The 220954-nt window shown below is 68.3% G+C and carries 217 protein-coding genes, 2 tRNA genes and 2 pseudogenes (2 of these 221 only partly in view); 101 read left to right on the top strand and 120 right to left on the bottom strand.

The features are described from left to right. From AC07OH_RS14555 to flgB, 10 genes are all read right to left on the bottom strand, one after another. A protein-coding gene (locus AC07OH_RS14555) for a methyl-accepting chemotaxis protein (protein WP_495301138.1) crosses the window boundary here: on the bottom strand, positions 1-857 show its 5' portion. The gene continues 709 nt to the left of window position 1, outside the view; the window shows 857 of its 1566 coding nt (coding positions 1-857); its start codon is at positions 855-857; the stop codon falls past the left edge of the window. 70 nt (positions 858-927) lie between these two features. Beyond that, positions 928-1920: a flagellar assembly peptidoglycan hydrolase FlgJ gene (flgJ, locus tag AC07OH_RS14550; RefSeq protein ID WP_495301137.1), complete on the bottom strand. Its 993-nt coding sequence runs from the start codon at positions 1918-1920 to the stop codon at positions 928-930. Between the two features lie 10 nt (positions 1921-1930). Next, the gene (locus AC07OH_RS14545) at positions 1931-3052 is read right to left on the bottom strand and encodes a flagellar basal body P-ring protein FlgI (RefSeq protein ID WP_495301136.1); all 1122 of its coding nucleotides are present in this window, start codon (positions 3050-3052) and stop codon (positions 1931-1933) included. Continuing rightward, positions 3052-3747 (bottom strand): flagellar basal body L-ring protein FlgH, encoded by a 696-nt coding sequence (locus tag AC07OH_RS14540; protein ID WP_139700304.1) that lies wholly within the window; start codon positions 3745-3747, stop codon positions 3052-3054. The genes AC07OH_RS14545 and AC07OH_RS14540 overlap by 1 nt, the downstream gene beginning before the upstream one ends. Then, positions 3747-4529: a flagellar basal-body rod protein FlgG gene (gene flgG / locus AC07OH_RS14535; protein WP_070061530.1), complete on the bottom strand. Its 783-nt coding sequence runs from the start codon at positions 4527-4529 to the stop codon at positions 3747-3749. The genes AC07OH_RS14540 and flgG overlap by 1 nt, the downstream gene beginning before the upstream one ends. Before the next feature lie 23 nt (positions 4530-4552). Continuing rightward, positions 4553-5299 (bottom strand): flagellar basal body rod protein FlgF, encoded by a 747-nt coding sequence (locus AC07OH_RS14530; RefSeq protein WP_495301135.1) that lies wholly within the window; start codon positions 5297-5299, stop codon positions 4553-4555. Positions 5300-5312: 13 nt separating this feature from the next. Continuing rightward, the gene (gene flgE / locus AC07OH_RS14525; protein ID WP_159278102.1) at positions 5313-6527 is read right to left on the bottom strand and encodes a flagellar hook protein FlgE; all 1215 of its coding nucleotides are present in this window, start codon (positions 6525-6527) and stop codon (positions 5313-5315) included. Positions 6528-6609: 82 nt separating this feature from the next. Next, positions 6610-7296 (bottom strand): flagellar hook assembly protein FlgD, encoded by a 687-nt coding sequence (locus AC07OH_RS14520; RefSeq protein ID WP_070061527.1) that lies wholly within the window; start codon positions 7294-7296, stop codon positions 6610-6612. Positions 7297-7340: 44 nt separating this feature from the next. Continuing rightward, on the bottom strand, positions 7341-7736 hold the full coding sequence (gene flgC, locus AC07OH_RS14515; protein ID WP_062469232.1) for a flagellar basal body rod protein FlgC: 396 nt from the start codon (positions 7734-7736) through the stop codon (positions 7341-7343). Then, on the bottom strand, positions 7733-8140 hold the full coding sequence (flgB, locus tag AC07OH_RS14510; protein ID WP_062469229.1) for a flagellar basal body rod protein FlgB: 408 nt from the start codon (positions 8138-8140) through the stop codon (positions 7733-7735). Before flgB ends, flgC begins: the two co-directional genes overlap by 4 nt. Positions 8141-8361: 221 nt before the next feature. On the opposite strand from flgB, the gene flgA reads away from it, so the two are divergent. From flgA to AC07OH_RS14485, 5 genes are all read left to right on the top strand, one after another. Next, positions 8362-9060, top strand: a complete 699-nt coding sequence (flgA, locus tag AC07OH_RS14505) for a flagellar basal body P-ring formation chaperone FlgA (RefSeq protein ID WP_495301134.1) — start codon at positions 8362-8364, stop codon at positions 9058-9060. Between the two features lie 96 nt (positions 9061-9156). Beyond that, positions 9157-9453 (top strand): flagellar biosynthesis anti-sigma factor FlgM, encoded by a 297-nt coding sequence (gene flgM, locus AC07OH_RS14500; RefSeq protein WP_159274361.1) that lies wholly within the window; start codon positions 9157-9159, stop codon positions 9451-9453. Further along, positions 9450-9905 carry a flagella synthesis protein FlgN gene (locus tag AC07OH_RS14495; RefSeq protein ID WP_495301133.1) on the top strand — a complete coding sequence of 152 codons (456 nt, stop codon included), beginning with the start codon at positions 9450-9452 and terminating at the stop codon, positions 9903-9905. Before flgM ends, AC07OH_RS14495 begins: the two co-directional genes overlap by 4 nt. An 8-nt stretch (positions 9906-9913) precedes the next feature. Beyond that, positions 9914-10345, top strand: a complete 432-nt coding sequence (locus tag AC07OH_RS14490) for a YadA-like family protein (protein ID WP_495301132.1) — start codon at positions 9914-9916, stop codon at positions 10343-10345. 123 nt (positions 10346-10468) lie between these two features. Further along, complete coding sequence (locus AC07OH_RS14485; protein WP_495301131.1) at positions 10469-11293, top strand: response regulator transcription factor; 825 nt, start codon at positions 10469-10471, stop codon at positions 11291-11293. A gap of 361 nt (positions 11294-11654) precedes the next feature. Here AC07OH_RS14485 and AC07OH_RS14480 read toward each other — a convergent pair whose 3' ends face one another. Genes AC07OH_RS14480 through AC07OH_RS14465 form a run of 4 tightly spaced genes read right to left on the bottom strand, consistent with a single transcriptional unit; the run spans position 11655 to position 15105 of the window. Continuing rightward, positions 11655-12560 carry a dihydrodipicolinate synthase family protein gene (locus AC07OH_RS14480; protein ID WP_495301130.1) on the bottom strand — a complete coding sequence of 302 codons (906 nt, stop codon included), beginning with the start codon at positions 12558-12560 and terminating at the stop codon, positions 11655-11657. 44 nt (positions 12561-12604) lie between these two features. Beyond that, on the bottom strand, positions 12605-13402 hold the full coding sequence (locus AC07OH_RS14475; RefSeq protein WP_489059626.1) for an aldolase: 798 nt from the start codon (positions 13400-13402) through the stop codon (positions 12605-12607). A 33-nt stretch (positions 13403-13435) separates the two neighbouring features. Next, positions 13436-14083, bottom strand: a complete 648-nt coding sequence (locus AC07OH_RS14470) for a glutathione S-transferase family protein (protein WP_495301129.1) — start codon at positions 14081-14083, stop codon at positions 13436-13438. A 5-nt stretch (positions 14084-14088) separates the two neighbouring features. Continuing rightward, entirely contained in the window at positions 14089-15105 is a 1017-nt protein-coding gene (locus tag AC07OH_RS14465) for a Bug family tripartite tricarboxylate transporter substrate binding protein (protein ID WP_495301128.1), read from the bottom strand. Positions 15106-15201: 96 nt separating this feature from the next. Between AC07OH_RS14465 and AC07OH_RS14460 the strand changes: the two genes are divergently transcribed. The 3 genes from AC07OH_RS14460 to AC07OH_RS14450 all read left to right on the top strand — a co-directional run bounded on the left by AC07OH_RS14460 (position 15202) and on the right by AC07OH_RS14450 (position 22235). Then, positions 15202-15744, top strand: a complete 543-nt coding sequence (locus tag AC07OH_RS14460; RefSeq protein ID WP_495301127.1) for a helix-turn-helix domain-containing protein — start codon at positions 15202-15204, stop codon at positions 15742-15744. Positions 15745-16021: 277 nt separating this feature from the next. After that, complete coding sequence (locus tag AC07OH_RS14455; protein WP_495301126.1) at positions 16022-18826, top strand: ImpA family metalloprotease; 2805 nt, start codon at positions 16022-16024, stop codon at positions 18824-18826. A 391-nt stretch (positions 18827-19217) separates the two neighbouring features. Then, positions 19218-22235 carry a transglycosylase domain-containing protein gene (locus tag AC07OH_RS14450; protein WP_495301125.1) on the top strand — a complete coding sequence of 1006 codons (3018 nt, stop codon included), beginning with the start codon at positions 19218-19220 and terminating at the stop codon, positions 22233-22235. Between the two features lie 630 nt (positions 22236-22865). On the opposite strand, the gene AC07OH_RS14445 is transcribed toward AC07OH_RS14450, so the two are convergent. Next, complete coding sequence (locus AC07OH_RS14445; protein WP_495301417.1) at positions 22866-23978, bottom strand: acyltransferase family protein; 1113 nt, start codon at positions 23976-23978, stop codon at positions 22866-22868. Positions 23979-24100: 122 nt separating this feature from the next. On the opposite strand from AC07OH_RS14445, the gene AC07OH_RS14440 reads away from it, so the two are divergent. Beyond that, positions 24101-25315 carry an O-antigen ligase family protein gene (locus AC07OH_RS14440; RefSeq protein WP_495301124.1) on the top strand — a complete coding sequence of 405 codons (1215 nt, stop codon included), beginning with the start codon at positions 24101-24103 and terminating at the stop codon, positions 25313-25315. Positions 25316-25330: 15 nt separating this feature from the next. Continuing rightward, positions 25331-27232, top strand: coding sequence for a hypothetical protein (locus tag AC07OH_RS14435; RefSeq protein WP_495301123.1), 1902 nt, complete (start codon positions 25331-25333; stop codon positions 27230-27232). Positions 27233-27274: 42 nt separating this feature from the next. On the opposite strand, the pseudogene AC07OH_RS14430 reads toward AC07OH_RS14435, so the two are convergent. The 6 genes and pseudogenes from AC07OH_RS14430 to AC07OH_RS14405 form a co-directional block, all read right to left on the bottom strand. Beyond that, positions 27275-27418: pseudogene (locus tag AC07OH_RS14430) on the bottom strand (DUF2514 family protein); the annotation flags it as partial. A gap of 1796 nt (positions 27419-29214) precedes the next feature. Then, positions 29215-29304: transfer RNA gene (locus AC07OH_RS14425), tRNA-Ser, on the bottom strand. Between the two features lie 57 nt (positions 29305-29361). Then, on the bottom strand, positions 29362-30693 hold the full coding sequence (gene serS / locus AC07OH_RS14420; RefSeq protein ID WP_495301122.1) for a serine--tRNA ligase: 1332 nt from the start codon (positions 30691-30693) through the stop codon (positions 29362-29364). 63 nt (positions 30694-30756) lie between these two features. Next, positions 30757-31713 carry a threonine/serine dehydratase gene (locus AC07OH_RS14415; RefSeq protein WP_495301121.1) on the bottom strand — a complete coding sequence of 319 codons (957 nt, stop codon included), beginning with the start codon at positions 31711-31713 and terminating at the stop codon, positions 30757-30759. Between the two features lie 5 nt (positions 31714-31718). Beyond that, entirely contained in the window at positions 31719-32687 is a 969-nt protein-coding gene (gene ispH / locus AC07OH_RS14410) for a 4-hydroxy-3-methylbut-2-enyl diphosphate reductase (protein ID WP_095743996.1), read from the bottom strand. Then, on the bottom strand, positions 32684-33127 hold the full coding sequence (locus AC07OH_RS14405) for an FKBP-type peptidyl-prolyl cis-trans isomerase (protein ID WP_062469447.1): 444 nt from the start codon (positions 33125-33127) through the stop codon (positions 32684-32686). The genes ispH and AC07OH_RS14405 overlap by 4 nt, the downstream gene beginning before the upstream one ends. A gap of 107 nt (positions 33128-33234) precedes the next feature. Here AC07OH_RS14405 and radC point away from each other — a divergent pair, with 107 nt between their 5' ends. Both radC and AC07OH_RS14395 read left to right on the top strand, forming a co-directional pair. Then, the gene (gene radC / locus AC07OH_RS14400; protein WP_095946449.1) at positions 33235-33912 is read left to right on the top strand and encodes a RadC family protein; all 678 of its coding nucleotides are present in this window, start codon (positions 33235-33237) and stop codon (positions 33910-33912) included. Continuing rightward, positions 33912-34574: a Smr/MutS family protein gene (locus tag AC07OH_RS14395; RefSeq protein ID WP_495301120.1), complete on the top strand. Its 663-nt coding sequence runs from the start codon at positions 33912-33914 to the stop codon at positions 34572-34574. Before radC ends, AC07OH_RS14395 begins: the two co-directional genes overlap by 1 nt. A 28-nt stretch (positions 34575-34602) precedes the next feature. Here AC07OH_RS14395 and AC07OH_RS14390 read toward each other — a convergent pair whose 3' ends face one another. The 4 genes from AC07OH_RS14390 to fabV form a co-directional block, all read right to left on the bottom strand. Continuing rightward, on the bottom strand, positions 34603-36651 hold the full coding sequence (locus AC07OH_RS14390) for a bifunctional 2',3'-cyclic-nucleotide 2'-phosphodiesterase/3'-nucleotidase (RefSeq protein ID WP_495301416.1): 2049 nt from the start codon (positions 36649-36651) through the stop codon (positions 34603-34605). Positions 36652-36804: 153 nt separating this feature from the next. Then, complete coding sequence (locus AC07OH_RS14385; protein WP_495301119.1) at positions 36805-38028, bottom strand: NAD(P)/FAD-dependent oxidoreductase; 1224 nt, start codon at positions 38026-38028, stop codon at positions 36805-36807. A 159-nt stretch (positions 38029-38187) separates the two neighbouring features. Beyond that, complete coding sequence (locus AC07OH_RS14380) at positions 38188-38607, bottom strand: group II truncated hemoglobin (RefSeq protein ID WP_159274896.1); 420 nt, start codon at positions 38605-38607, stop codon at positions 38188-38190. A gap of 27 nt (positions 38608-38634) precedes the next feature. Then, positions 38635-39831, bottom strand: a complete 1197-nt coding sequence (gene fabV / locus AC07OH_RS14375; protein WP_495301118.1) for an enoyl-ACP reductase FabV — start codon at positions 39829-39831, stop codon at positions 38635-38637. Between the two features lie 191 nt (positions 39832-40022). Here fabV and AC07OH_RS14370 point away from each other — a divergent pair, with 191 nt between their 5' ends. From AC07OH_RS14370 to AC07OH_RS14350, 5 genes are all read left to right on the top strand, one after another. After that, on the top strand, positions 40023-40850 hold the full coding sequence (locus AC07OH_RS14370; RefSeq protein WP_062469113.1) for an ABC transporter substrate-binding protein: 828 nt from the start codon (positions 40023-40025) through the stop codon (positions 40848-40850). Between the two features lie 121 nt (positions 40851-40971). Next, positions 40972-41667, top strand: coding sequence for an amino acid ABC transporter permease (locus tag AC07OH_RS14365; RefSeq protein WP_056578440.1), 696 nt, complete (start codon positions 40972-40974; stop codon positions 41665-41667). 12 nt (positions 41668-41679) lie between these two features. Then, complete coding sequence (locus AC07OH_RS14360) at positions 41680-42390, top strand: amino acid ABC transporter permease (RefSeq protein WP_070061508.1); 711 nt, start codon at positions 41680-41682, stop codon at positions 42388-42390. Further along, the gene (locus tag AC07OH_RS14355; protein ID WP_495301117.1) at positions 42387-43130 is read left to right on the top strand and encodes an amino acid ABC transporter ATP-binding protein; all 744 of its coding nucleotides are present in this window, start codon (positions 42387-42389) and stop codon (positions 43128-43130) included. Before AC07OH_RS14360 ends, AC07OH_RS14355 begins: the two co-directional genes overlap by 4 nt. Beyond that, positions 43127-44128 (top strand): isopenicillin N synthase family dioxygenase, encoded by a 1002-nt coding sequence (locus tag AC07OH_RS14350; protein ID WP_495301116.1) that lies wholly within the window; start codon positions 43127-43129, stop codon positions 44126-44128. Before AC07OH_RS14355 ends, AC07OH_RS14350 begins: the two co-directional genes overlap by 4 nt. A gap of 28 nt (positions 44129-44156) precedes the next feature. On the opposite strand, the gene AC07OH_RS14345 is transcribed toward AC07OH_RS14350, so the two are convergent. Further along, on the bottom strand, positions 44157-44825 hold the full coding sequence (locus AC07OH_RS14345) for an HAD family hydrolase (protein WP_495301115.1): 669 nt from the start codon (positions 44823-44825) through the stop codon (positions 44157-44159). A 79-nt stretch (positions 44826-44904) separates the two neighbouring features. Continuing rightward, positions 44905-46245, bottom strand: coding sequence for an MFS transporter (locus AC07OH_RS14340; protein ID WP_095743978.1), 1341 nt, complete (start codon positions 46243-46245; stop codon positions 44905-44907). 190 nt (positions 46246-46435) lie between these two features. Between AC07OH_RS14340 and cyoA the strand changes: the two genes are divergently transcribed. From cyoA to trhA, 8 genes are all read left to right on the top strand, one after another. Further along, complete coding sequence (gene cyoA / locus AC07OH_RS14335) at positions 46436-47461, top strand: ubiquinol oxidase subunit II (RefSeq protein ID WP_062469097.1); 1026 nt, start codon at positions 46436-46438, stop codon at positions 47459-47461. A gap of 1 nt (position 47462) precedes the next feature. Then, the gene (cyoB, locus tag AC07OH_RS14330) at positions 47463-49469 is read left to right on the top strand and encodes a cytochrome o ubiquinol oxidase subunit I (protein WP_495301114.1); all 2007 of its coding nucleotides are present in this window, start codon (positions 47463-47465) and stop codon (positions 49467-49469) included. Beyond that, positions 49462-50103, top strand: coding sequence for a cytochrome o ubiquinol oxidase subunit III (gene cyoC / locus AC07OH_RS14325; RefSeq protein WP_369644430.1), 642 nt, complete (start codon positions 49462-49464; stop codon positions 50101-50103). The genes cyoB and cyoC overlap by 8 nt, the downstream gene beginning before the upstream one ends. Beyond that, on the top strand, positions 50100-50510 hold the full coding sequence (gene cyoD / locus AC07OH_RS14320; RefSeq protein ID WP_495301113.1) for a cytochrome o ubiquinol oxidase subunit IV: 411 nt from the start codon (positions 50100-50102) through the stop codon (positions 50508-50510). The genes cyoC and cyoD overlap by 4 nt, the downstream gene beginning before the upstream one ends. Beyond that, the gene (locus AC07OH_RS14315; protein WP_495301112.1) at positions 50510-51334 is read left to right on the top strand and encodes an SURF1 family protein; all 825 of its coding nucleotides are present in this window, start codon (positions 50510-50512) and stop codon (positions 51332-51334) included. The genes cyoD and AC07OH_RS14315 overlap by 1 nt, the downstream gene beginning before the upstream one ends. Then, entirely contained in the window at positions 51318-52712 is a 1395-nt protein-coding gene (locus AC07OH_RS14310; RefSeq protein ID WP_495301111.1) for an ATP-binding protein, read from the top strand. Before AC07OH_RS14315 ends, AC07OH_RS14310 begins: the two co-directional genes overlap by 17 nt. Continuing rightward, positions 52709-53272: a response regulator transcription factor gene (locus tag AC07OH_RS14305; RefSeq protein WP_062469084.1), complete on the top strand. Its 564-nt coding sequence runs from the start codon at positions 52709-52711 to the stop codon at positions 53270-53272. Before AC07OH_RS14310 ends, AC07OH_RS14305 begins: the two co-directional genes overlap by 4 nt. Before the next feature lie 62 nt (positions 53273-53334). Beyond that, on the top strand, positions 53335-54042 hold the full coding sequence (gene trhA, locus AC07OH_RS14300) for a PAQR family membrane homeostasis protein TrhA (protein WP_082817912.1): 708 nt from the start codon (positions 53335-53337) through the stop codon (positions 54040-54042). 10 nt (positions 54043-54052) lie between these two features. On the opposite strand, the gene AC07OH_RS14295 is transcribed toward trhA, so the two are convergent. The 4 genes from AC07OH_RS14295 to AC07OH_RS14280 are packed head-to-tail and all read right to left on the bottom strand — an operon-like array spanning position 54053 to position 56562. Then, positions 54053-54277 carry a SlyX family protein gene (locus AC07OH_RS14295; RefSeq protein ID WP_062469081.1) on the bottom strand — a complete coding sequence of 75 codons (225 nt, stop codon included), beginning with the start codon at positions 54275-54277 and terminating at the stop codon, positions 54053-54055. A 48-nt stretch (positions 54278-54325) separates the two neighbouring features. Continuing rightward, positions 54326-55219 carry an SDR family NAD(P)-dependent oxidoreductase gene (locus AC07OH_RS14290; protein WP_095946437.1) on the bottom strand — a complete coding sequence of 298 codons (894 nt, stop codon included), beginning with the start codon at positions 55217-55219 and terminating at the stop codon, positions 54326-54328. A gap of 50 nt (positions 55220-55269) precedes the next feature. Then, positions 55270-55770, bottom strand: coding sequence for a DUF1097 domain-containing protein (locus tag AC07OH_RS14285; RefSeq protein ID WP_495301110.1), 501 nt, complete (start codon positions 55768-55770; stop codon positions 55270-55272). 36 nt (positions 55771-55806) lie between these two features. Continuing rightward, on the bottom strand, positions 55807-56562 hold the full coding sequence (locus AC07OH_RS14280; RefSeq protein WP_495301109.1) for an SDR family oxidoreductase: 756 nt from the start codon (positions 56560-56562) through the stop codon (positions 55807-55809). 126 nt (positions 56563-56688) lie between these two features. Between AC07OH_RS14280 and AC07OH_RS14275 the strand changes: the two genes are divergently transcribed. Then, a complete protein-coding gene (locus AC07OH_RS14275; RefSeq protein WP_495301108.1) occupies positions 56689-57588 on the top strand; it encodes a LysR family transcriptional regulator in 900 nt (299 codons plus the stop codon). Between the two features lie 7 nt (positions 57589-57595). Here the strand turns inward: AC07OH_RS14275 and AC07OH_RS14270 are convergent, their stop codons facing one another. Both AC07OH_RS14270 and AC07OH_RS14265 read right to left on the bottom strand, forming a co-directional pair. Further along, positions 57596-59554: a bifunctional metallophosphatase/5'-nucleotidase gene (locus AC07OH_RS14270; RefSeq protein WP_495301107.1), complete on the bottom strand. Its 1959-nt coding sequence runs from the start codon at positions 59552-59554 to the stop codon at positions 57596-57598. A gap of 99 nt (positions 59555-59653) precedes the next feature. Then, positions 59654-61177, bottom strand: a complete 1524-nt coding sequence (locus tag AC07OH_RS14265) for an MFS transporter (RefSeq protein ID WP_495301106.1) — start codon at positions 61175-61177, stop codon at positions 59654-59656. Between the two features lie 125 nt (positions 61178-61302). Between AC07OH_RS14265 and AC07OH_RS14260 the strand changes: the two genes are divergently transcribed. Further along, on the top strand, positions 61303-62223 hold the full coding sequence (locus AC07OH_RS14260) for a LysR family transcriptional regulator (protein WP_495301105.1): 921 nt from the start codon (positions 61303-61305) through the stop codon (positions 62221-62223). 21 nt (positions 62224-62244) lie between these two features. Here AC07OH_RS14260 and AC07OH_RS14255 read toward each other — a convergent pair whose 3' ends face one another. The 3 genes from AC07OH_RS14255 to selD form a co-directional block, all read right to left on the bottom strand. Beyond that, positions 62245-63729, bottom strand: a complete 1485-nt coding sequence (locus tag AC07OH_RS14255) for an AAA family ATPase (RefSeq protein WP_495301104.1) — start codon at positions 63727-63729, stop codon at positions 62245-62247. Positions 63730-63835: 106 nt separating this feature from the next. Continuing rightward, the gene (locus AC07OH_RS14250) at positions 63836-66352 is read right to left on the bottom strand and encodes an ABC transporter permease (RefSeq protein ID WP_495301103.1); all 2517 of its coding nucleotides are present in this window, start codon (positions 66350-66352) and stop codon (positions 63836-63838) included. 160 nt (positions 66353-66512) lie between these two features. Then, a complete protein-coding gene (selD, locus tag AC07OH_RS14245) occupies positions 66513-67592 on the bottom strand; it encodes a selenide, water dikinase SelD (RefSeq protein ID WP_495301102.1) in 1080 nt (359 codons plus the stop codon). A gap of 111 nt (positions 67593-67703) precedes the next feature. Between selD and AC07OH_RS14240 the strand changes: the two genes are divergently transcribed. Genes AC07OH_RS14240 through mnmH form a run of 5 tightly spaced genes read left to right on the top strand, consistent with a single transcriptional unit; the run spans position 67704 to position 72135 of the window. Next, a complete protein-coding gene (locus AC07OH_RS14240; RefSeq protein WP_062469048.1) occupies positions 67704-68567 on the top strand; it encodes a putative selenate ABC transporter substrate-binding protein in 864 nt (287 codons plus the stop codon). A 13-nt stretch (positions 68568-68580) separates the two neighbouring features. After that, the gene (locus tag AC07OH_RS14235) at positions 68581-69405 is read left to right on the top strand and encodes a phosphonate ABC transporter ATP-binding protein (protein ID WP_495301101.1); all 825 of its coding nucleotides are present in this window, start codon (positions 68581-68583) and stop codon (positions 69403-69405) included. Next, entirely contained in the window at positions 69402-70238 is an 837-nt protein-coding gene (locus AC07OH_RS14230) for a PhnE/PtxC family ABC transporter permease (protein ID WP_492677320.1), read from the top strand. The genes AC07OH_RS14235 and AC07OH_RS14230 overlap by 4 nt, the downstream gene beginning before the upstream one ends. Beyond that, a complete protein-coding gene (gene phnE / locus AC07OH_RS14225; RefSeq protein ID WP_495301100.1) occupies positions 70235-71032 on the top strand; it encodes a phosphonate ABC transporter, permease protein PhnE in 798 nt (265 codons plus the stop codon). The genes AC07OH_RS14230 and phnE overlap by 4 nt, the downstream gene beginning before the upstream one ends. 35 nt (positions 71033-71067) lie before the next feature. Next, positions 71068-72135, top strand: a complete 1068-nt coding sequence (mnmH, locus tag AC07OH_RS14220) for a tRNA 2-selenouridine(34) synthase MnmH (protein WP_495301099.1) — start codon at positions 71068-71070, stop codon at positions 72133-72135. On the opposite strand, the gene fdhD is transcribed toward mnmH, so the two are convergent. Genes fdhD through AC07OH_RS14205 form a run of 3 tightly spaced genes read right to left on the bottom strand, consistent with a single transcriptional unit; the run spans position 72072 to position 75626 of the window. Beyond that, a complete protein-coding gene (gene fdhD / locus AC07OH_RS14215) occupies positions 72072-72977 on the bottom strand; it encodes a formate dehydrogenase accessory sulfurtransferase FdhD (RefSeq protein ID WP_492677318.1) in 906 nt (301 codons plus the stop codon). The two genes, mnmH and fdhD, sit on opposite strands and share 64 nt — an antisense overlap. Positions 72978-72996: 19 nt before the next feature. Then, on the bottom strand, positions 72997-73287 hold the full coding sequence (locus AC07OH_RS14210) for a hypothetical protein (protein ID WP_495301098.1): 291 nt from the start codon (positions 73285-73287) through the stop codon (positions 72997-72999). After that, positions 73284-75626: an FdhF/YdeP family oxidoreductase gene (locus tag AC07OH_RS14205; protein WP_495301097.1), complete on the bottom strand. Its 2343-nt coding sequence runs from the start codon at positions 75624-75626 to the stop codon at positions 73284-73286. The genes AC07OH_RS14210 and AC07OH_RS14205 overlap by 4 nt, the downstream gene beginning before the upstream one ends. A 121-nt stretch (positions 75627-75747) precedes the next feature. Here AC07OH_RS14205 and AC07OH_RS14200 point away from each other — a divergent pair, with 121 nt between their 5' ends. Next, positions 75748-75984, top strand: coding sequence for a hypothetical protein (locus AC07OH_RS14200; protein ID WP_495301096.1), 237 nt, complete (start codon positions 75748-75750; stop codon positions 75982-75984). Here AC07OH_RS14200 and AC07OH_RS14195 read toward each other — a convergent pair. The 3 genes from AC07OH_RS14195 to modB are packed head-to-tail and all read right to left on the bottom strand — an operon-like array spanning position 75981 to position 78225. Beyond that, a complete protein-coding gene (locus AC07OH_RS14195; protein WP_495301095.1) occupies positions 75981-76763 on the bottom strand; it encodes an ABC transporter ATP-binding protein in 783 nt (260 codons plus the stop codon). The two genes, AC07OH_RS14200 and AC07OH_RS14195, sit on opposite strands and share 4 nt — an antisense overlap. Continuing rightward, on the bottom strand, positions 76760-77509 hold the full coding sequence (modA, locus tag AC07OH_RS14190) for a molybdate ABC transporter substrate-binding protein (RefSeq protein WP_070061482.1): 750 nt from the start codon (positions 77507-77509) through the stop codon (positions 76760-76762). Before modA ends, AC07OH_RS14195 begins: the two co-directional genes overlap by 4 nt. Before the next feature lie 26 nt (positions 77510-77535). Continuing rightward, positions 77536-78225 (bottom strand): molybdate ABC transporter permease subunit, encoded by a 690-nt coding sequence (modB, locus tag AC07OH_RS14185; protein ID WP_062479002.1) that lies wholly within the window; start codon positions 78223-78225, stop codon positions 77536-77538. A 115-nt stretch (positions 78226-78340) separates the two neighbouring features. Here modB and AC07OH_RS14180 point away from each other — a divergent pair, with 115 nt between their 5' ends. Continuing rightward, complete coding sequence (locus tag AC07OH_RS14180; protein ID WP_070061480.1) at positions 78341-78580, top strand: hypothetical protein; 240 nt, start codon at positions 78341-78343, stop codon at positions 78578-78580. Then, on the top strand, positions 78577-79257 hold the full coding sequence (locus AC07OH_RS14175) for a nitroreductase family protein (RefSeq protein ID WP_495301094.1): 681 nt from the start codon (positions 78577-78579) through the stop codon (positions 79255-79257). Before AC07OH_RS14180 ends, AC07OH_RS14175 begins: the two co-directional genes overlap by 4 nt. On the opposite strand, the gene tsaA is transcribed toward AC07OH_RS14175, so the two are convergent. The 4 genes from tsaA to apbC form a co-directional block, all read right to left on the bottom strand. After that, the gene (gene tsaA, locus AC07OH_RS14170; RefSeq protein WP_159274924.1) at positions 79218-79715 is read right to left on the bottom strand and encodes a tRNA (N6-threonylcarbamoyladenosine(37)-N6)-methyltransferase TrmO; all 498 of its coding nucleotides are present in this window, start codon (positions 79713-79715) and stop codon (positions 79218-79220) included. The genes AC07OH_RS14175 and tsaA overlap by 40 nt on opposite strands. Beyond that, complete coding sequence (locus tag AC07OH_RS14165) at positions 79712-80059, bottom strand: winged helix-turn-helix domain-containing protein (RefSeq protein WP_062478989.1); 348 nt, start codon at positions 80057-80059, stop codon at positions 79712-79714. The genes tsaA and AC07OH_RS14165 overlap by 4 nt, the downstream gene beginning before the upstream one ends. A 51-nt stretch (positions 80060-80110) precedes the next feature. Next, positions 80111-81061, bottom strand: coding sequence for a LysR family transcriptional regulator (locus AC07OH_RS14160; RefSeq protein WP_495301093.1), 951 nt, complete (start codon positions 81059-81061; stop codon positions 80111-80113). Positions 81062-81138: 77 nt separating this feature from the next. Continuing rightward, positions 81139-82230, bottom strand: coding sequence for an iron-sulfur cluster carrier protein ApbC (apbC, locus tag AC07OH_RS14155; RefSeq protein WP_062478984.1), 1092 nt, complete (start codon positions 82228-82230; stop codon positions 81139-81141). A gap of 106 nt (positions 82231-82336) precedes the next feature. On the opposite strand from apbC, the gene AC07OH_RS14150 reads away from it, so the two are divergent. Then, a complete protein-coding gene (locus tag AC07OH_RS14150; RefSeq protein ID WP_495301092.1) occupies positions 82337-83542 on the top strand; it encodes a patatin-like phospholipase family protein in 1206 nt (401 codons plus the stop codon). Between the two features lie 31 nt (positions 83543-83573). Here the strand turns inward: AC07OH_RS14150 and AC07OH_RS14145 are convergent, their stop codons facing one another. The 4 genes and pseudogenes from AC07OH_RS14145 to AC07OH_RS14130 all read right to left on the bottom strand — a co-directional run bounded on the left by AC07OH_RS14145 (position 83574) and on the right by AC07OH_RS14130 (position 88227). Next, positions 83574-84461 (bottom strand): alpha/beta hydrolase, encoded by an 888-nt coding sequence (locus tag AC07OH_RS14145; RefSeq protein WP_495301091.1) that lies wholly within the window; start codon positions 84459-84461, stop codon positions 83574-83576. Positions 84462-84572: 111 nt separating this feature from the next. Next, positions 84573-85778, bottom strand: a complete 1206-nt coding sequence (locus tag AC07OH_RS14140; protein ID WP_495301415.1) for a M20 family metallo-hydrolase — start codon at positions 85776-85778, stop codon at positions 84573-84575. A gap of 42 nt (positions 85779-85820) precedes the next feature. Continuing rightward, positions 85821-87017 (bottom strand): annotated as a pseudogene (locus AC07OH_RS14135) (diaminopropionate ammonia-lyase); the annotation flags it as partial. A gap of 28 nt (positions 87018-87045) precedes the next feature. Beyond that, positions 87046-88227: a M20 aminoacylase family protein gene (locus AC07OH_RS14130; RefSeq protein ID WP_495301090.1), complete on the bottom strand. Its 1182-nt coding sequence runs from the start codon at positions 88225-88227 to the stop codon at positions 87046-87048. 88 nt (positions 88228-88315) lie between these two features. Between AC07OH_RS14130 and AC07OH_RS14125 the strand changes: the two genes are divergently transcribed. Continuing rightward, on the top strand, positions 88316-88789 hold the full coding sequence (locus AC07OH_RS14125; RefSeq protein WP_095743953.1) for an Lrp/AsnC family transcriptional regulator: 474 nt from the start codon (positions 88316-88318) through the stop codon (positions 88787-88789). Between the two features lie 27 nt (positions 88790-88816). On the opposite strand, the gene AC07OH_RS14120 is transcribed toward AC07OH_RS14125, so the two are convergent. The 5 genes from AC07OH_RS14120 to AC07OH_RS14100 form a co-directional block, all read right to left on the bottom strand. Beyond that, complete coding sequence (locus AC07OH_RS14120) at positions 88817-89176, bottom strand: hypothetical protein (RefSeq protein ID WP_492677308.1); 360 nt, start codon at positions 89174-89176, stop codon at positions 88817-88819. Positions 89177-89220: 44 nt separating this feature from the next. Continuing rightward, entirely contained in the window at positions 89221-89676 is a 456-nt protein-coding gene (locus AC07OH_RS14115) for a hypothetical protein (RefSeq protein WP_495301089.1), read from the bottom strand. A gap of 85 nt (positions 89677-89761) precedes the next feature. After that, a complete protein-coding gene (locus AC07OH_RS14110) occupies positions 89762-90463 on the bottom strand; it encodes a YceH family protein (RefSeq protein ID WP_495301088.1) in 702 nt (233 codons plus the stop codon). Positions 90464-90504: 41 nt separating this feature from the next. Further along, entirely contained in the window at positions 90505-91230 is a 726-nt protein-coding gene (locus tag AC07OH_RS14105) for a phosphodiester glycosidase family protein (protein ID WP_495301087.1), read from the bottom strand. A 23-nt stretch (positions 91231-91253) separates the two neighbouring features. Next, the gene (locus AC07OH_RS14100; RefSeq protein WP_489059698.1) at positions 91254-92285 is read right to left on the bottom strand and encodes an isocitrate/isopropylmalate dehydrogenase family protein; all 1032 of its coding nucleotides are present in this window, start codon (positions 92283-92285) and stop codon (positions 91254-91256) included. A gap of 226 nt (positions 92286-92511) precedes the next feature. On the opposite strand from AC07OH_RS14100, the gene metG reads away from it, so the two are divergent. Next, positions 92512-94608, top strand: coding sequence for a methionine--tRNA ligase (gene metG, locus AC07OH_RS14095; RefSeq protein WP_495301086.1), 2097 nt, complete (start codon positions 92512-92514; stop codon positions 94606-94608). A 24-nt stretch (positions 94609-94632) separates the two neighbouring features. Here metG and AC07OH_RS14090 read toward each other — a convergent pair whose 3' ends face one another. After that, positions 94633-95304 carry a GntR family transcriptional regulator gene (locus AC07OH_RS14090; RefSeq protein WP_062478945.1) on the bottom strand — a complete coding sequence of 224 codons (672 nt, stop codon included), beginning with the start codon at positions 95302-95304 and terminating at the stop codon, positions 94633-94635. Between the two features lie 58 nt (positions 95305-95362). Between AC07OH_RS14090 and AC07OH_RS14085 the strand changes: the two genes are divergently transcribed. The 4 genes from AC07OH_RS14085 to AC07OH_RS14070 are packed head-to-tail and all read left to right on the top strand — an operon-like array spanning position 95363 to position 98542. Next, a complete protein-coding gene (locus AC07OH_RS14085) occupies positions 95363-96118 on the top strand; it encodes an enoyl-CoA hydratase/isomerase family protein (RefSeq protein WP_390346097.1) in 756 nt (251 codons plus the stop codon). Positions 96119-96160: 42 nt separating this feature from the next. Beyond that, the gene (locus AC07OH_RS14080) at positions 96161-97135 is read left to right on the top strand and encodes a Bug family tripartite tricarboxylate transporter substrate binding protein (RefSeq protein ID WP_062478940.1); all 975 of its coding nucleotides are present in this window, start codon (positions 96161-96163) and stop codon (positions 97133-97135) included. Continuing rightward, positions 97132-98331: a CaiB/BaiF CoA transferase family protein gene (locus AC07OH_RS14075; RefSeq protein WP_495301085.1), complete on the top strand. Its 1200-nt coding sequence runs from the start codon at positions 97132-97134 to the stop codon at positions 98329-98331. Before AC07OH_RS14080 ends, AC07OH_RS14075 begins: the two co-directional genes overlap by 4 nt. Beyond that, on the top strand, positions 98318-98542 hold the full coding sequence (locus tag AC07OH_RS14070) for a hypothetical protein (protein ID WP_495301084.1): 225 nt from the start codon (positions 98318-98320) through the stop codon (positions 98540-98542). The genes AC07OH_RS14075 and AC07OH_RS14070 overlap by 14 nt, the downstream gene beginning before the upstream one ends. 7 nt (positions 98543-98549) lie before the next feature. Here the strand turns inward: AC07OH_RS14070 and AC07OH_RS14065 are convergent, their stop codons facing one another. Further along, positions 98550-100262, bottom strand: a complete 1713-nt coding sequence (locus tag AC07OH_RS14065; protein WP_495301083.1) for an enoyl-CoA hydratase-related protein — start codon at positions 100260-100262, stop codon at positions 98550-98552. Between the two features lie 134 nt (positions 100263-100396). Here AC07OH_RS14065 and AC07OH_RS14060 point away from each other — a divergent pair, with 134 nt between their 5' ends. Beyond that, complete coding sequence (locus AC07OH_RS14060) at positions 100397-102070, top strand: SulP family inorganic anion transporter (RefSeq protein ID WP_495301082.1); 1674 nt, start codon at positions 100397-100399, stop codon at positions 102068-102070. 10 nt (positions 102071-102080) lie between these two features. Here the strand turns inward: AC07OH_RS14060 and AC07OH_RS14055 are convergent, their stop codons facing one another. Further along, entirely contained in the window at positions 102081-102839 is a 759-nt protein-coding gene (locus AC07OH_RS14055) for a helix-turn-helix transcriptional regulator (protein ID WP_495301081.1), read from the bottom strand. 141 nt (positions 102840-102980) lie between these two features. On the opposite strand from AC07OH_RS14055, the gene AC07OH_RS14050 reads away from it, so the two are divergent. Continuing rightward, complete coding sequence (locus tag AC07OH_RS14050) at positions 102981-104417, top strand: amidase (protein ID WP_495301080.1); 1437 nt, start codon at positions 102981-102983, stop codon at positions 104415-104417. 9 nt (positions 104418-104426) lie between these two features. Here the strand turns inward: AC07OH_RS14050 and AC07OH_RS14045 are convergent, their stop codons facing one another. After that, complete coding sequence (locus tag AC07OH_RS14045; RefSeq protein WP_095743942.1) at positions 104427-104930, bottom strand: outer membrane protein assembly factor BamE; 504 nt, start codon at positions 104928-104930, stop codon at positions 104427-104429. 39 nt (positions 104931-104969) lie between these two features. Here AC07OH_RS14045 and AC07OH_RS14040 point away from each other — a divergent pair, with 39 nt between their 5' ends. The 7 genes from AC07OH_RS14040 (at position 104970) to AC07OH_RS14010 (ending at position 110564) form a co-directional block, all read left to right on the top strand. Continuing rightward, complete coding sequence (locus AC07OH_RS14040; RefSeq protein ID WP_070061458.1) at positions 104970-105176, top strand: DUF3460 family protein; 207 nt, start codon at positions 104970-104972, stop codon at positions 105174-105176. Positions 105177-105244: 68 nt separating this feature from the next. Then, entirely contained in the window at positions 105245-106081 is an 837-nt protein-coding gene (locus AC07OH_RS14035) for a segregation and condensation protein A (RefSeq protein WP_056578351.1), read from the top strand. A 20-nt stretch (positions 106082-106101) separates the two neighbouring features. Beyond that, positions 106102-107685, top strand: a complete 1584-nt coding sequence (gene nadB, locus AC07OH_RS14030; protein WP_495301079.1) for an L-aspartate oxidase — start codon at positions 106102-106104, stop codon at positions 107683-107685. Between the two features lie 72 nt (positions 107686-107757). Beyond that, a complete protein-coding gene (gene panB / locus AC07OH_RS14025) occupies positions 107758-108663 on the top strand; it encodes a 3-methyl-2-oxobutanoate hydroxymethyltransferase (RefSeq protein ID WP_495301078.1) in 906 nt (301 codons plus the stop codon). 19 nt (positions 108664-108682) lie between these two features. Beyond that, positions 108683-109525 carry a pantoate--beta-alanine ligase gene (gene panC, locus AC07OH_RS14020; protein ID WP_495301077.1) on the top strand — a complete coding sequence of 281 codons (843 nt, stop codon included), beginning with the start codon at positions 108683-108685 and terminating at the stop codon, positions 109523-109525. Then, positions 109522-110160: a 7-carboxy-7-deazaguanine synthase gene (queE, locus tag AC07OH_RS14015; protein WP_495301076.1), complete on the top strand. Its 639-nt coding sequence runs from the start codon at positions 109522-109524 to the stop codon at positions 110158-110160. Before panC ends, queE begins: the two co-directional genes overlap by 4 nt. Before the next feature lie 41 nt (positions 110161-110201). Continuing rightward, positions 110202-110564 carry a 6-carboxytetrahydropterin synthase gene (locus AC07OH_RS14010; protein WP_062477101.1) on the top strand — a complete coding sequence of 121 codons (363 nt, stop codon included), beginning with the start codon at positions 110202-110204 and terminating at the stop codon, positions 110562-110564. A gap of 10 nt (positions 110565-110574) precedes the next feature. Here AC07OH_RS14010 and nadA read toward each other — a convergent pair whose 3' ends face one another. The 6 genes from nadA to AC07OH_RS13980 all read right to left on the bottom strand — a co-directional run bounded on the left by nadA (position 110575) and on the right by AC07OH_RS13980 (position 114925). Continuing rightward, positions 110575-111690, bottom strand: a complete 1116-nt coding sequence (gene nadA / locus AC07OH_RS14005) for a quinolinate synthase NadA (RefSeq protein ID WP_495301075.1) — start codon at positions 111688-111690, stop codon at positions 110575-110577. A gap of 6 nt (positions 111691-111696) precedes the next feature. Then, positions 111697-112575, bottom strand: a complete 879-nt coding sequence (nadC, locus tag AC07OH_RS14000) for a carboxylating nicotinate-nucleotide diphosphorylase (RefSeq protein WP_487847817.1) — start codon at positions 112573-112575, stop codon at positions 111697-111699. A 23-nt stretch (positions 112576-112598) separates the two neighbouring features. Next, entirely contained in the window at positions 112599-113639 is a 1041-nt protein-coding gene (locus tag AC07OH_RS13995; RefSeq protein ID WP_495301074.1) for an NAD(P)H-dependent glycerol-3-phosphate dehydrogenase, read from the bottom strand. Between the two features lie 28 nt (positions 113640-113667). After that, positions 113668-114132, bottom strand: a complete 465-nt coding sequence (gene secB, locus AC07OH_RS13990; protein WP_099792246.1) for a protein-export chaperone SecB — start codon at positions 114130-114132, stop codon at positions 113668-113670. A gap of 128 nt (positions 114133-114260) precedes the next feature. Next, a complete protein-coding gene (grxC, locus tag AC07OH_RS13985; protein ID WP_062477087.1) occupies positions 114261-114521 on the bottom strand; it encodes a glutaredoxin 3 in 261 nt (86 codons plus the stop codon). Positions 114522-114541: 20 nt separating this feature from the next. Then, positions 114542-114925, bottom strand: coding sequence for a rhodanese-like domain-containing protein (locus AC07OH_RS13980; RefSeq protein WP_492677924.1), 384 nt, complete (start codon positions 114923-114925; stop codon positions 114542-114544). A gap of 105 nt (positions 114926-115030) precedes the next feature. Between AC07OH_RS13980 and gpmA the strand changes: the two genes are divergently transcribed. From gpmA to AC07OH_RS13965, 3 genes are all read left to right on the top strand, one after another. Continuing rightward, positions 115031-115774 carry a 2,3-diphosphoglycerate-dependent phosphoglycerate mutase gene (gpmA, locus tag AC07OH_RS13975; RefSeq protein WP_013543140.1) on the top strand — a complete coding sequence of 248 codons (744 nt, stop codon included), beginning with the start codon at positions 115031-115033 and terminating at the stop codon, positions 115772-115774. 123 nt (positions 115775-115897) lie between these two features. Then, complete coding sequence (locus tag AC07OH_RS13970) at positions 115898-117340, top strand: S41 family peptidase (protein ID WP_099797176.1); 1443 nt, start codon at positions 115898-115900, stop codon at positions 117338-117340. 82 nt (positions 117341-117422) lie between these two features. After that, positions 117423-118187: a HesA/MoeB/ThiF family protein gene (locus AC07OH_RS13965; protein WP_495301073.1), complete on the top strand. Its 765-nt coding sequence runs from the start codon at positions 117423-117425 to the stop codon at positions 118185-118187. A 28-nt stretch (positions 118188-118215) separates the two neighbouring features. Here the strand turns inward: AC07OH_RS13965 and AC07OH_RS13960 are convergent, their stop codons facing one another. After that, positions 118216-120237 carry an AsmA family protein gene (locus AC07OH_RS13960; protein ID WP_495301072.1) on the bottom strand — a complete coding sequence of 674 codons (2022 nt, stop codon included), beginning with the start codon at positions 120235-120237 and terminating at the stop codon, positions 118216-118218. A gap of 239 nt (positions 120238-120476) precedes the next feature. Here AC07OH_RS13960 and AC07OH_RS13955 point away from each other — a divergent pair, with 239 nt between their 5' ends. Beyond that, a complete protein-coding gene (locus AC07OH_RS13955; protein ID WP_495301071.1) occupies positions 120477-120881 on the top strand; it encodes a response regulator in 405 nt (134 codons plus the stop codon). 55 nt (positions 120882-120936) lie between these two features. Here AC07OH_RS13955 and AC07OH_RS13950 read toward each other — a convergent pair whose 3' ends face one another. Further along, positions 120937-121569, bottom strand: coding sequence for a response regulator (locus AC07OH_RS13950; RefSeq protein WP_007837167.1), 633 nt, complete (start codon positions 121567-121569; stop codon positions 120937-120939). 130 nt (positions 121570-121699) lie between these two features. Here AC07OH_RS13950 and AC07OH_RS13945 point away from each other — a divergent pair, with 130 nt between their 5' ends. The 5 genes from AC07OH_RS13945 (at position 121700) to AC07OH_RS13925 (ending at position 124779) form a co-directional block, all read left to right on the top strand. Continuing rightward, entirely contained in the window at positions 121700-123055 is a 1356-nt protein-coding gene (locus tag AC07OH_RS13945; protein WP_489059727.1) for a CHASE3 domain-containing protein, read from the top strand. 200 nt (positions 123056-123255) lie between these two features. Beyond that, positions 123256-123420 carry a DUF1328 domain-containing protein gene (locus AC07OH_RS13940; protein WP_070063586.1) on the top strand — a complete coding sequence of 55 codons (165 nt, stop codon included), beginning with the start codon at positions 123256-123258 and terminating at the stop codon, positions 123418-123420. Between the two features lie 54 nt (positions 123421-123474). Further along, complete coding sequence (locus AC07OH_RS13935) at positions 123475-123849, top strand: hypothetical protein (protein WP_099792261.1); 375 nt, start codon at positions 123475-123477, stop codon at positions 123847-123849. Between the two features lie 47 nt (positions 123850-123896). Further along, positions 123897-124280, top strand: coding sequence for a hypothetical protein (locus AC07OH_RS13930; RefSeq protein WP_369644474.1), 384 nt, complete (start codon positions 123897-123899; stop codon positions 124278-124280). After that, positions 124267-124779, top strand: coding sequence for a hypothetical protein (locus tag AC07OH_RS13925; RefSeq protein ID WP_495301070.1), 513 nt, complete (start codon positions 124267-124269; stop codon positions 124777-124779). Before AC07OH_RS13930 ends, AC07OH_RS13925 begins: the two co-directional genes overlap by 14 nt. Before the next feature lie 80 nt (positions 124780-124859). Here the strand turns inward: AC07OH_RS13925 and AC07OH_RS13920 are convergent, their stop codons facing one another. The 18 genes from AC07OH_RS13920 to AC07OH_RS13835 all read right to left on the bottom strand — a co-directional run bounded on the left by AC07OH_RS13920 (position 124860) and on the right by AC07OH_RS13835 (position 139475). Continuing rightward, complete coding sequence (locus tag AC07OH_RS13920) at positions 124860-125354, bottom strand: BON domain-containing protein (protein ID WP_489059730.1); 495 nt, start codon at positions 125352-125354, stop codon at positions 124860-124862. A 136-nt stretch (positions 125355-125490) separates the two neighbouring features. Beyond that, positions 125491-126312, bottom strand: coding sequence for a DUF429 domain-containing protein (locus tag AC07OH_RS13915; protein ID WP_495301069.1), 822 nt, complete (start codon positions 126310-126312; stop codon positions 125491-125493). 13 nt (positions 126313-126325) lie between these two features. Next, positions 126326-127207: a DMT family transporter gene (locus AC07OH_RS13910; protein WP_095743930.1), complete on the bottom strand. Its 882-nt coding sequence runs from the start codon at positions 127205-127207 to the stop codon at positions 126326-126328. A 16-nt stretch (positions 127208-127223) separates the two neighbouring features. Further along, the gene (locus AC07OH_RS13905; RefSeq protein ID WP_489059734.1) at positions 127224-127646 is read right to left on the bottom strand and encodes a BLUF domain-containing protein; all 423 of its coding nucleotides are present in this window, start codon (positions 127644-127646) and stop codon (positions 127224-127226) included. Positions 127647-127649: 3 nt separating this feature from the next. Then, positions 127650-128381, bottom strand: coding sequence for a GTP cyclohydrolase I (gene folE, locus AC07OH_RS13900; protein WP_099792275.1), 732 nt, complete (start codon positions 128379-128381; stop codon positions 127650-127652). A gap of 139 nt (positions 128382-128520) precedes the next feature. Further along, positions 128521-129288, bottom strand: coding sequence for an endonuclease/exonuclease/phosphatase family protein (locus AC07OH_RS13895; protein ID WP_495301068.1), 768 nt, complete (start codon positions 129286-129288; stop codon positions 128521-128523). Next, positions 129285-129746 carry a dihydroneopterin triphosphate diphosphatase gene (nudB, locus tag AC07OH_RS13890; RefSeq protein ID WP_495301067.1) on the bottom strand — a complete coding sequence of 154 codons (462 nt, stop codon included), beginning with the start codon at positions 129744-129746 and terminating at the stop codon, positions 129285-129287. The genes AC07OH_RS13895 and nudB overlap by 4 nt, the downstream gene beginning before the upstream one ends. An 8-nt stretch (positions 129747-129754) precedes the next feature. After that, positions 129755-130072 (bottom strand): CcdB family protein, encoded by a 318-nt coding sequence (locus AC07OH_RS13885; RefSeq protein ID WP_495301066.1) that lies wholly within the window; start codon positions 130070-130072, stop codon positions 129755-129757. 6 nt (positions 130073-130078) lie between these two features. Further along, complete coding sequence (locus AC07OH_RS13880; protein ID WP_307584105.1) at positions 130079-130348, bottom strand: type II toxin-antitoxin system prevent-host-death family antitoxin; 270 nt, start codon at positions 130346-130348, stop codon at positions 130079-130081. Between the two features lie 67 nt (positions 130349-130415). After that, entirely contained in the window at positions 130416-132224 is a 1809-nt protein-coding gene (gene aspS / locus AC07OH_RS13875; protein ID WP_099792286.1) for an aspartate--tRNA ligase, read from the bottom strand. A gap of 37 nt (positions 132225-132261) precedes the next feature. Then, positions 132262-132894 carry a DUF502 domain-containing protein gene (locus AC07OH_RS13870; RefSeq protein ID WP_492677282.1) on the bottom strand — a complete coding sequence of 211 codons (633 nt, stop codon included), beginning with the start codon at positions 132892-132894 and terminating at the stop codon, positions 132262-132264. Between the two features lie 14 nt (positions 132895-132908). After that, the gene (locus tag AC07OH_RS13865; protein WP_489059747.1) at positions 132909-133244 is read right to left on the bottom strand and encodes an FmdB family zinc ribbon protein; all 336 of its coding nucleotides are present in this window, start codon (positions 133242-133244) and stop codon (positions 132909-132911) included. A gap of 115 nt (positions 133245-133359) precedes the next feature. Further along, on the bottom strand, positions 133360-134808 hold the full coding sequence (locus AC07OH_RS13860) for a high affinity choline transporter 1 (protein WP_495301065.1): 1449 nt from the start codon (positions 134806-134808) through the stop codon (positions 133360-133362). Between the two features lie 19 nt (positions 134809-134827). Further along, positions 134828-136393, bottom strand: coding sequence for a ubiquinone biosynthesis regulatory protein kinase UbiB (ubiB, locus tag AC07OH_RS13855; RefSeq protein ID WP_495301064.1), 1566 nt, complete (start codon positions 136391-136393; stop codon positions 134828-134830). Next, the gene (locus AC07OH_RS13850) at positions 136390-136947 is read right to left on the bottom strand and encodes a ubiquinone biosynthesis accessory factor UbiJ (RefSeq protein WP_495271175.1); all 558 of its coding nucleotides are present in this window, start codon (positions 136945-136947) and stop codon (positions 136390-136392) included. The genes ubiB and AC07OH_RS13850 overlap by 4 nt, the downstream gene beginning before the upstream one ends. Positions 136948-137111: 164 nt before the next feature. Continuing rightward, positions 137112-138116 (bottom strand): Tim44 domain-containing protein, encoded by a 1005-nt coding sequence (locus AC07OH_RS13845; protein ID WP_489059753.1) that lies wholly within the window; start codon positions 138114-138116, stop codon positions 137112-137114. Positions 138117-138157: 41 nt separating this feature from the next. Then, the gene (ubiE, locus tag AC07OH_RS13840) at positions 138158-138889 is read right to left on the bottom strand and encodes a bifunctional demethylmenaquinone methyltransferase/2-methoxy-6-polyprenyl-1,4-benzoquinol methylase UbiE (RefSeq protein WP_070063595.1); all 732 of its coding nucleotides are present in this window, start codon (positions 138887-138889) and stop codon (positions 138158-138160) included. Positions 138890-139061: 172 nt separating this feature from the next. Next, positions 139062-139475, bottom strand: a complete 414-nt coding sequence (locus AC07OH_RS13835) for a gamma-butyrobetaine hydroxylase family protein (protein WP_495301063.1) — start codon at positions 139473-139475, stop codon at positions 139062-139064. Positions 139476-139581: 106 nt separating this feature from the next. Between AC07OH_RS13835 and AC07OH_RS13830 the strand changes: the two genes are divergently transcribed. Next, positions 139582-140352 carry a hypothetical protein gene (locus AC07OH_RS13830; protein ID WP_495301062.1) on the top strand — a complete coding sequence of 257 codons (771 nt, stop codon included), beginning with the start codon at positions 139582-139584 and terminating at the stop codon, positions 140350-140352. A 15-nt stretch (positions 140353-140367) separates the two neighbouring features. On the opposite strand, the gene AC07OH_RS13825 is transcribed toward AC07OH_RS13830, so the two are convergent. From AC07OH_RS13825 to serA, 3 genes are all read right to left on the bottom strand, one after another. Beyond that, on the bottom strand, positions 140368-140805 hold the full coding sequence (locus AC07OH_RS13825) for an HIT family protein (protein WP_495301061.1): 438 nt from the start codon (positions 140803-140805) through the stop codon (positions 140368-140370). Continuing rightward, entirely contained in the window at positions 140802-144680 is a 3879-nt protein-coding gene (locus AC07OH_RS13820) for a DUF3683 domain-containing protein (RefSeq protein ID WP_495301060.1), read from the bottom strand. The genes AC07OH_RS13825 and AC07OH_RS13820 overlap by 4 nt, the downstream gene beginning before the upstream one ends. Before the next feature lie 182 nt (positions 144681-144862). Next, a complete protein-coding gene (gene serA / locus AC07OH_RS13815; RefSeq protein ID WP_495301059.1) occupies positions 144863-146095 on the bottom strand; it encodes a phosphoglycerate dehydrogenase in 1233 nt (410 codons plus the stop codon). Between the two features lie 227 nt (positions 146096-146322). Between serA and ugpB the strand changes: the two genes are divergently transcribed. From ugpB to AC07OH_RS13785, 6 genes are all read left to right on the top strand, one after another. Further along, positions 146323-147633, top strand: coding sequence for a sn-glycerol-3-phosphate ABC transporter substrate-binding protein UgpB (ugpB, locus tag AC07OH_RS13810; protein WP_489059762.1), 1311 nt, complete (start codon positions 146323-146325; stop codon positions 147631-147633). A gap of 98 nt (positions 147634-147731) precedes the next feature. Beyond that, a complete protein-coding gene (ugpA, locus tag AC07OH_RS13805) occupies positions 147732-148613 on the top strand; it encodes a sn-glycerol-3-phosphate ABC transporter permease UgpA (protein WP_489059764.1) in 882 nt (293 codons plus the stop codon). 42 nt (positions 148614-148655) lie between these two features. Next, positions 148656-149507, top strand: a complete 852-nt coding sequence (ugpE, locus tag AC07OH_RS13800) for a sn-glycerol-3-phosphate ABC transporter permease UgpE (RefSeq protein ID WP_062474482.1) — start codon at positions 148656-148658, stop codon at positions 149505-149507. A gap of 2 nt (positions 149508-149509) precedes the next feature. Further along, complete coding sequence (gene ugpC / locus AC07OH_RS13795; protein ID WP_056578265.1) at positions 149510-150517, top strand: sn-glycerol-3-phosphate ABC transporter ATP-binding protein UgpC; 1008 nt, start codon at positions 149510-149512, stop codon at positions 150515-150517. A 3-nt stretch (positions 150518-150520) separates the two neighbouring features. Then, complete coding sequence (ugpQ, locus tag AC07OH_RS13790; protein ID WP_495301058.1) at positions 150521-151267, top strand: glycerophosphodiester phosphodiesterase; 747 nt, start codon at positions 150521-150523, stop codon at positions 151265-151267. A 51-nt stretch (positions 151268-151318) separates the two neighbouring features. Further along, positions 151319-153826, top strand: a complete 2508-nt coding sequence (locus AC07OH_RS13785) for a DUF3772 domain-containing protein (protein ID WP_495301057.1) — start codon at positions 151319-151321, stop codon at positions 153824-153826. Positions 153827-153839: 13 nt separating this feature from the next. On the opposite strand, the gene AC07OH_RS13780 is transcribed toward AC07OH_RS13785, so the two are convergent. Continuing rightward, the gene (locus AC07OH_RS13780; protein WP_056578260.1) at positions 153840-154310 is read right to left on the bottom strand and encodes an Lrp/AsnC family transcriptional regulator; all 471 of its coding nucleotides are present in this window, start codon (positions 154308-154310) and stop codon (positions 153840-153842) included. 225 nt (positions 154311-154535) lie between these two features. On the opposite strand from AC07OH_RS13780, the gene AC07OH_RS13775 reads away from it, so the two are divergent. The 4 genes from AC07OH_RS13775 (at position 154536) to AC07OH_RS13760 (ending at position 157802) form a co-directional block, all read left to right on the top strand. After that, positions 154536-155513, top strand: a complete 978-nt coding sequence (locus tag AC07OH_RS13775; protein WP_174250233.1) for an ABC transporter substrate-binding protein — start codon at positions 154536-154538, stop codon at positions 155511-155513. 80 nt (positions 155514-155593) lie between these two features. Beyond that, positions 155594-156490, top strand: a complete 897-nt coding sequence (locus AC07OH_RS13770) for an ABC transporter permease (RefSeq protein ID WP_062474491.1) — start codon at positions 155594-155596, stop codon at positions 156488-156490. Beyond that, complete coding sequence (locus tag AC07OH_RS13765) at positions 156490-157284, top strand: ABC transporter ATP-binding protein (RefSeq protein ID WP_192193320.1); 795 nt, start codon at positions 156490-156492, stop codon at positions 157282-157284. Before AC07OH_RS13770 ends, AC07OH_RS13765 begins: the two co-directional genes overlap by 1 nt. Then, complete coding sequence (locus tag AC07OH_RS13760) at positions 157284-157802, top strand: GNAT family N-acetyltransferase (protein ID WP_495301056.1); 519 nt, start codon at positions 157284-157286, stop codon at positions 157800-157802. The genes AC07OH_RS13765 and AC07OH_RS13760 overlap by 1 nt, the downstream gene beginning before the upstream one ends. Before the next feature lie 7 nt (positions 157803-157809). Here AC07OH_RS13760 and AC07OH_RS13755 read toward each other — a convergent pair whose 3' ends face one another. Then, positions 157810-158088, bottom strand: coding sequence for a hypothetical protein (locus AC07OH_RS13755; RefSeq protein ID WP_495301055.1), 279 nt, complete (start codon positions 158086-158088; stop codon positions 157810-157812). A 111-nt stretch (positions 158089-158199) separates the two neighbouring features. On the opposite strand from AC07OH_RS13755, the gene hemA reads away from it, so the two are divergent. The 5 genes from hemA to paeA all read left to right on the top strand — a co-directional run bounded on the left by hemA (position 158200) and on the right by paeA (position 163298). Further along, positions 158200-159474 (top strand): glutamyl-tRNA reductase, encoded by a 1275-nt coding sequence (gene hemA / locus AC07OH_RS13750; protein ID WP_062474496.1) that lies wholly within the window; start codon positions 158200-158202, stop codon positions 159472-159474. Between the two features lie 104 nt (positions 159475-159578). Continuing rightward, positions 159579-160667 (top strand): peptide chain release factor 1, encoded by a 1089-nt coding sequence (gene prfA / locus AC07OH_RS13745; protein ID WP_492728664.1) that lies wholly within the window; start codon positions 159579-159581, stop codon positions 160665-160667. After that, positions 160667-161524: a peptide chain release factor N(5)-glutamine methyltransferase gene (gene prmC, locus AC07OH_RS13740; RefSeq protein ID WP_495301054.1), complete on the top strand. Its 858-nt coding sequence runs from the start codon at positions 160667-160669 to the stop codon at positions 161522-161524. Before prfA ends, prmC begins: the two co-directional genes overlap by 1 nt. A 32-nt stretch (positions 161525-161556) precedes the next feature. Next, complete coding sequence (gene grxD, locus AC07OH_RS13735) at positions 161557-161886, top strand: Grx4 family monothiol glutaredoxin (RefSeq protein ID WP_056578246.1); 330 nt, start codon at positions 161557-161559, stop codon at positions 161884-161886. Positions 161887-161978: 92 nt separating this feature from the next. Beyond that, positions 161979-163298: a polyamine export protein PaeA gene (gene paeA / locus AC07OH_RS13730; protein WP_492677266.1), complete on the top strand. Its 1320-nt coding sequence runs from the start codon at positions 161979-161981 to the stop codon at positions 163296-163298. 10 nt (positions 163299-163308) lie between these two features. On the opposite strand, the gene AC07OH_RS13725 is transcribed toward paeA, so the two are convergent. Both AC07OH_RS13725 and AC07OH_RS13720 read right to left on the bottom strand, forming a co-directional pair. Then, positions 163309-163977 (bottom strand): lytic transglycosylase domain-containing protein, encoded by a 669-nt coding sequence (locus AC07OH_RS13725; protein WP_495301053.1) that lies wholly within the window; start codon positions 163975-163977, stop codon positions 163309-163311. Beyond that, a complete protein-coding gene (locus AC07OH_RS13720; RefSeq protein ID WP_495301052.1) occupies positions 163974-165719 on the bottom strand; it encodes a proline--tRNA ligase in 1746 nt (581 codons plus the stop codon). The genes AC07OH_RS13725 and AC07OH_RS13720 overlap by 4 nt, the downstream gene beginning before the upstream one ends. A 135-nt stretch (positions 165720-165854) precedes the next feature. On the opposite strand from AC07OH_RS13720, the gene AC07OH_RS13715 reads away from it, so the two are divergent. Beyond that, on the top strand, positions 165855-166523 hold the full coding sequence (locus AC07OH_RS13715) for an RNA pyrophosphohydrolase (RefSeq protein WP_099792345.1): 669 nt from the start codon (positions 165855-165857) through the stop codon (positions 166521-166523). Beyond that, on the top strand, positions 166471-167064 hold the full coding sequence (locus AC07OH_RS13710) for a CNP1-like family protein (RefSeq protein ID WP_489059789.1): 594 nt from the start codon (positions 166471-166473) through the stop codon (positions 167062-167064). The genes AC07OH_RS13715 and AC07OH_RS13710 overlap by 53 nt, the downstream gene beginning before the upstream one ends. Before the next feature lie 34 nt (positions 167065-167098). Here the strand turns inward: AC07OH_RS13710 and proB are convergent, their stop codons facing one another. From proB to rplU, 4 genes are all read right to left on the bottom strand, one after another. Next, the gene (proB, locus tag AC07OH_RS13705) at positions 167099-168238 is read right to left on the bottom strand and encodes a glutamate 5-kinase (protein WP_489059791.1); all 1140 of its coding nucleotides are present in this window, start codon (positions 168236-168238) and stop codon (positions 167099-167101) included. Positions 168239-168318: 80 nt separating this feature from the next. Next, a complete protein-coding gene (gene cgtA / locus AC07OH_RS13700) occupies positions 168319-169395 on the bottom strand; it encodes an Obg family GTPase CgtA (RefSeq protein ID WP_307696280.1) in 1077 nt (358 codons plus the stop codon). 72 nt (positions 169396-169467) lie between these two features. Continuing rightward, the gene (gene rpmA / locus AC07OH_RS13695) at positions 169468-169728 is read right to left on the bottom strand and encodes a 50S ribosomal protein L27 (protein ID WP_013543198.1); all 261 of its coding nucleotides are present in this window, start codon (positions 169726-169728) and stop codon (positions 169468-169470) included. Between the two features lie 12 nt (positions 169729-169740). Continuing rightward, positions 169741-170052, bottom strand: coding sequence for a 50S ribosomal protein L21 (gene rplU, locus AC07OH_RS13690; protein ID WP_042578903.1), 312 nt, complete (start codon positions 170050-170052; stop codon positions 169741-169743). 182 nt (positions 170053-170234) lie between these two features. Between rplU and AC07OH_RS13685 the strand changes: the two genes are divergently transcribed. From AC07OH_RS13685 to AC07OH_RS13640, 10 genes are all read left to right on the top strand, one after another. Next, entirely contained in the window at positions 170235-171227 is a 993-nt protein-coding gene (locus AC07OH_RS13685; protein WP_495301051.1) for a polyprenyl synthetase family protein, read from the top strand. A gap of 52 nt (positions 171228-171279) precedes the next feature. Next, positions 171280-171356: transfer RNA gene (locus AC07OH_RS13680), tRNA-Pro, on the top strand. A 115-nt stretch (positions 171357-171471) separates the two neighbouring features. Then, positions 171472-173205: a type IV-A pilus assembly ATPase PilB gene (pilB, locus tag AC07OH_RS13675; RefSeq protein WP_495301050.1), complete on the top strand. Its 1734-nt coding sequence runs from the start codon at positions 171472-171474 to the stop codon at positions 173203-173205. Positions 173206-173229: 24 nt separating this feature from the next. After that, positions 173230-174459 (top strand): type II secretion system F family protein, encoded by a 1230-nt coding sequence (locus tag AC07OH_RS13670; protein WP_495301049.1) that lies wholly within the window; start codon positions 173230-173232, stop codon positions 174457-174459. Next, positions 174459-175424, top strand: a complete 966-nt coding sequence (locus AC07OH_RS13665; RefSeq protein WP_495301048.1) for a prepilin peptidase — start codon at positions 174459-174461, stop codon at positions 175422-175424. The genes AC07OH_RS13670 and AC07OH_RS13665 overlap by 1 nt, the downstream gene beginning before the upstream one ends. A gap of 19 nt (positions 175425-175443) precedes the next feature. Continuing rightward, positions 175444-176049: a dephospho-CoA kinase gene (coaE, locus tag AC07OH_RS13660; protein WP_495301414.1), complete on the top strand. Its 606-nt coding sequence runs from the start codon at positions 175444-175446 to the stop codon at positions 176047-176049. Positions 176050-176125: 76 nt separating this feature from the next. Further along, positions 176126-177619, top strand: a complete 1494-nt coding sequence (locus AC07OH_RS13655; protein WP_495301047.1) for an MBOAT family O-acyltransferase — start codon at positions 176126-176128, stop codon at positions 177617-177619. 1 nt (position 177620) lies between these two features. Further along, positions 177621-178652: a hypothetical protein gene (locus AC07OH_RS13650; RefSeq protein WP_495301046.1), complete on the top strand. Its 1032-nt coding sequence runs from the start codon at positions 177621-177623 to the stop codon at positions 178650-178652. Positions 178653-178684: 32 nt separating this feature from the next. Continuing rightward, on the top strand, positions 178685-179440 hold the full coding sequence (gene zapD, locus AC07OH_RS13645; protein WP_153280312.1) for a cell division protein ZapD: 756 nt from the start codon (positions 178685-178687) through the stop codon (positions 179438-179440). Next, positions 179437-179646 carry a DNA gyrase inhibitor YacG gene (locus AC07OH_RS13640; protein ID WP_153280313.1) on the top strand — a complete coding sequence of 70 codons (210 nt, stop codon included), beginning with the start codon at positions 179437-179439 and terminating at the stop codon, positions 179644-179646. Before zapD ends, AC07OH_RS13640 begins: the two co-directional genes overlap by 4 nt. Positions 179647-179661: 15 nt before the next feature. On the opposite strand, the gene AC07OH_RS13635 is transcribed toward AC07OH_RS13640, so the two are convergent. The 6 genes from AC07OH_RS13635 to secA are packed head-to-tail and all read right to left on the bottom strand — an operon-like array spanning position 179662 to position 188997. Next, on the bottom strand, positions 179662-181629 hold the full coding sequence (locus AC07OH_RS13635; protein WP_495301045.1) for an acyltransferase family protein: 1968 nt from the start codon (positions 181627-181629) through the stop codon (positions 179662-179664). 20 nt (positions 181630-181649) lie between these two features. Continuing rightward, the gene (locus AC07OH_RS13630; protein ID WP_495301044.1) at positions 181650-183620 is read right to left on the bottom strand and encodes an acyltransferase family protein; all 1971 of its coding nucleotides are present in this window, start codon (positions 183618-183620) and stop codon (positions 181650-181652) included. Between the two features lie 7 nt (positions 183621-183627). Beyond that, positions 183628-184077, bottom strand: a complete 450-nt coding sequence (locus tag AC07OH_RS13625) for an NUDIX domain-containing protein (RefSeq protein WP_495301043.1) — start codon at positions 184075-184077, stop codon at positions 183628-183630. After that, a complete protein-coding gene (locus AC07OH_RS13620) occupies positions 184074-184949 on the bottom strand; it encodes an ATP-binding protein (RefSeq protein WP_489059810.1) in 876 nt (291 codons plus the stop codon). The genes AC07OH_RS13625 and AC07OH_RS13620 overlap by 4 nt, the downstream gene beginning before the upstream one ends. Further along, positions 184946-186175 (bottom strand): bifunctional glutamate N-acetyltransferase/amino-acid acetyltransferase ArgJ, encoded by a 1230-nt coding sequence (gene argJ / locus AC07OH_RS13615; RefSeq protein WP_495301042.1) that lies wholly within the window; start codon positions 186173-186175, stop codon positions 184946-184948. Before argJ ends, AC07OH_RS13620 begins: the two co-directional genes overlap by 4 nt. A 35-nt stretch (positions 186176-186210) precedes the next feature. Beyond that, a complete protein-coding gene (secA, locus tag AC07OH_RS13610; RefSeq protein ID WP_495301041.1) occupies positions 186211-188997 on the bottom strand; it encodes a preprotein translocase subunit SecA in 2787 nt (928 codons plus the stop codon). A gap of 204 nt (positions 188998-189201) precedes the next feature. Between secA and AC07OH_RS13605 the strand changes: the two genes are divergently transcribed. Next, complete coding sequence (locus AC07OH_RS13605) at positions 189202-189510, top strand: DciA family protein (protein ID WP_056578205.1); 309 nt, start codon at positions 189202-189204, stop codon at positions 189508-189510. 21 nt (positions 189511-189531) lie between these two features. On the opposite strand, the gene AC07OH_RS13600 is transcribed toward AC07OH_RS13605, so the two are convergent. The 4 genes from AC07OH_RS13600 to AC07OH_RS13585 form a co-directional block, all read right to left on the bottom strand. Further along, on the bottom strand, positions 189532-190767 hold the full coding sequence (locus tag AC07OH_RS13600; protein ID WP_495301040.1) for a pyridoxal-phosphate dependent enzyme: 1236 nt from the start codon (positions 190765-190767) through the stop codon (positions 189532-189534). A gap of 104 nt (positions 190768-190871) precedes the next feature. Then, positions 190872-191564, bottom strand: coding sequence for a PA4824 family protein (locus tag AC07OH_RS13595; RefSeq protein WP_495301039.1), 693 nt, complete (start codon positions 191562-191564; stop codon positions 190872-190874). Between the two features lie 90 nt (positions 191565-191654). Beyond that, a complete protein-coding gene (locus AC07OH_RS13590) occupies positions 191655-192686 on the bottom strand; it encodes a response regulator (protein WP_495301038.1) in 1032 nt (343 codons plus the stop codon). Then, positions 192683-196309 carry a hybrid sensor histidine kinase/response regulator gene (locus AC07OH_RS13585; protein WP_495301413.1) on the bottom strand — a complete coding sequence of 1209 codons (3627 nt, stop codon included), beginning with the start codon at positions 196307-196309 and terminating at the stop codon, positions 192683-192685. The genes AC07OH_RS13590 and AC07OH_RS13585 overlap by 4 nt, the downstream gene beginning before the upstream one ends. A gap of 102 nt (positions 196310-196411) precedes the next feature. On the opposite strand from AC07OH_RS13585, the gene AC07OH_RS13580 reads away from it, so the two are divergent. The 4 genes from AC07OH_RS13580 to ureC are packed head-to-tail and all read left to right on the top strand — an operon-like array spanning position 196412 to position 199375. Further along, positions 196412-196714, top strand: coding sequence for an urease subunit gamma (locus tag AC07OH_RS13580; protein ID WP_495301037.1), 303 nt, complete (start codon positions 196412-196414; stop codon positions 196712-196714). Positions 196715-196743: 29 nt separating this feature from the next. Then, a complete protein-coding gene (locus AC07OH_RS13575; protein WP_495301036.1) occupies positions 196744-197340 on the top strand; it encodes a HupE/UreJ family protein in 597 nt (198 codons plus the stop codon). A gap of 7 nt (positions 197341-197347) precedes the next feature. Continuing rightward, the gene (locus AC07OH_RS13570; RefSeq protein ID WP_070063624.1) at positions 197348-197653 is read left to right on the top strand and encodes an urease subunit beta; all 306 of its coding nucleotides are present in this window, start codon (positions 197348-197350) and stop codon (positions 197651-197653) included. Between the two features lie 3 nt (positions 197654-197656). Next, positions 197657-199375: an urease subunit alpha gene (ureC, locus tag AC07OH_RS13565; RefSeq protein WP_495301035.1), complete on the top strand. Its 1719-nt coding sequence runs from the start codon at positions 197657-197659 to the stop codon at positions 199373-199375. Positions 199376-199501: 126 nt separating this feature from the next. On the opposite strand, the gene AC07OH_RS13560 is transcribed toward ureC, so the two are convergent. The 4 genes from AC07OH_RS13560 to AC07OH_RS13545 all read right to left on the bottom strand — a co-directional run bounded on the left by AC07OH_RS13560 (position 199502) and on the right by AC07OH_RS13545 (position 202755). Further along, on the bottom strand, positions 199502-200902 hold the full coding sequence (locus AC07OH_RS13560; RefSeq protein WP_495301034.1) for an amidase: 1401 nt from the start codon (positions 200900-200902) through the stop codon (positions 199502-199504). Between the two features lie 152 nt (positions 200903-201054). Next, positions 201055-201993, bottom strand: a complete 939-nt coding sequence (locus AC07OH_RS13555) for an AraC-like ligand-binding domain-containing protein (protein WP_495301033.1) — start codon at positions 201991-201993, stop codon at positions 201055-201057. 133 nt (positions 201994-202126) lie between these two features. After that, on the bottom strand, positions 202127-202531 hold the full coding sequence (locus tag AC07OH_RS13550) for a type II toxin-antitoxin system death-on-curing family toxin (protein WP_495301032.1): 405 nt from the start codon (positions 202529-202531) through the stop codon (positions 202127-202129). Continuing rightward, entirely contained in the window at positions 202528-202755 is a 228-nt protein-coding gene (locus tag AC07OH_RS13545; RefSeq protein WP_095743901.1) for an AbrB/MazE/SpoVT family DNA-binding domain-containing protein, read from the bottom strand. The genes AC07OH_RS13550 and AC07OH_RS13545 overlap by 4 nt, the downstream gene beginning before the upstream one ends. A gap of 71 nt (positions 202756-202826) precedes the next feature. Between AC07OH_RS13545 and ureE the strand changes: the two genes are divergently transcribed. The 3 genes from ureE to ureG all read left to right on the top strand — a co-directional run bounded on the left by ureE (position 202827) and on the right by ureG (position 204916). Continuing rightward, on the top strand, positions 202827-203423 hold the full coding sequence (gene ureE / locus AC07OH_RS13540; protein WP_495301031.1) for an urease accessory protein UreE: 597 nt from the start codon (positions 202827-202829) through the stop codon (positions 203421-203423). A 149-nt stretch (positions 203424-203572) separates the two neighbouring features. Then, positions 203573-204244: an urease accessory protein UreF gene (locus AC07OH_RS13535; protein WP_495301030.1), complete on the top strand. Its 672-nt coding sequence runs from the start codon at positions 203573-203575 to the stop codon at positions 204242-204244. 21 nt (positions 204245-204265) lie between these two features. Continuing rightward, positions 204266-204916 carry an urease accessory protein UreG gene (ureG, locus tag AC07OH_RS13530; protein WP_159278198.1) on the top strand — a complete coding sequence of 217 codons (651 nt, stop codon included), beginning with the start codon at positions 204266-204268 and terminating at the stop codon, positions 204914-204916. Between the two features lie 27 nt (positions 204917-204943). On the opposite strand, the gene AC07OH_RS13525 is transcribed toward ureG, so the two are convergent. Further along, a complete protein-coding gene (locus AC07OH_RS13525; RefSeq protein ID WP_495301029.1) occupies positions 204944-205822 on the bottom strand; it encodes a pirin family protein in 879 nt (292 codons plus the stop codon). A 152-nt stretch (positions 205823-205974) separates the two neighbouring features. Between AC07OH_RS13525 and AC07OH_RS13520 the strand changes: the two genes are divergently transcribed. Then, positions 205975-206931, top strand: a complete 957-nt coding sequence (locus tag AC07OH_RS13520; RefSeq protein WP_495301028.1) for a LysR family transcriptional regulator — start codon at positions 205975-205977, stop codon at positions 206929-206931. Here the strand turns inward: AC07OH_RS13520 and AC07OH_RS13515 are convergent. The 3 genes from AC07OH_RS13515 to AC07OH_RS13505 form a co-directional block, all read right to left on the bottom strand. Then, entirely contained in the window at positions 206920-207525 is a 606-nt protein-coding gene (locus AC07OH_RS13515; RefSeq protein ID WP_495301027.1) for an ATP-binding protein, read from the bottom strand. The two genes, AC07OH_RS13520 and AC07OH_RS13515, sit on opposite strands and share 12 nt — an antisense overlap. Before the next feature lie 269 nt (positions 207526-207794). Continuing rightward, on the bottom strand, positions 207795-208955 hold the full coding sequence (locus AC07OH_RS13510) for a porin (protein ID WP_495301026.1): 1161 nt from the start codon (positions 208953-208955) through the stop codon (positions 207795-207797). Between the two features lie 158 nt (positions 208956-209113). Beyond that, positions 209114-210121 carry a bile acid:sodium symporter family protein gene (locus AC07OH_RS13505; protein WP_495301025.1) on the bottom strand — a complete coding sequence of 336 codons (1008 nt, stop codon included), beginning with the start codon at positions 210119-210121 and terminating at the stop codon, positions 209114-209116. Between the two features lie 70 nt (positions 210122-210191). On the opposite strand from AC07OH_RS13505, the gene AC07OH_RS13500 reads away from it, so the two are divergent. Continuing rightward, positions 210192-211118: a LysR family transcriptional regulator gene (locus tag AC07OH_RS13500; protein WP_062479435.1), complete on the top strand. Its 927-nt coding sequence runs from the start codon at positions 210192-210194 to the stop codon at positions 211116-211118. Here the strand turns inward: AC07OH_RS13500 and AC07OH_RS13495 are convergent. Together AC07OH_RS13495 and AC07OH_RS13490 are read right to left on the bottom strand one after the other, a co-directional pair. Then, positions 211078-211500, bottom strand: coding sequence for a response regulator (locus AC07OH_RS13495; protein WP_095743895.1), 423 nt, complete (start codon positions 211498-211500; stop codon positions 211078-211080). The two genes, AC07OH_RS13500 and AC07OH_RS13495, sit on opposite strands and share 41 nt — an antisense overlap. Positions 211501-211611: 111 nt before the next feature. After that, positions 211612-212598, bottom strand: coding sequence for a quinone oxidoreductase family protein (locus AC07OH_RS13490; protein WP_495301024.1), 987 nt, complete (start codon positions 212596-212598; stop codon positions 211612-211614). A gap of 109 nt (positions 212599-212707) precedes the next feature. Here AC07OH_RS13490 and AC07OH_RS13485 point away from each other — a divergent pair, with 109 nt between their 5' ends. After that, positions 212708-213619: a DMT family transporter gene (locus AC07OH_RS13485; RefSeq protein WP_495301023.1), complete on the top strand. Its 912-nt coding sequence runs from the start codon at positions 212708-212710 to the stop codon at positions 213617-213619. Positions 213620-213638: 19 nt separating this feature from the next. Here the strand turns inward: AC07OH_RS13485 and AC07OH_RS13480 are convergent, their stop codons facing one another. The 4 genes from AC07OH_RS13480 to AC07OH_RS13465 form a co-directional block, all read right to left on the bottom strand. After that, positions 213639-214430 carry an SDR family oxidoreductase gene (locus AC07OH_RS13480; protein WP_159278207.1) on the bottom strand — a complete coding sequence of 264 codons (792 nt, stop codon included), beginning with the start codon at positions 214428-214430 and terminating at the stop codon, positions 213639-213641. A gap of 40 nt (positions 214431-214470) precedes the next feature. Continuing rightward, positions 214471-215424 (bottom strand): DMT family transporter, encoded by a 954-nt coding sequence (locus AC07OH_RS13475; RefSeq protein WP_495301022.1) that lies wholly within the window; start codon positions 215422-215424, stop codon positions 214471-214473. A 21-nt stretch (positions 215425-215445) separates the two neighbouring features. Next, entirely contained in the window at positions 215446-217059 is a 1614-nt protein-coding gene (locus AC07OH_RS13470; RefSeq protein ID WP_495301021.1) for a gamma-glutamyltransferase family protein, read from the bottom strand. Between the two features lie 131 nt (positions 217060-217190). Continuing rightward, on the bottom strand, positions 217191-218162 hold the full coding sequence (locus AC07OH_RS13465) for a Bug family tripartite tricarboxylate transporter substrate binding protein (RefSeq protein ID WP_495301020.1): 972 nt from the start codon (positions 218160-218162) through the stop codon (positions 217191-217193). Between the two features lie 363 nt (positions 218163-218525). On the opposite strand from AC07OH_RS13465, the gene AC07OH_RS13460 reads away from it, so the two are divergent. Further along, entirely contained in the window at positions 218526-219803 is a 1278-nt protein-coding gene (locus AC07OH_RS13460) for a porin (protein ID WP_495301412.1), read from the top strand. 32 nt (positions 219804-219835) lie between these two features. Further along, positions 219836-220954 carry the 5' portion of an amidohydrolase gene (locus AC07OH_RS13455; RefSeq protein ID WP_495301019.1) on the top strand. It continues 219 nt past the right edge of the window, so the window shows 1119 of its 1338 coding nt (coding positions 1-1119); its start codon is at positions 219836-219838; its stop codon lies off the right edge, out of view.

Below are 220954 nucleotides of genomic sequence, written 5' to 3'. Positions count from 1 at the left end.
TCCTGGTTGCCCGCCGCGATCTGCCGCGACGCCACCGCGATCGAATCGGTCGAGGCCTTGATGCGCGTCACGAGGTCGGTGAGCGTGTCTTCCATCTCGCCCATGCCGCGCAGCAGCCGGCCGAAGTCGCCGCCGCGCTCGGTCTCGAACTCCTGGCTCAGGTCGCCGGAGGCCACGGTCTCGGCGATCAGCAGCGCCTCGGCCACCGGATCGGCGATGCTGCGCGTGAGCAGCCATGCGAGCACCGCGCCCAGCGCCAGCGCGGCCACGGCCAGCGCGACGATGTAGATGAGGCCTGCGCGGTACTGCGCGTCGATGGCGGCGGCGGTGCTGTCGATGTGCTTCTGCTGGTGCGCCACCATGGCGCGGATGCCCGCGTCGTAGCCGTCGAGCATCGGCAGCAGCTGCGTGTCGGTGCGCGTCGCGGCCTCGTCCTTGCGGCCTTCGGTCTTCAGCTGGAGGATCTGCTGGCGCAGCGCGACGTACTCGCCGCGCCGCTTCTGGATGTCGGCGCTCAGCGCCAGTTCTTCCGGCGACACGAGCAGCGCCTCGAGCGCCTTCTGCGTCTCGGAGATGGTGGCGCTGGTGGCGGCGATCTGCTTTTGCAGGTGCGCCTGCACCTGCGCGTCGTCGCTCTTGAGCAGCGAGAAGGTGCGCACGCTGTTGGTGGCGGTGCCCAACTGCCAGGCCGTGGCCAGGCGCTCCTTCGACAAGGTGCGCGAGGCCAGTTCCTTCGTGGCCTCGCCCACGTCTTGCAGCCGCAGCACGCCGATGCCCGCCACGGCCACCAGCAGCGCCAGCACCAGCGCAAAGCCGGCGCCCAGCCGCATTCCGGTCGTCCAGTTCTTTATCGTCATTCGCTTGTCTCCTCTCGGGGCCTCTCGTGTCGTTGTTCTCGGGTCCGGGCAGTCAGGCTGTGTGAAGGGCTCAGCCGAACTTCTGCATGATGCGAACCAGCTTCTCGCCGTACTTCGGGTCGGTGGCATAGCCCGCGCGCTGCAGGCCGTGCGCGGCCTGCGCCGGGTCGGCGGTGGCCAGCACATTCGCGTAGCGCGGGTTGCGCGTGATGAAGCGCGCGTAGTCGGTGAAGGCCTCTTCGTACGAGGCGTAGGCGCGGAACTTGGCGCGCACCTTCTGCGGCTCGCCGTCGATGTATTCGGTGGTGGTGGTCTCGACCGTGGCGCCCTTCCAGCCCTTGTCGGCCTTGATGCCGAAGAGGTTGAAACTTGGCGTGCCGTCGTCGGCGCGGATCTCGCGCTTGCCCCAGCCCGATTCGAGCGCGGCCTGCGCCAGGATCAGTGGCGCGGGCACGCCGCTGGCGTTGCTGGCCGCCTGCGCCGAAGCGCCCATGCGGTCCACGAACGCATCGACCTGGCCTTGCAGCGAGGCGTTCGCGGCCGGTGCGGGGCTGCTCTTCATTTGATAGACACCGAGGTCGGCCGCCGTCGACACGCGCGCGCCGGGCGCCGAGCCGATGGGAATGCCCGCGCGCGGGCCGTACGGCAAGCCGGGGGGCGGCTCCAGCGACATCGGCCGGGTGCCGATGCCCTCGTCGGCTTCGGGCGCCGCCGAAGGCAATTGCCGCCGCAGCTGCGCCAGCATCGCCTCGGCCAGCCCCACGCCGCGCCCCGAGAGGTTCTGCGTGAGCTGCTGGTCGAACATCGACAGGTAGACCTTCTGGTCCTGGCTGTCGAGCAGGCCGCTCGAGGGCGTCGCCTCGCGCATGCTCTTGAGCACCATGTTCATGAATAGCGCCTCGAACTGGCGAGAGACCTGCTGCAGGCCCTCTTCGGGCGAGGTGCGCACGGTGCGCCGCAGCGCATCGACGCCCTGCACGTCGAGCGCAAAACGCTGGTCGAGCGCGCCGCTGCGGCTGGCCGCGTCGGCGCCGCTCCATGCGGTGTTGGCAGAGATGGTCATGACGGCGGCCTCAGATGATCTCGAGCTCGGCGCTCAGGGCGCCGGCCGACTTCATGGCCTGCAGAATCGACACCAGGTCCTGCGGATTCGCGCCCAGGCTGTTCAGCCCCTTGACCACATCGGCCAGCGAGGCGCCGCCGCGCACCATCTGGATCGCGCCGCCGCCCTGGTTGACGGAAATCTGCGAGGTCTGCGCCACCACCGTGCTGCCGCCCGAGAACGCGCCCGGCTGGCTGATCACCGGCTCGGTGTTGATCACCACCGACAGGTTGCCGTGCGCGATGGCGCAGTCTTTCACCCGCACCGCCTGGTTCATCACGACCGAGCCCGTGCGCGCATTCACCACCACCCGCGCGCCCGCCTGCGTGGGCGTGACTTCGAGCTCCTGCAGCTGGGCGAGAAAGCCCACGCGCCGCTGCGGCTCGGGCGCCTGCACGCGGATCACGCGTGCGTCCATGGCTTCGGCGGTGCCGGCGCCGAACTGGCGGTTGATGGCGTCCGTGGCGCGCTGCGCGGTGCCGAAGTCGGAGCGGTTCAGCTCGAGGGTGAACGAGCCTTCCGCGCCCACCGGCGCCTCGACCGTGCGCTCCACCAGCGCGCCGGCGGGAATGCGCCCCGAGCTGAGCTGGTTGACCTGCACCTTGCTGCCGTTGGCCGCGGCGCCCGCGCCGCCCACCACCATGTTGCCCTGCGCCACCGCGTAGGTCGCGCCGTCCACGCCCTTGAGCGGCGTCATCAGCAGCGTGCCGCCGCGCAGGCTCTTGGCATTGCCCATGGACGACACCGTGACGTCGATGTTCTGGCCCGGCCGCGCGAACGACGGCAGCGTGGCCGTCACCATGACGGCCGCCACGTTCTTCAGCTGCATGTTCACGCCCTGCGGGATCGTGATGCCCAGCTGCTGCAGCATGTTGTTCAGGCTCTGCGTGGTGAACGGCGTCTGCATCGTCTGGTCGCCCGTGCCGTCCAGGCCGACCATGAGGCCGTAGCCGATGAGCGGGTTGTCGCGCACGCCCTGGATGCTGGCGAGTTCCTTCAGGCGCTCCGCATGCGCGGGCGCGATGAACAGGAGCGCGCACAGCGCCGCGATGCGCCAGCGATTCAAAGAGGGTGAAGCCTGGAGGTGTGTCATCAGAACGGCATCACGTTCAAGAAAATTCTTTGCATCCAACCCATGTGCTGGGCCTCATCGATATAGCCCTTGGCCGAGTACTCGATGCGCGCATCGGCCACCAGCGTCGAGGGCACGGTGTTGTTGCCCGACACGGTGCGCGGGTTCACCACGCCCGAGAAGCGGATGTACTCGGTGCCCTGGTTGATGCCCATCTGCTTCTCGCCGCTCACGAGCAGGTTGCCGTTGGCCATGACGTCGGTCACGGTGACGGTGATCACGCCGTTGAAGGTGTTGTTGGCGTTGGCGCCGCCCTTGGCGTTGAGCGTGTTGGTGCCCGACAGCTTGGTGTCCTGCCCGTCGAGCAGGCCGCCGATGAGCTTGGGAATGGCCGCGAACACGCTGGTCGTGTTGCCCGTGCGGCTGGCGTTGGCGCCCGAGTTCTTGGTCGCGTTGACCTTCTCGCTGATGAGGATGGTGAGGATGTCGCCGACGTTGCGCGGGCGGCGGTCTTCGAACAGCGCGTTGGCGCCGGGGCCGTCCTGGAAGATCGCGCCCGGGGCGCGGCGCGCCTGCACCGCCGCGTACTGGTCGGCACGCGCCGTCATCGGCTGGTGCACCAGCGGCTCGCGCGGCACCTGCGCGCAGCCGGCGGCCAGCGCGGCCACGAGCAGCAGCGCCGCCGCACGGCGAAGAAGACGCACCCCCGCCCGCATCACAACTGGGCCAGGCGCTGCAGCATCTGGTCCGAGGTCTGGACCGCCTTGCTGTTGATCTCGTACGAGCGCTGCGTGGCGATCATGTTGACCAGCTCTTCCACCACGTTGACGTTGGAGGCCTCCACATAGCCCTGGCTCAGCGTGCCCGCGCCGTCCACGCCGGGGTTCACCTGGTTGGGTGCGCCCGAGGCGTCGGTCTCGGCATACAGGTTCTCGCCCTTGCTCTGCAGGCCCGTGGGGTTGACGAAGGTCGCGAGCTGCAGCTGGCCGACCTGCACGGTGTTGGTGCCGCCCGCCTGCACCACCGACACGATGCCGTCGCGGCCCACGGTGATGCTGGTGGCGTTGGCCGGGATGGTGATGGCCGGCTGCACCGGGAAGCCGCTGGCCGTGACCAGCTGGCCGTCGCGGTCGGTCTGGAACGAACCGTCGCGCGTGTACGAGGTCGTGCCGTCGGGCATCAGCACCTGGAAGAAGCCGCTGCCGCTGATGGCCACGTCGGTCGGCTTGTCGGTCTTGGTGAGGTTGCCCTGCGAGTGGATGCGCTCGGTGGCGACCACGTGCACGCCGGTGCCGACCTGCAGGCCCGAAGGCAGGCGCGTCTGGTCGGAGCTCTGGCCGCCGACCTGGCGCAGGTTCTGGTAGACCAGGTCTTCGAACACGGCGCGGCTGCGCTTGAAGCCGGTGGTGCCGACGTTGGCCAGGTTGTTGGAGACCACGTCGAGCTGCGTCTGCTGCGCGTCCAGGCCGGTCTTGGCGATGTAGAGGGAGCGGATCATTGAAAGGAGTTCCTGGAAGAGGGTCAGCCGTAGGCCAGCAGCTTGTTGGCGGTCTGCGCGTTGATGTCGGCGGTCTGCAGCGACTTCATCTGCATCTCGAAGCTGCGCGCGTTGGCGATCATGGCCACCATGGCATCGACCGGCTGCACGTTGCTGCCCTCGATGGCGCCGGAGATGAGCGTGACGGCCTCGTCGGCCTCGGCCGGCGGCAGGTCGGCGCGCATGCGAAACAGGCCGTCGTCGCCGCGCACGAGGTCGGTCACGGGCGGGTTGACGAGCTTGAGACGGCCCACCTCGGCGATGCCGGTGAGCGTGGTCGAGGCCGCGTCGCGCGAGCCCACGAGGCCGTTGGACGCGATGCTCACGGCCAAACCCGGCGGCACGGTGAGCGCACCGTTGTCGCCCACCACGGGGCGCCCGCCCATCGTCGTGAGCTGGCCGTCGGCGCCGATCTGCAGGTTGCCGACGCGCGTGTAGGCCTCGCTGCCGTCGGCCGCCTGCACCACCAGCCAGCCTTCACCGCCCACGGCCACGTCGAGCGCGCGGCCGGTCTGCGTGAGCGGGCCGTGGGTGAAGTCGGCGCCGGGCGTGGTGGCGGCCACGAAGGCGCGCGTGGGCGCCTCCTCGCCGACCACGGGCACGGCGCGGAAGGTCGCGATCTGCGCACGGAAGCCCGGCGTCGAGACGTTCGCCATGTTGTTGGCGACCACGGCCTGCTGCTCCATGGCCTGCTTGGCGCCGCTCATGGCGACATACAGCATTCGATCCACGAAGTGCTCCTGCTCAGCGGATGTTCATGAGCGTCTGCATGACCTGGTCCTGCGTCTTCACGGTCTGCGCATTGGCCTGGTAGTTGCGCTGCGCGACGATGAGGTTCACCAGCTCGGAGGTCAGGTCGACGTTGGACGACTCCAGCGCGCCCGAGGCCAGCGAGCCGGCCTTGGTGCCTTCGCCCGGCGTGCCGGTGAGCGCATTGCCCGAGGCCTGCGTCTCGGCCCACACGTTGTTGCCCTTGGGCTCCAGGCCGTTCGGGTTGGCGAACGACGACAGCACGACCTGGCCCAGCAGGCGCGTCTGCTCGTTGGAGAACTTGCCGGTGATGGTGCCGTCGGGGTTGATCGAGAACGCGGTGAGCTCGCCCGACTTGTAGCCGTCCTGGCCCAGCTTGCTCATGCCGTTGGCGCTGCCGAACTGCGTGGTGCCCGTGAGGTCGACCGAGGCGGTGAGCGGCGAGGCGCCGTTGGTGAAGGTGAGCGGCCCGATGTTGAACGCGCCCGAGGCCGGTGCGGTCATGACGCCCTTGGCGTCGAAGCTCACGTTGGACAGCGCGGCGCCGCCGTTCAGCGGTGCGCCGTCGGAGGTGCCGTACACGCTCCAGGTGTTGGCCGCCGTCTTCACGAAGTACACGGCCACGTCGTGCGGGTTGCCCAGCGAGTCGTAGATGGGGCCGATGGCGTTCGGGTAGTTGTAGGTGGCCGCGTCGGTGGGGTTGAACGGCGTCTTGGCGGGCACCGTGCTGCGCGCGTCGAGGTTGAACTGCGCGTCGATGTTGGCCGTGGGCTTGGGCGGCATCATGCCGCCCTGCACCTGGATCGGGCCCGGCGTGCCGCCGCTGATGCCGCCGCTGGCGTTGGCGCCGTAGCCGGTGAGCTGCAGGCCCTGCGCGTTGACGATGTAGCCGTCCTTGTCGCGCGTGAACTGGCCGTTGCGCGAGTAGAAGACCTCGCCGCTGGGGCTGGCCAGGCGAAAGAAGCCGTCGCCGTTGAGGATGGCCACGTCCAGCGGGCGCGTGCTCGACTGCGTCACGCCCTGCGTGAAGTTCTGCGTCACGCCCGACACCGAGGCGCCCAGGCCCACGCGCGAGCCGGCGTACACGTCCTGGAAGGTGGCGGCGGCCGACTTGTAGCCCACCGTGCCCGAGTTGGCGATGTTGTTGCCGATGACGTCGAGGTTGGCCGCGGCCACGCCGAGTCCGCTGATGCCTTGGGAGAAACTCATGAGGGGGTCCTTGTTCGGTGCGAGGAAGAAGAGTGCGAAGGGCGCGGCCCGCACGGGCCACGCCGAAGACGAAGACGAAAGCTCAGAGGAACAGGCGCACGTCGCCCAGCCCGATGCTGGCGCCCGAGGCCAGCTCCAGCGTGACGCCGCCGGCGCCCTGCTTCACGGCGGCCACCTGCGAGAAGGTGAGCGCGGTGGCCTTCACCGTCGTGCCGTTGTTGCTGGCATCGACCGTGAAGCGGTAGGCGCCCGGCGGCACCGCCACGCCCAGGTCGTCCTTGCCGTCCCAGGTGACGGCGTTGACGCCTTCTTTCATGGCGCCCGCGTCGAGCGTGCGGATCACCTTGCCGGTGCTGTCGACGATCTTGATCTCGACATCGGCGGCGGTGCCCGGCAGCTGCACGGCGAAGGCCTGCGTGGCGGGGTCCTTGCCGTCTTCGGGCTTCTTGGTGGTGAGCACATCGCCGGGCGACAGCACGTTGTAGCCGATGAGCGAGGTGGCCTGCAGCAGCTGGTTGGCGCCGGTCTGGTTGACCAGGCCGGAGAGCGTGGCGTTGAGCTTCTCGATGCCGCTCACGGTGCTCATCTGCGCGAGCTGCGAGGTGAGCTCGGCGTTCTGCATCGGGTTGAGCGGGTCCTGGTTGTTCAGCTGCGTGACCAGCAGCTTGAGAAAGCGCTGCTCGCTGTCGGCGCTGGAGACGTTGTTGTTGCTGTTCGCCGCCGTGGGCGCGTTCAGCCCGCTGATGGACGAGGTGTCGGAAAGGGCCATGGGGTCGGTGTTCTTCCTGCGGGAGGCGCGTGGGCGTGCGTGGGTTACTGGCCGATGGTCAGCGTCTTGACCATCAGCGTCTTGGCGGTGTTGAGCACCTCGACGTTGGCCTGGTAGCTGCGCGAGGCCGAGATCATGTTGGTCATCTCCTCGACCACGTTGACGTTGGGCATCGCCACGTAGCCTTCGGCATTGGCGTGCGGGCTCTTGGGGTCGAACACGAGCTTGGCGGGCGACGGGTCTTCGATGACACCGGCCACCTTGACGCCGCCGATGTCGCGCCGGCCCGAAGCGGCCACCTCGAACACCACCTGCTTGGCGCGGTAGGGCTGGCCGTCGGGGCCGGCCACGCTCTCGGCGTTGGCGAGGTTGCTCGCGGTCACGTTCATGCGCTGCGATTGCGCGGTCATGGCGGAGCCCGCCACGTCGAAGATGTTCATGGCTGTACCGCCGACAGGAGCGATTTGATCTTGGCGTTGATGAGGGTGAGGTTCGACTCGTAGCGCAGCGCGTTGTCGGCGAAGGCCACGCGCTCGACATCCATCTCGACCGTGTTGCCGTCGAGGCTGGACTGGTGCGGCACGCGGTACAGCAGGTCGTCGCCGGCCGTGGCCTGCGCCTGGCCCGCGAGGTGGCGCGACGAAGTGGTGGCCATCGACACCGACGAGGCGGCGCGGCCGCGCTCGACGGCCTCGCTCAGGCGCGCGCCGAAGTCGAAGTCGCGCGCCTTGTAGTTCGGCGTGTCGGCATGGGCGATGTTGGCCGCGAGCACCTCCTGGCGCTGGGCCCGGAGATGGAGCGCTTCGCGGTGGAAGCGAAACGCCGCATCCAGCTTGTCGATCATCTTTGTTCCATCTGTTGAGGCGTCGCCAGTGCACGGGGCGCAGCGACCGATGGAAAGCAAGTCTATGCATGCCGCGCGTTGGCAATCGCCCGAACAAAGGGGGGTTTCGCCTGCTGCTCGCACCTTCGCCGGCGGGGTGAATTCATAAGAATCCAGGGGCGCCGGTTGCGGCTTTCCTGCACCGGCACCCTCATTTTTCTGGCCCTCTTCTTTCGCTTTCGATGACCCTCTCGCCGCTTCGCCAACGCCTGCTGCGCACCGCCTGCGCGGTGGGGCTGTCGTGCGCGATGTCGACCGGTGCGATCGCCGGCGACGTGGCCGCGAAGGCGGTCGAGACCTACCTCCAGGTGCAAAGCGCCGGCCTGCCGGGCAAGGTCACCGTCAGCCTCGAAGGACGCGGCACCGAGGCCCTGCCCCCGTGCGAAGCGCCCGAGGTGTTCCTGCCGCCGGGCGTCACGCCGTGGGGCCGCATCTCGGTGGGCGTGCGTTGTCATGCCGAGCGGCCGTGGACGCGCTTCGTGCAGGCACGTGTCGCGGTGGAAGGCCGCTACCTGGTGGCGGCGCGCGCCATCGACGCGGGCCGGGCGCTGGGCGCAGGCGACGTGGTCGAGCGCACCGGCGACCTCACGCGGCTGCCGCGCTCGGTGGTCACCAGCACGGCCGAACTGGTCGGGGTGGTGAGCGCCAACCGCGTCGCTCCCGGCGCCCCGATCCGCAAGGAACTGCTGCGCGGCGTCGCCGTGATCCAGCAGGGCCAGGCCGTGAAGGTGGTGGCACAGGGGCCGGGCTTTGTCGTGAGCACCGAGGCCAAGGCCCTGAGCGGCGCCGCGGTGGGCGCGGTGGTGCAGGCCAGGACGCTGGACGGCCGGGTGATCCGCGGCGTGGCCGACGAGGAAGGACAGGTCCGGCTGGTGCAGTAGCGGCCGCCGCGTTGGCGCAGGCTTCACTTCATGCACGCCCTTCCTAAAGTTCTTGCACCGGCTGCCGATATACGGGTCAGCCCCTGAGGAATCACCTTGAAAATCGATCCCACCGCCCCTTCGGCCACGCCCCTGCACCGCACGCCCGCACCGGGCGCGCCGGCTCCGTCGACCTCCGCCGAGGCCGTGCAGCGCCCGAAGGAAGCGGCGCCCGTTTCCGCGCTCGTCCATGCGATGCCCGCCGCCGTGGGCGGCAGCGATTTCGACGCCGCGCGCGTGGCCGCCATCCGCGAGGACATCCGCGCCGGCCGCTACGAGATCCGCCCCGAACGCATCGCCGACGGCCTGCTGGCCAGCGTGCGCGAGCTGCTCGCGCCGAAGGGCGAGGCATGAGCACCTTGCTGGCGCACCTGCGCGCGGAAGCGGGCTGCATCGGGGAATTCCTCGTGGCGCTGGACCAGGAGGCGCAGGCCATGTCCGCCAGCGACTTCGACGCGCTGAACGCCATCGCCGGCCGCAAGACCACGCTGCTGGACCGCATGGCCGAACTCGACCGGCAGCGCGAATCGCTGCAGGCGGCGCAGGGATTTGCGCCCGGCCGCGCGGGTGCGGATGCCGCCGCGGCCGCGGGCGGTGCGCCGACGCGCCAGGCCTGGAACGAACTGCTCGCGCTCGCCGAAGACGCCCGCAACCGCAACCTGCACAACGGCACGCTGGTGTACGCGCACCTGGACTTCACGCAGCAGGCGCTGCACTTCCTGCAGGCCCGCGCCCAACCCTTCTACGGCCCCGACGGCGTGCGCAAGACGCAAACCGGCGCCGGCACCCGGCTGGCCGCCGGCTGAGCCGTCTCGTGAACGCATCCGCACGCTTCGCCCCCGCACGCACCGCGATCCCGCTGGTGCTGCTGTGGCTCGCGTGCACCGGCGCCCATGCCTTCGAGCTCGCCCCCGCCGTGCGCTCGGACGACGCCATCAACCTGGGGCAGCTGCACCCGGTGCGTACGGCCGTCGGCGAAACGGCACGCATCGCGTACTCGGGCGCGGCCATGGCCATCGCCATGTCGGCCGCCTACGTGCCGTCGTACCGGCCCGGCGAACAGTCCCTCGGCCTGGCCTTCGGCACCTACCAGGGCTACACGGCCGCGGCGCTGGGCTTCAAGCGCACGTCGGGCGACGGCGACATGGCCTGGGGCATGGGCGTGTCCAGCACGGGCCGGGAGTGGGGCTTCAACGCGGGCATCGGCTGGAAGCTGCCGCGCAGCAGCAGCGCCGCCCGCCCCTGAGCCCATGCCATTGCCCCGGGACGCCCTTCACCACCTTCGCATGGATGCCACCGACATGAAGACCCTTCCTTCCACGCCAACGTCCCGTCACCAGAAGGTCGCACCCCGAGGAGCCTGCGCGTGATGCCCGCGCAGCAGGGCGCGCGCCGCATCGCGATGGTGGGCTGCGACGAGGCGCAGCAGGCCGGCTGGGGCAACCGCCTGCGCCTGATGGGCTGCGAGCCCGTGTGCTTCGACGACAGCACGGACTTCCTGCTGGCCATCACCCAGGGCCTGCAATTCGGCCTGCTGCTGGTCGTGCTGAAGGACGAAGGCGCCTGGCCGATCCTCACGGCGATGTGCCGCGCGCTGCGCATTCCCATCTTCCTGGTGGCGCGCGCCTCGCAGCGCGATCTGCTGGTCGATGTGCTGTCGGCCGCGGGCGGCGAGACGCAGGGCGCGAGCATCGACTTCGCGGTGCTGCCCGTCGACGAGTTCGAACTGGAGCTGCGCGTGCGCGAATCGCTGCGGCGCAACCGCACGCTGCTGCAGCCGCACGCCACGGCCGCGTGCTTCGGCGATTACCAGTTCCTCGGCGAGCGCCGCGTGGTGGTGTGCCACGGCACCGAGGTGCGCCTGAAGCCGCGCGAGTTCGAACTGGCGCTGCTGCTGTTTCGCAACGCCGGCCGGCTGCTGGAGCGCGACTGGCTGCTGGCCTCGCTGTGGGTGGATGCGCGCATCGAACGCACGAGCCGCACGCTCGACTGCTGTGTGGCCAGCATCCGCCGCAAGCTCTCGCTGCACAAGGGCGGCGAGTTCGTGCTGGTCTCGGTGTATGGGCGCGGCTACGAGCTGCGGCACATGGCGCCGGCCGCGTCTGAAGCCGATGAAGCGCCGCTGATCGACACCGCGGATTTCCCGGACACCTCGAACGAGCCGGTGTGGCTCGGCGAAAGCGCGCGGGCATGAAACTGTGACGACCTCCGGCCTCGAGGAACCACCCCGAAGGGCGGGTGCCGAAGCGACCTCTACCAACGCCAGAAGACCGTCCCCGCCAGTATCCGCGCCTTAGCTGAAGACAGGCTGAAGCCCCGCATAAAACCCTTCTGCTTCCGCACTCAGCCGCCAGTCAGCGAACGCACGTTCAATGACAGGCCACATCGTGAGGGGGAGATCGATTGCAGGACACCATGAGACTACTCGCAGAGGCATCGCTGATTCTTGCCCTGGCCATCGTTCTCGGCGGGTTGGTGCTCGGGCTGCTGGCCGGTCCGCAGCACCCCGACGACCCGGAGTAAGCCGTCGGGAGACCTTGCGCGGCTGCACAGAACTACAGCGCAGCCAGCGGCTTCGCGTCGATGGCCTTCAGCAGGGCCTGCAGCGCCTGGGTGCCCTGGCTGTCGAGTCCGAGCAGCGGCGCGCGCGGCACGCCCGCTTCGAAGCCGCGCAGGCCCAGGCCGGCCTTGATCGTCGTGGGCAGGCCGCCCTGCAGGATGAAGCGCAGGATCGGCAGCTGGGCGTAGAACACACGGCGCGCGCGGTCCAGATCGCCTGCGGCGCAGATGTCGTAGAGCGCCAGGGGCCACTCGGGGATCAGGTTCGGCGCGGCGGTGCACCAGCCGATGGCGCCGGCCGCAAAGGCTTCGAGCGCCAGCGGGTTGCTGCCGTTGAAGAACGGAATGCGGCCATCGGACAGCTGCATCAGCGTGTGCATGCGCTGGATGTCGCCCGAACTCTCCTTCACCATCGTGGCGTTCGCGATGTCCTTGACGATCCGGACGATCAGCTCCGGCTTCATGTCGACGCCGCTGGTGGCCGGGTTGTTGTAGACCATGATCGGCACGCCCACGGCCTGCGAGATCGTGGCGTAGTGGCGAAAGATTTCGTCGTCCGAGAGCTTCCAGTACGACACCGGAAGCACCATCACGGCATCGGCGCCCGCTGCTTCCGCGAACTTCGCCTTGCGCACCGCATTGCGCGTCGTGAGGTCGGAGATACCCACGATGACCGGCAGGCGCTTGTTGACCTGCTGGATCGACGCTTCGGCGACGGCGTCCCACTCGGCGTCGTCCAAGTAGGCGCTTTCGCCGGTGCTGCCCAGCGGGGCGATGCCGTGCGAGCCGCGTTCGACCAGACGGTCGATGAGGCCGCGCACGGCCGCAAGGTCGACACGGCCCGAGGCCTTGTCGAACGGCGTGACAGGGTAGGAAATGATGCCTTTGAATGAAGTGCTCATGATGGCTTGGGAATCTTTCGGTGAAGGGATCGAATGCACGCCGTTCAGCGCGAACGGAGGCAGTCCGCGTGGCGACCGGTGCGCAGCGTGCGGCGCGCGTAGTACGCGAAGGCCGCCTCGTTGCGCTTGGGACGCAGGATCCAGTCGTGCGCTTCACGGCCCAGGGCCGGATCGATGGGCTGGATCGCCCCTGCGGCGGCTGCCAGCAGCTGCATCCTGGCCGCGCGTTCGAACGCGATCGCCAGCACGCAGGCGGCCTCGACGCTTTCAGCCGCCACCAGCAGGCCGTGGTGCGAGAGCATCAAGGTGCGCTTGCTGCCCAATGCCGTCGAGATGAGCTCGCCCTCCTCGTTGCCGACCGGCACGCCGGGCCACTTCGGAACGAAGGCCACGTCGTCGTACAGCACGCAGTTGTCCATGTGGGAAACCTCCAGCGGCACTTCGAGCATGCTCAGGGCCGCCGCGTGCAAGGCGTGCGTGTGGATGATGCAGTTGACGTCCGGCCGCGCGCGGTAGACCCACGAGTGGAAGCGGTTGGCCGGGTTGGCCATGCCCGAGCCGGACTTGACGTTCAGGTCTTCATCGACGACCAGCAGGTTGTCTTCCGAAATCTCGTCGAAGCCCAGGCCCAGGCGTTGCGTCAGGTAGGTGCCGTGAACCTCGGTGCGCGTGGTGATCTGGCCCGCCAGGCCGGAGTCGTGGCCGTTCTCGAAGAGGATGCGGCACGTCAGCGCCAGCTTCTGGCGCAGCGTGTACTCCGATGGCAACAGGGTCGTTTCCATCTCGGCATTCGCCTTGTCGATCAAGGCTTCCTTGTTGAGGGAAAAAGTGTCTTCTGACATAGCGATCGCTCCCGTATCAGCGTTGAGAAAAAGTCAGCCCGAGGTTTCGAGCGTGGAAAGGGTGAGGTCCGGTTGTCCCGGAAACAGAGGCGCGTAGCCCGGCAGGCCTTCGATGCGATCGATCCAGCGCTGCACCTGCGGGTAGCGCGCAAGATCGACGCCGCCCATCGGCGCCATGCGGGTGTACGGATACAAGGCGATGTCCGAAATGCTCGGCGCCGTTTCCGTGGAGACCCACTGCCGGCCTGTTGCCAGGCGCGCTTCGAGAATCGCCAACGCGTCGTGGCCTTCCTGCAGCCACGCGCGCACTGGGGCGTCGGCGGGCGTGAGGTCTTTGCGCAGGGCCAGGTGCAGCCGCAGCTGGGCCAGCGGTCGCATGTGCTGCTCTTGCTCGAAGTGCATCCATGCGAGCGTCTGCGCCTGATCGTGGAGCGCCTGGGGCCACCACGGCGTGCCCTGCGCCAGATAGAAAAGGATGGCGCCCGACTCGCTCAGCATGCGGCCGTCGTCCAGTTCGAGCACGGGCACCCGCTTCATCGGTGCGTGGGCGAGGAAGCTTGCGGACTGCAGGTCGCCGCGGTCGATCGACAGCGTGCTTCGCTGCAGATCGATGCCCACGAAGCTCGCCAAGAGCCGGACCTTCCAGCAGTTGCCGGAGCGTTGCGTGTCGATGATGCGCATGGCGGTCAGTCCACCTTGGTGCCGGCGGCCTTGGTGATGCGCGTCCACTTGTCGGTCTCGCTGCGCACATGCTTCAGGTAGGCCGCTTCACCCGTGGGCAGCGGCTCGACGCCGATCTCGGCCAGCTTGGCCTGCAGCTCCGGGCGGGCCAGGGCGCGCGCCAGGGCTTCGGACAACAGCGTGGTCTGTTGCTTGGGCGTGCCCGGAGGCGCGAGCAATGCGTTCCACGACCCGATCAGGAAGGTCGGCACACCGGCTTCGGCGCTGGTCGGCACCTTCGGCATGGCGCCACTGCGCGCGTCGTCGGCAATGACCAGCGCCTTCAGGCGCCCGGCCTGGACCTGGCTTCGGATGACGGGAATGGCGTCGATCACGATCTGCACCTGCCCGCCCAACGCGGCGTTGATGGCTTCGGCACCGCTCTTGAACGGCACATGGACGATCTCGGTGTGGGTGGCGATCTTGAAGAGCTCCAGCCCCAGGTGCGGCGAGCTGGCGTTGCCCGCGGAGCCGGCGTTGAGCTTGCCGGGGTTGGCCTTGGCATAGGCCACCAGGCCCTTCACATCGTCGACGCGCAGCGCGTCGTTCACGACCAGCACGTACGGCGAGTTGCTCACCAGCGAGACGGGCGCGAAGGCGCTCGCGTCATAGGCGAGCTTGCTGTAGATCATCTTGTTGACGACCTGCGTGCCGACCGTGCCCAGCAGCAGCGTGTAGCCGTCGGGCGCGGCCTGGGCGAGTGCCTGCGCCGCGATGTTGCCGCCCGCGCCGGCGCGGTTGTCGATGATCACCGACTGCTTGAGCTCTTCGCCCAGCTTCTGTCCCACCAGCCGCGCCACGACGTCGGTGATGCCGCCCGCACCGAACGGCACGATCAGCTTGATGGGTTTGGCCGGGTAGGCCGCCTGCGCAAAAGCAGGCTGGGGAAGGGCCACGACCGTGGCCGCGCACAGCACCGCGCCGAGCAGGGCCGCGGCAGTGAGAAATGGATTTTTCCAGCGAAAAGACGGGAAATTCGACATGACATACTCCAAAAGAACCCAACGGTGCGGCGACAAATCGGTGTCGCGGCTAAGGACTCAAATGTACGATAGGACTCATGTGTCCTGCAAGAAACCATGACGATCAAGTTGAAACTCCTGCGCACCCAGGCGGGAATGACGCTGGAAGAGCTTGCGCAAGCAGCGGAGCTCACGCGCAGTTATGTCTCCAAGGTGGAGCGTGGGTTGGCGAACCCATCGGTGGGTGTTGCACTGAAACTCGCCAAGGCGTTGAAGCTGCCGGTGGACGAGTTGTTCGGCCAGGCATCGACGAGCAGCTCAGTCACGATCACGCGTGCCGCCGACGCCAAGGCGAAGCAAAAGGACGAAGGCGCCCCGCGGCTGGTCGCGGGCACGGCACCCGGTCAGCGCGTGGTCGCGTTCGTGCTGCAGCCCGGTCGTGACAAAGGCGCGAAGCACCTGAAGAGCGACCACGAAGGCGAAGAGCTCATCTATGTTCTGAGCGGCGAGGTCAGCCTCGAACTCGACGACAAGACCGAAGACCTGGTCGCCGGAGACTGCGTGCATTTCAACGCCTCCGTGCCGCACCGGCTGATCTGCACGAGCAAGAAAGCGGCGCAAGTGCTGCTGGTGATTGCGAGCCCCTCCTCCGCCTCGTAAGGCGATGTGCTTACAGCGACGAAGCCTGTCGCGTTGCACGCGATGCGCTTCATGCGCCTGACGATCGAGCGCACACACATCCGTCTGTTTCTTCCAGCCGACAGTCGCTGAAAGACCTGTCGAAAACCAGCCTGTGCTGGCGACAATCCGTCGCCCGCCGCCGGCAGTACACACACGCCACCGCAGCGCGTCGCGTCTCATCGCGACAGGGAGGCGCGACCATGCTCGCGCCTCCGGCCTCATGCCCAAGAAGTCAGAACTACAAAGGAGAAGAACCATGACGCACGCGCGCAAGCTCGTGACCCTGATCGCCTGCCTCGTCCTGTCCGCCTGTGGTGGCGGCGGCGGGGATTCCGGCGGCGGCGGCTTTGCCGGGATGGGCATGCCCGGCACGCCGGGCACGTCCACCGGTGCGCCGGACGATGGCACGACCACGCCGCCGGTGAGCCGCGTCGACGCTGCACTCGACAGCGGAGACCCGGGCGGCCTGCGGCCCGAGGACCGCGCCACGCTGCTGGAGCGCGCGACGCGCAAGGCCATCGAACTGCGTGCGCGCCCGCAGCAGGTATTGGCCGACATCTACAACACGAAGGGCCAGGTGCCGAACCTCGCGCTCGACATCGGCAAGAACAGCGCCGAGCTGACGCCAGCCAGCCTCACGCAGGCGATTCCATTCATCGTTGCCGACGACGGTTCAGGCATCGCGGCCATCGCCGAACTGGGCGACGGCCGCGCGCTGGCCTACGGTGCCGACGTGCTGGGCTGGATGGCCGGCACGACGAAGGAGCAGCAACACCTGCCGCTGTTCACGCGCGCCTTCACGTGGGTGATGACGGGGCGGGCCGAAGGCACGCTGCCGGCCACGCTCAAGTTCAGCCAGGCGGGCTACAACGCGGGCGCCATCAAGAACTTCGCGACCCGCCTGCAGAAGAAGACACAAGAGATCGCGTGCGACATCGCCTCGCCCACCAACACCTGCTGGCGCGATGCCGACCTGCTCGTCTTCGGCGCCAGCGTGGCCGACAACCCCGCGCTGGGCGAGCTGGTGCGAAGCTACGTGAAGGCCGGCAAGGCCGTGATCTACATGCACAGCAGCTGGTGGACCGCCCCAGGCGGCACACGCTTGCTGTCCAGCCTGGGCATGAGCCTCGCCGCCGACCCCGGCAACTTCTTTGCGTCAGCGTCGGGCTACTCAGTGAGCGCAGGCCGCACCGCCGTCGACGCCCTGGCGCGCGGCGACCAGCTCGGCAGCCTGGTGCACACGCTCGAGTGGCTCGCGAAGGACAAGTACACGCAGGACTTCGCCGTCGACAACGCACCCATCGTCGGGATCGACGCCGCGCGCAAGGACCTGTCGAGCACCGAGCTGGCAGGCCGGCCGCTCTTCAAGACGGAGAACACCGAGCTGCAGCGCCTGCTGGTGCTGTGGGCCGATGAATGGCGCCGTGAAATCGCCTACGGCAAGATCAACCGCACCAGCGATGCAGCCAACTTCCTGCGCGCCTATGCGTCCGATTCGTGGCAGGCCTTCGGCCGCACCGCGACCACGACGCAACCGGGCGGCCAGGGCGACTACATGCCCGCCGGCGCGCAGAAGCTCGCCACGAGCAGCGACTACGAAACCATCGAGCTCACGCTCCCGCAAGGCAGTGGCAAGACGGCGATCGGCCGGGGCGCGATTCCAGCGAAGGCCGTGGCGCTCGAGATCGCCGAGGCACCGGTCGGCGTGACCCTCGGTGTGCAGACCAGCCACACCCGCACCTACGGCAACCCGCTGACGGACGCCGGCAACTACATCCGCCCGCGCCAGGCGCCGTCATGGACCGTGCCGCTGCAGCGCGATGCCGTCAACGACTTCGTCACGCCGTTCGGAGGCCCGCTGTTCCTGAGCTACAGCGGCGCCACGGCCGGGCAGAAGGTCAAGCTGCGCGTCAAGGGCGCCATCCAATACGCCCACTTCGACTTCAGTCAGGGCACGCCCGCGCAAGCCGAGCTGGACGCCGCCATGGCCGCGCTGCAGCGCCAGGACTACGGTTGGTCCACCTTCAAGTTCCGCGGCGGTGAGCTGCAGCAGACCATCGCCGTCGCGCTCAAGAGCTTCAAGTCGGGCATGCCGTCAGGCACGCTGCGCACGCCGCAAGACCTCGTCACGCGGCGCATCGAAGGCATCCTCATGGACACCAACCACATGTCCAACGGCTACAACGACATGAAGATGCCCAGCACCGTGTCGACCTTGTGCACCAGCTTCGCGTGGGCCTGCGACGACGCCGTGCACAACGCGCCGGGCGTGCAGCACTTCGTGAGCTGGCTGCCGAGGTGCGGCAGTGGTTGCTCGGGCCACCCGATCGACTCCGACAACTGGGCCATGGACATCGGCTGGGGCTGGCCGCACGAGCTGGGCCACAACACCGTGCAGCCCTGGATGCAGATCGTGATCGACGGCAAGGGCTGCAGCACCGAGTGCGACAACAACACGCTGTCCAGCGCCCACATGCTGCGCCGCTACGCCGTCCTCGGCGAGGACGACAGCGGCACCCGCACCGCCCACGCGGCCCTGTACAGGATGATCCAGGACAACCGGGCCCTCGCGCTCAACGGTGAGCCGCAGCGCGCGGACATGCAGGCCCGCCTGTGGGGCGGCCCGGAGCAAAGCCCCATGCTCGCCATGTACTTCCAGCTGGCTTTTCTCTACACCCAGGCCCGCCACAGCGAAGCCCAGCCCACCGCCGCGAGCACGATCGAGTTCCTCACGTTGCTGTCGAAGGGCGGGCGCCTGGTCGCCAAGAAGTGGAGCACCAACACGGCGGGCAACTACGGCATGAGCGGCTACGCCAGCAACGACATTTCGAACCACGAACTGCTGTACGTGCTGAGCTCGAAGATCATCGGCCAGGACCTGCGCAATGTCTTCGCCATGTACGGCGTTCCGCTCACGCAGACCGCGCTGGATTCGGTGACGGCGCTGACGCTGCCGATGGCACCGCAGCGGTTCTATGCCTTGGGCGCCGGCAAGGCCAACCAGCTGTCGACGGGGCAGTGGCTGTCGGTGCAGGGACAGACGCCCGCGTATCCGTTCTGAGCGGGCGGGGCATGGTCACGGCGTCCCGTCGTGACCATGCATTGTCTTCAGCATCACTCGGAAACTGCAGGTCGTTGATGGCCGTCGAGCGACCCGCACGTCCGTGCAGATCGGCATGCACCATGGGTAGCGAGGCGCGTCTTCTTTCTCGATGAGCGTGCAGGGTCCGCGATGCGCCGCGTTCCCGCGCAAGCCTCGCTCCCGGCACGTGTGTGGCGGTTCCATCCGCGAGCGCCTGCTTTGCCTTTCCACGTTGCGATCGTCGTCCTGCGCTCTCTGCATCCGCCCAGACATGCGACCGACGGCCCCGTCGCACGCAAGCCAAATCGCCTCAAAAAGCGCATCATCTTCACTGACGAACCCACGGTGCAGACTGTTCGCGAGGCAGAGCATGACTTGGTTCAAGAAGCTTTTCTGGATCGGCGCGGGACTCGCCGTGGGAGGCGGGCTTGCCGTGTTCGTGCTGGACGAATTGAAGACGTCCCGGCTGCAATCGGCCCTGTGGCGCGACCTGGCCGAGGGCGCCCGCTTCAGCGTCGAAGACGGTGCCAGCGACGCCATCCGCTTTCCCCGGACCGGGCCCTACGACGAGCGGCTGGGCTACCACCAGCTGCCGGACTACATCGAGCGCCTGGCGCCGCAGGGCTATGTCGTCACCCGCCAGGCCCGCATGTCGCCGCGGCTGATCGAACTGCAGGACTACGGGCTCTTCGCGCCCTACCGCGAGAAAAACCAGGCCGGCCTGACCGTGCGCGACTGCCGGAACACGGCGCTGCTGCACACCCGCGTGCCCAAGCGCGCCTACGAGCGCTTCGAGGAGGTGCCGCCGCTGCTGGTGAGCGCCCTGCTGTTCGTCGAGGACCGCCACCTGCTGGACGCGCAGCCGCTGCAGCGCAACCCCGCGATCGACCCGGAACGCTTCGCCAAGGCGGCGCTCGAGCAGGCGCTGCGCGCGGTCGGCCTGGGCCAGACGGCGACGGGCGGCAGCACGCTGGCCACCCAGATCGAGAAGTACCGCCATTCGCCGCAGGGCCGCACCGGGTCGGTCGGCGACAAGCTGCGCCAGATGGCGTCGGCCTCGCTGCGCGCCTACCAGGACGGCGACGACACGCATGCGCGGCGCCGCCAGATCGTCGTCGACTACCTCGACACCGTGCCGCTGGCCGCGCGCCCGGGCATGGGCGAGGTGCACGGGCTGGGCGACGGCCTGTGGGCCTGGTACGGGCGCGACTTCGGCGAGGTCAACCGCCTGCTCGCCGACAACGCGGAAGAGGCCGCAGCGCCCTCGGACGAGGCACTGCGGCAGCAGGCCGAGGCCTTCAAGCAGGCGCTGTCGCTGATGATCGCGCAACGCCGCCCGTCGCAGCACCTGCTCGGCGACGGCGCCGGCCTGACGCGGCTGACCGACAGCTACCTGCGGCTGATGGCCGAGGCCGGCCTGATCACGCCCGCGCTGCGCGACGCGGCGCTGCCGCTGCCCTTGCACCTGCAACCTGACCTGCCCCCAACGCCCCGGCCCGACTTCGTGCAGCGCAAGGCCGCCACCGCGCTGCGCACCCACATCGCCACGCTGCTCGACGTGCCGCGGGCCTACGACCTGGAGCGCCTCGACCTCGAGGCCGAAACCAGCCTGGACGGCGAAGCGCAGGCGCTCGTGGCGCGCGTGCTGGCCGGCCTGCGCACGCCCGCCGCGACGAAAGCGGCGGGGCTGGTGGGCGCCCACATGCTCGACCCGGGTGCCGACCCGGGCCCGCTGATCTACAGCTTCACGCTGTTCGAGCGCAGCGCCGGGACCAACCTGCTGCGCATCCAGGCCGACAACATCGACCAGCCGTTCGACGTGAACCAGGGCGCGCGGCTGGACCTGGGCTCGACCGCCAAGCTGCGCACCCTGGTGAGTTACCTGGAGCTCGTGGCCGAGTTGCACGCGGACTGGGTCGATCTGAGCCCGGCCCAGCTGTCGGCGCTGGCGCCGAACCCGCGCGACCCGCTGGGCGCGTGGGCGCGCCAGTACCTCCTGCGCGCCAAGGATCGCCGTCTTGCGCCGATGCTGGAGGCGGCCATGGAGCGCAAGTACTCGGCGAACCCCGGCGAGGCCTTCTTCACCGGCGGCGGCCTGCACCAGTTCGAGAACTTCGAGCGCTCACGCAACAGCAGTTCGATGACGGTGCGCGAAGGCTTCAAGCATTCGGTCAACCTGGTGTTCATCCGCCTGATGCGCGACCTCGTGCGCCACCGCATGTTCGGTGGCGCGTCGGGCGCCGAGCGCCTGCTGAAGGACCCTGCCGACCCGGGCCGGCGCGAGCTGCTCGCGCGCTTTGCCGACCGCGAAGGCTCGGCCTTCCTCACCCGCTTCCATCGCAAGTACCAGCACCTGCCGGCTGCGGACGCCGAGGCGCTGCTGCTGCGCGGCCTGAGGCCATCGGCACCGCGCCTGGCGAGCGTGCTCTTCACCATCGAGCCCGAGGCCGACGACGCACGGCTCGACGCGCTCCTGGTGCAACGGCTGGGCCGCGGCGCCGACTCGCCGCGCGCCTTGGGGGCGCTGCGCCGCACCTACGCCGGCCTGTCGCTGGCCGATCGCGGCTACGTCGCGCGCGTGCATCCGCTGGAGCTCTGGCTGGTCGGCTACCTGCGGCGCCACCCCGGCGCCTCGCTGACCGAGGTGCTGGACGCGAGCGTGCGCGAACGCCAGGAGGTCTACGCCTGGCTCTTCAAGACGCGCCACAAGAGCGCGCAGGACAGGCGCCTGCGCGAGCTGATCGAGCTCGACGCCTTTGCACAGATCCATCGCTCATGGCAGCGCGTGGGTTACCCCTTCGCATCGCTGACACCGTCCTACGCGAGCGCGATCGGCGCGTCGGGCGACCGGCCGGCCGCCCTGGCGGAGCTGATGGGCATCCTCGCGAACGACGGCGTGCGGCTGCCCACGCAACGGGTCGGCGCCTTGCACTTCGCGCGCGACACGCCCTACGAGACACGGCTGGAGCCGCGCCATGCGAGCGCGCAGCAGGTGCTGCCCACCGAGGTGGCCGCCACGGTGCGCCGTGCCTTGGTGGAAGTGGTGAACGACGGCACCGCGCGGCGGCTGAAGGGCGCACTGGTGGACGAGAACGGCCGCGCCCTCGAGATCGGCGGCAAGACCGGCACCGGCGACCATCGCTACGGACACACCGGCCGCGGCGGCCGGATGCTCTCGGAGCGCAAGATCAGCCGCTCGGCCACCTTCGTGTTCGTGATCGGCGACCGCTACTTCGGCACCATCCTGGCGTATGCGCGCGAACCCCATGCCGCTCGCTATCGGTTCACGAGTGCGCTGCCGACCCAGCTGCTGAAGTCGCTGGGGCCGCAGTTGCTGCCGGTGCTGCAGCGCAGGGGGTGTTGGGGGCCGCAGCAGCGGGCGCAATGAGACACGACACTGCATGCTCATACAGCAATTTGCGAGGTCATCTTGCTTTGAAGTGGCGGCTCGTGGCGCTCTCGCCCCCAGTTTGCAGCACCCGGGCTGCCCGCGGTTGGGGGGACTTCCGTAAGGCCGACCCCGCCTACTGGGGCAAGACCTGACAGGCCCGCCTGCTCAGCCCCCAAACCCTGGACATCAGACCTGCTGCCCGTGCTCCACTACGCCCGTATCCTGACGAGCAAAGACGGCAGGACCATGGTCGACGGGCAGGAAATCAGCTCCCGGGGCGTCAAGAGCAAGGCGCTTCACTCGCGGCAGACCTAGTGGTGCGTGGTGCACCAGCACGAAGGCCATGCGGCGCTGGCCCGGATGGGCGCCCGCTCGAGCACGGGGTTCGACGCGAACGATGACGAGGGCCGGAGGGTGGCGGCTTCTTCTGGCCGCCCGGAAAGCAGGCGGGATATCCACTCACAGGCAGTACCCGCGAAATACAACCCAAGGGTGATATCGCCCGCGAGCATCTATTCACGGGAGGCCCGCGTTCGGCGCCATCACCGCGTGGCAGCCGGCGCCAAATATCTATTCTTGGCTGACGACCCTCTGGCCTCAAAGGGACAAGCCAAGGCACCCGCTCAATCAGGCGTTCCGCGCATCGGACGCATCGCCTTCATCGCGGATCTGGTGCGACTTCTCAATCGGCTTGAGAGATTGCCGCTTCAGTTGGAGGGCGGGCCTCTCAACGAAGAACCACGATACACACGCCATCCCTAGCGTGACCACTACGGCAAGGGCAAAGTTCGGCACCGCCAGCACCAGAAGCAAGTTGATCACTGCCATGTGCCAAACATAGGTCCCGTAGCTCAGGTCGAAGCTGAGCCGGACGAACGGCGTGCCAAAGGCGAGCCAGATGACCAGCGCAATGTACGACGCGAAGTAAAAAAGTCCGATGCGGTTCCCCGCCGCTCCAACAAATGGGTTGCCCTCTGCCCCAAGCCATGCCAGAAAAATCAACGGGGCTATCGCCAATGACAGCCAGCGCATGGTGCACCGCACCAGGTCGAAGTGCTTGACCGCCAGCATCCCAATCCCGAACATCCATCCCCACACGATCGGCGTGAGCCCCAAGACGTCGAACACGGTCTTGTCGCGCACTACGGGCCGGGTCAAGAAGATGGGCCCCACGACGTAGATGGCGAATGAGAAGGCGGTGAAGATCAGGATGGCATGCCGAACTCGACGCTCGAGCTTCACTATGACCGGGACGGCGAAGTAGAAGATGATCTCCGTCGTGATCGTCCAGAGCGATCCGTTGATAACCCCAACTCCGACGTCACGAAACAGCGCCGGGTTGTAGGCTTGGCCCAACGTCGTCTGAGCGACGAACCAGCTTGCATAAGTCGGAAACCTGGAAACGAGTTCGCCGGCACCGTGAGCTGTCAGCGCCACGACAGCCCCGCCGATCGTCACGAAGAGCAAACCTGGAAAGAGCCGCAGGAAGCGATTTTGAAAGTAGCGCGGCCCAGGTGCGTTGATGTACGACGCATAGATCAGGAACCCACTCACGAAGAAGAAGGCCGGCACCCCGGGGAAGTGCTTCAGAAAACCCACAAACGCGAAGTGAGCGTTCAAGTGCTCTGAAGCATGCACAACCACCACTTGCAGCGCGAACAACAGCCGCAACCACTCAAGATTGTTGTGCTTCGGGAATGAAAGCGCCGTGCGCGGCGTGCTTACAAAACTCTGTGGTATCGACTGACCAGAAGGCGGCGGGACCTCCCAGCCTAGGGAGGATTAGAACATCCGCTGTGACGAGGTAGCCGCCCAAGGCGTGTGGAACTCGGCCCCTACAATCTCGCGCAGGCATACCACACATGAAGATTCAAAAGCTCACTGTCACACATCTTTTGGCCATGACGGCCGGGATCGTCATATTTATCTCGAGCTGGGCGATTGATACGCTCTTCGGTGGAATATCTGCTTTTCGGATTTTCTTGGCCGCGACCTTGCTCCTTTTCATTTGGGACGGGTTTCTAAAAGGTCGTATGCGCAAGCCAGACCTAGGGGAAATCGGACTAATCCTATTTTTAGTTTGGGCGATACTCAGTTACTTTTGGTCATTAAAGCCAGAGCTGACGGCGGCCGTCATTGAATATGTTTATGTCGCAGCTGCCGCCATGTTCATCGTCACAAGCAGAATGTCGACAAACGTCAAGCTATGGAGATTTTTTGGCTACGCGTATATCCTCGGCTGTGTAGTGGCGAGCATTATTGTGATCAACAATGCCGCTGATTTTGCGGCTCAGGGTGAGCGGGCGAGTGTTGGAGAACTTAATGCAAACTACATTGCATACTCATTAGTGACAAGCATCCCAGTTTCATTGGCACTATTGACGACGAAGCGTCATCGCCTCTGGTTTAGGTCAATGCTTGTTGGCGGCTTGGCAATGACCATGTTCGCGACCATGATCACTGGATCTCGTGGCGCTTTGCTCGCAGCGCTACTTTGCATCTTGAGCTTCTTCGTGGTGAGAGCGACCAGAAGTTTCCTAAAAACCACGCTCTGGGTTGCGTTATCTGGAATCGGATTGGTTATTTTCTGGGAATACCTCCCTGGCGAAATCAGGGAGCGACTTGATGTGTTTGCTATTATTTTTTCGGGCAATGCATCTTCAATCGATCTTTCCGGCAGAGCCGACATTTGGCCAGTTGCAATTCAATACTTCGAGGACAATCTTCTTGCGGGCATAGGAGCCGGAGCGTTTAAAGGAGTAAACCCATTTGGCATTGAAGGTCACAATGTATTTCTTACGGTCGCAACGGAAACTGGAATCATCGGATTATTGATATACGCCCTCACGGTCTTCTACATCTTCTTCAAGCTGATATTTCAGTCTAAAACGAGAGAAATTAGAAACGCGGGCATTGCAATGCTCGCTGTTTGGACTCCCATTGCAATGACTGGTGTTTGGGAGGGATCGGTGGTCGCGTGGCTAGTCTTTGGCTGGCTATTGGCGGCGTCGCGGCATGAGGCAGACCCGCTCCTAGCCACAACGAAGCAGAGGCGCCGTATCCGCTTTGCGTTCTGAATGGCGCTTGCACCAATGGCAAATCGCCAGTTTCCGCGCGCTGCTCTAGTTCAAGAGTTGGCGATCACGGTCGCCACGAGCCGCCGCCGCTTCTTGGCGCTTGGACTTACGCTGCTCCCGACGGTGGCGACAGCTCAGGAGCCAGGCCAAGCGCGGCCCGAGGCCTTGTTCGATGCTGAAATCAAACGCGGCCTGGCTGCTTCATCTGGAAAGGACCAAGGGGCAGGACGCATAGGGTATGACGGGGGCAGCGTCAAAGATGCCCTTGACGAGGCGAAGACATTGCAAGACTACGAGGCTTTGCTTGCCTACCGTGGAACAGCCGTTGGCGTTCGAATTACGACACCAAGAATCGCTGGTCTATTTCGATACAACCGATCTTTGCCCAACACCACCAACGGCGGCACGCGGTTCGCACACTCTTCGGGGAAAGGGGCGTGGGAGCGATTGTTCGACGGTCCTGTTTGGCTTACTTGGTTCGGGGCAAACGGGGATTGGAACGGCAGCACAGGAAGCGATGACACTGCTGCGATCATCGCCGCGATCAATGAGTGCAAGAATGCCGCGGTGACAGACTCCAGTGCACCTAACGGTGAGCTCTCCGGCAAGCCGTTGTACATACCGCCTGCACGCGGAGCCTATCTGTGCAAGTCGAGCCTCCTGATTGATCGCCCCATCACCATCGTGGGAGACGGCCAGGGCCGAGCGCTGAACAATCAAGCAAGTTCAAGACTTTTCTTCCAGAACTCACACGGCTTGGTGTTCACCAAAGATGCATACCTTTTCGACATTCGCGGCGTGCGTATCGACGGGGTGAAAAAGGGCGGCCTGTTGCTCGAAGAGCCGGAGGCGTCGAAGCGTCGGTTTGGCAACGCAGCGCTCGTATTCAACGACGGCTTGTCACGTGGGCGATTTGAAAACTGCCAGTTCAATGGCTTCGACATTGGCAAGCTCGGCTATAGCCCATCGGAGCGAACGAGCACGCCAGGCTGGGCAGGTGCCTACAAGTACTTCAATTACTGCGGCTTCTTGAACTGCACGTACTCGGTCTGCAATCTGGATTTCGTCACTGACGAGACTTATTTCCAGACCTACTTCCGATGCGACAGCACCGTGGACGGGTATTTTCTGATCTCAGCTCCCTACGGCGGAGCCTCTTATGCAACGCTTAATCTGATTGGCTGCATGGCCGAAGGCATTTGCAGAAAACGCGACCCGCAAACGCCGTACTTCGACTTCCAGGCACGCGGCTTCAAATTCAAAGGCCGCACCGATGTGATCATCACTGGCGGCTACTACGAGTTCAACACTTGGCTCGTCGACGCGGGCGCGACGCTCACCAGCAACGCTTGGTTGTCACCACGCTACTCGGATCTGTTCGGAGGTGGTGGGTTGATCAACCTGAACAGGTCATTTGCCAATGCTCGCACCCTCGATTTTCCAGATCTCGCTCAACCCTACTGGAACAAGACCGGTCTCTCGCGCACCGGATTTTCCGTAGTCGGGGACCAATACGCCGAGCAGTTCACCGTCCAAGGACGCGGCGCATCACTCGCGGGAACAGACCTCGCGGTAGATCGGCGACTCACGATGAGCTCATTGCCGAACTCCTATCGCGAGATTTTCGTCATGTGTGAGGTCGAGTACCACGCGCGCGCAGGTGTTTCATTGGCTCCAGGAATCACGGCCAAAAACACCGACGGCAAAGCTACTACACCCTCTCCAGAGAGCTACGCAACACCGGGCCTCTACAGCGGGCTGGAGGGGTGGAAAAGGATGACCTACACCCTCCCCTTGCCAGCGCTGATCGACGCGAAAAAGATTGCATCTATCAGCCCCGCAGTGTCGGTTTCCGGTGCCAAGAGCGGAGACGTGATCTCAATACGCCAGCTGCGCTACACCGTTCTCTCCCGATAAACGCTATCGCACTGATACGCCCCCCTGAAGGCGTGCAGCGCCCTATTTCGCCGTCAGCGCGTCGCAGGAGTGCTCGCAGGCGAGCACTGCAATCCTGAGTCGATCAGCGTATTCCGCCAGCTCTCCCGCTCGTTTGTCAGGCCTGCCGGGCACGTCGACGAGCAGACCGATGGGATCGGCATCAGGCTGGCCCTGGTTTGGATTGAGAGCGCAGGCTCGAAGGCGGTGCCGACGGCTGCGTTGTGCACGCCGACAGAAGCAGCGCCAGCGCGGCGAACGTCACCCCCGAGACATGCGATGCGAGATGGGGCATTTGAAGTCTCCTGTGCGATGGCCGCGCGCGTGCGCTCGATACCGGCCGTGGCCAGTGCAACCGCCAACCCAATGCCGAAAGCCCAGAGCGGCAGGGTTTGAGGTCAGGCAACACGGTTGAACCTCCACAGTTTGCACGGACAGTCGACGGACATGCGGCCCTCCATGCTGCACGCAATGCACGTCATGACGCTGCGCATGTCTCGGCCTCGTCGGGCCGTCGATGCTGCCCTGCACAAGCTTGAACCGGGGTGAGCCATCCGCATTCTTGCCATCGCGCACGAACGACCAGACCATCCGGCCATCGTCGCCGCGCGCGAAGCGCTGGCAGCCGCGCCCCCCTCGCCGCGATTCGATGCCTGCGTCGCCCCGCCGCCGCAGTAGCGACCAGCCCGAGGCTCCATGCGTGGCTCGTGGCCAAGTCGAAGGCCATTTGTGGCGGCCGGCGGAAGCACGTCGCCAGACGCTACTACACGACGACGACAGCAGCTCGCTCTTCCCCCTCGCATTTCGCGTCGCTCCAGCGCTCGCCCACGATGATCGCCGTCGTGATGACATGACGCGTGAGGCCAATACACACTGTGGGCAGCCCACCGGCCAGCGCGTCAGCGTAGGCCACCAAGACCCGGGCGTTGCTGCTCTCCCACTTGTAGGAAACCCATTAGGGAGGGGCTGCCTGCGACCAAAGTGGCGCCGGCAACGACGATTGCTCCGACAACACCGCGCGTATTCACGGGAGCCCGCCAGCCTGGTGAGTCCCTGGCGCTCGGCCCACTCCTTGAGTCACCCACCCCACTCCGACTCTTGGCGCCATCACTTGCGCAGAAGATAGAGAATCTGCAGCACCACCAGCACGCGAGCTAGGAATGCGGTCCAGCTGATCTGCGACTACCAGGCAATGCCGCTCGCAGGCGCCGTCCGCATCGCAAGCTCGATAGCGATGTCTTTGATTTCTTGCTTCATGCCTTCCTTACTGGCAAGAGAAAATCCGCCGGGACGGGTTGTGTTGACGTCGCTAGGCCTGCGAGGGATGGCTGGTCGCCCTCTCATGCCCGCTCAAAGGAGGCCGAAACGAAGCTCATAGGTTGTGGTTGGATCGAAATCACCACAAATCGCGAAGTCTCCCGAAACGACCAGAGAAAGCGGAGGCGTCACGACCTGATCGGCCTTGACTCCGCCGACAACCTTCAATCACCCAGTCGAACACCTGTGATGCCCGCATCCGCACCTTGCGCACGTAGACAAAGTGCCCGGCCGCGTCTATGCGGTTGCGCTCGGTCAGCAGCATGCCCCGGTCAATCTCGGCGGTCACTAGGTGGCCGAGCCCCGGCTCAGGTGAATCTCGATCCCTCGCAGCCTATTCGTGCGGTAGTCGGGCGTCACGTCCTGTCATCCATTTCAGAACGTCTCGCACGTCTTGCCAAAACCTTGGCGCAGGCAAGCAAATAGAGGCCATGGCCGTCGAAGAGCTTGCGGTCCTTCTCGGACGGCTTGGCGCTTTTGCAGATTAAGTCGGATGCCGCTCGATGCCTACCGACTGCTGGTGTGAGACGGCTTTGGAAGATGGGGAATGGACCGGAACGCAGGGGCACAGAAACAGTTAGAGCCTTGACTCTGCATGGGTTTCGGTGGGGAATAGGCAAAAAAATAGCCCCTTGCGGGGCCATTCTTGGAGGAGAGGGAGGGATTCGAACCCTCGGTACTATCGCTAGTACGCCTGATTTCGAGTCAGGTACATTCGACCACTCTGCCACCTCTCCGGTGCTGTCGAGCCTCAGATTATAGCCAGAAAAATCTGACTTTTGACGCCCTGCGCTTCAACCGCGCAAAACTTCGAGGCCGCCGAGGTACGGACGCAACGCCGTCGGCACGTTGATCGAGCCGTCTTCGTTCTGGTGGTTCTCCAGCACGGCGACCAGTGCGCGGCCCACGGCCAGGCCGGAGCCGTTGAGGGTGTGCACCAGCTCGTTCTTGCCCTGGGCGTTCTTGAAACGGGCCTGCAGGCGGCGCGCCTGGAAGGCTTCGCAGTTCGACACCGAGCTGATCTCGCGGTACGTGTTCTGCGCGGGCAGCCACACCTCGAGGTCGAAGGTCTTGGCGGCAGTGAAGCCCATGTCGCCGGTGCACAGCAGCACGACGCGGTACGGCAGCTCCAGCGCCTGCAGCACGGCTTCGGCGTGGCCGGCCATCTGCTCGAGTGCGTCGTAGCTCTTTTCGGGGTGCACGATCTGCACCATCTCGACCTTGTCGAACTGGTGCTGGCGGATCATGCCGCGCGTGTCGCGCCCGGCGCTGCCGGCTTCCGAACGGAAGCACGGCGTGTGCGCCGTGAGCTTGATCGGCAGCTGCGCCTCGGCCACGACCTCGTCGCGCACGAAGTTGGTCAGCGGCACTTCGCTGGTCGGAATGAGGTACAGCGCCGAATGGTCAGGCGCGGCCTCGCCGTCCTGGCCACCCTTCTTCGCGGCGAACAGGTCGCCTTCGAACTTGGGCAGCTGGCCGGTGCCGCTGAGCGTGGCGGCATTGACCACGTAGGGCACGTAGCACTCGGTGTAGCCGTGCTGTTCGGTCTGCAGGTCGACCATGAACTGGGCCAGCGCGCGGTGCAGGCGGGCGATCGGGCCCTTCATGACGGAGAAGCGCGAGCCCGAGAGCTTGGCGCCCATCTCGAAATCGAGCCCCAGCGGCGCGCCGAGGTCGACGTGGTCCTTGGGCGCGAAGGCCAGCGGCGTGGCGTTGGCGCCGGCGCCGCCCTGGGGGGCCCAGCGGCGCATCTCGACGTTGCCGGCTTCGTCTTCACCGAGCGGCACGCTGGCGTGCGGCAGGTTGGGCACGGCCAGCAGCAGTGCGTGCAGCTCGGGCTGGATTTCCTCGAGGCGCTTGGATTGCGATTCCTGCTCGGCCTTGAGCGCGTTGACCTCGGCCATGAGCGCGTCGACCGACTCGCCCTTGGCCTTGAGCGGGCCGATCTGCTTGTTCAGCGTGTTGCGGCGCGCCTGGATTTCCTCGGTGCGGGTTTGCAGCGTCTTGCGCTCGGCCTCGAGCGCGGTGAACGCCGAGACGTCGAGGTAGGGCTGGTTCTTCTTGCGTTTTTCGAGGCCGGCCACAGCGGAGGCCAGGTCTTTGCGGAGCAGGGTGATGTCGAGCATGGGGAGATTTTAGGTGGGCGCCCGGCCCGCGCCCGCCCTCCCCGCTCGCACGCCCGCGGCGACTCAGGCGACCGTGGCCGGATCGACGTTCGCCCCGCAGATGATCAGGCACACCTTCTCGCCCTCGCGCGGCACGTAGGCGCCCGTTTGCAGCGCGGCCAGCGGCAGCGCGGCGGCCGGTTCCACGGCGAGCTTCAGTTCCTTCCACAGCCACTGCTGGGCGGCGCGGATGGCGTCGTCGGACAGCAGCAGCGCGTCGCGCACCTGCTGCTGCGTGATCTCCCAGGCGATGGCGCCGATGCGGCGCGCGCCGAGCGAATCGGCCGCGATGCCGCCGACGTCCACGTCGACCGGCTCGCCGGCCTCGCGGGCGCGGAACAGCGTCGGAGCCCTTTCGGGCTCGAGCGCCACCACGCGGGCGCGCTGCTCGAACCAGCCGGCCAGGCCGCCGATCAGGCCGCCGCCGCCCACGCTCACCAGCACGGCGTCGGGCAGGCCGCCCTGCGCCTCGATCTCGCGGCCGAGCGTGCCGGCACCGGCCACCACTTCGGGCTGGTCGTAAGCATGGGTGAGCAAGGCGCCCGTTTCTTTCTGGCGCGCCAGGCAGGCGGCCAGCGCGTCGGGGTACAGCTCGCCGACCACGACCACTTCGGCGCCCAGCGCCCGCAGGCGCGCGCGCTTGGCTTCGGGCGACACGCCCGGCAGGAACACCTGGCAGGGCACGCCCAGCGCCTTGGCGGCAGCCGCCGTGGCAATGCCGGCGTTGCCGCCCGAGGCCACGATCACGCCCGCGGCGGGGATGTCGTTGGCCAGCAGCCGGTTCATCATGCCGCGGGCCTTGAAGCTGCCGCTGACCTGCATGTGCTCCAGCTTGAGCCAGACTTCGGCGCCGGGCGCGGCCACGCCCAGAGCGGCGGCCGGCAGCTTCCACAGCGGCGTTTCACGCAGGAAATGGCCAGCGCGCTCGCCCAGCCTGCGGGAGGCGCTCTCGATGTCGGGGCGCCAATCGGTGTTTTTCATGATGTTCAGGAGATGTGCCCGGGGGGCGGGATGTCGTCGAGCTTGAGGCCCTTGGGAAGCGGGAACTTGATGGTTTCCTCGATGCCGTCCATCTTGCGCACCGACACGGCGCCGAAGGCACGCACGCGCTCGATCACCTCGTGCACCAGCACCTCGGGCGCCGAGGCGCCGGCGGTGAGGCCGATGCGCGACTTGCCCTCGAACCATTCGGGCTTGAGTTCGTCGGCCGAATCGACCATGTAGCTCTCGGTGCCCAGGCGCTGCGCCAGCTCGCGCAGGCGGTTGCTGTTGGAGCTGGTGGGGCTGCCGACCACGATCACGAGGTCGACCTGCGGGCTCATGATCTTCACCGCGTCCTGGCGGTTCTGGGTGGCGTAGCAAATATCTTGCTGCTTGGGCTCGCGCACGTTCGGGAAGCGCGCGCGCACGGCGGCGGCGATCTCGGCGGCGTCGTCCACGCTGAGCGTGGTCTGAGTGACCACGGCGAGCTTCTCGGTCTGCAGGGGCGACGCATTGGCCACGTCGGCCACGTCTTCCACGAGGTGGATGCCGCTCGACAGCTGCCCCATCGTGCCCTCGACCTCGGGGTGTCCCTTGTGGCCGATCATGATGAATTCGTAGCCCTCTTTGGCGAGCTTGGCCACCTCGACGTGCACCTTGGTCACCAGCGGGCAGGTGGCGTCGAAGATCGAGAAGCCGCGGTCGCGCGCCTCCTGCTCCACGGCCTTGCTCACGCCGTGCGCGCTGAACACCAGCGTGGAACCGGGCGGCACGTCGGAGAGCTCCTCGATGAAGATCGCGCCCTTGGCCTTGAGCTCGTTCACCACGTAGGTGTTGTGCACGATCTCGTGGCGCACGTAGATCGGCGCGCCGAACTTGGCGAGGGCGCGCTCGACGATCTCGATGGCGCGGTCCACGCCGGCGCAGAAACCGCGCGGCTCGGCCAGGAGGACTTCTTCGATGTTCGGGTTCATAGCACGCCGATCAGCTTCACTTCGAAGGTGACAGGCTGGCCGGCCAAGGGGTGGTTGAAATCGAAGCGCACGCCGGTCTCGTTCGACTCGACGACCGCGCCCGCGTAGCTGCCCGAGCCGTCGGGCGTGGGGAACTGCACCACGTCGCCGACGGCGTACTGCTCGTCGGGGTCGCCCATCTGGGCCAGCAGCTTGCGCGCCACCCATTGCTGCATGTCGGGGTTGCGCTCGCCGAAGGCCTCGCCGGCGGGCAGTTCGAAGGTGGCGTGCGCGCCCTCTTCCATGCCCATCAGGCGCTGCTCCATGGCCGGCGAGAGTTCGCCGGTGCCCAGCGACAGCGTGGCGGGCTTGTCGGCGAAGGTGTTGATGATGTCGCCCGCCGGACCGGCCAGCCGGTAGTGCAGGGTCAGGAAGGAGCCGGAAGTCACAACTTGGGACATGGGTGCAGCGAAGGTGAGCAAAGACGAGGGAGGTGTCCCGATAAACTGACCCTCATTTTAAGGATCGGGGCAACATCTCGCCCCGGCCCAGGTTTCTGCAGGGTTTCATGGCATTCAAGGATCTCCCACTCGACGCCCGGCCGCGCGAAAAGCTCATCGCGCGGGGCGCCGCCGCGCTGGCCGACGCCGAGCTGCTGGCGCTGCTGCTGCGCACCGGCGTGGCCGGCAAGAACGTGCTCCAGCTGGCCCAGCAACTGCTCGAACGCTTCGGCGGGCTGTCGGGGCTGCTGCACACGGCGCCCGATGACCTCAAGGCGGTCAAGGGCATGGGCGGCAGCGCCAAGCGCTCCGAACTCACGGCGGTGCTCGAACTGGCGCGCCGCGCGATGGGCGAGCGCCTGAAGGAACGCACGGTGTTCGACTCGCCCGAGGCGGTCAAGCAGTACCTGCAGATGCACATCGGCTCGCGCCCGCACGAGGTGTTCGCGGTGCTGTTCCTCGACGTGCAGCACCGCCTGCTCACGCTCGAGGAGCTGTTTCGCGGCACGCTCACGCAGACCAGCGTCTACCCGCGAGAGGTCGTCACCCGCGCCCTGCACCACCAGGCCGCGGCCGTGGTGCTGGCGCACAACCACCCCAGCGGCAGCATCGAGCCCTCGCGCGCCGACGAATCGCTCACGCAGACGCTGCGCGCCGCGCTGGCACTGGTCGACGTGCGCGTGCTCGACCACGTCATCGTGAGCCCGGGCCAGAGCTTCTCGATGGCGGAACGGGGACTGATCTGATGGCTTCATCTTCCCGCCCCCCCGCCCTGAAGACGCTCGCCGACCTCAAGCAGGTGCAGCGCGTGCTCGCCGAAACCCGCGAGCGCGAAGCCGCCGAGGCTGCCGCGCGCGCCGCGGCCGAGCGCAAGCGCGCCGCCGAGAAAGACCTGTTCACGCGCGCCATCGGCGCCACCGAACCGCTGCGCCGCAAGGCCGCCGTGGCGCTCGCGCCCGAGCCGCCCGCGCCCATCCCGTTTCAGCACCAGCTCGACGAGCAGCGCGTGCTGCGCGAGTCGCTGTCCGACGAGTTCGACGTGACCACGCTGCTCGACGTCGACGACGCCATGAGCTTTCGCCGCCCCGGCATCGGCACCGACATCACGGCGCGGCTGCGCAAGGGCGACTGGTCGATCCAGGGGCAGGTCGACCTGCACGGCCTGCGCAGCGACGAGGCGCGCGAGGCGCTCGGCGGCTTCATCCGCAACGCCCACAAGCAGGGGCTGCGCTGCGTGCGCGTGGTGCACGGCAAGGGCCTGGGCTCGCCCGGCAAGCAGCCGGTGCTCAAGACCAAGACGCAGCGCTGGCTGATCCAGAAAAACGAGGTGATTGCGTTCGTGCAGGCGAAGCCGGCCGAAGGCGGGGCCGGGGCGCTGGTGGTGCTGTTGGCGCCCGTGCGGCGCTGACACAGCGCCGCACAGCGCCCTGCCCTTTTTACTTGCTCAAGTCGACCTTGTAGACCGAGCGGCCCTTGCCGCTGTCATCGTCCGCCTTCAGCAGCGAGATGTTCGTCAAACCCGCATCGGTCGCAGCGCTCAGTTGCCCCTGCCCCGACGTGATCGTCACATTCCCCGCCGTCGTCACCTTGGTGAAGCGCCAGCTGCGCGCCGCGCCGTCGGCCGCGCGCGTGATGGTCTTCTTGGCCTTGATGTAGGCGATCAGCACGTCGCGGTTCGCATCGGGCGAGGCGTAGATCGTCGCGCGCCCGTCCAGCGCCGGAATGAAGCTCGCACCGCTGGTCGCGCGGTAGTTGTTCGTGGCAATCACGAACTCCTTCGCCGGATCGATGGGCGCGCCCAGGTACATGAGATTCTTGATGCGGCTGCCCACGGCCTGCGTCACGTCGATCTCGTACTGCATGTCGGGCGTGGTGAACATGTCGAAGTTGTAGCCCGGGAAGGGGCTGATCAGCGGCTGGTCGGTCGTGAGCGCCGGGTCGATCCTGTTGAAGCGCTTGGCCGCGGCCTCGAGCCAGCCCTTGATCTCGGCGCCCGTCACCTTCACCGCGTACACCGTGTTCGGGTACAGGTACAGGTCGGCGGCGCTGAAGATCGCCAGGTTGCCCACGGCCACGTCGGTGTAGTCGCGTCCGCCCTCGAAGCCCGACTTGAAGGGCGCGCTCACCGACAGCACCGGCAGGCCCGCGTACTGCGGCAGGCTGGCCTGGATGTAGGTCTTCACGTAGTCGGCCTGGGCCTGGTTCACGATCTGGATCGCGCCCGGGTCGCCGACGTCGGCAAAGAAGGTGTTCATGCGGAAGTCGGTGGTGCCGATCGGCGTCTTCACGTAGTCGATCGCGGCCTGGTGCTGGGTGTCGACCATCGGTGCCACGCTCGGGTCGGCGTCGACATACACGCCCTTGCCGATCTGGGTCGAGCGCGCCTCGACCAGCGTCTTGCTCTTGTCCACGCCCCAGGCCTTGCCGTCCCACACGAGTTCGAGCTTCACGAGGCCCAGCGCCTTGCCCCACGAACTGGGCATGACGGCCGGCACGCCGTTGACGGTGCCGGCGGCGTTGTCCACGCCGGGCTGCGTGTAGCCGGGCTTGGCGCCGCGGTCGGGGAACAGGCCGTGCTGGTGGCCCATCATCAGCACGTCGATGCCGGGCACCTTCGACAGGTACAGGCCCGGGCTTTCCATCGTCGGCGAGTACGGCGAGGCGTCGAGGCCGCCGTGCTGCAGCGCGACGACGATGTCGGCGCCCTTCTCGCGCAGCTCGGGCACGTAGCGCTTGGCCGCTTCGACCGCGCCTTCGGTGCGCAGCTTGCCTTCAAGAAAGCGCTTGTCCCAGTTCATGATGCCGGGCGTGGTGAAGCCGATCACGCCGACCTTCACCGGCACCGTCACGCTCTTGCCGTCCGGCGCGGTGGCCGTGAACTGCTTGGTGACGATGGTGTACGGCGCGACGAGCGGCTTGCCGCTCTTGAGGCTGTGCACGTTGGCCACCACCATCGGAAAGCTCGGGCCCGCGCACTTCTTGCTGCCGTCCACGCCCTCGACATCGAGGCCGCCGCCGAGCACCTGGTTGAGGAAGTCCAGGCCGTAGTTGAACTCGTGGTTGCCCAGCGTGCCGGCATCGAAGCCGGTGGCGTTCATCACCTTGTAGATCGACAGCGGCTGCGTGCACGGAATGCGGCTGACCAGCGCTTCGTAGTCGGCCAGCGCGGTGCCCTGGATGGTGTCGCCGTTGTCGAACAGCATCGTGTTCGCGAACTCCTTGCGCGCGGCGTTGATGAGCGTGGCGGTGCGCTCGTAGCCGTACGACTTGTCTTCGGCAAGCTTGAAGTAGTCGTAGCTGCGCACGTTGAAGTGCAGGTCGGTCGTTTCGAGCAGCGCGACCGTGGTGCGCGTGCCGGCGGCCACGGGCGCCGGAGCAGGTGCGGGCGCCGGGGGCGGAACGATCGGGGGGAACGTGGTGCCGCCTCCGTTGCCACCGCCACAGGCGGTGAGCACGGCGGCCAGGACGGCGGCACAGGTGGACATGGGGGCGAGGCGCGCCAGCGACGCGGCCACTGCGTTGTTCATCGAGAGGTCTCCCTGCGGATATGAGGAAGGACCAGTCTCCGAAAGCCGGGTGACAGACCGGTGAATCCGGGCCTGTCGTGCAGCGCCGTTGCGACAGCCGTTACGCCAGGTTCAGGCCAGGTGATTCTTTAGTGGTACCGCCGCGTCCGCCACCGCCTCGGGCGCGGGGCTGCGGCCCGCTTCGAGCAGCTTGCGGCTCATCATGTGATCGACCGGCGCGTTCACCGATTCGACGCACACGAGCTGGCCGTCGACGTAGTGGAACAGCGAAAACGCCTCGGGCTTCGGCCCCGCGCGGCGCACGCTCACCAGGCCCGGCGTGCCTTCGGCCGGCATGAGGCCCGCCATCTGCAGGCGCAGGCCGCCCTGGTCGGACCAGAACCACGCGACCGCGTCGTGATCGCGCGCGGCGCCGGTCAGCGTGGCCACGGCGGTGCGCGCCTGGTCGTTCGCGTTCTGCACCGATTCGAGCCGCAGCGCGCGGCCCGCGCGGCGGTCGGGGAAGCGCGTGCAATCGCCCACCGCGAGCACATCGGCCGCGCTGGTCTGCATGTGGCCGTCGACCACGATGCCGTCGGCGCACTCGAGGCCCGCGGCCTGCGCGAGCGCGGTCTCGGGCACGGCGCCGATGCCCAGCAGCAACAGGTCGATCGGCTGCTTCACGCCGTTGACCTCGACCGACACGAGCCGGTCGCCCACGACCTCGAAGGCGCCGGTCTGCGCACCCAGCACGATGTCGATGCCGGCCGTGCGGTGCGTGGCCAGCACGTGCGCCGACAGCTCGGGCGACACGGCGCGACCCAAGAGGCGCGGCGCGCATTCGATCACCTGCACGCGCTTGCCCAGCGCCTGCGCGGTGGCCGCCACTTCGAGGCCGATGAAGCCGCCGCCCAGCACCGTGACCTGCTGCGCCTCCGCCAGCCGCGTGCGCAGGCGCTGCGCTTCGTCGGCAGCGCGCAGGCTCGCCACGTTCTCCAGGCCTTGCGGCAGGCCGGGCATCTGGCGCGCGCGCGTGCCGGTGGCCAGCACCAGGCGCTCCCACGGCAGCACTGCGCCCGAGCGCAGCGTGACGGTGTGCGCCTCGCGGTCGATGGCCACGGCCGCGTCGCCCAGGTGCAGCGTGATGCCCGCTTCGCGGTACCAGTCGGCGGCCTTGTGCGGCTGCGTGGTTTCTTCGGCGCTCTTGAGGAAGGCCTTCGACAGCGGCGGACGGTGATAAGGCTCGCAGGCCTCTTCGCAGACCAGGTGCACGCGCGCGCCCTGCCCGGCTTCCGCCAGGCCCGCGCACAGCTGGGCCGCGGCGTGGCCGCCGCCGATGATGACGATGGAATTCATGGACAAAGATCCTTCGAGTCGTTGTGTATGTGGTTCATTCGACGGCCTGGCCCCTTCGTGGAACACCGCGGAACCGGCTTTGCCGGGCCGCTGGTGTTGCCCCCGGCAGGGGGTTGGCGAAGCGACACGAAGTGCGCGTAGCCTGGGGGCGAGCCTGATCTATTCGCCGCGGTTGCGCATCCAGTCCGCGGTCTTGAAGAAGGAGTCGCGCAAGCGTGCGCGCAGGTCTTCTGGCACGCCGGTCTCGCCCATCGCCTGGTCCATGCAGGCCAGCCACTGGTCGCGTTCCTTGATGCCGATGCTGTGGCCGCCGATGGCCTGCGGCAGGTGCCGCGCGCGCAGCATGGGGTGGCCGAAGCGGTCGGTGTAGTGGGCGGGGCCGCCGAGCCAGCCGCACAGGAACCAGAACAGGCGCTGGCGCGCGTTGTCCAGGTCGGTGCCGTGCACGGCGCGCAGTTGCGCGTAGGCCGGCTCGAGGTCCATCAGGTCGTAGAAGCGCTCGACCAGCGCCTCCACCTTCGGCTCGCCGCCGATCCACTCGAAAGGCGTGCCGGCGGGCGGTTTGTCTTGAATCTGCATGAAAGCGAGTATCCCCTCGGGTCCGCTCTAGAGTTGGATCAGATCGGGAATGCCCACATCGGTGCTCACGTCGGCCGTGTAGTCCACGCCCTCGACGGCGAAGCCGAACAGGCGCAGGAACTCGGTCTTGTAGCCCGCGAAATCGGTCAACTCATTGAGGTTGGCGTCGGTGACCTGCGGCCAGAGTTCCTGCACGCGCGCCTGCACCTGCGGCGCCAGTTCCTTGTAGTCGGCGCGCAGGCGGCCTTCGTCGTCCAGGTGCGGCGTGGCGCCGTACAGGCTGTCGGCGTACAGGCCGTGCACCTGCTCGATGCAGCCCTCGTGCGTGCCTTCGGCCTTCATCACCTTGAACAGCAGCGACAGGTACAGCGGCATCATCGGGATGGCCGAGCTGGCCTGCGTGACCACCGCCTTCAGCACCGACACGCGCGCGTCGCCGCCCTTGGCGGCCAGCTGCGCGCGGATGTCCAGCACCTTCTCGTCCAGATCCTTCTTGGCGGCGCCGATGGAGCCGTTCCAGTAGATGTCGTGCGTGATCTGCTCGCCCAGGTAGGTGAAGGCCGTGGTCTTGGCGCCGTCGGCCAGCACGCCGGCCTGCTGCAGCGCGTCGATCCACATCTGCCAGTCTTCGCCGCCCATGACGGCGACGGTGTTGTCGATCTCTTCCTGCGTGGCGGGCTCGAGCACCGATTCCTTCACGGTCCCGCTGTCGGTGTCCAGGCCGCGCAGCGTCACGGCCTTGCCGATGGGCTTGAGCACGGAGTTGAAGACCTGCCCCGTCTTGGGGTGCGTGCGGCGCGGCGCGGCCAGGCTGTAGACCACGAGGTCGACCTGGCCGAGGTCGGCGCGGATGGTCTCGATGGCCTGCTGCTTCACCGCGTCGGAAAAGCCGTCGCCGTTGATGGTTTTGGCGTAGCGCCCTTCGGCCGTGGCGGCGCGGTGGAAGGCGGCGGTGTTGTACCAGCCGGGCGAACCGGGCTTGGTCGCGCTGCCCGCGCGTTCGAAGCACACGCCCAGCGTGTCGGCGCCGCAGCCGAAGGCCGCGGTGATGCGCGCGGCCAGGCCGTAGCCGGTGGAGGCGCCGATCACCAGCACGCGCTTGGCGCCGCCCGCGATGGGGGGCCTGGCTTTGACGTAGTCGATCTGTTGCCGGACATTGGCTTCGCAGCCCACGGGATGGGTGGTGACGCAGATGAAGCCGCGCACGCGGGGTTGGATGATCATGAAAAGCTCGCTCGGTAAGACATTCGGGGGACGGCGGCGGGGCACGTCGCGGCGTCGCGAATTTAACCCAGCCGGCAACAGGCCGATTCATCAGCCCCATATGCATATGTCGATTGACGATTTAATAATCTTGGGTTTTATTGATATGGTTCCGGCCTGAATTTCACTCTGGAGAGAGGACGATCCCCACCATGCGCCACACCCTGCTTGCCGCGGCCCTTGCCGCCTCTGCCCTGCTGACCGGCGTTGCCGCCCATGCGGACCAGCTCGCCGACATCAAGAAGAAGGGCGAACTCGTGGTCGGCGTGCTCGGCACCGACGAGCCCGCCACCTTCATCGATCCGAAGACCCGCCAGATCGTCGGCTACGAGGTCGACCTGGTGAACGCCATCGCGAAAAAGATCGGCGTGAAGCCGGTGCTCAAGCAGATCGCCGTGGCCGCGCGCATTCCCGAGCTGCAGCAGGGCCACGTGGACCTGGTGGCCGCCGGCCTCACGCACAACAAGGAGCGCGAGGCGCAGATCGATTTCTCGCTCACCACCTTCGTCACCGGCCAGAAGGCCATCGTGAAGAAGACCAGCGGCATCACCGAGGTGCCGCAGCTCGGCGGCAAGAAGGTGCTGACCATCCGCGGCGGCACGCAGGAACCCAACATCCGCAAGGCCGTGCCCACCGCCGAGGTCGTGACCTTCGACACCAGCCAGCAGGCCTTCCAGGCGCTGCAGCAGGGCAAGGGCGTGGGCTACGTCGACGACGAGGCCGCGCTGTTGCGCAGCTACGCCAAGCTGGGCCCGCAGAAGGCGCAGTACGTGGTGCTCAAGCAGAACCTGAGCACCGAGTCGCTCGCCATCGGCATCAAGAAGGGCGAGAGCGGCCTGAAGACGGTGGTGGACGACACGCTGCGCGAGCTCGAGAAGTCGGGTGAAGCGCAGAAGATCTTCCTGAAGTGGTACGGCCCGAACACGGCGTCGGGCTTCCAGACGCGCGACTTCAAGCTCGAGACTGACAAGATCGACTGAGCCCCCACGCTCGGCACACCAGGGGCGGGCCGCCATGCGACCCGCCCTTCGCTTTTGAGCGGCACGGCGCGCATGCGTACCATGTGCGCCCCGGCGCCTTTCGCCGTGCCTCCCGTTTCCCATGCCCCTGTTCGACTATTCGCTGCTGCTGACCGGCCAGTACCACGACATGCTCGTCGCGGGCCTGTGGCTGTCGCTGCAGCTGCTCGCGGTCTCGCTCGTCTTCGCGCTGCCGCTGGCGCTGGTGGTGGCGCTGCTGCGGCTCTCGCCGCTCGCGCCGCTGCGCTGGCTCGGCTTTGCGTACGTGGAATCGATCCGCAACATCCCGCTGCTGGCCCACATGCTGTTCTGGTATTTCGGCGCGCCCGAGCTGCTGCCCGAGGGCCTGAAGACCTGGCTCTATGAAGGCCACATCGAGGCCTACAGCGCGATCGTGGCGCTGTCGCTGTACACGGCGGCCTTCATGGCGGAGGACATCCGCAGCGGCATCCGCTCGATCCCGGCCGTGCAGTTCGAGGCCGGCCGCGCGCTGGGCTTCAGTTTCCTGGCCACCATGCGCCGCGTGGTGCTGCCGCAGGCGCTGCGCGTGACCGTGCCACCGCTCATCTCGCAGACGCTGAGCCTGTGGAAGAACACCTCGATCGCCACCGTGATCGGCGTGGCCGAGCTGATGTACCAGGCCGGGCAGGTCGAGAGCGCGACCTTCCGCAGCTTCGAGTCGTTCGCGTTCGCGAGTGCGGCGTACCTGACGGTGTCGCTGGCCATCACCGGGCTCGCCACCTGGTACCACCACCGCTTCCCGGTCCGGACCATCTGAGGCGTTGATGACATGCTAGAGATCATCCACGACTACTGGGTCTACTTCCTCATCGGCCAGTACCCCAACGGCCCGCTCGGCGGGCTGGTGCTCACGCTGCTGCTGGCCTCGTGCGGGCTGGTGCTGGCGCTGCCGCTGGGCATCGTGCTCGGCCTGGCGCGCGTGAGCCCGTGGCGCTGCGTGCGCTGGCCCGTCACGGCGCTGGTGTTCGTGGTGCGCGGCCTGCCGCTCCTGATGGTGATCTTCTGGGCCTACTTCTTCCTGCCCAGCGTCACGGGCGTGAAGACCGACCAGTTCACCACCATGCTGATCGCGCTGGTGATCTTCGACGCCGCCTACCTGGCCGAGATCGTGCGTGCCGGCATCCAGGGCCTGCCGCGCGGGCAGATGGAAACCGCGCGCGCGCTCGGCCTGAGCTACTTCGGCGCGATGCGCCTCGTGGTGCTGCCGCAGGCGCTGCGCAGCATGCTGCCCTCGCTGGTGAACCAGTTCGTCTCGACCATCAAGGAGACCTCGCTGGGCTACATCATCGGGCTGGCCGAGGTGTCGTTCATTGCCACGCAGATCAACACGCAGGTGTTCACCAAGCCGGCGCAGATCTACCTGATCCTGGGCCTGACCTACTTCATCCTGTGCTTCGGCCTCTCGCGCTTCGCCTACTGGCTGGAGCGCCGGCTCGCGCGCCGCGGCCTTCCCGCCGCGCCCCTCAAGGTGCCCGCATGATCGAACTCCAACAAGTCAACAAGTGGTACGGCAGCTACCACGCGCTGGTCGACGTGACCGAAACCATCCACAAGGGCGAGGTGGTCGTGGTGTGCGGGCCCTCGGGCTCGGGCAAGTCGACGCTGATCCGCACCTTCAACCGGCTGGAGCCGATCCAGTCGGGCCGCATCACGCTCGACGGGCAGGACATCCACGCACCCGGCCTGGACGTGAACGCCTTCCGCTCGCGCATCGGCTTCGTGTTCCAGCAGTTCAACCTGTTCCCGCACCTGAGCGTGCTGCAGAACTGCACCATGGCGCCGATGCAGCTGCACGGCCTGTCGCGCAAGGAGGCCGACGCGCGCGCGATGGCGCTGCTGGAGCGCGTGGGCCTCGCGAACAAGGCCAATGCCTGGCCCGGCGAGCTGTCGGGCGGCCAGCAACAGCGCGTGGCCATTGCGCGCGCGCTCGCCATGCAGCCGCCGCTGATGCTGTTCGACGAGCCCACCAGCGCGCTTGACCCCGAGATGGTCGGCGAGGTGCTGCTGGTGATGCGCGACCTCACGCGCGACGGCATGACCATGGTGTGCGTCACGCACGAGATGGGCTTCGCGCGCGAAGTGGCCGACCGCGTGCTCTTCATGGACCAGGGCCAGGTGCTCGAACGCGCCACGCCCGACGATTTCTTCAACCGCCCGCAGCACCCGCGTGCGCAGCAGTTTCTGTCCGACATCCGTTCGCCTTTTTCGAGAGACGCATGACCGACTCCTCCCTCCCCCTCATCGACGTCGCCCCGCTGGTGGCCGGCACACCCGAACGCGAACGCGTGGCGGCGCAGATCGGCGACGCCTGCCGCGCGCACGGCTTCTTCTACGTCACGGGCCACGGCGTCGATGCCGCACTGATCCAGCGGCTCGAAGACCTGAGCCACCAGTTCTTCGACCTGCCCGAGGAAACCAAGATGCAATGGCGCATGGCCCTCGGCGGCCGTGCCTGGCGTGGCTTCTTCCCGCGCGGCGGCGAGCTGACCTCGGGCCGCCCCGACTGGAAGGAAGGCCTGTACCTGGGCACCGAGTTGCCCGCCGACCACCCGCTGGTGCAGGCGAAGACGCCGGTGCACGGGCCGAATCTCTTTCCCGACGTGCCGGATTTTCGCGAGACCATCCTCGCGTACATGGACGCCGTCACGCAGCTGGGCCACCGGCTGATGGAAGGCATCGCGCTGAGCCTCGGCCTGCCCGCGGACTATTTTGCAGAGCGCTACACGGGCGACCCGCTGATCCTGTTCCGCCTCTTCAACTACCCGACGCAGGCCGTGCCCGAGGGCTTGGACGTGCAATGGGGCGTGGGCGAGCACACCGACTACGGCCTGCTCACGATCCTGCATCAGGACACCGTGGGCGGCCTCGCGGTGCACACGCCGGGCGGCTGGATCGACGCACCGCCGGTGCCGGGCGCCTTCGTCTGCAACATCGGCGACATGCTCGACCGCATGACCGGCGGGCTCTACAAGTCGACCCCGCACCGCGTGAAGCGCAACACCTCGGGCCGCGACCGGCTCTCGTTCCCGCTGTTCTTCGACCCGAACTTCGAAGCGCGCGTGCAGCGCATCGAAGGCCTGGCCGGCGCCGACGCGCTGGACGACAGCGCCGAGCGCTGGGACCGCGCCAACGTGCATGCCTTCAGCGGCCGCTATGGCGACTACCTGCTGGCCAAGGTGTCGAAGGTGTTCCCGCAGCTGCGGGACGAAGTGCTCTGAACTGAACTGAACACGGGCCCTGACTTCGTCAGGGAAACCAGCGCGGCACGTGCGGCATTGCGTCGTGCAGCGAATCGAGCACATGGAAGGCCTGCGCGACGATCGCCTCGGGCGGGTGCTTGAGGTCGGGCACCACCACCACGCGCATGCCGGCGGCCAGCGCGGCCTTGGCGCCGTTCTCGCTGTCCTCGAAGGCGACGCAATCGGCAGGGTCCACGCCCAGGCGCTCGGCCGCGAGGCGGTACAGCGCCGGGTCGGGCTTGGCGCGCGCCACCTCGTCGCCGCCCGCGAAGGCCTCGAAGTGATGGAGCACGTCGAGGCTGCCCAGGCAGGCCGCGATCTGGCCGCGCGTGGACGACGAAGCGACCGCGCAGCGCGTACCGCGACCACGCAAGGCGGTGAGCAACTCGGCCGCGCCGGGCTTGATGGGAAAGAGCGGCCGGACGTCGCCGTCGGCGCGTTCCAGCTGCAGCGCGGCGGTCACCTGCGTCGCCGCGTGCTGGTAGGCGGCGGGGCCGCCGAGCAGCGCCGCGAGGATCTGCTTGGATTCGCTCATGGCCAGCCCCACGCATTGCAGGTACTGGGCGTGCGAAAGCTCGACATCGAGCGTGCGGGCCGCGGCGATCCAGGCGGCCATGATGGGGCGCTCCGAATCGATCAGCAGCCCATCCATGTCAAAAATGGCGGCGGTGAACATCGAGGCGAATCCTAAGCGAGCGACGCGGTGGCCATAAAAAAAGGGGCCATCGGCCCCTTCGTTCGAGAAACGCTGCCGGTCAGTCCCGCGCCAGCGCCCGGTTCAGCCCCAGCGCCGCCAGCGTGCCGAGCGCGCCCGACAGCAGGTAGATGCTCACGAAGGCCAGGCCGAAGTGCGCCGACAGGCCCAGGGCGACCAGCGGGGCAAAGGCCGCGCCGATGAGCCAGGCCAGGTCGGCCGTGAGGGCCGCGCCCACGTAGCGGTACTTGGGCGCGAAGTTGGAGGTCACGGCGCCGGCCGCCTGGCCGTACGACAGGCCCAGGAGCGCAAAGCCCAGCACGATGAAGATGTCCTGGCCGATGCGTCCGCCGTCGAGCAGCGTGGGCGCGAAGCCGCTGAACACGGCGATCATGGCGGCCAGGCCACCGAGCGTGAAGCGACGGCCGATGCGGTCGGCGATCAGGCCCGAGGCCACGATGCCGATGGCGCCGAACACCGCGCCGACCATCTGCACGATCAGGAACTCGGTGATCGACTGGTCGGAGTACAGCGAGATCCACGACAGCGGGAACACCGTGATCAGGTGGAACAGCGCGTAGCTGGCCAGCGCGGCGAACGCGCCGATCAGCAGGTTGGCGCCCTGCGAACGGGTCAGCTCGACCACGCTGGTGGGCTGCAGCTCGCGCTCTTCGAGCAGGCGCGCGTACTCGTCGGTGGCCACCAGGCGCAGGCGCGCGAACAGCGCCACGACGTTGATGGCGAAGGCCACGTAGAAGGTGTAGCGCCAGCCCCAGTCGAGGAAGTCGGCCAGCGGCAGGCTGGAATACAGGTACGCGAACAGCGCGCTGGCCAGGAAAAAGCCCAGCGGCGCGCCCAGCTGGCCCAGCATGGCGTACCAACCGCGCTTGTTGGGCGGTGCGTTCAGCGCCAGCAGCGACGGCAGGCCGTCCCACGAGCCGCCCAGTGCCAGGCCCTGGGCAAAGCGGAAGATCGACAGCAGCACGATGGCCGTGAAGCCGATGCTCGCATAGCCCGGCAGGAAGGCGATGCCGGCGGTGGAGGTGCCCAGCAGGAACAGCGCGATCGTCAGCTTGGTCTCGCGCCCGAAGCGCCGCTGGATCGCCATCGAGATCACGGTGCCGAAGGGGCGCGCGATGAAGGCGAACGAGAAGATCACGAAGGCCCAGAGCACGCCTTCCAGGCGCTGCTCGAACGGGAAGAACACCGCCGGGAACACCAGCACCGAGGCGATGCCGTAGACGAAGAAGTCGAAATACTCGGAGGCGCGGCCGATGACCACGCCGACCGCGATCTCGCCCGGGGCGATGTGCGAATGGTCGGCGTCTGCGGCGCGGGCGCCGCCTTCGGTCGGGTGCGACACAGGCTGGGCGCCTGGTGGACTGATGCTGGACGTCGTCATCTTGCTAGCTGGCTGGCTGTAATTCGGGTGTCATGCCGGGGCACGACACAGGGGAAATTCTGGACACCCTGTAGCGTCTCACCGAATTGCGTTTACCGCCATAGGACAAAACGTCCAATAGGCGGAATCCCTTGGGCGGCGTAGATTGCAGGGTCATTTTTGCGCGGCCTTCGCACTTTCCTCTCCCGGCATGCACATCCTCAAGACCCTTCGCCGAGCACTTCTGCTGCTTTCCGCCATTTTCCTGGCGGGCTGCAACACGGTGCTGTTGAACCCCTCCGGCGACATCGCCAACCAGCAGGGACGCCTGATCGTCGTCTCCACGGTGCTGATGCTGATCATCATCATCCCGGTGATCGCCCTGACCATCTTCTTTGCCTGGCGCTATCGCCAGTCGAACAAGGAGGCCACCTACAGCCCCGACTGGGACCATTCCACGCAGCTCGAGCTGGCGATCTGGGCCGCGCCGCTCTTGATCATCATCGCGCTGGGCGCGATCACCTGGATCAGCACCCACACGCTGGACCCGTACCGCCCGCTGAGCCGCCTGGACGCGCAGCGCCCCATTCCCGCCGAAACCAAGCCGCTGGTGGTCGAGGTGGTGGCGCTGGACTGGAAGTGGCTCTTCATCTACCCCGAGCAGGGCATCGCCACGGTGAACGAGCTGGCCGCCCCGGTGGACCGCCCGATCAGCTTCAAGATCACGGCCTCGTCGGTCATGAACTCCTTCTTCATCCCCGCGCTGGCCGGCCAGATCTATGCCATGCCGGGCATGGAGACCAAGCTGCACGCGGTGATCAACAAGCCGGGCGAATTCGACGGCTTCTCCGCCAACTACAGCGGCGCGGGCTTCTCGGGCATGCGCTTCAAGTTCCACGGCCTGAGCCATGACGGCTTCGACCAGTGGGTGGCCAAGGTCAAGACCGGCAAAGAGGGCGAACTGACCCGCGAGCAATACAAGAAGCTCGAAGTGCCGAGCGAGCGCGAGCCCGTGCGCCACTACGCCGCGGTCGACCCGGCCCTGTACGACGCCATCCTGAACCTGTGCGTCGACCGCAACAAGATGTGCATGAAGGAAATGATGGCCATCGACGCCGACGGCGGCCTGGGCAAGCCCGGCGCCTTCAACGTCGCCACCAAGCAGGCCTGGCAGGCCGACTCCCTCGACACGCCCAAGCGCAAGTACGTCACCGCGATGTGCACCACCGAAGACTAAGATGTTGCAGAACCTAGACCTGACGAAGCTCGTCTTCGGCCGCCTCTCCTGGGAGGCGATTCCCCTTCACGAGCCCATCCTGCTCGTGACCTTCGCGGCCGTGATCCTGGGCGGCCTGGCGCTGCTGGGCGCCGTGACCTACTTCAAGCTGTGGGGCACCTTGTGGAATGACTGGATCACCAGCATCGACCACAAGAAGATCGGCATCATGTACATCATCCTGGGCCTGGTGATGCTGCTGCGCGGCTTCGCCGACGCACTGATGATGCGGGCCCAGCAGGCCGTCGCCTTCGGCGACAACGCGGGCTTTTTGCCGCCGCACCACTACGACCAGATCTTCACCGCCCACGGCGTGATCATGATCTTCTTCGTGGCGATGCCGCTGGTCACGGGCCTCATGAACTTCGTGGTGCCGCTGCAGATCGGCGCGCGCGACGTGGCCTTCCCGTTCCTGAACAACTTCAGCTTCTGGATGACCACCTTCGGCGCCGGCCTCGTGATGGCGTCGCTGTTCGTGGGCGAGTTCGCCAAGACCGGCTGGCTGGCGTACCCGCCGCTGTCGGGCATCCTGTTCAGCCCTGACGTGGGGGTCGATTACTACATCTGGTCCTTGCAGATCGCGGGGGTCGGCACATTGCTCTCGGGCGTGAACCTGCTGGCCACCATCGTGAAGATGCGCGCGCCCGGCATGACCATGATGAAGATGCCCGTCTTCACGTGGACCGCCCTGTGCACCAACGTGCTGATCGTCGCTGCCTTCCCGGTGCTCACGGCCGTGCTGGCCCTGCTGTCGCTCGACCGTTACGTCGGCACCAACTTCTTCACGAACGACATGGGCGGCAACGCCATGATGTACGTGAACCTGATCTGGATCTGGGGCCACCCCGAGGTGTACATCCTGATCCTGCCGGCGTTCGGCATCTTCTCGGAAGTGGTCTCCACCTTCTCGGGCAAGCGCCTGTTCGGCTACGCCTCGATGGTGTACGCCACGGTCGTGATCACGATCCTGTCGTACCTCGTGTGGCTGCACCACTTCTTCACCATGGGCTCCGGCGCCAGCGTGAACTCGTTCTTCGGCATCACGACGATGATCATCTCGATCCCGACGGGGGCGAAGATTTTCAACTGGCTGTTCACCATGTACCGCGGCCGCATCCGTTTCGAGCTGCCCATGATGTGGACCATCGGCTTCATGATCACCTTCGTGATCGGCGGCATGACCGGCGTGCTGCTGGCCGTGCCCCCGGCTGACTTCGTGCTGCACAACAGCCTGTTCCTGATTGCCCACTTCCACAACGTGATCATCGGCGGCGTGCTGTTCGGCATGCTGGCGGGCATCACCTACTGGTTCCCGAAGGCCTTTGGCTACAAGCTCGATCCGTTCTGGGGCAAGTGCTCGTTCTGGTTCTGGATCGTCGGCTTCTGGATGGCCTTCATGCCGCTGTACATCCTGGGCCTGATGGGCGTCACGCGCCGCATGAGCCACTTCCAGGACATGTCGCTGCAGATCTGGTTCCAGGTCGCTGCCGTCGGCGCCGTGCTGATCGCGCTGGGCATCGCCTCGTTCCTGATCCAGCTGGTGGTGAGCTTCATCCGCCGCGAGTCGCTGCGCGACACCACGGGCGACCCGTGGAACGGCCGCACGCTGGAGTGGTCGACTTCGTCGCCGCCGCCGGCCTACAACTTCGCGTTCACGCCGCGCGTGCATGACAACGACGCCTGGACCGACATGAAGGCCCGCGGCTACCAGCGTCCGCTGGACGGCTTCAGCCCCGTGCACATGCCCAAGAACACGGCCGCCGGCTTCATCATCGCGGCGCTGAGCGCGGTGTGCGGCTTCGCCCTGATCTGGCAGATGTGGCTCGTGGCCGGCATCGGCTTCGTGGCCATGCTGGCCGCGATCATCGCCCACACCTTCAACTACAAGCGCGACTACTACATCCCCGCGGAAGAAGTCGTTCGCACCGAAGAAGCACGCACGCGCCTCTTGGCCACCGCCCATGTCTGATACCACCGCCCTCCCCTCCCGGAACGCGAACGCACCGGCGTTCGACCTGTTCCACGTCCGCAACGAGGACCACCACCCCGAGAACGGCACGCTGCTGGGCTTCTGGCTCTACCTGATGAGCGACTGCCTCATCTTCGCCTGCCTGTTCGCGGTGTACGGCGTGCTGGGCCGCAACTACGCGGCCGGCCCCTCGGGCGCCGACCTGTTCGACCTGCCGCTGGTGGCGATGAACACCTCGCTGCTGCTGCTGTCGTCGATCACCTACGGCTTCGCGATGCTCGAGATGCAGCGCAAGCGCATGGGCGGCGTGCTGCTGTGGCTGGGCATCACGGGCCTCCTGGGCCTGGGCTTCATCGGCCTGGAGCTGTACGAGTTCGCGCACCTGCTGCACGAAGGCGCCGGCCCGCAGCGCAGCGCCTTCCTGTCGTCGTTCTTCGCGCTGGTGGGCACGCACGGCCTGCACGTGAGCTTCGGCATCATCTGGCTGGTCGTGCTGATGGTCCAGCTGCCCAAGCACGGCTTCACCGCCGCCAACCGCCGCCGCCTGATGTGCCTGTCGATGTTCTGGCACTTCCTGGACGTCGTGTGGATCGGCGTCTTCACCTTTGTCTACCTCATGGGATCGATGGCATGAGCGCCCACACCAACACCGCCGCGCACGGCCATGGCGCACACGATGGGCACGACGCCCATCACGACGACGGCCCCGTGAGCCACAGCACCTTCAAGGGCTACATGACCGGCTTCGTGCTGGCCGTGATCCTGACCGCGATCCCGTTCTGGCTCGTGATGGGCAAGGTGATCGCCAACCCGAGCACCACCGCCCTCGTCATCCTCGGCTTCGCCGTGGTGCAGATCGTGGTCCACATGGTGTACTTCCTGCACATGGACGCCAAGTCCGAAGGCGGCTGGAACATGCTGGCGCTGATCTTCACGCTGGTGCTCGTGGTCATCACGCTGGCCGGCTCGCTGTGGGTCATGTATCACATGAACACCAACATGATGCCGGCCATGGTCCACGACATGAAGAACATGCCCTGATGGCCTCGGCCGCCCGCCCGCGCTCCGTTGTCACGCGTGCGGCGCTGGCGGTCTGCGCCCTCCTGGCCTTTGCCGGCTTTCTTGCGCTCGGCACCTGGCAGGTCGAGCGCAGGGCCTGGAAGCTCGATCTCATCGCCCGCGTCGACCAGCGCGTGCACGCCCCGGCCGCCGACGCGCCGGCGCGACCCGAATGGCCCACGGTCAACGCGGCCAACGACGAATACACCCACGTGCGCCTTCGCGGCACGTTCCTCCATGACAAGGAAGCGCTGGTGCAGGCCAGCACCCGGCTCGGCGCCGGCTTCTGGGTGCTGACCCCGCTGCGCACCGCCGACGGCAGCGTCGTGCTCGTCAACCGCGGCTTCGTGCCGCCTGAGGCGCGCGAGCGCGCGGCGCGCACCGCCCCCGAGCCCCAGGGCGACACCACCGTGGCCGGCCTGCTGCGCCTGACCGAACCGAAGGGCGGCTTCCTGCGCACGAACGACCCCGCGGCCGACCGCTGGTTCTCGCGCGACGTGCAGGCCATTGCCGCCGCGCGCGGCCTGACCGACGTGGCGCCCTACTTCGTCGATGCCGAGGCGGGGCCCGCGCCTGCACAAGCCGCGCCCACGTGGCCGGCGGGCGGCCTGACGGTCATCGCCTTCCCCAACAGCCACCTCGTCTACGCCCTCACCTGGTACGGGCTGGCGCTGATGGTGCTCGGCGCCTACGGGTTCGTGTGGCGCGACGACCGGCGCCGACGGGCATCGCAAGACGGTAGCGGCGAAAATGCTCCGCATGCCGACGCCGCACGCCCCGACCCCGCCGATGCCCGCCGCGACTGACAAGCTCATCGCGGTGGCCGGCGAGCTGCACGCCCCGCGCGCGGGCGTCGCGAGCCTGGACAACGCCATCGGCCACCAGAACATGCAGCAGCTGATCCAGCTGCGCTGGTTCGCCGTGGTCGGGCAGGTGGCCACCATCCTCGTGGTGCACTACGGCTTCGGCATCCGCCTGCCGCTGAACCACATGCTGCAGGTGCTCACCTGCCTGGCGCTGTTCAACATGGTGAGCCTGCTGCGCCTGCGCATCCATGGCCGCGTGACCAACGAAGAGCTGTTCGTCGCGCTGCTGGTCGACGTGGCCACGCTCACGGCCCAGCTGTACCTCAGCGGCGGCGCCACCAACCCCTTCGTCTTCCTGTACCTGCTGCAGGTGATCCTGGGCGCGGTGCTGCTCAAGGCCTGGTCGACCTGGACCATCGTGGTCATCACCGGCCTGTGCTTCGCGGGCCTGGCGCTGTTCTCGCGCCCGCTGCCCTTGCCGCTGGACCACGACCGCGGCCTGTGGAGCCCCTACGTGCAGGGCATGCTGGTGTGCTTTGCGCTCAACGCCGCGCTGCTGGTGGTCTTCATCACCCGCATCAGCCGCAACCTGCGCGTGCGCGACGCGCGGCTGGCCGACCTGCGCCAGCGCGCCTCCGAAGAAGAACACATCGTGCGCATGGGCCTGCTGGCCTCGGGCGCGGCGCACGAGCTGGGCACGCCGCTGGCCACGCTGGCCGTGATCCTGGGCGACTGGCGCCGGCTGCCGCACTTCAGCTCCGACCCCGAGCTGCTGCAGGAAGTGGCCGAGATGGAAGTGCAGATCCAGCGCTGCAAGAGCATCGTGAGCGGCATCCTGCTGTCGGCCGGCGAGACGCGCGGCGAGTCGTCCGAAGAGACCACCGTGCGCACCTTCCTGGACGACCTGGTCGAAGAATGGCGCACCACGCGCCCGGTCGAGGAGTTCGACTACGAGAACCTGTTCGGCCAAGACCTGCCCATGGTGTCCGACTCGGCCATCAAGCAGATGGTGTGCAACGTGCTCGACAACGCGCTCGAGGCCTCGCCGCACTGGCTGCGCCTGGAAGCCACGCACGACGCCGACGCGCTCACCATCACCGTCACCGACGCGGGCCCCGGCTTCATGCCGGCCATCCTCGCGGAGTTCGGCAAGCCCTATCAGTCGAGCAAGGGACGTCCCGGCGGCGGGCTGGGCCTGTTCCTGGTCGTGAACGTGGCGCGCACCCTGGGCGGACGCGTCGCCGTGCGCAACCGCCCCGAGGGCGGCGCCATCGTGACCATCACGCTGCCGCTGGCGGCCATCGTGCTCGAAGAGGACGAGGAAGCAGCAACCACCCTCGCGGACAACGCCGCGCCCCCAGCCCCGAGCAGCCCATGACCCACACACCCGACACCGCCGAGGTCCGCCAGCTGCTCATCGTCGAGGACGACGAGGCCTTCGCGCGCACGCTCGCGCGGTCCTTCGAACGGCGCGGCTACGTGGTGGTGCATGCGCGCAACCTCGAAGAGGTGGAAGCGCTGCTCGAGGAAGGCGACGGCCCCTCGCCCGGCTACGCCGTGGTCGACCTGAAGCTCAACGGCGAGGCCTCGGGCCTGGCCTGCGTGCAGATGCTGCACCGGCACGACGCCGAGATGCTGATCGTGGTGCTCACCGGCTTCGCGAGCATCGCCACCGCCGTCGAGGCCATCAAGCTCGGCGCCTGCCACTACCTGGCCAAGCCCTCGAACACCGATGACATCGAGGCCGCCTTCGGCCGCGCCGCCGGCACCACCGAGGTCGAACTGACCAACCGTTCCACCTCGATCAAGACGCTGGAGTGGGAGCGCATCCACGAAATGCTGGCCGAGACCGGCTTCAACATCTCGGAAACCGCGCGCCGGCTCGGCATGCATCGGCGCACATTGGCACGCAAACTCGGCAAACAGCAGGTCAAGTAACATGATCTGCCGGTTTCGCGATTTTTGCGGAACCAACACCGACCCCGGAGGCTCTGTTCCTGATGACGAATAGCCCGCCGCTGCAGCTGCAGCCCGCCCGTTCCACCGATCTGCAGAAAAAGCAGGCTTCCGCCGCGCGCGACCAGACCGCGATGGAAGAGCTCTTCAACGCCCTGAGCCACGGCCTGGGCCTGCTGCTGGCGATCGCCTCGCTGCCGATCCTGGTCTACAGCGCCGCCCAGAAGGGCCAGGCCGCGGCCGTGGTGGGCGCCTCGCTCTTCGCGGGCACGGCCATCGTGCTGTACCTGATCTCCACGCTGTACCACGCGCTGCCCATCGGCCGCGCCAAGGCCTGGTTCAACCGGCTCGACCACGCGGCCATCTACCTGTTCATTGCGGGCAGCTACATGCCCTTTTTGTTCGGCGTGCTGCGCGGGCCCTGGGGCTGGACGCTGTTCGGCGCCATCACCGCCGCCGCCGTGCTGGGCGTGGGCGCCAAGCTGTTCAACCGCTTGCAGCACCCGCTGTGGTCCACCGGCCTGTACGTGGCGATGGGCTGGATGGCACTGATGGCGGCGGTGCCGCTGTACGAGCGCATGTCATCGGCCGGGCTGGCCTGGCTCGTGGCCGGCGGGCTGTTCTACACGGCCGGGGCCGTGGTGTTCCTGTTCGACAACAAGGTGCGCTACGCGCATTCGGTGTGGCACCTGTTCGTATTGGCCGGCAGCACCTGCCACTTCTTTGCCGTGCTGTGGCACGCGCACGGCTGAGCACGCTGCATCAATAGTGGGGCGGGAGCTCATCGCGCAGGTTGCGCGCGCCCCCGTCCTGCCCTGCGTTCTGGCTTTGCAGCCTGAGTTGCGCAACCTGCAGGATGAGGCTGTCGATCTGCTGCTGTTGCCGGTAGATCGTCATGTTCAGCTGCTCGAGCAGGTCTTCGGCGTAGCTCGACTTGATCTCGAGGTCGTTCAGGCGCTCTGTCACGTCGTTCGGTGAATGTTCCATGCCGCTATTGGACAGGAAGATCCACCGCCTTTCTTGACAGCGCCCCGCTCAGCGCCGGACCTTCGCCTCGAGCAGGTCGCCCATGCCGATGCGCCGGGCGAAGTCGATGCGCACGCGCTCCGACACCTCGAAGACCTCGGCCGCACCGTCGCCCACGAAGTCGATCAGCGAGCGCATCGGCCGCGTGCCCGCCGGCAGGCCCACGATGCGCACGATGTCGTCGGCCACGGCCTGCGGATCGGCGTGCTCGGGCGTGAGGGCGGACAGGCGCTCGCCGATGCGGTCCATCACGCCGTCGTAGCGGCCGTAGGCGGCGGTGGTCGCCGCATCGGAGGGCTTGCCGGCACTCGGGAAGTGATCGGTGCCCCGGGTGAACGCGCCCGGCACGACGATCGAGGTCTCGATGCCGAAGCGCGCGATCTCGTAGGCCAGCGTCACCGCCAGCGAATCCATGGCCGCCTTGGCCGCGCCGTACGGGCCCATGAACGGCGGAAAGCCGCCCTTGGTGGTCGTGCTGCTGATCCACAGCATCAGCCCCGACTCCTGCTGGCGCAGGTACGGCAGCACCGCGCGGTTCACGCGCTGGGCGCCGAGCACGTTGGTGTCGAACACCCGGGCGATGTCTTCCGGCGTGAAGGCCTCGGTCGGCCCGACCACGAGATGGCCCGCGTTCTGCATCACCACGTCGAGGCGGCCCTGCGCCTGGACGATGGTCGCCGCGGCGGCGTCGGCGGAGGCCTGCGACAGCACATCGAGTTCGAGCGGATGCAGCTGAAGCCCCTGCGCCGCGGCCAGGGCACGCAGCTCGGCCGCGCGCGCCTTGTTGCGGCCTGCGATGTCGCGCATGGAGGCATAGACGATGTGGCCCGCTTCGGCGAGCGCCTGCGCGCTGAGCTTGCCGATGCCGGAGCCGGCGCCAGTGACGAGGATGACGGATTGCATGAGGGAACCCCTTGAACGAAGGTGAGAGGGAAGAAAGGAAAGTCCGGTGGTCAGCCCACGCGGCGCTGCAGCAGGTGGGCCACCCACGCCGCCATCGATCCGAGTGCCGCCGCGCCGGCCAGCGTGGCGAACAGCGACAGCGAAGGGGGCTGGTGGACCGCGAAGAACGCGATCAGCCCGAGGAAGTAGCACAGCAGGTTGTTCAAGCGCGGCACGCTGCGCATCGACACGACCAAGAGCGCGACGAACAGCACCACCACCGGCAGCGCCGCGGCGCCCGCGACCGGGGCCAGCACGGCGATGACCAGGGCCGCACCCTTGCCGATCAGCAGGCCCAGGCTCACGCAGACGAGGTTGAACACGCCGTCGCGTGCGGTCGCGCCGCGGGTGTAGAACGCCACCCAGCCGACGAACATCGCCCACACGGGCAGTTCGAGCACGAGCGCCATCGCCGAAGCGACGGCGGCCACCACCGCAGCGGCGGCCGTGAACGCCGTGTAAGCGAGGCTGAAGAAGCGCGGGGTGGCCGCGGGAGGTGAAGGCGGATGCATGGTGCGTGCTCCGTGGATGTCGTGGGAGGCCACCGCTCAGGCCACGCCGCCGTTGGCCCGCAGCACCTGCCCGTTGACCCACCCCGCGTCCGGCCCCGCCAGGAACGACACCACCGAGGCGATGTCTTCCGGCTGGCCCAGGCGCTGCAGCGGCGGCATCTGTGCGAAGACCTGGATCTGTTCGTCGGTCTTGCCGTCCAGGAACAGCGAAGTCGCGACCGGCCCTGGCGCGACGGCGTTCACCGTGATACGTCGGCCGCGCAACTCCTTGGCGAAGACGTGCGTGAAGGCCTCGACCGCCGCCTTGGTGGCGTTGTAGATCGCGTAGCCCGGCATGTGCAGCGCGAGCGTGGTGCTCGAGAAGTTGACGATGCGTCCGCCCTCGGCGAGCCGGGTCGCGGCCTCGCGCAGGGTGTTGAAGGTGCCGCGCACGTTGATGTCGAAGGTGTGGTCGTACAGCGCGTCGCTGTGCGCGGCCAGCGGCGCGGTCTGGAGCACGCCGGCGTTGTTGACCAGCACGTCGACCGGGCCGAGCTGCGCTTCGACGGTGTCGAACATCGCGCGCACCGCTTCGGCGTTCGCCACGTCGGCCTGCACCGCGAGGGCGCGGGCGCCCGTGGCCTTCAGTTCGGCGACCAGCGCTTCGGCGGGCGCGGCGCCCGAAGCGTAGTTGACGGCGACGGCGAACCCGTCGGCGGCGAGCCGGCGGGCGATGGCGGCGCCGATGCCGCGCGAGGCGCCGGTGACGAGGGCGACGCGGGTGGGAAGCGAGGAAGAAGTGGCGGTGTTCATGACGCGATTCCTTGGGGGTGGTGAGTGGATGAATCGGATGTTCGGCCATTCCATCCAAAAGATAATCAGCGCCAAATCGTCAATAAAATTCCATTTACTTAAACAATAGGCACGAAGGGCAACCCCATGGACCGCTTCCAGGAAATGCAGGCCTTCGTGCGCATCGCCGAGCGCCAGAGCTTCACGCAGGCCTCGGACGACCTGCAGATTCCGCGCGCCACCCTCACCACGCTGATGCAGCGGCTCGAATCGCGCCTGGGCGCCCGGCTGCTCGAGCGCACCACGCGCACCGTGCGCCTCACGCAGGACGGCGAGGCCCACTACCAGCGCTGCGTGCGGCTGCTGGCGGACGTGGAAGAGGCCGAGGGCGCCTTCACCCACGCGGCGCCCCAGGGCCTGCTGCGCGTGAACCTGCAGGGCACGCTGGCGCGGCACTTCGTGGTGCCGGCGCTGCCCGCCTTCCTCGCCCGCCATCCGGGCCTGCAGCTGCACATCGGCGAGGACGACCGGCTGGTCGACCTGGTGCGCGAAGGCGTCGACTGCGTGCTGCGCGCCGGCCCGCTGCAGGACTCGTCACTGGTCGCGCAGCGCGTGGCGCTGCTGCCGCAGGTGACGGTCGCGAGCCCCGGCTACCTCGCGGCGCACGGCGAGCCCGTCGACCTCGCGGCACTGGCCTCGCACCGCGCGGTGCACTACGTGTCGAGCAGCACGGGCAAGGCGCTGCCGCTCGAGTTCACGGTCGACGGTCAGGTGCGCCCCGTGCAGCTGGCCGCCACCGTGTCAGTCACAGGCGCCGACCTGTACACGGGCGCCGCCATCATGGGCCTCGGGCTGGTGCAGGTGCCGCGCTACCGCGTGGCGGCCGAGCTGGCGGACGGGCGCCTGCAGGCGGTGCTGCCGGGCTTCGCGCCGCCGCCGATGCCGGTCTCGGTGCTGTATCCGCAGAACCGGCAGCTGTCGTCGCGCGTGCGGGTGTTCACGCAGTGGCTGCGCGGTCTCTTCGCAGAGGACACCGCGCAAGGCTGAGCACGACTCAAGGCGCCTTGTACGACTTGGTGCTGTACAGCTCGACTGGCAGCTTCTGCAACAGCGACAGGCCCGAGCCGACGTCCTTGGGCTTGGACTCGATGTAGTTGAAGAACACGTCGGCATCGAGCACGCCGATGTCCAGGCGCCGCGCCGCGGGCACGGCGGCCAGCGTCTTGTAGCCATCGCCGCCGCTGGCGTTGAAGCTCAGCACGAACAGCTTGTAGGTCTTGTCCAGGTCGAGCGGGCCCCACACGCCGGTGCCAGGCGCGCGCACCTCGATGTTGCTGGCGCGCTGGCCGTTGGCCTGCGTGGCGTCGACGTCGAAGCGCAGGCCGCCGGTGTAGGGGTACGGGCCGGTGGAACCGCCCGGGCCGTACACGGCCTGCAGGCCGTCTTCGAGCATGCCCTTGACCTCGCGGCCGGTGACGTCGAGGCGGAACAGCATGTTGCCGAAGGGCAGCACCTGGATCACGCTCGCCGCCGTGACGTTGCCCGGCACCAGCGGAATGCGCGCGCCGCCGCCGCTTTGCAGCGAGATGTCGGCGCCGCCGTACTTGCTGTGGCCGATCTCCAGATAGGCCTGCGCCGCCATCTGCTGGATGTCGCCACCGCGCAGGCTCACGCTGCCCAGCGCGTTGCACGAGACGCTGGAACGCGAGTAGTCGACGGTGCCCGTGCCGCCGGGCACGCGGCGCGAGCACAGCTCTTCGGTCACGGTGGCCACCAGCGTGGTGTTGAACACCGCCACCTTGTCCTTGAAGGGCTGCAGCACGGCGGTGGCCGTGGGGTCGGGCGTGGTCACGCGCAGGAAGCCGCTGGCCGCCACGTCGGCCAGGAGGGCGCTGCGCTGGTTGGCATCGACGGCCTTGCCGCCGACGCGGAAGTCGTCGCCGATCAGCACGTGCGGCGTGCCGCTGCAGGCCGTGACGTCGCCCTTCTCGTCGAAACTCACCTTCAGCTCGCCGACGACCTGGCTGTACTCCCAGGCGTGGACCAGGCAGACCTTCTTGCCGTCCTTGTCGGTCAGCGCCGTGGGGTAGGCGCCGGCCGGCGAACCCACGCCATAGCGGGTGAGCGCGTCGGGGCCGATGAGCGTGTGCGAGTCACCGCCCACCACGACGTCAACGCCGCCCAGGCGCGACGCCACCTGCTTGTCGTATTCGTAGCCGATATGGCTCATGACGACGATCTTGTTCACGCCCTGGGCGCGCAACAGGTCGATCTCGCGCTGGGCGGCGACGGTCTCGTCCTCGAAGGTGGTGTCGGGGTCGGGGCTGGACGAGGCCTTGGTCTTGCCCGCGATGGTCAGGCCGACCAGGCCGATCTTCTCGCCGCCGCGCTCGAGCACCGTGGAACGCTTCACGTAGCCGGGCGCCTTCGACGGATGCAGCGCCGATGGGGCGCCGAAGTTCACGTTGGCGCTGAGCACCGGCGTCTGGCAGCTGCCCTTGCGCAGCAGATCGAGAAAACCCTTCAGGCCGGTGTCGCCCTTGTCGAACTCGTGGTTGCCCAGCGTGAAGGCGTCGAAGCACACGGTATTCATCAGCGCCGCATCGGCCTCGCCGTCGGCGCCCGCGCGGTTGAAGTACAGGGTGCCGGTGAGCGCGTCGCCGGCGTGCAGCTTCAGCACGTTCGGCGACTGCGCGGCCAGCGCCTGGATCGCCGCGGTGACGCGCGGAAAGCCCGCCGCATTGACCGTGACCGCCACCGGCGCGCCGCCGCCCGTGTTCAGCTGCAGCGTCTTGTCCTTGGCTTCGAGGTTGGAGTGGTGGTCGTCGATGTGCAGGATCGTGAGGTCGATCGCCTTGCCCTGCGGCGCGGGCGCGGGGGCTGGCGCCGGCGGCGGCACCACGGCGATCGGCGGGAACGCGACACCGCCGCCCCCACCGCCACCGCATGCGGCCATCACGCAGGCTGCAATCACCGTGGCAGCTGCTCCCACGACCCGTCGACTGTTGTTCATCACCATCTCGCACTCCGCTCCTGTTGATCGAGCGGGGATGCTGGCAACGACGCATGACGTGTCCATGAAAGCACCTCATCGGGTGCGGGGTGAGGTGACTCAGGCGTTCTGGCCGAGCGCTTCAGCGTGGCCTCGCGCGGATGCATCGCCGCGCAGGAATACAAACACCACCACCGCCGTCAACACCGTCACCCCGGCCAGCACGCACAGCAGCGTCCCGAACGCGGCGCCATACGCGCGCAGCAGCCCCGCGCGGTCCATGCCCGGCAGCAAGGCCAGCGCCTGCGCCAGGTCGCCCGTCGCCACGCGCTGCGCCGCCTGCGACACCGCCACGGACGGAGGCGACGACGACGCCTTCAGCTGCAGCGCCACGAGCGCCGTGAGCCCCGCCCCCACCAGCGCCAGCGCGATGCCTTCCCCCGCGACGCGCACCGTGTTGAAGATGCCCGACGCCATGCCCGCCCGCTCGCGCGGCACCACGCTCACGGCCAGGCCGTCCATCAGTCCCCACGGCAGGCCGATGCCCGCGCCGATCAGCAGCAGCGGGCCCACGAGGCCGTGCAAAGGCGTGCCCGGCGCGCAGCGGCTGAGCCACACGAGCCCCGCTGCGCACACCAACAATCCCGCGGCCGAGATCACGCCCGCCGAGAAGCGGTGCGCGAGCCATGCCGCCACCGTCGGCACGATGAGGATCGGCCCCGACAGCGCGAACATGAAGCCGCCCGCCTCCAGCGCGCTGCGCCCTTCGAGCCCGATGAAGCGGATCGGCAGCAGCACCAGCAGCACGACAAAGCCGTAGGCCGGCGCCGCGGCCAGTAGCTGCACGCCGACGAAGCGCGGAAAGCGGAACAGCGACAGGTCGAGCATCGGATGCGCCACGCGCCGCTCGATGGCGATGAAGGCCACGCCCATGGCCAGCGCGCCGGCCAGCGCCGCGAGCACCCACGGGCTGCCCCAGCCGCTGTCGGGCGCCTGCAGCACGCCCAGCGTGAGCAGGCTCAGCGCGGCCGTGAAGCTCAGCGTGCCCGGCACGTCCAGCCCCATCGCCTGCGGGTTGCGCGACTCGCGCATGCGCGGCGCGGCCAGGCACAGCGCGACGAGGCTCACGGCGCCGGGGCTCAGCATCACGGCATGCCAGCCGACGGTGTCGGCCAGCCAGCCCGAGAGGATCGATCCGCACGACAGCCCCACGCCGAACGAGGTGCCGATGAGGCTGAACGCCCGCAACCGCGCCGGCCCGTCGAACACCTGCGCCAGCGCCGCCGTGCCCGCCGCGAAGGCCGCCGCCGAGCCCAGCCCCTGCACGGCGCGCGCGAGGTCGAAGGCGACGATGCCCGGCGCCAGCGTCAGCAGCGCACTGCTCAGCGCCACCACCGCCAGGCCCAGCAGGAAGACGCGCTTGCGCCCGTAGGCATCGGCCAGCGCGCCGGCCGCCATCAGCGTGGCGCCGAAGCTCAGCATGAAGGCGTTGGTCACCCAGTTGAGCTGCACCGGCGTGCCGCCCAGCGCGTCGCGGATCGCGGGCAGCACCACGGCCGGGCCGGTGAAGCTCAGCGGCATGCCGAGCGCGGCCAGGCAGACGGCGGCGAGCAGCCAGGCCTTGTGGGAATCGGAGGAGGACATCGGGAGGGCTTTCACGCGGGAGAAGGAAAAGGGAAATGCGTGAAGCGAAGATAAAAAGGATTCAATGAAACGAAAATGGGCCCTCAGCTCCTCACACTGCCAACCCCAGGTTGCCAATCAAGCCCATGGACAGCTTCAGCGGACTCGAATCCTTCGTGCGGGCGGCCGACCTGCAGAGCTTTGCGCGGGCGGGCCGCGACCTGGGCATCTCGGCCTCGGCCGTGGGCAAGAACGTGGCGCGGCTCGAGGCGCAGATGGGCGTGCGGCTGTTCCACCGCACCACGCGGCAGGTGCGGCTCACGGCCGAGGGCGCGATGTTCCACGAGCGCTGCCGCCGCATCCTCGACGAGCTCGGCGATGCGCGCGCCATGCTGCAGGACGCCGTCGCCACGCCGCGCGGCCGCCTGCGCGTGAGCCTGCCGACCATCGGCTACCGCTTTCTGCTGCCGATCCTGCCGGCGTTCAGGGCACGCTTTCCCGAGATCGAGCTCGACCTCGACTTCAACGACCGGCTGGTCGACGTGGTGGCCGAGGGTGTCGACGTGGCGATCCGCAGCGGCGAGCTGGTCGATTCGCAGCTCGTGGCACGCCGGCTCGGCCCGTTCAGCTTCGTGCTTGCGGCCTCGCCAGCCTACCTGGCACGGCACGGCGTGCCGCAGGTGCCGGCAGACCTCGCCCGCCACAACTGCCTGCGCTACAAGTTCGTGACCGGCGGAAAGATCGAGGACTGGGACCTGCCCGGCCTGCCACCCCAGCTGCCGCCGGGCCTGGTCTGCAACAACATGGAAGCCATGCTGGGCGCCGCCGTCGCGGGCCTGGGCATTGCGTACATGCCCGACTTTCTGGCGCGCGACGCGCTGCGCCGTGGCGAGCTGCAGCGCGTGCTCGCCGCGCACCTCGTGCGGCAGGGGCAGTTCTCGGCGCTGTGGCCGTCGAGCCGGCAGTTGTCGCCGAAGGTGCGGGCGTTTGTCGACTTCGCGAGTGAACACATGTTCACTGCGACCGCCGACGAAGAAGGGAAAGACAACCGCCCGCCGCGCCGCTGAACGGCGGGCGGGGCGGGTGCGTCAGGCCGCGACCGCGAGGGCGGGCGCTTCGACCGGTTGAGGGGCTGGCGCAGCCACCACGGGGGCCGGCGGCGGTTGCACCGGCGCAGCCGTGCGGCCCCACAGTGCCGTCAGCGCGTCCAGCGGGAACAGCGTGCACGCATCTTCCGGCGTCGCCGCGCGCACCGTGGTGCCCGTCACGTCGTCGATGTGGGCCGCGCGCACGGCGTCGGGGCGGTGCGCCGGCACCATGAACGGCGAGTGCGTGGTGTAGAGGATCTGGTGGCCGAAGTCGTTCTCCAGGTGCGCGAGCAGGTCGGCCTGCGAGCGCGCATGCAGGTGCAGCCCGGGCTCGTCGAGCAGCAGCACGACCTCACCGGATGCAACGCCCCGGGTGCCAGCGAAGAACGCGATGTAGAACGAGAAGAACCACTGGAAGCCACGGCTGCGCTCGTCGAGGTTCACTTCGACCTCGTAGGCGCCGTTCGGGTCCGACACCAGCGTCTCCAGGTGCTGCCCGTCGAGGTTGAAGCGGATCTTGAGCGGGCGGTCCTTCCACAGCCGGCGGATCTCGGCGGTCACGACGGCACCGGCCCGGTTCACCAACTGATTGCGCGTCGCCAGGTCGTTCTTCGCCAGCAGGTCCTGCAGCTGCTGCGGGTCGAGCCCCGCCACCTGGCACAGCTTCTCGAAATTGCGCTCGCCCGCCGTGCGCTCGCCCCAGCCCTTGCGCGTGAGGTACTCGGCGATGTTCTGGCGGCCGGGCAGCGAGGCGTAGTCCTCGACGTAGATGAAGCGCGGCAGCTTCCCCAGCACCCAGGCGCGGGCGCGGGCCAGCGCGGGCTGGTCGTTGTCGATCGTGCGTGCCAACTCCTCTAGCTCGGTCAGCATCTGCGCCTGCTTGTCGGCGATCTCGGCGCCGGCCGTGGCCAGGGCCTGGCGCAGCGCCTGCAGTGCCAGCAGCGCGCCGGCCGACCACTTGACGAAGTCGGGGCTCGGGATCATGGCGGCGTCGAAGGCGTCGGCCTCCTGTTCGAGCGACGCCTTCAGCTCGTCGGCGACCTTCTCGGCCGCGGCCTTCACGGCGGGCACGATCTTGCGCACCTTGGCCTTGATGTCGCTCACGTCGATCGACAGCGGGCCCAGGCCCTCGAAGCCGGTCGTGCGCGTGGCGCCGTAGCCGCGCCCGGCCGTGACCTGGCGCACGCCGGCCGCGCGCGGCAGGATGGCGGCGAGCGCCAGCTGTTCGGAGGCGTCCAGGTCCCAGCGCGTGTGCACCACCGGGGTGTCGTCGGTGCATTCGTCCAGGCGGCGGTGCCGGGGGAAGTCCTTGATGGGGCTGAGTGCCGTGAGCCCGTCGGTCGGGTTCAGGCTGTGCAACGCGCGCAGCAGGTTCGACTTGCCGCTGTCATTTCGGCCGAGGATCGCTGTGATCTGGGAGGAATCGATGGAGCCGCTGTCGTGGATCGAGCGATAGTTGGTGATCTGGAATGACGCCAAGCGCATGCAGGAATTTCTCTTCTGAATTGAATACGGGGCCGGGGAATGTATTGCATCCCCGGCCCCGTCCTGCCGATCGCGGAAGAAAAAAACTGTACGGGCCTGCGCGGCCCTACTCGGCCGCGCGGCGCAGCGTGTCGACCACCGGCCGGCGCAGCACATCACGCAGGCCCCACCACCCCGCCGCCAGCGCGAGCACCGCACCGGCCAGCGCGCCGGCCACCGGCACGAGCGGCGACGCGGTCCAGGTGAACTCGAACACGTAGCGCGCCAGCCCCCAGCCGATCACCGAGGCCACGATGCTCGCCAGGAAGCCCGCGAGCAGGCCGACGCCCACCAGCTCGGCGCGCTGCACCTGCCGCAGCAGGCTGGCGCGTGCGCCCACGGCGCGCATCACGGCGAACTCGCGCGCACGTTCCTCGCGCGTGGCGGTGACGGCGGCGAACAGCACCACCAGCCCGGCCGCCAGCGTGAAGCCGAACAGGAATTCGACCGCGCGCACCACCTGGTCGAGCACGCGCTGCACCTGGTTGATGGTGGCGCTCATGTCGACGTTGGTCACATTGGGGAAGCTGCGCACCAGCGCGTTGTCGAAGCCGCGCGTCTCGGGGGCGCGGAAGGCGCCCATGTAGGTCACGGGCACGTCGGCCAGCGAGGCCACGGTGTACATCACGAAGAAGTTGGCGTGCAGCGAGCCCCAGTCGACCTTGCGCAGCGAGGTGATGCGCGCGTCGTTCTGCATGCCGCCGATGTCGAAGCGCAAGGTGTCGCCCAGCTTCAGGCCCAGCGTCTGGGCCAGGCCTTCTTCCACGCTCACCTCGTTCTTCGCCTCGGGCGTCCAGGCGCCGGCGGTGACGCTGTTGTGCGCGGGCGCCTCGGTGCTGTTGCTCAGGTTGAACTCGCGGTCCACCAGGCGCTTGGCGCGGTCCTCGGTGTAGTCGTCGGGCGTCACGGGCTTGTCGTTGATCGCCACCAGCCGTCCGCGGATCATCGGGTACCAGTCGAACTTGGCGACACCCGCGTCGCGCAGCGTCTTCTGGAACGCATCGCTCTGCTCGGGCATCACGTTGATGACGAAGCGGTTGGGCGCGTCGGGCGGCGTGGCCTTGCGCCAGCTCGCGACGAGGTCGGTGCGCAGCAGCACGAGCAGCACCAGCGCCAGCAGGCCCACGGCCAGCGCACTGACCTGCACCACGGCGTAGGCCGGGCGCGCCGAGATCTGCCGCGTGGCCAGCACCAGCCAGCGCGGCGCGGTGGTCTCGCTGACGCTGCGGCGCAGCACCTTCACGGCGAGCCAGCTCAGCAGCGCAAACACGGCCACGGCGCCGGCAAAGCCGCCGACCGCAATGAGCCCCAGCTTGAGGTCGCTGCTGGCCGCCATCAGCAGCGCCGCGAAGCCCGCCACGCCGATGCCGAGCACGGCGAGCGACGCAGGCTTGAGCCCGCCCACGTCGCGACGGATCACGCGCAGCGGCGGCACGCGCGCCAGCTGCAGCACCGGCGGCAGGCCGAAGGCGAACAGCAGCGTGAGCCCCATGCCCAGGCCGAAGGCCACGGGCCACAGCGTGGCGGCGGGCAAGGCGGTCTCGACCAGCCCCGCCAGCAGCAGCACGAACACATAGTGCACGGCGAAGCCGATGGCCACGCCGATCGCGCTGGCCACGGTGCCTATCACGGCGAACTCGAAGGCGTAGGCCGCGGCGATGGTGCGCTGGCTCTGGCCCAGCACGCGCAGCATGGCGCAGTCATCGAGGTGGCTGGCCGCGAAGCCGCGCGCGGCCAGCGCCACGGCCACGGCCGACAGCAGCGCCGCGAGCAGCGCGACGAGGCTCAGGAATTTCTCGGCGCGGTCCAGCGTCTGGCGCATCTCGGGCCGACCGCCCTCGAAGGAGTCGAGCCGCACGCCGCGCAGCTCGCCCTTCTTGATGGTGGCGTCGGCCCATTCGGTGAAGCGCTTCACGGCGGCGTCGTCGCCCGCCACGGCGTAGCGGTAGCCCACGCGGCTGGCCGGCTGCACGAGGCCGGTGCGCGCCACGTCGGCCTGGTTGAGCATCACGCGCGGCGAAAAGCTCATGAAGCCCGCGCCCCGGTCGGGCTCGAGCGTGATCACGCGGCCCACGCGCAGGCCGGTGTCGCCCAGCAGCAGCGTGTCGCCAACCTTCAGGCCCAGCGAGTCGAGCAGCGAGGCATCGACCCAGACCTCGCCCGACGCCGGCACGTCGCGCGTCACCGTGCCCGCGCCCTCGGCCGTGGTGGCCGTCTGCAGGTTGCCGCGCAGCGGGTAGCCCGGCGTCACGGCCTTCAGGGCCACGAGCTTGCTGGCGCCGCCCTGGGCGTCCTCGGCCCGCGCCATGGTGGGAAAGCCGAAGGTGCCGGTGCCCGCGAGGCCCAGCGACTTCGCCTGTGCGATGAAGGTCTCGGGCGTCGGGTTGTCGCTCACGACCACCGCGTCGCCGCCCAGCAGCTGGCGCGCGTCGCGCTGCAGCCCGCCCTGCAATCGGTCGGCGAAGAAGCCGACCGCCGTGAGCGCGGCCACGGCCAGCACCACGGCCACGATCAAGAGGCGCAGCTCGCCGGCGCGCAGGTCGCGCCAGAGCGTGCGCCAGCCAAGGCGAAGGGAAGCGTTCATGGCGCGAACGATAGCTGACGCCTACCGGCACCGGCAGACTCAAGGGTTATTGAATGAAGGGGCTGCGGGGTGTTGCCCGCTGCGCGGACCTGTCGCACGATGCGAAAAAACAAAGGAGCGCGTGTCGATGACGACCCCACCCGCCCGGCGGCGCCCCGGCTCAGGGCAACACGACGAGGCCCGGCGCGCCAGCTTCCACGCGGCCGATGACCGCCGCCTGCCCGAAGCCTTCGTTGCGGAAGATCTCCAGCACCGCCTCGACCGCCTCGGGCGCGCAGCTCACGAGCAGGCCGCCCGAGGTCTGCGGGTCGGTCATGAGCGCCTGCGCGGTGGCCGGCAGGCCCTCGTGCATTTGCACGTCGGCGCCGTAGCCCGCCCAGTTGCGGCCCGACGCACCGGTGACCAGCCCGCCGCCGGCCATGGCGATCACGTTGTCCAGCAGCGGCACGCGCGACCATTCGACCACCGCCGCGAGCCCCGCGCCGCGCGCGAGTTCGAGCGCGTGGCCGGCCAGGCCGAAACCGGTGACGTCGGTCAGCGCATGCACGCCGTCGAGCGCCGACAGCGCGATGCCGGGCGTGTTGAGCTTGGTCGTGTTCTCGATCAGCTGGCGGTAGCCGGCCTCGGACAGCTGCTGCTTCTTGAGCGCCGCCGACAGCACGCCCACGCCCAGCGGCTTGCCCAGCACCAGCACGTCGCCCGCCTGCGCGTCGGCGTTGCGCCGCACGCGCTTCGGATGCACCAGCCCCATCGCGACCAGCCCGTAGATCGGCTCGACCGAATCGATGGTGTGGCCGCCCGCGATCGGAATGCCGGCCGCGCGGCACACGTCCTGCCCGCCGCGCACGATCTCGGCGATGACTTCCACCGGCAGCTGGTTGATCGGCATGGCGACCAGCGCCAGCGCCATGATCGGGCGCCCGCCCATCGCGTAGACGTCGCTGATCGCGTTGGTCGCGGCGATGCGGCCAAACTCGTAGGGGTCGTCCACGATGGGCATGAAGAAATCGGTGGTGGCGATCAGCGCCTGCTCGTCGTTGAGCCGGTAGACTGCCGCGTCGTCGGCGGTCTCGATGCCGACCATGAGCTCGGGCGGAATCAGCCCGCCCGCATGGTTCTTGAGGATCTGCGACAGCACGCCCGGCGCGATCTTGCAGCCGCAGCCGCCCCCATGCGAGAAGCTGGTGAGCCGCAGCGGCGCCAACGGATTCAGGAGCTTGGAAGGTGCGGCTTCGATCATGGCGGCAGGTCGGTCGAATGGAACAAGCCGCGATTATCGAAGCCCGCACCGCCGTCTGCCCGAGTGCCCCGACACACCCTTTTCTTTTTCCACTGAACGCGTCATCACACCATGCAAACGAAACAAACCGTGTCCCGGCTCGCGCTCGCGCTGGCCCTGTCCCTCACCGCCGTGGGCGCCTTCGCCCAGGGCGTGCTGCGCGTGTCGGCCATTCCCGACGAGGCGCCCACCGAGCTGCAGCGCAAGTTCACGCCGCTGGGCGACTACCTGAAGAAGGAAACCGGCATGGACGTGCAGTTCACGCCCGTGACCGACTACGCCGCCGTGGTCGAGGGCCTGGCCACCAACAAGATCGACCTGGCCTGGCTGGGCGGCTTCACCTTCGTGCAGGCGCGCATCCGCACCAACGGTGGCGCGGTGCCGATCGTGCAGCGCGCGGAAGACGAGGTGTTCACCAGCAAGTTCATCGTGCCGATCGACAGCCCCGCCAAGACGCTGGCCGACCTGAAGGGCAAGACCTTTGCCTTCGGCGCGCCCTCGTCCACCTCGGGCAGCCTGATGCCGCGCTACTTCCTGCTGCAGGCCGGCATCAACCCCGAGAAGGACTTCAAGACCGTTGCGTTCTCGGGCGCGCACGACGCCACCGTGGCCTTCGTGGCCGCCTCGCGCGCCGAAGCGGGCGTGCTCAACGCCTCGGTGTGGGACAAGCTGGTCGAGGCCAAGAACCCCAACGCCGCCAAGGTGCGCGTGCTGGCCACCACGCCGACCTACTACGACTACAACTGGACCGTGCGCCCGGGCCTGGACGCCGCCGTGACGAAGAAGCTGACCGACGCCTTCCTGAAGCTGGACCCGGCCAACCCGGCGCACAAGGAGATCATGGCGCTGCAGCGCGCGAGCAAGTTCATTCCCACCAAGTCGTCGAACTACGACGGCATCGAGACGGCGGGCAAGTCGGCCGGCCTCATCAAGTGAGCGGAATGCGCGGATGAGTTTTTCGCTCGACAGCGCGGGCGTGGTGCACCCCAACGGCCAGCGCGCGCTGGCCGGCGTGACGCTGGCCGCGCGCGACGGCGAGCGCATCGCCGTCATCGGGCCCTCGGGCGCGGGCAAGACCACGCTGCTGCGCGTGCTCGGCGCGGCGCTGCGGCCCGGCGAAGGCCAGGTGCAGGCGCTGGGCCAGCACCCGTGGCGGCTGCCGGCGCGTGCGCTCAAGCAGCTGCGCGCGCGCATCGGCACCGTGCACCAGGCCCCGCCGATCGCGCCGCGCCTGCGCGTGGTCACGGCCGTGCTCGCGGGCCGGCTCGGCCAGTGGTCGGTGCCGCGCGCGCTGGGTTCGCTGTTCTATCCGTCCGACATCGCGGGCGCGCATGCGGCGCTGGCCCGGCTCGCGCTCGAAGACCGGCTGTTCGACCGCTGCGACCGCCTCTCGGGCGGCCAGCTGCAGCGCGTGGGCATCGCGCGCGTGCTGTACCAGCGCCCCGCACTGCTGCTGGCGGACGAGCCGGTGTCGGCGCTCGACCCCACGCTGGCGCACGCGGCCGTGGGCCAGCTGGTGGCGCAGAGCGAATCGACCGGTGCCACGCTGGTCGCGTCGCTGCACGCGGTCGACCTGGCGCTGCGCTGGTTCCCGCGCATCGTGGGCATGCGCGACGGGCAGGTGGCCTTCGACCTGCCGGCCGCCGAAGTGACGCCCGCGCTGCTCGAGGCGCTCTATGCGAGCGAAGGCGGCGTGGCGACGCAGGGCCCGCTGCCGGTCGCGCCGGTGGCCGGCACCGCCGAGCCGGCCTTCCATCGCCCGGACTGCCCGTGACGGCGACACTCGCCCGCCCCGCCCTGCGCGATCCGCACGCGGGCCGCCGCCTGGCCGCCTGGCTCGCGGCGCTGGCCGTCGCCTGGCCGGTGCTCGCGCTCTCCGAATTCAAGCCCTGGGCGCTGTTCGGCAGCGGCAACCTCGCGGTCATCGGCGGCTTTCTCGCGGGCTTCTTTCCACCCGACAGCTCGCCGGCCTTTCTCGCCCTGCTCGCCAAGGCCACGCTCGAAACCCTGGCCATGGCCACGGCCGGCACGGCCATGGCGCTGCTGATCGGCGCGCCGCTGGGCTTCGTGACCACGCGCGCGCTGTCCATCTCGCGCATCGGGCCCGGCCCCGGCCGCGTGCAGGCCGGCATCGTCCGCCAAGCAGCGCGCTGGCTGCTGATGGTGCTGCGCGCCATTCCCGAGATCGTGTGGGCGCTGCTGTTCGTGCGCGCGCTCGGCCTCGGCCCCGCGGCCGGCGTGCTGGCGCTGGCCATCACCTACGGCGGCATGCTGGGCAAGGTCTACGCCGAGATCCTCGAATCGACCGACACGCGCCCCGCGCGCGCCCTGCTCGAAAGCGGCAGCGGCCGGCTCGCGGCGCTGTGCTACGGCCTGCTGCCGCACACGGCGCAGGAGCTGGCCTCGTACACCGTGTACCGCTGGGAATGCGCGGTGCGCGCCTCGGTGGTGATGGGTTTCGTGGGCGCGGGCGGCCTCGGGCAGCTGATGGACCAGTCGATGAAGATGCTCAACGGCGGCGAGGCCAGCAGCATCCTGCTGGTGTTCCTCGCGCTCGTGCTGCTGGCCGACATGCTGAGCAACGCGCTGCGAAAGCTCCTGGCATGACGACGCTGCCGCCACGCCCCCCGCTGTGCCTGCGCTGCTGGCTTGCCGTCGCGTTGATCGCCGCGGCGGTGGTCGCGAGCTTCGTCTACCTTGGCATCGACTACGGCGCGCTGGGCTCGGCCGAATCGCTCAGGCTCATGGGCAAGTTCATCGCCGAGTTCTTCCCGCCCGATGTGTCGCCCGAGTTCCTGGCCAAGGTCGGCCACGGCGCGCTGCAGACACTGGCCGTGTCGGCGCTGGGCACCGTACTGGCCGCCGTGGCGGGCGCCGTGCTCGCGCTGCCGGCGTCGGGGCGCATCGGCGGGCCGCTGCGCCATGGCGCGCGCTTCGTGCTCAACTTCTTGCGCAGCGTGCCCGAGCTGGTGTGGGCCGCGCTGATGGTGCTGGCCGCCGGCATCGGGCCGTTCGCGGGCGCGCTGGCGCTGGCACTGCACACGACCGGCGTGCTCGGCCGTCTCTTTGCCGAAGCGCTGGAGAACGCACCGCGCGAGCCCGAGCAGGCGCTGGCGCTCTCGGGCGCCGGCCCGGTCGCCGCCTTCAGCTACGCCAGCCTGCCGATCGTGCTGCCGCAGTGGGTGGCCTACACGCTCTACCGCTGGGAAATGAACATCCGCATGGCGGCCGTGCTGGGCTTCGTGGGTGGCGGCGGGCTGGGCCAGCTGCTGTACTTCCACCTGTCGATCTTCCAGCAGCAGCAGGCGATGACGGTGCTGATCGCGATGTTCGTGCTGGTCACCTTTGTCGACTTGGCGAGTGCTCGCTTGCGAAAAGGCCTAGGTCCTGCCTACGCCTGAGTGGCCGACAATGGCGGCATGAGGTCCCTTCAGCCATGAGTCATCGCCAGCCCGTCCGGGTGGCGGACCGCCACGCCTTCGATTCGATCATCGACGCCCGCTCGCCCGCCGAGTTCGCGCTCGACCACATCCCCGGCGCCATCAACTGCCCCGTGCTCAACGACGAGGAGCGCCACATCGTCGGCACGGTCTACGTGCAGACTGGCGCCTTCGAGGCGCGCCGCATCGGCGGTGCGATGGTCGCGGCCAACATCGCGACGCACCTGCGCGACACGCTGGCCGACCGGCCCGAGAAGTGGAAGCCGCTGGTCTATTGCTGGCGCGGCGGCATGCGCAGCGGCTCGATGGTCACCTGGCTGCGGCTCGTGGGCTGGGACGCGCAGCAGCTTGCGGGCGGCTACAAGAGCTTTCGCCGGCACGTGATCTCGCAGCTCGACGCGCTGACGCCGCAGCTCGACCTGCGCGTGGTGTGCGGCGCCACCGGCAGCGCCAAGACGCGCGTGCTGCACGCGCTGGCCGAACGCGGTGCGCAGGTGCTCGACCTGGAAGCCTTCGCCAACCACAAGGGCTCGCTGCTCGGCGCGCTGCCGGGCGTGCCGCAGCCTTCGCAGAAGCACTTCGAGACGCGCATCGCGACCGTGCTCGAAGCCATCGACCTCTCGCGCCCGCTGTATGTCGAGGGCGAGAGCGTGCGCATCGGGCGGCTGTCGCTGCCGCTGTCGCTGGTGGCGCAGATGCGCGCCGCGCCGTGCATCGAGGTGGAGGCCACGCCCGAGGCGCGGCTGGCCTACCTGCTGCGCGACTACGCCTACCTGGGCGACGACCGCGCGGCGCTCGCCGAGAAGATGGGCGTGCTCAAGGAACTGCAGGGCAAGGAAACGGTGACGCGCTGGCAGCAGTGGGCCCACGAGGCCGACCTGCCGCACCTGTTCGCCGAGCTGATGTCGTTGCACTATGACCCGCACTACCAGAAGTCGCAGGAGACGCACTTTCGCGCGTGGGCCAAGCGCCAGCGCGTGGGGGCGACCGACCTCTCGGATCAGGGCATCGAGGCCGTGGCCGACGCGGTGCTGGCGCTCGGCGCACCGAGCCCGTCGGCGTAAAGCACGCCGCGCGGCGCGCGGCACAGCCCCCAGAAGCGCAGGCCGCTGAGTTCGGCCATGCGCACGCCCATCGCGGTCGGCGCCGAGATGGTCGCCATCGCCGCGATGCCCAGGCGCGCGCACTTGCGCACCAGCTCATGGCTGCCGCGGCTGGACATCAGCACGAAGCCGGGCTCCTGCAGCCGATTCGCACGCGCCAGCGCGCCAAGCAGCTTGTCGAGCGCGTTGTGGCGGCCGACGTCTTCCATCAGGTCGGTGAGTTCACCGTCCACCGTGGCCCAGGCTGCCGCGTGGATCGCGCCGGCTTCGGCGTTGAGCACCTGGCGCGGCGGCATGGCGGCGAAGGCGCGCAGCACGGTGGCCAGGTCGATGCGTTCGATCCAGTCGCGTGGCGGCACGCGCTGCGGCGACAGGTCGAGCCCCGCGAAGCTTTCGACGCCGCACACGCCGCAGCCGGTGCGGCCCGCGAGGCTGCGGCGCCGGTCCTTCAGGCGTTCGAAGCTGCGCGTGGACACTTCGAGCTGCACCTCGATGCCCGGCATGCCCTCGGGCAGGCCCGCATCGAGGGCCTCGACCGTTCGCACGTCGATGCCGCGACAATCGGCGGCGCTGTCGAGGATGCCTTCGCTGAGTGCAAAGCCCAGCGCGAAGGCCTCGAGGTCTTGCGGCGTGGCCATCATCACGGCGTGCGAGACGCCGTTGAACACCAGCGCCACCGGCACCTCGGCGGCCAGCGTGTCGTCGCGCACCACGCCCTCGGGCGCGAGGCCGCGCTCGCCGAAGACGTGCACGGCATGCCGTGCGAGCGGTGGCAGGGCGTCGGGTTCGGGGGTGTCTGTCATGGCCGCGGCCATTGTCCGCTCAGGCGCGGTTTTCGTCAGCCGGCAGGCTGTCGACCACCGCGCGCCCGGCGTCGGTGAGGTGCGCGACCCAGCGATCGTCCAGCTGCACCACGCGCACCCAGCCCGGTCCGCGCACGCCGCTCAATGCGGCATCGCCCATCAGCGTGAGCTGGCGCATGACCACGCTCGCGCCCTGCCCCAGCCGCTTGCCCAGGCGCGGCAGCGACATGCCGCCCTCGCCGGAAGCTTCGGCGAGCGCACGCAGGATCGCGATGGAAAAAGCGTCGGCGTCGAACCCGGAATCGCTCATGCCGCCACGGCGTCGGCCTCCGCCGCGACCGGCGCCACATGCAGCGACAGCACCACGGGAATCGACTTGGAGGTCGGCGTGCCCGCGTTCTCGGCCACCGACGACAGCGGCACCAGCGGGTTCGTCTCGGGGTAGTAGGCCGCGAGGTTGCCGCGCGGGATGTCGTACGCGACCAGCTTGAAGCGATCCGCACGGCGCTCCTGGCCGTCGCTCCACACGGTCTGGATGTCGACCCAGTCGCCGTCCTTCATGCCGAGCTGGCGGATGTCGTCTTTGTGGATGAACACCACGCGGCGCTGGCCGAACACGCCGCGGTAGCGGTCGTCCATGCCGTAGATGGTGGTGTTGTACTGGTCGTGCGAGCGCGTGGTGAGCAGCGTGAACACCAGCGTGTCACGCTGCGACGCAAAGCGCGCACGGGCCCGGTGGGCGTGCGTGTCCAGCGGCACGGCGTGCGTGAAGAACACGGCCTTCTTCGACGCGGTGGCCCACACGCGCTCGCTCGCCGTGTTGCGCAGGCGAAAGCCACCGGGGTGCGCCACGCGCGCGTTGAAGTCCTTGAAGTCGTCGAACACGGCTTCGATCTTGTCGCGGATGCGGGCGTAGTCTTCCACCAGCCAGAGCCACGGCGTCCTGCTGCGCGCGCCGATGGTGGCCGCGGCCAGGCGCGCCACGATGGCGGGCTCGGACAACAGGTGCTCCGACGCGGGCGGGTTGATGCCCATCGAGATGTGGACCATGCTCATCGAGTCCTCGACCGTCACGCCCTGCGGGCCGTTCGCCTGCATGTCGATCTCGGTGCGGCCCAGGCACGGCAGGATGAGCGCCTCGCGCCCGTGGATGATGTGGCTGCGGTTGAGCTTGGTGGTCACGTGCACCGTGAGGTCGCACTGCTGCAGCGCCTTCCAGGTCTGGTAGGTGTCGGGCGTGGCGGCCGCGAAGTTGCCGCCGAGCGCGAAGAACACCTTGCCCTTGCCGTCGAGCATCAGCTGGATCGCCTCGACCGTGTCCACGCCGTTCTGGCGCGGCGGCTCGAAGCCGAACACCTGCTGCAGCCGGTCGAGCAGCGCGGCCGGCGGCTTTTCCCAGATGCCCATGGTGCGGTCGCCCTGCACGTTGCTGTGGCCGCGCACCGGGCAGGCGCCCGCGCCTTCGCGGCCCATGTGGCCGCACAGCATGAGCCAGTTGCCGATCATCTGGATCGTGGCCACCGAATGCTGGTGCTGCGTGATGCCCATGCCCCAGCAGGCGATGACCCGCTTGGCGCCCAGGTACACGTCGGCCGCCGCGCGCATCTGCGCTTCGCTCAGGCCCGACTCCTGCACCAGCAGCGGCCACGATTCGGCGCGCAGGTCGTCGGCCAGCGCCTCGAAACCCAGGGTGTGCTCGGCGATGAATGCGTGGTCGAGCACCGAAGGTTCGCCGCGCGCCACCGCCGCGTCTTCGCGCTCGATGACGTGCTTCATCATCCCCTTCACCGCCGCGAAGTCGCCGCCCACGCGCAGCTGGAAGTAGTGCGTGCTGATCGGCGTGGAGCCCAGCGTCGCCATCTCCAGCTTGTCCTGCGGGTCGGCAAAGCGCTCCAGCCCGCGCTCGCGCAGCGGATTGAAGCTCACGATGCGCGCGCCGCGCTTGGACGCCGCGCGCAGCTCGCCGAGCATGCGCGGGTGGTTGGTGCCCGGGTTCTGGCCGAAGACGAAGATCGCGTCGGCCTTCTCGAAGTCTTCCAGCGTGACCGTGCCCTTGCCCACGCCCAGTTGCGGGCGCATGCCGCTGCCGCTGGGCTCGTGGCACATGTTCGAGCAGTCGGGGAAATTGTTGGTGCCGTACTCGCGCACGAACAGCTGGTACAGGAAGGCCGCCTCGTTGCTCGCGCGGCCCGAGGTGTAGAAGATGGCCTGGTTCGGGTCGGGCAGCGCGTTCAGGTGCCGCGCAATGCGCGCGAAGGCGTCGTCCCAGTCGATCGGCACGTATTTGTCGCTCGCCGCGTCGTAGGCCATGGGGTGCGTGAGGCGGCCCTGGTCCTCGAGCCAGAAATCGCTCTGCCGGGCCAGCTCGGCCACGGTGTGCTTCGCGAACAGCTCCGGGCCCGCGCGGCGCGCGGTGGCCTCGGCGGCCACGGCCTTCACGCCGTTCTCGCAGAACTCGAAGGTCGAGGCATGGTTGCGGTCGGGCCAGGCGCAGCCGGGGCAGTCGAAACCGTCGGGCTGGTTGGCCGAGAGCAGCGTCTTCGCGCCCTTGACCGGAATGTCCTGCCGCAGCAGCGCATTCGTCACGCTGCGCAACGCGCCCCAGCCACCGGCGGGGCCCTTGTAAAACTCGATCTTCTGCTCGCTCATGGCGGCAGTGTTGGCCTGCGGGGGGCGTGGCGTCAAATTGAATCGCGACATGCGGCGATTCAAAATGGAAATGAAACCTGCACGCGACACTAGACTCCCTCCGAACAAGGGAGGAAATTCAATGACGGCTTCCATCGGGACCATGGTGCTGCTCGGGGGCTTGGCTCTCACGGTCACGGCGCAGATCGGCATCGGCTTGCACGCCTTCACTGGCAATCCACTGAAGGGCCTGCTGTGCCTGTTCGTGCCGTTCTACATCTACGTCTATGCGCGGCGGCATGCGACCGGGGTATGGCTGATGCGGCTCTGGTATCTGGGCATCGCGCTGTTCGTGGTCGGCGCGACGATGCTCTCCTAGCGGCTGTCGAGCAGCAACCCACGCAGCTTGCGCTGTAACGGCGAGAGCTCGCGCTCCAGCGGTACGCCCAAGGCCTGCAGCGCCACGTCGCGGCTCTCAGCCGTATGCAGGTCGATCTCCCGCACCACCTGCCCGTCCTTATAGACAAAGGCCACGTCGGCCAGCGCGAGCACGTCCTCGATGTCGTGCGTGATCATCAGCACCGGAATGCCCCATTGCTTGCGCACCTGCGCAAGTTCGTTGCGCAGTTCGGCGCGCAGCATGGGGTTGAGCGCGGCAAAGGGTTCGTCGAGCAGCAGCACCTGCGGCTCGCAGGCCAGCGCGCGCGCCAGGGCCACGCGCTGCTGCTGGCCGCCCGAGAGTTTCTGCGGCCGGCTGTCGGCCAGCGCGGCGAGGCCGAAGCTGGCCAGCAGCGCCTGCACGCGCTCGGCGTCGCGCGCCGGCAGCGTGCGGCGGTGCCACGCGGTGAGCCCGAAGGCCACGTTCTCGCGCACCGTGAGGTGCGGGAACAGCGCGTAGTTCTGGAACAGGTAGCCGATGCGGCGCGCCGGCGCGGGCACGTCGATGCGCTGGGCCGCGTCGTACAGCGTGCGGCCGTCGAGCCGCACATGGCCCGCCGACGGATGCAGCAGGCCGGCGATGGCCTGCAGGGTGAGCGACTTGCCGGCCCCCGAGGGACCGTAGAGCGCGGCGAAGGGAACGTCGGTCTGGAAGCGCACGGCGAGGTCGAAGCGCCGGGCCCCGTCCTTCACCGTGAGCTGCAGATCGACATCGATCATGGCTTGCCGAAACCGTAGCGCGTGAGCACTTCCTGGGCCGCAGGCGTCGACAGGAAGGCGATGAAGTCACCCGCCAGCGCCTTCTGCTTGCTCTCGGCCACCACGGCGATCGGGTAGGTCACGGGCGTGTGGCCGGTGGGCGTGAAGGCGACCTTGACCTTGTCGCCGGCCACGGCCGCATCGGTGCGGTAGACGAAACCGGCCTCGACCTCGCCGCGGCTCACGTAGTCGAGCACCTGGCGCACGCTGTCGGCCTGCACGAACTTGGGTTCGAGCGCGGTCCACAGGTTGGCGTTGTCCAGCACCTGCTTGGTGTAGCGGCCGACCGGCACGGTGGCGGTCTTGCCGACGGCGATCTTCTTCACGTTCGCACCGCTCAGGTCCTGCAGCGACTTCAGGCCGACGGCGCCCTGCGCGGGCTCGACCAGCACAAGGCTGTTGGTGACGAAGTCCTTGCGGGTGGCGGTGTCGATGAGCTTCTGGTCGTTGCCGCGGTTCATCGTCTCCTGGTCGGCGCTGGCGAACACGTCGACCGGCGCGCCCTGCCCGATCTGCTGCAGCAGCACGCCCGAGGCGGCGAAGTTGAAGCGCACGGTGCTGCCGGCCTTGGCGGCTTCGAACTTGGGACCGATTTCCTTGAACGCGTCGGTCAGGCTCGCGGCGGCGGACACGGTGATCTGCTGCGCGGCGGCGGCAAACGGCAGGGCCAGGGCGAGCACGAGGGACAGAAGGCGGAACGGACGCATGGGCACAGTCTCCTAGAAAGTGGAAATCAACGAAGCGAGAAAAAGCGGTTCGACACGACCAGCACGGCAATCGACAGCACCGACGTGACGACCACCAGCAGCAGTGCCAGGTCGTCGTGGCCGGCCTGCACGGCGTCGTAGATGGCCATCGACAGGGTCTGGGTCTGCTTGGGAATGGAGCCGGCCACCATCAGCGAGGCGCCGAACTCGCCCATGGCGCGCGCGAACGCGAGCAGCGTGCCGGCCAGGATGCCGGGCCAGGCCAGCGGCAGCGTGACGCGCAAGAACACCGAGAACGGCGACTGGCGCAAGGTGCTCGCGGCGGCCTCGAGCGAGCGGTCGACGTTCGAGAACGCGGCGCTGGCCGACTTGAGCACCAGCGGCAGCGCCACCACGGCCGAGGCCACCACGGCGCCGTGCCAGCTGAAGATGATGGTGTAGTCGAAGTGCTCGCGCAGCCACGCGCCGAGCGGGCTGCGGCGCCCCGCCGCCACCAGGATGGCGTAGCCGATCACCGTGGGCGGCAGCACCAGCGGCAGCATGAACACGGCCTCGAGCACGCCCGAGCCGACGAACTGCTTGCGCGCGAACACCCAGCCCAGCGCCACGCCCGCGACCAGCGCCAGCAAGGTCGCGACCGCCGCGACCTGCAGCGACAGGACCAGCGGCGACCAGTCGGTGGTGGCGATGAGCGAAGAAGTGGTCGTCGTGTTCATTGAGATACGGCGTAATTGTTACATGAGCGGCCTTCTGGTTCCCACGGGGATGCACGGATGCGCCGGTCTTCATATACTGGCGAATACAGCGTTGGAGACTTTGTCCATCCGCCCCATGCGCCTTTCCCCTCATGACACCGTTGTCCGCTCGACCTCCGGCAGGCCCGAGCTTCGCCATGTGACGCAGGTGCACGAATGGCGCATCGAGCGCACGCTGGACGCCGGCGGCTTCGTGCTGTCGATCATCGCGCCGGGCGGCGAGAGCCAGTCGTTCCTGGTGGCACCGGGCGACGCGCAGGACATCGGCGAGGTGCTGCGCCGCAGCGCCGCATGGACCGACCGGCGCGAGCAATGACCACCATGTGGCGCCACATGACGGGTGCGGAACGCATCCTCGAAGTGCTGCTGACGCGGCGCTCGGTGTCGCCGCGGCGGCTGCAATCGCCCGGTCCCAACCCCGACGAGCTCGACGCCATCCTTCAGGCCGGCCTGCGCGCGCCCGACCACGGCGGGCTGCATCCGTGGCGCGTGATCGAGTTCCGCCCGCAGAACCGCGAGGCGCTGGCCTGGTGCTTCGAACAGGAAAAGCTGCGCCGCGATCCGCTCGCCAGCCCGACCGACCTGCGGCGCGCCCGCGAGCACGCCACGCGCCCGCCGCTGTTGCTGGGCTTCGTGGTGTCGCCGCGCGAGCGCAGCAAGATCCCCGCGCGCGAGCAGTGGCTGGGCGCCGGCGCGGCGCTGGGCAACCTGCTGGCCGCCGCGCACCAGCTGGGTTACGGCGCCATCGTGCTGAGCGGCGAACGCTGCTTCGACGAGACGCTGGTGCGCCAGGTCGGCGTGCAGCCGGGCGAGTACCTGGCGGGTTTCATCAGCATGGGCACGATCCGCGAGGCGCCGCCACAGGCGCGCGAGACGCTGTCGCAGGACGTGTGGTCGTGCTGGCAGGGCGACCTGCTGCCGGGCGCGGCCGGCGAGGCGTCAGTCGACGGCGATCAGTCCATCCGGCCGTCGGAGCGCGTGCGCGGCAACTGATCGAGCCGCGCGCCGAACCAGCCCACGCGCTCGGTCTCGCGCACGTCGAAGCGCGGCACGTAGGGCTTGATGTCGAGCACGGGCGTGCCGTCGATCATGTCGTTGCCGCTGAAATGCAGCGTCGTTCCTTCCACCGCCGTGAGCCGCACGATCGACAGGCCCAGCCGGTTGGGCCGCGCGGGCGCGCGCGTGGCGAACACGCCGTGCGTGGCGTCGTCCAGGAAGGGCACCACCTCGAGCCGTTCGTGCGCGCAGCGGTGCAGGTGCGTGACGAGGATCAGGTAGTCGAAGCCTTCGATGTCGCGCAGCCCCGGCGCGAATTCGGCGAACACCTCCAGGCGCCCCACTTCGTCGGGCGCGCCGGCCGTCTGGATGGGCATGCCCGAGGTCTCGGTGAAGCGGCTGCGCACGATGCCGACCGGGCGGCAGACGACGGGATCGATGTCGGCAGCATTCATGGCGCGAGCAGGCGCGTGAGCGCGCGAACGTCCGCCGCCGTCGCCAGGCGCGCGGCGTTCTCGATGGCGCGGTAGCGCTTCACGATGTCCTCGCCCACGGGCGTGAGCGCCGTGCCGCCGCCGCGCGAGCCGCCCGCGGCGGTGTTCACGGCCGGCGAGGCCAGCGTCTGGTTCATCTCGTCGATCAGCATCCACGCGCGGCGGTACGACATGCCGAGCAGGCGAGCCGCCGCCGAGATCGAGCCGGTCTCGGCCACGGCTTCAAGCACGGCGATCTTGCCGGGGCCGATGGCGATGGTGTCGTCCCGGTAGATGCGCAGGCGGAACTGGGCTTTGGATTTCATGGTGGCGGGAAGGGTAAACCATCCAGGTGCCGTCGGCACCCGTGCGTCGGGCTACGCGGCGTCGAGCGCGCCGCTGTGCTGGCGCGCCTGCGCCTGCCATTCGGGCGTCTGCAAGAAGGCCAGCGCCGCATCGAGCGCCCGCGCGGGCCGCACGCCCTCCTGCGTCATGAAGCCGATGGGCGTGCGCACCTCGGGCGCCACCAGCGGCAGCGCCTCCAGTTCGCGGTGGCTGCGCACGGCCGCCACCATGGCGCCGGGCAGCACGCTGCTGACGGTGCCCGCGCTCACGGCCAGCGCGAGCGTGAGCACCGAGTTGGTCTCGATGGCCGGCGCCACCGCGTCCACGCCGGCCTCGCGCAGGGCCTGGTCGATGATGGCGCGGTTGTGCATGTCGGGCGTGAGCAGGCACAGCGGCAGCTTGCCGGCCTCGGCCCAGGCGATGGGGCGGCCGATGCGCAGCCGGTCGGCCGAAGGCTTCTTGGCGCGCCGCAGCAAAAAGTAATGCTCGATGCTCTGCGGCCAGGCCTTGAGCTTGACGCCCGGCAGGTGCATGCGCTCGGTGTAGCCCAGCGCGAGGTCGACCGAGAGGTTTTCCAGGCCCGTTTCCAACTCCTGCGAGCTCATGGAGAGCACGGCCGGCACGATGCCCGGATGGCGCTGCTGCAGCATCGCGGCAAAGCGCGACAGCATCGGGATCGCGGTGGGCACGGCGGCCATGCGCACGCGCCCGCGCGGGTCGCCGGCCTCGCTGCGCAGCTCCTGCAGCAGCACCTCGTTGTCGCGCAGCATGCGCTGCGCCGTGGCCAGCACGCGCTCGCCTTCGTGCGTGAGGCCCACGTACACGCGGGAGCGCTTGACGATGACGACGCCGAACTCGCCTTCCAACGCGCGCAGCGCGTTGGACAGGGCCGGCTGCGTGATGTGGCAGGCCTGGGCGGCGCGGCCGAAATGCTTGTGCTCGCTGAGTGCGACGAGGTAGCGCATCGAGGCGAGCAGGTTCATTGCGTGCGTCCTTTTTCTTCTTGGGGGCTCTCGTCCGGGGCGCCCGCGCTGGCCCTCGCCCTGCCCCCGCCTCGGTCTCAGGTGTTCTTGCTGATCGAGATCGTCGGGAACTTCGCCGAGAAGTCCTTCGCCTTCTCCGCGATCCCCACCGCCACGCTGCGCGCCACGGCCTTGTAGAGCCCGGCCACCTCGCCATCGGGGTCGGACACCACCGTGGGCGCCCCGCTGTCCGCCTGCAGGCGGATGTTGATGTCCAGCGGCAGCGCGCCCAGGTAGGCCATCTGGTACTCGGCCGCCATCTTCTTGCCGCCGTCGGCGCCGAAGATGTGCTCGGCATGGCCGCAGTTCGAGCAGATGTGCACCGCCATGTTCTCCACGATGCCCAGGATCGGCACGCCGACCTTCTCGAACATCTGGATGCCCTTGCGCGCGTCGAGCAGCGCGATGTCCTGCGGCGTGGTGACGATCACCGCGCCCGTCATCGGCACGCGCTGGCTCAGCGTGAGCTGGATGTCGCCGGTGCCCGGCGGCATGTCGACGATCAGGTAGTCGAGGTCTTTCCAGTTGGTCTGGCGCAGCAGCTGCTCGAGCGCCTGCGTGGCCATGGGGCCGCGCCAGATCATGGCCTGGTCGGCGTCGACCAGGAAGCCGATCGACATCACCTGCACGCCGTGGCGCTCCTTGGGCTCCATGTTCTTGCCGTCGATGCTCTCGGGGCGCCCGTCCAGGCCCATCATCATGGGCTGGCTCGGGCCGTAGATGTCGGCGTCGAGCAGGCCCACGCTGGCGCCCTCGGCGGCCAGCGCCAGCGCCAGGTTGGCGGCCGTGGTGCTCTTGCCCACGCCGCCCTTGCCCGAGGCCACGGCCACGATGTTGCGCACGTTGGGCATCAGCTGCACGCCGCGCTGCACCGCATGGCTGATGACCTTGGTCACGATGTTGACCGACACGTTCTCCACGCCCGGCACGGCCTTGGCAGCGGCCACCAGCGACTTGCGGATGGCCGCGTGCTGGCTCTTGGCGGGGTAGCCGAGTTCGAGGTCGAACGAGACATCGCCCTCGGCGATCTGCAGGTTTTTGAGCGAGCGGGTCGCTGCGAATTCTTTGCCGGTGTTAGGGTCCGTGACGCTCTTGAGTGCGTCCATGAGCCCGTCGGGGGTGAGTGCCATTGATCAAACTCCTGAATGGCGGGTAGTCTATTCCGCCCGCCAAGCCCGTACCGGGACGCGCTCATTTCCCGTCCGAAAACGCCGAAGAAGAAAAGACACCGACGCAATGCCCGAGACAAGCCCCGCCACCGGCCTGCTGCTGACAGGCGGCGGCGCCCGCGCCGCCTACCAGGTCGGCGTGCTCGAAGCCATCGCCGAGATCCGGCGCGACGCCGTGGCGGCCGGTGCGGCCATCGGCGACGGCAACCCGTTCCAGATCATCACCGGCACCTCGGCCGGCGCCATCAACGCCGCGGCGCTGGCCTGCGGCGCCGACGACTTCGACCGCGTGGTCGCGCACATCGCGCAGGTGTGGGGCGAGTTCCGCGCCGAGCAGATCTACCGCGCCGACTCGCTCTCGGTGCTCGGCAGCGGCGCGCGCTGGCGCATGCTGCTCGGCCTGGGGCGCTTTGCGGCCAACTGGATGCGCATCAAGCCGAAGTCGCTGCTGGACAACACGCCGCTGGCCGGCCTGCTGCAACGCCTGGTGCCGCTGGACCGCCTGCCGACGCTCATGCAGCAGGGCCACGTGCAGGCGCTGGCGGTCACGGCCTCGAGCTACAGCTCGGGCGAGCACGTGACCTTCTTCGAGGCGGCCGTGCCGATGGAGCCCTGGGTTCGCTCGCAGCGCCTGTCGGTGCGCGACCGCATCACGCACGCGCACCTGATGGCCTCCTCGGCCATTCCCTTCGTGTTCCCGGCCACGGCGCTGCCGATGCCGCCGGGCCACACCGAGTACTTCGGCGACGGCTCGATGCGCCAGTCGGCGCCCATCGCGGCGGCGATCCACCTGGGCGCGCAGCGCATCGTGGTGATCGGCGCGGGCCGCATGCACGAGCCGCGCGACGAGGACGCGCCCAACACCCACAGCGGCTACCCGACGATGGCGCAGATCGCCGGCCATGCGCTGTCGAGCATCTTTCTCGATGCGCTGGCGGTCGACATCGAGCGCCTGCGCCGCATCAACCACACGCTGGGGCTGATCCCCGAAGAGGCGCGCGCCGCGAGTGCGCTGCGCCCGCTCGACCTGCTGGTGATCTCGCCCTCGGAGCGCATCGACATGATCGCGGCACGCCACGTCGACGCGCTGCCGGGCGCCGTGCGGCACCTGCTGGGCGGCTCGAAGGTCGCGGCCGACGTGAAGGGCGGCGCGCTCGCGAGCTACCTGCTGTTCGAGTCGGCCTATACGCGCGAGCTCATGGCACTGGGGCGCGCGGACGCGATGCGCCAGCGCGACGAGGTGCTGCGGTTCTTCGGGTGGGTGCCGGCGTAGCGACGCAGGGTGCGCGCACCCTGCCGCCCGCCTACTTGAAGATCAGCGCCATCGCATCGTCGAACGCCGGCAGGTCGGTCGCGAGGTGGCTCTTCGAATAGGTCTTCTCCACCAGCGTCAGGCCCGGGTACGCGCGCTTGAGCAGCTTGTCGTACAGGTCGCCCACCGGCACGTAGTTGCAGCTGGTGGTGTCGCCGCAACGCGCAAGGAACAGCGTCGCGTTGAGCGCCTTGCCGTTGCGGGCGTCGTACATCCGCTGCTCCAGCACGTCGATGTCGGCTTTCTGGAAACCGAAGGCGCCGTCGAAGGACAGGAAGTGCGAGAACGCGAGCGTGCTGCCCGCCCCTTCGAGGAAGAGCGCCATGCCCGTCATGCTGCCGCCCAGCGACAGGCCCGTGAGGATGCGCTTGGCCGTGTCCACCCGGTACTTCGATTCGATGAACGGGAGCAGTTCGGTCGTGAGGAACTCGTGGTACGCGAGGGCGCCCGGCAGGTTGAAATCGGTGCCCCTTCGCCCGGTACCGCCGATGCCGATCAGGATGGCTTCCACACGCCGGCGCTCGAGAATCTCCTTCAGGTTCTGGAAGCGCAACCCCGGCGGGTTGTAGGCGGCATCGGCGTCCAGCGCATAGATGATGGGCAGCGGCGCGGCACTGCTGTCGTACGAGGGCGGCAGGTACACCTGCAGTTCGTAGGTGGCGCCGGTCTTCGACGACTGGATGGTGGCGGAGGTCGTTCGACCCGCCGCGGGTGCTGTCGTGGGGGGCGGTGCCACGGCCCCCGGTGCGATCGGCAAGACAGCGCCTCCACCGCCGCCACCGCCTCCTCCTCCTCCTCCGCCGCAACCCGACAGTGCCACCAGCACCGCGCAGCAGCCGAGTGCGGCCACCCGGGCGCGAAGAATCCCTCTGAGTTCCATGAAACGCCTTGTCTTTTATGACGATGCGGCTTGCATCGCGCCGGATCATCGGAGGCGCGCAGGTCAGTGGTCAATGCCGTCGATACCGATGAGGACGATAGTTCGCACCCCTCAGTGCGCCTCGTCCACCAGCCCCAGCACCACGTCCAGCAGCACGTTCGCGCCCTGCGCCAGGTCGGCGCTCGCCGTGTGCTCCTTCGGGTTGTGGCTGATCCCGCGCACGCTCGGCACGAAGACCATCGCGGCGGGCGCGATGCGCGCCATCATCTGCGCGTCGTGGCCCGCGCCCGAGGTCATGCGGCGGTGGCTCAGGCCGCGGGCGTGCGCGCTGGCCTCGACGAGGCGCACCAGCCGTTCATCGAACTGCACCGGCTCGAAGCGCGCCAGCGTGCGGGCTTCGATGCTCACGCCCTCGGTCGCTTCGAGCTGCCGCAGGTACTCGGCCAATTCGGCCTCGGCCGCCTGCAGCGTCACCTCGTCGGTGTGGCGCAGGTCGACCGTGAGCGTGGCGCGCGCCGCGATCACGTTGATGAGATTCGGGTGCAGGTCGATCGCGCCGACGGTCGCGACCTGGCTGCCGCCGTAGCGGCGCGCCAGCTCGCGCACGAACACCGCGATGGCGGCGGCGCAGTAGCCGGCGTCGTGGCGCAGGTGCATCGGCGTCGTGCCCGCGTGGTTCGACTGGCCGGTGACGACGATCTCCTGCCACGAGATGCCCTGCAGGTCGGCCACCGCGCCGATGGTGACGCCTTCGGCCTCCAGCACCGGGCCCTGCTCGATGTGCAGTTCGACGAACGCGTGCGGCACCAGCGCGCCGCAGGCCATGTCGCCCGCGTAGCCGACGCGCGCGAGTTCGTCGCCCAGCCGCGCGCCGTCGGTGGCGACGGTGTCGAGCGCCGCGTCGAGCGCCAGCCCGCCCGCGTGCACCAGCGAGCCCATCATGTCGGGCATGAAGCGCACGCCCTCCTCGTTGGTGAAGGCGGCGACCACGAAGGGGCGCAGCGTCTGGCGCTGGCGTTCGTTGAGCCAGCGCACCACCTCCAGCCCGGCCAGCACGCCGTAGTTGCCGTCGTAGCGCCCGCCCGTGGCGACGGTGTCGATGTGGGAGCCGGTCATCACGGGCTTCGCATCGGGCAGCTGGCCGGGGCGGATGCCGAAGATGTTGCCGATGCGGTCGATGCGCACGGTGAGGCCCAGGTCGCGCATCCACTGCACGAGCCGGTCGCGGCCCGCGCGGTCGGCGTCGGTGAGCGCGATGCGGCAGACGCCGCCTTGCGTCGTCGCGCCGATGGCGGCGTGGTCGTCGATGAGCGCCATCAATGCCGCCTCGGCGATGCCTTCGCGTTGCAGCCATTGCGTCTGCGCCGCGACCACTTCTTCGCCCGAGCGGCCCGTCAGCGCGCGGTACACGCCGGGCGCGGTCGCGCCTTCGGTGCTGAACAACAGCACGCGCGAGCTGGCGTCGAGGCCGGCGGCGCGCGCCAGTTCGGGATCGGCCGCGAGCACCTGCAGCGCGGCCAGGCCGGCCGCGCCCGATTCGCCGACCAGCACGGGCACGTCGCCCGCCTCGCCGGTGGCGAAGGTGCGCATGGCGTGCTCGGCGTCGGCATCGGTGACGGTCATGAAGAGATCGACCGAGGGCTGCAGGAAGCGCCACGCGAGCGGCGAGGTCTCGCCGCAGGCCAGCCCCGCCATCACGGAATCGACGCTGCCGGTGGCGCGGTTGGGCCGGCCGCTGCGCGCGCTCTGCAGCAGGCAGTCGGCCTGCTCGGGCTCGACGACGATCAGCGTCGGCCGCGCCGCGCCGTAGCGCTCCCAGACATGGCTCGCCACACCGGCCGCGAGCCCGCCGACGCCGCCCTGCACGATGACGTGGGTGAAGGGGCACGGCGCACCGCGCGCGGTGTTCTCGAGCAGCTCGTCGACGAGGATGCCGTAGCCCTGCATCACGTCGCGCGGAATCTCTTCGTAGCCTTCGTAGGAGGTGTCGGAGACCACCTCCCAGCCGTTCACCCCGGCCAGGCGCGCGGCCTCCTCGACCGAGGCGTCGTAGTTGCCGGCGATGCGCACAATCTCGGCGCCGAGCGCGGCGATGGGCGCCTCGCGCTCTTCGCTGACCTGCGCGTGCAGCACGATCACGCAGCGGCAGCCTATGCTCTGCGCGGCCGCAGCCAGCGCGCGGCCATGGTTGCCGTCGGTCGCGCTGATGACGACGAAGTCGCGCAGCGCCTCGGCATGCCGGCCCGCGAACAGGTCGGCGGGCGTCCAACCCCGCTCGGGCCAGCGGCGCAGCACGAGCCGCAGCAAGGCCACGGGCGCGCCGAGCACCTTGAAGCTGCCGAGCGCGGAGCGGCGCGATTCGTCCTTCACGACCACCTGCGCGACGCCCAGTTGCGCGGCGAGCCGGGGCAGCGGCCACGCCGGCGTCGGCTGCGGCGCGAGCCGGTTCCAGGTGGACAGCCACTGGCGGCTCTCGCGGCCACGTGCAATGTTCATGACGGCCTGCAGGGCCGCGTCGTAGCCGCGCCGTTGCGCGTGAGGGTTGGCGAAGAGCATGGGAAGAAAAACGAAAAAGGAAAATTGATCAGGCCGCGGTGCGCACGGGCAGCCGCAGCCGCACGATCTGCGCGAAGTAGCGCGCGCCCGTGGTCAGCACCGCGTCGTTGAAGTCGTAGCGGCCGTTGTGCAGCGGCGTGCCGCCGGGCTCGCCCTCGGCGCCGTTGCCCAGGAAGACGAAGGCGCCCGGCACGGCGCGCAGGAAGGCGCCGAAGTCCTCCGAGATCATCATCGGCGCGACGTTCGCATCGACCTTCTCGGCGCCCACCACGGCCGTGGCGGCGGCCACCGCGGTCGGCACGCACTCGGCCCAGTTCACGGTGGGCGCGAACTCGTGCGTGTAGCTGAACGCGCACTCCGCGCCGTGCAGGCGGCAGATGCCCTCGCTGATCTCGCGCATGCGCGCCTCGAGCATGCGCTGCACGGCCGGGTCGTAGCTGCGCGTGTCGCCCTTGATGACCACGTTCGACGGAATGGCGTTGCGGATGCCGTCGGTGATGAACTCGGTGCACGACACCACGGCCTGCGCGCCGGGGTCGAGCGTGCGCGACACGATGGTCTGCAGCGCCAGCACGATCTGCGCGCCGATCACGATCGGGTCGATGCCCATGTGCGGCCGCGCGGCATGCGTGCCCCGGCCGTGGATGTGGATGACGAAGTTGTCCTCGCTCGCCATCAGGCCGCCCACGCGCGTGGCGAAGGTGCCGGCGGGCAGGCCGGGCATGTTGTGCAGGCCGTAGATCTCGTCGACCGGAAAGCGTTCGAACAGGCCGTCGTCCATCATGGCGCGGGCGCCGCGGCCGTGCTCTTCGGCGGGCTGGAAGATGAAGCGCACGGTGCCGTCGAAATCGCGCCGCTCGCGCAGCAGCTGCGCGGCGCCGAGCACCATCGCCATGTGGCCGTCGTGGCCGCAGGCGTGCATGCGCCCGGGCGTGCCGGAGGCGTAGGGCCGCTCGGTCGCCAGCTCGGTGATGGCCAGCGCGTCCATCTCGGCGCGCAGGCCGATCACGCCCGGCCCGCTGCCCACCGTGAGGCTCGCGACCAGCCCGGTGCCGCCGATGCCGGTGTGGACCTCGAGCCCCAGCGCCCGCAGCGCGCTGGCAATGAAGGCCGAGGTCTTCGCCTCCTCGAAGCCGGTCTCGGGCATCGCATGCAGCTGGTGCCGCCAGCCGGCCAGCTGGTCGCGCAGGGGTGCGTCTGGAAACTTCATGGCGAGATGCTATTGACAACGCAGCGGGACAGGTGCGCAAAATGAGCCTCCTCCACGCAACGTTTTTGCGTGAAGCCCGCCCTTTCTCATGACACCTCTCGACGCCCTCGACCTGCACCTGCTCGAACTGATCCAGGCCGACAGCCGCCTCTCGCAGGGCGAACTCGGCGAGCGCATCCACCTGTCGACGGCGGCGGTGAACCGCCGGCTCAAGCGCCTGCGCGACGAGGGCGTGATCCAGCGCCACGGCGCCGTGCTGTCGCCCGCCGCGCTCGGGCACCCGCTCACCATCGTGGTCGAGGTCGAGGCCGAGAGCGAGCAGATCGAACGGCTCGACGCCATGAAGCAAAGCTTTCGCGACTGCCCGCAGGTGCAGCAGTGCTACTACGTGACGGGCGAGTGGGACTTCATCCTCGTGTGCGTGGTGCGCGACATGGCGCAGTACACCGCGCTCACCCGCCAGCTGTTTTTCCAGAGCAACAACGTCAAGCGCTTTCGCACGCTGGTGACGATGGACCCGGTGAAGGTGAGCCTGGATGTGCCGGTGTCGGCGGGGGCCTGAGGGCGCGGGCTCGGGCGGCGCGCGGCGTCACGAGCCCAGGCCGAACAGCGCCAGCAGGCCCAGAACGAACCAGCCGGCCTTCTTGGCGCTGTCGGCGCTTTCCTTCGAGATCGGCCACAGCCTGGCGCGGCGCCAGGCCCGGAAGTTGTTCGCCACCGCCAGGCCCACGCCGAGCAAGAGCAGCGGCGCCATGTCCCACGCAGCCGCTGCGATGCCCGACAGCACGACGATCAGCAAGCCCGCCACCCCGATCCCGCTCGAGGTGCTGGCCAGCACATGCGAGAGCTTGCCGCAAAGTCCGCACGCCGCGGGCGTTTCGCGGCTGGACCAGCGCTTGGCAACGGCGGCGATGCCCGGCTGGCGGCAATGAGGACAGGCGTAGGTCATGCGGCTCCCGCAAACAACGTGGGAGCCGACGATAGCCGATGGGCTCAGCGCGCCGACAGCATCGACCGCAGCATCAACAGCACCGCGCCGACGATCGGCGCCAGCGCCAGCAACCGGCCGGGTTCGAAGGCCAACCCTGCGACCGCGCCGAGCAGGCAGCCAGCCTTGACCCACATCGCCACCGCGCTCCAGCCGCGCCGATGGGTCACGGCGAGCGCGATCAGCGCGACCCAGCCGAACGCGCCGCCAAGAACCGACAGTGTCCAGCTCAGCAGGTAGAACGCCGAGTCGGCGTCGCGGAACGCGAACGCGGTGCCCAGGCCGCGCCAGGTGTGCCACCAGCCGTCGAACAGCAGGAAACCGGTGGCCGAGGCGGCCCACCAGAAGAAGGCGTAGAGGCTGGCAACGCCAGCGAGTGCTGCCAGCCCGCCCAGCAGGCGCCGGGTGATGTCGTCGAAGGGCGTGTGGTCGCGCCAGGCGGCTGTTTGTCCGTGGTCCATGGTCGGAGCTCCATTGGGTTCGCAATGGGTCCGACGGTAGGCGGCGAATGTGCGGGCTGGATGAAGCCTTTGTGAAGCGGGGGGGTCAGGCCTCGGGTACGTCCGGCGCGTCAGGAGAAATGCCCAGCTCCGAGCACACGCGCCCCAGCAGCGCCTTCAGCGATGCCACCTCGGTCTCCAGCCGCGCCACGTTGGCCTTGAGCGCCGCAACCTCGCCAAGCGAATCGCCGTTCGTGGCGAAGGCGCCGTCGCCCGATGCGCCCGGCCCTGCGATCTCTTCCGCCGGCGGCCCGCTCAGCAGGTGTGCCCAGCGGCTTTCGCGCGCGCCGGGCAGGCGCGCCAGCTTCACCACCAGCGCGCCGGCCGGGCGTTCGGCGAGTTCGTTGAGGAAGCCCTCGACCGACGAGATGTCGGCGAAGTTGTGCATGCGGTCGCAGGCGATGCGCAGTTCGCCGGCGGTCTGCGGGCCGCGCAGCATCAGCACGGTGAGCAGGATGACCGATTGCGACGGAATGCGCAGCACGCGGTCGGTGTTGTGCTCGTAGCGGAAGGCGCGCCCGCCGCTGGTTTCGGCCACGAGGCTGTAGCCCTTCAGGCTGTCGATGGCGGCCTGCACCTGCGACTCGCTGAGTTCGAGCACCGGGTTGCGGCTGGTCTTCTGGTTGCAGCCCGACACCAGCGAGTTGAGCGTGAGCGGGTAGCTGTCGGGCACGGTGCGCTGCTTTTCGGCCAGCACACCGAGGACGCGGGTTTCAAGGAGGGACAGGACGGGCAGCGGTGTGGACATGGCTCTGGGAGAAAGGGCAGAAGTGAAAAGGCAGCCGGGCCTCAGGGCGCCACCACGGCCAGCATCGGCCCGAGGTCGCGCACGAAGTCGTTGCGCTGCAGTGTCTTCGAATAGATCGCCGACACGGTGCCGTCGAGGTACAGCGCGTCGCGGCAATGCAGCACGTCGCGCAAGTACAGCGCGAAGTCGTGAAAGTTCACCGGCGTCTCGGCGAGGACGAAGACCGCGGTGGTGCCCGACACGCACACGCCGTTGCGGGTCTTGCGCGAATCCGAATTCGGGATGAGCGCCGGGTGCACCGCGCCGTGGCGCAACAGCAGCGGGCCCGACTGGGTCGCCAGCTGCACGCCGCCCTTTGCAGCAATCGCCGGGTATTCCGACGCCTCGACGATGCGCGGCCCCTCGGCCGTCATCAGGAACACGCCATTGGGCTTGCGAAAGAAATTGCCGACGCCGTCGGCCAGATTCAAAGGCGCTTCTTCGCGGCCTTCGCGCACCAGCAGGCCGACCGGCGCAAAGTCGGCGTGGTACATGCCGGCGTTCGCCGCGAACAGCAGCTGCTGGTTGCGCGCCTTCAGCCAGGCCTCGAGCCGGTCGAAGCGCTTGAAGGCGGCGCCCGTGTCGTCGTTCAGGAACAGCGCGAGCTTGTCGGTGCGCAGGTCGACCTTGACGACGGTGTAGCGCGGCGGCGCGTCCACGGCGCCGGCGGCGGACCACGCCAGGCCGGCGAGCAGGAAGACCAGCGCAGGCAGCAGCAGTTTTTTCATGCGACCTGCACTACCTGCTGTTCTCAGCCGCCGTTGATGCGCGCGACCAGCGCCTTGGTGAAGGCCGCCGTGCCGGCGCTGCCGCCGAGGTCGCCGGTGCGCACGTTGTCCAGGTTGAGCGTCTGGTCGATGGCGGTGCGCAGGCGCGTGGCCAGCTCGGGCCGCTTGACGTGGTCGAGCATGAGCGCGGCGGCCAGCAGCAGCGCGGTCGGGTTGGCGATGCCCTTGCCGGCGATGTCGGGCGCCGAGCCGTGCACGGCCTCGAAGATCGCGGCGTCGGTGCCGATGTTGGCGCCGGGCGCCATGCCCAGGCCGCCAACCAGGCCGGCCACGAGGTCCGAAAGGATGTCGCCGAACAGGTTGGTGGTCACCAGCATGTCGAACTGCCAGGGGTTGAGCACCAGCTTCATCGCGCAGGCGTCGATGATCACGGTGTCGAGCTCGAACTGGCCCTTGTACTTCTCTTCGTACAGGTCCAGGCCGGTCTCCAGAAAGAGGCCGGTGAGCGCCTTCATGATGTTGGCCTTGTGCACCAGTGTGACCTTCTTGCGGCCGGTGGCCACGGCGGTGTCGAAGGCGTACTCGAGCAGGCGCCGGCTGCCCTTGCGGGTGTTGACGCCGGTGGCCATTGCCACGGCGTGCGGGTCGCCGTCGATGGGCACGTAGTGCTCGTGACCGATGTACAGGCCCTCGAGGTTCTCGCGCACCACGGTCAGGTCGATGTTGTCGTAGCGACCGCCCGGGATGATGGTGCGCGCGGGCCGCAGGTTGGCGTACAGCTGGAACTCCTCGCGCAGCCGCACGTTCGACGAGCGGTAGCCGCCGCCCGAGGGGGTTTCCAGCGGGCCCTTGAGCGCCAGGCGGGTGCTGCGGATGCTGTCCAGCGTGGCCTTGGGCAACGGGTCGCCCGAGGCCTTGACGCCGCCCAGGCCGGCGATCTGGGTGTCCCACACGAAAGGCGCCTTCAGCGCGTCGAGCGCCGCCAGGGTCGCGTCGACGATCTCGGGGCCGATGCCGTCGCCGGGGATGAGGGTTGCGGGAATCGAGGTGGTCATCGGCGGCGGCTCACTTTCAGTAAAGAGGCTGCGAGCATACGTCGCACGGGCGACACCCCCGTGGGCTCAGGGGTCACTCCGGGTACCCCGCCGGCGGGGTGAGCAGCCCCATGGCGGCGGCCCCGGGACGGGCCGCCTAAAATGCCCGGTTCCCGGACGCGGCCCCTGGCCGCCTCCACGGGCCCCGCGCCCCTTCCGTTCGTCACTCCCGAAAGCGCCCTCCCCGATGTCCGCCCCGCGCAAGCTCTTCGTCACCACCGCCCTGCCGTATGCCAACGGCAAGTTCCACATCGGCCACATGATGGAATACATCCAGGCCGACATCTGGGTGCGGAACCAGCGAATGAATGGTGCCGACGTCAACTTCGTGTGCGCCGACGATGCGCACGGCGCGGCCATCACCATCGCGGCCGACAAGGCCGGCGTGACGCCGCAGGCCTTCGTGGCCGAGATCGCCGCGGGCCGCAAGCCCTACCTCGATGGCTACCACATCGCCTTCGACAACTGGCACTCGACCGACGCGCCCGAGAACCACCAACTGGCGCAGGACATCTACCGCGACCTGCGCGCCAACGGCCTCATCGAGACCAAGAGCGTCGAGCAGTTCTACGACCCGGCCAAGGGCATGTTCCTGGCCGACCGCTTCATCAAGGGCGAGTGCCCCAACTGCCACTCGAAGGACCAGTACGGCGACAACTGCGAGGTGTGCGGCGCGGTGTACGCGCCCACCGAGCTGATCAACCCGTACTCGGCGCTGTCGGGCGCCAAGCCCGAGCTGCGCAGCTCGGAGCACTTCTTCTTCAAGCTCTCGGACCCGCGCTGCGAGGCCTACCTGAAGGAATGGACCGCCGCCCCCGGCCACGTGCAGCCCGAGGTGCAGAACAAGATCCGCGAGTGGCTCTACAAGGACGACGAAGGCAAGGGCGGCCTGGGCGACTGGGACATCAGCCGCGACGCGCCCTACTTCGGCATCGAGATCCCCGATGCGCCGGGCAAGTACTTCTACGTGTGGCTGGACGCGCCCGTGGGCTACCTCGCGTCGCTCAAGAACCTGCTGGACAAGCGCTGCATCGAACTGGGCGGCGACGGCATCTCGTACACCGAGTACATGGCCGACCCCGAGCTGGAGCAGGTGCACTTCATCGGCAAGGACATCATCACCTTCCACACGCTGTTCTGGCCCGCGATGCTGCATTTCAGCGGACGCAAGGCGCCCAACGCCGTGTACGTGCACGGCCACCTGACGGTGAGCGGCGAGAAGATGAGCAAGAGCCGCGGCACCGGCATCGACCCGCTCAAGTACCTGTCGATCGGGCTCGATCCCGAATGGCTGCGCTACTACATCGCCGCCAAGCTCAACGGCCGCAACGAGGACATCGACTTCAACCCCGACGACTTCGTGGCGCGCGTGAACAGCGACCTCGTGGGCAAGTACATCAACATCGCCAGCCGCGCGGCCGGCTTCATCGGCAAGCGCTTCGGCGGCCAGCTCGGTGCGGTGTCGGCCGACGGCCAGACGCTGCTGTCGACGCTGCGTGCCGCGGCCACGCAGGTGCAGTCGCTGTACGACGGCCGCGACTACGCCCGCGCGCTGCGCGAGGTGATGGCGCTGGCCGACAAGGTGAACGAGTACGTCGACCAGAACAAGCCCTGGGAACTGGCCAAGAAGGAAGGCGCCGAAGCGCGCCTGCACGACGTGTGCACGGTGTGCATCGAAGCCTTCCGCCTGCTCACGCTGTACCTGAAGCCGGTGCTGCCGGCGCTGGCCGTGAACGTCGAGGCCTTCCTGAAGATCGCCCCGCTGACCTGGGCCGACGCCGCGCAGGCCCTGCCGGCCGGCCACGCCATCGGCGACTACAAGCACCTGATGCAGCGCGCCGACCCCAAGCAGGTCGACAAGCTGTTCGACGTGCCCGAAGCCGCCGCTGCCGCGCCCGTCGCCACCGAAGCGCAGGAGCTGCCCGGCGGCGAAGCCATCGCGCCGACCATTACCATCGACGACTTCGCGAAGATCGACCTGCGCATCGCGAAGATCGTGGCCTGCGAAAAGGTCGAGGGCTCGACCAAGCTGCTGCGCCTGACGCTCGACGCGGGCGAAGGCAAGACGCGCAACGTGTTCAGCGGCATCGCCTCGGCCTACCAGCCGGAGCAACTGGTCGGCAAGCTCACGGTGCTGGTCGCCAACCTCGCACCGCGCAAGATGAAGTTCGGCGTCAGCGAAGGCATGGTGCTGGCCGCGAGCCACGGCGACGAAAAAGCCCACCCGGGCATCCACGTGCTCGAGCCCTGGGCGGGCGCGACGCCGGGCATGCGCGTGCGCTGACCCGAAGACAGACGAAAAGAAGAACTAGCCGAACTTGTTGTTCAACACGAGGTCGGCGAACACCTTGCCGCCCACGGAGATGTGGTCGCGCATCGCCTCCGCGGCGTTGTCCGCGTGGCCTTTCAGAATCCACTCGACCACCCGTTCGTGCTCCCGCTGTGAAGCGGCGAGCCGGCCGGGCTTCTCGAACATCCGCCCACGGTAGGCCGAGATGCGCAGCCGCACGGTCTGCGCCTGCTCCACGATGAAGGGGTTGCCGCTGGCGCGGTAGATCACGTCGTGCAGCGCGGCGTTGGCCTGCTGGTAGGCCTCGGCGTCGTCCGCCTGCGCCTGGGCGGCGGTGCCGGCCAGGGCGCGCAGCAGCTCCTCGCGCAGCGCCGGGCCGATGCGCAGCGCGGCCAGCCGCGCCAGCACGCCTTCGAGCTCGCCGAGCGCTTCCATCATCGCCACCAGTTCGTTCGCCCGCAGCTGGCGCACGTAGATGCCGGTGCGCGGAACGATGTCGACCAGCCCGCGCGCACTGAGCAGCAGCAGCGCCTCCCGCACCGGCGTGCGCGAGGTGTTGAAGCTCAGGGCCAGGGCCTTTTCGTCGATGGCCATGCCGGGCGACAGCACGCCGCCCAGGATGTCTTGTTCGAGTCGGGCGCGGATGCGGTCCTGCAGGCTGTGGGTGTCGAGGGTTTTCGCGGGTTGCATGGCGATCTGGATATTAGCTAACCTTACAGATATATCAATTCATCTGTTTGGTACATCAATGTCTCCCACCCTCGCGATCGACGGCCACGTGGCCTACCTGACACTGCACCGTCCCCAGGCCGCCAACAAGCTCACGCCGGACGATCTTCCTGTGCTGATCCAGCATGTGGACACAGTGAACCGCACGCCCGAGGTGCTGGTGCTGGTCCTGCGCGCCGAGGGCAAGTACTTCTGCAGCGGATTTGATATATCAGAGGTGGCCACCCAGAGCCAGACCGAAGGCCGCAGCTTCGGCGAGATGGTCGATGTGTTCGAAAACTGCCGCGCCGTCACCATCGCGGCGGTGCATGGCGGCGTGTACGGCGGCGCGACCGACCTCGTGCTGGCCTGCGATTTCCGCGTGGGCGCCCGCAGCGCCGAGATGTTCATGCCGGCCGCCCGGCTCGGCCTGCACTACTACCAGAGCGGCATGGAACGCTACGTGTCGCGGCTGGGGCTGGACACGGCCAAGCGCCTCTTTCTCACCGCCGAGAAACTCGACGGCGCCGCCATGCGCGACTGCGGCTTTCTCACGCAGCTGGTCGACGACGCCGCCGCGCTCGACACCGAGGTGCAGCGCCTGCGCACCGTGCTCGCCGGCATGGCGCCGCTGGCGCTGCTGGGCATGAAGAAGCACCTGAACCAGATCGCGCGCGGCACCGCCGACGCCGCCGCGATCTCGCGCGAGGTGCAGCGCACCGTCGCCTCCGAAGACCTCGCCGAGGGCGGCCGGGCCTGGCGCGAGAAGCGCACGCCGGTGTTCCAGGGCCGCTGAGCGCGCCCGCCCTTCCCTACACAAGACCCAGGAGACAAACCCATGAAGCAAGAACTGCGAGCCCTCTCGTTCGCCGCCGCCGCGCTGCTGGCCTCGGCCGGCGCACTGGCCGACACCTATCCCTCGCGCCCGATCACGTTGCTGGTGGGCTTCCCCGCCGGCGGCGGCGCCGACACCGTGGCGCGCATCGTCGGAGACAAGCTGGGCAAGCTGCTCGGCCAGCCGATCGTCATCGACAACAAGCCAGGTGCCGGCACCACCATCGCATCGGACCAGGTCGCGCGCGCCGCGCCCGACGGCTACACGCTGCTGCTGGGCAGCGCCAACCTCTACGGCAGCGACAAGCTGCTCTACAAGAGCGTGAAGTACGACGGCGCGAAAAGCTTCGTGCCGATCTCGCGCTGGAGCTCCGCGCCGATGCTGCTCGCGGTGAACAAGGACGTGAGCGCCAAGACCGTGCAGGCGCTGATCGCCGAGGCGCGGCAGAACCCCGGCAAGCTGGCGTACTCGTCCTCGGGCGCGGGCGTGGTGACGCACCTGGCGGGCCTCTCGTTCGAGAAGGCGGCCGGCGTGCAGATGCTGCATGTGCCGTACAAGGGCGGCGCGCCGTCGATCCAGGCCGTGGCCGCGGGCGACGTGCAGCTCACCTTCGGCACGCCGCCCTCGGTGCTGCCGATGGCGCAGGGCCAGAAGCTGCGCGTGCTGGCCGTCACCTCGGGCCAGCGCTCGCCGCTCTTTCCCGACGTGCCCAGCGTGGCCGAAGCCGGCGTGAAGGGCTACGACTACACCTTCTGGTTCGGCCTCTTCGGCCCGGCCGGCCTGCCGCCGGAGGTGGCGCAGAAGCTCTTCGACGCCAGCGTGGCGGCGCTGAACGACCCCGAGGTCAAGGCGCGGATGGAGAAGTCGGGCAACGAGTCGGCGCCCTCGAAGTCGCTGGCCGAATTCCGTGCCTGGGCCCTGGCCGAAGGCGCGAAGTCGAAGGAACTCACCGAGCGCTCGGGCGCGAGCGTCGAATGACCCCGCACGCACCCAAGGCAGGCCCGCTGCAGGGCTTCACCGTCATCGACCTCACGCGCGTGCTCGCGGGCCCGTACTGCACGCTGCTGCTCGCCGACCTGGGCGCGCGCGTCATCAAGGTGGAACAACCCGGCCTGGGCGACGACGCGCGGCAGATCGGCCCCTTCGTCGAGGGCGAATCGGCCTACTTCATGTCGGTCAACCGCAACAAGGAGTCGATCGCGCTCGACCTGAAGGCACCGGCCGACCGCGCGGTCTTCGAGCAGCTGCTGGCCACGGCCGACGTGCTGGTCGAGAACTTCCGGCCCGGCACGATGGAGAAACTGGGCTACGACTGGCCGACGCTGCACGCGCGCTTTCCGAAACTCGTGTTCACCTCGGTCTCGGGCTTCGGCCAGACCGGCCCGTACAGCAGGCGCCCCGCCTACGACATGGTGGTGCAGGCGATGGGCGGCATCATGAGCCTCACCGGCCACCCGGGCGCGCCGCCGACGCGCGTGGGCGTGTCGATCGGCGACCTGGGCGCCGGGCTGTACGCGGCCATCGGCACGCAAGCCGCGCTGCTGCAGCGCGGACGCACGGGCGTAGGCGACCGGGTCGACGTGGCCATGCTCGACTGCCAGGTCGCACTGCTCGAGAACGCGATCTCGCGCATGGAGGCCGAGGGCCGCGCGCCGGGGCCGATCGGCTCGCGGCACCCGTCGATCACGCCCTTCGACGTGTTCCGCGCGGCCGACGGCTGGTTCGTGATCGCGGCGGGCAACGACGCGCTGTTCCAGCGCCTGTGCACCGCGCTCGAGCTGCCCGCGCTCGCCGGGGACGCGCGCTTTGCCACCAACCCGGCGCGCTGCCAGCACCACGAGGCGCTCAAGCAGCTGCTCGAAGAGCGCCTGTCGACCGCGCCCTGCGCGCATTGGCAGGCGCTGCTGATGCAGCACAACATCCCCACGGGCGACTACAACGACGTGGCCGCGGTGGTGAACGACCCGCAGGTGCAGGCGCGCGAGATGCTGGTGCAGGTGCGCACGCAGGGCGGCCAGCCGCTCACGGTGGCGGGCAACCCGGTGCACGTCGGCGGGCTGCGCACGCAGGTGCGACGGCAACCGCCGCGGCTGGACCAGGACCGCGAGGCGATCCTGGCGTCGCTCGCCCGATCCAGCGCGGCGGGTGCAGAATCCGCCCATGCAACGCAGTGACCGCCTCCGCCCCCTCGTCCTTTCCGCGCTCGGCCTCGCGAGTGCGCTGCAGCTGAGCGGCTGCGCGGTGGTCAGCGTCGCGAGCACCGCTGTGAGCGTGGGCGCCGGCGCGGTCGGCCTCGCGGCCGATGCCGCCATCGGCACCGCGCGCATCACCGGCAAGGCCGTGGGCGCGGCGGCCGACGCGGTGATTCCCGACAGCAAGGACTGACGGCCGTTCAGCGCGGCAGGCCCAGCGCCGCGAGGTGCGCGGGTGTGTGCTGTGCCTTTTCCTTGCGCACGAAGGCCGAGCGCAGCGCCGCGTGCGGCTCTGCCGGATCGAAGAAGTTGCGCCGCATGTGCGCCAGTTCCTCGTCGCGGTACGCCTGCAGCGGCTTGACTGCCTCGTCGTGGACACGCGCCGCCTGCTTGTCCGCCAGGCGCGCAGCCAGGTCCGGCGATGCCGCCAGTTGCGCGGCCAGCCGGCCGACCTCGTCCCCCAGTTCTTCCGGCGCGGCCTGCAGCACGCGCTGCGCCAGGCCCAGCGCCACCGCGCGCTTGGCGCTCACGGGCAGCGCCGACTGCGTGAGCCGCGCGGCCTCGTCGGCGCCCACGCGGCGCGGCAGGCTGTAGGTCCAGTATTCGGAGCCGTGCAGGCCCATGAGGGTGTAGTGCGGGTTGAGCACCACGCCGTCGCGGCACCACACCTCGTCGGCCGCGAGCGCGAGCATCACGCCGCCGGCCGCGGCATTGCCGCCCAACGCGGCCACGGTGAGGCGGTCGGTGGTCGTGAGCACGGCCTCGACCAGGTCGTTCATGGCGTGGATGTTGGCCCATGACTCTTCGGCCGGATCGGCCGCCGCCTCGATCACGTTCAGGTGGATGCCGTTGGAGAAGAAGTCGCGCAGCCCGCCGAGCAACAGCACCGAGGTCGGCCGGGTGCAGGCGAAGCGGTAGGCCGCCAGCAGACGCCGGCATTGCGCGGTGCTCATGGCCCCGCCCGCGAACGAGAAGTTCAGCACGCCGACCGGCCCGTGCTCGCGGTAGCGGATGTCGGTCCACGTGCGGCGGCCAGCGGGCAGCTCGAGCGGCGCGGCCACCTCGGGCAAGCCGGCGGGCAGCCGCGCGCCCAGCGCCTCGACGGCCGGCAGCTTGTAGCTCGGCAAACCGGAACCCGGTTCGCGCCAGGGCCGCAGCTGGGTGAGCCAGACCGCGCCGTCGACGGTGGCGCGGCAGACGGCGCCGGCGCGGGTGGCGATCAGTTCGCCGGGCGTGCCGCGCAGTTCGTCCTCGGCATGGCCACCGTGCAGGTACCACGGCGCGCCCAGCAGCTCGTCGAGCACGCCGGGCTGCGAATCGGCCGCGCGCAGCTGCCGCAGCACCGATTCGGTGGTCTGCGTGGCCCAGTCGATGCGGCGCTCGGCCTGCTTCATGAAGGGCCGCCAGCCGGCGGCGAGGTCGGCCGCCTTCTGCCGCTTCGGCTTGTAGGTGCCCGAGGCGAAACGCTCGACGGCCAGCAGCACGGCGTCGACGGCGGCATCGGCCACCTCGCCGCGGTACAGGTCGCTCTTGCCGGCCTGCGGCGGCACCTTCAGCGGCGACCAGGCCCAGACATCGCCCGCGTCCATCTCGGCCACCGCCTCGAGCACGGTGACGCCCCAGCTGTCGACGCCGCCCTGCAGCGTCCGGTCGAGCGAGGACGGGCCGCGGTCGCCGGGCGGGCCCGGATGCACGATGAGGCAGGTGTGGGCGCGCCAGACGTCCTCGGGGATCGCCGTGGTCAGCATCGGCGCGACGATCAATGCCGGCGCGTGCTGGCGCACGGCTTCACGCAGCGCCTCGTCATCGCCGAGCGCCAGCACGATGCCTGCTGTGTGGCCCCGGTCCTGGAGCTCGGCCAGCACGCGCTGCGTGAGGCTGTTGAACGCGCTCGCGACGAGCAGGATGTGCATGGGCGACCTCATTGACGTTTGTTTCAAGACGTCAAAAATGTATCTTTCAGCCTCGCCGCCGATAAGCTGACTGAAAGTACTCACCGCCGGGACATCGCGGGGCCGCCGCGACGGCCGGGCCACAATGACCGCACATGTCGTCGCCGCTGAACCTCACCCGCTTTCGCCCCCGCCTGCTGGACACGATGGCCGGCTACGACCGGGGGCGGTTCCTGGGAGACCTCGGCGCGGGCGCCACGGTGGGCATCGTGGCGCTGCCGCTGGCCATGGCCTTTGCCATCGCCTCGGGGCTCAAGCCCGAGGCCGGCATCTGGACGGCGATCATCGCGGGCTTCCTGATCTCGCTGCTGGGCGGCTCGGCCGTGCAGATCGGCGGCCCGGCGGGCGCGTTCATCGTGATCGTCTACGGCATCGTCGAGCGCTACGGCGTGGCCAACCTGCTCATCGCCACCGCCTGCGCGGGCGTGCTGCTGTTCATGGCGGGGCTGTTCGGGCTCGGGCGGCTGGTGCGCTTCGTGCCGCTGTCGATCGTGGTGGGCTTCACCAACGGCATCGCGGTGCTGATCCTGCTGTCGCAGCTGAAAGACCTGCTCGGCCTCACGGTGGAGCGCATGCCGGCCGACGTGTTCTCGCAGCTGCACGCCATGGCGCTGCGGCTGGACACCTTCAACCCGCACGCCTTCGCGCTCGGGCTGGCCTGCGTGCTCGGGCTGTTGGCGTGGTCGCGGCTGTTTCGCGGCGACTCGGCGCTGGCGCGCGCGGTGCAGCGCGTGGGCGGGCGCTGGGTGCAGACGCGCCCGGTGCAGATCGTCGGGCGCATCCCGGGGCCGATCGTCGCGCTGGTGTCGCTCACGCTGGTGTCGTGGGGCTTCGCGCTGCCGGTGGAGACCATCGGCACGCGCTTCGGCGGCATTCCCGAGGGTGTGCCGGCCTTCGCGTTGCCCGACTTCTCGTGGGAGACCGTCAAGCAGCTGGTGACGCCGACGCTGACCATCGCGCTGCTCGGCGCCATCGAGTCGCTGCTGTGCGCGCGCGTGGCCGACCAGGTCAGCGGCCAGCCGCGCCATGACCCGAACCAGGAGCTGATGGCGCAGGGCATCGCCAACCTGGTCGCGCCCTTCTTCGGCGGCATGCCGGCCACGGGCACCATCGCACGCACCGTGACCAACATCCGCTCCGGCGGCAGCTCGCCCATCGCGGGCATCGTGCATGCGGTCACGCTGCTGGTCGTGGTGCTGCTGGCGGCGCCGCTGGCGCGCCATGTGCCGCTCGCGGTGCTGGCGGGCATCCTGGTGTTCGTAGGGCTGAACATGGGCGAATGGCGCGAGTTCACGCCCGGCCAGCTGCGCCACTTCAGCCGCCACTACCGCCTGCTGATGCTCGGCACCTTCTTCCTCACGGTGGTGTTCGACCTCACGGTGGCGGTGCAGGTGGGCATCGTGCTGGCGTGCGCGCTCTTCATCCGGCGCATGAGCGGGCTGTTCAGCGTCGAACTCGTGACGCTGCAGCCGCCGGTGCTCACCTACCGGCTGTACGGCGCCATGTTCTTCGGCGCGGCGGCCAAGCTCGACGAAGCAGTGAACGCCGCGGAGCGCGCACCGCGCAGCATGACGCTGGTGCTCGACGCCACGCACCTGATCTACATCGACGCCACCGGCGTCGATGCGCTGCGGCAGCTGCACCGGGCGGTGCTGGCGCGCGACGGATTGCTGCGCATCGAGTCGCTGCAGCCGCAGCCGCTCGAGGTGCTGGAGCGCTCGGGGTTCGCCGAGGAGCTGACCTCGGGCCGGCCCGCAACGACCTCCTAGGCGAGGCTCGTCAGGCCTGCGCGGCCTCGCCGCACACCAGCCGCGCCATCTGCACCTTGCTCGTGACGCCGAGCTTGGCGTACACCTGCCGCAGGTGGTGACGCACCGTCGCCGGGGAACTGTCGAGCCTGCGGGCCACCATCTTGTAGCTGTGGCCCTCGCCGAACAGGCGGGCCACCTCGGCCTCGCGACGGCTCAGCACCGCCAGGGCCGATACGCCGGGCGCCGGCGTCTCCCGCAGCCGCAGCGCCTGCGCCGAAACCAGGTGAGGCATCAGCAACTCCAGCAACGTGTGCTCGCGCGCGCCGAAGCTCGCGGCTTCGCGGCCGTACAGCGACAGGTGCGTCCACCACGGCGAATCGGGCGCGTGCAGCATCACGCTGAGCACCCGGTCAAGGCGATGGTCCGAAGCGAAGGCGCGCAGCGAGCCCACCGGCGGCAGCTCGTGCGACGCCATCGCCATGCCATGGCCCGGTCGTGCCATCACCGCGGCCACCATCGGATCGAGGTGGCGCACACGGCACCAGTCGGCCACGAAATCCGGCGCCAGCCCGCGCGTGTGGCCGTCTCTCGGCTCGAGCCGTCCGGCGGCGAACACCGAGCGGCCGAACCAGGCGGCGTCGAACGCAATGTGGCCGGCCAGCCAGTCCAGCAGCCCGCCGGCGGCCGATGCCTCGGGCGCGGCGGCCCGCGGATACAGGTCGAGCAGCAGCGCGCCGAGCTGTGCGGCCGGAATGCACGACCCCGAAGAAGAACTGCTGTGCGCCATGCGGCGCGATCTTAGGGGCCGCCCGCTCGCGGGCGGTTGCGGAGATTCCCGCATCGTTCATCTGAACGACTGCCGCCGCCGGACACCCCACCCTACGCTGCACGGCGTTCCCACCTCACACACGAACAGGACACCGTTGCCATGAACCTCGCCGACTACAGCCGCCTCGACGCCACCGGGCTGGCCGAATGCATCCGCCGCAAGGACATCAGCGCCGCCGAAGCGCAGCAGTGCGCGCGCCAGGCGGCGACCGCGCTCAACCCGCGCATCAACGCCATGGCCGAGCTTTTCGACGCCCCGCTGTCGCACGACGCGCAGGGTCCGCTGGGCGGCGCGCCCTTCCTCATCAAGGACCTGGTGCTGCAGGCCGAGGGCGTGCGCTGCCAGGCCGGCAGCCGGCTGTTCGGCGACGGGCTGCCGGCTGCCGCAGACAGCGCGTTGATGGCGCGCTTTCGCCGCGCCGGCCTGGCCACGCTGGGGCGCACCTGGACCCCGGAACTCGGCTTCAACGCCACCACCGAGAGCGCCCTCGGCGGCGCGACGCGCAACCCGTGGAACCTGGCGCACAGCGCGGGCGGCTCCAGCGGGGGCTCGGCCGCGGCGGTGGCCGCCGGCATCGTGCCCATGGCGCACGCCAACGACGGCGGCGGTTCGATCCGCGTGCCCGCCGCCGCCTGTGGCCTGATCGGGCTGAAGTCCAGCCGCGGCCGCATCAGCGCCGGCCCGGGCTACGGCCAGCCGCTGATGGGCCTGGGCATGGAGGGCGTGGTCTGCCGCACCGTGCGCGACGCCGCCGCCGCGCTCGACCTCATGCACGGCCCCGAGCTGGGCGATCCGTTCCTGATGGCCGCGCCCGCGCAGCCCTACGCACAGGCCATCCGGTCGGCGCCGCGCCGGCTGCGCATCGCGGTGAGCACGCAGTTCCCGGGCACGCAGCCGGCGGCGCAACCCTGCGTCGACGCGGTGGAGGCAACGGCGCGCACGCTCGCCGGTCTCGGGCATGCCGTGGAATGGGCGACGCCGTCGTATGCGCACGAGGCCTTCTTCTCGGCCACGCGCACCTTCTGGTCCTCGTTGCTGGCGGCCGGCGTGGCGGGCGCGGCGCAGGCGCTGCAGATGCCGCTGGAGAAGGCGCTGGGCCAGGTGCAGGCCTGCACCCGCGCCACCGCCGAGCACGGGCTGCGCCTGAGCGCGCTCGACCTGGAACTGGCGCTCGCGCAGATGAATGCGGTCTCGCGCGAGGTGGCGCCCTTCTTCGCACAGCACGACATCCTGCTCACGCCGACGATGCGCACCCCGCCCGTGGCGCTGGGCTACCTCGACCAGGACGACCCCGCGCGCGATGCACAGGGTTTCTTCGACCACCTGTTCGACTACGCGACCTTCACGCCGCTGGCCAACCTCACCGGCCAGCCGGCGATCTCGCTGCCCCTGGGGATGGCCGGCGACCTGCCGATCGGCGTGCAATGCATGGCGCCCATGGGCGACGAGGCCACGCTGCTGCAGCTCGCCGCGCAGCTCGAGCAGGCCATGCCCTGGGCCGCGCGGCGCCCGGCGCTGCACGCGGCGGCGCTGTAGGCAGCGCGCTCAGGGCGCCTCGGTGCCCCGGTCGGGCGACGAGCCGCTGCGCACCACGCGCTGGTCGTCGTTCAGCGTGGCGGTGAAGACCATCGACGAATTCGGTGGCTGCACCCAGCGCCATTCCCATTCGGTCTCGCGCTTGAGCGCATAGGGCGTGACCTTGGCCGGCTTGCCCAGCAGCTTGCGCAGGTCTTCCATCATCATCCCGGGCTGCACCTTGGCGAAGTTCTCGGGCGTGAGCACCTGGCGCAGCGCGCTCATCTTGCCGTCGGCACCGATGGTGATCATGTAGTTCTTCTGGCCCTGCGGCTGGCGGTTGAACTCCAGCACGCGGCCGTTGGGCACGTCCCAGATGTTCTCGGGTTCGCCGAAACGCGCGCGCACGTCGGCCTCGGTCGAGACGCCCTCTTCGAGCTCGCTGATGCGCTGCGGATCGCAGCCCGCGAGCCCGATCAGCGCCGCCAGCAGTCCTGCCACGAGGCCGATCCGGCCCTTCTGAAATCGTTGCATGCCGTCCCCGGTAAAATTCGAGCGATAAAGGTCCAGTCTATGTCCATCTTCCGCCGCCCCCACTACACCTCCGAGATCACGAACTTCATCGAGGAGATGAAGCAAAAGAAGCCGACGCTGGAATCCGAACAGCGCGCCGGCCGCGCCCTGCTCTGGGACAAGCACCTCGACCGCAGCCTGCTCGAGGAGTACAGCGAAGCGCGCGTGCCGATGCAGCCGTACGTCTACCAGACCCAACCCAAGTGAATGGTGCCCACCCGGCATCCCGCCGCCCAGCCTGCGCGCACAGCTATTAAGTTGATAGCAACCGCCTCATGAGCGCAGACGAGGACAACGGCACGATCGTGGCCAGCATGCCCGAGGTCGTCGACCAGGTCGCCCTGGCCCGGCTCTACGGCGAGCCGCTGTTCGCGATGCCGAAGGACCTGTACATCCCGCCCGAGGCGCTGCAGGTTTTTCTGGAGGCCTTCGAGGGCCCGCTGGACCTGTTGCTGTACCTGATCCGCAAGCAGAACTTCAACATCCTCGACATCCCGATGGCGGGCCTGACGCGGCAGTACCTGAGCTACGTCGACGAGATCCGCCAGACCAACCTCGAACTCGCGGCCGAATACCTGCTGATGGCCGCGATGCTGATCGAGATCAAGTCGCGCATGCTGCTGCCGCCCAAGAAGGTGGCCGACGGCGAAGAGGCCGAAGACCCGCGCGCCGAGCTGGTTCGCCGGCTCATGGAGTACGAGCAGACCAAGCTGCAGGCCGCCGCCATCAGCGCGCTGCCGACCTACGGGCGCGACTTCTGGAAGGCGCAGGTCTACATCGAGCAGTCGATCAAGCCGCGCTTTCCCGACGTCGACGTGGTCGAGCTGCGCGACGCCTGGGCCGACATCATGAAGCGCGCCAAGCTCGTGCAGCACCACAAGATCTCGCGCGAAGAGCTCAACGTGCGCGAGCACATGAGCATCGTGCTGCGCCACCTGCAGGGCCAGCGTTTCGTCGAGTTCGAGAAGCTCTTCGACGTCTCGCGCGGCGTGCCGGTGCTGATCGTCACCTTCATCGCGATGCTCGAGCTCGCGAAGGAGACGTTGATCGACATCACGCAGGCCGAGGCCTTCGCCCCTATTTACGTCCGGCTGGCCTACTCGCCGGCCTGACCCAACCGGTTCCCACGCCTGTGACTTCCGCCGTTCGCGACTTCGATGTCCTCATTGTCGGCAGCGGCCTCGCAGGCCTCTCCGCCGCGCTGCACTTGGCCCCGACCCATCGCGTGGCCGTGCTCACCAAGCGCGCGCTGAACGACGGCTCCAGCGCCTGGGCGCAGGGCGGCATCGCGGCCGTGCTGGCGGCGGGCGACAGCTTCGACGCCCACGTGGAAGACACGCTCGTGGCCGGCGCCGGCCTGTGCGACCCCGAGGCCACGCGCTTCGTGGTCGAGGGCGCGCCGCAGGCCATCGGCTGGCTGCGCGAGCTGGGCGTGCCCTTTTCGGAAGAAGGTGGCGACCTGCACCTGACGCGCGAAGGCGGCCACAGCCAGCGCCGCATCGTGCACGTGACCGACGCCACCGGCGCGGCCGTGCAGCAGGTGCTGATCGAGCGCGTGCGCCGCACGCCCAACATCACGCTGTTCGAGCATCACACGCTGGTCGACCTGGTCACGGGCACCAAGCTCGGGCTGGCCGATCCGTCCTGCCAGGGCCTGTACGCGCTGGACGACGAGACCGACGAGGTGCTGGCCTTCCGCGCGCCGCACACCATCCTGGCGACCGGCGGCGCGGGCAAGGTGTACCTGTACACCACCAACCCCGACACCGCCACCGGCGACGGCATTGCCGCCGCCTGGCGCGCGGGCTGCCGGGTGTCGAACCTGGAGTTCATCCAGTTCCACCCGACCTGCCTGTACCACCCGCACGCCAAGTCGTTCCTGATCAGCGAGGCGGTGCGCGGCGAAGGCGGCCTGCTGAAATTGCCCGACGGCACGCGCTTCATGCCGAAGCACGACGAACGCGCCGAACTCGCACCGCGCGACGTGGTGGCCCGCGCCATCGACTTCGAGATGAAGAAGCACGGCCTGGACTGCGTGTACCTCGACATCTCGCACCAGCCGCCCGCGTTCCTGAAGGAACACTTCCCCAACATCCTGGCGCGCTGCCTGGAGCTGGGCATCGACATCACGCGCGAGCCGATTCCCGTCGTGCCCGCCGCGCACTACACCTGCGGCGGCGTGCTCAGCGACCTGGCCGGCCGCACCGACATCCTGGGCCTGTACGCCATCGGCGAAACCGCCTGCACCGGCCTGCACGGCGCGAACCGGCTGGCCAGCAACTCGCTGGTCGAATGCATGGTGTTCGCGCGCGCCGCGGCCGACGCCATTGCGCAGGCGCCGTCGCGCGAACGCGCCGCGCTGCCCGCCTGGGACGAAAGCCGCGTCACCGACGCCGACGAAGCCGTGGTCATCTCGCACAACTGGGACGAGCTGCGCCGCTTCATGTGGGACTACGTCGGCATCGTGCGCACCAACAAGCGCCTGGAGCGTGCGAGCCACCGCATCGCGTTGCTGCAGGCCGAGATCCAGGAGTTCTACGCGAACTTCCACGTCACGCGCGACCTGCTCGAACTGCGCAACCTGGTGCAGGTGGCCGAGCTGATCGTGCGTTCGGCGCAGGCCCGCCACGAGAGCCGTGGCCTGCATTTCAGTCGCGATTACCCTTCGCTGGCCGAGCCCACCGCACCCACCGTGCTGGTGCCGCCGGTCGACTGAGCCCACCCTTCGTCACCTTTCGATCACCCTCAGGATGCCCGGCCACCGACGCCCGCAGGGAGAAAGCCAACCATGTCGAACACCCCTACCCCACCTACCCCACCGTCCGAAGCCCCGCCCGCCTCGCCCTACGGCACGCTGCCGCCCGCCTCGCCCCCGGCGCAGCGCAAGCCCGTGAGCCTGCCGCGGCTGGCCGACATGCATGCGCGCGGCGAGAAGATCGCCATGCTCACCGCCTACGACGCCACCTTTGCGGCCATGGCCGACGCGGCCGGCATCGATTGCCTGCTGGTCGGCGACTCGCTGGGCATGGTCTGCCAGGGCCTGAACAGCACCGTGGGCGTGAGCCTGGAAGCCATGCGCTATCACACCGACAGCGTCTCGCGCGGCCTGCGCCGCGTGCAGGGCACGACCTGGCTCATCGCCGACCTGCCCTTCGGCAGTTATCAAGAATCGCGCGAGCAGGCTCTTCGTAGCGCCACGGTGCTGATGCAGGCCGGCGCGCACATGGTCAAGCTCGAAGGCGGCGGCTGGACCACCGAAACCGTGCGCTTCCTGGTCGAGCGCGGCATTCCCGTGTGCGCCCACCTGGGCCTGACGCCGCAGACCGTGCATGCGCTCGGCGGCTACCGCGTGCAGGGCAAGGGCGACACCGCCGGCGCGCTGCTCAAGCAGCAGGCCCACGCGCTGCAGGACGCGGGCGCCGCCATGCTGGTGCTCGAGATGGTGCCGGCCGCGCTGGCCGCCGAACTCACCACCGAGCTGAAGCACTGCGCCACCATCGGCATCGGCGCCGGCAAGGCCACCGCGGGCCAGGTGCTCGTGCTGCACGACATGCTGGGCATCAACCTCGGGAAGATGCCGAAGTTCGTGCGCAACTTCATGGCCGACGCGCCGGGCGTGCTGCCCGCACTGCAGGCCTACGTGCAGGCCGTGAAGAACGGCAGCTTCCCCGACGACCGCCTCCACGCCTGGTAAGCACAGAAGGACACCGACCATGTACATCGCCAAGACCATCGACGAACTGCGCCAGCACCTGTCTTCCAGCCAGCGCCCCGCCTTCGTGCCCACCATGGGCAACCTGCACGAGGGCCACCTCGCGCTCGTGCGCCAGGCCAAGCCGCTGGGCGACGCCACCGTGGCCAGCATCTTCGTGAACCGCCTGCAGTTCCTGCCGCACGAAGACTTCGACACCTACCCGCGCACCTGGGACAGCGACTGCGAGAAGCTGCGCGCCGCCGGCTGCGACGTGCTGTTCGCGCCCGACGAGAAGGCGCTCTACCCCGAGCCCCAGACCTGCAAGGTGCACCCCGACCCGGCGCTGGCCGACCTGCTCGAAGGGCACTTTCGCCCCGGCTTCTTCATCGGCGTGTGCACGGTGGTGATGAAGCTGTTCCAGTGCGTGCAGCCGCGCGTGGCCGTGTTCGGCAAGAAGGACTACCAGCAGCTCATGATGATCCGCCACATGGTGCGGCAGTTCGCGCTGCCGATCGAGATCGTGGGCGGCGAGACCTTCCGCGCCGACGACGGCCTGGCGCTCTCCTCGCGCAACGGCTACCTGAGCGCCACCGAGCGCGCCGAGGCCGTGCAGCTGTCGAAGGCGCTGCGGGCCATGGCCGAGGCCGTGCGCGCCGGCGAGCGCGACGTGGCCGCCCTCGAGGCGCGCGCCATGCAGTCGCTCGCGCAGCGCGGCTGGCAGCCCGACTACCTCGTGCTGCGCCGCCGCGCCGACCTGCAGGCGCCGCAACCCGGCGATGCGCTCGTGGCCCTGGCCGCCGCGCGGCTGGGCAGCACGCGGCTCATCGACAACCTCGAAATCGACACCCCGCTCGCCACATGACCTACAGCGTCAAGGAAATCTTCTACACGCTGCAGGGCGAAGGCGGCCAGGCCGGCATGCCGGCCGTGTTCTGCCGCTTCGCCGGCTGCAACCTCTGGACCGGCCGCGAGGAAGACCGCGACACGGCCGTCTGCCGTTTCTGCGACACCGACTTCGTCGGCACCGACGGCACGCTGGGCGGCAAGTTCAAGAGCGCCGACCAACTCGCCGACACCATCGCCGCGCAATGGCCCGCCGGCGACACCGCGCACCGGCTGGCGGTGCTCACGGGCGGCGAGCCGCTGCTGCAGGTCGATGCGGCGCTGGTCGACGCGCTGCACGCGCGGCACTTCCGCATCGCGGTCGAGAGCAACGGCACGGTCGCCGCGCCCGCGGGCATCGACTGGCTGTGCATCAGCCCCAAGGCCGGTGCGCCGTGGGTGCAGCAGCGCGGCCAGGAGCTCAAGCTGGTGTGGCCGCAGGCCGGCATCGACCTCGATGCGATGGCCCGCACCGGCGAATTCACGCACCGCTTCCTGCAGCCGATGGACGGGCCCGACCGGCTCGCCAACACCGAGCTGTGCATCGCCGAATGCATGAAGCAGCCGGTGTGGCGCCTGAGCGTGCAGACCCACAAGATCACGGGCATCCGCTGACGCGGCAGCCCCTTTCAGTTTCGAGTTTCTTTTTTCTGACGATGCGCTTCACCATCAGCCAACGCTTCTTCTTCGACGCTGCCCACACGCTCAAACGCGAGATCGAGGTCGAAGGCAGCCGCCGCATTCACGGCCACACCTACCACGCGGAGGTGTGGCTCGCGGGCGAGCGCGACCCGGTGACGGGCATGGTGATCGACCTGGGCCTGCTGCGCCGCCGGCTCGAGGACGTGCGCGAACAGCTCGACCACCACCTGCTGGACGACGTGCCGGGGCTGCATCCGCCGACGCTGGAGAACCTGTGCGTGTTCATCGCCGACGCGCTGCCCGACCTGCGGCCGTCGCTGGCGCGCGTGCGCGTGTGGCGCGAGGCGCTCGGCGACAGCTGTACGGTGGAGTTCTAGCCGCTGTCGGTCAGGCGGCGCCGATGCCGGCCACCAAGCTGCCCGGCGCCTGGCCGTTCTTCAGCCCGGCGGTGAACGCCAGCATGCGGTCGATCGGCACGCGCGCCCGCACGCCCAGTGCCGCATCGACGTGGATCTCGCCCGCGCCGGTCTCCAGCGCATTCGCTAGTTCGACCAGCCCGTTCATCGCCATCCACGGGCAGTGCGCGCAGCTCTTGCAGGTGCCGCCGTTGCCCGCCGTGGGCGCTTCGATGAAGGTCTTGCCGGGGTTCAGCGTGCGCAGCTTGTGCAGCATGCCGGTGTCGGTCGCGACGATGAACTCGGTCGCGTCGAAGCGCTGCGCCGCGTTCAGGATGGCCGAGGTGGAACCCACCGCGTGCGCCAGCGCGATCACGTCCGAGGGCGACTCGGGGTGCACCAGCACCTTGGCCTTCGGGTGCTCCTTCATGAGCAGCTCGAGTTCGAGCGCCTTGAATTCGTCGTGCACGATGCAGGCGCCGTTCCAGCTGACCATGTCGGCGCCGGTCTGGCGGCGGATGTAGTCGCCCAGGTGGCGGTCGGGGCCCCAGAGGATCTTCTGGCCGGCCGCATGCAGCGCGTTCACCACGTCGAGCGCGCAGCTGGAGGTGACGAGCCAGTCGGCGCGCGCCTTCACGGCCGCGCTGGTGTTGGCGTAGACCACCACGGTGCGGTCGGGATGCTCGTCGCAGAAGGCGCTGAAGGCGTCGACCGGGCAGCCCAGGTCAAGCGAGCAGTTCGCGTCCAGGTCGGGCATCAGCACGCGCTTTTCGGGCGAGAGGATCTTCGAGGTCTCGCCCATGAAGCGCACGCCCGACACCACCAGCGTGGTGGCAGCGTGGTCGCGGCCGAAGCGCGCCATCTCGAGCGAATCGCTCACGATGCCGCCGGTTTCCTCAGCCAGGTCCTGCAGGTCGGGGTGCACGTAGAAGTGCGACACCATCACCGCGTTGCGCTCGCGCAGCAGGCGGCGGATGCGCGCCTTCAGCGCAACGCGCTCGTCGGGCGAAGGCTCGGGGGGCACGCGGGCCCAGGCGTGGCGCGTGTCGCAGACCGCGCCTTGCGCGGGCTGTTCGTAGTCGACATCGATGACGGAAGCGGTCGTCATGGCGGTTCAGTGGGTCAGGAAGCGCATCGAGTAGTCGATGGCCTTCACGTCCTTGGTCAACGCGCCGATCGAGATCCGGTCGACACCGGTCTCGGCCAGGGCGCGCAGGCCGTCGAGCGTGACGCCGCCGGAGATCTCGAGCACGGCCTTGCGGCCCTCGCCCACGGCGTCGTTCAGACGCACGGCCTCGCGCAGCGTGGGCAGGTCCATGTTGTCGAGCAGCACCATGCGGGCGCCGGCGTCCAGCGCTTCCTGCAGCTGGGCCAGGGTCTCGACCTCGACCTCGACAAAGGCGGCCTGCGCGGCCACGGGCGCCACCGCGCGCAGGGCGGCGGCCACGCCACCGGCCGCGGCGATGTGGTTTTCCTTGATGAGCACCGCGTCGTACAGGCCGATGCGGTGGTTCAGCCCGCCGCCGGTGCGCACGGCGTACTTCTGCGCCAGGCGCAGGCCCGGCAGGGTCTTGCGGGTGTCGACGATGCGGGCACGGGTGCCCTTCACGGCGTCGGCGTACAGGGCGGTCTTGGTGGCGACCGCGCTCAGCAGCTGCAGGAAGTTGAGCGCGGTGCGCTCGGCCGTCAGCAGCGCGCGGGCGCCGCCTTCGATTTCGAGCACGGGCTGGTCGGCGGCGCAGCGCTGGCCTTCGCCGCACAGCCAGGTGATGCGCGCCTGTGGATCGAGCCGCCGCACGGTGGCCTCGACCCAGGGCGCGCCGCACACCACGGCGGTTTCGCGTGCGAGCACGCGGGCATGGGCGGTGCGGGAGGCGTCGACCAGCGAGGCGGTCAGGTCGCCGTCGGCGACGTCTTCCTGCAGGGCGCGGGCGACGTCGGACTCGGCCAGCGCGGCGACGGCCGACGCCGAGAAATCAAAGCGAGGGCTCATGTCTCTGGAATCTCTAATCTTCTTCAGGAGGAATGGCGCGAGGCCGGGCCGGCGGGCGGCTGCACCGACTCGGGCACCGGGTCGCGCCCGGTCAGCGCCGCAACGGCGTCGCGCGGGCTCACCTGGCCGTCGAGCAGCGCGACCACGCCTTCGGCGATGGGCATCTCGATGCCCAGGCCGCGCGCGCGCTGCACCACGGTGCGGGCACAGTACACGCCCTCGGCCACGTGGCCCAGCGAATCGACGGCCTGTGCGAGCGTGCGGCCCTGGGCCAGCAGCAGCCCGACCTTGCGATTGCGCGACAGGTCGCCGGTGGCGGTCAGCACGAGGTCGCCCAGGCCCGACAGGCCCATGAAGGTGTCGGCGCGGGCGCCGAGCGCCAGACCGAAGCGGGTCATTTCGGCCAGGCCGCGGGTGATCAGCGCCGCGCGGGCGTTGAGCCCGAGCGCGAGGCCGTCGCACAGCCCGGTGGCGATGGCGAGCACATTCTTCACGGCGCCGCCGACTTCGACACCGACGATGTCGTCGTTGGCGTACACGCGCAGGGCCGGGCCGTGGAAGGCGTCGACCAGCGCGTCGCGCACGCCGGCGTGCGGGCTGGCGGCCACCAGCGCGGTCGGGCGCCCTTCGGCGACCTCCTGCGCAAAGCTGGGGCCGCTGAGCACGCCCGCCTTCAATTCAGGGGCCACCTGGGCCCAGATCTCGTGGGCGAGCAGGCCGTAGGCGGTGGGAGACGCATCGAGCGCGGGCTCGACGCCCTTGCACAGCCACGCCACCTGGGCGCTGGTGCCGCGCAGGGCGATCAGCTGGTCGCGCAGGGCGGCCATGGGCGTGGCCACGATGACGAGGTCGGCACCGGCCTGCGCCTGGGCGATGTCGCCCGCGCGCACGGCCAGCGAGGCCGGCAGGGCCAGCCCGGGAAGGTAGCGGGTGTTTTCACGCGCGGCCGACATGGCGTCGGCCTGGGCGGCGTCGCGCGCCCACAGCGTGACCTCGTGGCGGGCCGCCGCGTTGACTGCGACGGCCGTGCCCCAGGCACCGGCGCCATGAACGCAGATCTTCATCGTGCGCTGGCGGCGTCGTGCGGCCGGTTTACTGGGCCAGGGTGGGGGCAGCCTGGCCGGCGGCCTGGGCTTGCTGCTGCTCGTACATGGCCTGGAAGTTGATTTCGGCCAGGTGCACGGGCGGGAAGCCGCCGCGCTGGATCACGTCGGCCACGTTGCCGCGCAGGTACGGGTAGACGATCTGCGGGCAGGCGATGCCCAGGATCGGGCCCATCTGGTCTTCCGGCAGGTTGCGGATCTCGAAGATGCCGGCTTGCTTGGCTTCGACCAGGAACACGGTGCGGTCGTCGATCTTGGTCTGCACGGTGGCCGACACGGTGATCTCGAAGATGCCGTCGGCCACGGGCTGGGCGTCCACGCCGAGCTGGATGTCGACGGTGGGCTGCGTCTGCTCCAGCAGGATCGCGGGCGAGTTGGGTTGTTCGAGCGACAGGTCCTTGAGGTAGACGCGCTGGATCTGGAACACGGGATCTTGGGCTTGCTGGTCGGCCATGGCTGAACTTTCGAGGATCAAAACAATGCCCGCCGGGGAGAGGGTCCCGCAGCGGGCTGCAGATGAGGGAACAAACGATTATCGCCCGACGGCCCGCGCACTTTCGTGACGCCCGGCCGCGCGGGGCTTCAGGCGCCTTGCAGCAGCGGAACGAGGCCGCCGCGGCTGTCCAGGGCCATGAGGTCGTCGCAGCCGCCCACGTGGGTGTCGCCGATGAAGATCTGCGGCACCGTGCGGCGCTGGGTGATCTCCATCATGGTGGTGCGGGCTTGCGGGTCGGTGTCGATGCGGATCTCTTCGATCTGCTCGACGCCCTTGGCCTTGAGGATCTGCTTTGCACGCGTGCAGTACGGGCAGACGGCGGTGGTGTACATCTTGACGGCTTGCATGCGCTCTACCTTGGGAAGAATCAGGCTTTTTCAACCGGCAGGTTGGCCTCTTTCCAGGCCTTGAGCCCGCCGGCGACGGCTTGGGCCTGCTCGTAGCCGAGCTTCTTGGCCGTGGCCACGGCGCGCTGGGCGCGGGCACCGGTGGCGCACACCAAGAGCAGCGGCACGTTCTTGTTCTTGACCGTGCTGGCCAGCTTCTCGTCCAGCAGGTTCAGGGGCACGTTCTTGGCGCCGATCATGTGGCCGGTCGCGAACTCTTCGGGTTCGCGCACGTCGACCAGCACCGCGCGTTCGCGGTTGATGAGCTGCACGGCGCCCTGGGCCGTGAGCGTGCCGCCGCCCGCACCCCGGATCATCGGCCAGGCCAGCATGCCGCCCGAGGTGAGCGCCATCAGGATCAGCATCCAGTTCGCGGTGACGAATTCGATCAATTTCACGGGGGTTCCTTGGATGGCAAACCCGGGATTTTAGAATGCTGGTTTTCCCACGCGCTTCCAAAGGCCTCCGACATGCACAAACTGGTACTGATCCGCCACGGCGAATCGACCTGGAACCTCGAAAACCGCTTCACCGGCTGGACCGACGTCGACCTGACCGAGACCGGCGTCGAGCAGGCCAAGCAGGCCGGCCGGCTGCTCAAGGCCGAGGGCTATGACTTCGACGTGGCCTACACCAGCGTGCTCAAGCGCGCCACCCGCACCCTCTGGCACACGCTCGACGAACTCGACCGCACCTGGCTGCCCGTGGTGCACTCCTGGCGCCTCAACGAACGCCACTACGGCGGCCTGCAGGGCCTGAACAAGGCCGAAACGGCCAAGAAGTACGGCGACGAGCAGGTGCTGGTCTGGCGCCGCAGCTACAGCACCCCGCCGCCGCCGTTGGAAGCCGACGACCCGCGCAGCGAGCGCTCCGACGTGCGCTACGCCAAGCTGTCGCCCGAGCAGATCCCGCTGACCGAATGCCTGAAGGACACGGTCGCGCGCGTGCTGCCGTTCTGGAACGAGTCGATGGCCCCGGCCATCCGCACCGGTCGCCGCCTGGTCGTGGCCGCGCACGGCAACTCGATCCGCGCGCTGGTGAAGTACCTGGACGGCATCTCGGACGACGCCATCGTCGGCCTGAACATCCCGAACGGCATTCCGCTGGTCTACGAGCTCGACGACGACCTCAAGCCCCTGCGCCACTACTACCTGGGCGATGCCGCCGCCGCCGAAAAGGCCGCCGCCGCGGTGGCTTCGCAGGGCAAGGGCTGAAGACGTAAGCAAAAGAAGAAAACCCCGCCTGCCGGTTCCTCCGTGGAACCCCGGCAGGCAATTTGCTTCCAAGCTGTGTATATTGGTTCGACAGCCGTCGACATACAGGACATTTCACTCATGATGGGCCAGAAACTGAAGATCACCGGCTGGGTCGCCGCCGGCGCCGTTGCTGGCGTCCTGACCACCGTCTCGCTGCAGACGGTCGCGCGGGGTTCGCTCGCGCCGCTCCCGCTCGAGGAGTTGCAGCAGCTCGCGGCCGTCTTCGGGATGGTCAAGAGCGACTATGTCGAACCGGTCGACGAGAAGAAACTCATCTCGGACGCCATCTCGGGCATGGTGGCCGGGCTCGATCCGCACTCGCAGTACTTCGACAAGAAGTCCTTCAAGGAATTCCGCGAGGGCACCACGGGCCGCTTCGTGGGCGTGGGCATCGAGATCTCGCAGGAAGACGGCCTCATCAAGGTCGTTTCCCCCATCGAGGGCTCGCCCGCCTTCCGCGCCGGCCTGAAGCCGAACGACCTGATCACCAAGATCGACGACACCGCCGTGCGCGGCCTGTCGCTGAACGAAGCCGTCAAGCGCATGCGCGGCGAGGCCAACACCAAGGTGCTGCTGACCATCTTCCGCAAGGACGAGAGCCGCACCTTCCCGGTCACGATCACGCGCGAGGAAATCCGTACCCAGTCGGTGCGCGGCAAGATGATCGAGCCGGGCTACGGCTGGATCCGCCTGTCGCAGTTCCAGGAACGCACGGTCGACGACTTCGTCAAGAAGATCGAGGAGCTCTACAAGGAAGACCCGAACCTCAAGGGCCTGGTGCTCGACCTGCGCAACGACCCGGGCGGCCTGCTCGACGCGGCCGTGGCGGTGTCGGCGGCCTTCCTGCCCGAGAACGTCACGGTGGTCACCACCGACGGCCAGCTGGCCGAAAGCAAGTCGATCTACAAGGCGGCGCCCGAGTACTACCAGCGCCGTTCGGGCAGCGACCCGCTGCGCAACCTGCCGGCCGCGCTCAAGAACGTGCCACTGGTGGTGCTGGTGAACGAAGGCTCGGCCTCGGCCAGCGAGATCGTGGCCGGCGCGCTGCAGGACCACAAGCGCGCCACCATCATGGGCAGCCAGACCTTCGGCAAGGGCTCGGTGCAGACCGTGCGACCGCTCGGCCCCGACACGGGACTGAAGATCACCACCGCGCGCTACTACACGCCCAGCGGCACCTCGATCCAGGCCAAGGGCATCGTGCCCAACGTGCTGGTCGACGAAAGCGCCGAGGGCAGCCCCTTCGCCGCCCTGCGCATGCGCGAGGCCGACCTCGAGAAGCACCTGGCCAGCGGCCAGGGCCCCGAGGTGAAGGACCCCGAGCGTGAAAAGGCCCGCGACGAAGCCCGCAAGCGCCTCGAGGAAGAAGCCAAGAAGCCGCCGCAGGACCGCAAGGTGCCCGAGTTCGGCACCGACAAGGACTTCCCGCTGGTGCAGGCGCTCAATCGCCTGAAGGGCCAGCCGGTGCTCGTCAGCAAGACGCAGGTCATCGTCGACAACAAGGACGAGAAGAAGGAAAACTGATCCCGGCGAGCGGGCCGCACGCACCGTGCGGTTCGCGCCACCGGCGTTTCCCCCTCCCCCGCAAAGGCCCAGGCAGGCGCGCATGGACGACCACGACCTGCTGCGCTATTCGCGGCACATCCTCCTCGAAGAATTCGGCATCGACGGCCAGGCGCGCGTCAGCGCCGGCCGGGTGCTCGTCATCGGCGCCGGCGGGCTGGGCTCGCCGGTGGCCCTGTACCTCGCGGCGGCGGGGGTCGGCCACATCGTGCTGGTCGACGACGACGAGGTCGATCTCACCAACCTCCAGCGACAGGTTGCCCACACGCATGCGCGGGTGGGCCAGTCCAAGGTCGCATCCGCCGCGCAGGCCATGCGCGACATCAACCCCGACATCGCCATCGAAACCCACGCCGTGCGCGCCGACGAGGCACTGCTGTCGCAGCTGGTGGCTGCGGCCGACGTGGTGGTCGATTGCTGCGACAACTTCGCCACCCGCCAGGCCGTGAACCGCGCCTGCGTGGCGCACGCCAAACCGCTGGTGGCGGGCGCGGCGATCCGTTTCGACGGCCAGCTGAGCGTCTACGACACCCGCGACGCGACCTGCCCCTGCTACGCCTGCCTGTTCCCGCCTGAGGCCAGCTTCGAGGAAACGCGCTGCGCGGTGCTCGGCGTGTTCGGGCCGGTGGTCGGCACCATCGGCACGCTGCAGGCCAGCGAGGCGCTCAAGCTGCTGGCCGGCATCGGCCCGTCGCTGGCGGGCAAGCTGCTGATGTTCGACGGGCGCAGCACCGGTTTCGACACGCTGCGCGTCTCGCGCGACCCGCACTGCAGCGTCTGCGCGCAGCGGCCCCAGGCCAGCGCCTGAGCGCCCGCCTGCCCTCTTCTTTCTTTCGTTAAGGCTGGCGAGCCCCCTTGGCTCGCGCGGCACCGCGCGACGCCGCCCCGGCCGTGGGCCGGTTCGCCAGCGCCAGCACGCCCGTGCAGTCGGCGTTCTCGCCGGGGCCGGTCTCGATGGTCGCGGCCAGCGCCAGCAACGGGTTGATGGCGCCCAGCGCCAGCGCTGCGAGGCCACGACCGGCCAGCGGCCCGATCTCGACGCCGCCCTTGGGTGCGCCGAAGGTGCCGCTCACGACCAGCGGCGTGCGCAGCGACAGGAAGCTCGCGCTCTTGGGCTCGGGCCGGATCACGAAGTCGAGCGACTCGGTCGCGAGGTTGGCCTGGCCGGTGGCGGTGAAGACGGCGTTGGTGGTGTCCAGCACCAGCGTGCGCCCGCTCATCACGCCCTTGTTCACGTCGAAGGCCAGCGCCGCGCAGCGCAGCTCGACGTCGCGGTCGCCGCGCAGCAAAAACTTGAGGATGTCGCCGCCCACCAGCGTCGCGAACACCGGCATCAGATTGCCGAACTGGCCGCGCCCCGACAGCACCGCCATGTCGCCCGACGCACCGCCGAGCCAGCTGGCCACCGAATTGCCGGCGCCCGACAGGTTGATGCGCCCGTCGAGCTGGCCGACGCTGTTGCCCGAGCTTTCCAGCTTGGGAATCAGCCGCGCAAGCTTCAGCCCGCGCACGTCGAGTGACATGCGGATGTCGGTCGGCGTCTTCCCCGCGTCGATGCGGACCGCCCCCACCAGCTTGCCGCTGGCCACGCCGAGGTCGAGCGGGTCGAGCGACAGCACGCCGTCGGTCAGCTTGATCTTGACGCTGCCACGGTCCAGTGGCACCTCGCGCACGTTGCGGATGCGCTCGGCGGTGTAGCCCACGTCGGCGTTCATGGCGTGCAGCCGCGCGAAGTCGAAGGGGTTGGTCGGCAGCACCTTGCCGCCGGGCGGACGCTTGGGCTGGGCCGAGGCGACCGGCGCCACGCCTTCCACCGCGTTGGCGGAACGCGCCGTGGGCGGCAAGCCGATCAGCGGACCGAGGTCGTCCATGTCCATGACGCGCGAGCGCAGCGTGCCCGACAGGCGCGGCACCTTGCCGGCCTGGTCGAACGCCATGTCGCCACCGATGTCCGACAGGCCCAGGCGGCCGTTGAGCCCCGCCGCCGCCCAGAGCTTGCCGCGCTTGCTCAGGCTGCCGCTCAGCGCATAGGGCGGGGTCTGCGGCAGCACGACGCCGGTCAGCGGGAACAGCGCGCTCAGCGTCTGGCCCTTGACCTGGAACGTGGCGTCGATGCCGTCGAAGCCCGCGAGCTGGGCCACGGTGCCGCTGGCCTTGAGCTTCGTCTGGCCGGCGGCGGCGTTGATCTCGAGCGGGAACGGCGGTGCGCCCGCGGCGTTGATCTGTAGCACATCGCCCGTGCGACCGTCGGCCGTGAGCGGCTGGCCCTTGTAGCGGCCCTTGATGCGGTAGTGCAGCGGCAACTCGCCGCGGGTGCTGTCGTAGTCGAGGTCGGCATGCACGTCGACGCCCAGGTGCGTGGCCAGGAAGTCGACAGCGCCCTTGTCGACCTGGACCAGGCCGATGGTGGGCACGGTGCCGGTGTCCGAGGTGTCCTTGCCGAAGGCCCAGGTGCGGCGCCCGTCGGACTCCATCTGCAGCCCCACCGTGGGCCCGGACAGCGCCAGGCGCGGAATGACCACCTGTTTGTCGACGAGCGGCCAGAGCCGGATCTCGAAGCTCGCACGCTCGGCCTTCACCAGGTAGGGATCGCGCGCCCAGTCGGGGTTGGCGAATTCGATGCCATCGAAGGTCACGGTGGCGGCTTTCCAGCCGAGGTCGACATCGAGCCGGCGGGTGATCTCGAACTTGCGCCCGGTCTTTTCGCTCACGAAGCGGTTGAGCGGCTCGCGCAGCGTGTCCCACGGAAAGAAGGCGACGAGGAGCGCGAAGGCGGTCAGCAGGACGGCGACCAGCAGCACGAAGACCGCCAGCAGCTTCTGCCAGCGCGGCCGGGTGCGGAGGGATTGGGTTGCCATGCTCGATTCTTACCCGGATGACGGCCCCCGCCGGGTCGGCGGCGGGCCGCAGACCCCGTGCGGCATGGCCTACGGCGGCGACGGCGCGATCGTGCGTCGGAACCCGCCTACAACACGCGGCCCTTGAACCCTGCATGATCGGACGCGGGGAGGCCTCAATGTGTGCACGGGCAGACGCTCCCCTTCGCGGGACGCTTCAGGACACGAGCACCTGCCCACCTCGGAGGAAGCGGCTCGGCATGGATTCCAGATTGCAGACCTACGTTGTCGAAGACAACCCCACGATCCGTGAAAACCTCATCGGCACTCTGGAGGAGCTCGCCTGCGCGACGGTCGTCGGCTTTGCCGAGACCGAGCAGCATGCGCGCGAATGGCTGCACGGCCATGCCGATGAATGGCACCTGGCCATCGTCGATCTCTTTCTCAAGCAAGGAAGTGGCCTGGGCATCCTGCAGGCCTGCCAGTCGCGCAAGCCCGGCCAGAAAGTGGTGGTGCTCAGCAACTATGCGACGCCCGACATCCGGCGCCGCTGCGCCGAGTTCGGGGTCGATGCGGTGTTCGACAAATCCAACGAGATCGACGCGCTGGTCGACTTCTGCCTGGCGCAGGCCGGAGCCATGCATGCCGCGCCCGATGCGAACTGAGCGCAGGCCAGCGCGGGGACGCGCCCCGGCCGCCGGCCGCCCTGCGGGAACACGCTCAATCGATGAGCTTGTTCTTCAGCGCGTAGTAGGTCAGGTCGCTGTTGGACGAGAGATTCATCTTCTCCATCAGCCGCGTGCGGTAGGTGCTCACCGTCTTCACCGACAGCGACAGCGTCTTGGCGATGTCGCCGGCGGTCTCGCCCTTGGCCAGCTTCAGGAACACCTGGAACTCGCGCTCCGAGAGCTGCTCGTGCGGCGCGGCGTCGTCCTTGCGGTCGAGCTGGCGGGCCAGCAGTTCGGCCACGGCGGGCGTGATGTAGCGCCGGCCCAGCGAAATGGTGCGGATGGCGTTCACGATCTCGATCGGATCGCATTCCTTGTTGAGGTAGCCGCTCGCGCCCTGACGGATCAGGTTCATCGCGTAGTGCTCCTCGGGGTAGCCACTGAGGATCAGGATGCCCACGTCCGGCGCCTTGGCGCGGATCATGGCGAGGGCATCGATACCGCTTTGTCCCGGCATGGAGAGATCCATCACCAGCACGTCCAGTTCGGTGGTGCGGACCAGCTCGATGGCTTCACGGCCGCTCGCTGCCTCGCCCGCCACGCGCAGGTCCACGTGCTCGGAGAAGAACTGCCGGAGGCCCGATCGCACGATGGCGTGGTCGTCCACAATTCCAATTTTGATCATCTGTTACTTTCGTCGTTGTGCTGCGGACTTGGAAGCCGCAGCATGCCGGTCCCTGATTGTTATCAATTATTCACGAAGTTGCATTGAATGCGACCTTAAAGGTGACATGCACTGGTTAGCCCCTCCCAAAATGGCCGTCAGCCTGCTGCTCGCGGCGCTGGCTGCGCTGGCCCTCGTGGGCATCAACGAGGCAGGGTACAGGCAATCGAGCCGGGCCCTGGCGGACATCGACGAGGCGCAGCAGATTCGCGGCACGCTCAACCAGATCCTGCAGAACATGCTGGACGCCGAAACCGGCCAGCGCGGCTTCCTGCTCACGGGCGAAGCCGCCTACCGCCAGCCCTACGACGTCGCGGTCAAGCAGGTGGACGGCCACCTCGCGACCCTGCGCCAACTGTATGCCGAACGCCCGGCCGAGCGAACCCAGCTGACCGAGCTGTCCAAGCACGTGCTGCGCAAGGTGGCCGAGATGGACATGAGCGTGCGCCTGCGCCACGAAGGCAACGAGGACGCCTGGAAGTTCGTCATGACCACCGACGTCGGGCGCGAGGAGATGGAGGCCATCCGCGCCACCGCCAGCGAGCTGGTGAAGGCCAGCAACCAGACACTGCACGCCAGCCAGCTGCAGGTGATGAAGTCGCTGCAGCTGGCGCGCATCGGCACCGGCATCGTGGCACTGGCCGCGCTGATCGCCTTCTTCCTGTACCTGCGCCAGACGCACGCGCTGCGCTCCGTGGGCGAACGCCAGCAGGAGGTGCTGCAGCGCGAACGCAATGCGCTCGAAGACGAGGTGCGCGAGCGCACCGCCTCGCTGGCCGAGCTCGCCACCCACCTGCAGGACGTGCGCGAGACCGAGCGTGGCTACCTCGCGCGCGAGCTGCACGACGAGCTGGGCTCGCTGCTCACCGCCGCCAAGCTCGACGTGGCGCGGCTGAAGTCGCGGCTGGCCGACGCGCCCGACGCGATCCAGCGGCTGCAGCATCTGACCGAGCTGCTCAACAGCGGCATCGCACTCAAGCGCCGCATCATCGAGGACCTGCGGCCTTCGTCGCTCTCCAACCTCGGGCTGGTCGCCTCGCTGGAAATCCTGGGGCGCGAGTTCGGGGAACGCTCGGGGCTGGCGATCGAGATGGCGCTGGAGCCCGTGACCATGGACGAGTCGCGCCAGCTCACGATCTACCGCATGGTGCAGGAGAGCCTGACCAACATCGGCAAGTACGCCGAGGCCACCGAAGCCACCATCGTGCTGAAGAACTACGCCAACCACGTGATCGTGGAAGTGACCGACAACGGCAAGGGCTTCGATGCACAACGCGTGCGCCCGTCGACGCACGGCCTGGCGGGCATGCGCCACCGGGTCGAGGCGGCGCGCGGCAAGCTCACCATCACCTCCACGCCCGGACAGGGCACGCGGCTCACCGCGATGCTGCCGGTGGTGAAGCCGGCGAGCCCCGACACCACCGCGCCACGCGCGGCCTCGGCCTGAGGGGCCGCGGCATTTCTTCACGCCACGGCCTTCGGCGACTCGGTCGCCTCCTACGCTCCCCCGCCCCGGTCGCTGACAGGGCTGATGCGGCCCTGCCCTTAAGGTGGGTCCTGTGTCATCCGGCACCGGGCCGTGTCTTCAGCGATGCGCCGGATGCACGGTTTCAAACCACAAAGAGGGAAGCCTCGAAGGAGTTCCGCATGCTGCACTACGCCGTGGTATTTCTGGTCATCGCACTCATCGCCGCCGTGTTCGGCTTCGGCGGCATTGCCGCCAGCGCGGTGGGGATCGCCAAGGTCCTTTTCATCATCTTTGCCGTGCTCGCCATCGCCAGCTTCCTGGCCGGCTTGCTACGACGCAAGTAGCGTAGTTACGATCCACAGGCTCCCGCATTTCATCTTCCCGGAAAGGACTCTCCCATGAACACGACCAAGACCCCTTCGCAACTCGCCGACGACGTGCGCCAGACCGCCCAGGAAGCGGCAGAAACCACCCGCGCCTACGCTCAGAACGCGGTGAATGCGGCGGGCGAAAAGGTCCGCGAACTGCGCCGCGACGCCGAACCGGGTGTCGAGCAGTTGGCCGCACGCGTGCAGCAGGCCGTGCAGCGCGGCCTTGACGCCGCCTCGACCACCGGCGCCCGCGCGCACCGCCGCATCGAACAGGCCGCCGACGTGACGGGCCGCTACATCTCCGACCAGCCCGTGCGCTCCGTGCTGCTGGCCGCTGCTGCCGGCGCCGCCATCACGGCATTGATCGTGCTGGCCAGCCGCCGCAGCCGCGACGACTACTGATCCGCGGAAACGCCACTGACCAACCGACCCGCCCGCCCCCCTCGCACATGCTTCATCCGATCTTCTCGACGGTGCTCGGGCACCCGGAGCTCATTGCCGATCACATCGCCAACTACGCGGCCCTTGCCCGGCAGGAGAGTGCCGTGGCGGGGCGCGGCCTCGTCGCCCGACTGGTCGCGGGCGTCCTGGCCGTGGCCACCGCCGTGTTGGCGCTCGGGCTGATCGGCGTGGCCGTGCTGCTCGGTGTGCTGCACGGCAGCTTCCACTGGGTGCTGGTGGCCGTGCCTGCCGTGGCGGTGATCATCGCGGCGATCTGCACCTGGATCGCCACCCGCCCGAGTCCGAACTACGGCTTCGACGATCTGCGCGCCCAGCTGGCCGCGGACCTCGACGCGCTGCACGCCGCCGGAGCCCGCCATGAGCAGCCATGATCCCCGCCGCCCTGCCGCATCGCAGCTGACCCCGCAGCAGCGACTGGCCATTTCGCGCCGCGCGCTCGTGCGGCAACTGAACGGCGGCGAACCCGACGCACCGGCGCCCCACCGCGCCTTTGCCGCCGGCGACGCCGACGACGATCTCGAATACGCACACACCGACGCCGGCGATGCGCCACCCGCCTCGCCGGGGCGCCGCCACAACGTCTGGAGCGCGATGGCGCGCGGCGTGGTGCAGCGCTGGTGGCGCCGCCATCCCGCGCACGCAGCCGGCCAGCTGGCCCGCCCCCTGCTCGAACACTACGCCCGCACCGAGCCCGTCAAGCTCATCGCCGCCGCGGCCGCCACGGGCTCGCTGCTGGTGCTCGTGCGACCCTGGCGGCTGATCTCGGCCACGGCCGTGATCGCGGCGGTGCTCAAGACCTCCGACGTGGCCGACCTGGTCAACACGCTGATGCAGAAGCCTGCGCGACCGCCGCGCCAGGACCCGCCCTGACATCACGCCCGCGCGCTCTTTGCGCACCCAAGAAAAAGCCCTCGCGAAGAGGGCTTTTCTGTTTCTGGCGGAAGGACCGATCAGCCCTTCACTTCAAGCTGGTTGTCCACCGACTTCACGCCCTGCACGGCCTTGGCGATCTCCTCGGCGCGCGACTTGGCAGCAGCCGTCGGGGCCGGGCCCTTGAGGCTCACGGCGCCGCCCTTGGTGTCGACGTCGATCTTGATCGCGCTCAGGTCCGGGTCCTTGGCCAGGCCGGCCGAGACCGAGGCGGTGATCGCAGCGTCGTCGACCGTGGCGGTCACGGCGGCGGTGGCTTCCTTGGTCGCTTCCTTCACATCGGCCGCGGCGCCGGCCATGCCGGTCTTCGCATCGGCTGCAGCCTGTTCGGTCTTGGCCTTGGCATCGGAGGCCGCCTGCTCGGTCTTGGCGACCGCGCTGTCGAGCTTCTCGCCGGCCGTCTGGTTGCCCGGCTTGTCGCAGGCGGCCAGGGTCAAGGCGGCGCCGGCTGCGAGCACGGCGAGCCAGGTGCGCGAGGCGGCAAAGGAAGCGAGGGAACGGTTCGATGTTGTCATGCGGAAATCCTCCTGCGGTCGGAATGAATGCATGGACCGGCTTGGTCCACGTCAATCAATCTAGCGCCCGCCGCCCGCCTGCGGGTGTCGCCGCAGGCCCGAAGCGCTGTAGGACAAGCAAGCGACGGCGAGCCGCTCAGGCGCTGACGATCCAGCCTTCGAGCGGGTCCATGTCCCCCGGCAATCCGTAGCCAGGACCGGGGCTGTCGGCGCGCTGCCGGGCCCACGCGGCCTGCAGCAGGCACAGCACGGCGTCGAGTTCATCGCCCTTGGCATCGGCGCGCAGCCCGTCGCGCTGCGCGGCCGTGAGTTCGAGCCGCAGGCCGAGCCGTGTCTGCCCGGCTTCGAGCGCGGCCAGCAGGTCGGCACGTGCGACCTCGCGCTCGGGCGACTGCCGCGCGAGGTCGTCACTCTTGTAGCTGCGCCGGCCGATGAGTTCGCGCGCCAGCAGGCCCGGGTAGGCCTCCAGCGCGATGCGGTCCCTGTGCATGCCCGTGTGCAGGCCCGGCAACGTGGCGCCCGCTGCGAGCAGGCGCGGCACGCCGGCGTGCAGCATGTAGGCCACCGGCGGGTTCACCCATTTCATCGACGGGCTCGAGCCGGCCGGCGCGTCGGTCGCACGGTGCGCGAACTTGCCGCCGACCGGGCGCGCCGCGCAGAAGGCGGCGAAGGTGTCGCGAATCTCGGCGCGGCTCAGGGCGGCGTAGTGGGCGATCAGCGCATTCCACGCTGTCGGCCATTGCAGGTGCTCCACCAGCTCGCGCGGCAGGCCGAAGGGAAAGTCGAAGCCACCGACCCAGCCGGGCGTGTCACGCAGCCAGTCGCCCCATGCCTCCAGCGCAGAGAAGCGCTGCAGACCCGTGAGAACGACCCTGTGCGTGTCGGCCCTCTCACCGACGGCCACGACGATGGGTTTGCGGGCCGTCGGTGCGCTCGAGAAATCGCAGCCGAAGAGCATCGCCCGCCTTCGGTCAACCCAGGGCGAGCGCGATCACACCGGCCGCGATGAACAGCGCGCCCAGCAGCCGCAGCATGCGATCGCCTTCGCGCAGCAGGTGCCCGCCGATCAGCGCCGCGAACAGCATCGACACCTCGCGCGCCGGCGCGACGTGCGAGATGGGTGCCTGCTGCACCGCGTACAGCACCAGCACGTACGAGACGGGGCTGATCGCCGCCACCAGCAGCGCGTACTTCCACTGCTCACGCCACATGCGCACGGTGGTCGCGCGGTCCTGCAGCGCAGCGGGCAGCAGCAGCACGAGGCGCACGAAGTTGCTCATGTAGTCGAGCAGGATCGGCGACATCGCAAGGAACTTGACGGCGTAGCTGTCGGTGACCGTGTAGGCCGCGATGAAGGCACCGGTCAGCACGCCGTAGCGCATGCCCTTCTGCACACGCTCACGCTGCACCGGGTCGTGCTTCTTGTGAAAGAGGCGCGGGCCGCCTGCTACCAGGAACACGCCGAGCACCACGCCGAAGATGCCGGCCACGCCGACGAGGCTGATCTTCTCGCCGAGGAACAGGATCGCGACCAGCGACGAGAGCAGCGGCCCCGAGCCGCGCGCCAGCGGATAAACCACCGTGAGGTCCGACTTGCGGTAGCCGCGCAGCAGCACGACGTAGTAGAAGACGTGCAGCACGCCGCTCAGCACGATGAAGGCCCACTCCTTCGTGCCCCAGGTCGGCACCACGCTCCAGCCGAGCGTGATGCCCACGGGCGCCCACACCACGGCCATGAACACGCCGCTCTGGAACGCGAAGCGCGAATCGCCGTTCGCCTTCTTGGCGGCGATGTTCCAGCTGGCGTGGATGACGCCAGCCAGCAGGATCAGTGCGAAAGCGGAAAGGGGCACCCCGGTCGAACCGGGATCAGTGGCGGCCGACGATGGCTGCCGTGGCCATCAGTTCTTCGAGCAACGCGAGCGAGACCTTGCCCGAGACCTTGTAGGGGTCAAGCTCCGGCTTCTCGGAGTACTTGAGCAGCGTCGAGGCGTTGAGCTTCGACAGGTTGACCTGCCCCATCGTCCAGCCGCCGAAGCGGCGCTCGGAAATTTCTTCGTAGTGCAGCAGCACCACGTCCTTGTGGCGCGCATCGCGCTGGATGTGGCCGTAGAGGTCGCTGATGGCCTCGCGCCCACCCTCGATCGCCTGCAGGAAGGTGCCAGCGCCGTAGCAGAGGATGCCGGTGATGCCGCAGGCCGGGTTGTGCGTGCGCGATTTCGCGAGGATCGCCTCGATGGCCTCGGGGCTGGTATCGACGGCGCGGCTGGCGTAGAGAAGTCGGACCAGCATGGCTCAGCTCTTTCTGGGCAGGAGGGAAAGGAATTCGCGACGCAGGCTCGGATCCTTGAGGAACACGCCGCGCATGACGGAGTTGATCATCTTGCTGTCCATTTCCTTCACGCCGCGCCAGGCCATGCAGAAATGCTCGGCTTCCATGACCAGCGCGAGGCCGTCGGGCTGCGTCTTTTCCTGGATCAGGTCGGCCAGCTGCACCACGGCTTCTTCCTGGATCTGCGGACGGCCCATGACCCATTCGGCCAGGCGCGCGTACTTCGACAGGCCGATCACGTTGGTGTGCTCGTTGGGCATCACGCCGATCCAGAGCTTGCCGATGATCGGGCAGAAGTGGTGCGAGCAGGCGCTGCGCACGGTGATCGGGCCGACGATCATCAGCTCGTTCAGGTGCTCGGCGTTGGGGAACTCGGTGAGCGGCGGCGGCGGCACGTAGCGGCCACGGAACACCTCGTTGAGGTACATCTTGGCCACGCGGCGCGCGGTGTTGTCGGTGTTGTGGTCGTTCTCGACGTCGATGACCAGGCTCTCGAGCACGCCCTTCATCTTGACCTCGACCTCGTCGAGCAAGGACTCCAGCTCGCCGGGCTGGATGAACTCGGCGATGTTGTCGTTGGCGTTGAAACGCTTGCGCGCTGCATTCAGTCGCTCGCGGATCTTGACGGAGACGGGGGTGCCCTCGTCATCGTCTTTTCGATCGGGAAGCGGTTCGACGTCGGTTTTCCTCAGCATCCGCAGATGGTATCAGTGAACGCTTTTTCAGCACCGCCAGAGGGGAAACACCGCGGAACCGGCTTGGCCGGGCCGCTGGTGTCGCCCCCGGCAGGGGGTTGGAGAAGCGACACGCAGTGCGCGAAGCCTGGGGGCGGGCTCAGGCCAGCGCGAAGTCGGCGACCAGCGGAAGGTGATCGGACATGCGGGCCCAGATCGGGCCGCGCGGCACCGAGCAGGCCAGCGGCTCGAGCTGGCGGCCATAGACGAAATCAAGCTGCGCCACCGGCAGCCGCGACGGATACGTGAGCGTGCGCGGGCCGCGCAGGTCGCTGGTGTCGCGCAGGCCCATGGCGTTCATGGCGTAGCGCATGCGGGCGCCCCAGTCGTTGAAATCGCCGGCCACCACCACGGCCTCGTCGGCCGGCACCTCGCGCTCGATGAACTCGCGCAGCCGGGCCACCTGCCGCACGCGGCTGCCCTTGATGAGCCCCAGGTGCACCACGATGGCGTGGATCGGGCGGCCCTCCACCTCGATCACCGCGTGCAGCAGGCCGCGCTGCTCGAAGCGATGGTCGGAGATGTCCTGGTGGCTGGTGCGGATCACCGGCCAGCGCGTGAGCAGCGCATTGCCGTGCTCGCCGTGGCGCGTGACGGCATTGGTCTCGTAGACGGCCGTGTAGCCCTCGGGCGCAAGAAAGTCGGCCTGCGGCAGCTCGGGCCAGCGCGGAAAGCGGGCGGCGGCCTGGCGGTTCATCTTGCGCACTTCCTGCAGGCAGACGATGTCGGCATCGAGCTGCTCGATGGCGTGGCCCAGGTTGTGGATTTCAAGCCGCCGCGCCGGCCCGATCCCCTGCACACCCTTGTGGATGTTGTAGGTCGCGACCCGGAGGTTGTGCGTTGCTGCTGCGGCTGCCGGTGGGTTCATCGGGCAAATTCTGGCAGCAACAGAATGGCTTCGGCGTTCGACGGGGAAAAGCAGGCGTCGGCCGCCTCCCGGTACGGCAGCCATTGCCAATCGGTGTGCTCGCGCGCGGCGAGCACGGGCGTCAGGCGCTCGGGCACGCACAGGCCGAACAGGTGCTCGGTGTTGTGGGTGACGCCGGGTTCGTAGCGCGCGCGCCAGCCGGGGTAGATCTCGTAGATGTTGCGCAGCTGCCAATCGACCAGTTGCGACGCCAGCAGCGTGCCCTCGCCGCACTGGATGCCGGTTTCCTCGGCGACTTCACGGGCGGCTGTGAGCGCGAGCGGCTCGTCGAGGGCGTCCTTGCTACCGGTGACCGATTGCCAGAACTCGTGGGCGTCGGCGCGACGGATCAGCAGCACGTCGAGGGCCGGCGTGTGGATCACGACCAGCACCGATTCGGGGATCTTGAAAGGCTTCACAGCGGTGTTCAGACGCCGCTGATGACCGCGTCGAGCGCAGCCACCAGGTCATTCGACGCGATGCGCACATTGCCTTTCGCAGCGCCCAGATCCTTCACCCGGAAAGGCGAGGTCATCTGAGGCAACGCAAAGAAAGTCTCGCCGTCCCATTGGACGGGCGGACACAGCCGGCGCGGCGCCTTGGCCGGCAGGTACTTCCGGGTGGTCAGCGGCATAACCAAGCGCGTCGGCAACACGCCGAACAGGTCGCTTTGCATGTCGACGCACCACGGGAATGCGGTGCGCTGGGCCTTGTCAGGATTGGCGTAGATGTCGAATTGCGCCACAGGTGCCTACCAGGGGCGAAAGTTTTCGCCGAAGACACCGTGCGTCTCGACCAGCTCGTTCTGCGCAGCAATCCAGTCCTTGTATTCCTCGTTGAACTCGCGCTTGCGCTGCGCCATCGACTTCTGCTTCTCCAGCGCCTCGAGCTCCGCAAAACGCGCCGCAGAAACAAGAACGACCGCCACGCGGTCGTTCTTCATCACATGCACCGGTTCGCGCTCGGCCTGGCTGAGGTAGTAGCCGAATCGGTTCTTGGCTTCGGTGGCAGTGATCTGCATGGCTGGCTCCGGAGAGTGATTAGCCATTTTAGCCAATCACCCTGCCCTCGCCAACCGGCCGCCGACCTCAGGCCGCGGCTTGCGGCGTGTTGCGCAGCTTGATGTGCAGTTCGCGCAGCTGCTTCTCGTCGACCGGGCTCGGCGCCTGCGTCAGCAGGTCTTGCGCGCGCTGGGTCTTGGGGAAGGCGATCACGTCGCGGATCGACTCGGCGCCGGTCATGAGCATGACCAAACGGTCCAGGCCGATGGCGATGCCGCCGTGCGGCGGGGCGCCGTACTGCAGCGCGTCCAGCAGGAAGCCGAACTTGAGCTGCGCGTCTTCGGCGCTGATCTTCAGCGCGCGGAACACCTTGCTCTGCACTTCCTCGCGGTGGATACGCACCGAACCGCCGCCCATCTCGATGCCGTTGAGCACCATGTCGTAGGCCTTGGCAATGCACTTCTCGGGCGCGGTGTCCATGAGGTCTTCATGGCCGTCCTTCGGTGCGGTGAACGGATGGTGCACGGCGCTCCAGCGCTGGCCTTCCTCGTCGAACTCGAACATCGGGAAGTCGACCACCCACAGCGGGGCCCAGCGGTCTTCGAAGAGGCCGGCCTTCTTGCCGAAGGCGCTGTGGCCGATCTTCACGCGCAGCGCGCCGATGGCGTCGTTGACGACCTTTTCCTTGTCGGCACCGAAGAACAGGATGTCGCCGTTGCGGGCACCCGTGCGGGCGATGATTTCGGCCAGCGTGGCGTCGTCCAGGTTCTTGACGATCGGGCTTTGCAGGCCTTCGCGGCCGGCGGCTGCGTCGTTGACCTTGATGTAGGCCAGGCCCTTGGCACCGTAGATCTTCACGAACTCCTGGTACGCGTCGATTTCACCGCGCGACAGGCCGCCCTCGGCACCGCCGCCGGGCACGCGCAGTGCAACGACACGGCCGCCGGTCATGGTGGCGGCGTTCGAGAACACCTTGAACTCGACGCGCTTCATCAGCTCGGTGAGTTCGGTGAATTCGAGCTTCACGCGCAGGTCGGGCTTGTCCGAGCCGTACTTGAACATCGCGTCGGCGTAGCTCATGGTCGGGAACACCGGCAGGTCGATGTCCGCGGCGTTGCGGAACATGGTGCGGACCATGCCTTCGAACATCTCGCGGATCTCTTCTTCGGCGAGGAACGAGGTTTCGATGTCGATCTGCGTGAATTCAGGCTGGCGGTCGGCCCGCAGGTCTTCGTCGCGGAAGCACTTCACGATCTGGTAGTAGCGGTCGTAGCCGGCCACCATCAGCAGCTGCTTGAACAGCTGGGGCGACTGCGGCAGCGCGAAGAAGCTGCCGTCGTGCACGCGGCTGGGCACGAGGTAGTCGCGCGCGCCTTCGGGCGTGGACTTGCCGAGCATCGGCGTCTCGATGTCGATGAAACCGTTGGCGTCGAGGAACTTGCGCGTTTCCATCGTCACCTTGTAGCGCAGCATCATGTTGCGCTGCATGGCCGGACGGCGCAGGTCGAGCACGCGGTGCGTGAGGCGGGTGGTTTCCGACAGGTTGTCGTCGTCCAGCAGGAACGGGGGCGTGACCGACGGGTTCAGCACCTTCAGTTCGTGGCACAGCACTTCGATCTTGCCGCTCTTGAGGCTGTCGTTGGTCGTGCCTTCGGGACGCGAGCGCACGAGGCCGGTGATCTGCACGCAGAACTCGTTGCGCAGGTTCTCGGCCACGGCGAAGGTCGAGGCGCGGTCGGGGTCGCACACCACCTGCACGTAGCCTTCGCGGTCGCGCACGTCGATGAAGATCACGCCGCCGTGGTCGCGGCGACGGTTGACCCACCCGCACAGGGTGACGGTCTGGCCCAACAGGGCTTCGGTCACAAGACCGCAATAGTGAGTACGCATGGCCATAGAGATGACTTCCGGCGCCGTCGTGGCGCGTTCGTTTTTATGAGTTGGATGGCTTCACCGCCACCGTGGTGGGGCCGCCTGGAACGACCACCCCCATCGAGACGATGTACTTGAGCGCTTCGTCCACGCTCATCTGGAGTTCGATGCAGTCGCTGCGCTTGAGCATCACGAAGTAGCCGCCCGTGGGGTTGGGCGTGGTCGGCACGTAGACGCTGAGGAACTCGCCCTCGCCCAGGTGCTCGGCGACTTCATTGCCGGGCGCGCCGGTGACGAAGGCGATGGTCCACACGTTTTCGCGCGGCCACTGGATCAGCACCGCGGTGCGAAAGGCATTGCCGTTCTCGGAGAACAGCGTGTCCGACACCTGCTTGACGCTCGAATAGATCGAGCGCACCACCGGGATGCGGCGCACCACGGCGTCGCCCCAGCCGAGCAGGCGCTTGCCGACGAAGTTGCTGGCCGTGGCGCCCACCACCAGCAGGATCGCCAGCGTGAGCAGCACGCCCAGGCCGCGCACCTTGTGGTCGCTGAGCCAGGTTTGCCACTGCTCGGGGAGCAGCCACAGCGTCTGGTCGAGCGTGCCGATGATCCAGTTCAGCACGCCGAGCGTGATGACCAGCGGCACGATCACCAGCAAGCCGGACAGCAGCCATTTGCGCAGGGCGGACATGGGAGAGGGTTCCGTCAGTCGCCGCTCTTGGCGGCAGCCGGTGCAGCAGGGGCCGGCGCGGGCGCCGGTGCGGGGCTGGAGGCGGAGGACGAAGAAGACGCATCGGCCGACTTGGCACCGTCGCCGGAAGCAGCGGGCGCCGTGGCGGGCTCGGACTTCTTGCCGCCGCCCTCGCGGAAGTCGGTCACGTACCAGCCCGAGCCCTTGAGCTGGAAGCCGGCGGCGGTGACCTGCTTTTCAAATGCGCTCGCACCGCATTCCGGGCACACCGAGAGCGGCGTGTCCGACATCTTCTGCAGAACGTCCTTGGCAAAGCCGCAGGAACTGCACTTGTAGGCGTAAATGGGCATGGAAAATCGGGTGGGAATGGGGGGCGTAGCAACTCGCAGCGAGCCGCTCGCAAAGCCCTCGATTATAGGGGCGCCCCCGCCCGCAAGGGCCGCGAGGCTGCGGCCCTGCCCGCCGTCAGGCCGGCTCGGTCGCCAGGAGGCGGTGCGGCGTGTGAGTGTTCGCTATCCATTGCGGCAGCAGCGAGCCGATGACCATGCCCGCGAACGAGGACAGCACGCCCGCCAGCTGGGCCGGGAAGGCGGTGCCCCAGGGCATGGCCATGAACAGCAGCCAGACGCCGATGCCCCCCACGATCGAGGTGATGGCACCCTGGGTGGTGGCGCGGCGCCAGTACAGGCCGCACACCAGCGGCACGAAGGCCCCGACCAGCGGCACCTGGTAGGCGCCCGACACCAGTTCGTAGATCGGCGTGCCCTGCATGCGGATCGCGTAGGCCAGCACGGCGGCGCTGAACAGCAGCACCGTGATGCGCATGGTCATCAGGTTCTCGCGGTCGGTGCCGGCGGGACGGAACTGGCGCCAGATGTTCTCGGTGAAGGTGACGCTGGGCGCCAGCAAGGTGGCCGAGGCGGTCGACTTGATGGCCGACAGCAGCGCACCGAAGAACAGCACCTGCATCACGAACGGCATCTTCTGCAGCACCAGCGTGGGCAGCACCTTCTGCGGATCTTCCTTCAGCAGCACGGCCACCTCCTCCGGCATGATGAGCAGCGCGCTGGCCACGAGGAACATCGGCACGAAGGCGAACAGGATGTAGGCCACGCCGCCGATCACCGGGCCGCGCGTGGCGGCCTTGACGCTGTTGGCCGACATCACGCGCTGGAACACGTCCTGCTGCGGAATGGAGCCCAGCATCATCGTGATGGCCGCGGCAAAGAAGAACACCATGTCGTGCCAGTTCGGCTCGGGCCAGAACTTGAAGAGGTCCTTGCTGACCGCGAAGGCCACCACCTTGTCGGCGCCGCCGGCCATGTCGCCCGCGAACATCGCGATGACCGCGAGGCCGACGACCAGGATGATCATCTGGATGAAGTCGGTCACGGCCACCGACCACATGCCGCCGAACAGCGTGTAGGCCAGGATCGAGACCACGCCGATCACCATGCCCAGCGGGATGCTGATGGCGCCGGCCGACAGCACGTTGAACACCAGCCCCAGCGCCGTGACCTGCGCCGAGACCCAGCCCAGGTAGCTCAGCATGATGATCAGCGAGCAGGCCACTTCCACGCTGCGGCCGTAGCGCTCGCGGTAGTAGTCGCTGATGGTCAGGAGCGTCATGCGGTACAGCTTGCCCGCGAAGAACAGGCCCACCAGGATCAGGCAGGTGCCCGCGCCGAACGGGTCTTCGACCACGCCGCTGAGGCCGCCCTCGATGAACTTGGCCGGGATGCCGAGCACCGTCTCGGACCCGAACCAGGTCGCGAAGGTGGTCGTGATGATCATGAACAGCGGCAGGTGCCGCCCCGCGATCGCGAAGTCGGTGGTGTTCTTCACCCGTTTGGCCGCATACAGGCCGATGGCGATGGTGACCAGCAGATAGACGATGACCAGCGTCAACAACACGGCAAAACTCCTCCAGCCTCTAGAACAAACGCACGCGCAGCAGCAGCTGCATGGCGAGCAAACCCAGGACGAATCCGACGCCGCCATAGAGAATGGCCTGCAGCAGCCGGTTGGTGCGCTTCTGCGCGGCCAGCAGTTCCTGCAACTCGCGACGGTGATCGGGCGGCCGATTTTCCAGGAAATCGTGCAGCAGACGCGGCAATTGCGGCAGCAATTTCGCGTAGCGCGGCGCCTCGGCCCGCAGCTGCTGGAACAGCTTCTTCGGCCCGATCTGGTCGAGCATCCACTTCTCGAGGAAAGGCTTGGCCGTGGCCCAGAGATCGAGCTCGGGGTCGATGCTGCGGCCCAGGCCTTCGATGTTCAGCAGGGTCTTCTGCAGCAGCACGAGCTGCGGCTGGATCTCGACATGGAAGCGGCGCGAGGTCTGGAACAGGCGCATCAGCACCATGCCCAGCGAGATCTCCTTCAGCGGCCGGTCGAAGTAGGGCTCGCACACGGTGCGGATCGCGGCCTCGAGCTCGTCGATGCGCGTGCCCTGCGGCACCCAGCCGCTCTCCAGGTGCAGCTCGGCCACGCGCTTGTAGTCGCGCCGGAAGAAGGCCGCGAAGTTCTGCGCGAGGTACTCCTTGTCGGACTCGGTGAGCGTGCCGATGATGCCGAAATCGAGCGAGATGTAGCGACCGAAGGTCTCGGGCGCCAGGCTCACCTGGATGTTGCCCGGGTGCATGTCGGCGTGGAAGAAGCCGTCGCGGAACACCTGCGTGAAGAAGATCGTCACGCCGTCGCGCGCAAGCTTGGGAATGTCGACGCCGGCCGCGCGCAGCTTGTCGAGCTGGGCAATGGGCACGCCGTTCATGCGCTCCATCACCATCACCTCGGGGTGGCAGAAGTCCCAGAACATCTCGGGGATCAACACCAGGTCGAGCGAGGCCATGTTGCGGCGCAGCTGCGCGGCATTGGCCGCCTCGCGCACAAGGTCGAGCTCGTCGTGCAGGTACTTGTCGAACTCGCCGACCACCTCGCGCGGCTTCAGGCGCTTGCCGTCGGCCGAGAGGCCTTCGATCCAGCCGGCCATCATGGCCATGAGCGCGAGGTCTTTCTCGATCACGCCGCGCATGTTGGGGCGCAGCACCTTCACCGCCACGTCGCGGATCTCGCCCTGGTTGGTGCGGATGGTCGCGAAGTGCACCTGCGCGATCGACGCGCTGGCAATGGGCGTTTCGTCGAACTGCACGAACACGTCGCTCACCGGACGGCGGAAGGCACGCTCGATGGTCGCAATGGCCACCGCCGAGGGGAACGGCGGCACGCGGTCCTGCAGGAAGGCCAGCTCATCGGCGATGTCGGGCGGCAGCAGGTCGCGGCGCGTGGACAGCACCTGGCCGAACTTCACGAAGATGGGGCCCAGCCGCTCCAGCGCCTCGCGCAGGCGCTGGCCGCGCGGCGCGTCAAGGTTGCGTCCAACGGAGACAATGCGTGCCACCACGCGCAGCCAGGGCTTCTGGAAGCTCGTGAGCACGAGCTCGTCCAGGCCATAGCGCAGTGCGACCCAGACGATGAACAGGCCGCGATAGAAGCGACTCATTCGGCGTGGCCCGCCGCACCGCCGGCACGGGCCGAGCGGTCGCCGACGAACTGGCGCAGCGCGCCCACCACGCGGCGCACGCCGTTGCCCAGCGTGTGCGCGGGCACGTCGCCGATCACGCGGGCCAGGTCGTCCTCGACGTCCCAGCGCACGTGGTCGACCAGCCAGTTGACCTCGGCCGCGAGCTGCACGTCGCCGACGATCTGCACGGAAGGCTTGTCGCCGCGCAGCGTGGCTCGGGCGATGTCGAGGGGGGAGTCATCGATCACGGTGAGCGTGAGTTCGGGCGTGGAGCCGGCAGGTGCCAGGTCGAGCAGGCCGGCCGGCGTGGCCACCAGTTCCATCGTCACGAAGCGCCACTGGAAGCGCACCACCCGGCCCTGCTGGCGCAGCAGTCGCTGCTGCGCTTCGGGCTCCTGCTGCAGCACGTGGTTCAGGAACAGGACCGCGCGGTGCTGGATCTCGTGGACGGCCCAGGCCGGCGGTTGCAGGCGTTCGCCGATGCGGTTGAACAGGTCGCCGAGCAAAGAAAAAGGGGACGATGGTGTAGCCATGGTCCCCATTATCCCGTCAGTGCTGCGCCCCGTAACCCGTGAACTGCATCGTCTCCTTTCATAAACACCGCGGAACCGGCTTTGCCGGGCCGCAGGTGTTGCCCCCGGTAGGGGGTTGGAGAAGCGACACGCAGTGCGCGGAGCCTGGGGGCGAGCCTTTTACTTCACTGCAGCGCTTGCACGCCTGCGACGAGCCAGCCGGCGCTGCCGGTCTTGGTCATGTTCCAGACTTCGCGGAACGGGGCCGGGCCTGCCGACGCGTCTTCGCGGATCATGCCGGAGAACTCCACGCTCGCCATGTAGGCGTCGGGCAGCTCTTCGATGCCCAGCAGCTTGGCGTCGAGCATCACGACCTCGGTCTTGTTGAGCGCACCGCCCGTGTGGCTGGCGCGGTCGGCCAGCTGCGTGCGGATCTCTTCGACCATGCTGTCGGTCATCATGGAACGCAGCATCGACACGTCAGCGCGGTCCCAGGCGTCTTGCAGGGTCACGAAGTTGCGCTTGGCGGCGGTGAGGAAGCCGTCGGCATCGAAGCCTGCGGGGATGCCCCAGGACTGCGAACCGGCAAGCGCCGAACCGATCATGCTGCCGCCGGCTGCGGCACCCGCGGCCGACAGGCTGCTGCCGTGCGATGCCGGTGCGGCATCGAACGCGGTGGCGTTGCGCTCCCACGGCCGTGCCGAGGCGTCGTTGCCGACGTTGGCCGGGCTGTACTGGGCCGGTGCGCGTGCATCGGCGGGGCTGCCGGCGCCCTGGAAGGCGAAAGCGCCCTGGCGGTTGGCATTGCCCGACGACGCGGCCGAGCGCGCCTTGAAGATGCGCCACACCGCGAGCGCAGCAAAGGCCAGCAGCGCGATCAGCAGGATGTTGGCGAAGCCGGCGCCGAGGCCCAGCGAATTCGCGAGCCATGCCAAGCCCAGGCCGGCGGCGAGGCCGCCGAGCATTGCGCCCCACGGACGCTTCGGTGCAGCGGCGGCGGGCGTTGCGGGCTTGGGCGCCGCATTGGTCGCGTTCTGCTGCGCGGGGGCCGCGGGCTGCGTGGCCTGGCGCTGCGTCACGTTGGACGACTGGCGACCGACGGACTTGCCGCCGCCCATGCGTGCGGCTTCCGCCTGAACGCTCCCCAGCACCAGCGCTGCTGCCAAAAACAAAGAACCCAAACTCTTCATGCCGTCTCCTCTTGAGCGAAAAATTCGCGTCGTCATCGTGATCAACACTTGATTCCAACATGGAGGGCTGCAATTCCCCCCGTCATGTTGTGATAGTCCACATGTCCGAAACCGCCCTCTTTCATGAGGGTCTTGAGCTCCTCTTGCGAGGGATGCATCCGGATCGATTCGGCCAGGTAGCGGTAGCTCGCGTCGTCGCCGGCCACGAGCTTGCCCAGTCGCGGCAGCACGTTGAACGAATACCAGTCGTAGGCCTTCGTGAGCGGCTTGGCGACCTTCGAGAACTCAAGCACCAGCAGCTTGCCGCGCGGCTTGAGCACGCGGTTCATCTCCTTGAGCGCGACGTCCTTGTGCGTCATGTTGCGCAGGCCGAAGGCCACGGTGACCACGTCGAAGTGGTTGTCGGGAAAGGGGAGCTTCTCGGCGTCGCAGACGGTGGTGGGCAGCACCACGCCGGCGTCGAGCAGGCGGTTGCGGCCGGTGCGCAGCATGGCTTCGTTGATGTCGGTATGAACCACCTGGCCCGTGGCGCCGACCTTCTTCGAGAAGGCAAGCGCGAGGTCGCCGGTGCCGCCCGCGATGTCGAGCACGCGCGAGCCTTCGCCCACGTTCGCGACCATCACGGTGTAGGCCTTCCAGGCCCGGTGCAGTCCGGCCGACATCAGGTCGTTCATGATGTCGTAGCGCGAGGCCACCGAGTCGAAGACGCCGCGAACGCGTTGCGCCTTCTCGCTTTCGTCGACTTTCTCGAAGCCGAAGTGGGTTGTACTCATGCGGTGGATGTTAGGCCGGAAGGCATTCCTTCAAGGCGACGACCCCGCAGGCACGGCGGACATTTGTTGCTTTTTCCTCCAACGGAGGGCCGCCGCAACGCGCGTCTTTGCTATCTGTAAGGCTATCTTTTCAATAGCAACAGGGTATGTTTACCCTCGGTTCCGGCGACGCTCAGTGACTGCTGCAGGCGTGGCCGCCCTTGTCGGCCATCGGCGCATCGCGGTCCACGCCGGCCGCGGCCAGGCGCCGCTCGTAGTCGGCCCACAGTTCGGCCTGCCGGGCGCCCAGGTCATAGAGCAGGCTCCAGGTGTAGATGCCGGAGTTGTGGCCGTCGCTGAAGGCCGGCTGCACGGCGTAGTTGCCGACCGGCTCGAGCCCGACCAGGTCGACCTCGCGCTTGCCGGTCTGCAACACCTCCTGCCCCGGGCCGTGGCCCTGCACTTCGGCCGACGGCGAGTAGATGCGCATCAGCTCGAAGGGGATGCGGAAGGTGACGCCGTCCGAGAAGCCGACCTCGAGCACGCGCGACTGGCCGTGCACGGTGATCGATTGGGGCGTCGGCGCGCCGGCTTGCAAACCTGCCATGGGGAATCCGTTCGGAAGAAGAGAAAAAGAGAAAAGGGGTGGGACTCGCGCAGTATGCCGCGCGCTGCGCGCCAGCGTGCCGGCCGCCTGCGCTTAGCATCGCAGCATGCCGTCACGCACACGCTTTACCCTCCTCCTGTCGCGTCCGAACCGGGCCGCCCTCGTCCTCTGCGCAGCGCTCGCGAGCGCCGCCCTCGCCCCACCCGCCCACGCCTTCTGGGGCCTGATCGGCAAGGCGGCAGGCAAGGCCGCGACCGCCGGCAAGGCGGCCGGCGTGGCGGGCAAGGGCGCGGCGGTCGGCGCCGGTGCAGTGGCGGCCGAAGGCGCGACGGGCGTGGCCGCCAAGGGTGCGATGGCGCTGGGCGACGATGCGGCGCATGCCGCGCAGGTCGGCTCGCGGGGCTTCGGCGGCGCGCACGAACTGAGCGCCGTGAACGCCGCGCTGCCGCCCGAGGTGGCGGCCTACCTCGCCAAGCCGGCGAAGGAGCTCACGCCCAAGGACACGTCGTTCATGATGGACAGCTACCGGCAGATGGTCGAGCGCGCCGGCAAGAGCGGCGACTTCACCGCCGTCGAGCGCCTGCCGACCTCGGCGGGCACCGCACGCACGCTGCCAGCCGAACCCGTCAAGGCCGCAGCAACACCACAGCCAGCAACCACCACCGCATCGTCCGGCAGCTCGGGCGCGCTGCCCTTCCATGCGGTACGCCTGCTGGCCCACGCCGCGCATGCGGGCAACAAGAGCGCGCAGGCCGAGCTCGATCGCGTGTGCAGGGATGGCAGCGTGGCCTCGAAGCGCTTCTCGAAGGAAACGCGCGCCACGCCGGAATTCAAGCAGGCCTGCGCGGACCGCAAGACGGTCGCCGCGGCCAGCTGAGAAGAAACGAAGGCCTCAGGCCAGCGTCGCGAGCCGGCGGACCATGTCGGCCTCCGCCTGCGGCAGCAGCGCCTGCACGGCGGCCAGCCGTTCGGCCGGCGCGGTCCGTTGTACGGCGGCCCAGACCGAACCGGGAAAATGGCTGTCCCAGTCGAAGCGCGCGATCACATGCCAGTGCAGGTGCGCCACCATGTTGCCGAGCGCGGCGATGTTGAGCTTGGTGGGCGCCAGCGCGTCGCGCAGGCTCTGCTCCACGCGCACCACCGCCTCCATGCACAGCACGCGGTCGGCCGCGTCGAGGTCGGAAAACTCCGCCGCATGGTCGCGCCACACCACACGATAGAAGGCCGGAAAGCCTACTTCCTGCGCATGGATCACGCGCAGCTTCGCGCCCTCGAACACGATGCGCCCGCCGGGCGCGTCGCACAGCGGGCAACCGGCCACCGCCGTCATACGAGCACCCGCTCGATGCCGCCCTGGTTGGCGGCCGCCACGTAGTTGGGCATCCAGTCGTCGCCGAGCAGCTTGTTGGCCATCTCGACCACGATGTAGTCGGCTTCGAGCAGGCCGTTGTTCAGGTCGTTGCCGTAGCGCGAGAGGCCCTGCAGGCAGCTCGGGCAGCTGGTGAGGATCTTCACGTTGTCGGTCGCGCCGACATTGCCGCTCTCGCGCAGCGCGGCCTCGCCCTTCTTCAGCTCTTCTTCCTTGCGGAAGCGGATCTGCGTCGAGATGTCGGGCCGCGACACGCCCAGCGTGCCCGACTCACCGCAGCAGCGGTCGTTCTTGAGCACGTTGTCGCCGACCAGCGCCTTCACGGTCTTCATCGGGTCCTGCTGCTTCATCGGCGAATGGCAGGGGTCGTGGTACAGGTAGCCGCCACCGCCTGCATCGGCGAGCGTGATGCCCTTTTCGAGCAGGTACTCGTGGATGTCGATGATCCGGCAGCCCGGGAAGATCTTGTCGAACTGGTAGCCCTGCAACTGGTCGTAGCAGGTGCCGCAGCTCACCACCACGGTCTTGATGTCGAGGTAGTTGAGCGTGTTGGCGACACGGTGGAAGAGCACGCGGTTGTCCGTGATCATCTTCTCGGCCTTGTCGAACTGGCCGCTGCCGCGCTGTGGATAGCCGCAGCACAGGTAGCCCGGCGGCAGCACGGTCTGCACGCCCGCGTGCCAGAGCATCGCCTGCGTGGCGAGCCCGACCTGCGAGAACAGGCGCTCCGACCCGCAGCCCGGGAAGTAGAAGACCGCCTCGGTTTCCGAGGTGGTCGACTTCGGGTTGCGGATGATCGGCACGTAGTCGGCATCCTCGATGTCGAGCAGCGCGCGCGCCGTCTTCTTCGGCAGGTTGCCCGGCATCTTCTTGTTGATGAAGTGGATCACCTGCTCCTTGATCGGCGCAGGCCCGAGCGTGGCCGGCGGCGCGCCGGTCTGCTTCTTCGCGAGGCCGCGCAGCAGGTCGTTGGCCATGCGCTGCGCCTTGAAGCCGATGCCCACCATGCCGGCGCGCACCGCCTTGATGGTCTGCGGATTGGTCGCGTTCAGGAAGAACATCGCGGCCGCGTTGCCGGGGCGGAAGCTCTTCTGGCCCATCTTGCGCAGCAGGTTGCGCATGTTCATCGACACGTCGCCGAAGTCGATCTTCACCGGGCACGGCGTGAGGCACTTGTGGCACACGGTGCAGTGGTCGGCCACGTCCTCGAACTCTTCCCAGTGCTTGATGCTGATGCCGCGCCGCGTCTGCTCTTCGTAGAGGAAGGCCTCCACCAGCAGCGAGGTCGCGAGGATCTTGTTGCGCGGGCTGTACAGCAGGTTGGCGCGCGGCACATGCGTGGCGCACACCGGCTTGCACTTGCCGCAGCGCAGGCAGTCCTTCACGCTGTCGGCGATGGCACCGATGTCGCTCTGCTGCATGATCAGCGACTCGTGGCCCATGAGGCCGAAGCTCGGCGTGTAGGCATTGGTCAGGTCAGCGTGCAGCGTCTGCGCCTGCCCGGCGGGCGCGCGCAGCAGCTTGCCCTTGTTGAAGCGGCCTTCGGGGTCGACCCGGGCCTTGTATTCGGTGAACGGACGCAGCTCTTCGTCGCTCAGGAATTCGAGCTTGGTGATGCCGATACCGTGCTCGCCCGAGATCACGCCGTCCAGGCTGCGTGCCAGCGCCATGATGCGCACCACCGCGGCGTGCGCGGTCTGCAGCATCTCGTAGTTGTCGCTGTTCACGGGCAGGTTGGTGTGCACGTTGCCGTCGCCCGCATGCATGTGCAGCGCGACCCACACACGGCCCTTGAGCACCTGCTTGTGGATGGCGGTGCACTCGGCCAGGATCGGCCCGAACTCGGCGCCCGAGAAAATTTCTTGCAGCGGCTGGCGCAGCTGGGTCTTCCAGCTGGCGCGCAGCGTGTGGTCCTGCAGTTGCGGGAACAACGCATCGACGTTCTGCAGCCAGCCGGCCCACAGCGCGCGCACCTCGTGCACCAGCGCCACGGCCTGCGCCACGCGGTCTTCCAGCAGCTCGGCCGCAGGAATCTCGTGCGCGTCGTCGGTCTTGCCCAGCGGCAGGTTGCCGCGCGTGAGGAAGGCTTCGATCGCATCGGTGAGCGCCAGCTTGTTCTGCAGCGACAGCTCGATGTTGATGCGCTCGATGCCGTCGCTGTACTCGGCCATGCGCGGCAGCGGGATCACCACGTCTTCGTTGATCTTGAAGGCGTTGGTGTGCTTGCTGATGGCGGCCGTGCGCTTGCGGTCGAGCCAGAATTTCTTGCGCGCCTCGGGGCTGATGGCAATGAAGCCTTCGCCGCTGCGCGAGTTGGCGATGCGCACCACTTCCGAGGTGACGCGCGCCACCGCATCGGCGTCGTCGCCGGCGATGTCGCCGAACAGCACCATCTTCGGCAGGCCGCCGTGCTTCTTCGATTTCGTCGCATAGCCGACCGCCTTGAGGTAGCGGTCGTCCAGGTGCTCGAGGCCGGCCAGCAGCACGCCCGAGCGCTTCTGCTCGGCGAACATGAAGTCCTTGATCTCGACGATGCTGGGCACCGCGTCTTTCGCGTTGCCGAAGAATTCGAGGCACACGGTGCGCGTGTGCGCCGGCATCTTGTGCACCACCCAGCGGCAGCTGGTGATGAGGCCGTCGCAGCCCTCTTTCTGAATGCCCGGCAGGCCCGAGAGGAACTTGTCGGTCACGTCCTTGCCCAGGCCTTCCTTGCGGAAGGTCTTGCCGGGAATGTCGAGGCGCTCGGTGCGCAGCTTGGTCTTGCCGTCGGCGGCGAAGTACTGCAGCTCGAACAGGGCGCTCTCGGCGTCGTGGATCTTGCCCAGGTTGTGGCCGATGCGGGTCACTTCGAGCCATTCGGCCTGCGGCGTGACCATGCGCCACGAGGCGAGGTTGTCCAGCGCCGTGCCCCAGAGCACGGCCTTCTTGCCGCCGGCGTTCATGGCGACGTTGCCGCCGACGCACGAGGCCTCGGCGGAGGTCGGGTCGACCGCGAACACGAAGCCCGCGCGCTCGGCCGCGTCGGCCACGCGCTGGGTGACCACGCCGGCCTCGGTCCAGATGGTGGGCACGGGAGCGGCCAGGCCGGGCATCGGCACGTGCTCGACCTCGGTCATGGCCTCGAGCTTCTCGGTGTTGATGACCACGCTCTTCCAGGTCAGCGGGATCGCGCCGCCGGTGTAGCCGGTGCCGCCGCCGCGCGGAATGATGGTCAGGCCCAGCTCGATGCAGCCCTTGACCAGCAAGGCCATCTCGGCCTCGGTGTCGGGGCACAGCACGACGAACGGATATTCGACGCGCCAGTCGGTGGCGTCGGTCACGTGCGACACGCGCGAGAGGCCGTCGAACTTGATGTTGTCCTTGGCCGTGAGCCGGCGCAGCACGCGCGTGGCCTTGCGGCGCAGGGCGGCGACTTCGCGGAAGGTGTCGTCGAAGGCGGCGACGGCCTGGCTGACGAGGCCGGTGAGCTCGCCCACCAGCTGGTCGCGCGGCAGGTCGCTGTCGGGGGTGCGGCGCTTCTGCACTTCGCCCAAGCGGTGGCGCAGGGCGTCGACCAGCTGGCCGCGGCGGCGCGGGTTGTCGAGCAGGTCGTCGACAAGGTAGGGGTTGCGCTGCACCACCCAGATGTCGCCCAGCACCTCGTAGAGCATGCGCGCCGATCGGCCGGTGCGGCGCTCGGCGCGCAGGGTCTGCAGCAGGTCCCAGCCGCGTTCGCCCAGCAGGCGAAGCACGATCTCCCGGTCGGAGAAGCTGGTGTAGTTGTAAGGGATCTCGCGCAGTCGTACAGGCTCTGCGGCCTGTGACAACAGCGTATTCAACGCGGTCGGAGCATTCATCGGGTGGGGCCCTTGGCCAGGCGCTGCGCGCCCATGTAGCCGGGGGGTGGATTTTAGGGCAGGCCTTGGGGTCTTTGCCCTTCCCGTTCCGCTATTCCCTATGGCAGGCCCGATGCCTGCCGTGGAGGCCGCCGGACCTCACCCCCGCCCTCTCCCGAGGGAGAGGGGGAAAGACAAGGGGCTTAGAACAGCACGCGGCTGCGAATCGTCCCGTTCACCTTGGCCAGCTTCTCCAGCGCCAGGTCGGACGAGGCCGCGTCGATATCCATCACGACATAGCCGACCTTCTCGTTCGTCTGCAGGAACTGCGAGGAGATGTTGATGTTGTTGTCCGAGAAGATCTTGTTGATCTCGGACAGCACGCCCGGCACGTTGCGGTGGATGTGCAGCAGGCGGTGCTTGCCCGGGTGCGCCGGCAGCGCCACCTCGGGGAAGTTGACCGACGAGGTCGAGGTGCCGTTGTCGCTGTACTTGACCAGCTTCTCGGCCACTTCGAGCCCGATGTTGGCCTGCGCCTCCATGGTCGAGCCGCCGATGTGCGGCGTGAGGATCACGTTGTCCAGCCCGCGCAGCGGCGACTGGAACTCGTCCTTGTTGCTGCGCGGCTCCACCGGGAACACGTCGATCGCGGCGCCCAGCAGCTTCTTGTCTTTCAGCGCCCCGGCCAGTGCTTCGATCTCGACCACGGTGCCGCGCGAGGCGTTGATCAGGATCGATCCCGGCTTCATGGCGGCGATCTCGGCCGCACCGATCATCCACTGGGTGGCCTGCGTCTCGGGCACGTGCAGGGTCACGATGTCGCTCTGGCCCAGCAACTGGTGCAGCTCGCGCACCTGGCGGGCGTTGCCCAGCGGCAGCTTGGTGACCACGTCGTAGAAGGCCACGTGCATGCCCAGCGCCTCGGCCAGCACCGACAGCTGCGCGCCGATGGAGCCGTAGCCCACGATGCCCAGCGTCTTGCCGCGGATTTCAAAGGCGTTGTCGGCCGACTTGAGCCAGCCGCCACGGTGCGCCACGGCGCTCTTCTCGGGCACGCCGCGCAGCAGCAGGATGGCTTCGGCCAGCACCAGCTCGGCCACCGAGCGGGTGTTGGAATACGGGGCGTTGAACACGGCCACGCCGTGTTCGCGGGCGGCTTCGAGGTCGACCTGGTTGGTGCCGATGCAGAAGCACCCGGCCGCCACCAGCTTGTGCGCGGCTGCGAACACGTCGGCCGTCAGCTGGGTGCGCGAGCGGATGCCCACGAAGTGCACGTCGGCGATCTTGGCCTTGAGTTCGGCGTCGGGCAATGCACCCGGCAGCGACTCGATGTTGGTATAGCCGGCGGCGCGCAGCACCTCCACGGCCGAGGGGTGAATGCCTTCGAGCAAAAGGAACTTGATCCTGCTTTTGTCGAGGGAGGTTTTGCTGCTCATGACGTACTCGAGGAGGCCCCGGCCATGGCGACAAGCTAGGCCAAAAAAGGGGAGGACGATGCTAGCATGGTGCAGCGCAGCATGAGCCCCGCAACCCGCGCCGGGCTTGGCGCCAAAGGGGTTTCCCCGATTGGAATAGCCCCCGGGTCCGTGCCCCAATGTGACGCGGCTGTGTCACGCACATGCCCTAGCATTCGCGCTTTCCATTTTTCCCTTCAGGAGTCTTCATGCGATTCAAGACGCTCGCGTTGGCATCGGCGCTGGCCGCCACGCTGTTCAATGCAGCCCAGGCCCAGACCGAGATCCAGTGGTGGCATTCCATGACCGCCGTCAACAACGAGTGGGTCAACGACCTGGCCAAGCAGTTCAACGAGAGCCAGAAGGACTACAAGGTCGTGCCGACCTTCAAGGGCACGTACGACGAATCGATGACGGCCTCCATCGCGGCCTTCCGCTCGGGCAACGCGCCGCACATCCTGCAGGTGTTCGAAGTGGGCACCGCCACCATGATGGCCAGCAAGGGCGCCGTCATTCCGGTCGGCCAGGTCATGAAGGACGCGGGCGAGAAGTTCGACCCGGCCGCCTACATCCCCGCCGTGGCCGGTTACTACACCGCCCCCAACGGCCAGATGCTGAGCTTCCCGTTCAACAGCTCGACCACCATCTTCTATTTCAACAAGGACGCCTTCAAGGCGGCCGGCCTGCCCACCGACAAGGCACCCGCCACCTGGCCCGAAGTGGTCGCTGCCGCCGCCAAGCTCAAGGCCAGCGGCCACAAGTGCCCGTTCACCACGGCCTGGCAGAACTGGACGCAGGTCGAGAGCTTCTCGGCCTGGCACAACGTGGAATTCGCCAGCAAGGCCAACGGCCTGCAGGGCCTGGACGCGCGCCTGAAGGTGAATTCGCCCCTGCACCAGCGCCACATCGAAAACCTGGCCAGCATGTCCAAGCAGGGCCTGTTCATCTACAAGGGCCGCGGCAACGTGCCTGAAGCCTCGTTCGTGTCGGGCGAGTGCGCCATGATCAACACGTCTTCCGGCTTCTACGGCAACGTGGCCAAGAACGCCAAGTTCGCCTACGGCCTGGCACCCCTGCCCTACTACCCGGACGTGCCGGGCGCACCGCAGAACACCGTGATCGGTGGCGCCAGCCTGTGGGTCATGTCGGGCAAGAAGGCCGCCGAGTACAAGGGCGTGGCCAAGTTCTTCAGCTTCATCTCGACGCCTGAAGTGCAGTCCGCCAGCCATAAGCGCACCGGCTACCTGCCGGTGACCACCGCTTCGTACAAGCTCACCGAAGAATCGGGCTTCTACAAGCAGAACCCCGGCACCGACGTGGCCGTGACGCAGATGATCCGCAAGGTCACCGACAAGAGCCGCGGCATCCGCCTGGGCAACTACGTGCAGATCCGCGCGATCGAGGACGAAGAGCTCGAACAGGTCTGGGGCGGCAAGAAGACGGCCAAGGAAGCCCTCGATGCCATCGTGACCCGCGGCAACGAACAGCTGGAACGCTTCCAAAAGGCGAACAAAAGCTAACGATTAAAGATCCGGGCTCCGTGTCCGGCTAATATCGCCCGCCCCCGCACGCCCTTCTTCCAGGGCGCGCCGGGCGGGATTTTTTATGTAGGGGCTTCATGGAAAAACGCGTTTTCTTTCGCTCGGGCTGGTTGCCCTGGCTGCTGCTGACACCGCAGATGGCGGTGATCCTCGTGTTTTTCTTCTGGCCGGCCGGCCAGGCGCTGTTGCAGTCGCTGCAGCAGCAGGACGCGTTTGGCACCTCGGTCGAGTTCGTCGGGTTCGACAACTTCCGCCAGCTCTTCGACGACCCGGCCTATGGCGAGTCGTTCAAGACCACCGCGCTGTTCTCGGTGCTGGTGGCCGGCATCGGCATCAGCCTGTCGCTGATGCTGGCCGTGTTCGCCGACCGCATCACCCGCGGCGGCATGTTCTACAAGACCATGCTGATCCTGCCGTACGCCGTGGCGCCCGCCGTGGCGGCCGTGCTGTGGGTCTTCATGTTCTCGCCCTCGCTGGGCGTGGTCGCCTATGCCCTGGGCAAGATCGGCATCAACTGGAACCACCTGCTCGACTCGGGCCACGCCATGACGCTGATCGTGATGGCCTCGGTGTGGAAGCAGATCTCGTACAACTTCCTGTTCTTCCTGGCCGGCCTGCAGTCCATTCCGAAGTCGCTGATCGAGGCCGCGGCCATCGACGGCGCGCGCCCGTGGCGCCGCTTCTGGACCGTGCAGTTCCCGCTGCTGTCGCCCACCACTTTCTTCCTCTTGGTGATCAACGTGGTCTACGCCTTCTTCGACACCTTCGCGATCGTCGATGCGGCCACGCAGGGCGGTCCGGGCAAGGACACGACCATCCTAGTCTACAAGGTCTACCACGACGGTTTCAAGGGCCTGGACCTGGGCGGCTCGGCCGCGCAGTCGGTGGTGCTGATGGTGATCGTGGTGGCGCTGACCGTCATCCAGTTCCGCTACGTCGAGAAGAAGGTGCAGTACTGATGAAGCAACAAGAACAACAAATCGAACTGGGCGGAGCGCAGCATGGTTGAGAAACGCGGCACGCAGGGCATCCTGGCCCACGTCATCATGATCCTGGGCGTGTTCATCGTCGCCTTCCCGCTCTACCTGGCGTTCGTGGCGTCCACGCACACGGCCCAGGAGATCGTGCAGGCGCCGATGCCCCTGACACCCGGCTCGAACATCGTCGACAGCTACAAGGGCGCGCTGTTCGGGCGCGAGAGCAGCGCGGGCTCCAACGCCCCGGTGGCGCACATGATGTGGGTGAGCTTCGTGACGGCCATGGTCATCGCCATCGGCAAGATCACCATCTCGCTGCTGTCGGCCTTCGCCATCGTGTACTTCCGCTTCCCGTTCAAGAAGATCTGCTTCTGGGCGATCTTCGTGACGCTGATGCTGCCGGTGGAGGTGCGCATCCTGCCCACCTACAAGGTGCTGTCCGACCTGAACATGCTGAACACCTACGCGGGCCTGACGGTGCCGCTGATCGCGTCGGCCACGGCGACCTTCCTGTTCCGCCAGTTCTTCCTCACGGTGCCCGACGAGCTCACCGAAGCGTCGCGCATGGACGGCGCGAGCCCCATGCGCTTCTTCTTCGATGTGCTGCTGCCGCTGTCGAAGACCTCGATCGCGGCGCTGTTCGTGATCCAGTTCATCTACGGCTGGAACCAGTACCTGTGGCCGCTGCTCGCGACCACGAGCGAAGACATGTACCCCGTGGTGGTCGGCATCAAGCGGATGATTGCCGGCGGCGACGGACAGAACGAATGGAACGTCGTGATGGCCACCGCCATCCTGGCGATGCTGCCGCCCGCGCTGGTGGTGATCCTGATGCAAAAGTGGTTCGTCAAGGGCCTCGTGGACACTGAAAAATAACTATGGCTGCTCTCTCTCTACGCAACGTCATCAAGCGCTACGGCCACGGGCCGAAAGCCAACCAGGTCATCCACGGCGTGAGCGCCGAGATCGCCGACCATGAATTCATCGTCATCGTCGGCCCCTCGGGCTGCGGCAAATCGACGCTGCTGCGCATGGTGGCCGGCCTCGAGGAAATCTCGGCCGGCGAGATCGCCATCGGCGGCAAGGTGGTGAACCAGCTCGAACCCTCCGAGCGCGACATCGCCATGGTGTTCCAGAACTACGCGCTGTACCCGCACATGAGCGTGTTCGCGAACATGGCCTACGGCCTGAAGATCGCCAAGGTGCCGACGGCCGAGATCAAGGTGCGCGTCGACAAGGCGGCCAAGATCCTCGAGCTGGGCCACCTGCTCGAACGCAAGCCGCGCGAGCTCTCGGGCGGCCAGCGCCAGCGCGTGGCCATGGGCCGCGCCATCGTGCGCCAGCCGCGCGTGTTCCTGTTCGACGAACCGCTGTCGAACCTCGATGCCAAGCTGCGCGCGCAAACCCGCCTCGAGATCCAGAAGTTGCACCGCGAGCTGGGCATCACCTCGCTGTTCGTCACGCACGACCAGGTCGAGGCCATGACGCTCGCGCAACGCATCATCGTGATGAACGGCGGCGTGATGGACCAGTTCGCCACGCCCGAAGAGGTGTACTCCAGGCCCGCCACCACCTTCGTGGCGAGCTTCATCGGCTCGCCGCCGATGAACCTGCTCAAGCACGCCCCGGGCGTGCGCCCGGGCCAGATCCTGGGCATCCGCCCCGAGCACATGAAGCTCGACGAAAGCGGCTGGACGGTGCAGGTCGAGCAGGTCGAACTGCTGGGCGCCGAGCGCCTGGTGTACGGCCGCATCGGCGAAGAACAGATCATCATGCGCACCGACGAAGGCGACCACCCGCCGGTGGCCGGCGACACGGTGAAGATCGCCGCGCGCGAAGACAAGCTCCATTGGTTCGACGCCGGCTCCGGCAAGCGCGCCGACTGAGCAATGGCCGAACGCAGCCCCTGGCCCTACCCCCGCTGGGTCGCGCACCGCGGCGCCGGCAAGCTGGCGCCCGAGAACACGCTCGCGGCCTTCCGCTTCGGCGCTTCGCACGGCTACCGCATGTTCGAGTGCGACGCCAAGCTCAGCGCCGACGGCGTGGTCTTCCTGATGCACGACGCCACGCTCGATCGCACCACCAACGGCCACGGCATCGGCGGCCAACAGGCGTGGGGCGCGCTGTCGCAGCTCGACGCCGGCGGCTGGCATTCGCGCGCCTTCGCGGGCGAGCCGCTGCCCACGCTGGAGAACCTGGCGCGCTTCTGCCGTGCCAACGAGCTGCTGCTGAACATCGAGATCAAGCCCACGCCCGGCACTGAACGCGAGACCGGCGAAGTGGTGGCACGCGAAGCCGCGCGCCTCTGGCAGGGTGCGGCCGTGCCGCCGCTGCTCACCTCGTTCCAGGTCGACGCACTGAAGGGCGCCCAGGCCGTACAGCCCGAACTGCCGCGCGGCCTGCTGCTCGACACGCTCTGGAACGGCTGGCTCGACACCGCGCTGGGCCTGGGTTGCCAGGCCATCGTCTGCAACCACGCGCTGTGGGACGCCGCCACCGTGGCACAGGTGCACGGCGCGGGCCTGCGTTCGCTGAGCTACACGGTGAACGACGACTGGGCCGCGCAGCGGCTCATCGACCTGGGCACCGACGGCATCATCACCGACCGGGTGGACCTGTTCAGCCCCGCGGGCTGACGCTGCATTTCTTACCCGTTCTTACGTCATGGCGGCTTCTATGATGCGGCCATGAATCGGACCTCTCGCCTGGCGGGCCTGTGCCTTCCCGCCCTCCTGGCTCTGTGGGCCCTGCTGACATGCGGCGGCGCCTTCGCGCAGCCGGACGCCAGCATGAACGCAGGCAACGGCAACCCCAACAACAGCGCCAACACCGTGGCCGCCGCCGCGGCCCCGCCACCCACCATCGCCGAGCTGCGCGCGCAGTTCGCCCGCATCGCGCCCTCGGGCAAGGCCAACGCCAGTGTCGTTCCGGGCGCCGAAGACGACGCACGCAAGCAGCTCGCGCAGATCAACGAGATCGGCGTGCAGGCCGACAAGTTCGTCGCCGCCCGCACCGGCGAGCTGGCCGACCTGAACGCGCGGCTCGGCGAACTCGGCAACCCGCCCGCGGCCGGTGCCACCGAAGACCCCAACATCACGCGCCAGCGCGCGCAGCTGACCAAGGAGCGCAATGCGCTCGATGCGGACATCCGCCTGGCCAAGCTGCTGGCGATCGACGTGCGCCAGCGCGGCACCGACGTGGTGTCGCAGCGGCGCCAGCAGTTCGAGGCCGAGCTCACCAGCCGCGCCGCCTCGCCGCTCGGCAGCGAGTTCTGGGACGACCTGCGCGACGCCTGGCCCGACGACTTCGAACGGCTGCAGGCGATCGGGGCGGCACTCGGCGACGGCTTCGACCAAGCGCTGCAGCCCGAAAGCCGCACGCCGGTGATCGCCTCGTTCATCGGCGCGCTGCTGCTCGCCTGGCTCGGCGTCTGGGCCGCCGAGCGCGGGCTGGCGCGGCTGGCCACGCGCGTGCTGCCGGCCGGGCGGCTGCGCCGCTCATTGCTGGTGATCGCCATCGTCGCCACGCACGTGCTGCTGGTCGCCGTGGCCGCGCACGGCGTCGTCGAAGTGCTCAAGGCCCACGCGATGTGGGACGCGCAGGCGCGCAAGGCGCTGCAGTCGACGGCGCAGACGCTGACCTTCATGGCCTTCATCATCGGCCTGGGGCGCGGGCTGCTGGCCACGGGGCGGCCGTCGTGGCGCCTGCCGGCCATTCCCGACCTCACGGCGCAGCGCCTGTCGGCGCTGCCGTGGCTGGTGGCGCTGGTGGCCGCGCTGGCGTGGACGCCGGCCGAGATCAACGCGCTCATCGACGCCAGCTTTGCCGCCGTGGTCACCACGCACGTGGCGACGGCGCTGCTGCTCACCGCGCTGGTGGGCACCGTCGTGTACCGCCTGAAGGCGCTGCGCGCCGACGCGCCCGAGGCCGGCCTGCCGGAACGGCCGATGTGGGTCGGGGTGCTGGTGGCGCTGATCGTGGTGCTGGTGATCGCGATCTGGGTGCTGGTGGCCTTCGGCTACGTGGCGCTGGCGAGCTTCCTGGCCTCGCAGCTCACCTGGAGCGGCATCGTCGCGGCGGCCTTCTACGTGCTGTTCAAGTTCGCCGACGACCTGTTCATGGCCGTGGTGTCCTCGCGCAGCGCCTCCGGCCAGCGGCTGCAGAAGAGCTTCGGCCTGGCGCCGCAGACGCTCGACCAGGCGGCCACGGTGCTCTCGGGCCTGAGCCGCGTGGCGCTGTTCTTCTACATGCTGGTGGCGCTGGCCGCGCCGCTGGGCACGGGCCCGGGCGAGGTGTTCCAGCGCGGCGGCAAGCTCGGCACCGGCGTGAAGGTGGGCGAGTTCCAGCTGGTGCCGGGCGCGATCCTCAGCGCCGTGGCCGTGGCGGTGATCGGCTTCATCGTGCTGCGGGTGTTCAAGCGCTGGCTCTCGCGCAGCTACCTGCCGAGCACGCAGTTCGAACCGGGCATGCAGAGCTCGATCACCACGCTGCTGGGCTACGTGGGCGGCATCCTGGTGGTGGCGTTCTCGCTGTCGGCGCTGGGCATCGGCATCGAGCGCATCGCGTGGGTGGCAAGCGCGCTGTCGGTGGGCATCGGTTTCGGCCTGCAGGCCATCGTGCAGAACTTCATCTCGGGGCTGATCCTGCTGGCCGAGCAGCCGGTGAAGGTGGGCGACTGGGTGGTGCTGGGCACCACCGAGGGCGACGTGCGGCGCATCAACGTGCGCGCCACCGAGATCCAGCTGGGCGACCGCTCGACGCTGATCGTGCCGAACTCGGAGTTCATCACCAAGACCGTGCGCAACATGACGCTGGCCAACGCCGAGGGCCGCGTGCTGATCCGCCTGCCCATGCCGCTGACCACCGACGCGCAGCGCGTGCGCGAGCTGATCCTCGAGGCCTGCCGCGCGCACGAGGGCGTGCTGGAAACGCCGGCGCCCTCGCTCACGCTCGAAGGCATCGAGAACGGGCTGCTGATCTTCCAGGCCATCGCCTACGTGCCGAGCCCCCGGCTGGCGGGCGGCGTGCGCAGCGACTTGCTGTTCACGATCCTCGACGCGCTCAAGCAGGCCGACCTGCCGCTGGCCACGCCCACGACGCTGGTGATGGCTGCGCCCGCACCGGTGCTGCCCGCCGAGCCGTCGCCGGCGCCGGCCACGCCGGCGTCTCCGCTGCCGGGCACCACCAGCACCTGACGCCGCTGCCGCCCTATTCGAGCGGCAGCGCCCCGGTGCACTTGATCTCGTTCAGGCACACGCTGGAGCGCACGGCCGACACGCCGGGCATGTGCATCAGCGTGTGCATGAGGAACTGCGACAGCGCCTCCAGGTCGCGCGCGACCACCTTGAGCACGTAGTCGAAGTCGCCGGTCACCGAGTAGCACTCCAGGATCTGGCGCATGTCGGCGATCAGGTCCTGGAACTTGGGCAGCTCGTCGACATGGCCGCGCGCCATCGTGACGTGGATGAAGGCGATCACGCCCAGCCCGATGTGGCGCGCATTGAGCCGCGCGGCGTAGCCGCTGATCAGCCCCAGTTCCTCGAGCCGCCGGTGGCGCCGCAGGCACTGCGCAGGCGACAGCTGGGCCACCTCGGCCAAGTCCAGGTTGGACGCGCGGCCGTGCGCCTGGAGGTGGTCCAGAATCCGCCGATCGGTCCGGTCGAGTTCGATGATCTGCAATTTCGTCTCCCCATACGCATCAATGATGCAATTATGTTTCTTAAAGCGGGGAAAGCCCGAGGCATTCATGCACCTTAATTGTGCAAAGTACGATCTAGACTTCGACGCGCCCGGACGGCGTTGCGCCACGCCGGGCCGCTGAATTGCGCGCCCTGGTGCTTTGCCGGTGCCTTGCCGGCGGCTTCGAACGCACCCACACCCCTTTCCCCACCCGGAGACCCTTACGTGAAAAACGCTTTGCTTCGCACCCCCTTCAGCGCCGTGGCCCTGGCCCTCGGCGTGCTCGCCGCCGCACCGGCCCTGGCCGCCGACAAGTCGGTCGCCGTGACCGCCATCGTCGAGCACCCGGCACTGGACGCCGTGCGCGACGGCGTGAAGGAAGAGCTGAAGGCCGCCGGCTACGAAGCAGGCAAGAACCTCAAGTTCACCTACCAGAGCGCGCAGGGCAACGTGGGCACCGCCGCCCAGATCGCCCGCAAGTACGTGGGCGACGCGCCCGACGTGATCGTCGCCATCGCCACGCCGTCGGCGCAGGCGACCGTGGCCGCCACCAAGACGATTCCCGTCGTGTACTCGGCCATCACCGACCCGGTGGCCGCCAAGCTGGTGAAGAACTGGGAGCCCTCGGGCACCAACGTGACCGGCGTGTCCGACCTGTCGCCGCTCGAGAAGCACATCGACCTGATCAAGAAGGTCGTGCCGAACGCCAAGCGCGTCGGCGTGATCTACAGCCCGGGCGAAGCCAACTCGGTGGCCATCGTCGAGTCGCTCAAGAAGGCCGCCTCGGCCGCCGGCATGACGGTGGTCGAAGCCGCCGCCGCGCGCACGGTCGACGTGCCCACCGCTGCCCAGAGCCTGGTCGGCAAGGCCGACGTGATCTACACGCCCACCGACAACAACGTGGTCTCGGCCTTCGAGGGCATCGTGAAGGTGGCCCAGCAGGCCAAGCTGCCCGTGGTGGCCGCCGACACCGCCACCGTCGAGCGCGGCGCCGTGGCCGCGCTGGGCCTGAACTACACCGACATCGGCCGCCAGACCGGCAAGATCGTGGTGCGCATCCTCAAGGGCGAGAAGCCCGGCACCATCGCCTCGCAGACCAGCACCAACTTCGAGCTGGTGGTGAACCCCGGCGCGGCCAAGCTGCAGGGCGTGACCCTGTCGGACGCGCTGCTGAAGTCGGCGAAGGTCGTCAGCACCAAGTAAACGCCGCCCCGGCGGGCCTTCCGCTCCCGGCGCAGGCCGGGCGCCGGGGCCCGCCGACTGCGCTCCCGCCGGAAGCCCCCATGTCCCTCATTGCTTCGCTGGGCGCCATCGAGATCGGTCTGATTTTCGGACTGGTCGCGTTGGGCGTCTTCATGTCGTTTCGCATCATCAACTTTCCCGACCTCACGGTGGACGGCAGCTTTCCGCTGGGCGCCGCCGTGGCCGCGACGCTGATCGTCGCGGGCTGGAACCCCGCCGCCGCCACGGCCGTGGCCTGCGTGGCCGGTGCCGCCTCGGGCTGGCTCACGGCCTGGCTCAACGTCAAGCTGAAGATCATGCAGCTGCTCGCGAGCATCCTGGTGATGATCGCGCTGTACTCCATCAACCTGCGCGTGATGGGCAAGCCCAACGTGGCGCTCATCACCGAACCCACGGTATTCAGCATGGTCAGCTTCGGCGGCATGCCCGAGCAGTGGGCCAAGCCGCTGTTGCTGCTGATCATCGTGATCGCAGCCAAGATCGTCGTCGACCTGTTCTTTGCCTCCGAAGCCGGCCTGGCGATGCGCGCCACCGGCGGCAACGCGCGCATGGCGCGGGCCCAGGGCATCTCGACCGACTTCCAGACCATGGCGGGCCTGGCGCTCTCCAACGCGCTGGTGGCGCTGGCCGGCGCGCTGTTCGCGCAGAGCCAGGGCACGGCCGACATCTCGATGGGCGTGGGCACGATCGTGATCGGCCTGGCCGCCGTGATCATCGGCGAGACCCTGCTGCCCGCGCGCAGCATGGTCATCACCACGCTGGCCTGCGTGCTGGGTGCGCTGCTGTACCGCTTCTTCATCGCGATGGCGCTGAACACCGACTTCATGGGCCTGCAAGCGCAGGACCTGAACCTGGTCACCGCCGTGCTGGTGGCGTTCGCGCTGCTGGTGCCCGCCTACAAGCGCAAGCTGGGCGGACTCTTCAAGGGGAAGAACTGATGCTGCGCGCCCAACAACTCGAAATCACCTTCAATCCGGGCACGCCGATCGAGAACCGCGTGCTGCGCGGCCTGAGCCTGGACATTCCGACCGGCCAGTTCGTCACCGTGATCGGCTCCAACGGTGCGGGCAAGTCGACCTTCCTCAATGCGATCAGCGGTGACCTGATGGTCGACAAGGGTCGCCTGGAGATCGACGGCAAGGACGTGACCCGCCTGAACGCCTGGCAACGCTCGGGCATGGTGGCGCGCGTGTTCCAGGATCCGATGGCCGGCACCTGCGAGGCGCTGACCATCGAGGAAAACATGGCGCTGGCGTGGAAGCGCGGCGAGCGGCGCGGCTTCGGCTTTTCGCTCAACCGCAACCTGCGCGAGCTGTTCCGCGAAAAGCTGTCGATCCTGAAGCTGGGCCTGGAAAACCGCCTGGCCGACCGCATCGGCCTGCTCTCGGGCGGCCAGCGCCAGGCCGTGAGCCTGCTGATGGCCTCGCTGCGGCCCTCGCGCATCCTGCTGCTCGATGAGCACACGGCCGCGCTCGACCCGAAGACCGCCGCCTTCGTGCTGGAGCTCACCGCCAAGATCGTCGAAGGCAGCCAGCTCACCGCGATGATGGTCACGCACAGCATGCGCCAGGCGCTGGACTACGGTTCGCGCACCGTGATGCTGCACGAAGGCCAGGTCATCCTCGACGTGGCCGGCGACCAGCGCGCGGGCCTGGACGTGCCCGACCTGCTGCGCATGTTCGAGCAGACGCGCGGCGAGAAGCTGGACGACGACAAGCTGCTGCTGGCCTGATGGACGCGACGCCTTCCGCTCTCCTCGTGCGCGACATGCGCGCCGACGACCTCGACGCGGTGCTGGCGATCCAGCTCGCCTGCTACGGCGCGGGGTTCGTGGAGGACGGCGTGCTCATCGCGCGGCGGCTGGCGGCCTCGCCGCACACCGGCTGGGTGGCCGAGCACGGCGGCGCCGTGCGGGCCTACCTGGCGGCCTACCCCTCGCAGCGCGGCAAGCTCACGCCGCTGCATGGCGACTTCGAGGTGGCGCCCGACGCCGACGCGCTGTACCTGCACGACCTGGCGGTGCACCCCGAAGCCTCGGGGTTGGGCTTGGGGCCGCGCCTCGTGCGCCATGCCTGGGCCCACGCGCTGCGCGCCGGCTGGCGGCATTCGACGCTGGTGTCGGTGCAGGCTTCGATCGGGTTCTGGGAGCGCCAGGGTTATGTGGCCACGGTGCCGGCCGACGACGCGCAGCAGGCCCGGCTGGCGACCTACCCCGGGGACTCGGTCTACATGGCCCGCCGGCTCGACTGACGCCGGCTCAGCGGCCCCAGCCGCGCATCACGATCCACTGCACGGTGCCGCAGACCACCGCCAGCGCGGCATAGGTGGCCATCGCGCCGTCGCGTCCCGTGAGGATCAGCCCGGCCAGCGAGGTCAGCAGGCCGGCCCCGAAGGTGATCGCCCATTGCTTCCACCAGTACGGAATGCCGGTGCGCGGGCCGCCGAGAAAGCGCCCGACCGCCACCAGCACCAGGGCGATGAAGGCCGCAGGTGCCGCAAAATTAAGCAGGTGGTTGAAGAGGTCCAGCAGGTCCATGAGGGGCTGTGAGTGAGCGCAAGGCCATGTGGCGGCGCATATGGCTGTCATAGGGAAAGCCATTTGCCCCTCGGCAAACCTCGCCCGGCTGCTGATTTTATAATCATGGACATGTCAGTCTGGGCTCTCGGCTTGAACCACACGACCGCGCCGCTCGATCTGCGCGGTCGTTTCGCGTTCGCGCTCGACCAGATCGCCCCGACGCTGCACAGCCTGCGCAGCTCTTTCGCCGGAAACAGCAGCCACCCGCAGGTCGAGGCCGCGATCATCTCGACCTGCAACCGCACCGAGATCTACTGCGCCTCCGAGCACATCGCGCTCGACCACACCTTCGGCTGGCTGGCCCAGAGCGGCGGCGTGGCCCCTGCCCTGCTGCGCTCGCACGCCTACACCCTGCACGACGACGAAGCCGCGCGCCATGCCTTCCGCGTGGCCAGCGGGCTCGACTCCATGGTGCTCGGCGAGGCCCAGATCCTGGGCCAGATGAAGGACGCCGTGCGCGCGGCCGAAACCGCCGGCGCGCTCGGCAGCACGCTCAACCAGCTGTTCCAGCGCTCGTTCGCGGTCGCGAAGGAAGTGCGCACCGCCACCGAGATCGGTGCCCATTCGATCAGCATGGCCGCCGCCGCCGTGCGCCTGGCCGGCCAGCTGTTCGAAGACCTGCGCAAGACCCGCGTGCTGTTCGTCGGCGCGGGCGAAATGATCGACCTCGCGGCCACGCACTTTGCGGCCAAGGAGCCCAAGGCCATCGCCATCGCCAACCGCACGCTGGAGCGCGGCGAAAAGCTGGCCTCGCGCTTCGGCGGCGAAGCCATGCGGCTGGCCGACCTGCCGGCGCGGCTGGCCGAGTTCGACATCGTCATCAGCTGCACCGCGAGCACGCTGCCGATCATCGGCCTGGGCGCCGTGGAGCGCGCGCTCAAGGCACGCAAGCACCGCCCGATGTTCATGGTCGACCTGGCCGTGCCGCGCGACATCGAACCCGAGGTGAAGGCCCTCGAAGACATCTACCTGTACACCGTGGACGACCTCGCCCAGGTCGTGCAGCAGGGCCAGGCCAACCGCCAGGCCGCCGTGGCACAGGCCGAAGTCATCATCGACGCCGGCGTGCAGAGCTTCATGCACTGGCTGGGCCAGCGCGGCACCGTGCCGCTGATCCAGCAGCTCAACGCGCAGGCCGACGAATGGCGCGCCACCGAAATGGCCCGCGCGCGCAAGCTGCTGGCCAAGGGCGAATCGATCGATGCCGTGCTCGAAGCCATGTCGCGCGGCCTCACGCAGAAGATGATGCACGGCGCCATGGCCGAGCTGCACGCAGGCGATGCCGCCTCGCGCGAACAGACGGCGCAGACGCTCTCGCGCCTGTTCCTGCGCAAAGAGCGTTAGCGACGACGCTCGCCGATGGCTCGCCGCCGCGCGGGCCGCGCTTTTCATGCGCCCTGCCGCTGCACTGCGGCGTTCCCCTCCCCATTTTTCGAGCCCCTTCCGTCGTGAAATCCTTTCTGCGCCACCAACTCGAACGCTACGCCCAACGCCTGGGCGAGCTCGACTTCCTGCTCTCGCGCGAAGACATCATGAGCGACATGGCGCAGTACCGCACCATCTCGCGCGAGCACGCCGAGGTCACGCAGATCGCCGGCCGCTATGAGCGCTTCAAGCAGCGCGAAGCCGACATCGCGGGCGCGAAGGAAATGCTCGACGACCCCGACATGGCCGAGATGGCCAGGGAAGAAATCGCCGGTGCCGAGGCCGAGCTGGTGCAGCTCGAAGACGAACTCCAGCGCCTGCTGCTGCCCAAGGACCCCGACGACGCGCGCAACGCCTTCATGGAAATCCGCGCCGGCACGGGCGGCGACGAGTCGGCGCTGTTCGCGGGCGACCTGCTGCGCATGTACACGCGCTACTGCGAGCGCGCCGGCTGGCGCTGCGAGGTGGTGAGCGAAAGCGAGAGCGAGCTCGGCGGCTACAAGGAAGTGGTGATCCGCATCGTCGGCGACGACGTGTTCGGCCACCTGCGCTTCGAGTCGGGCGGCCACCGCGTGCAGCGCGTGCCGGCCACCGAGACGCAGGGCCGCATCCACACGAGCGCCTGCACGGTCGCCGTGCTGGCCGAGCCCGACGAGACCGTGGCGGTGCAGATCAACCCGGCCGACCTGCGCATCGACACCTACCGCGCCAGCGGCGCCGGCGGCCAGCACATCAACAAGACCGACTCGGCCGTGCGCATCACGCACATCCCGACCGGCATCGTGGCCGAGTGCCAGGACGACCGCAGCCAGCACCGCAACAAGGCCAAGGCGCTGCAGGTGCTGTCGGCGCGCATCCAGGAGAAGGAACGCAGCGAGCGCGCCGCCAAGGACGCCGCCATGCGCAAGGGCCTGATCGGCAGCGGCGACCGCTCGGACCGCATCCGCACCTACAACTTCCCGCAGGGCCGGCTCACCGACCACCGCATCAACCTCACGCTCTACAAGCTGCTCGCCATCATGGAAGGCGACCTGGGCGACGTGCTCGAGGCGCTGCGCGCCGCGCGCGAGGCCGAGCAGCTGGCCGAGCTGGAATCGAGCCTGCCCGCGTGATGCCCGAAGCCTCCGCACCGTCCACCGTGGCGCAGGCACTGGCCGCGGCCATGGCCCTGGGCATCGACCGCCTCGACGCCCAGCTGCTGCTGCTGCACGCGCTGGGCCGCCCCGTGAACGACCGCGCCTGGCTGCTCGCGCACGACACCGATCCCTTTCCCGGCGAGGCCTGGCCCGCGTTTGCGCGCCAGCTGTCGCGCCGCACGGCGGGCGAACCGGTCGCCTACCTGCTGGGCGAGAAGGAATTCCATGGCCTGCAGCTGCAGGTCGACGCCCGCGTGCTGGTGCCGCGGCCCGACACCGAGACGCTGGTCGAGTGGGCCCTGGCCTGCCTTGCCGCTCCGGACGGCCGCCCCGCCCCGCGCGTGCTCGACCTCGGCACGGGCAGCGGCGCGATCGCGCTGGCGCTGCAGCATGCGCGCCCCGACGCGCAGGTCGACGCGGTCGACGCCAGCGCCGACGCGCTCGCGGTGGCCCGGGCCAACGCACAGCGCCTGGGCCTGCCGGTGCGCTTCACCGAATCGAGCTGGCTCGACGGCGCCGCCGACGGCTACGCGGTCATCGCCAGCAACCCGCCGTACATCGCCGCCGGCGACCCGCACCTGCCCGCGTTACGCCACGAGCCCACCCGCGCGCTGGTCGCGGGCGCCGACGGCCTGGACGACATCCGCCAGATCGTGCGCGACGCGCCCACCCACCTGGCCGACGGCGGCTGGCTGCTGCTGGAGCACGGCCACGACCAGGCCGAGGCCGTGCGCCAGTTGCTGGCCGAGCGCGGTTTTGCCGAGGTGCAAAGCCGTGACGACCTCGCCGGCATCGCGCGCTGCTCCGGCGGCATCTGGCGCACGGTGAAATAATCCCCCCAGCCCACTTTTCTTCAGGAGTCCCCATGTCCGACGCTCAACAACGCATCGACGACCTCGTCAAATCCAACGAACTCGTGCTCTTCATGAAGGGCAACGCCAGCTTCCCGATGTGCGGCTTCTCGGGCCGCGCCATCCAGATCCTCAAGGCCGTCGGCGTCGACACCAAGGCGCTCAAGACCGTCAACGTGCTCGAAGACGACGGCATCCGCCAGGGCATCAAGGAATACAGCAACTGGCCCACCATCCCCCAGCTCTACGTGAAGGGCGAATTCGTGGGCGGCTCGGACATCATGATGGAGATGTACGAGTCGGGCGAGCTGCAGCAGGTGATTGGCGGCGGCGCGTCCGCCTGAGCCTTCCGCTCCCTGTTTGACGGGCGCCGCGCCCCGCGCGCGCCCGAACCCGGTGCCAGTCATGGCACCATGGCGGTCTACAACGTGCCGCCATGACTCTCACCCAAAGCCTGCTCATCATCGCGCTGCTGATCGCGATGAGCGCCTTCTTCTCCCTCGCCGAAATCTGCCTGGCCGCCTCGCGCCGCCTGCGTCTGCGCCAGATGGCCGACGAGGGCGACCCGCGCGCGGAAAAAGTGCTGCGCGTGCAGGAGCAGCCGGGCCACTACTTCACCGTGGTCCAGATCGGCCTGAACGCCGTGGCGATCCTCGGCGGCGTGGTGGGCGAAGGCTCGCTGAGCCCGTATTTCGCCCGCTTCTTCGAGAACTGGCTGAGCGTGGAGGTCGCGGCCAACATCGCCTTCCTGTGCTCGTTCGTGATCGTGATCGCGGTGTTCCTGGTGTTCGCCGACCTGTTCCCCAAGCGCCTGGGCATGAGCGCGCCCGAACGGCTCGCGGTGCGCATCGTCGGGCCGATGCTGTTGCTGATCACCGCCTTCAAGCCGCTGGTGTGGTTCTTCACGCGCGCGACCGACCTGCTGTTCAAGGTGCTGGGCATGCCGATGGCGCGCGACGACAAGATCACCTCGGCCGACATCCTCGCCATGACCGAGGCGGGTGCGCAGGCCGGCGTGCTGGCGGCGCGCGAGCAGCAGGTGATCGCCAACGTGTTCGAGCTGGAAACACGCCTCGTCAGCAGCGTGATGACCGCGCGCGAGAGCATTGCCTGGTTTTTGCACGACGACCCCGAGTCGGTGCTGCGTGCGCGCATCGTGGCCGAGCCGTTCTCGGCCTACCCGGTGTGCGACGGCGACATCGACCACGTGCTGGGCTACGTGGACGCCAAGGACATGTTCCAGCGCGTGCTCAGCGGCCAGCCACTGGCCTTCGACCAGGGCCTGACGCTGCACAAGGCGCTGGTGATTCCCGACCGCCTTTCACTCACCGAGGTGCTCGAGCAGTTCCAGCAGGCGCGCGAAGACTTCGCGATCATCGTCAACGAGTACAGCCTGGTGGTGGGCGTGATCACGCTCAACGACGTGATGAGCACGGTGATGGGCGACCTGGTGTCGACCTCGACGCCCGAAGAAGAACAGATCGTGAAGCGCGACGAGAACTCGTGGCTCATCGACGGCATTACACCGATCCAGGACGTGCAGCGCGCCCTGCACATCGACGAGCTGCCGCATGCCGAGGAATACGAGACGCTGGCGGGCTTCCTGATGGTGATGCTGCGTCGCGTGCCCAAGCGCACGGACAGCGTGACCTGGGGCGGCTACACCTTCGAGGTGATGGACGTCGACAGCTACCGCATCGACCAAGTGATGGTGACCAGGGGCTCGGCCACCGCGAAGGCCGTGGTCGCCGACTGAGCGACAGTGTTCAGGCGGCCGAGCGGTCGCGCTCGCGGTCCTTGTCGGCGTACGCCCAAAGCCGCTGGTTCGCGAACACGGCGTCCGGGTACGGCGCCCGGCCCCGGCTGCCGTTGTAGCGGCCCAGCGTCATGAACAGGTCGCCCTTCTCGCGGTCGAGGTAGTGGCGCAGGATCACGCAGCCGAAGCGCAGGTTGGTCTGCATGTGGAACAGCTTGGCGGAATCGCTGTCGCCGATCACACGGGTCCAGAACGGCATCACCTGCATGTAGCCGCGCGCGCCCGCACTGGAGACCGCGAACTTGCGGAAGTTGCTCTCGACCTGGATCAGGCCCAGCACCAGGCTCACATCGAGCCCCGAGCGCTTGGCCTCGTACCAGACGGTCTGCAGGAACTCGATGCGGGTGGCCGGGTCGGCGACCTTCTTGCGCAGGCGCTCGCTCATCTCGCCGAGCCACCGCAGATACGCGAGGCGGGCCTCGGTGTCGGCGAACTGCGGCACCGGCGGCGCCTTGTTGTGGATGGCCGAGCTCAGCGCGGTGCGCACCGAGTCGATCAGCGGCTCCTCGATCTGCGCGCCGGCCCAGGCCACCTGGGGCAGCGCCAGCGTCGTCAGGGCGCCTGCCGCAACGCTGCCCAGCAGGCAGCTGCGTCGCGAAAGGCCCCCTGCCACGCTCATGCCGCGAGCTTGCCGGCGATGAAGTCGGCGATGCCGGCCGCGGGCACCTTGGTGGCGGCGGTGTCGCGCCGGCCCTGGTACTCGAGCTGGCCCTCCTTGAGGCCGCGGTCGGAGATGACCACGCGGTGCGGCACGCCGATCAGCTCCCAGTCGGCGAACATCGCGCCCGGGCGCTCGCCGCGGTCGTCGAGCAGCACGTCAACGCCCTTGGCCAGCAACTCTTCATAGAGCGCTTCGGCCGCGACCTTGACCTCGGGGCTGCGGTCCATGCCGATCGGGCAGACCACCACGGTGAACGGTGCCAGCGCGTCGGGCCAGATGATGCCGCGCTCGTCGTGGTTCTGTTCGATGGCGGCGGCCGGCAGGCGCGTGATGCCGATGCCGTAGCAGCCCATCTCGAGGAACTGCGGCTTGCCGCCTTCGTCGAGGTAGGTGGCGTTCATGTCCTTGCTGTACTTGGTGCCGAGCACGAAGACGTGGCCCACCTCGATGCCGCGCTCGATGGCCAGCACGCCCTTGCCGTCGGGCGAGGCGTCGCCGGCGACCACGTTGCGCAGGTCGGCGACCAGGTCGGGCTCGGGCAGGTCGCGGCCCCAGTTGACGCCGGTCATGTGAAAGTCGATCTCATTGGCGCCGGTGATCCAGTCGGCCAGCACGGCGGCCTCGCGGTCGGCCACGAGCTTGACGGGCTTCTTGAGGTTCAGCGGGCCGAGGTAGCCCGGCTTGCATCCGAAGTGCTCGTCGATCTCGGCGGTGGTGGCAAAGCGGAAGCCCTTGTCCAGGCCGGGCAGCTTGCTGACCTTGATCTCGTTCATGTCGTGGTCGCCGCGCAGCAGCAGCAGCCAGACTTGCGCGCCCTTGATGTTGCCAGCGGCGTCGAGGACGTCGGTGGCCAGCACCAACGACTTGACCGTGGTGGCCAGCGGCACGCCGAGCAGCTCGGCCACGTCGGCGCAGGTGCTCTTGCCGGGCGTGGGCGTCTTCTCGAGCGCGTTGGCGGCGGCGGGACGCGGGCCCGCCGGGGCCAGGGCCTCGGCCTTTTCCATGTTGGCGGCGTAATTGCTGTCGGGGCAGTAGACGATGGCGTCTTCGCCGGTGGCGGCGATCACTTGGAACTCTTCGCTCAGGTCGCCGCCGATGGCGCCGCTGTCCGCCGCGACGGCGCGGTAGCGCAGGCCGAAGCGGTCGAAGATGTTGCGGTAGGCCTGCGCCATCACCTGGTAGCTGGCCTTGGCCGCGTCGAGGTCGCGGTCGAAGCTGTAGGCGTCCTTCATGATGAACTCGCGCCCGCGCATCAGGCCGAAGCGCGGACGGCGCTCGTCGCGGAACTTGGTCTGGATCTGGTAGAAATTCTTCGGCAGCTGCTTGTAGCTGCGGATTTCCTGGCGCGCGATGTCGGTCACCACCTCTTCGCTGGTGGGCTGGATCACGAAGTCGCGGTCGTGGCGGTCCTTGATGCGCAAGAGCTCAGGGCCCATCTTGTCGAAGCGGCCGGTCTCCTGCCAGAACTCGGCCGGCTGCACCACGGGCATCGTGAGCTCGACGGCGCCGGCGCGGTTCATTTCCTCGCGCACGATGGCCTCGACCTTGCGGATCACGCGCAGGCCCATGGGCATGTACGTGTAGATGCCCGTGCCGAGCTTCTTGATCATGCCGGCGCGCATCATGAGCCGATGGCTCGCGACCTCGGCGTCAGCGGGCGCTTCCTTCAGGGTGGAGACAAAAAATCGGGAAGCTTTCATCGGGATCGCGCAGGTGGGTTCGAAGTGAGGAGGGAGACAGGCACCCCGGAGAGACCCTGAGAGCCCGGAACCGGTCGCTTGCCGAGGGCAACCCGGCATGCATAATCGACTCAGTTCAAAAATTGGGGTTTGATTATGCTCGACCGGGACGGCTTCAGGCCCAACGTCGGCATCATCCTGCTCAACCAGAGAAACCAGGTTTTCTGGGGCAAGCGCATACGCACGCATTCCTGGCAGTTTCCGCAAGGCGGCATCGACCGTGGCGAAAGTCCCGAGCAAGCCATGTTCCGGGAACTGCACGAGGAAGTCGGGCTCCATCCGGAGCATGTGCGCATCGTGGCCCGTACCCGCGACTGGTTGCGCTACGAGGTGCCGGATCGGTTCATCCGCCGTGACGCACGGGGCCACTACAAAGGCCAGAAGCAGATCTGGTATCTGCTGCAACTTGTCGGCCACGACTGGGATCTCAACCTGCGTGCCACCGACCATCCCGAATTCGACGCTTGGCGCTGGCATGACTACTGGGTCCCGCTCGACGTGGTCGTCGAGTTCAAGCGCGGCGTCTACGAGATGGCGCTTACCGAGCTTGCTCGCTACCTGCCCCGGCAGGATTTCCGCAACCGCTTCCTGCGTAGCAACGTGCGCGCCCGAGAATTCGAGCGCCACACGCTGGACCATGGAGCCCCTGCGGGCCTCGACCTGCCGCCCGGCGGCAGCTTCGATCCGCATCCCGACCTTCCTTCTGCGAGCGATGAACCTCCTCCCAAGAACAGCGCGCCTTCTTCTTTCCCGACGCCACGCTGAGCGTGCGCTCGTCATCGCCTGCGTCAGCCTGCTGGCCGCCTGCGCCTCCCGCGGCTACGACACCGACAACCCCGACTGGGCCCAAGCCGGCATGCCGCCCGCACCCAAGAGCACGGAGCAGGACAAGGAGTGGGAAGAAACCGCGGTGCCGCCACCACCGACCTTCAGCGAAAGCCGTCTGCTGCCGATCGCGATGCCGCCCTACATGACGCTGAAGTTCGGCGTCGACCCGAACACCATCGCCATCACGAAGGACGGCATCGTGCGCTACGTGGTGGTGGCACAGAACCGGGCCGGTGGCGCCGTCAATGCGTTCTATGAAGGCGTGCGCTGCTCGACAGCAGAGATGAAGAGCTATGCCCGCTTCAACAACGGTGCCTGGCAGGAAACGAAGTCGCCCGAATGGAAGCGCGTGAGGGACATGAACTCCAGCTACGTGCCGGCGCTGGCGACCCAGGGCCTGTGCCGCGGCAACGCGCCGCGCAGCTCGGTCACAGAGATGGTGCAGAACATCCGCAATCCGCTGCGCGAACTGCCCTGAAGCGGTGGCGGGGCACGGCGCCCCGCCCTGAAGATCAACCCGGCATCAGCACCATGTTGTCGCGGTGCACCATCTCCGGCTCGGCCGCGTAGCCCAGCAGCCGCTCGAACTCGGCCGAAGGCTTGCGGCACAGCAGCCGGGCCTCCACGCTCGAGTAATTGGCCAATCCACGGGCCAGCTCGACGCCGTCGACGTCGCGCACCGCGATCACATCGCCGCGCGAGAACTCACCCGACACGCCCGTCATGCCGATCGGCAACAGGCTCTTGCCTTCGCCGCGCACCTTCGCAGCCGCACCGGCATCGACGATGACGGCACCACGCAGTTGCAGGTGATCGGCCATCCAGCGCTTGCGTGCCTGGTGCTTGGCGGTCTGCGCCACCAGCAGCGTGCCGATGGATTCGCCGCGCGTGAGCCGCAGCAGCGCGTCGGCTTCGCGACCCCAGGCGATGACCGTCGAAGCGCCGGAACCCGCCGCGCGCTTGGCCGCGAGGATCTTGGTGATCATGCCGCCCCGCCCGATGCTCGAGCCGGCGCCGCCGGCCATGGCTTCGAGCGCCGGGTCGCCTGCGGCGGCTTCGTGCACGAACTTGGCGTCGGGGTCCTTGCGTGGGTCGGCCGTGTACAGGCCCTTCTGGTCGGTCAGGATGATCAGCGCATCGGCCTCGACCAGGTTGGCGACCAGCGCGCCGAGCGTGTCGTTGTCGCCGAACTTGATCTCGTCGTTGACGACGGTGTCGTTCTCGTTGATCACCGGCACCACGCCCAGGCGCAGCAGCGTGACGAGGGTCGAGCGCGCGTTGAGGTAGCGCTCGCGGTCCGCGAGGTCGGCATGCGTCAGCAGCACTTGCGCGCTGCCGATCTGGTTCTCACGCAGCTTGGTCTCGTACATCTGGGCCAGGCCCATCTGCCCGACGGCCGCCGCGGCTTGCAATTCGTGGATCTCGTGCGGCCGGGTCTTCCAGCCCAGGCGCTTCATGCCTTCAGCGATGGCGCCGCTCGACACCATCACCACCTCGCGCCCATCGCGCACCAGCTGCGCCAGTTGCCGGCACCACTCGCCGATGGCGGCTTCGTCGAGGCCGCGCCCCTCGTTGGTCACGAGGCTGGAGCCCACCTTGACGACGATACGGCGGGCATCCCGCAAGGCAGTGGAACCGGAATTCGAGGTCATGAAGGAAGAAGGCGTGTTTCAGGGATGCAGCCTGCGCTGCTTGCTATCCATTTTGCAGCACCGAAGGCGCCGCAACGCCCTCAGTTTTCTTCGGGCGGCAGCGGAACGAAGCGCGGATCGACCACGACGGTTTCGTGCTCGGCCACCTGCTGCGCCTTGACCTGCTGGTACACAGCCTTGATCAGGTGCTCGCAGCCTTCGCGCGTGAGCGCCGAGATCTCGAAGACCGGGCCCTTGAAGCGCAGACGCTTGACGAAGTCCTTGACCAGTGCCGCGCGCTCGTCGCCGGGCACCATGTCGAGCTTGTTCAGCACCAGCCAGCGCGGCTTGTCGTAGAGCGCAGCATCGTACTTCTTCAGTTCGCCCACGATGGCCTTGGCCTGGGCGACCGGGTCAACGGCATCGTCGAACGGTGCCATATCGACCACATGCAGCAGCAGGCGCGTGCGCTGCAGGTGCCGCAGGAACAGGTGACCGAGGCCAGCGCCTTCGGACGCGCCTTCGATCAGCCCGGGCAGGTCGGCGACCACGAAGCTTTGCTCCGGGCCGACGCGCACCACACCCAGATTGGGGTGCAGCGTGGTGAAGGGGTAGTCCGCGATACGGGGACGGGCATTCGAGATGGCGCTGATCAGGGTCGACTTGCCCGCGTTGGGCATGCCCAGCAGGCCCACATCGGCCAGCACCTTGAGCTCGAGCTTGAGGCTCTTCTTCTCACCGGGCCAGCCGGGCGTCTTCTGGCGCGGCGCACGGTTGATCGCGCTCTTGAAGCGCATGTTGCCGAAACCGCCGTCACCGCCCTTGGCGATGGTGACGACCTCACCTTCCGTCAGCATCTCGTACAGAACCTCGCCGGTTTCGGCGTCGGTGATGATCGTGCCGACCGGCATCCGGAGCACGATGTCATCGCCCGCGGCGCCGAACATGTCGGAGCCCATGCCGTGCTCGCCGCGCTTGGCTTCGTGCCGGCGCGAGTAGCGGAAATCGACCAGGGTGTTGAGGTTCGAGTCGGCCACCGCGAACACGTGGCCGCCACGGCCGCCGTCGCCGCCATTGGGGCCGCCGAACTCTTTGTACTTCTCATGACGGAACGACACGCAGCCGTTGCCGCCATCGCCCGCGGCGATGTCGATGAAGGCTTCGTCGACGAACTTCATGGGATGTCCAGTTTACAAATGAAGAAGCCCCGGCAATGCGGGGCCTCGGAAAGATCGAAGTGACTGCGGGGCTTAGGCCGCGGGCGTCACGTTGACCATGTGCTTGTTCAGCGCACCCTTGTGACCGAACGACACGTGGCCGTCGACCAGGGCGAAGAGCGTGTGGTCCTTGCCCACGCCGACGTTCACGCCGGGGTGGAACTGGGTGCCGCGCTGGCGCACGATGATCGAGCCTGCGCTGATCAGTTCGCCGCCGAAGGCCTTCACGCCGAGCATCTTGGGCTTGGAATCGCGCCCGTTTCGCGTGGAGCCGCCGCCTTTTTTCTGTGCCATGGAATGTGCTCCTTAGCCGGCGATCGCGCCGATTTGCAGTTCGGTGAACTGCTGGCGATGGCCTTGACGTTTCTGATAGTGCTTGCGACGGCGCATCTTGAAGATGCCGACCTTGTCGTGCTTGCCGTGCGACAGTACCGTGACTGTCACCGTTGCGCCGGACACCAGGGGCGTACCAACCTTGATTTCAGCGCCGTTTCCGACAGCCAGAACCTGGTCGATCACGATTTCCTGGCCTACGTCCGCAGCAATCTGTTCTACTTTAATTTTTTCGCCGGAAGCAACGCGATATTGCTTGCCGCCGGTTTTTATGACCGCGTACATGTAAACCTCTTAGAAATGAGTCTCCGCAGCGAATTCCGCAGAGCCCAAGATTATAGCGCGGTTTGCGATCGCTCACCACCCCGACTCTGAGACACGCCTGGGATTCGTGCACGGCTCCCTATAATTCCGGCGTTCCGGCCCCCAGGGTCGCCCTCATCTTCGCAGCGCCCCGCGCCTTCGCTTTGCCAGTTCCCGCCGCCGACACCTCCCCCACCGCCACCGTGCTGGACCTGATTGCCGGCGACATGGTCGAAGTCGACCGTGTGATCGCCCAACGCCTCAACACTGGCGTCCCGCTGGTCAGCCAAGTTTCGCAATACATCATCTCGGCGGGCGGCAAGCGGCTGCGGCCGGCGCTGCTACTGCTCATGGCAGGCGCACTCGGCTACACCGGCGACCAACGCTTCAATCTAGCAGCTGTGGTGGAGTTCATCCACACCGCCACCCTGCTGCACGACGACGTGGTCGACGAATCGACCCTGCGCCGGGGCCGCGCCACCGCCAACGAATCCTTCGGCAACCCCGCCAGCGTGCTGGTGGGCGACTTCCTGTACTCGCGCGCCTTCCAGATGATGTTGGATGCAAACAACATGCGCATCATGCAGATTCTGGCCGAAGCGACCAACGTGATCGCGGAAGGCGAAGTGCTGCAGTTGATGAACATGCACGACGCCTCGCTGGACGAAGCGGCGTACCTGCGAGTGATCCGCTCCAAGACCGCCAAACTCTTCGAGGCGAGCACTCGGCTGGCAGCCGTGCTGGCCGACACCACGCCCGAAGTCGAAGAAGCCTGCGCCACTTACGGGCAAGCACTGGGCACCGCCTTTCAAGTGATCGACGACGTACTCGACTACGCGGGCGACGCTCAGGAAACCGGAAAGAACGTCGGCGACGACCTGCGCGAAGGCAAGACCACCTTGCCGCTGATCTTCGCCATGCAGCGCGGCACCCCGGAACAGAGCGCACTGGTGCGCGCCGCCATCGAGGCCGGCGACACTGCCCAGCTGGGAAAAATCGTCGAGATCGTTCGCGAAACGGGCGCACTGGAAGCCTCGCGTGCAGCGGCCGCTGCAGAGGCCGAACGCGCAATTCATGCATTGCGCGACCTTCCGTCGAATTTGCACGCTTCAGGTTTGCTACAATTAGCGGCTCAGTTGCTTGAGCGACGTGCCTGAAACACCTCCACAGAGTTGGCATCTAGGACGAGTTCTTTTTCTTGCAACCAATCGGGGTGTAGCTTAGCCTGGTAGAGCGCTACGTTCGGGACGTAGAGGCCGGAGGTTCGAATCCTCTCACCCCGACCAGTTTTTCTCGACTGGTCCAGTTAATGTCAGCTCCTGTTGCTGTGTAACGATTTACAGCACAGGCGTGTTCAGCGATGATCGTGAAGCACTTTTTCACATCTTTTGCATTCGCTGAATGGCCGCTGCCGAAATTCCCGTTAAAGAAACTACGCAGATCGCCCTTCCCGGCCTGGCGCGCGCCTTGGTGTCCGCCGGCAAGCTTGCAGCGAAATCAGCCGAAGATATCTATCAGAAGTCGCTGAGCGGGCGCACCAGCTTCATCGCCGAACTGACCGGCACGGGTGCCGTCTCAGCCGCGGACCTCGCCCACACCCTGTCGAGCGCTTTCGGCGCCCCACTGCTCGACCTCGATGCCATCGATCACCAGCGCCTGCCCAAGGACCTGCTCGATCCGAAGCTCTGCCATGCGTACCGCATCGTCGTTCTCAGCAAACGCAACAACCGCCTGATCGTCGCAACGGCCGACCCATCGGACCAACAGGCTGCTGAAAAAATCAAGTTCGCCTCGCAGATGGGCGTGGACTGGGTCATTGCGGAGTACGACAAGCTCTCTCGCATGATCGAGGCCGCTGCGGTCAGCGCGGCGGAGTCCATCAACAGCATCGTCGGCGCCGAGTTCGAGTTCGACGATGTCACGGCCGACACCTCGGGCGACGCCAACGAACAGGCCATCGCCGAAGTCGAAGACGCACCCGTGGTGCGCTTCCTGCACAAGATGCTGCTCGACGCCGTGAGCATGCGGGCCTCGGACATCCATTTCGAGCCCTACGAACACCACTATCGGGTGCGCTTCCGGGTCGACGGCGAACTGCGCGAAATCGCCTCCCCGCCCACGGTCATCAAGGACAAGCTGGCCTCTCGCATCAAGGTCATTTCCCGACTCGACATCTCGGAAAAACGCGTGCCGCAAGACGGCCGCATGAAGCTCAAGATCGGTCCCGACCGCGTGATCGACTTCCGCGTGAGCACGCTGCCCACGCTGTTCGGCGAGAAGATCGTCGTGCGTATCCTGGACCCGAGCAGCGCGCGCATGGGCATCGACGCCCTGGGCTACGACGCCGACGAAAAGGAACGGCTCCTCCACGCCATCGGCCGCCCGTACGGCATGGTGCTGGTGACCGGCCCTACGGGCTCGGGCAAGACCGTGTCGCTGTACACCTGCCTGAACCTGCTCAACCAGCCGGGCGTCAACATCGCGACGGCGGAAGACCCGTCGGAAATCAACCTGCCTGGCGTCAACCAGGTCAACGTCAACGAGAAGGCCGGCCTCACCTTCGCGGCGGCGCTGCGCGCCTTCCTGCGGCAGGATCCCGACATCATCATGGTCGGCGAAATCCGCGACCTCGAAACCGCCGACATCTCGATCAAGGCCGCGCAAACGGGTCACCTGGTGCTGTCGACGCTGCACACCAACGACGCCCCGACCACCCTCACGCGCATGCGCAACATGGGCATCGCGCCGTTCAACATCGCATCGAGCGTGATCCTGATCACTGCGCAACGCCTCGCGCGCCGGCTGTGCATGCTGTGCCGCGCGCCGATCGATATCCCGCGTGAAGCCCTGCTCGAAGCCGGCTTCAACGAGGAAGACATCAACGGCACCTGGAAGCCCTACCGCCCGGTCGGATGCGCCGCCTGCAGCGGCGGCTACAAGGGCCGGGTCGGCATCTACCAGGTGATGCCGATTTCGGAAGCCATCCAGGAAATCATCCTGCGCGATGGCAGCGCACTGGACATCGCGAACCAATCCGAAGCCGAAGGCGTGCGCTCGCTGCGCCAGTCCGGCCTTCGCAAAGTCATGCAGGGCCTCACTTCGCTCGAAGAAGTCGTGGCCTGCACCAACCTATAACGAACACACTGAACCGGAGATCGAATGGCAACAGTGGCACCCTCCCGCTCGCAGGTCACACACAAGGAATTCGTCTTCGAATGGGAAGGCAAGGACCGTAACGGCAAGCTGGTGCGCGGCGAGCTTCGCGCCGCCGGGGAAAACCAGGTGCAGGCGGCACTGCGTCGCCAGGGCGTGCTGGCGTCCAAGATCAAGAAGCGCCGCATGCGCTCGGGCAAGGCGATCAAGCCCAAGGACATCGCCATCTTCACGCGCCAACTTGCGACCATGATGAAGGCCGGCGTGCCGTTGCTGCAGTCCTTCGACATCGTGGGTCGTGGCAACGCGAACGCGAGTGTCGCCAAGCTGCTGAACGACATCCGCAGTGATGTCGAGACCGGCACCTCGCTGTCGGCCGCGTTCCGCAAGTTTCCGAAGTATTTCGACAACCTCTACTGCAACCTGGTGGAAGCCGGTGAGGCGGCCGGTATTCTGGAAGACCTGCTCGACCGCCTGGCCACCTACATGGAAAAGACCGAGGCAATCAAGTCGAAGATCAAGTCGGCACTGATGTACCCGACCTCGGTGGTCGTCGTGGCCTTCATCGTGGTGGCGATCATCATGATCTTCGTGATTCCCGCGTTCAAGGAGGTGTTCACCTCGTTCGGTGCCGACCTGCCCGCGCCGACGCTGATCGTGATGGGAATCAGCGAGTTCTTCGTTTCCTACTGGTGGTTGATCTTCGGCGTACTCGGTGGCGGCATCTACTTCTTCCTTCAGGCCTGGAAACGCAACGAGCGCGTCCAGAAGGTCATGGACCGCCTGTTGCTGCGCCTCCCCATCTTTGGCACGTTGATCGAGAAATCTTGCGTGGCCCGCTGGACCCGTACGCTCGCCACCATGTTCGCGGCCGGCGTGCCACTGGTGGAGGCCCTCGACTCCGTGGGCGGTGCCTCGGGCAACTCGGTGTACGGCGACGCCACGGCCAAGATCCAGCAGGAAGTCTCGACCGGCACCAGCCTGACGACGGCCATGACCAACGTCAACCTGTTCCCCTCGATGGTGATCCAGATGACCGCCATCGGTGAGGAGTCGGGCTCGATCGACCACATGCTCGGCAAGGCTGCGGACTTCTACGAGTCCGAAGTCGACGACATGGTCGCCGGCCTCTCCAGCTTGATGGAGCCCATCATCATCGTGTTCCTCGGTGTCATCATCGGTGGCATCGTGGTGTCGATGTACCTGCCCATCTTCAAGCTCGGCCAGGTCGTCTGATGCTGGTGTCGCAAGGATTCGACACCGCGCTGGCCGGTGTGCTGGGGCTATTGGTCGGCAGTTTTCTGAACGTGGTGGTCTACCGTACCCCGGTCATGATGTACCGGGGCTGGCTGAGCGATGCGGTCGCCAACCTCATGTCCTCAAAGGACATGCCATCGCTCTGGTCGCTGGTCTTCGGCCCGAAGGCGATGCCGCCCGCGGGCCTCGAAGCGGCGGCGGACAAGGCGGCCGAAGCCCTCGAGAAGCTGCCGCCTTTCGACCTGTCGCGCCCTGCGTCGCGGTGCGGTGCCTGCGGTCACAAGATTCGCTGGTACCAGAACATCCCCGTCCTGAGCTACCTGTTGCTGCGCGGCCGGTGCGCCAACTGCAAGACCTCGATCAGCCCCCGTTACCCCCTCGTCGAGCTGATCACCGGTGCGCTGTTTGCCCTGTGCGCACATCGCTTCGGCATCACCCCGACGGGCGCGCTCTGGGCGGCCTTCGGCGCCCTGCTGATCTGCCAGTTCCTCATCGACTTCGACACCCAGTTCCTGCCCGATGCATTGAACTACCCACTGCTTTGGCTAGGCCTGGTCGGCGCCGCCCTGGGCTGGACCGGCGTCAGCCTGAACACCGCGGTCTGGGGCGCCGTGTTCGGCTACCTGAGCCTGTGGCTTGTGTACCATGCCTACCGCCTGGCCACAGGCAAGGAAGGCATGGGACATGGGGACTTCAAACTGCTCGCCGCATTGGGTGCCTGGCTCGGCGCCGACTACCTCATCGCGATCATCCTCGTCTCCTCGGTGGTGGGCGCCGTGATCGGCCTCACGCTGCGCTTTGCCGGCAAGCTGGCCCACAAGGACATTCCCATCGCCTTCGGCCCCTTCCTGGCCGGTGCCGGCCTGATCTGCCTCGTGGCCGGTCCCGCCGTCGTGAAGCAGTGGATCCCCTTCGCCTTCCCCTTCGGGGCCCTGGCGCTCTAGGAACAGCAGCAGCATGGCGATGAAACGCATCGGCCTGACCGGCGGCATCGGCAGCGGCAAGAGCACGGTCGCGTCGCTGCTGGTGGCTGAAGGGGCGGTGCTGGTCGACACCGACGCCATCGCACGCAGCATCGCGCAGGCCGGCGGCATCGCGATGCCCGCCATCGAGGCCGCATTCGGCGCCTCGGTCATCGCGCCCGACGGCGGCCTCGACCGGGCTGCCATGCGCCAGCTCGTGTTCACCGATGCGGGCGCCAAGGCCCGCCTCGAAGCCATCCTGCACCCGCTGATCGGCACCGAGACCCAGCGCCAGGCCGCCGCGGCCGGCAACGACGCCGTCGTCGTGTTCGACGTGCCCTTGCTGGTTGAATCCGGCCGCTGGCGCGCCCTCGTAGACCGCGTGCTGGTGGTCGATGCCCGCGAAGACACGCAGCTGCAGCGTGTGGTCGCACGCTCGGGATGGGAGCCCGAAGCCGTGCGCGCCGTGATCGCCCAGCAGGCCCCGCGCAAGGCACGCCGGGCCGCCGCCGACGCCGTGATTTACAACGAGTCACTGACGCTCGCGGAACTGGGCACCGAGGTGCGGGGTCTCTGGAAGCTGTGGGCCGCGGCCACCACGCGATAATCGGAGACCAGCCGCCCCGGCGGCTCTATAACGATTACGACAAAAAGGCGCTCGCCACTGCAGTGCCCTCCCCGAGATGCTTTTCAACTCGTATCCCTTCATTTTTGTCTATTTCCCGCTGGTCCTGATCGGGTTCTTCCTGATCGGCAAGCGCAACACCCGCGCCGCCGCCGGCTTCCTCGGACTGGCCTCGTTGTTCTTCTATGGCTGGTGGAGCATGCAGGCCCTGCCGCTGCTGCTGGGCTCCATCTGCGTCAACTACTGGTTCGGCCTGCAGCTGACACCCGCGCCGGGCCGCAACGAACGCAAGCGCAAGACGCTGCTGATCACCGCGCTGGTGATCAACCTGGGCGTGCTCGCCGTCTTCAAGTACGCCAATTTCTTCCTGGAAAACGTCGACGCCGGGCTGGTCGCGGCGGGTCTCACACCGATCGATCTGGTGCACATCGTGCTGCCGATCGGCATCTCGTTCTATACCTTCACGCAGATCGCCTTTTTGGTCGACTGCTGGCAGGGCAAGGTGCACGAGCGCAGCTTCATCCACTACATGCTGTTCGTCACCTACTTCCCGCACCTGATCGCGGGCCCGGTGCTTCACCACGCGCAGATGATGCCGCAGTTCAACAGCCCGGCGACCTACAGGTTCAACGCCAGCAACGTGGCGCTCGGGCTGGGCATCTTCGTCTTTGGCCTGGCCAAGAAGATGCTGATCGCCGACCCGCTCGGTCAGTACGCCGACATGATGTTCAAGGGCGTGCACGAGGGCGTGCTGCCCTCCCTGTACACCGCGTGGTTCGGAGTGCTGGCCTACACGCTGCAGATCTATTTCGACTTCTCGGGCTACTCCGACATGGCGGTCGGCCTGTCGCTGTGCCTGGGCGTGCAACTGCCACTCAATTTCCGCTCGCCCTACAAGTCGACCAACATGATCGAGTTCTGGCGCCGCTGGCACATCTCGCTGTCGACCTTCCTGCGTGACTACCTCTACGTGCCGCTCGGCGGCAACCGCAAGGGCCCGGCACGCCGCTACCTCAACCTTTTCCTGACGATGCTGCTTGGCGGCCTGTGGCACGGTGCCGCATGGACCTTCGTGATCTGGGGCGCGCTGCATGGCGCCTACCTGATGGTCAATCATTTCTGGAACGCCAAGGTGCGCCGCGGCAACACCAAGACCACCTGGTACGGCCGCGTGATCGGCTGGTTCATCACCTTCCTGTGCGTGATGATCGCCTGGGTCGTGTTCCGCGCCGACAGCATGACGGCCGCCATCGAGATCTACAAGGGCATGCTCGGCCTGCACGGCGCCCCCGTGTCGGCCTTCAGCGAGTTCCGCGTTCCGTTCCGCAAGCCCGAATTCTTCCAGACCATCCTCGTGGGCCTCGTGATCTGCCTGGCGCTGCCACCAACGATCACCCTCGACCGCTGGATTCCGAACGTCGCCGGCCTGGCCGGGCGACCCCGCCTGCAACGCCTGGCCACATGGGTCACCGGACTGGGCTGCGTCTATCTTTTCGGTCTGTGCGTGTCGAAGTTCGGCAGCTACAGCCCGTTCCTCTATTTCCAGTTCTGACATGGAAGACACGAAATCGGCCAAGGCCTGGCTCCGCATCTTCGCCGCCGGCTACCTGGTGTGCTGCGCCCTGCTGGTCGTCAGCCTCTTCACGCCCATTCCGTACGGCGACCTGACCCGCATCGGTCGCATCTCGGAGCAAGAGTTCGGCTGGCACGCCCCGCCGCCCCCGATCCCGGACGCCAACGTCAAGACGTGGCCGATCCAGGAATCCGACATCCTGGTGATCGGCGACAGCTTCTCGGTGCGCTACGTCTGGCAATCGGTGCTCGTGGGCGCCGGCTACAAGCTCACCACCACGCATTGGGACAACACCGGCCCGCTGTGCGAGGACTTCTCGAGCTGGCTCGAAAAGTCCGGCTTCAAGGGCAAGGTCGTCATCGTCGAAAGCATCGAGCGCCTGCTCGAAGACCGCATCGAGAAGTCCGCGGCCTGCAAGACCATGAAGCACGCCTTCAAGCCGACCCCGCCGCCCGGCGAGAATCCGTCCAAACCGGCCCCCGGCTTCCAGCTCAACTGGGACGCCCAGTTGCTCAGCGGCTGGTTCACCTATCACAACACCCGCGCCATCCTGCGCTCCGACAACTGGACCAACACCCCCGAGCACTGGGGCCCGCTGATCGACGCGCGCAAGGTGCCCGACGGCTGCAAGCAGTTCAGCCACCGCGCGTGCGACAAGCTGTTGGTGACCGCCGAAGACCGCGTCAACGCCCCGTTGTCGGTCGAGTCGGCGCGCTTCATGAAACGCTTCGAGAGCAGCGCCACGCCCTACAAGGTGGTGTGGATGGTCGTGCCCAACAAGAGCACCGTCTATTTGCAACAAAACCATGCCGACGCGTTCAGGGCCGAGTTCAACCCGCAAAATATCGGGCCGGACCTGTTCGATCTTGCGGAGAAAAACCGCTTCAAGATGACGGATCTCTTCCCCGCAAACGAGACCCACGTCTCGACCCAGGGTTACATTCTTTTCGGCCAGCGTATGCTGGAGGCTGTGCGTGAGGTGCTGCCGGCACCAATTGCAAAATCGCAATGAGCTCGAGAACCTGATCTGAAAAGCCGATACGCGTGATCCTCTACGAGTACCCCTTCAACGAGCGCACCCGCACCTACCTGCGGTTGGAGCACCTCTTCCGCCGGCTCGGAGAACTGGTGCCCTCCGAATCGCCGCTGTCCCATCACTACGCCTTGGTCACGATCTTCGAGATCATGGACGTGGCCGCGCGGGCCGATCTCAAGGCCGACGTCATGCGCGACCTCGACAAGCACAAGAACGTGTTCAACGGCTACCGGGGCAATCCGGCCATCGCCGAAGCCGTGCTCGACCAGGTGGTCGGCCAGCTCGAGCGCAACTTCACCACGCTGAACGGCGTGGCGGGCAAGGCCGGCCAGGCGCTGACGGAAAACGAGTGGCTCATGAGCATCCGCAGCCGCGCCGGCATTCCGGGCGGGACCTGCGAGTTCGACCTGCCCGCCTATTTCGCCTGGCAACACCGCCCGGCCGCCAGTCGCCGCGCCGACCTCGAGCGCTGGTCGAACACCCTGTCTCCGCTGGCCTCGTCGATCTATCTGCTGCTCAAGCTGCTGCGCGACGCCGACGTGCCCTACAAGGTGATCGCGACCAACGGCCAGTTCCAGCAGAACCTGCCGCAAGGCCGCAGCTTCCAGTTGCTACGCCTGCGCATCGACCCGAAGCTGGGTCTCATCCCCGAAATCAGCGGCAACCGTCTCATGGTGTCCGTGCGCCTCATGCGGCACGACAAGGACGATCGCCTTCATCCAAGCTCGGATGACGCGCCTTTCGAGCTGACCCTCTGCGCATGACCGAGGTGAACGACAAGGGCGAGCGGATCGTCCGTTGCCCCACGTGCGGCGGCGACAGCGTCTATGCGCCAAGCAACAGCTACCGACCGTTTTGCAGCGCGCGCTGCAAAGGCATCGACCTGGGGGCCTGGGCCAGCGAAGAGTTCCGGATGCCGACCGAGGCCCCGCCCGACGACGATCCCTTCGGCGACCCGAAGGTCCAATAGGCAAGCCGCGCGGAGTTACTTGCTGCCCGCGCTCTCGTCCAGCAGTGCCGGATCCATGTAGGTCGCAAAGCTGCGCGCATAGCGCGGACGAAGGTGACCGATGTCCTTGTACGCCGGCGAACCGTCGTCCGGCATGCTGCGGATGCACTGACCCTCGGCACACAGGCTGGCGAACGGCTCAATCACCTGCGCGCCATTGGCTTCGGCCACCTGCTTCAGCCGCGCATTGAACTGCGCCTGGTCTTCCGGCAACGGCGCCTTGCCTTGTTCGCTGACGCGCATCCTGCCCAACCGGCTGCCCTCGATCTGCTTGAGCGGATCGAAATCCATGCCGACCGGATTGCCGAGCACCAGGTAGACCTTCTTTTCCGCCGCCGACAGGCGCTTCAACACCTTGCCCAGCGACTGGAGCGCCAGATCGACGCCATCCCCGTTCAGGAACGGATGCACGACCTTCTTGTCATCGACGAAATAGTTCACCGCGGGTCCGACGCCAGTGAAGTAGCAGCTCCAGCAGGCCCCCAGCACCACTGAATCGATTTCTGGCGTGAGCGCCAGATCGAGCACGGCCGCGCGCCGCGCGTCGCAGGCCGTGTCGGCATCGCTGAACAGGCCCGGCACCGGCGGGCACGAACCCTTGGTCGCAAAGTACACCGTGCGGGCCTTGTCGGGCTGCGTGCGCACCAGCTCGAGTGCGCGCGGCGCATATTGCTCGACATGGCTGTCGCCGATCAGCAGCACGTTCTGTTTGCCATTGCCGGTGCGGTAGACGAACTGGCCACCGAGCGCAGATTCCTCGAAGCCCCCGTAGTAGTTGTCTTCGCGCGTCGCGTCGGCCACGGCCTGCAGTGCCTGGCTGTCGTGGCGCGGCTTTGGCGTGCCCAGGAACACAACCACGCCGACCAGCGCCAGCGCCGCACCGCCGGCGGCCAACCCGCGCAGCATGCCCTGCGAGAGGTGCAGCTTGACAAAGCGCTCCACGAAACGGTACGTGGCCCAGGCCAGGACAACAGAAGCCACCACCATCGCGATGCGCACCTGCAGCGAAGGCTCGCCGCCCGCGACGATGCGCGCATACGAAAGCAGCGGCCAGTGCCACAGGTACAACGGGTAGCTGATGAGGCCGACCCACACCATCACACGGTTCGACAGCAGGTACTTGTTCAGCACGCCGTTCGGGCCCGCCGCGATGCAGCTCACCGCGCCGAGCACCGGCAACAACGCCCACCAGCCGGGAAACGCCTTGGTGCTGCGGGTCATGAAAAGGCCCAACACGATCAGGCCCAGACCGACCACCGACTGCACATGCTTCAGCATCGGCCGCGAATCCACCGATGTCGACGTCGACTGAAGGCGCATGACCGCCAGCAGACCGCCGGCCATCAGCTCCCACGCGCGCGACAGTGGCGAATAGAACGCCGCGGCGCGGTACGGCTGCACCGTGAGCACATTGACCAGGAAGGATATGACGGCCACCGCCAGCGTCACCCGCAGGATCGGCCAGCGCTTGCGCCAGGCCAACCCCAGCAGCAGCGGCCAGAAGATGTAGAACTGCTCCTCGATCCCCAGCGACCACAGGTGCAACAGCGGTTTGGTCTCCGCCGTGGCATCGAAGTACCCCGCTTCACCGAGGAACACCAGGTTGGCGAAGAAAGCAGCCCCACCGGTGGTCTGCTTGCCCAGTTGAGAGAACTCCCCGGGCAGCAGCACGTACCAGCCGAACGCCAGCGTGGCGAGCAGCACCAGCAGCAGCGCGGGAAAGATGCGCCGGATGCGCCGCGCGTAGAAGTCGCTGTAGGTGAAGTCGGCGGCCGCGAGACTCTGGAGAAGGATGGTCGTGATCAGGAAGCCCGAAATCACGAAGAAGACGTCGACCCCGATGAAGCCGCCGGGCAGCAGGCTCGGAAAGGCGTGGTACGCCAGCACCGAGCCCACCGCGATGGCGCGCAGGCCGTCAATGTCCGGGCGGTACTTGGGATGCATCGTCGGTACGGCAGGCTCGCTCAGCGCGCCGGCTGCTGCGCGGCGACCGGTGCGCTGCGCACCGTGCGGTCGAAATAGCTCGCCTCTTCCCGGGTGTAGCGCGGACGCAGGTGATCAGCGTCCTTGTACGCGGGCGCGCCGTCGGACAGCGTGCGCAGGCACTGGTCGTTCTTGCACAGCACCGCCATGGCGTCGATCGGCTCCGCCCCGCTCGCCTGCGCGATGGCGCGCAACCGGTCGTTGAGCTGCTTCTGATCGGCCGGCAGCGGCGTGGTCGGGGTCGAGGTCATGGCCTCCATGTGCGTCAGGCGACTGCCTTCGATCAGCCGCTTGGGCGTGAACTCCGGGCCGCCGGGGTTGTCGAGCAGCAGGTAGACCTTCTTGTGCCGCGCGAGTTCGCGCAACGTGAACTCCATCGAAGCCAGGGAACGCTCGATGCCGTCACCGTTCTGGAACGGATGGCGCTTGTTGTCGGCGTCGCGGAAGTAGTAGTCCAACGCGCCTTGACCGATGAAATAGCAGTTCCAGCAACCGCCGATCACCACCGAGTCGACCTCGGGGCCCATGGCGTAGGCCAGCATGGCATCGCGCCGTTCGGCGCAGCCGATGTTCTTGTCTGCATGCACGCCCAGCACGGCCGGGCAAGCGCCCTGGGTCACGAACCAGGCCGACTTGTCTGGCATCGACGACGTGCGGGCCAGTTCCATCACGCGCGGTGCGTACTGCTGCACGTGACTGTCACCCAGGAACAGCACACGTTTCGGGCCACCGCCGACCTTGTAGACCAGTTGCTCGCCGATCTGATCGAGCTTGAAGCCCTCGTAGTAATCGGCGTCCAGCGTGGCGTTGGCCACAACCTGCAGCCGATCGCTGTTGTTGCGCGGCTCCGGCACGCCAAAGAAGATCGCAGTGCCCGCAGCGGCCACCAACACCATGCCCGCGCCCAGCGTCTTGAGCGTTCCCGCGCCGGGCCGGTTGCGAGCAAAGCGCTCGACGAAGCGATAGGTCGCCCATGCAAGCAGCACGCTCGCCACCATCGCGCCGGCGCGATAGACCGGCGACGGGTGCAGCGGATCGGCTTCCACGATGCGCACGAAGGCCAGCAGCGGCCAGTGCCACAGGTACAACGGGTAGCTGATCAGGCCGATCCACACCATCACGCGGTTCGACAGCAGGTACTTGTTCAGCACACCGCTCGGCCCCGCGGCGATGCAGCTCACCGCACCCAGCGTCGGCAGCAGCGCCCACCAGCCAGGGAACGCCTTGTTGCTGCGGATCATCACCAGCCCGAGCACGATCAAGCCCACGCCCAGCACCGACTGCACGTGGCTTCGCCACGCATTCGGTGCCGGCGGTTTCAGGCGCATGCAGGCCAGGATGCCGCCGACCATCAGCTCCCAGAAACGGGAGGCCGGTGAATAGAACGACGCTGCGGGCAGCGGATGCACGGTCGTCACGTTGATCAGGAACGACACCGCCGCCACCGCCAGCACCACGCGCACGATCGGCCAGCCCTTGCGCCATGCCAGCCCCAGCAGCAGCGGCCAGAAGATGTAGAACTGCTCCTCGATGCCCAGCGACCACAGATGCAGCAGCGGCTTGGTTTCGGCCGCCGTATCGAAATAGCCCGATTCGCCCCAGAACACCAGGTTGGCGACGAAGGCCGTCCCCCCCACGGTCTGCTTGCCGAGTTCCGCGAACTCGTCGGACAGCAGCAGGTACCAGCCTGCGCACAAGGTCGCCAGCAGCACCACGATCAAGGCCGGAAAGATCCGGCGGATGCGGCGTGCGTAGAAGTCGCGGTAGGTGAAATCACCCGCCGCGAGGCTTTGCAGGATGATGGTCGTGATCAGGAAGCCCGAGATCACGAAGAAGATGTCGACCCCGATGAAGCCGCCCATCAGCGCAGTCGGGAACGCGTGGTACACCAGCACGGCACCCACCGCAATGGCACGCAGGCCGTCGATATCCGGACGGTACTTCGGATGCATCAATCGGTCAGTGGGCCGGCGCAACGACCGGCGGCGGCACGAACGGCAGACCGCGCTCGTCCGACAGCCACTGCAGCACAGGGAATGCACCCGGCAGCACCGGCGCCACCTCCAGCGGCAGCTGCTGCCAGGCCATGGCCTGGCTCTCGCGCATTTCGAATTCGCCGGTCCAGTCCGTCACCTTGCACCAGTGCAGGCGCACCAGCGCATGCGGGTAGTCGTGCTCGGTGACCTTCCAGACCTCGGCACCGCCGATGGTGACGCCCAGCTCTTCCTGCAACTCGCGGCGCAGGGCTTCTTCGACCGTTTCACCGGCTTCGATCTTGCCGCCCGGGAACTCCCAGTAGCCCGCATAGGCCTTGCCTTCAGGCCGCGTGGTGAGCAACAACGCATCGTCGGCCAGCCGGATCAGCACGCCGACGGCCACTTCGGTGTGCTTGCGTGCCGTCTCACTCACGCGCCGGCCCGCCCTGCGTAGTCGCGCGCGAACTGGTAGGCCACGCGGCCGCTGCGCGAGCCGCGCTCGAGCGCCCACACGAGCGCCTCGGGCCGCGCCGCCGCGATGGCCGCGTCGTCGACGCCGAACGACGAGAGCCACTGGCCCACGATCGTCAGGTATTCGTTCTGGCTGAAGGGGTAGAAGCTCACCCAGAGGCCGAAGCGCTCCGACAGCGAGATCTTCTCTTCGATCACTTCGCCCGGATGCACCTCGCCGTCGTCCGTGTGCTTGTACGTGAGGTTGTCCTTCATGTACTCGGGCAGCAGGTGGCGTCGGTTGCTGGTCGCGTAGATCAGCACGTTGGGCGTCGAGGCGGCAATCGATCCGTCCAGGATCGACTTGAGCGCCTTGTAGCCCGGCTCGCCCTCGTCGAAGCTCAGGTCGTCGCTGAAGACGATGAACTTCTCGGGACGCTGCGACACCACCTCGACGATGTCGGGCAGGTCGGTGAGTTCGGCCTTGTCGACCTCGATCAGGCGCAGGCCCTGCGGCGCGTAGGCCTGCAGGCAGGCGCGGATCAGCGACGACTTGCCCGTGCCGCGTGCGCCGGTCAGCAGCACGTTGTTGGCCGGCTTGCCTTCGACGAACTGGCGCGTGTTGCGCTCGATCTTTTCCTTCTGGACGTCGATTTCCCTCAGCGAATCGAGCGCCATCGTGGCCACGTGCTTCACGGGCTCCAGCACGCCATGGCCGGAGTTGCGACGGCGGTAGCGCCAGGCGATGGACGCATTCCAGTCGGGCGGGGCCGACAGCGGCTGCGGCAGGATCGATTCGATGCGGCCGATGAGCTGCTCGGCGCGCTCAATGAGCTTCTGGAACTGCTCGTTCATGACCGGTAGTCGGCGTTGATCGTGACGTACTCGTGGCTGAAATCGCAGGTCCACACGGTGTCGCTGGCAGTGCCGCGGCCCAGGCCGATGCGTACGGTGATTTCGCTCTGCTTCATCACGCGCTGGCCGTCTTCCTCGCGGTACGACGGATTGCGCCCGCCCTTCACCGCCACATGCACGTCGTCCAGGAACAGGTCGATGCCGGTCTGGTCGAGGTCGGCAATGCCGGCATAGCCGACGGCCGCCAGGATGCGGCCCAGGTTCGGGTCGCTGGCGAAGAAGGCGGTCTTGACCAGCGGCGAATGCGCCACGGCATAAGCCACCTGGCGGCACTCGGCCCCGTCCTTGCCGCCGTCGACCTGGATGGTGATGAACTTGGTCGCGCCTTCGCCGTCGCGCACGATGGCCTGCGCCAGCAGGCGGGCCACGTCGCGCATCGCGGCCACGAGCGCCTGGCCGTCGGCCGAGTCGAGCGAGGTGATGGTCGCGTGCGCGGCCTTCTGCGTGGCGATGACCACGAACGAGTCGTTGGTCGAGGTGTCGCCGTCGATGGTCACGCGGTTGAACGAGGCGTCGGCCAGCTGCGTGGCCAGCGGCTGGATCAGCGCCGGGTCGATCTTCGCGTCGGTCGCCATGAAGCCGAGCATGGTCGCCATGTTCGGACGGATCATGCCGGCGCCCTTGCTGATGCCGGTGACGGTGACGGTGGCACCGCCGATCTGCACCCGGCGGCTGAACGCCTTGGGGATCGTGTCGGTGGTCATGATGCCTTCGGCGGCACGGGCCCAGTTGTTTTCCGACGCGTCGGCCAGCGCGGCCGGCAGGCCGGCTTCGATGCGGTCCACGGGCAGCGGCTCCATGATCACGCCGGTCGAGAACGGCAGGATCTGCTCGGGCGCCAGCTCCAGGTGGCGCGCCAGCGCGATGCAGGTGGAACGCGTGCGCATCAGGCCGTCTTCGCCGGTGCCGGCGTTGGCGTTGCCGGTGTTGATCACCATCGCGCGAATGCCGTAGCTGGCCTTCAGGTGGTCGCGGCAGACCTGCACGGGCGCGGCGCAGAAACGGTTTTGCGTGAACACGCCGCCGACCGCCGAGCCTTCGTCGATCAGCACGACGGTCAGGTCCTTGCGGTTGGCCTTGCGCACGCCGGCTTCGGCCACGCCGATGCGGACGCCGGGCACCGCGAACAGCGCGGCGGGATCGGGAGCGGACAGGTTCACGGGCATGGGATTTCTCTCAATGAAAGGTGCGGGACTTCAGCTCAGCTCAGCTTGCCGTGGCACGCCTTGTACTTCTTGCCGCTGCCGCAGGGGCAGGGGTCGTTGCGGCCGACGCGCGCAAAGGCGGCGGCTTCGGCGCTCAGGGCGCCCGTGCCGACGGCCGCCAGGCGACGCTGGTTCTCTTCGTCGACGCGCACCTCGACCTCGCCGGTCTCGGTGGGCGCGGTGTAGGTGATGTTCGAGACGTTCTCGCCGCGGCTTTCCATTTCCTCGGCCGCCTGCTCGAGCTGTTCGCCCGACTGCACGCGCACCGTCATGAGCTGGCGCGTGACTTCGTTCTTGACCGAGTCGAGCAGCTGGCCGAAGAGCTCGAAGGCCTCGCGCTTGTATTCCTGCTTGGGCTGCTTTTGCGCATAGCCGCGCAGGTGGATGCCCTGGCGCAGGTAGTCGAGCGAGGCCAGGTGTTCGCGCCAGTGGGTGTCGATGCTCTGCAGCAGCACCATGCGCTCGAACTGGGTGAAGTTCTCCTGGCCGATCAGCGTGACCTTGGCGTCGAAGCTCTCGTTGGCGTAGGCCACGATCTTCTCGACCACTTCCTCGTCGGAGATGGCATCGGCGGCCTCGACCTGCTGCTTGAGCGGCATGTCGATGCCCCACTCGCTGAACAGGCTCTTCTCGAGGCTGTCGAGGTCCCACTGCTCTTCGACCGATTCGCGCGGCACGTACTGGCGCGCGAGGTCGGTGAAGCAGCCTTCGCGCAGCGCGGCGATCTGCGCCGTGAGGTCGGCCGCGTCGAGGATGTCGTTGCGCTGCTGGTAGATCACCTTGCGCTGGTCGTTCGACACGTCGTCGTACTCGAGCAGCTGCTTGCGGATGTCGAAGTTGCGCGCCTCGACCTTGCGCTGCGCGCTCTCGATACTGCGCGTGACGATGCCGGCTTCGATGGCTTCGCCGTCGGGCATCTTCAGGCGGTCCATGATCGCCTTCACGCGGTCGCCCGCGAAGATGCGCATCAGCGGATCGTCCAGGCTCAGGTAGAAGCGCGACGAACCCGGGTCGCCCTGGCGGCCCGAACGGCCGCGCAGCTGGTTGTCGATGCGGCGCGACTCATGGCGTTCGGTGGCGATGATGCGCAGGCCACCCAGCGACTTCACGAACTCGTGGTCCTTGGTCCACTCGGCGCGCACATGGGCGATGTCGGCTTGCTTGGTGGCTTCGTCGCGGCCTTCGTCGTTCTCGATCGCCTCGATCATCTTCTCGATGTTGCCGCCCAGCACGATGTCGGTACCGCGGCCGGCCATGTTGGTCGCGATGGTGATCATCTTCGTGCGACCGGCCTGCGCCACGATGTCGGCTTCGCGGGCGTGCTGCTTGGCGTTGAGCACCTGGTGCGGCAGGCCTGCCTTCTCGAGCAGGGCGTCGATGATTTCCGAGTTCTCGATCGACGAGGTGCCCACCAGCACCGGCTGGCCGCGCTCGTAGCACTCGCGGATGTCCTGGATGGCTGCTTCGTACTTCTCGCGCGTCGTCTTGTAGACGCGGTCGAGCTGGTCGTCGCGCTTGCTGATGCGGTTCGGCGGAATGATCGTGGTCTCGAGACCGTAGATTTCCTGGAACTCGTAGGCCTCGGTGTCGGCCGTGCCGGTCATGCCGGCCAGCTTGCCGTACAGGCGGAAGTAGTTCTGGAAGGTGATCGAGGCCAGCGTCTGGTTCTCGGCCTGGATCTCGACGCCTTCCTTGGCTTCCACGGCCTGGTGCAGGCCGTCGCTCCAGCGGCGGCCGCTCATGAGGCGGCCGGTGAATTCGTCGACGATGACCACTTCGCCCTGCTGCACCACGTAGTGCTGGTCGCGGTGGTACAGGTGGCGAGCACGCAGCGCGGCATTCAGGTGATGCATCAGCGTGATGTTGGCCGGGTCGTACAGCGATGCGCCCTCGGGAATCAGCTTGAGCTCGCCCAGGATGCGCTCGGCGTTCTCGTGACCGTCTTCGGTCAGGAACACCTGGTGGGTTTTCTCGTCGACCGTGAAGTCGCCGGGCACCGTGACGCCCTCGCCCGTGCGCGGATCGGCTTCGCCTTCCTGCTTCTTGAGCAGCGGCACCACCTTGTTGATCGCCAGGTACAGGTCGGTGTGGTCTTCGGCCTGGCCGCTGATGATCAGCGGCGTGCGGGCCTCGTCGATCAGGATGGAGTCCACCTCGTCGACGATCGCGAAATTCAGGCCACGCTGCACCCGGTCGCCGGGCTCGTAGACCATGTTGTCGCGCAGGTAGTCGAAGCCGTACTCGTTGTTCGTGCCGTACGTGATGTCGCTGCCGTAGGCGGCCTGCTTCTCTTCGCGCGGCATCTGCGGCAGGTTGATGCCGACCGACAGGCCCAGGAAGTTGTACAGGCGGCCCATCCAGGTCGCGTCGCGGTTGGCCAGGTAGTCGTTCACCGTGACCACGTGCACGCCCTTGCCGGACAGCGCATTCAGGTACACGGGCAGCGTGGCGGTCAGCGTCTTGCCTTCGCCGGTACGCATTTCGGAGATCTTGCCGTTGTGCAGCGCCATGCCGCCGAGCAGCTGGACGTCGAAGTGGCGCATCTTCATGACGCGCTTGGAGCCTTCGCGCACGGTGGCGAAGGCTTCGGGCAGCAGGTCGTCGAGCGACTCGCCCTTGGCGATGCGGTCCTTGAATTCCTGCGTCTTGGCGCGCAGCGCGTCGTCGCTGAGCTTTTCGAATTCGGGTTCGAGCGCATTGATGCGCGTCACCGTCTTGCGATACTGCTTGAGGAGCCGGTCGTTGCGACTGCCGAAGATCTGGGTCAGGAAGTTGGTTGCCATGGGCGTGGAGAGGGGCGGGCACCTGACACGACAGGCACTGCGACCGGATTCCCTAAGATATGGTGAAAGCAGTTGGGCGCACCTTCTTCGAATGCAAGCTTGGCAAGTCTCGAAGTCGGATGGCCCCGTTCCGGAACAAACGCCGACGCACGCGTCGGCAAACCGGGCATTTTAGCTGTCTTGTTTCTAACCCCTGGATTACCCATGTATCGCCGACTTCCCCCCGCCATTTCACTGCACGAAGCTGCGGCAGGCGCCCCCACCCTGGGGAGCCTGATGGCACGCGCGCGGGACACGGCCGAGCGGCTGAAGGCGATCGAAGGGTTGATTCCGCCGGCCATGCGCGCGGCCATCCAGCCGGGGCCAGCCGAGGGCGATGTGTGGTGCCTGCTGGTCAAGGGCAGCGCCGCAGCCGCCAAGCTGCGCCAGCTGTCGCCGATGCTGGTCACGCGGCTGAAGAACCGGGGCTGGGACGTCGCGACGATCCGCATCAAGGTGTACACGGGGCGCTGAGCCCCGGGGCGGCACACCGCTTCAAGCGGCAACAGCGCGGTCGGGCCAGCTCGGATCGCTCGACGCGTCGGAGGTCAGCACCAGCACGACGTGCGCATCGGCCGCAATGGTCTCGGCCTCGCGCAGTTGCCGCACCGCCCCCAGGCCTGCCGCCGCCGCCAGCTCGGCGCTCACGCCGGCCGCGGTGAGCAGCCGCCGCGCCGCGCGAGCTTCGTCGTCGCCCACCACCACGGCCCCGCCGCCGCTGGCCGTGGCAGCCTGCCATTGCAGATAGGTGACCGTCGCGCCCGCGCTCGACAGCTGCGCCGTGCGACCGGGGTAGCTGCCGTTGAGCGCCCCGCCCTCGAGCACGCGCGACAGCCGCGGGAAAGGCTCGACCAGCCACATCCGCGGCAGGCGCGCGATGCGCCCCGCCGCCAGCAGCTCACGAAAACCGGCGTAGATGCCCCAGGCCATGTCGCCGCGCCCGGTCGGCACCACAACGTGGTCCGGCAGGCCGCCATCCTGCAGGCACTCTTCGGCGATGGCCTTGTAGCCCTCCACGCCCAACGGCGCGCTGCCGAGCGCCGGCAGGCGGTAGTTGGAGAGCGCGAAATAGCCCGGGTACTGCGAGCGCTCGCGCACGAAGCCCCAGCGGCCTGTGTTGTCGGCGAACACGTAACGCCGCGCGCCCAGCGCGTCGAGTTGGCGCGCATAGGTGGCGGGCATCGCCTCGTAAGTGGCCACTTCGCAACCAAGCCCCGCGGCCCAGGCATAGTGCGCCGCCGAGACCGCCGTGTTGCCCGACGATGCGAGCACCAGCGTGTGGGCGCCGGCGTCCAGCGCCTGGGCCACGCCCATCGCGGTCAGCCGGTCCTTGGGCGAGCCGGTCGGGTTGCGCGATTCGTCCTTGATGCTCAGGCGCGCCACGCCGAACTGCTGCGCGAGGTCGGGCATGTCGTGCTGCGGCGTGTTTCCCTCGCCGAGCGAAAAGCCCTGCACGTAAGGCATCGGCACCACGTCCGGGCCGCCGGGCCGGTAGCTCGCGCGCAGCCCCACGTGAAAGCCGGCCTGCCGGCAGGCCGGGCAGCCGTCGTTGGCGAGCGTGACCGGGTACAGCGTGTCGCAGCGCAGGCACTGCAGCCCCTGCAGCCGCGGATTGCGCTGCGGCGTGAACGAGCGGCCGAGCACCCCGGCCGGCCGGCCCGGCAGGAAGGTCTGCGCGGGGTTCTCCGGCGGCGCGGTGAACTTGAAGTCCAGAACGGGCGATGGGGTCACGGATCGTTGACTCGTTAATAAATGTGACCGAATCTTATTCAAAATCAACGAAGTCCACGATACGGGAGTTCATCCCATTGCAGTGGATTTCAGATTTCCTTCACTTATTTCCACGTGAATTCGTGGTTCAGCCCGATCACCACGCCGCGCACGCCCTGCGGCCCGGTGCGCGAGGTGCTGATGTCGACGCTGATCAGCGGCGTCAGGCTGAAGCGGCCACCCACGCGCGAGGTCCACACGCCCGCGGCCCGGTTGCGCTCCGCGATCAGCGACACGGCGTCGTTCAGCGCCCACTCCACCGCGAGGCCACCGCGCGGCGTGCGCACGCCGGTGCCCAGCGCCCAGTCGGCGCCCAGGTTGGCGTGGAATTGCAGGCTGTCGGTGGGCCGCCAGGTGAGCGGCACGACCAGCTGGCCGCCCCAGCGACCGCCGCGCCGCAGGTCGGCCACCGCGCCCATCGACACGGCGGCGCTGAAAGGCGCGTCGGCGGCCGTGCCGGCAAAGGTCCATTTGAGCTGCGGGCCGCCCGTGACCGAATGGACGCCCTGCGCCGAGAGCCGGTCGAAGTTCAGCCCCAGCTCGACCGGCCCGACCCGGCAGGCCGGCCCGACATGGAAACCCGTCGTGACGGGCTCGGCGCCGCTGCGGCCCCACCAGGTTTCGTACTGGCACTGGCCGGGATCGAGCGTGCCGGCGTCGTCGACATCGAAGTGGCCGGCGGCCTGCGCGCCCAGGCCCGGCAGCGCCGCGCATGCGGCGAAGAGCAGGCGTGCGGTGCGTTTGTTGTTGTTCTTCATCTCGTGCTTCCCTCAGAGAGCCCTGCCTCATTCTAGGAAGCCGGAAAGTCCGCGCCATGACGCGGCGCGGCCCTCGCCCCCTTCACGACCTCAGAACTCGAACTGCGGCTGCAGCTCGCGGATGCGCTTGATCGCCACGCCGGCCGCTGCCGTGCGCGTCTCCACGCCCAGCTTCACGTACACGCGCTCCAGGTGCTTCTTGGCGGTGGCCGGGCTGCTGCCGAGGATCTCGCCGATGTCCTTGTTGGTCTTGCCCTTGACCACCCAGTACAGCACCTCGGCCTCGCGCGCCGTGAGCTTCAGGCTCAGGCTCATGGCCTCGATCACGGCGGTGTCGGAGACCTCGCGCATGACGATCATCCATTCGTCGCCGGCGTCGTCCTCGCCGGTCTGGCGGTGCAGCCGCAGGCTCAGGCTGCGCGCGCCCTGCGCGATCACCAGCGCGGGCGGCTCGATGCCGCGTGCGCGGGCTTCGGGCGCGTGCTGGCGCAGCCAGCCGAGCACGGCCGGCGGCGTCTCGGGCGCCTGCGTTTCGCAGTAGCGCGCCAGCAGCTCGCGCGCCAGCGCCGTCTGCCAGATCAGCCGGCCCTCGGGCAGCCGCACCGTGATGCTCGCGTAGCCGAAGGCGTCGAGCGCGTTGCGCGCCTGCCCGGCCTGGTGCGCCTCCTGCCGCGCGCGGCGCGCGCCCTGCAGGTGCACGTTCATGCGCGCCAGCACCTCCTTGGGCTTGATGGGCTTGGTGACGTAGTCGACGCCGCCCGCCTCGAGCGCGGCCACGAGGTGCTCGGTTTCTGTGAGGCCCGTCATGAACACGATGGGAATGTGCGCGGTGGCCACATCGGCCTTGAGCCGGCGCGCCACCTCGAAGCCGTCGATGCCCGGCATCATCGCGTCGAGCAGCACGATGTCGGGGCGCGCCTGCGCGGCGCGCTGCAACGCCTGCTCGCCGTTCGTGGCGATGAGCACGGTGTAGCCCGATTCGTCGAGCGCGTCGTGCAGCACGGCGAGGTTGTCGGGCACGTCGTCGACGATCAGCACCAGGTCGCCGTGGGCGCCCTGCTGCTCGCGCAGCGTCCGGGCGAGCGGTGAAGTGGGCAGGGTCGGTGGAGACAACAGGGTCATGCGGCGCCCTCGGCGGCTTCGGCCAGCGCGCGGCCCATGGCTTCGAACTGGAACTGGCGGGCCAGCGCGCGCTGGGCCTCGGTCCACGCGGCGCACTCGGGCTGCGCGGCGTCGATGTCGTCGAGCTGGTTCATGATGCCCCGGAAGTAGCCCAGGCCCACGGCCTCGTCGAGCGCACGCAGGCGCGCCAGCGACGGCGGCTGCATCGCGCGCGGCGCGGCCACGGCGGGCGCGGGCCGCGCGGCGGTGTCGGTCCACTGCAGGGCGAGCCGGCGCTCCAGCCAGTCGAGCAGTTCGGTGTGGCGCACGGGCTTGACGAAGAAGTCTTCGGGCGCAATGCCCACGTCGTTGTCCAGGCCCTTGTCGAAAGCGTTGGCCGAGACGATGGCCACCGACGCGTCGGCCAGCCCCAGCTTGCGCGCGCGGCGGATGGTCTCCCAGCCGTCGATGCCGGGCATCGCGAGGTCGACGAACATGGCGTCGGGCCGGTAGCCCGCGGCGATGAGGTCCAGCGCGTCGTGCCCGCTGGCCGCGCTGCGCAGTTCGAAGCCCAGCGGCGCGAGCACATGGCCCAGCAGCTCGCGGTCGGCCTCCTCGTTGTCGACCACCAGCAGGCGCCGACGCGCGCCCTCGTAGCCGCGCCGCGCGCGCGGCGCCGGTGCAACGCGCGCACTGCCCGCGACCGCCTCGTGCACCCGCGGCAGGAACAGCCGCACGCAGAACAGCGAGCCCTCGCCCGGCGTGCTGCGCACCTTCATCTCGCCGCCCATCAGGTCGGTCAGCATCTTCGCGATGGTCAGGCCCAGGCCCGCGCCCGGCGCCGACGACACCGCCGCGTGGCCGCGCGCGAAGGGCTCGAAGATGCGCTCGATATCGGCCGCCGTCATGCCCGGCCCGGTGTCCTCGATCTCGATGGCGGCGAACTCGCGTGCGTACGAAATGCGCAAGGTCACCTGCCCCGCCGCCGTGAACTTGATCGCGTTGCCCAGCAGGTTGATGAGGATCTGGCTCACGCGCTTCTCGTCGGCGCGCACCACGTCCGGCAGCGTGCCGGCCGCCTCGAAGCGAAAGCGCAGGCCCTTCTCGGCCGCCTGCAGCTCGAACATGTCGGCCAACTCGCGCATCGCATCGGCAAAGCGCATCGGCCGCGCGTCGAGCGTGAGCTTGCCGGCCTCGATGTGGGCGATGGCCAGCGTGCCCTCGATGAGCGACAGCAGGTGCTCGCCGCCGCGCTTGATCACCGCCACCGCCTGCTGGCGGTGCGGCGGCACCGAGTGGTCTTCGCCCATGAGCTGCGCGTAGCCCAGGATGCTGTTGAGCGGCGTGCGCAGCTCGTGGCTGATGGCGCTGATGTAGCGGCTCTTGGCCTGGTTCGCGAGGTCCGCCGCGCGCCGCGCCTGGTCGGCCGCGAGCTTGGCATGCTCGGCGATCTCGCGGGCCTCTTCGGCGCTCTGCTTGGCGTCCTGCAGTGCGCGGTCGGTCTCGCGGTGCAGCGCAATCTCACGCACCAGCAGGTGGGTCTGGCGGTTCGATTCTTCCTGCGCCACCTTGCGGCTCTGGTGCGCCAGCACCAGCCACCACGCGACGATGCCCGCGATGACCAGCAGCGCCATGTAGGCCTTGAGAAAACCCGAGCGCAGCGACGCCTGCTGCACCGCGACCAGCGCCCCGCCCACGTCGGCCTGCGCCGCCAGCGCGAGCGCGCTTTCGCTCAAGGCCCGCAGCTCCTGCTGGTAGAGCACACCGAACACCACAGCCAGCAGCGGCACGATGACCAGCATCAGCAGCAGGAAGTGCCCGAGCCCCGTGTCCAGGTAGCGCCAGCTGCGGCGCGGCAGCAGCCAGCGCAGCACGGCGGACCACTGCGCCGACAGGCTCGCGTGCGGCTTGCACAGGTCGCCGCAGCGCGCGTCGAGCGTGCAGCACAGCGAGCAGATCGCGCCCTGGTAGGCCGGGCAGTGCGCCATGTCGGGGCCTTCGTACTCGCGCTCGCAGATCACGCAGTGCTGCACCTTCAATCGCTGGTAGCTGCCACCCTCGTCCGGCGACGGCTCGACCCGCGCCCAGCGCACCTTGCGCCCGCCCGCCGCCGGCGCGAACAGCACGGAGCCGCCCGCGTCGGACGTGCGCGCCAGGTAGTACTTGCCGCCCGTGGCCCACGCCAGCAGCGGCGATGCCACCAGCGCCGTGCCCAGCGCGATCAGCGCCGAGAAGGCCTGTGCCAGCGGCCCGAACACGCCCAGGTGCGCCGTGATCGACAGCACCGACGCCAGCGCCATCGCGCCCACGCCCACCGGGTTGATGTCCCACAGGTGCGCGCGCTTGAACTCGATGCCCGGCGGCGACAGCCCCAGCGGCTTGTTGACGACCAGGTCGGCCACCACGGCCATCATCCAGGCGATGGCGATGTTGGCGAAGAGCCCCAGCACGTCGCCCAGCGCCTCGAACACGTTCATCTCCATCAGCATGAAGGCGATGAGCGCGTTGAACACCACCCACACCACGCGCCCCGGGTGGCTGTGCGCCACGCGCGAGAAGAAGTTGCTCCAGGCCAGCGAGCCGGCGTAGGCGTTCGTCACGTTGATCTTCAGCTGCGAGACCACCACGAACAGCGCCGTCGCCGCCACCGCCCAGCCGTAGTTCGGAAACACGTACTCGTAGGCCGCCAGGTACATCTGGTTCGGGTCGACCGCGCGCTCCACTGGCACCATGTGCGTGATCGCGAGGTAGGCCAGCGCCGCCCCGCCCAGCATCTTGACCACGCCCAGCACCACCCAGCCCGGCCCGCCCGCCAGCACGCCGGCCCACCAGCGGCGCGCCGTGCCCGCGGTGCGCGCGGGCATGAAGCGCAGGTAGTCGGCCTGCTCGCCCATCTGCGTGATGAGCGCGATGCCGACCGTCAGCGCGGCACCGAACAGGTGCAGGTTGAATCCTTGCGCGCCCGACTTCGCCCCTCCGTAGTGCGTGATGCCCGCGAACGCACCAGGATCGCGCACCAGCACGAAGACGAAGGGCACCACCAGCATCAGCAGCCACAGCGGCTGCGTCCACAGCTGCAGCCGGCTGATCACCGACACCCCGTGCGTGACCAGCGGAATCACCACCAGCGCGCACACCAGGTAGCCCCACACCGGCGGAATGCCCAGCGCCAGCTCGAGCGCATAGGCCATCACGGCCGCCTCGAGCGCGAAGAAGATGAAGGTGAAGCTCGCGTAGATCAGCGAGGTGAGCGTGGAGCCGATGTAGCCGAAGCCCGCGCCGCGCGTGAGCAAATCCATGTCGACGCCGTAGCGCGCCGCGTACACGCTGATCGGCAGCCCCGCCAGGAAGATGATGAGCCCGGTGACGAGGATCGCCCAGAAGGCGTTGGCGAAGCCGTACTGCACCAGCAGCGTGGCGCCGACCGCCTCCAGCACCAGGAACGAGGCCGCCCCGAAGGCCGTGTTGGCCACCCGCCATTCGGACCATTTGCGAAAGCGCTGCGGCGTGTAGCGCAGCGCGTAGTCCTCCAGCGTTTCGCTCGCGACCCAGCTGTTGTAGTCGCGCCGCACCTTGACGATGCGCTGGGGGGCGTCGTCGGTCAGGAGAGGTCGGTCGGCGGAATTCACACCGTTTCGGTGCAGCTTTCATGCCACCGGGTACGGCATTTGGCGAACAGGGCACGACTGTTGCAAAGCCACAGCCTTGCCCATAATCACCGACCGCCACCCGACCCCACCTCCGCCATGGAACTGACCCCGCGCGAAAAAGACAAGCTGCTGATCTTCACGGCCGCGCTGCTGGCCGAACGCCGCAAGGCGCGCGGGCTCAAGCTCAACTACCCGGAAGCCGTCGCGCTGATCACCGCCGCCGTGATGGAAGGCGCCCGCGACGGCAAAAGCGTCGCCGAGCTGATGAGCGAGGGCCGCAGCGTGCTCACCCGCGCCGAGGTGATGGACGGCATCGCCGAGATGATTCCCGACATCCAGGTCGAGGCCAGTTTTCCCGACGGCACCAAGCTCGTGACCGTCCACCAGCCGATCGTCTGAACCTCCGCCATAAGAAGAAAGACCCCTCCATGCGCTTCGCAAAGACTTCCGCCCTGCTCGCCGCCCTCCTCCTGCCGCTGGCCGCCAGTGCCCACACCGGCGTCGACGGCGGCGTGCACCACGGCTTCACCGCCGGCTTCATGCACCCGCTGACCGGCGCCGACCACCTCGCGGCGATGGTCGCGGTCGGCCTGTGGAGCGCGCTGGTCGCGCACCGTGCCTGGCCCGACCTGCTGTGGGCGCCGCTGGCCTTCGCGGGCATGCTGCTCGCGGGCGCGTTGGCCGGGCTCGCCGGCGTGCAGCTGCCGGCGGTGGAGCCGATGATCGCCGCCTCGCTGCTGGTGCTGGGCCTGCTGGTCGCCACGCGCGTGCACCTGCCGGCCGGTGTCGCCATGGCCGTCGTGGGCCTGTTCGCCGTCTTCCACGGCGTGGCGCACGGCCACGAACTGGCGGGCGAGCACGGCGCGGCCCTCACGCTGGCCGGCATGGTCAGCGCCACGCTGCTGCTGCACGCGGCCGGCATCGCGCTGGGCTGGGCGCTGCGCCATGCCAACGCCTGGCTGCCGCGCGTGGCCGGCGCGGCCGTCGTCGCCCTGGGCGCCACGCTGCTGGCCCAGGCGGTCTGAGGCGGCCATGACGCCCGGCGAACTCCTCACCGACGACGGCGAGCACACGCTCAACCCCGGCCGCCGCGCCCTCACGTTGGTGGTGCGCAACACGGCCGACCGGCCGATCCAGGTCGGCTCGCACTATCACTTTGCCGAGACCAACGGCGCCCTCGACTTCGACCGTGCCGCCGCGCGCGGCATGCGGCTGAACATCGCCTCGGGCGCCGCGGTGCGCTTCGAGCCGGGCCAGCAGCGCACGGTCGAGCTGGTCGATTTTTCCGGCGATCGCATCGTCTACGGCTTTCGCGGCCTCGTTCAAGGGAAGCTCTAAAACATGGCCACCATCGGGCGACGCGCCTACGCAGAAATCTTCGGTCCCACCGTGGGCGACCGGGTCCGCCTTGCGGACACCGACCTGCTGATCGAAGTCGAAGCCGACTACACGCTGCGCGCCGGCGGCTACGGCGAAGAGGTGAAGTTCGGCGGCGGCAAGACGATCCGCGACGGCATGGCGCAGTCGCAGCGCACGCGCGCGCAGGGCGCCGTCGACACGGTGATGACCAACGCGTTGATCCTCGACCACTGGGGCATCGTGAAGGCCGACATCGGCCTGAAGGACGGCCGCATCGCCGCCATCGGCAAGGCCGGCAACCCCGACGTGCAACCGGGCGTGGACATCGTCATCGGCCCGGGCACCGAGATCATCAGCTGCGAGGGCACCATCGTCACCGCGGGCGGCATCGACAGCCACATCCACTTCATCTGCCCGCAGCAGATCGAGGAGGCGCTGACCTCGGGCGTGACGACCATGCTCGGCGGCGGCACCGGCCCGGCCACCGGCACCTTCGCGACCACCGCCACGCCCGGCCCCTGGCACATCGAGCGCATGCTGCAGGCGGCCGACGCGTTCCCGATGAACCTGGGCTTCCTCGGCAAGGGCAACGCCAGCCTGCCCGATGCGCTGCACGAGCAGATCGAGGCCGGCGTCATGGGCCTGAAGCTGCATGAAGACTGGGGCACCACGCCTTCGGCCATCAGCAACTGCCTGGACGTGGCCGACGCCACCGACACGCAGGTGGCGATCCACAGCGACACGCTGAACGAATCGGGTTTCGTCGAGAACACCATCGCCGCCGTGGGCGGGCGCGCCATCTGTGCCTTCCACACCGAGGGCGCGGGCGGCGGCCATGCACCCGACATCCTGCGCGTGGTGGGCGAGTCGAACTTCCTGCCCTCGTCGACCAACCCGACGATGCCCTACACCGTGAACACGCTCGACGAGCACGTCGACATGCTCATGGTGTGCCACCACCTGGATGCCGGCATTGCCGAAGACCTGGCCTTTGCCGAGTCGCGCATCCGCAAGGAAACCATCGCCGCCGAGGACGTGCTGCACGACCTGGGCGCGATCAGCATGTTCAGCTCCGACAGCCAGGCCATGGGCCGCGTCGGCGAGGTGGTCATCCGCACCTGGCAGACCGCGCACAAGATGAAGCAGCAGCGCGGCACGCTGCCCGAGGACAGCGAACGCAACGACAACTTCCGCGTGCGGCGCTACGTGGCCAAGTACACGATCAACCCGGCCCTCGCGCACGGCATCGCGCACGAGGTGGGCTCCATCGAGGTCGGCAAGTGGGCCGACCTCGTGGTCTGGAAGCCGGCCTTCTTCGGCGTGAAGCCCTTCACCATCATCAAGGGCGGCACCATCGCGATGGCCGCGATGGGCGACCCCAGCGCGTCGATCCCCACGCCGCAGCCGGTGCACTTCCGGCCGATGTTCGGCGCCTACGGCGGCTCGCTAGCGAAGAGCTCGCTGACCTTCGTCTCGCAGGCCGGGCTGGCCGCGGGCATCAAGGAACGCTACGGCCTGAGCAAGCACCTGAGCGCAGTGAAGAACATCCGCAACGTGCGCAAGCAGGACCTGATCCACAACGGCTACACGCCGAAGATGGAGATCGACGCGCAAACGTACGCCGTGCGCGCCGATGGCCAGCTGCTGACCTGCGAGCCGGCCAAGGTGCTGCCGATGGCGCAGCGCTACTTCCTGTTCTGAAGGAGGCCGCGACGCGGCCGTCTGACGGGTTCGCAATCAAGGTGAGCGCAAGGCGCGAAGCCGCAGACAGTGCTGACGCACGGCAAGGCGACGCAACGCGGCGATCGCCTTGATTGCGAAGCCGTCTCAGACCGGCGGGTGCCGGCGGTGCCAGTCGGTCTCCCGCTGGAACGCCCAGCCCGCGCGCACCAGCAGGTCTTCGCCGAAGTGCGGCGCCACGAACTGGAAGGCCACCGGCACGCCCGCCTCGGTGGCGCCGCCCGGCAAGGTGAGCGTGGGGCTGCCCGTGAGGTCGAACGGGCAGGTGTAGCGCAGCATGCCCGCCAGCAGCTCGGGGTCCACGCCGAGCTGGCCGGCGCGTTCGAGCGTCGGTGCTGCGAAGGGAATGGCCGGGATCAGCAGCAGGTCGACCTGCTCGAAGAACGTGCGCACGCGGCCGGTGAAATCGGCGCGGCGCAGCAGCAGCTTCTGGTAGTCGGTGGCGCTTTGCGACAGGCCCAGGTCGATCAGCCCCGAGAGGCCCGGGCCGTACTCATCGCGTCGCGACGGGTACGTGGCCTCGTGCGCCACGGCGGTCTCGACCGCGCACAGCGGCGACCAGTCGAGCACGGCCTGCGCCGTGTCGGGAAACACCACCTCGCGCACCGAGGCGCCCAGCGACTCCACCGTGCGGATCGCGGCCGCGAGCGTGGCGCGCGTGGGGGCGTCCACGCGGTCCAGCGTCCAGGCGGGGTCGATGCCCACGCGCAGGCCGGCCAAGCCGCGCGTCATCGTCGCCAGGTAGTCGGGCACCGGCAGCGTGCTGGCCGTCGGGTCGCGCGGGTCGGCGCCGGCGATGGCCGCCAGCATCGCGCCCGCATCGGCCGCGCTGCGCGTCATCGGGCCGATGTGGTCGAGCGAGGCGGCCAGCTCGAAGGCGCCGTGGCGGCTCACCCGCCCCCACGTCGGCTTGAGGCCCGTGATGCCGTTGGCCGCCGACGGAAAGCGGATCGATCCGCCCGTGTCGGTGCCCAGCGCGCCGAAGCACAGCCCCGCCGCCGTGGCCACGCCCGAGCCGCTGGACGACACGCCGGGCCACAGCGTGGCGTCCCACGGGTTGACCGGCGACGCGATCTGCGGATGGTGGTCGGCAAAGGCGCCTTCGGTCTGCTGCAGCTTGCCCAGGATCACCGCGCCGGCCTCGCGCAGGCGGTGCACCACGGTCGCGTCTTCCGTCGGGCGGAACGCCTGGTGGATCGTCATGCCGTGCGCGCTCGGCACGCCCTCGGTCCACAGCAGGTCCTTCACGGCCAGCGGCACGCCGTGCAGCGGTCCGCGCGCGCGGCCGGCGGCGATTTCGGTGTCGGCGCGGCGCGCCTCGTCGAGCGCCTGCGCGTCCATGCGCGTCGCGTAGCTGCGCAAGCGGCCGTCGACGGCCTCGATGCGCGCGAGCATGGCGCGCGTGACTTCTTCCGACGAGCGCTCGCGCGACTGGATCTGCCGGCCGACCTCCAGCAGTTCGAGATGATGCAATTCCTTGTCCGCCATGACTGACTCCCGCATGTGTAGGGTTGAGAAAGAAGGTCCGAATCCAAGTGGCGAAGCTGCCACCCCGGGCGAACCTTATCGGCGCGGGGCGGCCCGCGCTGGTCTCTTTCGGACATGCACTTGTGCTGGGGCGGACACCCCGCGTGCGGCGCTCAGCGCGGCTTCAGCAGCGTGTGCGGCGCACAGCCGTAGGCCTTGCGGAAGACCCGGCTGAAATGCGACAGGTCGGAAAACCCGTGCTGGAACGCGACGTCGGTCACGCTGTGCGCGCGCCCGCCCACCAGCGCCTCGCGGCTGGCCGCCAGGCGCGCCTGCCAGACCGCGCCCATCGCCGTGGCGCCCTGGCGCGCGAACGCCCGCGCCACGGTGCGCGCCGAGACGTGGTGCGCCTGCGCCAACGTATCGAGCGAGAGCGCCGGGTCGTCCAGATGGCGCTCGATGTAGGCCGTCATGCGCGCATGCAGGCCGCGCTCGGCGCCGGCGTCGCCAGCCATGTCCTGCTGCAGCTCGAGCGTCACGGCCAGCAGGTCGATGAGCGCGCCGCCGAAGCGCTCGGCCGCGGCGGAATGCGGCTGCGCAAAGGCCGGGTTCGCCGTCTCCCGCAGCATCGCGTGCAGCGGCGCCGCGCCGGGACGGTCTGCGGCGATGGTGTGGGCGGTGAAGTCTTCGGCCTTCGCGAAGCGCCGCAGCAGCAGCCGGCGCGGCATGCGCGCCAGGTAGACCGAGCGTGCGTCCAGCGTGCATTCGAACGGCCGGCCGGCGTCGTAGAGCAGCATGTCGCCGCTGCGCAGCCGCCCCTGCCGCCCGCCTTGCACCAAGGTGCCCTCGCCCTCCTGCACGAACGCCAGCCACAGGTCGTCCAGCGGATGCCGGCGCAGGTGGGGCGCGTCGCGCGACCAGTGATGCATCGGCGCCGACATGCGGTTGACGCTGACCGCGCCCACCTCGCGCACGTCGAGCCGCCCCTCGAACGGCTCGGCCGTCATCGCACGGCTGGCCGCGGGAATGCAGTGGCGGCACACGACGTCGTGCCAGTAGTCGAAACGCAGCGGGGTCGCGACATCGGTCGTCAGGTAGGCCAGGCTGTTCATGACGCGGATGCTGGGGCGGATGGGGCGCGCAGGCAAGCCCTGCGCGGGGCCCGGTCCTTGCTACGGGAGGAGGAACCCTTGTTGCACTGTGTCCATGCCTGCGTTTTCATTCACCCGCGCCGCGCGCGCCACTTCAGTCGTTGCGTGGCGCCAGGTGCTCGCGAACCCACTGGGCGAGCGCGTCTTCGTCCAGCCCGCCTTCGGCGAGCTTCAGCGTGATGAGCACGCAGTCATGGTCGGACGCCACCAACTCGAAGCCGTTGAGGTCGAGGAACACTTCCATCGCGACGAAAGCGGTTCGCTTGTTGCCGTCGGTGAAGGGGTGGTTGCGCGCAATGCCGAAGGCGTAGGCGGCGGCCAGCGTGGCCGCATCGGGCGATTCGTACAGCGCGCGGTTCTGCGGCCGGCCCATGGCCGAGGCCAGCAAGCCCTCGTCGCGCACGCCGGCGGGCCCGCCATGCTCGGCCAACTGCTCTTCATGCACCGCATGAATCAACTGCAGGCTGAGCCAGACCCAGGCCTGGTTGGCCGCGCTCACTTCGCCAGCTCGCGCAGCACGTTGCGCCGCTTCTTCATGACGCGCCGAGCCGCCTCCATCTGGCGTTCGAAGGCGTCGTCGTACGGCGTGAGCGTGAAGCCGCCACCCGCGGCCTGCGTGAGGTAGACCGTGTCGCCCTTGCCGACCTTCATGCTGGCCAGCACCTCCTTGGGCAGGATGACGCCGACCGAGTTGCCGATCTGGGTCAGTTTGAGTGCGGACATGGCGGACTCCCACGAGCAAAAGTTATAACAAGCGTTATATTATTCCGCCTCATCTGGAGTCGCAACCCGCCATGCTCACCGCCAACAAACTCATGCCCCAGGGCCGCGGTCTCGCGCCCGTGCTGCTCAAGCGTGCCGCCACCATCGAACTCGATTGGGACGTGCGCCAGAAAAGCCGTTTCGACGCCACCGACTCGCAGGGCCGGCAGATCGGCATCTTCCTGCCGCGCGGCACCGCGGTGCGCGGCGGCGACGTGCTGGTGGCGGAAGACGGCTCGCTGGTGCGCGTGATCGCGGCGCCGCAGCCCGTGCTGCGCATCACGCACTGCACCGCCCACGGCACGCCCTTCGACCTGACGCGCGCGGCCTACCACCTGGGCAACCGGCATGTGCCGATCGAGCTCAAGCCCGACCACCTGAAGATCGAACCCGACCACGTGCTGGCCGACATGCTGCGCTCGATGCACCTGATCGTCGTCGCCGTCGAGGAAGCCTTCGAGCCCGAAGGCGGCGCGTACGGCGCGCAAGGGCATTCGCACGGCGGCCACAGTCATGACCACGACCATGGCCATGACCACGGACATTCCCACGGCAAGAGCGGCCCCAAGCCCCTCGTGCTCGCCCCCGAACTGCTCGACGACGATCACGGCCACGGCCACTCACATTGAAATGACCCACCGCTCTTCTCGTGCGCAGGGCACTGGGTGCTTCCCGCAGCAAAATCAAGGAGGAGGGCGAAGCCCGGGGGACATTCGCGGAGGGAAGTACCCGCTGGCCTGCGCACGCGCCCTGAACAGCGGCGCGCGCCCATAGACAAATGCCGACCCCGCACAGCCTCCTCCAGCTCATCTGGCTCGCCTCCCCCGCCCTGCCGGTCGGCGGCTTCTCGTATTCCGAGGGCGTCGAGGCCGCGGTCGAATGGGCCGGCATCAACTCCGAAGCCAGCGCCACCGAGTGGCTCTCCGACCAGTTGCACCTGAGCTTCGCGCGCGGCGACCTCGCCCTGGCCGCCCAGGCGATCACCGCCTGGCGCGCGAACGACGCGCAGCGCATCCGCACCCTCAACGACTGGGTGCTGCACACCCGCGAATCCGCCGAGTTCTTCCTGCAGACCGAGCAGATGGGCCGCTCCTTCGTCGAGTGGCTGAAGCTGCACCATGCCGACACCGCCGAGGTCTTCGCCGGCCTGCCCGCGACCTACCCCGTGGCCTTCGCGTTCGCCGCCAGCCGCACCGAAGCCTCGGTGCAGGACGGCTGCCTGGCCTTCGCCTTCGGCTGGGCCGAGAACATGGTGGCCGCCGCCGTCAAGGCCGTGCCGCTGGGCCAGAGCGCGGGCCAGCGCATCCTGGCGCGGCTGGCGAACGAAATCCCTGCGGCCGTTGACCGCGCCATGCAACTGAGCGACGACGAGCGCCAGGCTTTCGCGCCCCTGCTGGCGGTGTTGTCGGCCCGCCATGAAACACAATATTCCCGCCTCTTCCGAAGCTGACCGAACCGGACCTTTTCGCCCATGACCTCCGCCCTGCACCACATCCCGAACCGCACCAAGAAGCTCCCGCCGCTGCGCGTGGGCATCGGCGGCCCCGTCGGCTCGGGCAAGACCACCCTGCTCGAAATGCTCTGCAAGGCGATGCGCGACAAATACGACCTGGTCGCCATCACCAACGACATCTACACCAAGGAAGACCAGCGCCTGCTCACCGTGGCCGGCGCGCTGCCGGCCGAGCGCATCATGGGCGTGGAAACCGGCGGCTGCCCGCACACCGCGATCCGCGAAGACGCCTCGATCAACCTCGAGGCCATCGATCGCATGCTCGAAGACTTTCCGAACGCCGACATCGTGTTCGTCGAATCGGGCGGCGACAACTTGGCCGCCACCTTCAGCCCCGAGCTGTCGGACCTCACCATCTACGTGATCGACGTGGCGGCCGGCGAAAAGATCCCGCGCAAGGGCGGCCCCGGCATCACCAAGAGCGACCTGTTCGTCATCAACAAGACCGACCTCGCGCCCTACGTCGGCGCGAACCTCGACGTGATGGAACAGGACACCCAGCGCATGCGCCGCCAGCGCCCCTACGTGATGACCAACCTCAAGACGCTGACCGGCGTCGCCGAGGTGGTCGCTTTCATCGAAACGCGCGGCATGCTCACCGCCGCCTGATTCTTCAACCAGGGCGGCGGTGGGCGCTCAGTGCGCCACGGCCTCCGGCATCTGCCCGAACTTCCCGCTGCCGAAGTCCTTCATCGCCTGCACGATCTCGTCGCGCGTGTTCATCACGAACGGGCCGTGGCCGACGATGGGTTCGTCGATCGGCTCGCCGCTGAGCAGCAGCACCACCGCGTCGTTGTTGGCATCGATCGTGAGCGCGTCGCCCGCACGGTCGAGCAGCACCATCTGCGCGTCGCGCACGACCGTCTCGCCGTTCACCTGCACCGTGCCGCGCAGCACCACCAGCGCAGCCGTGTGGCCTTCGGGCACCGGCAGCGTCACCTGCGCGCCCTGGTTCAGGCGCAGGTCCCACACGTCGATGGGCGTGAAGGTGCGGGCCGGCCCCTTGCGGCCAAGGTAGTCGCCCGCGATCACCCGCACGCTGCCCGCGCCTTCGGGCAGCGGCACCGACGGAATCTGCGCATCGACGATGGCCTGGTAGCCCGGCGTGGCCATCTTGTCCCGGGCGGGCAGGTTGACCCACAGCTGCACCATCTCGAGCTCGCCACCGTCGCGCGTGAACGCTTCGGAATGGAACTCCTCGTGCAGGATGCCCGCGCCGGCGGTCATCCATTGCACGTCGCCGGGGCCGATGGTGCCGCCCTGCCCGGTCGAGTCGCGGTGCGACACCTCGCCCTTGTAGACGATGGTCACGGTCTCGAAGCCGCGGTGCGGGTGCTGGCCCACGCCGCGCGGCTGTGCGGTCGGCGTGAACCGGGCCGGGCCGGCGTAGTCCAGCAGCAGGAAGGGGCTGGCGTGGCGGCCCAGCGTGTCGTAGCTGAACAGCGAGCGCACGGGAAAACCGTCGCCCACCCAGTGCGGGCGCGGTGCGCTGTAGGTGCCGAGGATCTTCTTCATGGTCTGTGTTCCTTTCCATCTGGCGGCTCGCCCGGAACGGGAAAGCCATGGATCAAGGATGGAGCCGCAACGATGCTTTGAGTAGATGCCAGAATTCGCCCTCATCGTTCCATCTGGCGAACGATCAACGGCACGGAGGACCCCCAAAAGCCATGCGCGACCTGAACGATCTCTACTACTACGCCCAGGTGGTCGACCACGGCGGTTTTGCCCCGGCCGGCCGCGCCCTGAGCGTGCCCAAGTCGAGCCTGAGCCGGCGCATCGCGCTGCTCGAAGAGCGGCTGGGCGTGCGCCTGATCCAGCGCTCCACGCGCCGCTTCAGCGTCACCGACATCGGCCGCCAGTACTACGAGCATTGCGTGGCCATGCTGGTCGAGGCCGACGCCGCGCAGGAGGCCATCGACCGCCTGCAGGCCCAGCCGCAGGGGCTGGTACGGCTGTCGTGCCCGCCGGCGCTGGTGTACTACCAGGTGGCCGAGATGATCGCCCGCTTCATGACCGAGTGCCCGCGCGTGACCGTGCAGCTCGAGAGCACCAACCGCCGCGTCGACGTGATCCGCGAAGGCTTCGACCTCGCGCTGCGCGTGCGCTTTCCGCCGCTCGAAGACACCGACCTGGTGATGAAGGTGCTGGGCCACAGCACGCAGCGCCTCGTGGCCCACCCGCGCCTGCTCGAAGGCCTGACGGCGCCGGCCAGCCCCGCCGACATCGGTCTGCTGCCCAGCCTCGATCTCGGCCCGGCCCAGCCGCACCACACCTGGTCGCTCGAGGGCCCCGACGGCGCGAGCGCCGAGGTGCGCCACCAGCCCCGCCTGGTGACCGACGACATGGCCGCGCTGCGGCATGCCGCCCTGCAGGGCGTGGGCGTGGCCAAGATGCCGACGATGATGGTGCGCGACGACCTGCAGGCCGGCCGCCTCGTCGACGCACTGCCGCAATGGGCGCCGCGCAGCGGCATCGTGCACGCGGTGTTCCCTTCGCGCCGCGGCCTGCTGCCGTCGGTGCGCAAGCTGGTGGACTTCCTGGCGGTGGAATACGAGGCGCTCGAAGCCCTCGAGCTCTCGGGCGTACCGGCCGCGCCGGGGCCGACGCGCACCTCAGTCGACTGATCCGGCGGTCACTGGCGCATAGAGCGGCAGGCGCAGCGTCAGCCCGAGCACGCCGCCGTCGTCCGGCGCGGAATAGATGCGCCCGCCGTGGCGCCCCGCGATGCGCTCGCAGATGCGCGCACTGGCCAGCGAGGCGGCGTCGAGCGCATCGAAAAAGCGCGCCAGCGGCGGCCGCTCGCTGTCGGCGTCGAGGTCGCGCCAGTGAACGACGGCCTGCGTGCCTTCGATGCGCGCGCGCACCTGCAGCGTCGCGCCCGCGGCCATCACGCGCGCGGCATGCGCGGCCACCTTGGCCAGCAACTCGCGCAGCTCCGAGGGAATGCCGAAGACCGGCACCGCTTCCGCGGGCAGGTCCACCGCGAGGCGCAGCGCGTCTGCAGCATCGGGCGTCGCGCCGAGCAAAGGCCGCAGATCCTGCACGCGGCTGTCCGCCAGGTGCTGGTGCAGCTCGGTGCGGGCCTGCTGCGCGAGGCTACGGGCGTGCACCGCCGCGCGGGCGTTGGCGACGAACAGCGCGCCCATCAGCGCGAGCACGCCGGTCAGGCCGAGGCCGATGAGCGTGGCAATGACCAGGCCGAGTGAACTGCCGTACACGGTCGACAGTCCTCAGCGCGTTTCAGGAAAGGCCGGCCGCGCGCAGCCGCTCGGAGCCTCGCAGCGTGGCGGGGGCCCCTCGCGAAACCCCGGCGGTGGCCCGGGCGGAAAAAGAGGCGGCGGCAGCACGATGCAGCCCGACAGGCCGAGCGCTGCCAGCACGCCTGCGAGGTGATGAATTCGGATCATGTGAATCGATGCATGGCTGGTTCGACGGCAGGGCCCGTTCGCGTGCGCCGGCAGCGCCCCCGCACGCGAACGGGGGCCGATCAGAACGCGTGGCGAATGCCGAAGTCGTAGCCCGTCGACGAACGCGGCAGGCCCGTGTAGCCCACGCCGGTGCTGCCGTAGCCCGTGGTGCTGGCGGCCGTGAGGCTGCCCGTGTAGTTCGCGTCGTTGCGGTTGCTCACGCGCGCCACGGTGGCGTACAGCGCGGTGCGCTTGGACAGGTTGTGCACGTAGCCGATCGCGAGCTTGTTCGCACGCGGGTCGTCGCCCGTGACACCGACCGCGCCTTCGTTGTAGCGAACGGTCGAGTACGACGCGCGGATCAGGCCCGCGCCCACCGGCATGCTCGCGCCGATCAGGTAGCCGTTGTAGCTGTCGTGGCGGTTGCCCAGCGCCGCGAGGTCGAACTTGTTTTTCACGTTCGACAACTCGCCGAACAGCTTGACCGGACCGAAGTCGTACGACGCGCCGAGGTTGATGGTCTGCACCTTGCGCGTGAGCGTGGTGGTGTCGACCGCCACGTTCTGGCCCACCGCCAGCGCGATGTCCAGCGGCCCGTTCGCATAGCCGAAACGCCCGCCGACATAGCGCCCGGCGCTGCTGCTGGTGGCAGCGGTGGTGTCGGTGGCGCTGGTCTTCGTGTTCTCGTTCAGGCTGTACTGCAGCTGGCCGTAGAAGCCGCCGAGGTTGGGCGGCAGGAAGTAGCCGACCATGTTGCTGGCGCGCACGTAGTTCGTGTTGCCCAGCGCGGTGCTGCCGCTCACCGTGTTGATCACGCTCGAGCCCGAGCCGTTGGTGCCGAACGGGTCGAACACCGTGTCGTTCCAGAACGTGGCCGTGTAGTCGCGGCCCAGCCGCACTTCGCCGAAGCCGCCCGACAGGCTGACGGTGGAACGGCGGTTGAAGTTGGCGATGCCGGTGGCGCCGTCGTCGTTGCTGATCGGCGCCTCGAGCCAGAAGCTGGCGGCGAGCCCGCCGCCCAGGTCTTCCGTGCCGCGAAAGCCGATGCGGCTGGAGTTGTAGCCCGAGTTGGCCAGGCTCCATTGGCTCTGCTTGCTGGTGGTGCCCGTGACGGGGTTGCGCGAGGTGGCGCTCTGGTAGCTCACGCCGGCATCGACGACGCCGAACAGGGTGACCGACGATTGGGCAGAGGCCAGGCCGGTGACGGCCAGCGCGGCGAGTGCCGTGAGGGATTTCTTCATTCAGGTTTCTCCGGGGTTTTCAGCTGCTCTTCATCGAGCCGCTGACCGGATGGTCCTGTTCAAAATTGGAGGAATCTGGTGGACGCCAGCCCTCCCCTCGCGGGTGTTGTTTTGCGTTCACGCGCCGGCCGGTGCGTGAACGCCTTGCGCCGAAAAGGCTACTCGGCCGTGCGAAGCGCAGGCGCCGGGGCTGGCGCCGCGCGCCGCGCGTAGCGCTGCGCCAGCACTGCGCACACCATCAGCTGCATCTGGTGGAACAGCATCAGCGGCAGCACGATCGCGCCGACGGCGTGCGAGGCGAACAGCACCTTCGCCATCGGAATCCCGCTCGCCAGGCTCTTCTTGGAGCCGCAGAAGACGATGGTGATCTCGTCTTCGATGTTGAAGCCGAAGCGCCGCGCCATGAACGTCGTGAGGCCCAGTGCCAGCGCCAGCAGCACGCCGCACACCAGCAGCAGGCCCAGCAGCGCGCTCACCGGAATCTGCTTCCAGAGCCCTTCGATCACCGCCGCGCTGAACGCCGTGTAGACCACCAGCAGGATCGAGCCCTGGTCCACGAACTTCAGCACCGCGGCGCGCTTCTGGATCCACTTGCCGATCAACGGACGCGACAGGTGGCCGATGACGAACGGCACCAGCAGCTGCAGCAGGATGCGACCGATCGCATCGAGCGACGAAGACGACGCCACCGCACCGCCTTCAGGCAAGACCACCAGGCTCACCAGCACCGGCGTGATGAACACGCCCAGCAGCGTCGAGGCCGAAGCGCTGCAGATCGCAGCCGGCATGTTCCCCCGCGCCATCGCAGTGAACGCAATCGCCGACTGCACCGTGGCCGGCAGCACGCACAGGAACAGCACGCCCGTGTACAGCTGCGGCGTCACCAGCGGCCCCAGCACAGGCCGCAGCGCGAGCCCCAGCACCGGAAACAGGACGAAGGTGCAGGCGAACACCAGCAGGTGCAGCCGCCAATGTGTGATGCCCGCCAGGATCGCCTCGCGCGACAGCTTGGCGCCGTGCAGGAAGAACAGCAGCCCGATCGCGACCGTGGTCAGGCCCTCGAAGAAATGGGCCACACGGCCGCTGGCGGGCAGCAGGCTGGCCAGGGTGACGACCGCGACGAGCGTGAGCGTGAAGTTGTCAGGAAGAAAGCGTGAACGTGCCATGGCCTGCATTGGACCTTCCGGCCATTCAAAAGAGAAATGGATTTATCGGATGGATATATGATTTGAGCGCATGAACGTCACGCTGCGCCAACTCCGCGTCTTCCGCTCTGTGGCCGAGGGCCGCAACTTCAGCCGTGCCGGCGACCAGGTGGGCCTGAGCCAGCCGGCGGTGAGCCGGTCGATCTCGGAGCTCGAAGCCCAGCTCGGCCTCAAGCTGCTGGACCGCACCACGCGCGAGGTGGTGCTGACCGAAGCCGGCCACTCGTTCGCGGCGCGCCTCGACCGCGTGCTCGACGAACTCGACCAGACGCTGCAGGACGTGGCCGGCCTGGCCAGCGCGCGCGGCGGCAAGGTGCGCGTGGCCAGCAGCCCCACGCTCTCGGCCAACCTCATGCCCGACTGCATCGCGGCCTGCGCGGTGCAGGCGCCGGGCATCCAGTTTTTGCTGCTCGACCGCATCCAGCAGGACGTGCTGGACAGCGTGCGCAGCGGCGAGGTCGACTTCGGCGTGGTGATCGAGCCCTCCGAGGCCGACGACCTGCACTGCGAGTCGATCCTCAACGACCCCTTCATGGTGGTCACGTTGCCCGGCCACCGGCTGACGGAAAAGAAGGCCTCGGTGAACTGGTCGGCGCTCGACGGCCAGCCGCTGGTGCTGCTCGATCACGCCTCGGGCAGCCGGCGCCTCATCGACCAGGCGCTGGAGCGGCACGGCGCGCGCTGCGACGTGAAGCAGCAGCTGGGCCATGCGACCACCGTGTTCCGCATGGTCGAGGCCGGCATCGGCATCAGCGTGATGCCGGGGCTGTCGCTGCCGCCCGAGGGGCTGGCGCGGCTGGTGGTGCGCCCGCTGGTGCCCAACGTGCAGCGCGCGATCATGCTGATCCGGCGCCGCAACCGCGAGCTGTCGCCGCTCGCGCAGCGGGTCTGGCGCATGGTGCGCGAGACGGCGGCGCTCAGTGAGGCGCCCGCGGCCCCGCCGACGAAGGCGCGCTGAAGAAGCGCTCCTGGCGCTGGCGCACGCAGAAGTCGATCAGCTCCTCGACCTCTGTGGCCTTGTCGAACACCGCGTCGGCGCCGAGCTGCGCGCATTTGCGGCGCGTCTCGGGCGTGGCGTGGTTGCTCAGCACCACCATCTTCTGCCTCGGGTCGCGGTTGCGGCAGGCCTCGAGCACGCTGAAGCCGGTGCCGTCGCCCAAAAAGAGGTCGACGATGGCCAGGTCCCACAGCGCCGGGTTGCGCGTGAGCCAGCGCGTGCCTTCGGCCTCCGATTCGGCCTGGCCGACCGGATCGATGCGCGCCATCTCGCGCAGCGTGCCCGCCAGGCTGGCGCGCTGGGCGGGGTTGTCTTCGACGATGAAGGCGCGGACGGTGGTCATGGCGGGCTCTGCTGAGGGGACAAATGCAGGCTACAAATTGCGCCCGCCACAAGTCGAAGGTGTGACACCCCACCGCGCGTAGGACATCACCCGCCGGCCACCCGCCCGGACTCAGAGCGTGAGGATGGTGCAACCCGTGGTCTTGCGCGCCTCGAGGTCGCGGTGCGCCTGCTGCACGTCGGCCAGGGCGTAGCGCTGGTCGATCGGGATCTTCACCGCGCCGCTTTGCACCACCGCGAACAGGTCGTCGGCCATGGCCTGCGTGCGCTCGCGCGTGGCGATGTGCGTGAACAGCGTCGGGCGCGTCACGTAGAGCGAGCCCTTCGAGGCCAGCAGGCCGAGGTTGACCGGCGGCACCGGGCCCGAGCCGTTGCCGAAGATCGCCAGCAGGCCGAAGGGGCGCAGGCTGTCGACGGAGCCTTCGAAAGTGTCCTTGCCCACCGAGTCGTACACCACCTTCACGCCCTGGCCGCCGGTGATCTCCTTCACGCGCGCCGCGAAGTTCTCGGTGCTGTAGTTGATGGCGTGCGCCGCGCCGTGCGCCAGCGCGAGCTGGCACTTGGCGTCGCTGCCGGCCGTGCCGATGAGTTGCAGGCCGAGCGCCTTGGCCCATTGGCAGGCGATGAGGCCGACGCCGCCGGCCGCCGCATGGAACAGCACGAAGTCGCCGGGCTGCAGGCCTTCGGCGGGCAGCGTCTTCTTCAGCAGGTACTGCGCGGTGAGGCCCTTGAGCATCATGGCCGCGCCGGTCTCGAAGGAGATGTCGTCGGGCAGCTTGCACACGCACTTGGCCGGCATCACGCGCAGCTCGCAATACGCGCCGGGCGGCTGGCTCGCGTAGGCGGCGCGGTCGCCGGCCTTCAGGTGCGTCACGCCCTCGCCCACCGCCTCGACGATGCCCGAGGCTTCCATGCCCAGCTGCAGCGGCATCTGGAACGGGTACAGGCCGGTGCGCTGGTAGGTGTCGATGAAGTTCAGGCCCACGGCCTTGTGGCGGATGCGGGTCTCGCCGGGGCCGGGCTCGCCCACCTCGACCTCGACGACCTTCAGTTCCTCGGGACCGCCGTGGCGGTCGATACGGACGGCTTTGCTCAACATCGTTGCTGTCTCCACGCAGGGGAAAAAAGAATGGGACGGGCATCGTGCCACGTTTGACCATTTCTCGACGGGCCACGGACACTGCGCGGGCCCGGTAGAGTCGGCGGCCATGTCGTCCGCATCGCACCACCGCCTCACGCCCCTCACCGCCCTTCTGCTCACCGTGCCGCCGCTGCTGTGGGCCGGCAATGCGGTGGTCGGCCGGCTGGTGCGCGCGCTGGTGTCGCCGCTGACGCTGAACTTCGTGCGCTGGGTGATCGCGTTCGTGCTGCTGCTGCCGCTGGCGGCCTGGGTGCTGCGCCGCGACAGTCCGCTGTGGGCGCACTGGCGGCGCTACGCGCTGCTGGGCCTGCTGGGCATCGGCCTGTACAACGCCTTCCAGTACCTGGCACTGCAGACCTCCACGCCGATCAACGTCACGCTGGTGGGCTCCAGCCTGCCGCTGTGGATGCTGGCCGTGGGCACGCTGTGCTTCGGCGCGCGCGTCAGCCGGCGCGCGCTGGGCGGCGCGCTGCTGTCGATGCTGGGCGTGCTGCTGGTGCTGAGCCGCGGCGAGTGGCAGCAGCTGCTGGCGCTGCGGCTGGTGCCGGGCGACCTGTACATGATCGCGGGCACCATCGCCTGGGCCTTCTACAGCTGGCTGCTCGCGCGCACGCACGAGCCTGCCAACGTGCGCAGCGACTGGGCTGCCTTCCTGATGGCGCAATTGGTGTTCGGTGTCGCGTGGTCAGGCGCACTGGCCGCCGGCGAGTGGACGTTCACGCCCGCCCACCTCGACCTGGGCTGGCCGCTCATTGCGGCGATGCTGTTCATCGGCATCGGCCCCGCCGTGCTGGCCTACCGCTGCTGGGGCACCGGCGTGCAGCGCGCGGGGCCACAGGCGGCGAGCATCTTCATGAACCTCACGCCGCTGTTCGCGGCCGTGCTGTCGGCGGCCTTCCTCGGCGAGGCGCCGTACTGGTACCACGGCGCCGCCTTCGTGCTGATCGTGGGCGGGATCGTGGTGTCGTCGCGGCGCTGAACGCGCGCCGCTGTGTCGGTCAGTAGGTGCCCGGGTAGGCGCCGCCGTCGGCCAAGACGTTCTGGCCGGTCATGTAGCCGGCCTGCATGCTGCACAGGAACGCGCAGATCGCGCCGAACTCCGCCGGGTTGCCGAAGCGCTTGGCCGGAATGTTCTTCTTGCGCGCTTCCCACACGGTGTCGAAATCCTGGCCCGACTTCTGCGCCGCACCGGCCATCGTGCCCTTGAGGCGGTCGGTCTCGAAGGAGCCCGGCAGCAGGTTGTTGATGGTCACGCCCTGCGCCGCCACCGACGTGCGCGCCACACCGGCCACGAAGCCCGTGAGGCCGCTGCGTGCGCCGTTCGACAACCCCAGGATGTCGATCGGCGACTTCACCGAGCTCGACGTGATGTTGACGATGCGACCGAAGCCGCGCTTGGCCATGCCGTCCACCGTGGCCTTGATGAGCTCGATGGGCGTGAGCATGTTGGCGTCGACCGCCTTGATCCACGCCTCGCGGTCCCAGTTGCGGAAGTCGCCGGGCGGCGGGCCGCCGGCGTTGGTGACGACGATGTCGAAGTCGTGGCCCAGCGCGAACACGGCCGCGCGGCCGGCTTCGGTGGTGATGTCGGCCGCCACCTGCTTGACGAACGGACCCGACGGACCGGCCACCGCCACCAGCTGCTTGGCCGCAGCGTCGAGCGCCTCGGCGCCACGCGCCACGATCACCACGTTGACGCCTTCGCGCACCAGCGCCTCGGCGCAGCCGTAGCCCAACCCCTTGCTCGCGCCGCACACCAGTGCGGTCCTGCCTGCAATGCCCAGATCCATGTGTTTGCTCCAGTCGATCGATTGATCGATGCTGCAGGGGCTAACGCCCCTTGCGTGTGAAAACGAAGATGCCCGCGATGACGAGCACCGTGCCGGCCGCGATCCACGCGGTGAACGGCTCACCCAGTATGACCACCCCCATGAGGATGGTCGACAGGGGCCCGATCATGCCGGTTTGTGCCGCAATGGCGGGGCCGATGCGCTCGATGGCCATCATCACCATGAGGACAGGCACCGCGGTGCAGAGCGTGGCGTTGAGCACCGACAGCCAGATCACCTCGGGTGCCACCGCCATCGCTGCGCTCATCGGCCGCGTGAGCACGAACTGCAGGATGCACAGCACGCAGGCCACGGTGGTCGCCAGCCCCACGAGCCGCAGCGACCCGAGCCGCTTGACGAACTCGCCGCTGTACACGAGGTAGCCCGCATAGCTCACCGCACTCAGGAACACGAGGAACGCGCCCCACGCGGCCGCGCCGCCGCCCTTGCCGTCGCCGCCGGTCCACAGCTCGTGGCCGAACACCAGCAGCACGCCGGCGTAGCTCACGACCATGCCGAACACCTGCGGGCGCGTCGGGCGGCGCCGGTACAGCAGCCAGCCGAAGAACAGCACCAGCGTGGGGTTGAGGTAAAGAATCAGCCGCTCGAAGCTGGCCGAGATGTAGGCCAGCCCGGCAAAGTCGAGAAAGCTCGCGAGGTAGTAGCCCGAGAAACCGAGCCCGAGGATGCCGAGCCAGTCGCGCGTCGTGAGCGCCGGCTTGCCGCGTCCGGCCCACCACGCCATCAGCGCGAACAGCGGCAGTGCGAAGAGCATGCGCAGCATGATGAGCGTGATGGCGTCGACGCCGTAGCGGTACGCCAGCTTGACGATGATGGCCTTGCCGCTGAACGCGATGGCGCCCAGCGTGGCAAGGACGAGGCCGGTGGCGTAGCCCTTGCGGGCGACCTCGTGTCCGTGCGGGGGAATGCCGACCGATGCGGCTGTCTTGTTCATCCCCCGATCATCCCTTGATCCTCAGTAGCCTGCAGCGAGGCCGTCGCGGCGCGGGTCGCTCGCGGCCACGTAGCCTTCGACCGAGGGCTCGCCTGCGCGCCAGATGAACTGGCCGGCGCCGAAGTCCTGGTAGGAGTCGTTGATCACCTCGAGGTGGTGGCCCAGGTCGCGCAGGCCCTGCAACGTGTTGGCATTCATCGCGGCCTCGACGTTGATCTCGAGCCCCGCGTTGAAGCGCCAGCGCGGTGCGTCGCACGCGGCCTGCGGGTTCTGGCCGTAGTCGAGCATGCGCACCAGCGTCTGCATGTGGCCCTGCGGCTGCATGTTGCCGCCCATCACGCCGAAGCTCATCACCGGCTGGCCGTCCTTGGTGAGGAAGGCCGGGATGATGGTGTGGAACGGGCGCTTGCCCGGCGCCACCACGTTCGGGCTCTCGGCCTTGAGGCTGAAGCCGTGGCCGCGGTTCTGCAGGCTGATGCCAAACTCGGGCTCCACACAGCCCGAGCCGAAGCCCATGTAGTTGCTCTGGATGAAGCTCACCATCATGCCGCTCTCGTCCGCGGCCGTGAGGTAGATGGTGCCGCCCTTGACGGGGTTGCCGGCCTTGAAGTCCTGCGCCTTGTTCACGTCGATGAGGCGGGCGCGCGAGGCGAGGTAGGCGTCGTCGAGCATCTGCTCGGTCGTCACTTCCATGGTCTTGCGCTCCGACACGTAGCGGTACACGTCGGCGAAGGCCAGCTTCATGGCCTCGATCTGCAGATGCTGCGACTGCACCGAGTCGACCGGCAGCGAGGCGATGTCGAACTTCTCGAGGATGCCCAGCGCGATCAGCGCCGCGATGCCCTGACCGTTCGGCGGGATCTCGTGCAGCGTGTGGCCGCGGTAGTCGCGCGAGATGGGCTTGACCCACTCGGGCTGGTAGGCCGCCATGTCGGCCACGGTGAGCGCGCCACCCTGCTCCTTCGAGAACTTGGCGATGGCCTCGGCGATCTCGCCGTTGTAGTAGGCCTCGCCCTTGGTGCGGGCGATGGCCTTGAGCGCGCGCGCCGCTGCGGTGAAGCGGAACAGCTCGCCAACCTCGGGCGCGCGGCCCCAGGGCAGGAAGGCCTGCGCGAAGCCGGGCTGCGATTGCAGGATCGGCGTGGCCGCCGCCCACTTGCCCTGCACCACCGGCGGCACGAGGTAGCCGCGCTCGGCGATGTCGATGGCGGGCGCCATCAGGTCGGCGAACGGCAGCTTGCCGAAACGCTCGCTCATCGCGACCCAGCCGCGCACCGCGCCCGGCACCGTGACCGAGTCGATGCCACGCATCGGCGGCGTGGCGGCGTCGGCGCCGTACTTGGCCTTGAAGTAGTCGGGCGTCCAGGCCTTCGGCGCAGGGCCCGAGGCATTGAGGCCGTGCAGCTCCTTGCCGTCCCACAGGATGCAGAAGGCGTCGCTGCCCAGGCCGTTGCTCACGGGCTCGACCAGCGTCATCACCGCGGCCGTGGCAATGGCCGCATCGACCGCGTTGCCGCCCTGCTGCAGGATGCGCAGGCCCGCCTGCGCGGCCAGCGGGTGCGAGGTCGCGACCACGTTGCGTGCGAAGACCGGGAGGCGGGTCGAGAGGTAGGGGTTGGCGTAATCAAACTTCATATGGTGCTTTCAAGGGCGACATGAACCATTCAGGAACACCGCGGAACCGGCTTTGCCGGGCCGCTGGTGTTGCCCCCGGTAGGGGGTTGGCGAAGCGACACGAAGTGCGCGCAGCCTGGGGGCGAGCCTAGTTAGTCGTTCGTGATCTTGCGATCGACGACGATCTTTTTCCACTTGGCGGCGTCAACGGCCACCATCTTTGCGAACTGCTCGGGCGTGCCCGCATTCGCCGGCTCGATGCCCAGGCGGGCGAGCTTGTCCTTCAGTTCCGGATCGGCCAGCGCCTCGTTGGCGGCCTTGTTCACGCGCGCCACGATGTCGGCCGGCAGGCCCTTCGGGCCGTAGAAGCCGAACCAGGTGGTCGACTCGAAGCCGGGCAGCGTGTCGGCGATGGGCGGCAGCTCGGGGGCAAGCGGGCTGCGCTTGAGCGAGGTCACGCCCAGCGCGCGCAGGCGGCCGTCGCGCACGTGCGGCATGCCGGTGGGCAGCGAGTCGAACAGCACGTCGACCTTGCCGCTGATGAGGTCGGGCACCGCCAGCGCCGTGCCGCGGTAGGGAATGTGCGTGACGAACACGCCGGCCTGTGCCTTGAAGAGCTCGGCCGTGAGCTGCACGATGGTGCCGTTGCCGCTCGATGCGTAGTTGAGCTTGCCGGGGTTCTTCTTGGCGTTGTCGATCCATTCGCGCACCGTCTTGGCGGGCGTGTTGATCGGCACCAGCATGATGCTCGGCGCGTCGCCCACGTGGGCGATGGGCGTGAAGTCGCGCACCGTGTCGTAGGGCAGCTTCGGCGTGATGGCCGGGCCGATGGCGTGCGTGCTCGTGGTCGCGAGCAGCAGCGTGTAGCCGTCGGGCGGCGCCTTGGCGGCCTGGTCGGAACCGATCGCACCGCCGGCGCCGGGCTTGTTGTCGACCACCAGTGTGGCGCCGAGCTTCTCGCCCATCTTCTGGCCCAGCGTGCGGGCAAAGAGGTCGGTGGCGCCGGCCGCCGGGAACGGCACGATCAGGCGGATGGGCCGGTTCGGGTAGTTCTGGGCCAGTGCGGGCACCGCGGCCAGCACCAGCGCAGCCGCGGCAAGCGCGGCGCGGGTGGTTCGTTTCATGGAATTCATTGTGTCCGAGGTGGTGTGTCGGGAGCGCGCCTTGTCCGACGTGGCCGCAGGATTGGACACGCGGGGCATTGAAAAGGGAAATGGATTTATCGGATAGATATATGAATCCGACGCATCAATGTGGCCACGGCCATTGCCTCGGCCATCACACGGCGCGAGGCCCCACGCCCGACCATCAGAAATAGCGATGGGGTCGCATCAGCAAACGGTATTTCCTCCCGGGCGCCCTGCCGTCCGATAGTCGCGCCAGTCCACTCGACACAGAAGTGGCGCACAGGAGACCTCCCCTTGAACTTTCCTTCCTTCGAGGGCGCCGATGCCGGCGCCCTCTGCTTCAGCTCGCGCGTTCTTCGCGTGAAGCGGCACCCGCTCGGCCTGACCCTGCTGGCGCTGGCCGGCGCGGCCTCGGCGCAGTCCTCGGTGACGCTCTTCGGCGTCATGGATGCGGGCGTCAGCCATTTCGAGACCGTCAGCGAGTACCGCCCGGCGTTCGATCCGCGGCGCCCTGCCGCCGCCCTGCTCGCCGCGGCCGTGCCACGGGTGACGCAGCGCCAGACCACGCTGTCGCGCGGCGGCTACCGCGGCAGCAGCCTGGGTTTTCGGGGCACGGAAGACCTGGGCGGCGGCCTGGCGGCGAGCTTCTGGCTGGAGTCGAACATCGCCAACGACGACGGCAAGACAGGCCTGGCCTCGTTCGCCAAGCGTTCGACGCTGAGCCTGTCGGGCGGCTTCGGCGAGCTGCGGCTGGGCCGCGACTACACGCCGATCTTCCGCAACGACTCGCTGGCCGACCCCTTCGCCGTGCAGGGCGCGGGCCTGTCGGTGATCGCGCGCGTCAACAGCGCCTCGTCCACGCTCCTGGGCGGCGCACCGGCCGGCGTGGCGGCCGGCGACAACTACGCGCGCGCCAGCAACAGCATCGGCTACTTCCTGCCGCCGGACCTCGGCGGCTTCCACGGGCAGCTCCAGTACGCCTTGCCCGAGAACACCCGCTACAGCCCGGACGTGGCACCGACGAACGCGCGCGGGCGCTACCTGGGCGGGCGCTTCGGCTACGCCAAGGGGCCGCTCAACGTGGCGCTGGCGTTCGGTGAAGACAACAAGGACCGCCTGCCCTCGGGTTCGGCGGCCAAGCCGCCCGTCGACGCCGGCGGCGAGGACCGGCTGAAGACCGTCAGCCTCAGCGCCACCTACGACTTCGGCCCCGTCAAGCTGCTGGGCGAACTGTCGCAGCTGCGGCACCGGCGCGCGCAGGCACAGCCCTGGATGCAGGATCGCACCGACACATACAACGGCTACCTGGTGGGCGCCACGGTGCCCGTGGGCCCGGGACTCGTCCGCGCGTCGTTCGGTCGCGTCAGCTACAAGGCCGGCGCCACCGGCCTGCCGGGAGACACCGCGCAAGGTGCCAGCGCCAGCCAATGGGCGCTGGGCTATGTGCACCACCTGTCCCGCCGCACGGCGCTGTACGCCACGTTCGCGCGCGTTCGCATCCGGGACGGCCAGAACGACAAGGCGATCGGCGCCGTGACGAGTGCCAGCGACGCGCCCTATCCGGGCTACCTGGCCGCCAGCGGCTGGCGCCCGCGCAGCGCCACGGGCTACGACTTCGGCATCCGCCACATCTTCTGATCTTCGTTTTCATGCGCCCCTGCCTTCATTCCATGACGACACACACCTCCACCTTTGCCCTTCGTTCCCTGGCCGTGGCCGCCCTCCTCGCCTTCGGCGCAGGCGCACAGGCCCAGCCCGCCCCATCACCGCAGGCGTCGGCGATCCCGCCGCTCGTCGATGCGATGTACCCCCGGCTCGACGCCCTCTACAAGGACCTGCACGCCCACCCCGAACTTGCTTTCAAGGAAACGCGCACCGCCGCCCTGCTCGCCGCCGAGATGCGCGCCATCGGCTTCGAGGTGACCGAGAAGGTCGGCGGCACCGGCGTCGTGGCGCTGTACCGCAACGGCCCCGGGCCGGTCGTGATGGTGCGCACCGACATGGACGGCCTGCCGATGGAAGAGAAGACCGGCCTGCCCTACGCCAGCCAGGCCCGCACCGAGTGGGGCGGGCGCGACAGCTTCGTGGCCCACAGCTGCGGCCACGACATCCACATGGCCAGCTGGCTCGGCACCGCGCGCACGCTGGTCGCGCTCAAGGACCAATGGAAAGGCACGCTGATGTTCATCGGCCAGCCCGCCGAAGAAACCGTCTCGGGCGCCAAGGCGATGCTCGCGGACGGCCTGTTCACGCGCTTTCCCAAGCCTGACGCCGCGTTCGCGCTGCACACGGCGCCCACGCCCCACGGCGCCATCGGCTATGGCGTCGGCATCAGCAGTTCCAACTCCGACGCGCTGGAAATCGTCTTCAAGGGACGCGGCGGCCACGGCTCGCGGCCGCACACCACCATCGACCCGATCGTGATCGCCGCGCGCTTCGTGACCGATGTGCAGGCCGTGGTGAGCCGCGAGAAAGACCCGGCCGAATTCGGTGTCGTGACCATCGGCGCCATCCAGGGCGGCACCGCCGGCAACATCATTCCCGACACGGTCACGCTGCGCGGCACCATCCGCTCGTACAAGGCGGAAGTGCGCGACAAGCTGCTGGCCGGCGTGCGCCGCATGGCCATGGCCGCCGCCGCGACGGGCGGCGCGCCCGAACCCGTGGTCAAGCTGGTGCCGGGCGGAGAAGCGCTGGTCAACGACGAAGCGGTCGTGACCCGCGCAGCCACCGCGCTCCAGCAGGCGCTGGGCGCGGCGCAGGTCATCCAATCCACGGTGCCGTCGACG

The sequence above is a fragment of the Variovorax sp. GW821-FHT10C12 genome, assembly GCF_059415405.1.
This window is presented reverse-complemented; position numbering and strand designations above follow the sequence as displayed.

Excerpts from the sequence above, each read along its gene's own strand:
- flgJ (WP_495301137.1), bottom strand. The coding sequence starts at position 1,920 with ATGACCATCTCTGCCAACACCGCATGGAGCGGCGCCGACGCGGCCAGC.
- AC07OH_RS14545 (WP_495301136.1), bottom strand. The coding sequence starts at position 3,052 with ATGACACACCTCCAGGCTTCACCCTCTTTGAATCGCTGGCGCATCGCG.
- AC07OH_RS14540 (WP_139700304.1), bottom strand. The coding sequence starts at position 3,747 with ATGCGGGCGGGGGTGCGTCTTCTTCGCCGTGCGGCGGCGCTGCTGCTC.
- flgG (WP_070061530.1), bottom strand. The coding sequence starts at position 4,529 with ATGATCCGCTCCCTCTACATCGCCAAGACCGGCCTGGACGCGCAGCAG.
- flgE (WP_159278102.1), bottom strand. The coding sequence starts at position 6,527 with ATGAGTTTCTCCCAAGGCATCAGCGGACTCGGCGTGGCCGCGGCCAAC.
- AC07OH_RS14520 (WP_070061527.1), bottom strand. The coding sequence starts at position 7,296 with ATGGCCCTTTCCGACACCTCGTCCATCAGCGGGCTGAACGCGCCCACG.
- flgC (WP_062469232.1), bottom strand. The coding sequence starts at position 7,736 with ATGAACATCTTCGACGTGGCGGGCTCCGCCATGACCGCGCAATCGCAG.
- flgB (WP_062469229.1), bottom strand. The coding sequence starts at position 8,140 with ATGATCGACAAGCTGGATGCGGCGTTTCGCTTCCACCGCGAAGCGCTC.
- flgA (WP_495301134.1), top strand. The coding sequence starts at position 8,362 with ATGACCCTCTCGCCGCTTCGCCAACGCCTGCTGCGCACCGCCTGCGCG.
- AC07OH_RS14495 (WP_495301133.1), top strand. The coding sequence starts at position 9,450 with ATGAGCACCTTGCTGGCGCACCTGCGCGCGGAAGCGGGCTGCATCGGG.
- AC07OH_RS14485 (WP_495301131.1), top strand. The coding sequence starts at position 10,469 with ATGCCCGCGCAGCAGGGCGCGCGCCGCATCGCGATGGTGGGCTGCGAC.
- AC07OH_RS14480 (WP_495301130.1), bottom strand. The coding sequence starts at position 12,560 with ATGAGCACTTCATTCAAAGGCATCATTTCCTACCCTGTCACGCCGTTC.
- AC07OH_RS14475 (WP_489059626.1), bottom strand. The coding sequence starts at position 13,402 with ATGTCAGAAGACACTTTTTCCCTCAACAAGGAAGCCTTGATCGACAAG.
- AC07OH_RS14470 (WP_495301129.1), bottom strand. The coding sequence starts at position 14,083 with ATGCGCATCATCGACACGCAACGCTCCGGCAACTGCTGGAAGGTCCGG.
- AC07OH_RS14465 (WP_495301128.1), bottom strand. The coding sequence starts at position 15,105 with ATGTCGAATTTCCCGTCTTTTCGCTGGAAAAATCCATTTCTCACTGCC.
- AC07OH_RS14460 (WP_495301127.1), top strand. The coding sequence starts at position 15,202 with ATGACGATCAAGTTGAAACTCCTGCGCACCCAGGCGGGAATGACGCTG.
- AC07OH_RS14455 (WP_495301126.1), top strand. The coding sequence starts at position 16,022 with ATGACGCACGCGCGCAAGCTCGTGACCCTGATCGCCTGCCTCGTCCTG.
- AC07OH_RS14450 (WP_495301125.1), top strand. The coding sequence starts at position 19,218 with ATGACTTGGTTCAAGAAGCTTTTCTGGATCGGCGCGGGACTCGCCGTG.
- AC07OH_RS14440 (WP_495301124.1), top strand. The coding sequence starts at position 24,101 with ATGAAGATTCAAAAGCTCACTGTCACACATCTTTTGGCCATGACGGCC.
- AC07OH_RS14435 (WP_495301123.1), top strand. The coding sequence starts at position 25,331 with ATGGCAAATCGCCAGTTTCCGCGCGCTGCTCTAGTTCAAGAGTTGGCG.
- serS (WP_495301122.1), bottom strand. The coding sequence starts at position 30,693 with ATGCTCGACATCACCCTGCTCCGCAAAGACCTGGCCTCCGCTGTGGCC.
- AC07OH_RS14415 (WP_495301121.1), bottom strand. The coding sequence starts at position 31,713 with ATGAAAAACACCGATTGGCGCCCCGACATCGAGAGCGCCTCCCGCAGG.
- ispH (WP_095743996.1), bottom strand. The coding sequence starts at position 32,687 with ATGAACCCGAACATCGAAGAAGTCCTCCTGGCCGAGCCGCGCGGTTTC.
- AC07OH_RS14405 (WP_062469447.1), bottom strand. The coding sequence starts at position 33,127 with ATGTCCCAAGTTGTGACTTCCGGCTCCTTCCTGACCCTGCACTACCGG.
- radC (WP_095946449.1), top strand. The coding sequence starts at position 33,235 with ATGGCATTCAAGGATCTCCCACTCGACGCCCGGCCGCGCGAAAAGCTC.
- AC07OH_RS14395 (WP_495301120.1), top strand. The coding sequence starts at position 33,912 with ATGGCTTCATCTTCCCGCCCCCCCGCCCTGAAGACGCTCGCCGACCTC.
- AC07OH_RS14390 (WP_495301416.1), bottom strand. The coding sequence starts at position 36,651 with ATGTCCACCTGTGCCGCCGTCCTGGCCGCCGTGCTCACCGCCTGTGGC.
- AC07OH_RS14385 (WP_495301119.1), bottom strand. The coding sequence starts at position 38,028 with ATGAATTCCATCGTCATCATCGGCGGCGGCCACGCCGCGGCCCAGCTG.
- AC07OH_RS14380 (WP_159274896.1), bottom strand. The coding sequence starts at position 38,607 with ATGCAGATTCAAGACAAACCGCCCGCCGGCACGCCTTTCGAGTGGATC.
- fabV (WP_495301118.1), bottom strand. The coding sequence starts at position 39,831 with ATGATCATCCAACCCCGCGTGCGCGGCTTCATCTGCGTCACCACCCAT.
- AC07OH_RS14370 (WP_062469113.1), top strand. The coding sequence starts at position 40,023 with ATGCGCCACACCCTGCTTGCCGCGGCCCTTGCCGCCTCTGCCCTGCTG.
- AC07OH_RS14365 (WP_056578440.1), top strand. The coding sequence starts at position 40,972 with ATGCCCCTGTTCGACTATTCGCTGCTGCTGACCGGCCAGTACCACGAC.
- AC07OH_RS14360 (WP_070061508.1), top strand. The coding sequence starts at position 41,680 with ATGCTAGAGATCATCCACGACTACTGGGTCTACTTCCTCATCGGCCAG.
- AC07OH_RS14355 (WP_495301117.1), top strand. The coding sequence starts at position 42,387 with ATGATCGAACTCCAACAAGTCAACAAGTGGTACGGCAGCTACCACGCG.
- AC07OH_RS14350 (WP_495301116.1), top strand. The coding sequence starts at position 43,127 with ATGACCGACTCCTCCCTCCCCCTCATCGACGTCGCCCCGCTGGTGGCC.
- AC07OH_RS14345 (WP_495301115.1), bottom strand. The coding sequence starts at position 44,825 with ATGTTCACCGCCGCCATTTTTGACATGGATGGGCTGCTGATCGATTCG.
- AC07OH_RS14340 (WP_095743978.1), bottom strand. The coding sequence starts at position 46,245 with ATGACGACGTCCAGCATCAGTCCACCAGGCGCCCAGCCTGTGTCGCAC.
- cyoA (WP_062469097.1), top strand. The coding sequence starts at position 46,436 with ATGCACATCCTCAAGACCCTTCGCCGAGCACTTCTGCTGCTTTCCGCC.
- cyoB (WP_495301114.1), top strand. The coding sequence starts at position 47,463 with ATGTTGCAGAACCTAGACCTGACGAAGCTCGTCTTCGGCCGCCTCTCC.
- cyoC (WP_369644430.1), top strand. The coding sequence starts at position 49,462 with ATGTCTGATACCACCGCCCTCCCCTCCCGGAACGCGAACGCACCGGCG.
- cyoD (WP_495301113.1), top strand. The coding sequence starts at position 50,100 with ATGAGCGCCCACACCAACACCGCCGCGCACGGCCATGGCGCACACGAT.
- AC07OH_RS14315 (WP_495301112.1), top strand. The coding sequence starts at position 50,510 with ATGGCCTCGGCCGCCCGCCCGCGCTCCGTTGTCACGCGTGCGGCGCTG.
- AC07OH_RS14310 (WP_495301111.1), top strand. The coding sequence starts at position 51,318 with ATGCCCGCCGCGACTGACAAGCTCATCGCGGTGGCCGGCGAGCTGCAC.
- AC07OH_RS14305 (WP_062469084.1), top strand. The coding sequence starts at position 52,709 with ATGACCCACACACCCGACACCGCCGAGGTCCGCCAGCTGCTCATCGTC.
- trhA (WP_082817912.1), top strand. The coding sequence starts at position 53,335 with ATGACGAATAGCCCGCCGCTGCAGCTGCAGCCCGCCCGTTCCACCGAT.
- AC07OH_RS14295 (WP_062469081.1), bottom strand. The coding sequence starts at position 54,277 with ATGGAACATTCACCGAACGACGTGACAGAGCGCCTGAACGACCTCGAG.
- AC07OH_RS14290 (WP_095946437.1), bottom strand. The coding sequence starts at position 55,219 with ATGCAATCCGTCATCCTCGTCACTGGCGCCGGCTCCGGCATCGGCAAG.
- AC07OH_RS14285 (WP_495301110.1), bottom strand. The coding sequence starts at position 55,770 with ATGCATCCGCCTTCACCTCCCGCGGCCACCCCGCGCTTCTTCAGCCTC.
- AC07OH_RS14280 (WP_495301109.1), bottom strand. The coding sequence starts at position 56,562 with ATGAACACCGCCACTTCTTCCTCGCTTCCCACCCGCGTCGCCCTCGTC.
- AC07OH_RS14275 (WP_495301108.1), top strand. The coding sequence starts at position 56,689 with ATGGACCGCTTCCAGGAAATGCAGGCCTTCGTGCGCATCGCCGAGCGC.
- AC07OH_RS14270 (WP_495301107.1), bottom strand. The coding sequence starts at position 59,554 with ATGAACAACAGTCGACGGGTCGTGGGAGCAGCTGCCACGGTGATTGCA.
- AC07OH_RS14265 (WP_495301106.1), bottom strand. The coding sequence starts at position 61,177 with ATGTCCTCCTCCGATTCCCACAAGGCCTGGCTGCTCGCCGCCGTCTGC.
- AC07OH_RS14260 (WP_495301105.1), top strand. The coding sequence starts at position 61,303 with ATGGACAGCTTCAGCGGACTCGAATCCTTCGTGCGGGCGGCCGACCTG.
- AC07OH_RS14255 (WP_495301104.1), bottom strand. The coding sequence starts at position 63,729 with ATGCGCTTGGCGTCATTCCAGATCACCAACTATCGCTCGATCCACGAC.
- AC07OH_RS14250 (WP_495301103.1), bottom strand. The coding sequence starts at position 66,352 with ATGAACGCTTCCCTTCGCCTTGGCTGGCGCACGCTCTGGCGCGACCTG.
- selD (WP_495301102.1), bottom strand. The coding sequence starts at position 67,592 with ATGATCGAAGCCGCACCTTCCAAGCTCCTGAATCCGTTGGCGCCGCTG.
- AC07OH_RS14240 (WP_062469048.1), top strand. The coding sequence starts at position 67,704 with ATGCAAACGAAACAAACCGTGTCCCGGCTCGCGCTCGCGCTGGCCCTG.
- AC07OH_RS14235 (WP_495301101.1), top strand. The coding sequence starts at position 68,581 with ATGAGTTTTTCGCTCGACAGCGCGGGCGTGGTGCACCCCAACGGCCAG.
- phnE (WP_495301100.1), top strand. The coding sequence starts at position 70,235 with ATGACGACGCTGCCGCCACGCCCCCCGCTGTGCCTGCGCTGCTGGCTT.
- mnmH (WP_495301099.1), top strand. The coding sequence starts at position 71,068 with ATGAGTCATCGCCAGCCCGTCCGGGTGGCGGACCGCCACGCCTTCGAT.
- fdhD (WP_492677318.1), bottom strand. The coding sequence starts at position 72,977 with ATGACAGACACCCCCGAACCCGACGCCCTGCCACCGCTCGCACGGCAT.
- AC07OH_RS14210 (WP_495301098.1), bottom strand. The coding sequence starts at position 73,287 with ATGAGCGATTCCGGGTTCGACGCCGACGCTTTTTCCATCGCGATCCTG.
- AC07OH_RS14205 (WP_495301097.1), bottom strand. The coding sequence starts at position 75,626 with ATGAGCGAGCAGAAGATCGAGTTTTACAAGGGCCCCGCCGGTGGCTGG.
- AC07OH_RS14200 (WP_495301096.1), top strand. The coding sequence starts at position 75,748 with ATGACGGCTTCCATCGGGACCATGGTGCTGCTCGGGGGCTTGGCTCTC.
- AC07OH_RS14195 (WP_495301095.1), bottom strand. The coding sequence starts at position 76,763 with ATGATCGATGTCGATCTGCAGCTCACGGTGAAGGACGGGGCCCGGCGC.
- modA (WP_070061482.1), bottom strand. The coding sequence starts at position 77,509 with ATGCGTCCGTTCCGCCTTCTGTCCCTCGTGCTCGCCCTGGCCCTGCCG.
- modB (WP_062479002.1), bottom strand. The coding sequence starts at position 78,225 with ATGAACACGACGACCACTTCTTCGCTCATCGCCACCACCGACTGGTCG.
- AC07OH_RS14180 (WP_070061480.1), top strand. The coding sequence starts at position 78,341 with ATGCGCCTTTCCCCTCATGACACCGTTGTCCGCTCGACCTCCGGCAGG.
- AC07OH_RS14175 (WP_495301094.1), top strand. The coding sequence starts at position 78,577 with ATGACCACCATGTGGCGCCACATGACGGGTGCGGAACGCATCCTCGAA.
- tsaA (WP_159274924.1), bottom strand. The coding sequence starts at position 79,715 with ATGAATGCTGCCGACATCGATCCCGTCGTCTGCCGCCCGGTCGGCATC.
- AC07OH_RS14165 (WP_062478989.1), bottom strand. The coding sequence starts at position 80,059 with ATGAAATCCAAAGCCCAGTTCCGCCTGCGCATCTACCGGGACGACACC.
- AC07OH_RS14160 (WP_495301093.1), bottom strand. The coding sequence starts at position 81,061 with ATGAACCTGCTCGCCTCGATGCGCTACCTCGTCGCACTCAGCGAGCAC.
- apbC (WP_062478984.1), bottom strand. The coding sequence starts at position 82,230 with ATGGCACTCACCCCCGACGGGCTCATGGACGCACTCAAGAGCGTCACG.
- AC07OH_RS14150 (WP_495301092.1), top strand. The coding sequence starts at position 82,337 with ATGCCCGAGACAAGCCCCGCCACCGGCCTGCTGCTGACAGGCGGCGGC.
- AC07OH_RS14145 (WP_495301091.1), bottom strand. The coding sequence starts at position 84,461 with ATGGAACTCAGAGGGATTCTTCGCGCCCGGGTGGCCGCACTCGGCTGC.
- AC07OH_RS14140 (WP_495301415.1), bottom strand. The coding sequence starts at position 85,778 with ATGGCGCTCATCGACGACCACGCCGCCATCGGCGCGACGACGCAAGGC.
- AC07OH_RS14130 (WP_495301090.1), bottom strand. The coding sequence starts at position 88,227 with ATGAAGTTTCCAGACGCACCCCTGCGCGACCAGCTGGCCGGCTGGCGG.
- AC07OH_RS14125 (WP_095743953.1), top strand. The coding sequence starts at position 88,316 with ATGACACCTCTCGACGCCCTCGACCTGCACCTGCTCGAACTGATCCAG.
- AC07OH_RS14120 (WP_492677308.1), bottom strand. The coding sequence starts at position 89,176 with ATGACCTACGCCTGTCCTCATTGCCGCCAGCCGGGCATCGCCGCCGTT.
- AC07OH_RS14115 (WP_495301089.1), bottom strand. The coding sequence starts at position 89,676 with ATGGACCACGGACAAACAGCCGCCTGGCGCGACCACACGCCCTTCGAC.
- AC07OH_RS14110 (WP_495301088.1), bottom strand. The coding sequence starts at position 90,463 with ATGTCCACACCGCTGCCCGTCCTGTCCCTCCTTGAAACCCGCGTCCTC.
- AC07OH_RS14105 (WP_495301087.1), bottom strand. The coding sequence starts at position 91,230 with ATGAAAAAACTGCTGCTGCCTGCGCTGGTCTTCCTGCTCGCCGGCCTG.
- AC07OH_RS14100 (WP_489059698.1), bottom strand. The coding sequence starts at position 92,285 with ATGACCACCTCGATTCCCGCAACCCTCATCCCCGGCGACGGCATCGGC.
- metG (WP_495301086.1), top strand. The coding sequence starts at position 92,512 with ATGTCCGCCCCGCGCAAGCTCTTCGTCACCACCGCCCTGCCGTATGCC.
- AC07OH_RS14090 (WP_062478945.1), bottom strand. The coding sequence starts at position 95,304 with ATGCAACCCGCGAAAACCCTCGACACCCACAGCCTGCAGGACCGCATC.
- AC07OH_RS14085 (WP_390346097.1), top strand. The coding sequence starts at position 95,363 with ATGTCTCCCACCCTCGCGATCGACGGCCACGTGGCCTACCTGACACTG.
- AC07OH_RS14080 (WP_062478940.1), top strand. The coding sequence starts at position 96,161 with ATGAAGCAAGAACTGCGAGCCCTCTCGTTCGCCGCCGCCGCGCTGCTG.
- AC07OH_RS14075 (WP_495301085.1), top strand. The coding sequence starts at position 97,132 with ATGACCCCGCACGCACCCAAGGCAGGCCCGCTGCAGGGCTTCACCGTC.
- AC07OH_RS14070 (WP_495301084.1), top strand. The coding sequence starts at position 98,318 with ATGCAACGCAGTGACCGCCTCCGCCCCCTCGTCCTTTCCGCGCTCGGC.
- AC07OH_RS14065 (WP_495301083.1), bottom strand. The coding sequence starts at position 100,262 with ATGCACATCCTGCTCGTCGCGAGCGCGTTCAACAGCCTCACGCAGCGC.
- AC07OH_RS14060 (WP_495301082.1), top strand. The coding sequence starts at position 100,397 with ATGTCGTCGCCGCTGAACCTCACCCGCTTTCGCCCCCGCCTGCTGGAC.
- AC07OH_RS14055 (WP_495301081.1), bottom strand. The coding sequence starts at position 102,839 with ATGGCGCACAGCAGTTCTTCTTCGGGGTCGTGCATTCCGGCCGCACAG.
- AC07OH_RS14050 (WP_495301080.1), top strand. The coding sequence starts at position 102,981 with ATGAACCTCGCCGACTACAGCCGCCTCGACGCCACCGGGCTGGCCGAA.
- AC07OH_RS14045 (WP_095743942.1), bottom strand. The coding sequence starts at position 104,930 with ATGCAACGATTTCAGAAGGGCCGGATCGGCCTCGTGGCAGGACTGCTG.
- AC07OH_RS14040 (WP_070061458.1), top strand. The coding sequence starts at position 104,970 with ATGTCCATCTTCCGCCGCCCCCACTACACCTCCGAGATCACGAACTTC.
- AC07OH_RS14035 (WP_056578351.1), top strand. The coding sequence starts at position 105,245 with ATGAGCGCAGACGAGGACAACGGCACGATCGTGGCCAGCATGCCCGAG.
- panB (WP_495301078.1), top strand. The coding sequence starts at position 107,758 with ATGTCGAACACCCCTACCCCACCTACCCCACCGTCCGAAGCCCCGCCC.
- panC (WP_495301077.1), top strand. The coding sequence starts at position 108,683 with ATGTACATCGCCAAGACCATCGACGAACTGCGCCAGCACCTGTCTTCC.
- queE (WP_495301076.1), top strand. The coding sequence starts at position 109,522 with ATGACCTACAGCGTCAAGGAAATCTTCTACACGCTGCAGGGCGAAGGC.
- AC07OH_RS14010 (WP_062477101.1), top strand. The coding sequence starts at position 110,202 with ATGCGCTTCACCATCAGCCAACGCTTCTTCTTCGACGCTGCCCACACG.
- nadA (WP_495301075.1), bottom strand. The coding sequence starts at position 111,690 with ATGACGACCGCTTCCGTCATCGATGTCGACTACGAACAGCCCGCGCAA.
- nadC (WP_487847817.1), bottom strand. The coding sequence starts at position 112,575 with ATGAGCCCTCGCTTTGATTTCTCGGCGTCGGCCGTCGCCGCGCTGGCC.
- AC07OH_RS13995 (WP_495301074.1), bottom strand. The coding sequence starts at position 113,639 with ATGAAGATCTGCGTTCATGGCGCCGGTGCCTGGGGCACGGCCGTCGCA.
- secB (WP_099792246.1), bottom strand. The coding sequence starts at position 114,132 with ATGGCCGACCAGCAAGCCCAAGATCCCGTGTTCCAGATCCAGCGCGTC.
- grxC (WP_062477087.1), bottom strand. The coding sequence starts at position 114,521 with ATGCAAGCCGTCAAGATGTACACCACCGCCGTCTGCCCGTACTGCACG.
- AC07OH_RS13980 (WP_492677924.1), bottom strand. The coding sequence starts at position 114,925 with ATGCTGATCCTGATGGCGCTCACCTCGGGCGGCATGCTGGCCTGGCCG.
- gpmA (WP_013543140.1), top strand. The coding sequence starts at position 115,031 with ATGCACAAACTGGTACTGATCCGCCACGGCGAATCGACCTGGAACCTC.
- AC07OH_RS13970 (WP_099797176.1), top strand. The coding sequence starts at position 115,898 with ATGGGCCAGAAACTGAAGATCACCGGCTGGGTCGCCGCCGGCGCCGTT.
- AC07OH_RS13965 (WP_495301073.1), top strand. The coding sequence starts at position 117,423 with ATGGACGACCACGACCTGCTGCGCTATTCGCGGCACATCCTCCTCGAA.
- AC07OH_RS13960 (WP_495301072.1), bottom strand. The coding sequence starts at position 120,237 with ATGGCAACCCAATCCCTCCGCACCCGGCCGCGCTGGCAGAAGCTGCTG.
- AC07OH_RS13955 (WP_495301071.1), top strand. The coding sequence starts at position 120,477 with ATGGATTCCAGATTGCAGACCTACGTTGTCGAAGACAACCCCACGATC.
- AC07OH_RS13950 (WP_007837167.1), bottom strand. The coding sequence starts at position 121,569 with ATGATCAAAATTGGAATTGTGGACGACCACGCCATCGTGCGATCGGGC.
- AC07OH_RS13945 (WP_489059727.1), top strand. The coding sequence starts at position 121,700 with ATGGCCGTCAGCCTGCTGCTCGCGGCGCTGGCTGCGCTGGCCCTCGTG.
- AC07OH_RS13940 (WP_070063586.1), top strand. The coding sequence starts at position 123,256 with ATGCTGCACTACGCCGTGGTATTTCTGGTCATCGCACTCATCGCCGCC.
- AC07OH_RS13935 (WP_099792261.1), top strand. The coding sequence starts at position 123,475 with ATGAACACGACCAAGACCCCTTCGCAACTCGCCGACGACGTGCGCCAG.
- AC07OH_RS13930 (WP_369644474.1), top strand. The coding sequence starts at position 123,897 with ATGCTTCATCCGATCTTCTCGACGGTGCTCGGGCACCCGGAGCTCATT.
- AC07OH_RS13925 (WP_495301070.1), top strand. The coding sequence starts at position 124,267 with ATGAGCAGCCATGATCCCCGCCGCCCTGCCGCATCGCAGCTGACCCCG.
- AC07OH_RS13920 (WP_489059730.1), bottom strand. The coding sequence starts at position 125,354 with ATGACAACATCGAACCGTTCCCTCGCTTCCTTTGCCGCCTCGCGCACC.
- AC07OH_RS13915 (WP_495301069.1), bottom strand. The coding sequence starts at position 126,312 with ATGCTCTTCGGCTGCGATTTCTCGAGCGCACCGACGGCCCGCAAACCC.
- AC07OH_RS13905 (WP_489059734.1), bottom strand. The coding sequence starts at position 127,646 with ATGCTGGTCCGACTTCTCTACGCCAGCCGCGCCGTCGATACCAGCCCC.
- folE (WP_099792275.1), bottom strand. The coding sequence starts at position 128,381 with ATGCTGAGGAAAACCGACGTCGAACCGCTTCCCGATCGAAAAGACGAT.
- AC07OH_RS13895 (WP_495301068.1), bottom strand. The coding sequence starts at position 129,288 with ATGAACCCACCGGCAGCCGCAGCAGCAACGCACAACCTCCGGGTCGCG.
- AC07OH_RS13880 (WP_307584105.1), bottom strand. The coding sequence starts at position 130,348 with ATGCAGATCACTGCCACCGAAGCCAAGAACCGATTCGGCTACTACCTC.
- aspS (WP_099792286.1), bottom strand. The coding sequence starts at position 132,224 with ATGGCCATGCGTACTCACTATTGCGGTCTTGTGACCGAAGCCCTGTTG.
- AC07OH_RS13870 (WP_492677282.1), bottom strand. The coding sequence starts at position 132,894 with ATGTCCGCCCTGCGCAAATGGCTGCTGTCCGGCTTGCTGGTGATCGTG.
- AC07OH_RS13865 (WP_489059747.1), bottom strand. The coding sequence starts at position 133,244 with ATGCCCATTTACGCCTACAAGTGCAGTTCCTGCGGCTTTGCCAAGGAC.
- ubiB (WP_495301064.1), bottom strand. The coding sequence starts at position 136,393 with ATGAGTCGCTTCTATCGCGGCCTGTTCATCGTCTGGGTCGCACTGCGC.
- AC07OH_RS13850 (WP_495271175.1), bottom strand. The coding sequence starts at position 136,947 with ATGGCTACACCATCGTCCCCTTTTTCTTTGCTCGGCGACCTGTTCAAC.
- AC07OH_RS13845 (WP_489059753.1), bottom strand. The coding sequence starts at position 138,116 with ATGAAGAGTTTGGGTTCTTTGTTTTTGGCAGCAGCGCTGGTGCTGGGG.
- ubiE (WP_070063595.1), bottom strand. The coding sequence starts at position 138,889 with ATGAGTACAACCCACTTCGGCTTCGAGAAAGTCGACGAAAGCGAGAAG.
- AC07OH_RS13835 (WP_495301063.1), bottom strand. The coding sequence starts at position 139,475 with ATGGCAGGTTTGCAAGCCGGCGCGCCGACGCCCCAATCGATCACCGTG.
- AC07OH_RS13830 (WP_495301062.1), top strand. The coding sequence starts at position 139,582 with ATGCCGTCACGCACACGCTTTACCCTCCTCCTGTCGCGTCCGAACCGG.
- AC07OH_RS13825 (WP_495301061.1), bottom strand. The coding sequence starts at position 140,805 with ATGACGGCGGTGGCCGGTTGCCCGCTGTGCGACGCGCCCGGCGGGCGC.
- AC07OH_RS13820 (WP_495301060.1), bottom strand. The coding sequence starts at position 144,680 with ATGAATGCTCCGACCGCGTTGAATACGCTGTTGTCACAGGCCGCAGAG.
- serA (WP_495301059.1), bottom strand. The coding sequence starts at position 146,095 with ATGAGCAGCAAAACCTCCCTCGACAAAAGCAGGATCAAGTTCCTTTTG.
- ugpB (WP_489059762.1), top strand. The coding sequence starts at position 146,323 with ATGCGATTCAAGACGCTCGCGTTGGCATCGGCGCTGGCCGCCACGCTG.
- ugpA (WP_489059764.1), top strand. The coding sequence starts at position 147,732 with ATGGAAAAACGCGTTTTCTTTCGCTCGGGCTGGTTGCCCTGGCTGCTG.
- ugpE (WP_062474482.1), top strand. The coding sequence starts at position 148,656 with ATGGTTGAGAAACGCGGCACGCAGGGCATCCTGGCCCACGTCATCATG.
- ugpC (WP_056578265.1), top strand. The coding sequence starts at position 149,510 with ATGGCTGCTCTCTCTCTACGCAACGTCATCAAGCGCTACGGCCACGGG.
- ugpQ (WP_495301058.1), top strand. The coding sequence starts at position 150,521 with ATGGCCGAACGCAGCCCCTGGCCCTACCCCCGCTGGGTCGCGCACCGC.
- AC07OH_RS13785 (WP_495301057.1), top strand. The coding sequence starts at position 151,319 with ATGAATCGGACCTCTCGCCTGGCGGGCCTGTGCCTTCCCGCCCTCCTG.
- AC07OH_RS13770 (WP_062474491.1), top strand. The coding sequence starts at position 155,594 with ATGTCCCTCATTGCTTCGCTGGGCGCCATCGAGATCGGTCTGATTTTC.
- AC07OH_RS13765 (WP_192193320.1), top strand. The coding sequence starts at position 156,490 with ATGCTGCGCGCCCAACAACTCGAAATCACCTTCAATCCGGGCACGCCG.
- AC07OH_RS13760 (WP_495301056.1), top strand. The coding sequence starts at position 157,284 with ATGGACGCGACGCCTTCCGCTCTCCTCGTGCGCGACATGCGCGCCGAC.
- AC07OH_RS13755 (WP_495301055.1), bottom strand. The coding sequence starts at position 158,088 with ATGGACCTGCTGGACCTCTTCAACCACCTGCTTAATTTTGCGGCACCT.
- hemA (WP_062474496.1), top strand. The coding sequence starts at position 158,200 with ATGTCAGTCTGGGCTCTCGGCTTGAACCACACGACCGCGCCGCTCGAT.
- prmC (WP_495301054.1), top strand. The coding sequence starts at position 160,667 with ATGCCCGAAGCCTCCGCACCGTCCACCGTGGCGCAGGCACTGGCCGCG.
- grxD (WP_056578246.1), top strand. The coding sequence starts at position 161,557 with ATGTCCGACGCTCAACAACGCATCGACGACCTCGTCAAATCCAACGAA.
- paeA (WP_492677266.1), top strand. The coding sequence starts at position 161,979 with ATGACTCTCACCCAAAGCCTGCTCATCATCGCGCTGCTGATCGCGATG.
- AC07OH_RS13725 (WP_495301053.1), bottom strand. The coding sequence starts at position 163,977 with ATGAGCGTGGCAGGGGGCCTTTCGCGACGCAGCTGCCTGCTGGGCAGC.
- AC07OH_RS13720 (WP_495301052.1), bottom strand. The coding sequence starts at position 165,719 with ATGAAAGCTTCCCGATTTTTTGTCTCCACCCTGAAGGAAGCGCCCGCT.
- AC07OH_RS13715 (WP_099792345.1), top strand. The coding sequence starts at position 165,855 with ATGCTCGACCGGGACGGCTTCAGGCCCAACGTCGGCATCATCCTGCTC.
- AC07OH_RS13710 (WP_489059789.1), top strand. The coding sequence starts at position 166,471 with ATGAACCTCCTCCCAAGAACAGCGCGCCTTCTTCTTTCCCGACGCCAC.
- proB (WP_489059791.1), bottom strand. The coding sequence starts at position 168,238 with ATGACCTCGAATTCCGGTTCCACTGCCTTGCGGGATGCCCGCCGTATC.
- cgtA (WP_307696280.1), bottom strand. The coding sequence starts at position 169,395 with ATGAAGTTCGTCGACGAAGCCTTCATCGACATCGCCGCGGGCGATGGC.
- rpmA (WP_013543198.1), bottom strand. The coding sequence starts at position 169,728 with ATGGCACAGAAAAAAGGCGGCGGCTCCACGCGAAACGGGCGCGATTCC.
- rplU (WP_042578903.1), bottom strand. The coding sequence starts at position 170,052 with ATGTACGCGGTCATAAAAACCGGCGGCAAGCAATATCGCGTTGCTTCC.
- pilB (WP_495301050.1), top strand. The coding sequence starts at position 171,472 with ATGGCCGCTGCCGAAATTCCCGTTAAAGAAACTACGCAGATCGCCCTT.
- AC07OH_RS13670 (WP_495301049.1), top strand. The coding sequence starts at position 173,230 with ATGGCAACAGTGGCACCCTCCCGCTCGCAGGTCACACACAAGGAATTC.
- AC07OH_RS13665 (WP_495301048.1), top strand. The coding sequence starts at position 174,459 with ATGCTGGTGTCGCAAGGATTCGACACCGCGCTGGCCGGTGTGCTGGGG.
- coaE (WP_495301414.1), top strand. The coding sequence starts at position 175,444 with ATGAAACGCATCGGCCTGACCGGCGGCATCGGCAGCGGCAAGAGCACG.
- AC07OH_RS13655 (WP_495301047.1), top strand. The coding sequence starts at position 176,126 with ATGCTTTTCAACTCGTATCCCTTCATTTTTGTCTATTTCCCGCTGGTC.
- AC07OH_RS13650 (WP_495301046.1), top strand. The coding sequence starts at position 177,621 with ATGGAAGACACGAAATCGGCCAAGGCCTGGCTCCGCATCTTCGCCGCC.
- AC07OH_RS13640 (WP_153280313.1), top strand. The coding sequence starts at position 179,437 with ATGACCGAGGTGAACGACAAGGGCGAGCGGATCGTCCGTTGCCCCACG.
- AC07OH_RS13635 (WP_495301045.1), bottom strand. The coding sequence starts at position 181,629 with ATGCATCCCAAGTACCGCCCGGACATTGACGGCCTGCGCGCCATCGCG.
- AC07OH_RS13630 (WP_495301044.1), bottom strand. The coding sequence starts at position 183,620 with ATGCATCCGAAGTACCGTCCGGATATCGACGGCCTGCGTGCCATTGCG.
- AC07OH_RS13620 (WP_489059810.1), bottom strand. The coding sequence starts at position 184,949 with ATGAACGAGCAGTTCCAGAAGCTCATTGAGCGCGCCGAGCAGCTCATC.
- argJ (WP_495301042.1), bottom strand. The coding sequence starts at position 186,175 with ATGCCCGTGAACCTGTCCGCTCCCGATCCCGCCGCGCTGTTCGCGGTG.
- secA (WP_495301041.1), bottom strand. The coding sequence starts at position 188,997 with ATGGCAACCAACTTCCTGACCCAGATCTTCGGCAGTCGCAACGACCGG.
- AC07OH_RS13605 (WP_056578205.1), top strand. The coding sequence starts at position 189,202 with ATGTATCGCCGACTTCCCCCCGCCATTTCACTGCACGAAGCTGCGGCA.
- AC07OH_RS13595 (WP_495301039.1), bottom strand. The coding sequence starts at position 191,564 with ATGAAGAACAACAACAAACGCACCGCACGCCTGCTCTTCGCCGCATGC.
- AC07OH_RS13590 (WP_495301038.1), bottom strand. The coding sequence starts at position 192,686 with ATGACCCTGTTGTCTCCACCGACCCTGCCCACTTCACCGCTCGCCCGG.
- AC07OH_RS13580 (WP_495301037.1), top strand. The coding sequence starts at position 196,412 with ATGGAACTGACCCCGCGCGAAAAAGACAAGCTGCTGATCTTCACGGCC.
- AC07OH_RS13575 (WP_495301036.1), top strand. The coding sequence starts at position 196,744 with ATGCGCTTCGCAAAGACTTCCGCCCTGCTCGCCGCCCTCCTCCTGCCG.
- AC07OH_RS13570 (WP_070063624.1), top strand. The coding sequence starts at position 197,348 with ATGACGCCCGGCGAACTCCTCACCGACGACGGCGAGCACACGCTCAAC.
- ureC (WP_495301035.1), top strand. The coding sequence starts at position 197,657 with ATGGCCACCATCGGGCGACGCGCCTACGCAGAAATCTTCGGTCCCACC.
- AC07OH_RS13560 (WP_495301034.1), bottom strand. The coding sequence starts at position 200,902 with ATGGCGGACAAGGAATTGCATCATCTCGAACTGCTGGAGGTCGGCCGG.
- AC07OH_RS13555 (WP_495301033.1), bottom strand. The coding sequence starts at position 201,993 with ATGAACAGCCTGGCCTACCTGACGACCGATGTCGCGACCCCGCTGCGT.
- AC07OH_RS13545 (WP_095743901.1), bottom strand. The coding sequence starts at position 202,755 with ATGTCCGCACTCAAACTGACCCAGATCGGCAACTCGGTCGGCGTCATC.
- ureE (WP_495301031.1), top strand. The coding sequence starts at position 202,827 with ATGCTCACCGCCAACAAACTCATGCCCCAGGGCCGCGGTCTCGCGCCC.
- AC07OH_RS13535 (WP_495301030.1), top strand. The coding sequence starts at position 203,573 with ATGCCGACCCCGCACAGCCTCCTCCAGCTCATCTGGCTCGCCTCCCCC.
- ureG (WP_159278198.1), top strand. The coding sequence starts at position 204,266 with ATGACCTCCGCCCTGCACCACATCCCGAACCGCACCAAGAAGCTCCCG.
- AC07OH_RS13525 (WP_495301029.1), bottom strand. The coding sequence starts at position 205,822 with ATGAAGAAGATCCTCGGCACCTACAGCGCACCGCGCCCGCACTGGGTG.
- AC07OH_RS13520 (WP_495301028.1), top strand. The coding sequence starts at position 205,975 with ATGCGCGACCTGAACGATCTCTACTACTACGCCCAGGTGGTCGACCAC.
- AC07OH_RS13510 (WP_495301026.1), bottom strand. The coding sequence starts at position 208,955 with ATGAAGAAATCCCTCACGGCACTCGCCGCGCTGGCCGTCACCGGCCTG.
- AC07OH_RS13505 (WP_495301025.1), bottom strand. The coding sequence starts at position 210,121 with ATGGCACGTTCACGCTTTCTTCCTGACAACTTCACGCTCACGCTCGTC.
- AC07OH_RS13500 (WP_062479435.1), top strand. The coding sequence starts at position 210,192 with ATGAACGTCACGCTGCGCCAACTCCGCGTCTTCCGCTCTGTGGCCGAG.
- AC07OH_RS13495 (WP_095743895.1), bottom strand. The coding sequence starts at position 211,500 with ATGACCACCGTCCGCGCCTTCATCGTCGAAGACAACCCCGCCCAGCGC.
- AC07OH_RS13490 (WP_495301024.1), bottom strand. The coding sequence starts at position 212,598 with ATGTTGAGCAAAGCCGTCCGTATCGACCGCCACGGCGGTCCCGAGGAA.
- AC07OH_RS13485 (WP_495301023.1), top strand. The coding sequence starts at position 212,708 with ATGTCGTCCGCATCGCACCACCGCCTCACGCCCCTCACCGCCCTTCTG.
- AC07OH_RS13480 (WP_159278207.1), bottom strand. The coding sequence starts at position 214,430 with ATGGATCTGGGCATTGCAGGCAGGACCGCACTGGTGTGCGGCGCGAGC.
- AC07OH_RS13475 (WP_495301022.1), bottom strand. The coding sequence starts at position 215,424 with ATGAACAAGACAGCCGCATCGGTCGGCATTCCCCCGCACGGACACGAG.
- AC07OH_RS13470 (WP_495301021.1), bottom strand. The coding sequence starts at position 217,059 with ATGAAGTTTGATTACGCCAACCCCTACCTCTCGACCCGCCTCCCGGTC.
- AC07OH_RS13465 (WP_495301020.1), bottom strand. The coding sequence starts at position 218,162 with ATGAAACGAACCACCCGCGCCGCGCTTGCCGCGGCTGCGCTGGTGCTG.